Origin of the sequence: Bacillus sp. FSL P2-0099, assembly GCF_038007445.1 — a bacterium.
GTDB classification, from domain to species: domain Bacteria; phylum Bacillota; class Bacilli; order Bacillales; family Bacillaceae_G; genus Bacillus_A; species Bacillus_A mycoides.
In genome coordinates this window covers 656,028-886,713 of sequence record NZ_JBBOXE010000001.1, presented here as the reverse complement: position 1 = coordinate 886,713, position 230,686 = coordinate 656,028, and the positions used below count along the sequence as shown (strand labels likewise).

223 protein-coding genes, 20 tRNA genes, 3 rRNA genes, 6 pseudogenes and 6 riboswitches (1 of these 258 running past the window's edge) are annotated in these 230,686 nt (G+C 36.2%); of the genes and pseudogenes, 76 read left to right on the top strand and 176 right to left on the bottom strand.

Features of this window, described 5'->3' with window-relative positions; all coding sequences use genetic code 11:
- The first annotated feature begins 96 nt into the window (after positions 1-96).
- Positions 97-711, top strand: a complete 615-nt coding sequence (locus MKY90_RS04525; RefSeq protein ID WP_063218436.1) for a DNA-3-methyladenine glycosylase — start codon at positions 97-99, stop codon at positions 709-711.
- 179 nt (positions 712-890) lie between these two features.
- Here MKY90_RS04525 and MKY90_RS04520 read toward each other — a convergent pair whose 3' ends face one another.
- From MKY90_RS04520 to alsS, 4 genes are all read right to left on the bottom strand, one after another.
- Positions 891-2,000, bottom strand: a complete 1,110-nt coding sequence (locus MKY90_RS04520; RefSeq protein ID WP_098168437.1) for a glycosyltransferase — start codon at positions 1,998-2,000, stop codon at positions 891-893.
- 49 nt (positions 2,001-2,049) lie between these two features.
- Positions 2,050-3,129, bottom strand: coding sequence for a glycosyltransferase (locus tag MKY90_RS04515; RefSeq protein WP_098168436.1), 1,080 nt, complete (start codon positions 3,127-3,129; stop codon positions 2,050-2,052).
- A gap of 219 nt (positions 3,130-3,348) precedes the next feature.
- On the bottom strand, positions 3,349-4,107 hold the full coding sequence (gene alsD / locus MKY90_RS04510) for an alpha-acetolactate decarboxylase (RefSeq protein ID WP_002030021.1): 759 nt from the start codon (positions 4,105-4,107) through the stop codon (positions 3,349-3,351).
- Positions 4,108-4,123: 16 nt separating this feature from the next.
- On the bottom strand, positions 4,124-5,812 hold the full coding sequence (gene alsS, locus MKY90_RS04505; protein WP_002125517.1) for an acetolactate synthase AlsS: 1,689 nt from the start codon (positions 5,810-5,812) through the stop codon (positions 4,124-4,126).
- Between the two features lie 399 nt (positions 5,813-6,211).
- On the opposite strand from alsS, the gene MKY90_RS04500 reads away from it, so the two are divergent.
- Together MKY90_RS04500 and MKY90_RS04495 are read left to right on the top strand one after the other, a co-directional pair.
- Positions 6,212-6,769 carry an HAAS signaling domain-containing protein gene (locus MKY90_RS04500; RefSeq protein ID WP_341090491.1) on the top strand — a complete coding sequence of 186 codons (558 nt, stop codon included), beginning with the start codon at positions 6,212-6,214 and terminating at the stop codon, positions 6,767-6,769.
- Between the two features lie 24 nt (positions 6,770-6,793).
- On the top strand, positions 6,794-7,390 hold the full coding sequence (locus tag MKY90_RS04495) for an NDxxF motif lipoprotein (protein ID WP_063219305.1): 597 nt from the start codon (positions 6,794-6,796) through the stop codon (positions 7,388-7,390).
- A gap of 152 nt (positions 7,391-7,542) precedes the next feature.
- Here MKY90_RS04495 and MKY90_RS04490 read toward each other — a convergent pair whose 3' ends face one another.
- A complete protein-coding gene (locus tag MKY90_RS04490; protein WP_063219306.1) occupies positions 7,543-7,896 on the bottom strand; it encodes a YlbF/YmcA family competence regulator in 354 nt (117 codons plus the stop codon).
- Between the two features lie 143 nt (positions 7,897-8,039).
- On the bottom strand, positions 8,040-9,185 hold the full coding sequence (locus MKY90_RS04485) for a DUF445 domain-containing protein (protein WP_063219307.1): 1,146 nt from the start codon (positions 9,183-9,185) through the stop codon (positions 8,040-8,042).
- 125 nt (positions 9,186-9,310) lie between these two features.
- Here MKY90_RS04485 and MKY90_RS04480 point away from each other — a divergent pair, with 125 nt between their 5' ends.
- On the top strand, positions 9,311-10,363 hold the full coding sequence (locus tag MKY90_RS04480; RefSeq protein WP_002010850.1) for a YheC/YheD family protein: 1,053 nt from the start codon (positions 9,311-9,313) through the stop codon (positions 10,361-10,363).
- Between the two features lie 19 nt (positions 10,364-10,382).
- The gene (locus MKY90_RS04475; protein ID WP_003187554.1) at positions 10,383-11,843 is read left to right on the top strand and encodes a YheC/YheD family endospore coat-associated protein; all 1,461 of its coding nucleotides are present in this window, start codon (positions 10,383-10,385) and stop codon (positions 11,841-11,843) included.
- Between the two features lie 16 nt (positions 11,844-11,859).
- Here MKY90_RS04475 and MKY90_RS04470 read toward each other — a convergent pair whose 3' ends face one another.
- Complete coding sequence (locus MKY90_RS04470; RefSeq protein ID WP_002087367.1) at positions 11,860-12,105, bottom strand: hypothetical protein; 246 nt, start codon at positions 12,103-12,105, stop codon at positions 11,860-11,862.
- A gap of 490 nt (positions 12,106-12,595) precedes the next feature.
- Between MKY90_RS04470 and sasP the strand changes: the two genes are divergently transcribed.
- The gene (sasP, locus tag MKY90_RS04465; RefSeq protein ID WP_000013349.1) at positions 12,596-12,799 is read left to right on the top strand and encodes a small acid-soluble spore protein, SasP family; all 204 of its coding nucleotides are present in this window, start codon (positions 12,596-12,598) and stop codon (positions 12,797-12,799) included.
- 51 nt (positions 12,800-12,850) lie between these two features.
- Here sasP and MKY90_RS04460 read toward each other — a convergent pair whose 3' ends face one another.
- The 5 genes from MKY90_RS04460 to MKY90_RS04440 form a co-directional block, all read right to left on the bottom strand.
- Positions 12,851-13,585 (bottom strand): amino acid ABC transporter ATP-binding protein, encoded by a 735-nt coding sequence (locus MKY90_RS04460; RefSeq protein WP_078184531.1) that lies wholly within the window; start codon positions 13,583-13,585, stop codon positions 12,851-12,853.
- Positions 13,586-13,613: 28 nt separating this feature from the next.
- Complete coding sequence (locus MKY90_RS04455) at positions 13,614-14,312, bottom strand: amino acid ABC transporter permease (RefSeq protein WP_033706449.1); 699 nt, start codon at positions 14,310-14,312, stop codon at positions 13,614-13,616.
- Positions 14,299-15,096: an amino acid ABC transporter substrate-binding protein gene (locus MKY90_RS04450; RefSeq protein WP_002030008.1), complete on the bottom strand. Its 798-nt coding sequence runs from the start codon at positions 15,094-15,096 to the stop codon at positions 14,299-14,301. The genes MKY90_RS04455 and MKY90_RS04450 overlap by 14 nt, the downstream gene beginning before the upstream one ends.
- Before the next feature lie 303 nt (positions 15,097-15,399).
- Complete coding sequence (locus MKY90_RS04445) at positions 15,400-17,400, bottom strand: ABC transporter ATP-binding protein (RefSeq protein WP_002188440.1); 2,001 nt, start codon at positions 17,398-17,400, stop codon at positions 15,400-15,402.
- A complete protein-coding gene (locus tag MKY90_RS04440) occupies positions 17,397-19,157 on the bottom strand; it encodes an ABC transporter ATP-binding protein (RefSeq protein ID WP_098635804.1) in 1,761 nt (586 codons plus the stop codon). The genes MKY90_RS04445 and MKY90_RS04440 overlap by 4 nt, the downstream gene beginning before the upstream one ends.
- 628 nt (positions 19,158-19,785) lie before the next feature.
- On the opposite strand from MKY90_RS04440, the gene gapN reads away from it, so the two are divergent.
- From gapN to MKY90_RS04415, 5 genes are all read left to right on the top strand, one after another.
- The gene (gene gapN / locus MKY90_RS04435) at positions 19,786-21,225 is read left to right on the top strand and encodes an NADP-dependent glyceraldehyde-3-phosphate dehydrogenase (RefSeq protein WP_088038585.1); all 1,440 of its coding nucleotides are present in this window, start codon (positions 19,786-19,788) and stop codon (positions 21,223-21,225) included.
- A gap of 177 nt (positions 21,226-21,402) precedes the next feature.
- Positions 21,403-21,584, top strand: a riboswitch (Lysine riboswitch).
- A gap of 146 nt (positions 21,585-21,730) precedes the next feature.
- A complete protein-coding gene (locus MKY90_RS04430) occupies positions 21,731-23,155 on the top strand; it encodes an amino acid permease (protein WP_219374925.1) in 1,425 nt (474 codons plus the stop codon).
- A gap of 60 nt (positions 23,156-23,215) precedes the next feature.
- Positions 23,216-24,415, top strand: a complete 1,200-nt coding sequence (locus MKY90_RS04425) for an ABC transporter permease (RefSeq protein WP_002169081.1) — start codon at positions 23,216-23,218, stop codon at positions 24,413-24,415.
- A 282-nt stretch (positions 24,416-24,697) separates the two neighbouring features.
- Positions 24,698-25,213, top strand: coding sequence for a type 1 glutamine amidotransferase domain-containing protein (locus tag MKY90_RS04420; protein WP_002169082.1), 516 nt, complete (start codon positions 24,698-24,700; stop codon positions 25,211-25,213).
- 221 nt (positions 25,214-25,434) lie between these two features.
- Positions 25,435-25,638, top strand: coding sequence for a hypothetical protein (locus tag MKY90_RS04415; RefSeq protein WP_002010828.1), 204 nt, complete (start codon positions 25,435-25,437; stop codon positions 25,636-25,638).
- A 51-nt stretch (positions 25,639-25,689) separates the two neighbouring features.
- On the opposite strand, the gene MKY90_RS04410 is transcribed toward MKY90_RS04415, so the two are convergent.
- Complete coding sequence (locus MKY90_RS04410; protein WP_016119656.1) at positions 25,690-26,952, bottom strand: MDR family MFS transporter; 1,263 nt, start codon at positions 26,950-26,952, stop codon at positions 25,690-25,692.
- Between the two features lie 154 nt (positions 26,953-27,106).
- Between MKY90_RS04410 and MKY90_RS04405 the strand changes: the two genes are divergently transcribed.
- On the top strand, positions 27,107-28,846 hold the full coding sequence (locus MKY90_RS04405) for an SgrR family transcriptional regulator (protein ID WP_341090480.1): 1,740 nt from the start codon (positions 27,107-27,109) through the stop codon (positions 28,844-28,846).
- An 18-nt stretch (positions 28,847-28,864) separates the two neighbouring features.
- Here the strand turns inward: MKY90_RS04405 and MKY90_RS04400 are convergent, their stop codons facing one another.
- Positions 28,865-29,413 carry an NAD(P)H-dependent oxidoreductase gene (locus tag MKY90_RS04400; RefSeq protein ID WP_063219314.1) on the bottom strand — a complete coding sequence of 183 codons (549 nt, stop codon included), beginning with the start codon at positions 29,411-29,413 and terminating at the stop codon, positions 28,865-28,867.
- A 19-nt stretch (positions 29,414-29,432) separates the two neighbouring features.
- Positions 29,433-29,972: an ester cyclase gene (locus tag MKY90_RS04395; protein ID WP_063219315.1), complete on the bottom strand. Its 540-nt coding sequence runs from the start codon at positions 29,970-29,972 to the stop codon at positions 29,433-29,435.
- A 169-nt stretch (positions 29,973-30,141) separates the two neighbouring features.
- Here MKY90_RS04395 and MKY90_RS04390 point away from each other — a divergent pair, with 169 nt between their 5' ends.
- Complete coding sequence (locus tag MKY90_RS04390) at positions 30,142-30,480, top strand: winged helix-turn-helix transcriptional regulator (RefSeq protein WP_002087382.1); 339 nt, start codon at positions 30,142-30,144, stop codon at positions 30,478-30,480.
- Between the two features lie 53 nt (positions 30,481-30,533).
- Here the strand turns inward: MKY90_RS04390 and MKY90_RS04385 are convergent, their stop codons facing one another.
- The 5 genes from MKY90_RS04385 to MKY90_RS04365 all read right to left on the bottom strand — a co-directional run bounded on the left by MKY90_RS04385 (position 30,534) and on the right by MKY90_RS04365 (position 34,190).
- The gene (locus MKY90_RS04385) at positions 30,534-31,736 is read right to left on the bottom strand and encodes an MFS transporter (RefSeq protein WP_002125479.1); all 1,203 of its coding nucleotides are present in this window, start codon (positions 31,734-31,736) and stop codon (positions 30,534-30,536) included.
- Positions 31,737-31,946: 210 nt separating this feature from the next.
- Positions 31,947-32,525 carry a TetR family transcriptional regulator gene (locus MKY90_RS04380; protein ID WP_002125478.1) on the bottom strand — a complete coding sequence of 193 codons (579 nt, stop codon included), beginning with the start codon at positions 32,523-32,525 and terminating at the stop codon, positions 31,947-31,949.
- 138 nt (positions 32,526-32,663) lie between these two features.
- On the bottom strand, positions 32,664-32,978 hold the full coding sequence (locus MKY90_RS04375; protein WP_063219317.1) for a DMT family transporter: 315 nt from the start codon (positions 32,976-32,978) through the stop codon (positions 32,664-32,666).
- 2 nt (positions 32,979-32,980) lie between these two features.
- Entirely contained in the window at positions 32,981-33,337 is a 357-nt protein-coding gene (locus MKY90_RS04370; protein ID WP_002134594.1) for a DMT family transporter, read from the bottom strand.
- Between the two features lie 493 nt (positions 33,338-33,830).
- A complete protein-coding gene (locus tag MKY90_RS04365) occupies positions 33,831-34,190 on the bottom strand; it encodes a MerR family transcriptional regulator (protein WP_002188427.1) in 360 nt (119 codons plus the stop codon).
- A gap of 140 nt (positions 34,191-34,330) precedes the next feature.
- On the opposite strand from MKY90_RS04365, the gene MKY90_RS04360 reads away from it, so the two are divergent.
- On the top strand, positions 34,331-35,101 hold the full coding sequence (locus tag MKY90_RS04360; protein ID WP_063219318.1) for an SDR family NAD(P)-dependent oxidoreductase: 771 nt from the start codon (positions 34,331-34,333) through the stop codon (positions 35,099-35,101).
- Positions 35,102-35,179: 78 nt separating this feature from the next.
- On the opposite strand, the gene MKY90_RS04355 is transcribed toward MKY90_RS04360, so the two are convergent.
- Together MKY90_RS04355 and MKY90_RS04350 are read right to left on the bottom strand one after the other, a co-directional pair.
- On the bottom strand, positions 35,180-35,635 hold the full coding sequence (locus tag MKY90_RS04355) for an N-acetyltransferase (protein WP_063219319.1): 456 nt from the start codon (positions 35,633-35,635) through the stop codon (positions 35,180-35,182).
- 291 nt (positions 35,636-35,926) lie between these two features.
- Positions 35,927-36,421 (bottom strand): Lrp/AsnC family transcriptional regulator, encoded by a 495-nt coding sequence (locus MKY90_RS04350; protein WP_063219320.1) that lies wholly within the window; start codon positions 36,419-36,421, stop codon positions 35,927-35,929.
- 204 nt (positions 36,422-36,625) lie between these two features.
- On the opposite strand from MKY90_RS04350, the gene MKY90_RS04345 reads away from it, so the two are divergent.
- Positions 36,626-37,537: a DMT family transporter gene (locus MKY90_RS04345; RefSeq protein ID WP_341090477.1), complete on the top strand. Its 912-nt coding sequence runs from the start codon at positions 36,626-36,628 to the stop codon at positions 37,535-37,537.
- 33 nt (positions 37,538-37,570) lie between these two features.
- On the opposite strand, the gene MKY90_RS04340 is transcribed toward MKY90_RS04345, so the two are convergent.
- The 10 genes from MKY90_RS04340 to MKY90_RS04295 all read right to left on the bottom strand — a co-directional run bounded on the left by MKY90_RS04340 (position 37,571) and on the right by MKY90_RS04295 (position 46,113).
- A complete protein-coding gene (locus MKY90_RS04340; RefSeq protein WP_063219322.1) occupies positions 37,571-38,053 on the bottom strand; it encodes a PRK06770 family protein in 483 nt (160 codons plus the stop codon).
- Between the two features lie 88 nt (positions 38,054-38,141).
- Positions 38,142-38,546: a nuclear transport factor 2 family protein gene (locus tag MKY90_RS04335; protein ID WP_063219323.1), complete on the bottom strand. Its 405-nt coding sequence runs from the start codon at positions 38,544-38,546 to the stop codon at positions 38,142-38,144.
- The gene (locus MKY90_RS04330) at positions 38,546-39,346 is read right to left on the bottom strand and encodes an MBL fold metallo-hydrolase (RefSeq protein ID WP_063219324.1); all 801 of its coding nucleotides are present in this window, start codon (positions 39,344-39,346) and stop codon (positions 38,546-38,548) included. Before MKY90_RS04330 ends, MKY90_RS04335 begins: the two co-directional genes overlap by 1 nt.
- Before the next feature lie 182 nt (positions 39,347-39,528).
- Positions 39,529-39,933 (bottom strand): DoxX family protein, encoded by a 405-nt coding sequence (locus tag MKY90_RS04325; RefSeq protein ID WP_001077748.1) that lies wholly within the window; start codon positions 39,931-39,933, stop codon positions 39,529-39,531.
- 153 nt (positions 39,934-40,086) lie between these two features.
- A complete protein-coding gene (locus MKY90_RS04320; RefSeq protein ID WP_063219325.1) occupies positions 40,087-41,160 on the bottom strand; it encodes a DUF871 domain-containing protein in 1,074 nt (357 codons plus the stop codon).
- A 50-nt stretch (positions 41,161-41,210) separates the two neighbouring features.
- Positions 41,211-42,575, bottom strand: coding sequence for a PTS transporter subunit EIIC (locus MKY90_RS04315; protein ID WP_215599027.1), 1,365 nt, complete (start codon positions 42,573-42,575; stop codon positions 41,211-41,213).
- Between the two features lie 35 nt (positions 42,576-42,610).
- On the bottom strand, positions 42,611-43,495 hold the full coding sequence (gene murQ, locus MKY90_RS04310) for an N-acetylmuramic acid 6-phosphate etherase (RefSeq protein ID WP_341090468.1): 885 nt from the start codon (positions 43,493-43,495) through the stop codon (positions 42,611-42,613).
- A 155-nt stretch (positions 43,496-43,650) separates the two neighbouring features.
- Positions 43,651-44,514 carry a MurR/RpiR family transcriptional regulator gene (locus MKY90_RS04305; protein ID WP_002010793.1) on the bottom strand — a complete coding sequence of 288 codons (864 nt, stop codon included), beginning with the start codon at positions 44,512-44,514 and terminating at the stop codon, positions 43,651-43,653.
- Between the two features lie 17 nt (positions 44,515-44,531).
- Positions 44,532-44,861 (bottom strand): outer surface protein, encoded by a 330-nt coding sequence (locus MKY90_RS04300; RefSeq protein ID WP_341090466.1) that lies wholly within the window; start codon positions 44,859-44,861, stop codon positions 44,532-44,534.
- 124 nt (positions 44,862-44,985) lie between these two features.
- The gene (locus tag MKY90_RS04295; protein ID WP_000899801.1) at positions 44,986-46,113 is read right to left on the bottom strand and encodes a cation:proton antiporter; all 1,128 of its coding nucleotides are present in this window, start codon (positions 46,111-46,113) and stop codon (positions 44,986-44,988) included.
- A gap of 289 nt (positions 46,114-46,402) precedes the next feature.
- On the opposite strand from MKY90_RS04295, the gene MKY90_RS04290 reads away from it, so the two are divergent.
- Positions 46,403-47,806, top strand: coding sequence for an amino acid permease (locus tag MKY90_RS04290; protein WP_098168440.1), 1,404 nt, complete (start codon positions 46,403-46,405; stop codon positions 47,804-47,806).
- Positions 47,807-47,950: 144 nt separating this feature from the next.
- Here MKY90_RS04290 and MKY90_RS04285 read toward each other — a convergent pair whose 3' ends face one another.
- Complete coding sequence (locus tag MKY90_RS04285; RefSeq protein WP_000391506.1) at positions 47,951-48,154, bottom strand: hypothetical protein; 204 nt, start codon at positions 48,152-48,154, stop codon at positions 47,951-47,953.
- 80 nt (positions 48,155-48,234) lie between these two features.
- Positions 48,235-50,697, bottom strand: coding sequence for an FN3 and LamG domain-containing metallophosphoesterase family protein (locus tag MKY90_RS04280; protein WP_341090463.1), 2,463 nt, complete (start codon positions 50,695-50,697; stop codon positions 48,235-48,237).
- Positions 50,698-51,050: 353 nt separating this feature from the next.
- Between MKY90_RS04280 and MKY90_RS04275 the strand changes: the two genes are divergently transcribed.
- Complete coding sequence (locus MKY90_RS04275) at positions 51,051-51,476, top strand: S-Ena type endospore appendage (RefSeq protein ID WP_002087412.1); 426 nt, start codon at positions 51,051-51,053, stop codon at positions 51,474-51,476.
- Between the two features lie 60 nt (positions 51,477-51,536).
- Here the strand turns inward: MKY90_RS04275 and MKY90_RS04270 are convergent, their stop codons facing one another.
- The 6 genes from MKY90_RS04270 to MKY90_RS04245 form a co-directional block, all read right to left on the bottom strand.
- Positions 51,537-51,881, bottom strand: coding sequence for a DUF3992 domain-containing protein (locus MKY90_RS04270; protein ID WP_000525803.1), 345 nt, complete (start codon positions 51,879-51,881; stop codon positions 51,537-51,539).
- Between the two features lie 20 nt (positions 51,882-51,901).
- Positions 51,902-52,270 carry a DUF3992 domain-containing protein gene (locus MKY90_RS04265; protein ID WP_063219330.1) on the bottom strand — a complete coding sequence of 123 codons (369 nt, stop codon included), beginning with the start codon at positions 52,268-52,270 and terminating at the stop codon, positions 51,902-51,904.
- A 110-nt stretch (positions 52,271-52,380) separates the two neighbouring features.
- On the bottom strand, positions 52,381-52,986 hold the full coding sequence (locus tag MKY90_RS04260; protein ID WP_002134575.1) for a DedA family protein: 606 nt from the start codon (positions 52,984-52,986) through the stop codon (positions 52,381-52,383).
- Positions 52,987-52,997: 11 nt separating this feature from the next.
- Positions 52,998-53,279 carry a YkvA family protein gene (locus tag MKY90_RS04255; protein ID WP_002125440.1) on the bottom strand — a complete coding sequence of 94 codons (282 nt, stop codon included), beginning with the start codon at positions 53,277-53,279 and terminating at the stop codon, positions 52,998-53,000.
- 313 nt (positions 53,280-53,592) lie between these two features.
- Positions 53,593-54,372: a DUF2935 domain-containing protein gene (locus tag MKY90_RS04250; RefSeq protein WP_000375642.1), complete on the bottom strand. Its 780-nt coding sequence runs from the start codon at positions 54,370-54,372 to the stop codon at positions 53,593-53,595.
- Positions 54,373-54,392: 20 nt separating this feature from the next.
- The gene (locus MKY90_RS04245; protein WP_000398543.1) at positions 54,393-54,758 is read right to left on the bottom strand and encodes a VOC family protein; all 366 of its coding nucleotides are present in this window, start codon (positions 54,756-54,758) and stop codon (positions 54,393-54,395) included.
- Positions 54,759-54,867: 109 nt separating this feature from the next.
- Between MKY90_RS04245 and MKY90_RS04240 the strand changes: the two genes are divergently transcribed.
- The 4 genes from MKY90_RS04240 (at position 54,868) to brnQ2 (ending at position 57,474) form a co-directional block, all read left to right on the top strand.
- The gene (locus MKY90_RS04240) at positions 54,868-55,083 is read left to right on the top strand and encodes a spore coat associated protein CotJA (RefSeq protein ID WP_002125435.1); all 216 of its coding nucleotides are present in this window, start codon (positions 54,868-54,870) and stop codon (positions 55,081-55,083) included.
- 8 nt (positions 55,084-55,091) lie between these two features.
- Entirely contained in the window at positions 55,092-55,355 is a 264-nt protein-coding gene (locus tag MKY90_RS04235; RefSeq protein ID WP_000194952.1) for a spore coat protein CotJB, read from the top strand.
- Between the two features lie 12 nt (positions 55,356-55,367).
- Positions 55,368-55,937: a spore coat protein CotJC gene (gene cotJC, locus MKY90_RS04230; RefSeq protein WP_002010774.1), complete on the top strand. Its 570-nt coding sequence runs from the start codon at positions 55,368-55,370 to the stop codon at positions 55,935-55,937.
- Positions 55,938-56,157: 220 nt separating this feature from the next.
- Complete coding sequence (gene brnQ2 / locus MKY90_RS04225; protein ID WP_002169098.1) at positions 56,158-57,474, top strand: branched-chain amino acid transport system II carrier protein BrnQ2; 1,317 nt, start codon at positions 56,158-56,160, stop codon at positions 57,472-57,474.
- 43 nt (positions 57,475-57,517) lie between these two features.
- Here brnQ2 and MKY90_RS04220 read toward each other — a convergent pair whose 3' ends face one another.
- The 3 genes from MKY90_RS04220 to MKY90_RS04210 all read right to left on the bottom strand — a co-directional run bounded on the left by MKY90_RS04220 (position 57,518) and on the right by MKY90_RS04210 (position 60,215).
- A complete protein-coding gene (locus MKY90_RS04220; RefSeq protein WP_341090458.1) occupies positions 57,518-58,522 on the bottom strand; it encodes an ABC transporter permease in 1,005 nt (334 codons plus the stop codon).
- Position 58,523: 1 nt separating this feature from the next.
- Positions 58,524-59,390 (bottom strand): ABC transporter permease subunit, encoded by an 867-nt coding sequence (locus MKY90_RS04215; RefSeq protein WP_002125429.1) that lies wholly within the window; start codon positions 59,388-59,390, stop codon positions 58,524-58,526.
- A 90-nt stretch (positions 59,391-59,480) separates the two neighbouring features.
- Positions 59,481-60,215 (bottom strand): YwaF family protein, encoded by a 735-nt coding sequence (locus MKY90_RS04210; RefSeq protein ID WP_016126602.1) that lies wholly within the window; start codon positions 60,213-60,215, stop codon positions 59,481-59,483.
- A 211-nt stretch (positions 60,216-60,426) separates the two neighbouring features.
- Here MKY90_RS04210 and MKY90_RS04205 point away from each other — a divergent pair, with 211 nt between their 5' ends.
- The 3 genes from MKY90_RS04205 to MKY90_RS04195 are packed head-to-tail and all read left to right on the top strand — an operon-like array spanning position 60,427 to position 63,379.
- Complete coding sequence (locus tag MKY90_RS04205; RefSeq protein ID WP_002186682.1) at positions 60,427-61,530, top strand: efflux RND transporter periplasmic adaptor subunit; 1,104 nt, start codon at positions 60,427-60,429, stop codon at positions 61,528-61,530.
- Entirely contained in the window at positions 61,527-62,201 is a 675-nt protein-coding gene (locus tag MKY90_RS04200; protein ID WP_002087431.1) for an ABC transporter ATP-binding protein, read from the top strand. The genes MKY90_RS04205 and MKY90_RS04200 overlap by 4 nt, the downstream gene beginning before the upstream one ends.
- Before the next feature lie 26 nt (positions 62,202-62,227).
- Positions 62,228-63,379 carry an ABC transporter permease gene (locus MKY90_RS04195; protein ID WP_002063918.1) on the top strand — a complete coding sequence of 384 codons (1,152 nt, stop codon included), beginning with the start codon at positions 62,228-62,230 and terminating at the stop codon, positions 63,377-63,379.
- Between the two features lie 112 nt (positions 63,380-63,491).
- Here MKY90_RS04195 and MKY90_RS04190 read toward each other — a convergent pair whose 3' ends face one another.
- The 5 genes from MKY90_RS04190 to MKY90_RS04170 all read right to left on the bottom strand — a co-directional run bounded on the left by MKY90_RS04190 (position 63,492) and on the right by MKY90_RS04170 (position 68,858).
- Positions 63,492-64,709 carry a 3D domain-containing protein gene (locus MKY90_RS04190; RefSeq protein WP_341090454.1) on the bottom strand — a complete coding sequence of 406 codons (1,218 nt, stop codon included), beginning with the start codon at positions 64,707-64,709 and terminating at the stop codon, positions 63,492-63,494.
- Between the two features lie 203 nt (positions 64,710-64,912).
- Complete coding sequence (locus MKY90_RS04185; RefSeq protein WP_215599034.1) at positions 64,913-66,214, bottom strand: C40 family peptidase; 1,302 nt, start codon at positions 66,212-66,214, stop codon at positions 64,913-64,915.
- Between the two features lie 115 nt (positions 66,215-66,329).
- Entirely contained in the window at positions 66,330-67,313 is a 984-nt protein-coding gene (locus MKY90_RS04180) for a glycoside hydrolase family 25 protein (protein ID WP_098167508.1), read from the bottom strand.
- Between the two features lie 4 nt (positions 67,314-67,317).
- Positions 67,318-67,737 carry a phage holin family protein gene (locus MKY90_RS04175; RefSeq protein WP_002063913.1) on the bottom strand — a complete coding sequence of 140 codons (420 nt, stop codon included), beginning with the start codon at positions 67,735-67,737 and terminating at the stop codon, positions 67,318-67,320.
- Positions 67,738-68,474: 737 nt separating this feature from the next.
- The gene (locus MKY90_RS04170) at positions 68,475-68,858 is read right to left on the bottom strand and encodes an ArpU family phage packaging/lysis transcriptional regulator (protein WP_002063912.1); all 384 of its coding nucleotides are present in this window, start codon (positions 68,856-68,858) and stop codon (positions 68,475-68,477) included.
- Positions 68,859-69,227: 369 nt separating this feature from the next.
- On the opposite strand from MKY90_RS04170, the gene MKY90_RS04165 reads away from it, so the two are divergent.
- Positions 69,228-69,581 (top strand): helix-turn-helix domain-containing protein, encoded by a 354-nt coding sequence (locus tag MKY90_RS04165; RefSeq protein ID WP_002134550.1) that lies wholly within the window; start codon positions 69,228-69,230, stop codon positions 69,579-69,581.
- A gap of 1,411 nt (positions 69,582-70,992) precedes the next feature.
- The gene (gene entC / locus MKY90_RS04160; protein WP_341090443.1) at positions 70,993-72,447 is read left to right on the top strand and encodes a cell wall-binding protein EntC; all 1,455 of its coding nucleotides are present in this window, start codon (positions 70,993-70,995) and stop codon (positions 72,445-72,447) included.
- Between the two features lie 175 nt (positions 72,448-72,622).
- Here the strand turns inward: entC and MKY90_RS04155 are convergent, their stop codons facing one another.
- From MKY90_RS04155 to MKY90_RS04125, 7 genes are all read right to left on the bottom strand, one after another.
- The gene (locus tag MKY90_RS04155) at positions 72,623-73,708 is read right to left on the bottom strand and encodes a DUF871 domain-containing protein (RefSeq protein WP_063219338.1); all 1,086 of its coding nucleotides are present in this window, start codon (positions 73,706-73,708) and stop codon (positions 72,623-72,625) included.
- A complete protein-coding gene (locus tag MKY90_RS04150) occupies positions 73,698-73,976 on the bottom strand; it encodes a hypothetical protein (RefSeq protein ID WP_002087437.1) in 279 nt (92 codons plus the stop codon). The genes MKY90_RS04155 and MKY90_RS04150 overlap by 11 nt, the downstream gene beginning before the upstream one ends.
- Positions 73,952-75,262 carry a PTS sugar transporter subunit IIC gene (locus MKY90_RS04145; protein WP_002140468.1) on the bottom strand — a complete coding sequence of 437 codons (1,311 nt, stop codon included), beginning with the start codon at positions 75,260-75,262 and terminating at the stop codon, positions 73,952-73,954. The genes MKY90_RS04150 and MKY90_RS04145 overlap by 25 nt, the downstream gene beginning before the upstream one ends.
- 76 nt (positions 75,263-75,338) lie before the next feature.
- Complete coding sequence (locus MKY90_RS04140; protein ID WP_002087440.1) at positions 75,339-75,644, bottom strand: PTS sugar transporter subunit IIB; 306 nt, start codon at positions 75,642-75,644, stop codon at positions 75,339-75,341.
- A gap of 1 nt (position 75,645) precedes the next feature.
- Positions 75,646-75,966: a PTS lactose/cellobiose transporter subunit IIA gene (locus tag MKY90_RS04135; protein ID WP_002125414.1), complete on the bottom strand. Its 321-nt coding sequence runs from the start codon at positions 75,964-75,966 to the stop codon at positions 75,646-75,648.
- 110 nt (positions 75,967-76,076) lie between these two features.
- Entirely contained in the window at positions 76,077-78,017 is a 1,941-nt protein-coding gene (locus MKY90_RS04130; RefSeq protein ID WP_063219339.1) for a BglG family transcription antiterminator, read from the bottom strand.
- 78 nt (positions 78,018-78,095) lie between these two features.
- Positions 78,096-79,184 carry a DUF871 domain-containing protein gene (locus MKY90_RS04125; protein WP_002169106.1) on the bottom strand — a complete coding sequence of 363 codons (1,089 nt, stop codon included), beginning with the start codon at positions 79,182-79,184 and terminating at the stop codon, positions 78,096-78,098.
- 321 nt (positions 79,185-79,505) lie between these two features.
- Between MKY90_RS04125 and MKY90_RS04120 the strand changes: the two genes are divergently transcribed.
- From MKY90_RS04120 to MKY90_RS04110, 3 genes are all read left to right on the top strand, one after another.
- Complete coding sequence (locus MKY90_RS04120) at positions 79,506-80,708, top strand: MFS transporter (protein ID WP_098167504.1); 1,203 nt, start codon at positions 79,506-79,508, stop codon at positions 80,706-80,708.
- A 185-nt stretch (positions 80,709-80,893) separates the two neighbouring features.
- A complete protein-coding gene (locus tag MKY90_RS04115; RefSeq protein WP_002169108.1) occupies positions 80,894-81,883 on the top strand; it encodes an NAD(P)-dependent alcohol dehydrogenase in 990 nt (329 codons plus the stop codon).
- Between the two features lie 509 nt (positions 81,884-82,392).
- Entirely contained in the window at positions 82,393-84,048 is a 1,656-nt protein-coding gene (locus MKY90_RS04110; protein WP_002010739.1) for a Na/Pi cotransporter family protein, read from the top strand.
- 34 nt (positions 84,049-84,082) lie between these two features.
- Here MKY90_RS04110 and MKY90_RS04105 read toward each other — a convergent pair.
- From MKY90_RS04105 to MKY90_RS04095, 3 genes and pseudogenes are all read right to left on the bottom strand, one after another.
- Positions 84,083-84,280, bottom strand: a pseudogene (locus MKY90_RS04105) (oxidoreductase); the annotation flags it as partial.
- 143 nt (positions 84,281-84,423) lie between these two features.
- A complete protein-coding gene (locus MKY90_RS04100) occupies positions 84,424-85,554 on the bottom strand; it encodes an RNA-guided endonuclease InsQ/TnpB family protein (protein ID WP_215599035.1) in 1,131 nt (376 codons plus the stop codon).
- A 641-nt stretch (positions 85,555-86,195) separates the two neighbouring features.
- Positions 86,196-86,996 (bottom strand): annotated as a pseudogene (locus MKY90_RS04095) (YhdH/YhfP family quinone oxidoreductase); the annotation flags it as partial.
- Between the two features lie 314 nt (positions 86,997-87,310).
- Between MKY90_RS04095 and MKY90_RS04090 the strand changes: the two are divergent.
- Together MKY90_RS04090 and MKY90_RS04085 are read left to right on the top strand one after the other, a co-directional pair.
- Positions 87,311-88,516, top strand: coding sequence for an LCP family protein (locus tag MKY90_RS04090; protein WP_002140463.1), 1,206 nt, complete (start codon positions 87,311-87,313; stop codon positions 88,514-88,516).
- A gap of 148 nt (positions 88,517-88,664) precedes the next feature.
- Positions 88,665-89,105, top strand: coding sequence for a hypothetical protein (locus MKY90_RS04085; protein ID WP_002029912.1), 441 nt, complete (start codon positions 88,665-88,667; stop codon positions 89,103-89,105).
- A 33-nt stretch (positions 89,106-89,138) separates the two neighbouring features.
- Here MKY90_RS04085 and MKY90_RS04080 read toward each other — a convergent pair whose 3' ends face one another.
- The 9 genes from MKY90_RS04080 to MKY90_RS04040 all read right to left on the bottom strand — a co-directional run bounded on the left by MKY90_RS04080 (position 89,139) and on the right by MKY90_RS04040 (position 94,807).
- Positions 89,139-89,912: a sulfite exporter TauE/SafE family protein gene (locus tag MKY90_RS04080; RefSeq protein ID WP_098167908.1), complete on the bottom strand. Its 774-nt coding sequence runs from the start codon at positions 89,910-89,912 to the stop codon at positions 89,139-89,141.
- Between the two features lie 33 nt (positions 89,913-89,945).
- A complete protein-coding gene (locus tag MKY90_RS04075) occupies positions 89,946-90,425 on the bottom strand; it encodes a DsrE/DsrF/DrsH-like family protein (protein WP_063219345.1) in 480 nt (159 codons plus the stop codon).
- 88 nt (positions 90,426-90,513) lie between these two features.
- Positions 90,514-90,882, bottom strand: coding sequence for a rhodanese-like domain-containing protein (locus MKY90_RS04070; RefSeq protein ID WP_341090431.1), 369 nt, complete (start codon positions 90,880-90,882; stop codon positions 90,514-90,516).
- 38 nt (positions 90,883-90,920) lie between these two features.
- Positions 90,921-91,151 (bottom strand): sulfurtransferase TusA family protein, encoded by a 231-nt coding sequence (locus tag MKY90_RS04065; RefSeq protein WP_002029907.1) that lies wholly within the window; start codon positions 91,149-91,151, stop codon positions 90,921-90,923.
- Positions 91,152-91,172: 21 nt separating this feature from the next.
- Positions 91,173-92,309 carry an MBL fold metallo-hydrolase gene (locus MKY90_RS04060; protein ID WP_215599036.1) on the bottom strand — a complete coding sequence of 379 codons (1,137 nt, stop codon included), beginning with the start codon at positions 92,307-92,309 and terminating at the stop codon, positions 91,173-91,175.
- Positions 92,310-92,347: 38 nt separating this feature from the next.
- Complete coding sequence (locus MKY90_RS04055; protein WP_002125386.1) at positions 92,348-92,908, bottom strand: sulfurtransferase TusA family protein; 561 nt, start codon at positions 92,906-92,908, stop codon at positions 92,348-92,350.
- A gap of 88 nt (positions 92,909-92,996) precedes the next feature.
- A complete protein-coding gene (locus tag MKY90_RS04050; protein WP_000456201.1) occupies positions 92,997-93,260 on the bottom strand; it encodes a metal-sensitive transcriptional regulator in 264 nt (87 codons plus the stop codon).
- Positions 93,261-93,501: 241 nt separating this feature from the next.
- Entirely contained in the window at positions 93,502-94,086 is a 585-nt protein-coding gene (locus tag MKY90_RS04045) for a DUF3238 domain-containing protein (protein WP_078178478.1), read from the bottom strand.
- A 136-nt stretch (positions 94,087-94,222) separates the two neighbouring features.
- Positions 94,223-94,807 (bottom strand): DUF3238 domain-containing protein, encoded by a 585-nt coding sequence (locus MKY90_RS04040; protein WP_341090425.1) that lies wholly within the window; start codon positions 94,805-94,807, stop codon positions 94,223-94,225.
- Positions 94,808-94,952: 145 nt separating this feature from the next.
- Here MKY90_RS04040 and MKY90_RS04035 point away from each other — a divergent pair, with 145 nt between their 5' ends.
- Entirely contained in the window at positions 94,953-95,426 is a 474-nt protein-coding gene (locus MKY90_RS04035; RefSeq protein WP_341090423.1) for a MarR family winged helix-turn-helix transcriptional regulator, read from the top strand.
- Positions 95,427-95,554: 128 nt separating this feature from the next.
- Here the strand turns inward: MKY90_RS04035 and MKY90_RS04030 are convergent, their stop codons facing one another.
- From MKY90_RS04030 to MKY90_RS04020, 3 genes are all read right to left on the bottom strand, one after another.
- Positions 95,555-96,817: a neutral/alkaline non-lysosomal ceramidase N-terminal domain-containing protein gene (locus MKY90_RS04030; protein WP_215599037.1), complete on the bottom strand. Its 1,263-nt coding sequence runs from the start codon at positions 96,815-96,817 to the stop codon at positions 95,555-95,557.
- A 106-nt stretch (positions 96,818-96,923) separates the two neighbouring features.
- Positions 96,924-98,339: a stage V sporulation protein SpoVR gene (gene spoVR, locus MKY90_RS04025; protein WP_002125381.1), complete on the bottom strand. Its 1,416-nt coding sequence runs from the start codon at positions 98,337-98,339 to the stop codon at positions 96,924-96,926.
- Positions 98,340-98,456: 117 nt separating this feature from the next.
- Complete coding sequence (locus MKY90_RS04020; RefSeq protein WP_002125380.1) at positions 98,457-99,017, bottom strand: nitroreductase family protein; 561 nt, start codon at positions 99,015-99,017, stop codon at positions 98,457-98,459.
- A 231-nt stretch (positions 99,018-99,248) separates the two neighbouring features.
- Here MKY90_RS04020 and MKY90_RS04015 point away from each other — a divergent pair, with 231 nt between their 5' ends.
- The 9 genes from MKY90_RS04015 (at position 99,249) to MKY90_RS03975 (ending at position 105,939) form a co-directional block, all read left to right on the top strand.
- Positions 99,249-99,845 (top strand): hypothetical protein, encoded by a 597-nt coding sequence (locus tag MKY90_RS04015; protein ID WP_215599039.1) that lies wholly within the window; start codon positions 99,249-99,251, stop codon positions 99,843-99,845.
- Positions 99,846-99,969: 124 nt separating this feature from the next.
- Entirely contained in the window at positions 99,970-101,475 is a 1,506-nt protein-coding gene (locus MKY90_RS04010; RefSeq protein WP_033729732.1) for a spore germination protein, read from the top strand.
- Positions 101,472-102,554 carry a spore germination protein GerYC gene (gerYC, locus tag MKY90_RS04005; protein WP_002140451.1) on the top strand — a complete coding sequence of 361 codons (1,083 nt, stop codon included), beginning with the start codon at positions 101,472-101,474 and terminating at the stop codon, positions 102,552-102,554. The genes MKY90_RS04010 and gerYC overlap by 4 nt, the downstream gene beginning before the upstream one ends.
- 12 nt (positions 102,555-102,566) lie before the next feature.
- Positions 102,567-103,676 carry a GerAB/ArcD/ProY family transporter gene (locus tag MKY90_RS04000; RefSeq protein WP_002029888.1) on the top strand — a complete coding sequence of 370 codons (1,110 nt, stop codon included), beginning with the start codon at positions 102,567-102,569 and terminating at the stop codon, positions 103,674-103,676.
- 45 nt (positions 103,677-103,721) lie between these two features.
- Positions 103,722-104,231: a PCYCGC domain-containing protein gene (locus MKY90_RS03995; RefSeq protein WP_215599041.1), complete on the top strand. Its 510-nt coding sequence runs from the start codon at positions 103,722-103,724 to the stop codon at positions 104,229-104,231.
- A 121-nt stretch (positions 104,232-104,352) separates the two neighbouring features.
- Complete coding sequence (locus tag MKY90_RS03990) at positions 104,353-104,601, top strand: YhdB family protein (RefSeq protein WP_001195459.1); 249 nt, start codon at positions 104,353-104,355, stop codon at positions 104,599-104,601.
- Positions 104,602-104,766: 165 nt separating this feature from the next.
- Positions 104,767-105,186 (top strand): disulfide formation protein C, encoded by a 420-nt coding sequence (locus MKY90_RS03985; RefSeq protein ID WP_002125372.1) that lies wholly within the window; start codon positions 104,767-104,769, stop codon positions 105,184-105,186.
- Between the two features lie 12 nt (positions 105,187-105,198).
- Positions 105,199-105,651, top strand: coding sequence for a thioredoxin family protein (locus tag MKY90_RS03980; RefSeq protein WP_002029885.1), 453 nt, complete (start codon positions 105,199-105,201; stop codon positions 105,649-105,651).
- Positions 105,652-105,723: 72 nt separating this feature from the next.
- A complete protein-coding gene (locus MKY90_RS03975; protein WP_002029883.1) occupies positions 105,724-105,939 on the top strand; it encodes a DUF1540 domain-containing protein in 216 nt (71 codons plus the stop codon).
- A 32-nt stretch (positions 105,940-105,971) separates the two neighbouring features.
- On the opposite strand, the gene MKY90_RS03970 is transcribed toward MKY90_RS03975, so the two are convergent.
- From MKY90_RS03970 to MKY90_RS03960, 3 genes are all read right to left on the bottom strand, one after another.
- Positions 105,972-106,223 (bottom strand): hypothetical protein, encoded by a 252-nt coding sequence (locus tag MKY90_RS03970; protein WP_002029881.1) that lies wholly within the window; start codon positions 106,221-106,223, stop codon positions 105,972-105,974.
- Between the two features lie 163 nt (positions 106,224-106,386).
- A complete protein-coding gene (locus tag MKY90_RS03965; protein WP_078205452.1) occupies positions 106,387-107,148 on the bottom strand; it encodes a L,D-transpeptidase in 762 nt (253 codons plus the stop codon).
- A gap of 221 nt (positions 107,149-107,369) precedes the next feature.
- Positions 107,370-108,236, bottom strand: a complete 867-nt coding sequence (locus MKY90_RS03960; RefSeq protein WP_002087502.1) for an SDR family oxidoreductase — start codon at positions 108,234-108,236, stop codon at positions 107,370-107,372.
- A 224-nt stretch (positions 108,237-108,460) separates the two neighbouring features.
- On the opposite strand from MKY90_RS03960, the gene MKY90_RS03955 reads away from it, so the two are divergent.
- From MKY90_RS03955 to MKY90_RS03940, 4 genes are all read left to right on the top strand, one after another.
- On the top strand, positions 108,461-109,762 hold the full coding sequence (locus MKY90_RS03955) for an NCS2 family permease (protein ID WP_002029878.1): 1,302 nt from the start codon (positions 108,461-108,463) through the stop codon (positions 109,760-109,762).
- 92 nt (positions 109,763-109,854) lie between these two features.
- Positions 109,855-109,960, top strand: a riboswitch (SAM riboswitch).
- 87 nt (positions 109,961-110,047) lie between these two features.
- Positions 110,048-111,160 carry a sugar ABC transporter substrate-binding protein gene (locus tag MKY90_RS03950; protein WP_002125355.1) on the top strand — a complete coding sequence of 371 codons (1,113 nt, stop codon included), beginning with the start codon at positions 110,048-110,050 and terminating at the stop codon, positions 111,158-111,160.
- Positions 111,157-112,644: a sugar ABC transporter ATP-binding protein gene (locus tag MKY90_RS03945; protein WP_098167921.1), complete on the top strand. Its 1,488-nt coding sequence runs from the start codon at positions 111,157-111,159 to the stop codon at positions 112,642-112,644. The genes MKY90_RS03950 and MKY90_RS03945 overlap by 4 nt, the downstream gene beginning before the upstream one ends.
- A complete protein-coding gene (locus MKY90_RS03940; RefSeq protein WP_001054974.1) occupies positions 112,628-113,623 on the top strand; it encodes an ABC transporter permease in 996 nt (331 codons plus the stop codon). The genes MKY90_RS03945 and MKY90_RS03940 overlap by 17 nt, the downstream gene beginning before the upstream one ends.
- Positions 113,624-113,650: 27 nt before the next feature.
- Here MKY90_RS03940 and MKY90_RS03935 read toward each other — a convergent pair whose 3' ends face one another.
- From MKY90_RS03935 to MKY90_RS03920, 4 genes are all read right to left on the bottom strand, one after another.
- Positions 113,651-113,923, bottom strand: a complete 273-nt coding sequence (locus tag MKY90_RS03935; protein WP_000143386.1) for a hypothetical protein — start codon at positions 113,921-113,923, stop codon at positions 113,651-113,653.
- A 48-nt stretch (positions 113,924-113,971) separates the two neighbouring features.
- On the bottom strand, positions 113,972-114,175 hold the full coding sequence (locus MKY90_RS03930; RefSeq protein ID WP_000432819.1) for a hypothetical protein: 204 nt from the start codon (positions 114,173-114,175) through the stop codon (positions 113,972-113,974).
- Between the two features lie 127 nt (positions 114,176-114,302).
- The gene (locus MKY90_RS03925; RefSeq protein ID WP_002140445.1) at positions 114,303-115,157 is read right to left on the bottom strand and encodes a patatin-like phospholipase family protein; all 855 of its coding nucleotides are present in this window, start codon (positions 115,155-115,157) and stop codon (positions 114,303-114,305) included.
- A gap of 130 nt (positions 115,158-115,287) precedes the next feature.
- Positions 115,288-115,749: a MarR family transcriptional regulator gene (locus MKY90_RS03920; protein ID WP_002125351.1), complete on the bottom strand. Its 462-nt coding sequence runs from the start codon at positions 115,747-115,749 to the stop codon at positions 115,288-115,290.
- A 140-nt stretch (positions 115,750-115,889) separates the two neighbouring features.
- Here MKY90_RS03920 and MKY90_RS03915 point away from each other — a divergent pair, with 140 nt between their 5' ends.
- Positions 115,890-117,068 carry an MFS transporter gene (locus tag MKY90_RS03915; protein ID WP_341090415.1) on the top strand — a complete coding sequence of 393 codons (1,179 nt, stop codon included), beginning with the start codon at positions 115,890-115,892 and terminating at the stop codon, positions 117,066-117,068.
- A gap of 19 nt (positions 117,069-117,087) precedes the next feature.
- Here MKY90_RS03915 and kdpDN read toward each other — a convergent pair whose 3' ends face one another.
- The 18 genes from kdpDN to tenA form a co-directional block, all read right to left on the bottom strand.
- Positions 117,088-118,242 (bottom strand): KdpD-like non-kinase potassium sensor, encoded by a 1,155-nt coding sequence (gene kdpDN, locus MKY90_RS03910; RefSeq protein WP_341090412.1) that lies wholly within the window; start codon positions 118,240-118,242, stop codon positions 117,088-117,090.
- 56 nt (positions 118,243-118,298) lie between these two features.
- Entirely contained in the window at positions 118,299-118,880 is a 582-nt protein-coding gene (gene kdpC, locus MKY90_RS03905) for a K(+)-transporting ATPase subunit C (protein ID WP_063218557.1), read from the bottom strand.
- Positions 118,881-118,897: 17 nt separating this feature from the next.
- Positions 118,898-120,988 carry a potassium-transporting ATPase subunit KdpB gene (gene kdpB, locus MKY90_RS03900; RefSeq protein WP_002125344.1) on the bottom strand — a complete coding sequence of 697 codons (2,091 nt, stop codon included), beginning with the start codon at positions 120,986-120,988 and terminating at the stop codon, positions 118,898-118,900.
- A gap of 13 nt (positions 120,989-121,001) precedes the next feature.
- The gene (gene kdpA, locus MKY90_RS03895; RefSeq protein WP_341090408.1) at positions 121,002-122,669 is read right to left on the bottom strand and encodes a potassium-transporting ATPase subunit KdpA; all 1,668 of its coding nucleotides are present in this window, start codon (positions 122,667-122,669) and stop codon (positions 121,002-121,004) included.
- Between the two features lie 19 nt (positions 122,670-122,688).
- Positions 122,689-122,769, bottom strand: a complete 81-nt coding sequence (gene kdpF / locus MKY90_RS03890) for a K(+)-transporting ATPase subunit F (protein WP_000972378.1) — start codon at positions 122,767-122,769, stop codon at positions 122,689-122,691.
- Entirely contained in the window at positions 122,766-122,870 is a 105-nt protein-coding gene (locus MKY90_RS03885; RefSeq protein WP_000887888.1) for a SipW-dependent-type signal peptide-containing protein, read from the bottom strand. Before MKY90_RS03885 ends, kdpF begins: the two co-directional genes overlap by 4 nt.
- A gap of 94 nt (positions 122,871-122,964) precedes the next feature.
- Positions 122,965-123,110, bottom strand: a riboswitch (cyclic di-AMP (ydaO/yuaA leader).
- 262 nt (positions 123,111-123,372) lie between these two features.
- On the bottom strand, positions 123,373-123,603 hold the full coding sequence (locus MKY90_RS03880; RefSeq protein ID WP_016101779.1) for a hypothetical protein: 231 nt from the start codon (positions 123,601-123,603) through the stop codon (positions 123,373-123,375).
- Positions 123,604-123,619: 16 nt separating this feature from the next.
- Positions 123,620-124,006 carry a hypothetical protein gene (locus MKY90_RS03875; RefSeq protein ID WP_002010661.1) on the bottom strand — a complete coding sequence of 129 codons (387 nt, stop codon included), beginning with the start codon at positions 124,004-124,006 and terminating at the stop codon, positions 123,620-123,622.
- Between the two features lie 93 nt (positions 124,007-124,099).
- A riboswitch (cyclic di-AMP (ydaO/yuaA leader) is annotated at positions 124,100-124,247 on the bottom strand.
- An 85-nt stretch (positions 124,248-124,332) separates the two neighbouring features.
- Positions 124,333-125,145, bottom strand: a complete 813-nt coding sequence (gene thiD, locus MKY90_RS03870; protein ID WP_341090405.1) for a bifunctional hydroxymethylpyrimidine kinase/phosphomethylpyrimidine kinase — start codon at positions 125,143-125,145, stop codon at positions 124,333-124,335.
- A 15-nt stretch (positions 125,146-125,160) separates the two neighbouring features.
- On the bottom strand, positions 125,161-126,180 hold the full coding sequence (locus tag MKY90_RS03865) for a thiazole biosynthesis adenylyltransferase ThiF (RefSeq protein WP_002140432.1): 1,020 nt from the start codon (positions 126,178-126,180) through the stop codon (positions 125,161-125,163).
- Positions 126,173-126,943 carry a thiazole synthase gene (gene thiG, locus MKY90_RS03860; protein ID WP_002186754.1) on the bottom strand — a complete coding sequence of 257 codons (771 nt, stop codon included), beginning with the start codon at positions 126,941-126,943 and terminating at the stop codon, positions 126,173-126,175. The genes MKY90_RS03865 and thiG overlap by 8 nt, the downstream gene beginning before the upstream one ends.
- Before the next feature lie 2 nt (positions 126,944-126,945).
- The gene (thiS, locus tag MKY90_RS03855) at positions 126,946-127,149 is read right to left on the bottom strand and encodes a sulfur carrier protein ThiS (RefSeq protein ID WP_002010653.1); all 204 of its coding nucleotides are present in this window, start codon (positions 127,147-127,149) and stop codon (positions 126,946-126,948) included.
- Between the two features lie 15 nt (positions 127,150-127,164).
- A complete protein-coding gene (thiO, locus tag MKY90_RS03850; RefSeq protein WP_098167917.1) occupies positions 127,165-128,274 on the bottom strand; it encodes a glycine oxidase ThiO in 1,110 nt (369 codons plus the stop codon).
- Entirely contained in the window at positions 128,267-128,887 is a 621-nt protein-coding gene (gene tenI / locus MKY90_RS03845) for a thiazole tautomerase TenI (RefSeq protein WP_098167918.1), read from the bottom strand. The genes thiO and tenI overlap by 8 nt, the downstream gene beginning before the upstream one ends.
- A 10-nt stretch (positions 128,888-128,897) precedes the next feature.
- Positions 128,898-129,899, bottom strand: a complete 1,002-nt coding sequence (locus tag MKY90_RS03840) for an ABC transporter substrate-binding protein (RefSeq protein WP_002140427.1) — start codon at positions 129,897-129,899, stop codon at positions 128,898-128,900.
- The gene (locus tag MKY90_RS03835; protein WP_002010646.1) at positions 129,896-130,648 is read right to left on the bottom strand and encodes an ABC transporter permease; all 753 of its coding nucleotides are present in this window, start codon (positions 130,646-130,648) and stop codon (positions 129,896-129,898) included. Before MKY90_RS03835 ends, MKY90_RS03840 begins: the two co-directional genes overlap by 4 nt.
- Positions 130,648-131,397: an ABC transporter ATP-binding protein gene (locus MKY90_RS03830; RefSeq protein ID WP_002125326.1), complete on the bottom strand. Its 750-nt coding sequence runs from the start codon at positions 131,395-131,397 to the stop codon at positions 130,648-130,650. Before MKY90_RS03830 ends, MKY90_RS03835 begins: the two co-directional genes overlap by 1 nt.
- The gene (tenA, locus tag MKY90_RS03825; protein WP_063218550.1) at positions 131,366-132,061 is read right to left on the bottom strand and encodes a thiaminase II; all 696 of its coding nucleotides are present in this window, start codon (positions 132,059-132,061) and stop codon (positions 131,366-131,368) included. Before tenA ends, MKY90_RS03830 begins: the two co-directional genes overlap by 32 nt.
- 91 nt (positions 132,062-132,152) lie before the next feature.
- A riboswitch (TPP riboswitch) is annotated at positions 132,153-132,256 on the bottom strand.
- A 60-nt stretch (positions 132,257-132,316) separates the two neighbouring features.
- A riboswitch (TPP riboswitch) is annotated at positions 132,317-132,429 on the bottom strand.
- 259 nt (positions 132,430-132,688) lie between these two features.
- Here tenA and MKY90_RS03820 point away from each other — a divergent pair.
- A complete protein-coding gene (locus MKY90_RS03820; RefSeq protein ID WP_341090395.1) occupies positions 132,689-133,855 on the top strand; it encodes an SH3 domain-containing protein in 1,167 nt (388 codons plus the stop codon).
- A gap of 5 nt (positions 133,856-133,860) precedes the next feature.
- Positions 133,861-134,193 (top strand): hypothetical protein, encoded by a 333-nt coding sequence (locus MKY90_RS03815; RefSeq protein WP_002010638.1) that lies wholly within the window; start codon positions 133,861-133,863, stop codon positions 134,191-134,193.
- Positions 134,194-134,434: 241 nt separating this feature from the next.
- Here the strand turns inward: MKY90_RS03815 and MKY90_RS03810 are convergent, their stop codons facing one another.
- The 25 genes from MKY90_RS03810 to MKY90_RS03690 form a co-directional block, all read right to left on the bottom strand.
- Positions 134,435-135,586 carry a DUF3965 domain-containing protein gene (locus MKY90_RS03810; protein WP_063218549.1) on the bottom strand — a complete coding sequence of 384 codons (1,152 nt, stop codon included), beginning with the start codon at positions 135,584-135,586 and terminating at the stop codon, positions 134,435-134,437.
- Between the two features lie 423 nt (positions 135,587-136,009).
- Positions 136,010-136,429, bottom strand: a complete 420-nt coding sequence (locus MKY90_RS03805) for a CBS domain-containing protein (RefSeq protein ID WP_002010634.1) — start codon at positions 136,427-136,429, stop codon at positions 136,010-136,012.
- Positions 136,430-136,560: 131 nt separating this feature from the next.
- Positions 136,561-136,632: transfer RNA gene (locus MKY90_RS03800), tRNA-Glu, on the bottom strand.
- A gap of 1 nt (position 136,633) precedes the next feature.
- Positions 136,634-136,708: transfer RNA gene (locus tag MKY90_RS03795), tRNA-Asn, on the bottom strand.
- 7 nt (positions 136,709-136,715) lie between these two features.
- Positions 136,716-136,792, bottom strand: a tRNA-Ile gene (locus tag MKY90_RS03790).
- 10 nt (positions 136,793-136,802) lie between these two features.
- A tRNA-Trp gene (locus MKY90_RS03785) sits at positions 136,803-136,873 on the bottom strand.
- 3 nt (positions 136,874-136,876) lie between these two features.
- A tRNA-Thr gene (locus tag MKY90_RS03780) sits at positions 136,877-136,952 on the bottom strand.
- Between the two features lie 20 nt (positions 136,953-136,972).
- Positions 136,973-137,048 (bottom strand) — tRNA-Phe (locus MKY90_RS03775).
- Positions 137,049-137,057: 9 nt separating this feature from the next.
- A tRNA-Asp gene (locus tag MKY90_RS03770) sits at positions 137,058-137,133 on the bottom strand.
- Positions 137,134-137,135: 2 nt separating this feature from the next.
- Positions 137,136-137,212: transfer RNA gene (locus MKY90_RS03765), tRNA-Met, on the bottom strand.
- 24 nt (positions 137,213-137,236) lie between these two features.
- Positions 137,237-137,329: transfer RNA gene (locus tag MKY90_RS03760), tRNA-Ser, on the bottom strand.
- Positions 137,330-137,390: 61 nt separating this feature from the next.
- Positions 137,391-137,483: transfer RNA gene (locus MKY90_RS03755), tRNA-Ser, on the bottom strand.
- A gap of 18 nt (positions 137,484-137,501) precedes the next feature.
- A tRNA-Ala gene (locus MKY90_RS03750) sits at positions 137,502-137,574 on the bottom strand.
- A 15-nt stretch (positions 137,575-137,589) separates the two neighbouring features.
- Positions 137,590-137,663: transfer RNA gene (locus MKY90_RS03745), tRNA-Pro, on the bottom strand.
- A 10-nt stretch (positions 137,664-137,673) separates the two neighbouring features.
- Positions 137,674-137,747 (bottom strand) — tRNA-Arg (locus MKY90_RS03740).
- 3 nt (positions 137,748-137,750) lie between these two features.
- Positions 137,751-137,839, bottom strand: a tRNA-Leu gene (locus tag MKY90_RS03735).
- A gap of 16 nt (positions 137,840-137,855) precedes the next feature.
- Positions 137,856-137,930: transfer RNA gene (locus tag MKY90_RS03730), tRNA-Gly, on the bottom strand.
- 29 nt (positions 137,931-137,959) lie between these two features.
- Positions 137,960-138,040, bottom strand: a tRNA-Leu gene (locus MKY90_RS03725).
- A 16-nt stretch (positions 138,041-138,056) separates the two neighbouring features.
- Positions 138,057-138,132: transfer RNA gene (locus MKY90_RS03720), tRNA-Lys, on the bottom strand.
- A 4-nt stretch (positions 138,133-138,136) separates the two neighbouring features.
- Positions 138,137-138,211 (bottom strand) — tRNA-Gln (locus tag MKY90_RS03715).
- A gap of 12 nt (positions 138,212-138,223) precedes the next feature.
- A tRNA-Tyr gene (locus MKY90_RS03710) sits at positions 138,224-138,307 on the bottom strand.
- An 8-nt stretch (positions 138,308-138,315) separates the two neighbouring features.
- Positions 138,316-138,391: transfer RNA gene (locus MKY90_RS03705), tRNA-Val, on the bottom strand.
- Between the two features lie 5 nt (positions 138,392-138,396).
- Positions 138,397-138,512, bottom strand: a 5S ribosomal RNA gene (gene rrf, locus MKY90_RS03700).
- A 100-nt stretch (positions 138,513-138,612) separates the two neighbouring features.
- Positions 138,613-141,534: ribosomal RNA gene (locus tag MKY90_RS03695) — 23S ribosomal RNA — on the bottom strand.
- A 145-nt stretch (positions 141,535-141,679) separates the two neighbouring features.
- Positions 141,680-143,231 (bottom strand): 16S ribosomal RNA (locus MKY90_RS03690).
- The 16S, 23S and 5S rRNA genes sit together here with 20 tRNA genes alongside, the layout of an rRNA operon.
- A 671-nt stretch (positions 143,232-143,902) precedes the next feature.
- Here MKY90_RS03690 and MKY90_RS03685 point away from each other — a divergent pair.
- Positions 143,903-146,947 (top strand): efflux RND transporter permease subunit, encoded by a 3,045-nt coding sequence (locus MKY90_RS03685; RefSeq protein WP_098168782.1) that lies wholly within the window; start codon positions 143,903-143,905, stop codon positions 146,945-146,947.
- Between the two features lie 48 nt (positions 146,948-146,995).
- Here the strand turns inward: MKY90_RS03685 and MKY90_RS03680 are convergent.
- The 4 genes and pseudogenes from MKY90_RS03680 to MKY90_RS03665 form a co-directional block, all read right to left on the bottom strand.
- A pseudogene (locus tag MKY90_RS03680) lies at positions 146,996-147,411 on the bottom strand (AAA family ATPase); the annotation flags it as partial.
- Between the two features lie 49 nt (positions 147,412-147,460).
- On the bottom strand, positions 147,461-148,381 hold the full coding sequence (gene pstA / locus MKY90_RS03675; protein ID WP_002010630.1) for a phosphate ABC transporter permease PstA: 921 nt from the start codon (positions 148,379-148,381) through the stop codon (positions 147,461-147,463).
- A 2-nt stretch (positions 148,382-148,383) separates the two neighbouring features.
- On the bottom strand, positions 148,384-149,274 hold the full coding sequence (gene pstC, locus MKY90_RS03670) for a phosphate ABC transporter permease subunit PstC (RefSeq protein WP_016101789.1): 891 nt from the start codon (positions 149,272-149,274) through the stop codon (positions 148,384-148,386).
- Between the two features lie 71 nt (positions 149,275-149,345).
- A complete protein-coding gene (locus MKY90_RS03665; RefSeq protein WP_000245113.1) occupies positions 149,346-150,245 on the bottom strand; it encodes a phosphate ABC transporter substrate-binding protein PstS family protein in 900 nt (299 codons plus the stop codon).
- A 509-nt stretch (positions 150,246-150,754) separates the two neighbouring features.
- On the opposite strand from MKY90_RS03665, the gene MKY90_RS03660 reads away from it, so the two are divergent.
- The 3 genes from MKY90_RS03660 to MKY90_RS03650 are packed head-to-tail and all read left to right on the top strand — an operon-like array spanning position 150,755 to position 153,109.
- A complete protein-coding gene (locus MKY90_RS03660) occupies positions 150,755-151,012 on the top strand; it encodes a FeoA family protein (protein ID WP_002134462.1) in 258 nt (85 codons plus the stop codon).
- On the top strand, positions 151,009-151,731 hold the full coding sequence (locus tag MKY90_RS03655) for a FeoB small GTPase domain-containing protein (protein ID WP_002063836.1): 723 nt from the start codon (positions 151,009-151,011) through the stop codon (positions 151,729-151,731). Before MKY90_RS03660 ends, MKY90_RS03655 begins: the two co-directional genes overlap by 4 nt.
- The gene (locus MKY90_RS03650) at positions 151,709-153,109 is read left to right on the top strand and encodes a nucleoside recognition domain-containing protein (protein ID WP_085309169.1); all 1,401 of its coding nucleotides are present in this window, start codon (positions 151,709-151,711) and stop codon (positions 153,107-153,109) included. The genes MKY90_RS03655 and MKY90_RS03650 overlap by 23 nt, the downstream gene beginning before the upstream one ends.
- A gap of 62 nt (positions 153,110-153,171) precedes the next feature.
- Here the strand turns inward: MKY90_RS03650 and MKY90_RS03645 are convergent, their stop codons facing one another.
- The 8 genes from MKY90_RS03645 to MKY90_RS03610 all read right to left on the bottom strand — a co-directional run bounded on the left by MKY90_RS03645 (position 153,172) and on the right by MKY90_RS03610 (position 161,002).
- A complete protein-coding gene (locus MKY90_RS03645; protein ID WP_000493988.1) occupies positions 153,172-153,300 on the bottom strand; it encodes a hypothetical protein in 129 nt (42 codons plus the stop codon).
- 11 nt (positions 153,301-153,311) lie between these two features.
- Positions 153,312-154,478 carry a Ger(x)C family spore germination protein gene (locus tag MKY90_RS03640; protein ID WP_085309167.1) on the bottom strand — a complete coding sequence of 389 codons (1,167 nt, stop codon included), beginning with the start codon at positions 154,476-154,478 and terminating at the stop codon, positions 153,312-153,314.
- Positions 154,462-155,586, bottom strand: a complete 1,125-nt coding sequence (gene gerLB, locus MKY90_RS03635; protein WP_098168783.1) for a spore germination protein GerLB — start codon at positions 155,584-155,586, stop codon at positions 154,462-154,464. Before gerLB ends, MKY90_RS03640 begins: the two co-directional genes overlap by 17 nt.
- Positions 155,587-157,065, bottom strand: coding sequence for a spore germination protein GerLA (gene gerLA, locus MKY90_RS03630; RefSeq protein WP_215599044.1), 1,479 nt, complete (start codon positions 157,063-157,065; stop codon positions 155,587-155,589).
- A 101-nt stretch (positions 157,066-157,166) separates the two neighbouring features.
- Positions 157,167-158,639 (bottom strand): sodium:solute symporter family protein, encoded by a 1,473-nt coding sequence (locus MKY90_RS03625; protein ID WP_002090880.1) that lies wholly within the window; start codon positions 158,637-158,639, stop codon positions 157,167-157,169.
- On the bottom strand, positions 158,636-158,833 hold the full coding sequence (locus tag MKY90_RS03620; RefSeq protein WP_002029838.1) for a DUF3311 domain-containing protein: 198 nt from the start codon (positions 158,831-158,833) through the stop codon (positions 158,636-158,638). Before MKY90_RS03620 ends, MKY90_RS03625 begins: the two co-directional genes overlap by 4 nt.
- Before the next feature lies 1 nt (position 158,834).
- The gene (locus MKY90_RS03615; protein WP_341090382.1) at positions 158,835-160,010 is read right to left on the bottom strand and encodes an amidohydrolase; all 1,176 of its coding nucleotides are present in this window, start codon (positions 160,008-160,010) and stop codon (positions 158,835-158,837) included.
- 281 nt (positions 160,011-160,291) lie between these two features.
- A complete protein-coding gene (locus MKY90_RS03610) occupies positions 160,292-161,002 on the bottom strand; it encodes a C39 family peptidase (protein ID WP_033708611.1) in 711 nt (236 codons plus the stop codon).
- Positions 161,003-161,560: 558 nt separating this feature from the next.
- On the opposite strand from MKY90_RS03610, the pseudogene MKY90_RS03605 reads away from it, so the two are divergent.
- The 8 genes and pseudogenes from MKY90_RS03605 to MKY90_RS03570 form a co-directional block, all read left to right on the top strand.
- A pseudogene (locus tag MKY90_RS03605) lies at positions 161,561-161,768 on the top strand (amino acid permease); the annotation flags it as partial.
- Between the two features lie 294 nt (positions 161,769-162,062).
- Positions 162,063-162,938: a cytochrome aa3 quinol oxidase subunit II gene (locus MKY90_RS03600; protein ID WP_002134440.1), complete on the top strand. Its 876-nt coding sequence runs from the start codon at positions 162,063-162,065 to the stop codon at positions 162,936-162,938.
- Between the two features lie 33 nt (positions 162,939-162,971).
- The gene (gene qoxB, locus MKY90_RS03595; protein ID WP_002063826.1) at positions 162,972-164,906 is read left to right on the top strand and encodes a cytochrome aa3 quinol oxidase subunit I; all 1,935 of its coding nucleotides are present in this window, start codon (positions 162,972-162,974) and stop codon (positions 164,904-164,906) included.
- A gap of 13 nt (positions 164,907-164,919) precedes the next feature.
- Entirely contained in the window at positions 164,920-165,522 is a 603-nt protein-coding gene (gene qoxC, locus MKY90_RS03590) for a cytochrome aa3 quinol oxidase subunit III (protein WP_002029841.1), read from the top strand.
- Positions 165,523-165,834 carry a cytochrome aa3 quinol oxidase subunit IV gene (gene qoxD / locus MKY90_RS03585; protein WP_078203679.1) on the top strand — a complete coding sequence of 104 codons (312 nt, stop codon included), beginning with the start codon at positions 165,523-165,525 and terminating at the stop codon, positions 165,832-165,834.
- A 268-nt stretch (positions 165,835-166,102) separates the two neighbouring features.
- Entirely contained in the window at positions 166,103-167,932 is a 1,830-nt protein-coding gene (locus MKY90_RS03580; RefSeq protein ID WP_341090379.1) for a monovalent cation:proton antiporter family protein, read from the top strand.
- A 53-nt stretch (positions 167,933-167,985) separates the two neighbouring features.
- Positions 167,986-168,243, top strand: a complete 258-nt coding sequence (locus MKY90_RS03575) for a DUF4022 family protein (RefSeq protein WP_080019745.1) — start codon at positions 167,986-167,988, stop codon at positions 168,241-168,243.
- A gap of 14 nt (positions 168,244-168,257) precedes the next feature.
- Positions 168,258-168,583 (top strand): annotated as a pseudogene (locus tag MKY90_RS03570) (GNAT family N-acetyltransferase).
- Positions 168,584-168,615: 32 nt separating this feature from the next.
- On the opposite strand, the gene MKY90_RS03565 reads toward MKY90_RS03570, so the two are convergent.
- The 3 genes from MKY90_RS03565 to MKY90_RS03555 form a co-directional block, all read right to left on the bottom strand.
- Entirely contained in the window at positions 168,616-169,050 is a 435-nt protein-coding gene (locus tag MKY90_RS03565; protein WP_098167703.1) for a hypothetical protein, read from the bottom strand.
- A gap of 4 nt (positions 169,051-169,054) precedes the next feature.
- On the bottom strand, positions 169,055-169,255 hold the full coding sequence (locus tag MKY90_RS03560) for a helix-turn-helix transcriptional regulator (protein WP_098167704.1): 201 nt from the start codon (positions 169,253-169,255) through the stop codon (positions 169,055-169,057).
- A 139-nt stretch (positions 169,256-169,394) separates the two neighbouring features.
- Entirely contained in the window at positions 169,395-170,687 is a 1,293-nt protein-coding gene (locus tag MKY90_RS03555) for an NCS2 family permease (RefSeq protein ID WP_341090376.1), read from the bottom strand.
- 265 nt (positions 170,688-170,952) lie between these two features.
- On the opposite strand from MKY90_RS03555, the gene MKY90_RS03550 reads away from it, so the two are divergent.
- Both MKY90_RS03550 and MKY90_RS03545 read left to right on the top strand, forming a co-directional pair.
- Positions 170,953-172,344, top strand: a complete 1,392-nt coding sequence (locus MKY90_RS03550) for an amino acid permease (protein ID WP_002125290.1) — start codon at positions 170,953-170,955, stop codon at positions 172,342-172,344.
- A gap of 181 nt (positions 172,345-172,525) precedes the next feature.
- Positions 172,526-174,073: a hypothetical protein gene (locus MKY90_RS03545; protein WP_063218682.1), complete on the top strand. Its 1,548-nt coding sequence runs from the start codon at positions 172,526-172,528 to the stop codon at positions 174,071-174,073.
- A gap of 35 nt (positions 174,074-174,108) precedes the next feature.
- On the opposite strand, the gene MKY90_RS03540 is transcribed toward MKY90_RS03545, so the two are convergent.
- A complete protein-coding gene (locus MKY90_RS03540; protein WP_098167706.1) occupies positions 174,109-175,830 on the bottom strand; it encodes a DUF2339 domain-containing protein in 1,722 nt (573 codons plus the stop codon).
- A 138-nt stretch (positions 175,831-175,968) separates the two neighbouring features.
- A complete protein-coding gene (brnQ1, locus tag MKY90_RS03535; RefSeq protein WP_407707978.1) occupies positions 175,969-177,270 on the bottom strand; it encodes a branched-chain amino acid transport system II carrier protein BrnQ1 in 1,302 nt (433 codons plus the stop codon).
- 253 nt (positions 177,271-177,523) lie between these two features.
- Between brnQ1 and MKY90_RS03530 the strand changes: the two genes are divergently transcribed.
- The gene (locus tag MKY90_RS03530; RefSeq protein ID WP_341090372.1) at positions 177,524-178,909 is read left to right on the top strand and encodes a peptide MFS transporter; all 1,386 of its coding nucleotides are present in this window, start codon (positions 177,524-177,526) and stop codon (positions 178,907-178,909) included.
- 30 nt (positions 178,910-178,939) lie between these two features.
- Here MKY90_RS03530 and MKY90_RS03525 read toward each other — a convergent pair whose 3' ends face one another.
- The 5 genes from MKY90_RS03525 to MKY90_RS03505 form a co-directional block, all read right to left on the bottom strand.
- The gene (locus tag MKY90_RS03525) at positions 178,940-180,061 is read right to left on the bottom strand and encodes a YHYH domain-containing protein (RefSeq protein WP_341090369.1); all 1,122 of its coding nucleotides are present in this window, start codon (positions 180,059-180,061) and stop codon (positions 178,940-178,942) included.
- Positions 180,062-180,206: 145 nt separating this feature from the next.
- Positions 180,207-180,839, bottom strand: a complete 633-nt coding sequence (locus MKY90_RS03520; RefSeq protein ID WP_002186970.1) for a class A sortase — start codon at positions 180,837-180,839, stop codon at positions 180,207-180,209.
- Between the two features lie 117 nt (positions 180,840-180,956).
- A complete protein-coding gene (locus tag MKY90_RS03515; RefSeq protein WP_063218686.1) occupies positions 180,957-181,430 on the bottom strand; it encodes a DUF2178 domain-containing protein in 474 nt (157 codons plus the stop codon).
- Positions 181,423-181,650, bottom strand: a complete 228-nt coding sequence (locus MKY90_RS03510) for a helix-turn-helix transcriptional regulator (RefSeq protein ID WP_078185072.1) — start codon at positions 181,648-181,650, stop codon at positions 181,423-181,425. The genes MKY90_RS03515 and MKY90_RS03510 overlap by 8 nt, the downstream gene beginning before the upstream one ends.
- Before the next feature lie 103 nt (positions 181,651-181,753).
- A complete protein-coding gene (locus MKY90_RS03505; RefSeq protein WP_063218687.1) occupies positions 181,754-183,004 on the bottom strand; it encodes a 3D domain-containing protein in 1,251 nt (416 codons plus the stop codon).
- 661 nt (positions 183,005-183,665) lie between these two features.
- Here MKY90_RS03505 and MKY90_RS30370 point away from each other — a divergent pair.
- Positions 183,666-184,169: pseudogene (locus MKY90_RS30370) on the top strand (methyl-accepting chemotaxis protein); the annotation flags it as partial.
- 132 nt (positions 184,170-184,301) lie between these two features.
- A complete protein-coding gene (locus MKY90_RS03495) occupies positions 184,302-185,114 on the top strand; it encodes an undecaprenyl-diphosphate phosphatase (protein ID WP_016121464.1) in 813 nt (270 codons plus the stop codon).
- A gap of 129 nt (positions 185,115-185,243) precedes the next feature.
- Here MKY90_RS03495 and MKY90_RS03490 read toward each other — a convergent pair whose 3' ends face one another.
- Complete coding sequence (locus MKY90_RS03490) at positions 185,244-185,447, bottom strand: hypothetical protein (protein ID WP_016103553.1); 204 nt, start codon at positions 185,445-185,447, stop codon at positions 185,244-185,246.
- A gap of 172 nt (positions 185,448-185,619) precedes the next feature.
- On the opposite strand from MKY90_RS03490, the gene MKY90_RS03485 reads away from it, so the two are divergent.
- Positions 185,620-186,774 carry a VanZ family protein gene (locus MKY90_RS03485; protein ID WP_063218689.1) on the top strand — a complete coding sequence of 385 codons (1,155 nt, stop codon included), beginning with the start codon at positions 185,620-185,622 and terminating at the stop codon, positions 186,772-186,774.
- A 4-nt stretch (positions 186,775-186,778) separates the two neighbouring features.
- On the opposite strand, the gene MKY90_RS03480 is transcribed toward MKY90_RS03485, so the two are convergent.
- The 6 genes from MKY90_RS03480 to bdhA form a co-directional block, all read right to left on the bottom strand.
- A complete protein-coding gene (locus MKY90_RS03480; RefSeq protein WP_063218690.1) occupies positions 186,779-188,092 on the bottom strand; it encodes a D-arabinono-1,4-lactone oxidase in 1,314 nt (437 codons plus the stop codon).
- Positions 188,080-189,252 carry an amino acid deaminase/aldolase gene (locus MKY90_RS03475; RefSeq protein WP_078185074.1) on the bottom strand — a complete coding sequence of 391 codons (1,173 nt, stop codon included), beginning with the start codon at positions 189,250-189,252 and terminating at the stop codon, positions 188,080-188,082. The genes MKY90_RS03480 and MKY90_RS03475 overlap by 13 nt, the downstream gene beginning before the upstream one ends.
- Positions 189,253-189,365: 113 nt before the next feature.
- On the bottom strand, positions 189,366-190,367 hold the full coding sequence (gene sph, locus MKY90_RS03470; RefSeq protein WP_341090360.1) for a sphingomyelin phosphodiesterase: 1,002 nt from the start codon (positions 190,365-190,367) through the stop codon (positions 189,366-189,368).
- A gap of 76 nt (positions 190,368-190,443) precedes the next feature.
- The gene (gene cerA / locus MKY90_RS03465; RefSeq protein ID WP_002029789.1) at positions 190,444-191,295 is read right to left on the bottom strand and encodes a phospholipase CerA; all 852 of its coding nucleotides are present in this window, start codon (positions 191,293-191,295) and stop codon (positions 190,444-190,446) included.
- 265 nt (positions 191,296-191,560) lie between these two features.
- Positions 191,561-191,905, bottom strand: a complete 345-nt coding sequence (locus tag MKY90_RS03460; protein ID WP_215599049.1) for a potassium channel family protein — start codon at positions 191,903-191,905, stop codon at positions 191,561-191,563.
- Between the two features lie 118 nt (positions 191,906-192,023).
- A complete protein-coding gene (bdhA, locus tag MKY90_RS03455) occupies positions 192,024-193,076 on the bottom strand; it encodes a (R,R)-butanediol dehydrogenase (protein WP_215599050.1) in 1,053 nt (350 codons plus the stop codon).
- 226 nt (positions 193,077-193,302) lie between these two features.
- On the opposite strand from bdhA, the gene MKY90_RS03450 reads away from it, so the two are divergent.
- Entirely contained in the window at positions 193,303-194,457 is a 1,155-nt protein-coding gene (locus MKY90_RS03450) for an MFS transporter (RefSeq protein ID WP_002140391.1), read from the top strand.
- Positions 194,458-194,474: 17 nt separating this feature from the next.
- Here the strand turns inward: MKY90_RS03450 and MKY90_RS03445 are convergent, their stop codons facing one another.
- The 12 genes from MKY90_RS03445 to MKY90_RS03390 form a co-directional block, all read right to left on the bottom strand.
- Positions 194,475-194,804 (bottom strand): hypothetical protein, encoded by a 330-nt coding sequence (locus MKY90_RS03445; RefSeq protein WP_078185075.1) that lies wholly within the window; start codon positions 194,802-194,804, stop codon positions 194,475-194,477.
- A gap of 16 nt (positions 194,805-194,820) precedes the next feature.
- Complete coding sequence (locus tag MKY90_RS03440) at positions 194,821-195,162, bottom strand: hypothetical protein (protein WP_002125258.1); 342 nt, start codon at positions 195,160-195,162, stop codon at positions 194,821-194,823.
- Positions 195,163-195,480: 318 nt separating this feature from the next.
- The gene (gene inhA2 / locus MKY90_RS03435; RefSeq protein WP_341090354.1) at positions 195,481-197,874 is read right to left on the bottom strand and encodes a M6 family metalloprotease immune inhibitor InhA2; all 2,394 of its coding nucleotides are present in this window, start codon (positions 197,872-197,874) and stop codon (positions 195,481-195,483) included.
- 298 nt (positions 197,875-198,172) lie between these two features.
- Positions 198,173-198,820: a fructose-6-phosphate aldolase gene (gene fsa / locus MKY90_RS03430; protein WP_000667669.1), complete on the bottom strand. Its 648-nt coding sequence runs from the start codon at positions 198,818-198,820 to the stop codon at positions 198,173-198,175.
- Between the two features lie 38 nt (positions 198,821-198,858).
- The gene (gene rbsB / locus MKY90_RS03425) at positions 198,859-199,782 is read right to left on the bottom strand and encodes a ribose ABC transporter substrate-binding protein RbsB (protein ID WP_098167711.1); all 924 of its coding nucleotides are present in this window, start codon (positions 199,780-199,782) and stop codon (positions 198,859-198,861) included.
- A gap of 14 nt (positions 199,783-199,796) precedes the next feature.
- A complete protein-coding gene (locus MKY90_RS03420; RefSeq protein ID WP_002029798.1) occupies positions 199,797-200,732 on the bottom strand; it encodes an ABC transporter permease subunit in 936 nt (311 codons plus the stop codon).
- A gap of 3 nt (positions 200,733-200,735) precedes the next feature.
- Positions 200,736-202,220, bottom strand: coding sequence for a ribose ABC transporter ATP-binding protein RbsA (rbsA, locus tag MKY90_RS03415; RefSeq protein WP_341090352.1), 1,485 nt, complete (start codon positions 202,218-202,220; stop codon positions 200,736-200,738).
- Between the two features lie 18 nt (positions 202,221-202,238).
- Entirely contained in the window at positions 202,239-202,634 is a 396-nt protein-coding gene (rbsD, locus tag MKY90_RS03410; protein ID WP_002125248.1) for a D-ribose pyranase, read from the bottom strand.
- Positions 202,631-203,527 carry a ribokinase gene (gene rbsK / locus MKY90_RS03405; protein WP_002140386.1) on the bottom strand — a complete coding sequence of 299 codons (897 nt, stop codon included), beginning with the start codon at positions 203,525-203,527 and terminating at the stop codon, positions 202,631-202,633. Before rbsK ends, rbsD begins: the two co-directional genes overlap by 4 nt.
- Positions 203,528-203,540: 13 nt before the next feature.
- Entirely contained in the window at positions 203,541-204,512 is a 972-nt protein-coding gene (gene rbsR / locus MKY90_RS03400; protein ID WP_002029805.1) for a ribose operon transcriptional repressor RbsR, read from the bottom strand.
- Positions 204,513-204,650: 138 nt separating this feature from the next.
- On the bottom strand, positions 204,651-206,264 hold the full coding sequence (locus MKY90_RS03395) for an MDR family MFS transporter (RefSeq protein ID WP_044444494.1): 1,614 nt from the start codon (positions 206,262-206,264) through the stop codon (positions 204,651-204,653).
- 19 nt (positions 206,265-206,283) lie between these two features.
- A complete protein-coding gene (locus MKY90_RS03390) occupies positions 206,284-206,769 on the bottom strand; it encodes a MarR family winged helix-turn-helix transcriptional regulator (protein ID WP_063218701.1) in 486 nt (161 codons plus the stop codon).
- A 271-nt stretch (positions 206,770-207,040) separates the two neighbouring features.
- Here MKY90_RS03390 and glpT point away from each other — a divergent pair, with 271 nt between their 5' ends.
- The 6 genes from glpT to opp4A all read left to right on the top strand — a co-directional run bounded on the left by glpT (position 207,041) and on the right by opp4A (position 214,300).
- Complete coding sequence (gene glpT / locus MKY90_RS03385; protein WP_341090348.1) at positions 207,041-208,390, top strand: glycerol-3-phosphate transporter; 1,350 nt, start codon at positions 207,041-207,043, stop codon at positions 208,388-208,390.
- A 274-nt stretch (positions 208,391-208,664) separates the two neighbouring features.
- Complete coding sequence (locus MKY90_RS03380) at positions 208,665-209,684, top strand: ABC transporter ATP-binding protein (protein ID WP_016126562.1); 1,020 nt, start codon at positions 208,665-208,667, stop codon at positions 209,682-209,684.
- Positions 209,671-210,597, top strand: coding sequence for an ABC transporter ATP-binding protein (locus MKY90_RS03375; RefSeq protein WP_016126561.1), 927 nt, complete (start codon positions 209,671-209,673; stop codon positions 210,595-210,597). The genes MKY90_RS03380 and MKY90_RS03375 overlap by 14 nt, the downstream gene beginning before the upstream one ends.
- 14 nt (positions 210,598-210,611) lie before the next feature.
- Complete coding sequence (opp4B, locus tag MKY90_RS03370) at positions 210,612-211,580, top strand: oligopeptide ABC transporter permease (RefSeq protein WP_033713707.1); 969 nt, start codon at positions 210,612-210,614, stop codon at positions 211,578-211,580.
- A gap of 18 nt (positions 211,581-211,598) precedes the next feature.
- Entirely contained in the window at positions 211,599-212,504 is a 906-nt protein-coding gene (locus MKY90_RS03365; protein WP_016126559.1) for an ABC transporter permease, read from the top strand.
- A 14-nt stretch (positions 212,505-212,518) separates the two neighbouring features.
- The gene (gene opp4A / locus MKY90_RS03360) at positions 212,519-214,300 is read left to right on the top strand and encodes an oligopeptide ABC transporter substrate-binding protein (RefSeq protein WP_016126558.1); all 1,782 of its coding nucleotides are present in this window, start codon (positions 212,519-212,521) and stop codon (positions 214,298-214,300) included.
- A gap of 105 nt (positions 214,301-214,405) precedes the next feature.
- On the opposite strand, the gene MKY90_RS03355 is transcribed toward opp4A, so the two are convergent.
- The 4 genes from MKY90_RS03355 to MKY90_RS03340 all read right to left on the bottom strand — a co-directional run bounded on the left by MKY90_RS03355 (position 214,406) and on the right by MKY90_RS03340 (position 218,077).
- Positions 214,406-214,522: a DUF4027 family protein gene (locus tag MKY90_RS03355; RefSeq protein ID WP_002125236.1), complete on the bottom strand. Its 117-nt coding sequence runs from the start codon at positions 214,520-214,522 to the stop codon at positions 214,406-214,408.
- 211 nt (positions 214,523-214,733) lie between these two features.
- Complete coding sequence (locus tag MKY90_RS03350) at positions 214,734-215,156, bottom strand: universal stress protein (protein ID WP_341090342.1); 423 nt, start codon at positions 215,154-215,156, stop codon at positions 214,734-214,736.
- A gap of 65 nt (positions 215,157-215,221) precedes the next feature.
- The gene (locus MKY90_RS03345; RefSeq protein WP_002186952.1) at positions 215,222-216,673 is read right to left on the bottom strand and encodes a SulP family inorganic anion transporter; all 1,452 of its coding nucleotides are present in this window, start codon (positions 216,671-216,673) and stop codon (positions 215,222-215,224) included.
- A 156-nt stretch (positions 216,674-216,829) separates the two neighbouring features.
- Positions 216,830-218,077 (bottom strand): cell wall-binding repeat-containing protein, encoded by a 1,248-nt coding sequence (locus MKY90_RS03340; RefSeq protein WP_078213694.1) that lies wholly within the window; start codon positions 218,075-218,077, stop codon positions 216,830-216,832.
- Between the two features lie 174 nt (positions 218,078-218,251).
- Here MKY90_RS03340 and MKY90_RS03335 point away from each other — a divergent pair, with 174 nt between their 5' ends.
- Positions 218,252-218,929 (top strand): response regulator transcription factor, encoded by a 678-nt coding sequence (locus MKY90_RS03335; RefSeq protein ID WP_002029819.1) that lies wholly within the window; start codon positions 218,252-218,254, stop codon positions 218,927-218,929.
- Between the two features lie 11 nt (positions 218,930-218,940).
- Entirely contained in the window at positions 218,941-220,311 is a 1,371-nt protein-coding gene (locus MKY90_RS03330) for a sensor histidine kinase (protein ID WP_098167713.1), read from the top strand.
- Positions 220,312-220,349: 38 nt separating this feature from the next.
- Here MKY90_RS03330 and MKY90_RS03325 read toward each other — a convergent pair whose 3' ends face one another.
- Positions 220,350-220,874: a dihydrofolate reductase family protein gene (locus MKY90_RS03325; RefSeq protein ID WP_002186949.1), complete on the bottom strand. Its 525-nt coding sequence runs from the start codon at positions 220,872-220,874 to the stop codon at positions 220,350-220,352.
- A gap of 65 nt (positions 220,875-220,939) precedes the next feature.
- On the opposite strand from MKY90_RS03325, the gene MKY90_RS03320 reads away from it, so the two are divergent.
- The gene (locus MKY90_RS03320; protein WP_341090336.1) at positions 220,940-221,923 is read left to right on the top strand and encodes a helix-turn-helix transcriptional regulator; all 984 of its coding nucleotides are present in this window, start codon (positions 220,940-220,942) and stop codon (positions 221,921-221,923) included.
- A 58-nt stretch (positions 221,924-221,981) separates the two neighbouring features.
- Here the strand turns inward: MKY90_RS03320 and MKY90_RS03315 are convergent, their stop codons facing one another.
- The 10 genes from MKY90_RS03315 to MKY90_RS03270 form a co-directional block, all read right to left on the bottom strand.
- On the bottom strand, positions 221,982-222,359 hold the full coding sequence (locus MKY90_RS03315) for an OsmC family protein (RefSeq protein ID WP_341090333.1): 378 nt from the start codon (positions 222,357-222,359) through the stop codon (positions 221,982-221,984).
- Positions 222,343-223,761 carry an amino acid permease gene (locus MKY90_RS03310; RefSeq protein WP_002114084.1) on the bottom strand — a complete coding sequence of 473 codons (1,419 nt, stop codon included), beginning with the start codon at positions 223,759-223,761 and terminating at the stop codon, positions 222,343-222,345. The genes MKY90_RS03315 and MKY90_RS03310 overlap by 17 nt, the downstream gene beginning before the upstream one ends.
- 205 nt (positions 223,762-223,966) lie before the next feature.
- Entirely contained in the window at positions 223,967-224,611 is a 645-nt protein-coding gene (locus tag MKY90_RS03305) for an amino acid ABC transporter permease (protein WP_341090330.1), read from the bottom strand.
- Positions 224,612-225,268 (bottom strand): amino acid ABC transporter permease, encoded by a 657-nt coding sequence (locus MKY90_RS03300; RefSeq protein ID WP_002090963.1) that lies wholly within the window; start codon positions 225,266-225,268, stop codon positions 224,612-224,614.
- 87 nt (positions 225,269-225,355) lie between these two features.
- On the bottom strand, positions 225,356-226,186 hold the full coding sequence (glnH, locus tag MKY90_RS03295; RefSeq protein ID WP_341090328.1) for a glutamine ABC transporter substrate-binding protein GlnH: 831 nt from the start codon (positions 226,184-226,186) through the stop codon (positions 225,356-225,358).
- 12 nt (positions 226,187-226,198) lie between these two features.
- Positions 226,199-227,053, bottom strand: coding sequence for an amino acid ABC transporter ATP-binding protein (locus tag MKY90_RS03290; protein WP_307838809.1), 855 nt, complete (start codon positions 227,051-227,053; stop codon positions 226,199-226,201).
- A 10-nt stretch (positions 227,054-227,063) separates the two neighbouring features.
- Positions 227,064-228,524: an alanine/glycine:cation symporter family protein gene (locus MKY90_RS03285; protein ID WP_002125208.1), complete on the bottom strand. Its 1,461-nt coding sequence runs from the start codon at positions 228,522-228,524 to the stop codon at positions 227,064-227,066.
- Between the two features lie 159 nt (positions 228,525-228,683).
- The gene (locus MKY90_RS03280; RefSeq protein WP_002125205.1) at positions 228,684-229,655 is read right to left on the bottom strand and encodes a phosphotransferase enzyme family protein; all 972 of its coding nucleotides are present in this window, start codon (positions 229,653-229,655) and stop codon (positions 228,684-228,686) included.
- Between the two features lie 23 nt (positions 229,656-229,678).
- Positions 229,679-230,365, bottom strand: coding sequence for a CPBP family intramembrane glutamic endopeptidase (locus tag MKY90_RS03275; RefSeq protein WP_002125203.1), 687 nt, complete (start codon positions 230,363-230,365; stop codon positions 229,679-229,681).
- A gap of 200 nt (positions 230,366-230,565) precedes the next feature.
- On the bottom strand, positions 230,566-230,686 hold the 3' portion of the coding sequence (locus MKY90_RS03270; protein ID WP_341090325.1) for a TasA family protein. 479 nt of this gene lie beyond the right edge of the window; 121 of the gene's 600 nt are visible here — the last part of the coding sequence; its start codon lies beyond the right edge, outside the window; its stop codon occupies positions 230,566-230,568.

Genomic DNA, 230,686 nt, shown 5'->3' with positions numbered 1-230,686 from the left:
ATTTATGAAATAAATGTAGTAAATAGAACGAGTTAGAATTACTACTGAAAATTTGGTTTACTATATACATATACAACTGGCAAAGGAGATAGTACAATGCAGGCACCTCCTTCTTTTTATGAAGGCGATACGTTAGAGGTCGCAAAGAAGTTACTCGGACATAAACTCGTTCATATTGTAGACGGCATAAAGCGGAGCGGAATTATTGTAGAAGTAGAAGCATACAAAGGTCCAGATGATAAGGCCGCTCATAGTTACGGAGGCAGACGGACTGATCGAACAGAAGTAATGTTCGGCGCACCAGGACATGCTTACGTATATTTAATTTACGGCATGTATCATTGCTTTAACGTAATTACAGCACCAATCGGCACCCCGCAAGGAGTTCTCATTCGTGCTCTTGAACCTGTAGATGGAATCGAAGACATGAAACTAGCGCGCTACAACAAAACCGACATTACGAAAGCTCAGTATAAAAACTTAACAAATGGCCCCGGAAAACTATGCCGCGCGCTCGGAATCACTTTAGAAGAGCGCGGGGTATCATTACAAAGTGATACGTTACATATTGAATTAGTTCCGGAAGAAGAACATTTATTATCCACACATAACATAATAGCTGGCCCTCGTATTAATATTGATTACGCAGAAGAAGCCGTTCACTACCCATGGCGGTTTTATTATGAAAAGCATCCGTTTGTTTCAAAATAAAGAAGCTATCCTGTAAGTAAGTGAAACCAACTTATAGGATAGCTCTTTTTTCATAATTCATCACACGTCGAAAAGCCGAAATCCGGGATCGGATTTCGGTTTTGTTTCTATAAAAGAAACCGTTGTTCCTAAAGCATTGCCAAATACAGTTCATCTCCAAAGAAAAAATCTTAAAAGCATTATTTTTTTAATGTATAATAATTATCTAAATTGAATTTCGACATAATAAAAATTCCTGTTGGCGTTAAAAGTTGTGACATAGATTGTATGACATGCGGTAATTTCGCTGGCTCAATAGGATGTGATAACAAAATGTACTGGAATTTTTCATCTGTAAATACCTCATGTAACTTGTCATACTCAGCAGAAGTTGTAGGAGCTACCCTATTTGCAAGAGCTGCTGCTTTTTCATTAATTTCTGCTCCAAATATGGGAACTGCCGGGTAACGCCTTTTCATTTCTAATAAAGTTGCACCACATCCAGCTCCTATATGAAGAATATTCACTTGATCAGGCGCAAATCGATCTACAATTGCTAGTAAATCATAATGAATGTATAAACTTTCACCATAAAATCCCCATTTTTCATACAATTTTATATTATTTGCATGTAAAACTACAGAAAATTTCATACTATCTTCTTTCCATGAGACACTTCCGTAGTGATGAATAAATGTATCTTTACATAAATACAGTTTATATCCTTTTTCAAACATTCTTAGTGACAAATCATCATCTTCATAATTCCCCGGTGTAAATCGTTCATCTAATAATCCAACTTCATCTAACACTGATTTTTTTATAAGCATACAGAATCCGATTAATTTCATACGTTCTTCCCATTTATTTTTATCACTTTGATTATATAAAGTTGCAAACTTCTGCATTCCTTCAATATCTTTATAAAAGGTTGGTATAGCAGTATAGTAAGCGGCATTATTAGTTATGGGCCCTACCGCTCCAGTATCCTTACTTTCATATAAACACCGAATTAAGTTGCTTAGCCAATTTTCAGTTACGACCACATCATTATTCAATAATAGAATATTGTCACCTTTTGCCTCTTTAATTCCCTGATTGCATCCCTTTGGAAAACCCATATTCTCCGCATTTTCCACTAGCATAATATCCGATTGTTTTTGTAACCATTCTACAGTACCATCTGTTGACGCGTTGTCCACAACTATTAACTCATACTCTTGTTCCACTGTATAAGTTCTAATACTTTGGATGCATTCTTTTGTATACTGTAATTGATTATGAGTCAATATAATTATACTTGTGAGCATGAATCAAACTCCTCTCAGCAGCCAAAATGATATCTAGTATTATTAAATATTATTTTTCCGATAAACTATCAAAATATTTTCTATTATATTCAATGCTCGGATTATTAGGTATGAACAGTGCAGCTTGTTCGTTATGATAAATTGCCTTTTCATATTCTTTTATTCGATCATAACAAATACATAGTTGAATATGCGGCAACCATGTATGACACTCTTCTCGGACAAACGGCGAATCCTTTGGCCTTGGCCCGTCAATTGCTGCATGGTACCAATATATCGCTTTAGAATATTCCCCTTGTTGCAAAAATACACGTCCTAAGTGGCAACAAAGTTCTCCTCTAGGCGTGTCATACGTAAATGATTGTAAACAAGACTGTATAGATTTTTTTAAGTCCCCCAATTCTAAATAACATTCGGCTCTTTTTAAACAAGCTTGAATGTTATCTTCAACCCAACCCTTTTCTTCATCTAAAAACCTAGAATACCCCTTAACAGCCTTATCAAATAATCTGTGATCCTTACATTCATTTGCATAATAGTACACATCGCGGGGGCTAAACTCTTTTCCACTCTCAAGATGTTTTTCATATATTTTCAAATTACGATTAGTATATGCTTTTTCTTTTTTATGACTTACCCCTACGTCACTATTTATAAGATTTCCATACACCTCTAAATATTCATGAACAAATCCATACCATTGAAAATTTTTACTTCTGTTGACTAATCGATATCTCCTTAAAGAATGTGTTGGATTTCCTTCTATATCAAAAGTTAAATAATATTTCATAGATACTGCATCCGTACTACGATCTAACGTATGTTTTAACTGCAACAATTTCTTTATATCTTCCGTATCTATTATGTCATCTGCGTCTAGCCAAAGAATGTATTCTTTTGTAGCTTTAGAAAACGCAAAGTTTCGTGCCGCTGAAAAATCTTCAATCCATGGAAAATCATAAACTTTCGCGTCGTACTTCTTCACAATTTCTTTTGTACCATCTGTTGAACCTGTATCTACAATAATAATTTCATCCACAACACTTTTAACCGATTCTAAGCATTTTGATATAGTTTGTTCTTCATCTTTTACAATCATGCATAAACTAATAGTAATGGAGTTTTCCATCATATCCCCCCCTATCCTTTTGATGTATATGTTTGGAGAGAAATTTATATTTCTTTTGCTTCAAAATTGAGTTTTCATTTTACAAAAGAAACATAATGAGGCGGTGCAGTGAAATTGGATAGGGGAATTTCACTCGAAGATTGCAAATCAATGAAAAAAACCGAAGCCTGAACAAGACTTCGGTTCTTTATATAGAGAATACATAATTTCGATTCCTTTTTACTCCGCACCTTCCGCGGTCGCAATATCATTCTCTAAGTTTTCTCTTGATAATTCAGCTGCCATAAAATCAGCTGTTTCAGGAAGTGCTAAATGCATATGAGCTTTTTGACAAATTTGGATCGTACAGTTTTCTACAACATAGTCGAAAACATGTCCTCCCCCGCTTCTTTCATCATCAATATAATGTAAGTGGAAACCAGCTACACCAATACCTTGCGCGTAATCTGGTGTCCAAAATCCAGCTAGCGTACCTTCTGTATCTTTAAACGAAAAAATCGGTTGTGATTTCGTCACTTCAACGAGCGGCGTATACGGTTTTTCTTGTCTTGGAACAGTTCTCGTTCTAACTTCACGGAACGTACCGTCCATTCGAATACCATAAAATAAGTTTTTACTTGGCATTAACTCATGTAATAATGCTTCCACTTCTTCACGATTCATCGGACGCTCTACCGTATAACTCATTTCTTTTTCAAAAAACGTTACAGTCGCAAACGGTGTTGTTTCTTCCGGTTCTACTTTTTCCGCTGAACCGTCTGAACGTAAATGGTAAAACTCATTATCAAACGCAATCATTTCACCATCTAATTGATCAAATGTACCGATGCCAAAATCACCACGTTCTTTCAGTTCCTCAAAGTTAATAACACCATCGTATATACCATCTAATAGCGCAAGCATTGTAGATGTTTGATATACTTCATTACTCATTTTCGTTCTTTTTGCATCAATATCAATTAATTGCGCAACAGTCATCTCACTCATGCCCCCATCAGTTTAATTGGTTTGGTAATAATTTTTCGCTTAATTTAATGTTGTCACGGTAGTCAATTGGAATATCAATAATGACAGGACCTTCTGCTTCTAACGCTTCTCTCAATACACCTTCTAATTCGTCTGGTGTATTGACACGAAGACCTATTGCTCCAAAACTTTCTGCATATTTCACAAGATCAACATCGCCAAACTCTGTAGCTGATGTTCTACCGTATTTCATCATTTGTTGGAACGCAACCATATCATATGTACCGTCTCTCCAAACGAGATGTACAACCGGTGCATTTAAACGTACCGCTGTTTCTAACTCCATCGAAGAGAATAAGAAACCACCATCACCTGACACTGAAACAACTTTTTTACCCGGCTCAACTAAAGTAGCAGCAATTGCCCAAGGAAGTGCAACACCTAACGTTTGCATACCGTTACTAAATAATAGTCTACGTGGTTCATAAGAACGGAAACATCTTGCCATCCAAATAGAATGGGAACCGATGTCACATGTAACGGTTGTATCGTCACTAATTAAAGAACGAAGTGTACGAATGACTTGAAGTGGATGCGTAACACCTTCTGAAGCACGATTTGGAACTTCTGCTTGCTCTGATAATTTCGAGCGTAATCGTTCTAAAACTGCTTCAGATTTCGTATTTAATACAAGCTTCGGTAATTTCTCCGCAATGCTATTTACAGTTAAAGCGATATCGCCAATTAATTCACGCTCTGGTTGGTAATCATGGTCGATATCTGCTTGGTGATCATCAAGGTGAATAATTGTTCTATCGCCAAGTTTATTCCAGAATTTCGGATCATACTCAATTGGGTCATAGCCGATAGATAAAACAAAATCCGCTTCTTCTAGTAAAATATCACCTGGTTGGTTACGGAATAATCCAACGCGGCCGAAGAAATGATCTTCTAACTCACGTGAAATTGCACCAGCTGCTTGATACGTTTCAACAACAGGAAGTTCTGTACCAGCAATTAACTCACGAACTGCTTTCGTTACTTCATTGGTGCTTGCTCTCATACCGAGTAAAATAACTGGTAATTTTGCTGATTTTATTTTTTCTACTACGTATTCAATATGATTTGTGGGAGCGATTCCAAGCTGTGGCTTAGAAAGCGCACCGATAGATTCTACTGTCGTTTCCGCAGTCATAACGTCTTGCGGAAGACTTACAAGTGTTGCTCCTGGATTTGTAGAAGTAGCACTTCGAAATGCATTAGTAAGTGCTTCTGGTACATTATCAGGATGCTCGACTTCTACGCTATATTTAGTGATTGGTTCGAATAATGCAGCATTATCCATAGATTGATGCGTACGTTTTAATCGATCTGTACGCGGAACTGCACCAGCTAAAGCAACAACGGGATCACTCTCCGCATTCGCAGTAACAAGACCTGTCGCTAAATTTGATGTCCCTGGTCCTGAAGTTACAAGACATACGCCCGGTTTCCCTGTTAATCTACCAATAGCAGCTGCCATAAATGCTGCATTTTGTTCATGACGACAAACAATTAACTCTGGTCCTCTTTCTTGCAGTACATCAAATACAGAATCAATCTTCGCTCCTGGAATACCGAAAACATGTGTAACACCTTGTTTAATTAAACAATCAACAACAAGATCTGCTCCTTTTGTTTTTGTTTTCACGTCGTTTGCTTTTACACCTGTACTCAAACTAATCATCCCTTTATTTCATAATGTGTGTAATAAAGATTTTTAATTTCACCTAGTTAATTAATGTGGTGAAGTATTATTTATCATTATATTACAAATGCATTATTTTTCCAACGATATGAATTTGACAGTTTTTTGACAACCTCTAAGGAATACGCTTACAACCCTTTGTTTATCCTAAAATAATATTTTTATATCTCCTCTAAAAATGCACGAAAAAATCCCATCTAATCACAGTATTAATAAAATTATAGTACCTTGCAAAGAACATTACTAAATGGTATATTTGTAAATATTGGAATGCCCAATAATTGGAACGCACCTTATAATTCGTATCCCCTTTTCAAAAGATAGAATTCTCAGCTGTAATTCATCATTTTATAAAGGAAAGTGATTGTTATGAACAAAAGTGAATTTTTGGAACAACTTAGTTCTTCCCTGCGGAATATGCCTAGTTTAGAAAAGAAAGATATTATTTCAGAGTATGAAACTCATTTTATCAGTGCTAAACAGGATGGGAAATGTGAAGAAGAAATTGCTAGAAAACTAGGAAACCCTAAAACGATCGCGAAAGAGCTTAATGTTTCCTATGCAATACAAAACACGGACAATAAACGAAGCTTCAAAAATATGATAACCGCACTATTTTCTGTTATGAGCTTAAGTGTTTTAAACTTTGCCTTTATCATTATCGCCTTTTTCGTACTACTCTTTTTATTACCGATTCTTCTAGCCCTTATCATTGCTAATCCACTATTAATCATCTCACCTATTTTATTAATAGGGTTAGGCTTTTTTAAAGGATTTCATCAAATTAGTTATTCCGATGTTTATAATGTGTTCATCGCTTTTTGCAGCGGTTTACTCATATCCGTCATATCTTACCAAATGGTAAAACATCTATACGCAACTTTAGTAAAGTATTTGAAATGGAATATAGCTATTTTACAAAGATAATAATGAATATAAAAGGAGATTAAAATGAAGAAGTATACTTTATATCTACTCATGTTACTTACAATTTTATTTCTATCAGCTTGTTCAAACAGTGCACAACCTAAGGAAGAAAACGATGTGCAATCTATTAAAGATGTAACGATAAAAATTCCAGAAACTATATTCACTTCCTCAAAAAAGAATGAAACGATTAACGAAGACGAAATGAAACAAAATATAAAGACGTATTTAAATTATAGCGGAGAGTTAGACGAAAACATCGTTCCACTTTCATCATCTATGTCTGACGAGAATGTCACTGAATCCGACCGAGAGAAATTAAAACAACTAGTAGATTTAGCAAAACAAAATGATGCGAATTTCCATACTTTTATTAGTAACAATACGATCCCCAATGATTACAAACAGCCTTCGAAGGAAATTCATGATTTTATTTCAGCATCTACGGCACTTTCAGTAGAACTAGAGGACGAATTAGACAAACTCGCGCAAGATGGTAACTTATTCAAAACTGATTTTTCTTTTACAAAACGCTTTGAGAAAGTTAATGGTAGAAAGCAAAAAGAGATTGAAAAGTTTTTGAAGGAAAAAAATATTAAAACTGAGTATTTCAACAAGTAATTATATATGTAAAAGGGAAATTGAAAGATACATCATATATTCCCTTCAAAATAGTCACTAACACATGGCTATTTCGAAGGGGATTTTTTTGTGGAAGGACTATCAAATTCCCCACAAAAAAAACGCCCCCATACTAGGAGCGTCTTCCATCATTACGCTTGTTGCGCGCTATATAATTCTTCAAGTGGCTTCATGATGATTTTGTTAACGTCAGTGATAACGATGTTTAAACGTTGCTCAGTTTCCATTAACTTTGTGATTTTTGCATCTTGTTGAATACGAGTTACAACTTCTTGTGCTTTTTGGTTATCTTCTTCAGTGATTTCTTGGCCTTGCATCATTTTTTGTTGTAGGCCAAGTTGCATTGTACGGAACTCATCGAATAAGTTCTTTGAAGCAGTATCAGCTTGAACTGCTGCGTAGCTTGCTTTTAATGTTTGGAAATCTTCGTTTTCAGCGATTGTTTTTTGTAATTCATATGCAACATCATGAATGTTTTTTGTCATTTTATTTTTCCTCCTTTAGAAGGCTAGCGCTTTTCGCTCGCACTGCCTTTTAAGTGCATTTACATACGCACCTCTTCCTACCATATCAAACTATGCAAGAGATGGGAAGAAATTTCACTTTTATTTCTATACACCCATCTTTATTACTTAAGGAACAAGAGTAACAAGCCTTGAATAAATCCAATTGTTCCTCCTAATAACGCCCCTAAATATGTAATCATTTTTAACTCATTTTTTGTAATGGACAATACGAGATCTTCTAGTCTCTTTGTTGAAAATGTAGATACTTCTTGCTGGACAATTTCCGCAAGCTGTAGATTTCCCAATATACTTCCCACATTTTCTGTCCCCCACTTCAAGCCTTTCTCTACTGCGCTAGGGACCACTTTTTCAACGATTGTTTCTCGAACTGGCTCACATACTTGCTGAACAGACTGATTTAAAAATCTACTCACTGTTTCCTCTACTTTAACCGCTGACAATATGGAGTTCACAATCATTTCTTTCTCTACGAACGTTTCTAATTCTTTTACGTCTCTTCCTTTTAACTTTTCCCACTCTTTTTGCAGTACATCAGTTAACAGACGCTCTGTTCCATCTTGTCCTAAAAACTTAATGACTTCCGGCTGCACGCGATCAACTAAACTTACATTCCCTAAAAACATACCAACTAAGTTAAGCAGCGTTCCCCTGGAAGCGAAAAAGTCATCAATCATTTTTGAAAGGCGTTCCTTTCCTTCTTCACTTTCCAAAAAGCTAATTCCTCTTTTTAAAATAAAAGATGCTACATTCGGAATCGCATTCTCTACTTTTTCATGAACAGAATGAGGTAACGCCTGTTCCCATGTATATGTATAGTACTCTGCTAAAAATGCATGAATTTTTTCTGTAATAACATGTTCGATTTTCCCGATCGCCTCTTCTTCTACATGTTCTAAATTCCATTTTTCTAACATATCCCGTAACGACTGTTCATTTGTAATTACTTTATCAACTTCCACTTGTGTCCAGCGAATTAAACTGGTTTGAAACTCTTTATTTGTTAGTTTTTTTCCGATTCCTTCTGGTGTTAACAAATGGTCTACAACCATTTTACCTAATTGAACAGCAAGCTCATCGCGGCGCTTCGGAATTAACCCTGGCGTAAATGGAACCTGAAACTTCCCAATATAAATCGGACGATGAGGACGAAATAACATTTTTATCGCTAAATGATTTGTGTATCCTCCAATAATTGCCCCGAGCCCTGTCGTTATTAACATATTTAACCATATATTCATCACAATCAACCTTTCACTTCTCCAAAACTATAGCATATCATCATACGGACAAAAGTATAATGGTATAAAAACGTATTTGCAATATATAGCTTCGCCTATAATGCAAACATCTTATTACTAAAGGAGTGATTTCGTTGGTTCTTGGTCTTTTAACTTCCGGGCTCCATCACGAGCAAACGTATTACACCGAAATCGCTAAGCGAGCTCGTCTTTATCATAACGTCGTTGCCCAATTCACACCGTTTAGCATTGATTCAAAGACAGATCTTGTTTCTGGTCTTATTTACGATACAGATACAGGAAATTGGATAGATCAAACCTTTCCCATTCCTTCATATATATATGATCGTTGTCATTTCAAAGAGGATGAGGAATTCCAACAAGCAAATGCGATTATTCATTCATTACACAAACGTTCTTCCACTACCTTTTTAAACAACACACTTATTAACCCAAGCGATTTACACAATCTTTTTCTTACTAATAAACGTCTTTCCCCTTACGTACCAAAAATAATAAAAGGAACAGTACAAGGAATTTTTAAATTACTACTAGAAACAAGAGATATTATTATAAGACCAATCAATATACACTCCAATGAAAATTTATATCGGGCCACTTACAAAAATAAAACATTTCATATCGATACAATAAATGAACAACATCATACTTCTACTCAATTCAAACGAACAGATAAATTTATATCATGGTGCAAATCGAACATACACTCATTCCGTTATATGATTCATCCAATGTTACAACCTCCAAATCAACTATCATATCCGATTCATATTCGAACCATTATGCAAAAAAATAAAGAACAGAATTGGAAAGTGCTCGGTCAATTTATACAAAAATCTTCATTCCCAGCACAATTTTTACTTTCAGCAACAGAACGTTCTATGTTACATCCATTTTCTAAAATTAAATATTTACTTTCTCCAACTGGCGTTCAATTATTAAAAGATGCTTTACATGATGTTGTAAATGAAGTGTTTAAAACACTCGATCAGTCCTATTCTTCATTATTTGAACTAGAGCTTTCTACCATTATGGATCAAAAAGGTGCCATTTGGCTTATGTACGTCAATACGATGCCTTCTTACGATGTTTATACTAGGTACAACGACGAACTGGCTGAACAAATTTTTCATGGTCCATTAAAGTTTAGCCGATTTACACCATAACGAAAGGAGGAAATCCCCGTTGAAAGAGCACATATATACATTAAGTATTTCAGATGAGCATCCAAATAGTATTACTTTACCTTACGTTTTTTCTATTACACCACCAATTACATCCTTTTTCTTTGGCTTACGTTATATTACATGTGAGAATATTAAAATTCATTATTCATTCACGCGAGAAATTATTATTGGCGAACAGATTGCAGCCGATCTTTTACTACCGCATTCAGCAACAATCCATGCCTTCTTACACAATCAAACCATTGTTTTCGGCCCATTAATCGGGATTTTCACAACTGGCTTTAACGATGATTCTAATTCTCCTTTAGGAAGTCGTTCCATCTCTCTCAGTGAGTTATTAACACCACCATTCACATTGCAGCCATTTGTATTTGTCTTCGGCATTCAACATATAAACTGGGAAGAGGAAACAATTGAAGGGTACTTCTTTCAAGAAGGAAAATGGGTAAAAAACAAAGTCCCTTTACCAAATGTCATTTACGACCGATTACCAAATCGGCAAGCAGAAAATTACAAACCTATCGTAAGAGCAAAAAAACGTTTAGAAAGCGACTATGGGATTCCGTGGTTTAATCCGGGATTTTTCAATAAATGGGAAGTGCATCAACTTTTAATGAAAGAAGATTCAATTAAACCATTCTTACCAAATACAGAAGTATTTCAACATTTTGAACAAGTAGAACGACTTCTCGGTACGTATAAGTACATTTATATGAAACCAATACACGGTAGCTTCGGAAGAAATATTCATCAAATACTCTATTCTCAAACTGATAATTGCTACTATTGTCGTTATCGTGAAAATGAACAAAACAAACTAAGAAAGTATCAATCATTAGAAGCCCTTCTTAACCATGTGTTAAAAGGACATGATTTAAAAAAGTTTATCGTACAACAAGGTATCTCACTGCTCCGATTCGAAGGGCAACCCGTCGATTTTCGCATTCATACAAATAAAAACCATTTTGGTAATTGGGTAGTCAGTGCAATCGTCGCAAAAATCGCCGGCAAAGGTAGCTTAACAACTCATGTAAATAGCGGCGGTGATACGAAATTACTTCAGGAACTATTTCCTGATTCAACAAAGCAAGTTCAAATTGAAAATAAACTAAAACAAACAGCCTTACAAATCAGTTATGCACTTGATGGGCAAGTAACCGGGAACATTGGAGAAATTGGTTTTGACATTGGTTTAGACACCACGGAAAACCCGTGGCTATTTGAAGCAAATTCTAAACCGGGGCGAACTGTATTCCAAGATGAAAAGTTAAAAGAACAAAGTGAACTTACGCGCCAATTATTTTATGAATATGCCATCTATTTAACTGAACACTCTTTGCGCGACACGAAAGAAAAAATGTCACAAATAAAATCAGGTCCTTCGTCACATACCGAAAACATCCCTTCCCCTATGATTAACTCACAAATACAAAAACAAAAACTTCCACCTCCTTCATAAGGTGGAAGTTTTTTATTTAAACGAGCTTCACTACAACTTCTGTTTCCACATTACATACTCCGCAATAAAAAACATGATTGCAATACTCCTGTGAATTATTATGTGTTAAACCGTCTACTGCACTTAATAATTCTTGATCCATATATGCACTGTAATCGTCTATGTAATCTACAGTTTTCCCATAATCTTGGAGTATACCTTGGCAATTTTGACAAGAATATGTTTGTGATTCTAGCGCGTTGCAAAGCGGGCAAATTCCCATCATGATTCCTCCATACGTTATCGTTTAAAAACAATTAAAAAGCCCTTTTTTTAGATTGAAGAGAGCATCTATCCGTGCATAGACGCGGTCAGTTCCTTTTTCTGCCCCATCCTGGGTTAAAACAGAACTATGCAGTTGCTCCCAATTTAAATTTCATTTTACTAAACTGGAATTTGTCTCACTTTAACAAATCATAAGTTAAGTAAGCCAAGCTGGTTATACAAAGAAAAAAACGCATATGATTTCGCTCTTAGTTTAGCCTTCTTTCTTAAAAATACAACGATTACTCTTATTTCATAATTTACGAAATGATGAAATGTTTTTTACAAAATTTACAAATTATTTTTTTGTATATCTTTCTAGGTAACATCCATACTATGAGTACAAACTTAATTACCGATGGATTAGCGCCAAACGGGGCGATAATCTGGTTCAAATCCAGCTAGTCCAACCAAAAAAATTTTTATAACTCTAAGGAGGATATATTCCTATGGCAAACCAAAGTTCTTACAATCAATTAGTAGTACCAGGTGCAACAGCAGCAATCGATCAAATGAAGTACGAAATCGCTCAAGAATTTGGTGTACAATTAGGAGCAGATTCTACGGCTCGCGCTAACGGTTCTGTTGGTGGAGAAATTACAAAACGTCTAGTTGCAATGGCTGAGCAAAGCCTTGGCGGATTCCAAAAATAAATATATATGGCAAAAAGGTCTCAAGGCATATGCCTTGAGACCTTCCTTAATTTATTGCAACATTTGTAAAAACTTCTTCGTTCGTTCTTCTTTTGGATTTGTAAATACATCTCCCGGTGTACCTTGTTCGACAACGACACCGCCATCCATGAAAATAACACGGTTCGCAATTTGATGAGCAAAGCGCATTTCATGCGTTACAATGACCATCGTCATTCCTTCTTTAGCAAGTTCTTTCATAACCTTTAAAACTTCTTGAACTAGCTCAGGATCAAGTGCTGACGTTGGCTCATCAAATAGTAAAACTTCCGGCTCCATCGCAAGCGCACGAGCGATTCCAACGCGCTGTTGTTGTCCACCTGATAATTGGAACGGATATAAGTCTACTTTATCCGCAAGACCAACTTTTTCAAGGAAATAGTTTGCTTTTTTCTTCGCTTCTTCTTTCCCCATCTTTTTCACTGTAACGAGCCCTTCCATTACATTGTGAATTGCTGTTAAATGCGGGAATAGATTATGGTGCTGGAATACCATACCTGTTTGCGTACGAAGATTTACAATATCTTTCTTCGATACTTTTTGAGAGAAATCGAGCTCTTTATTGCCGATGCGAATGTTACCAGCGTTCGGCGTTTCTAACACGTTGAGACAACGTAAGAATGTTGTTTTACCAGATCCAGATGGCCCGATAATAACAACCACTTCGCCCTTCTCAACTGATAGGTCTATATGTTTTAATACGGTATTATCTCCGAAACTTTTTTGTAAATGTTGAATTGAAATCATAAAAACAAAAACTCCTTTTATGAAAGGGTTATTTTAGAGTATAACGTTCTGAACGTTTTTCTAATATTTGTTGCACGATAGATAATAAGAAGCAAATTACCCAATAAATTAGACCTGCTTCAAAATAAACAATTAAAAACTCATAGTTCATTGCCGCAATTTCCTGCGCTTTTCGGAACATTTCTGTTACTAAAATTAACGACGCTAATGAAGTATCCTTCACTAAACTAATAAATGTATTCGAAAGCGGCGGAATTGATACGCGTGTTGCTTGTGGTAAAATAACACGTTTTAATGCTTGCGGGTATGTCATCCCAATTGTGTAAGCTGCTTCCCACTGTCCTTTCGGGATTGAAAGGATAGAAGCACGAATAATTTCAGATGCATATGCACCTACATTTAATGAAAATCCAATAACTGCTGCTGTATATGGCTCAACTTCAATATTAAGAGTTGGAAGACCATAGAAAATAATAAATAACTGTACAAGAAGTGGTGTTCCGCGAATGATAGATACATAGATACGAGCAATCCATTGTAAAATACGACTACCTGAAATACGTGCGAGCGCGGTTAACGTCGCAAGTATAATACCGATAATAAATGTAATAAGCGTTAACGGAATTGTCGTAAAGACAGCTTCCTTCAGCATAGGCGCGAAGGAAGTCTGCATAATATCTATCCAAGTAGACAATCGATCTGACATCAATGCGCTACTTAGATACATTTTCACCGAACCATTTTTTCGTTATTTTATCGTACGTACCATCTTTTTTCATATCTTCTAACGCTTTATTTACTTCTTGTACAAGTTTGTCGCTACCTTTACGGAATAAGAATCCACTTTGTGACGCTTCTTTTTCTGTATCTACAATTTTAATTTTTGCATCTTTTTTCGTTTCTAAATAGTTTAACACTGATAATTTATCGTTGATTGTGAAATCAACGCGGCCAGAACTTAATAATTCTGCTGCTTGGCTAAATCCTTCTACACCTGTGATTTCCGCACCATTTTTCTTAGCAATATCTGCGTAGTTACTTGTTAAAGATTGTGCTGCTTTTAATCCTTTTACGTCAGCAAATGTAGCAGGTTTATCCTTATCTTTCGCAATAACTAATGCTGCTGAAGAAGAAATATATGGACTAGAGAAGTCATATTTCTTTTGGCGATCTTCACGAATACCAACTTCGTTCGCAACCATGTCGAAACGTTTTGCATCTATTCCTGCAAGTAAGCTATCCCATTGTGTTTCTTTAAATACAGGCTTTACACCTAAACGTTTTGCAACTTCTTCTGCTAATTCAACGTCAAACCCAGTTAATTTATCGTTTGTATCGTGGAACGTAAATGGTGGATATGTACCTTCTGTACCAATTACAAGCTCACCGCTTTGTTTTATCTTCTGTAATGCATCTTGATTAGCTGTATCTTTTTTCTCTTCTTTACCGCAGCCCGCTACAATCCCAATCGCTAATGTAGTTACTGCAAGCACTGAAAATAATTTTTTCATGATAGTAGTCCTCCAAGTATTCTGATAGGAATTTAAAAACTATATTGATTGTATGCAATTTCGAACAATTTTTCAATGAAAATGTTCTTATTTAGTTTAACCTTTTTCTTCATAATCAAACAAAATGGAAAAATAGCGCTACATACAAAAAATAAGTAACATTTTTTAATATAGCATTTATAAAGAAAAAGGTAAAACAATACCTACTTATTTATAAGTTTTTCAGCCGGTGAAATATATTAACTTCTAAGCGGACAATCCGATCAAAAAAGAACTTGCGAAAATCGCAAGTTCTTCTAAAAATTAAGCACTCTGGTTTCCTTCCATTTGCGTTTTATACATATCGTAATAACGCCCGCGCTTTTTCATTAATTCATCATGGGAACCTTTTTCCAAAATCGTTCCTCTATCAAGCACAATAATTTGATCAGCGCTCTTAATTGTTGAAAGACGATGAGCGATAATAAACGTCGTTCGTCCTTTCTTCACAACTTCTAGCGCTTGTTGAATCATCGCTTCTGTTTCTGTATCAATACTGGAAGTCGCTTCATCTAAAATTAAAATAGCAGGATCAAAAGCAAGTGCCCTAGCAAACGATATAAGCTGACGTTCTCCGGTTGAAAGTGTACTTCCTTTCTCCGTAATTTTTTCATCTATATTGTTCGCAAACCTTTCCGCACCAACATCACGTAACGCCTTTACGATGCGATCTTTTGAAATTTCTTCATTTTCTAAGCTTACATTGGATGCCACTGTCCCGCTAAATAAAAACGGATCTTGCAATACAATTCCCATATGTTCACGTGTTGCTTGTTTCGGCATCTCTGTTACATCATGACCATCAATCGTAAGCTTCCCTTTTTGAAATTCATAAAACTGAAAGAGCACATTCATAATGGAACTTTTTCCTGATCCAGTATGACCGACAAGTGCCACTGTCTCCCCTTGTTTCGCTTCAAAAGAAATATTTTTTAATACTTCATCTTTTCCATTGTAAGAAAACGAAACATTATCGAATTTCACATTTCCGGTTAAGCGAGGCATACGTTCTTCTTCTACTGCCTCTCCCTTTTCCTCTAGCAATTCAAAGACGCGCTCTGATGCAACACGCGATTGCTCTAAGTTAGCAAGTTGGTTCACCATGTTCGTAATTGGCGAGAACAATCTCGTTAAATAATCGACGAAAGCATACAGTATCCCTAGAGAAAGGAGGCCAGAAGCACTTAATGAAGCACCACCGAAATACCAAATTACACCTGTAAAAGCGATGTTTCTTAATACAGACACTAAATTATGCGAAGTTGCTGCATTTAAATTTAAAATTTTATTTTGATATTTAAAATAATCACCATTTAACTCTTCAAATTCCTTCTTCGTTTCATGTTCTTGACGAAATGCTTGAATAATTGGCATCCCTTGAATTGATTCATTCACTGTTCCGTTAATATCCGATAAACGCGAACGCATTTTATGATTGTATACAGACGCATACTTTCTATACATAATCGCCCAAACAATTAAAATTGGGATGATGAGTAAGCATAGTGCCGCCAGTTTTACATCAAGTAAAAATAGCGCAGCGAAAATCCCGATAATATAGATGATACTAGAAACGAATGTCGCAAGCACTGTTACATATAAATCACGAATCGCTTCTGTATCATTCGTTACACGCGATACAATTTTCCCTGCTGGTAAATGGTCAAAATAACGAATTGGCAACGTTTGAATATGGGAAAAGACGTCTTCCCTCATAATTTGAATAATTTTGTTTGCCGCCTTCTGTAAGAAGAACTGCTTTCCGTATGCAAATAATGATACGACTACTAATAAAGCGAAATATCCACCGCCAAGTAGTAATAACCTATTTATTTCTGGTTTATAAAACGCAAATACTTCTTCTTTCGTTAAGGCTTTCGATTTATACACTTGCACTGCCTTACCACTTTGTACTGTAAGCACATCACCCTTAACAGAACGAGTTCCTTCAAGCGTTATTTTATTCGGTACAAAATAGTACTGAAAACCAACTTGAATCACTCGGACTTCTTTCCCTTTTTGCTCACCTTGTTCAAAGCGATCACTTCGCTTATAAAAGGCGCCATTATATGAAACAGCATCCTCACTCTTTTCTGTTTCATACCAGGGTCTCTCTATTCCAACGATATGCTCATCGATCATCGTTTTTGCGACGAAAGGACCCGCGAGTTCTGCAATAACGAAAACAAATAGCATCGCCATCGCTGCAAAAATCGGCCCTTTTACTTTCATCGCGTATTGAAACAATCGTTTTGAAACACTCATATTTTCACCCCACTATCCGTACTTTCACTTTCACCTTGTTGTCTTTCGAACTGCTCTGCATACCAGCCCCCATTTCGAACGAGCGCTTCATGCGAGCCTTCTTCAATAACCTCACCGTTATCCATAACGAGAATCCAATCAGCATGCTGCACTGCTGACAAACGATGCGTCGTTATAATCGTCGTCTTCCCGCTTCTTTCTGTTCGTATATTTTCAATAATTGCTGCTTCCGTACGAGCATCAACAGCTGATAAAGAATCGTCCAAAATTAAAATTTCCGGATTTTGAATAACAGCCCTCGCAATCGAAATCCTTTGCTTTTGCCCACCTGATAAAGAAACACCTTTCTCTCCAACGAGCGTTTCTAAACCTTCCGGTAAAAACTCTAAATCCTTTTTAAACGCAGCTATTTCAATCGCTTTTTCAAGTTCTTCTTCAGTCGCTTCTCTATTTCCGAATAAAATATTTTCCTTCGCTGTTTTTGAGAACAAAATGTGTTCCTGAGGTACATACCCAATCCAGCCAAGTACGTTATCATTCGTAATTTTATCTAGCTTCACATCAGAAACCGCAATATCCCCTTCCCCGAGTGGATATTGACGAAGAAGCTGACGAACGAGCGTCGTTTTCCCGCTTCCTGTTTTCCCAACAACTCCAAGTGTCTCTCCTTGTTTTAATGAGAACGAAACATTTTTTAAATTTGTTTCAATTGATGAAGGATATGAAAAAGTAACATTATCAAATTCAATGTAATCTGGCTCTTGTACAACCTTTGGATCTTTCGGATTCTTTACATCCGGTTCATAAGCTAACGTTTCATTTACACGGTCGAGCGACGCATTTCCTCTTTGCATAACATTAATCAATTCACCAATTGCAAACATCGGCCAAATCATCATCCCTAAATAGACGTTAAAAGAAACGAGCTCACCAAGTGTCACCTTTGATTGGAATACGAGATATGCACCGTACACTAAACCAATTAAATAACTAAGACCGACGAGCATTTTTACAGTTGGCTGGAATAATGCATCGATTCTTGCTACTCTCATATTTTTCTCGTATACGTCATCTCCTAAATGATGAAACCTTTCTTGATCAGCGTTCTCCTGTACATACGCACGAATAACGCGTACACCCGCAATTGATTCAAGTACTTTATCGTTCATATCCCCGAACGCATCTTGCGCGACTGTAAATCTTTCATGCAACTTCTTTCCGTATCTATTCATCGCATATGCCATAATCGGAAGCGGTATAAGCGCAGCAAATGTTAACTGCCAACTAATTGAAAAGCCCATCATACAAACGATTGTAAGCATATATAGACTAGAATCAACGAGCGTTAATATACCAAAACCAGCTGTCATGGAGATTGCTTTTAAATCATTTGTCGCTCTCGCCATTAAATCGCCAGTACGATTTTTTTGATAAAACGTCGGTGTCATCTTAAGTAAATGCCCCATAAATTTTGAACGCATCGTTTTCTCAAGTACGAACGCACCGCCAAATAGTTGGTGCTGCCAAATGAAAGTAAGTACATACCCACCAATCGTTACCCCAAGTAAAATAAGAATATATTGCATAATCGCCTCATTCGTTAAGGCTCCCGTTTTAATATTATCAATTGTAATTCCTAACACTTTCGGTGGAATTACCTCTATCACGTTTACAATTAAAAGTACCCCAATTGCGATACTATACCTTTTCCAATGCTCTCTAAAAAACCAGCTTAACTTTAGTAATACTGAAAACAATATAACCTCTCCTTTCTCGTTCCCGTTTGATTCACATTTCTTTATCCGCTATCCAAACCCATCACATTTACATTTCGTAAGCCATACAATTTCATCACATTTTTCCACCTTCCAAATTCTGATTTTTTATAGTAACAAGGAAAATAAACAAAAAAAAGCATACCGCCGCTTGACGATATGCAATAGAATGCATAAAAGCGTACGTTACGATATACGCAACGTACGCTTCTCATAAGACAAAAAGGTCCTATATATCCGCACGGGTTGCGTAATGATATGAATGTTTTCCGCCATTTAACAGAGCTAAGCCCATTACATTTACGATTACAATCATTACGCACACCCCCTTCATTTATTTTCCATTTATAATCTTACAACTTTATTGAGTATTCTGTCAATTATTTTTTTCGCTTTAGAATAAAATAATCTTTTATCACAAAAAATAAAAGTGATGCATTCTACTTACAATTCAGTTTGAAATAAGAGAATCTTCTGTAAGAAAGGGCATACAAAATAAAAAAATAGTAAGAAATCGTTTTCACAAACATTTCATTTGAAAAATATTATCAAACCACCTACAATCACCTTATACTCACTCTTACAAGTTGCTATTTTAGGAGGACTAATCATGACAACTAGCAATACGTACAAATTTTATTTAAACGGAGAATGGAGAGAAAGCTCTTCAGGTCAAACAATCGACATTCCATCTCCATACTTACACGAAGTAATTGGGCAAGTACAAGCAATTACTCAAGGAGAAGTAGATGAAGCAATTGCATCTGCAAAAGAAGCTCAAAAATCATGGGCTGAAGCTTCTCTACAAGATCGCGCAAAATATTTATATAAATGGGCTGATGAGCTCGTAAATATGCAAGATGAAATTGCCGATATCATTATGAAAGAAGTCGGTAAAGGCTATAAAGATGCGCAAAAAGAAGTCGTTCGTACAGCTGACTTAATTCGTTACACAGTTGACGAAGCACTTCACATGCACGGTGAAAGCATGATGGGTGATAGCTTCCCTGGTGGATCTAAATCTAAACTTGCGATTATTCAGCGCGCACCACTTGGTGTTGTATTAGCAATTGCACCATTTAACTACCCAGTAAACTTATCTGCTGCAAAACTTGCACCAGCACTTATTATGGGTAACGCTGTTATCTTCAAACCAGCAACTCAAGGTGCAATTAGCGGTGTTAAAATGGTTGAAGCACTTCATAAAGCTGGCCTTCCAAAAGGTCTTGTAAACGTAGCTACAGGACGCGGTTCTGTAATTGGTGACTACTTAGTAGAACATCCTGGCATCAATATGGTATCGTTCACAGGTGGTACAAATACAGGTAAACATTTAGCGAAAAAAGCTGCGATGATTCCACTTGTATTAGAACTTGGTGGTAAAGACCCTGGTATCGTTTGTGAAGATGCAGACTTACAAGAAGCTGCAAAGCATATCGTAAGCGGTGCATTCTCTTACTCAGGTCAACGTTGTACAGCTATTAAGCGTGTACTTGTACATGAAAATGTAGCAGACGAACTAGCTGGCTTATTAAAAGAGCAAGTAGCTGAACTATCAGTTGGATCTCCAGAACAAAACAGCACAATCGTTCCATTAATCGACGACAAATCTGCTGACTTCGTTCAAGGTTTAATTGACGATGCTGCTGAAAAAGGTGCAACAATCGTTATCGGTAACAAACGTGAGCGCAACCTAATTTATCCAACATTAATCGACAACGTAACAGAAGAAATGAAAGTTGCTTGGGAAGAGCCATTTGGCCCAATCCTTCCAATCATCCGTGTTTCTTCTGACGAACAAGCGATTGAAATTGCTAACAAATCAGAGTTCGGTCTGCAAGCAAGTGTCTTCACAAAAGACATTAACAAAGCATTTGCAATTGCTAACAAAATCGACACTGGTTCTGTTCAAATTAACGGACGCACAGAGCGCGGCCCTGACCACTTCCCATTCATCGGTGTAAAAGGTTCAGGTATGGGCGCACAAGGTATTCGTAAGAGCCTTGAGTCTATGACTCGTCAAAAAGTAACTGTATTAAACTTAGTTTAATCTTATATGTAGCAGCTGATCTAATATTTAGGTCAGCTGCTTTTTAGTTAAAATCCTCCGGGACCTAATAACAAATTCTTCTCTATAATCTGATTATTACTATATCCATTGACGTATAAAAATACATTTGTTACTCTTAAACATGTTAATTTAATACATAAATCCTCATTCGTATCTCGGTGAGGTAGAGGTTGCAGTCATTAAGAGTATCATTTCAGGAGATGTAGTGGCATTGATGAAGAAATGAGAAAGGAATGATTGCCGAAGTAATTCGTGTCCACCATGCACGCTTGCTGGGTCTGCATTTAATAAGTGCAGAACTGTCACAAACGTTTCGTTTGTGGAGAGCTATCGAGAGGTATGTCGTGGGTTTCTTATAAGATAGAAAGCATGTAGCGGCAAATTACGTGCTTTTTTTGTTTTGTTTGGACCTTCTCTTCCTTATCAGGAAGACATACATATCTCCTCGCTTGACTTGGTTATACTAACTTTGGAGGTATTTTCTATGCAACAAAAAAAATGGGGCTTTTGGGTACTAACAGCTTTCGTTGTCGGTAACATGGTTGGCGCTGGTATTTTCATGGTGCCAAGTACGTTAGCACAAACAGCAAGCCCACTCGGTGTCACTTTAGCTTGGTTAACAACAGGGTTTGGTGTTTTAATGCTAGCTCTTGTTTTCGGTAATTTAGCAATTCGTCGTCCTGATTTAACGACAGGACCACAAAGTCATGCATATGCTTTATTCTCAACACCAAAAAGAAAGAAAATGGCTGGTTTCAGCATGGTATGGGGATATTGGGTTGCAAACTGGGCAAGTAACGTTGCCATTATTACATCTTTCGCGGGATATTTATCACTCTTCTTCCCGATTATGAAAGATACGCGACTATTATTTTCAATCGGCTCGTTCGATATTGAAGTTGGAAAGCTCATTACATTTACTATTTGTTCCGTCTTACTTTGGGGAACTCATTTAATATTAACAAACGGTGTAAGCGGAGCTGGGAAACTAAACTTCTTAGCAACAACAACGAAAGTAACTGGATTCCTTCTATTCATCGTCGTTACGTTATTTGCGTTCGAAGCTTCAAAGTTTGGACAATGGTACACACCGATGATCGATAAAGAAGGCGTATCACATGGTCTCCTTTCACAAGTAAATTTAGCGGCTCTTACAACGCTTTGGGCATTTATCGGGATTGAATCAGCCGTTCTTTTATCAAACCGAGCTACTTCTCCCAAAACGGTAAAACGTGCGACTGTTGCCGGTTTACTAATAACAGTTGCAATTTATTTAGGAATTACAATTTTAACAATGGGTGTACTTCACGTTGATAAATTACAAGCTTCTGAACGTCCATTAGCAGATGCATTAAACGCTGCAATGGGTCACGGCGGCGGGAAACTTATGGCATTACTTGCTCTTACTTCCCTATTCGGTTCAATATTAGGCTGGATTTTATTAAGCTCAGAAGTACCTTATCAAGCTGCAAAAGAAGGTTTCTTCCCTTCCTTCTTCGCAAAAACGAATAAAAAAGGAAGTCCAATTCATTCACTACGATTAACAAACATTATGTCGCAAGTTTTCTTATTCTCAACATTATCAGGAACAATTGCGGAAGCTTATACATTCGTTATTACCGTATCAACACTGGCCTACCTCATTCCATATCTCGTTTCACCAATCTTCCAGTTAAAACTAGTCGCAACTGGTGAAACATATAAAAATGAAATGCGGGCAAGAATTATGGATGGTGTAGTTGCAGTTATCGCACTTTGCTATGCACTATGGGTTATTAAAACCGGCGCATCCGATATAAAAACATTTCTTCTCGGAATTGGTTTATTCGGAATTGGCTTTGCCTTCTATCCATTAATGAATCGTGATCAGAAAAAAAATAAAGAAAAGAAAAACGAGCAAGTTGCGTAACGCAATTTGCTCGTTTTTTACTTTATAAAACATATATAATAGAAAAAAGAGGTGAAAAACATGTCAATCGAATCACTATGGAGCTCTCGCTTTCAACAACATATTCAAAATGCCATCACATACTTTGCACGTATGATTAACGGTTTACTATATAGCTTCATCTTCGTCTCATGTGTAGGTGCATATTATTACGCTAAGTTTCTTAAAACGGATCCTTCTAAAGGAATATCTTTATTACTCATCACGATCGTACTTACACTCATTATAACGAGATGCCAAGTTCGCACATTTATTCAAAAACCGGACGCTGTCTATTTACTTGCATTAGAAGAGAAATTAACATCTTATTTTAAAAAATCTCTTCTATATAATTACATCATTCAGCTTTTCCCGCTTATATTTACGTTCCTTGTTATCGTACCGCTTGCCATGCAATCATTACAACTAACCGTACCTTTCTTATGTACAATCTTTATAATTTTAATGATTCTAAAGGGCTGGAACATATACATACATTGGATGTGGCGTGATAGTTATGAAAAAAGCATATGGTTTATCATTCGCATTGCTTGTAACGCCCTGATCATTTACATGCTGTTTTATACTGCAAATGTGATCGTGTTAGGCGGACTACTCTTACTTCTTGCTTTCCTGCTTCTATACACGAAGAAACAACCTACAAAACGAATACCGTGGGATTACATAATCGAACAAGAAGAAAAAATGGACGTTCGTTTCTATCAATTTGCTAGCATTTTCACCGATGTTCCGCAACTGAATAAGCAAGTAAATAAAAGAAAATGGCTTACAAATTGGATTGAACCTTTATTACATAAAAAACGAGCAACTTTCTTCTATTTACATACACTAGCATTTTTACGCGGTAATGATTATTTCGGTATATATATTCGCTTAGGGTTGATCGGTGCGTTCGCTCTATATTTCATTCCGAATATATACGTAAAAGGTGCTATCGCTTATATCGTCCTATATATGATTTCTATGCAGCTCCGTTCCCTGTGGAAATATTTTTCGGGAAATATTATTGTAGCATTATATCCAATTGATACTGAAGAACGAATGAGTCAATTTCTTAGCTTAATTTTCATATTGCTAAGTATTCAACTCATTGTATTTTCAAGTGTTATACTCATTGCCACAGGGCAATTTTCACATAGTCTTATCATTATGATTATCGGGTTAATCTGGATCAAATTTATTATTGTACCAAAAACGAAGCAACGCGTTTCTTCGTTTTAACGAAAAGAATTATCTTAAAAGCCAAGGAGAAAATAAATTATCTCCTTGGCTTTTTTATTTTTCTTCCTCAAACAAGAATCATTGAAACAACCGATATTTTATGATTTTTACATACAAAAACGATAATACATGTTTACGTCCTAATAAAAAGGGTAGTTATTAAATTAACAGGGCAAAGGAACTGGAGGGAATGAAAAAATATGAATTAAAGTTTCACTTTATAAAAGGCGTTGCTCAAGGACGATTCTGGAACCGATTATATAATATAAGGAGATGATTGCAATGAGTAAAAAAATTGCTATTTTAATAACGGATTATTTCGAGGATACAGAATACACAGAGCCAGTAGAAGCTTTTAATCAAAAGGGATACGAATTAACAACTATTGAAATGGAAAAAGGTAAAACGGTACACGGTAAACAAGGAAAAAGTGAAGTCGTAATTGATAAAAGTATTGATGATGTTTCTCCAGAGAACTTTGATGCCCTCTTTATACCAGGCGGATTTTCCCCAGATATACTTCGTGCAGATGAACGTTTTGTTCGCTTTAGCAAAGCATTTATGGATGCGAAAAAACCTGTTTTTGCTATTTGTCACGGCCCCCAATTACTCATCACTGCACAAGCACTTGAAGGACGCGATGTGACTGGATATAAATCCATTGAGGTCGATTTGAAAAATGCCGGTGGAAATTTTCATGATAAAGAAGTGGTTGTATGCCAACATCAGCTAGTAACAAGTAGACAACCGGAGGACATCCCGGTGTTTATTGAAGAATCATTGCGTATATTAGGGTAGTTATTAGAGGTTAACCTTTTTATTTGTAAAAAACAAAATTAACACCATATGAAACATTTCTTCATCTTTAATGATTTTTTGAGACAGCCTCTTTTCTCGTCCCAAAATTTCTAATCACTTTTCATAGGCAGTTCTCATATAGTGAAAATGACTATACAATTCCTATCCATAAGTTAAATAATGATTTTACACATATAAATAAAAAAGATAGGAGCTCTATTATGAACAACAATCCGCCTGCAACGCCCCAAAACAACTCAGAAGAAAATAGCCGTGACATTAAATTGCAAACATTACGGGTCATCGGACTCATCGTCCTTATTAGTGGTTATATTCTCGTCGCTCTCTCAGAAGTAGGTGAGCTGAAAACCTTATTAACAAACCCTAACGCCAATCCTGATTTAGCTGAAGTTGATCCGTTTTAAAAATTATATAAAAAGCGAGTCCCAGTATAACTGGTTCGCTTTTATATAGTTTCATCCAATCTGAGAAACATTTCCTTCATTCTGATACTTCTCTTTCCCTATCGCCTTCATAAATAATAAAATACTGCTCATACCAACGATGAAATATAGAGCGCTCATGCCCCAAGATGCAATAAACGAGCCTAGCATAACACCTAATGCCCCATTCATTTTTGCCACTTGAAAGACCATTCCGTTAATCGCCATATATGAACCTCTTGCCTCATCCGGCACCATGTCCGCCATTATAGATTGACGAACCGGCACATACATCATCTCTCCTACAGTTTGGAAAAGCCCTGCAATTAATAAGATCCATAAACTATTGCTCGTTCCGAGTATTGTAAATCCAATTGTGTAAATGAATAAACCTACATATAAAATTTTCAAATCGTTGAAGCTTTTCAGCATTTTAATAAGAAGCGCTGAACATAACACAACTAAAATTGTATTCTCTGCCGATATCCAGCTGAGCATTCGAATACCTGTTAAATCGAATGTAAAACCATTCCCGAAGAAAAAGTGCACCGTTTCAAATTCCTTCTGTAAACGTATCCCTAAATAATTATTAATTTGAAACTCTAACGATAGTGTACATATACTTGCTGCACAAAAAATTAAAAACGCTCTATCTTTCATCACGACTTTATAACTATCTGCCATATCTTTTAATACATTTTTCTTCTCCACCGTTTTTCGTGCCACATACACTTCTTCCATATATACAGCCATCACATATAAAGTAATAACTGCAATAACTGTTAATCCGATAAACAATTGCAATCTATAGTTCTCAAATAGTAATCCGCCAAATATTGCTCCAATCGCAATTGATAAGTTAATAGCCCAGTAGTTAATGCTGTACATCACTTTTCGATTTTCAGGTGTACTCACATCTATTAACATCGCTTCCGTCGCTGGATTCATAAGTCCAGATCCTAAACTATTCACTAACATAAACACAAATGTTAGCCACGGTGAATCTACATAATCTGAGTTCGCAACTCCCATACAAGCTATGGAAACGACTTGTATACTTTGGCCGATAATCATTACTTTTTTACGACCGAGCCGATCTCCAACATACCCACCATATAAACCGATAATTAATGCAGCTAGCACATTGATGAGTAATAAAGCACCAGCAATCGCACTACCTAACTTTATTGAAAAGTAAATTGCCATAAATGGAAAAATCATTGTGGATACAGTGCGTGTTAAAAACGAAGTTATAATTCTGATTTTTATATTTCGGTGCATACTCCAAAATCCCATTGTTTCCCCCTCCTTATGCTTATTCATTTTACTTTGAAAAAGAGGAAGAAAAAGGTTAGAATATTCTAAAGAGTTTCCCCTTTTATCCCGCATTAACGGGCAGTAGGACCCCCACTGATTAAAGTTTCACTTTATTATAGAAGGAAGTGTATATATGAAAATTATGGACTATTACATTCGTTTAAGATTACATGCACAAGACCAACAACATATACGAAATAGCTTACAAGAATTAGCGGATGTTTTATATTGCAGTACGAAAAACGTAAAGATTTTATTAAAGAAAATGAACGAGGATCAATTCATTAAGTGGACACCAGGGCGTGGTCGCGGAAATAAAACAGAAATTATATTTGCACATACTTTAGCAGAAGCGATTGAATCCTATACAGATGAACTGTTAACCCAAGAAAAATTAAAAGATGTCTTTCTTCTTTTAAAAGAGCCCCTTCCTCTTGCAATTCAAAAAAAGATAGAAAATAAACTACATCATCATTTTGGATACGAACCTTCAAATGATATGTATGACATATTGAAGATCCCTATATCAAGAAAGATATTACCATTAGATCCCGCTTTTACGGCTGTAACAACAGAGGGTCATCTTATTAACCAAATTTTTGATACATTAGTCATTTATAACGATATTACAGAAAAAATGGAACCACACATTGCACATACGTGGGAATTAAGCGAAGACGGGCTTACGTGGACGTTTCATTTAAGAAAAGATATATATTTTCATAACGAAACTGTTCTAACTTCTAAAGATGTACAATTTTCATTTGAAAGATTGCAGCAAGCTCAATCTCCTTACGCATGGTTAACACAGGAAATTGTTCAAATTGAAACACCATCACCACTGCAAATACGATTTCATTTAGCAAAACCTAACGTTTTTTTCTTACGTTATGTGAGTTCCATGCAACTCGCAATTTTACCGCATGATGCAGTTATTCAAAATCATCACTACATAGGTACTGGACCTTTTAAACTTACTCATTACTCTGAAGACAATATCGTACTCGAAGCGTTCACCCATTATTTTAAAGAGCGTGCGTTATTAGACCGTATTGAATTTTGGGGTATTCCTGATCATTTGCAAATAGATGCTGATTATGAACTACCAAATGAAGAGGAAAATGAAAGGCATGATATACAAATAGAAGAAATAGGTTGTATTTATGCTAGCTTCAACTTTACAAAACCTGGTCCTCATCACGACATTCACTTTCGAAAGGCTTGGAGAGAACTATATGACGTTGAAACGATACTTCATAGCATAGAAGGTAGACGAACAATTGCTGCATCAAGCTTTTTTCCTGAAAGAAGCCGCCAAGTTCCTAACAGGCCCTACTCTTTAGAAAAAGCGAAAGATTATTTAAAAAAGAGCACCTATAATGGAGAAACGATACATGTTTATTTCTTCGCATTTAAAGATAGTGCAAATGATGCACATTTCCTAAAAGAACGCTGCCAACAATTAGGAGTACACGTAGAACTTCACCCATTTCTCGTTTCAGATTATATGGATCGTTCTATTGATAAACATGCGGATATTATTTTCATGGGGGAAGTATTTGCTACCGATCATGAAATTGCATTTTTAAATGTATTTAAAAATAAAAGTTGCTTCGTAAATCGATTCATGGACCCACACTATGCAAAACAAATTAATTGTTTACTTGATACCTTTTTATTAGAAGACAATAAAGAAAAACGGTATAAGCTCATGTATGAGATTGAAGAGTTTTTACAAGCTGAAAACATCATTTTATTTAACTATCACGTTTTAAAAAGAAAAACATACCCTGCTTCTTTAAAAAATGTAACAATTGATTCATTCGGTTGGGCAAATTTTGCAAAGTTATGGATACAGCCATCCCCGCATTAAATACGGGGATGACTGTAATTATTGAATGACTTCTTCTAAATGGTTCTTCAAGTTCTCTAAATACTTCTCAACAGTAGGATTTTTCACCACATCATAACAAGCAAAACTCTTTAACGGACTCATACCAAGAAACTTCTGCACACGATGTAAATGACTAAGTGCTGATTCTAAACTTTCTCCTTCAAAGAACTTCGTCTTATCTCCGAATGCTTTTTCAGGTGCATTCCAAGTTGTAGAAAATATATACTGCTTCTCTTTTAATAAACCACCTGTTCCATATTCATCTGCACCTTTAAAGAACAAACCGTATTCATACACTTCATCCATATATGTTTTAAATAATCCCGGTACACTAAACCAGTAAATAGGTGTTTGATAAATTACAACATCAGCCCATAGAAATTTATCTTGTTCTTCTTTCATACTATATCCATCTTGAATCGTCGTTGTTTTCACATAATGATTCTCACTTAATACAGTTATCATATAATCAACTAACGTTCTATTTAATCGACCTTCTTTCGTACCATATTTTTCATGTCCATTTATAATAAATATATTTTTCATCACTTTTCTCTCCCTTATTTTATTCCTCAGCTATTAACCCCAGTTGCTGCTTCAGCGTAAGATTATCTTCTAAATGCCAATCTTCCGTTATCTTTCCGTCTTTCACATGCAAAATATCAATTGCAAAAAAATTGATTTTCTTATCATTATGAGTTCCTGTAAAAGAAAGACGAGCTGTTACTTTATCACTAACCACTAATAAATCTTCAATCTCGCAATGTATATCAGGAACTACTTTACGAAAGTTTTGCGCCGCAAGCTTTAATCCTTCAGTGCCTTGTGGTCGACCTTTCGGCAGTGTGTTATCGAAAAAATTTTCAGTAACCGTCTGCGGAATAAGCTCCTCTTTACCTGTATCCCAAAATGCATAAAAACGCTGAGCTGCATGCACGATTTCTGTCGCTTCCTTTTTACTTAATGAAGAATCAATTGTCATTGCTTTTGGCTTCGGCATTTCCTTTAATAACTGAATTTCATTTTTTTGCTCAACACTACATGCTACAAGCACAATACAAATGACAAAAAAACTAAAGAACCCAAACAACTTTTTTATACTCATGGAAATCACCTCCTTCTCATACAAACCCTTTGTATTTCGTATTGCTATTGTATATGCACTAACTTCCTTTATGGAAGTAGTGGTATTTTTTTCATATAGTTACCAAAAAGATAGTTTTGTGATACGATAAGGAAAATTCATCCGAAAAATTTTTATGGAGGCTATTTCCATGAGCAATATAGATCCAGTTGTATTAACGAAAGGTTTACCTGGTATACCTTGTCCTATCGCTAAAACGCTTGACGTAATTAGTACAAAATGGACGTTTTTAATCATTCGTGACCTTCTTATCGAAGGAACTTTACGCTTTAGTAATTTACAAAAATCAATGGATGGGATTAGTCCGAAAACTTTATCGCTTCGCCTAAAAGAATTGGAAACGCAAGGGATTATAACGCGAAAAGTATATCCAGAGGTTCCACCTCGCGTAGAGTACACGTTAACGGATAAAGGAAAGCAATTAGAGGGGATATTTATTGAATTAAAGCGGTTTGGATTAAGTTTATAAACGAAAAGCCCCTTACCATAAAAATAGTAAGAGGCTTTTCTTTATTCACTACATTACTTCGCAAAACTTTGAGCTAGTTGTTTCTCTCTCCACATAAATGTAATGCCGAGACCAACGATTAAAACAACACCTGAAAATGCATATGGATAATTAATGTTTATATCAAATAATATTCCGCCCATCGCTGGTCCTGCGATATTTCCTAAACTCGTATACGTTGAGTTCATACCAGCAACGAATCCTTGCTCTTTTCCAGCTGCTTTTGATAAAAACGTCGTTAAAGCTGGACGAAGCAAATCAAATGCTAGGAAAATAAAGCAAGTAACGAGAAGTACAATCCAATAATTAAAGACTACAGTTGAGACGAATGCTAATACTGCACCTACAATTAAACATATTTGAATTAATACTTTCTCACCGAACATGTCAACCAATTTGCCAAACATAAATACTTGCACAACTACCCCAAAGATGGAGCTAATCGTAATAATTGCAGCAATATCTTTCGGTGTGAAACCAAACTTATGATCAGAGAACAGGCTAAACACAGTTTCATATGCTGATAATCCAAATGCGAGTACAAATACAATAATAAATGCGATTGCATACATTGGATTTAATGATTTCTTTAAATCTCCGATAAAGCTGGATTCTTTCGTATTAGCAGAAATCTCTGCAAGTTCTTCTTTCGTTAACGGCTCTTTCAAAATAAATATAGAAATCACGCATGCAACAAAGGCAATCACTGCTGCCACAAAGAACGGCACACGTATACCGTATTCTGCAATAAACCCGCCGATTCCAGGCCCTATAATAAATCCGGTACTAATAGCCGCTGAAAGATATCCCATCGCCTTTGGACGTTCTTGAATAGAAGTAATATCAGCAACATATGCCGTAACACCCGGCATAATAAACGCGGCACTAATTCCGCCTAACACCCTCGCTGCATAAAGCATCCACACATCTGTACCTAATCCAAAAAGAAGCTCTGAAACACCAAAAATAAATAATCCAATGATTATCATTTTCTTCCTACCGTAAATGTCGACCCAACGACCCGTAATAGGTGAAGTAATAAGCTGCGCCATTGCAAACACTGCAACGAGATAACCCATCGTCTTTCCTGTTAAATTCATATCATTCATAAAGGACGGCATAACCGGAATGATTAATCCAATCCCTAAAAAAGCGATAAATATATTACTCAAAAGAATGATCAATACCATCTTTTGTTCTTTTATCGGTTTTTTCAATTTTTAACACCTCTTCCCGCAGTTCCTCTCAAAAATAATGCCCAAGAAGCTTTTTCTTTATCCTGCTATTTGTGGGCTCACACTGAGTAAAGATGTCCCCACTCATTAGAATTTCACTCTATCCTTCCACACATACATAAACACAGGGTGAATGACTATCATTCAGTTTCCCGCAGAAATGAACCTACCTTTTCAGACAGGTTCATCTTACTACTTCTTTATATGTAGTGCATGTGTTAAAAAATCTAGTACTTCTGCCTTTTGTAGCTCGACTTGCTCATCATCTTTATGATCATATAAATAAACTTGTTCCGCTGCTGATTCAACAAGAGCGATAAATAACTTCGCTGTTCGCTCAGCGTGAACCGAATCACGAATTTCACCTGATTCTTTTGCCTCACTTAAAAAGCCACTTAGCCATATATAAAGAGGCTCATATACAGCTTCCCATTCTTTTATATGTTCAGTTGATGCAAGGCCCGCATACATTAATGCTTGTATTTCACGATATTCAGCTATAAAGGTAAATACTGCATCTATTACTTGCTCAACTTTACTTGAAAAAGGTGAATCGTTCTGTACTTTTTCTTTCACTGCAAGTATCATCTTCTCAACCATCACTTCTGCTATTGCAGGCATAACAGATAACTTAGAAGGAAAATATAAATAGAAAGTTCCTTGTGCAATGCCAGCCAATTTCACGATATCAGAAATCTTCGTTTTTTCAACGCCCTTTTCCTGAAACACTTCAATAGCTGCATAGACAATTTTTTCTTTTTTATTCATCATCTAAACCCTTTCACACGCGTATTGAATGACTGTCACTCATTTTATAAAATAACTAGCTGTACTGTCAATCATCGTGCACTTTTCATAATAAAAATCTCCCAACAAATCGTTAGGAGATTTAACTTTAATATCCTTTTCTTATGAAAGAGCCTTTAATCCCGTAACTCCACATACGATAAGAGCTACACTAATCAAACGTGCCTTACTTTTCGATTCACCAAACAGAAACATATTTAATAAAACAGCTCCTGCTGTTCCAATGCCAATCCAAACCGCATAAGCTACACTTACTTGTAAGAACAAGAAAGATGTGTATAAGAATGCAAAGGAAGTTGCAAATCCACCTATATAAATCGCTCCATTTGCTAACGTCTTATCTTTACTATACATTTTAAGGCCTATCACACCGACTATTTCACTAATTGCAGCAAAAAATACGAAAAACCAACCCATTTTTAAGCAGCTCCTTTCACAATTTCTTCCGCGGTTTCTTCTTTATTATCAGCCAGTTTTAAACCGATAACGCCCGCTACGACCATCACGATAAAGAATAGTTTTCCTACACTGAAACTGCCGCCGAAAAGGAATACATCCATTAGGAAAGTACCTACCGTACCAGCTCCGGCAAACACAGCATATACAGTCCCTGTTGCAAGATGTTCGCACGCTTTCGATAGGAAGTAAAAATCAACAGCGATAACTCCTACAATAATGACCCAATGCCACCAAGTATGAGCTGTATTAAAACCAAACACCCAAAAAATTTCAAAGATACATGTTAATATGACATATAACCAAGCTTTATTTTTCATATCTCTCACCTTCTATTATTTACTGACTGACCATCAGTCATTTTTAATTTAAAAAATATAATCTCACGCTAACTACTATTTAAAAAACCAATATCATCCTCATTTATCCTTATATTTGTTCCGTTATTAAGCTAACTACATATAAAAGTTACTTATCTACACCCTTTCACAGAAAAAAATGACTGAATGTCATTCATAAATATTCTACATGACCAATTGATAAAGTGTCAACACCCGGATTCTATTAACCAAAAAATATTTTAAATTTCTTAAATCCACATGTATATTTCTTAATAATCTGTCAATAATGGTAGTAACATAATATTTTCTCCATTCCCCCCTTGGAGATCCCTTTGAATCGAGCAGTTGCTTTTAGCTAACTGCTCTTTTTTAATTTATCGGCACATTATAATTAAATACTCATAGATAAATTTCAAAACAAAGACCTGTACTCCCTTTTCAACATGCAACAAAGAACGAAATATTTTGTACGCTATTTACTTTTCAACGAGTCTTTGTATGCAATAATTTTATTTTCGAGCATCTTCTCTGTAACTTCTAAATTTTCTCTTTGAATCTGAATAGATTTCCTATGATCTTCTAAGAGCTGTAAACGAGCTTCGGTTGTATGCTCCCCTTCTAAATATAATCTAGCATATTCTCTTATTTTCGCTATCGGCATTTGTGTTTGTTTTAATTTCATTACAAACTGCAACCACTTTATATGTGACTCTTCATACAATCTATTCCCATTTGCATCGCGATTTGCAATTAATATGTTCTCCTTTTCATAATAACGTAATGTATGTGTGCTCACTCCTAATAATTTAGCTACCTCGCTAATTGTGTACATAACCATTCTCCCTCCGCACGCCATTTACTCTCATATATTTTACTGCCTTATCCAAATTATAAAAAACATTTGACTTAGAGTATACTCTAACAAATACAATCTAACCATGATAAATTAATTTGAATTTAGGAGGCTTTTATATGAAATATACTGTTATTACTGGTGCTAGTTCAGGAATTGGCTATGAATCCGCTTTAGCCTTTGCATCTCGCGGAAAAAACTTAATACTTGTAGCTCGAAGACAAGCAGAATTAGAAGAATTAAAATTGAAAATTAACGAAATGCATCCGGAATTGGATGTTGTCATTCGAAGAACTGATTTATCAGTCACTGAAGAAGTTTATAAATTTTATGAAGGTCTACAAAGTTTTCAAATTGAAACGTGGATTAACAACGCAGGTTTTGGTAATTTCGCCTCAATTGCTGAACAAAATTTAAACAAGATAGAAACGATGTTGCATGTAAATATAGAAGCACTAACAATACTATCTTCCCTTTTCGTTCGAGATTATTCAATGACCGAAGGAACACAGCTTATTAACGTTTCATCAGGCGGTGGATATACGATTGTTGCCAATGCTGTTACGTATTGCGCTACGAAATTTTATGTAAGTGCATTTACAGAAGGACTATCTCACGAACTGAAAGAACAAGGTGCAAAACTACAAGCAAAAGTTTTAGCTCCTGCTGCAACTGAAACAGAATTCGCAAAACGTTCATTTGATATTGATGAATTCCAATACGATAATGTTGTACCAAAATTCCACACTGCAAAACAAATGGCACAATTTATGCTCGACCTTTATGATAGCGATAAAGTTGTAGGACTTGTCGATGGTTCTACTTATAACTATGAGCTTAAAAATCCCATTTTTAATTTTGCAGTGAGACAAACGAATTCAAATTCTTAACAACATCTCATTTCTGATTAAAATATAGATACCCACTATTTCTTAAATAATAGTGGGCCTTTTTTCTCTCTAAAAATTTCACCCCACATACCGTATCATCGCCACCTCATCACAATAATCAACTTTTGGACAATGTCTACAATCAATCCACACTTTTTCTGGCAATGCTTGTCTATTCACAAAATCAAACCCGCACTTTTGAAAAAATTCTGTTTCATATGTTAAAGAAATTACCCTGTTCACTTTTATCTTTGCCGCCTCATTCATTACATGATTCACTAACTTACGCCCTATCCCTTTTCCTGCATATGTATGCGAAACTACTAACGATCGTACTTCTGCGAGATCCTCTCCTAACACATGCAAACCAGCAACTCCAACGACTTCCTCCCCTTCTTTCATAACATATAAACATTGTAAATATTGATAGAGAGACAAAAGAGAACGCGGCAAAACAACTCCTTCTTTTGCATACATTTCAATGAGATTATAAATTTCTTTCACATCACTTGTAACCGCATTAAAGATTTTCATATTATATCCCCTTGCCCCCAGCATTAATATTTATAACAACAAATGAATTTTAATTCATAATTTCATATAATAATACATCTCTCTTTTCTCTCCGTCAATCACTTTTCTGAATTTTATCCCGCATTAACGGGCAGTAAGACTCCCACCTCAAAATTCGGCTGAAGCAAAGAAGGTAGGTGGGAGTCGGGCTGCCCCTAAACGCCCGATTGGTGAAGGCTAATAATCAGTGGTGGATGAACAAAACCCCCACTGATTAAAGTTTCACTTTACACAAACAAAAAACCAAGCAACTTAATCGATGCTCGGTTCCTCATTTCGTATCGGCAATACCGTCGAATATTTAATTTCACGAAGTGCTAAACTCGTCTGTATACGTGTAATCCCTAATTTATTTAGTTTCCTAATAAAATGCTCCAGTTCCTTACGATCACGATTTGCAACTTTTAATAAATAATCATACTCTCCTGTTAAACAGTGACATTCTAACACTTCAGGCATAGATTCTAATTCTCGTTCTAACACTTCAAGCTTTTCATACTGATGAATATTCGTACTCATAAAAATGAAACATAATAAATCAAATCCAAGCTTTTCTTGATTTAAAATTGCTACTTGCTTATCAATGAATCCTTCCCCATCTAACCTTTTTATTCGTGCATGCATAGCAGCTGGTGATAAATTAACGCGGCGTGCTAGTTCTGCATTACTTACTTGTGACTCCTTCTGCAATATATCTAAAATTTTCACATCCAAATCATCAAGCACTTTAATAACAGATGACTCCATCAAAATTCCCCCTTTTTCTTACCGACGATTATTCGAAGAAACATCTCATAACTTATATAAAACTGAATATTTTTCTGTAAATAAGATTTCTAACGAAACATTTTATCGAGTTTTTACCATTATACAAAATAATATATTAGATAATAAAGAAAAATGCTAAAATTATTTACAGTTCATTCTTATTTCAACAAAGGGGTTGTTAGTATGCCTTATTTTTACGTCTTTTTACTATTATTAACAAGCTTATTATGGGGAGGAAATTTTGTCGTTGGGAAATCACTTGTCGATCATGCGTCTCCGATGACACTGACAAGTTTAAGATGGATGATTGCGATTGTTTGTTTATTACCACTCGTATGGTTTAAAGAGAAGAAAATTATTCCACCGCGTGCTGCTATAATCCCGTTAGTAATTATGGGAATTACAGGCGTCGCCCTTTTCAACATTTTTCAATTTTTAGCATTAGAAAAAACATCCGCAACGAATGTAGGTCTTATTTCTACATTGAACGCTATTTCAATTGCATTATTTTCTGTGCTATTTCTAAAAGAAAAAGTAAATACGCTTCAAGTTCTTTCTATGATTCTTTCATTTTTCGGGGTCATCCTCGTTCTTTTAAAAGGAAACTTTGCTCTTTTATTTTCACTACATTTTAATAGCGGAGATTTATGGATGATGGCGGCAGTATGCATTTGGGGCATTTATTCTGTTTGTAGTAAATGGGCGACAAAAACAGTTACACCGCTAATGGCTACATTATATTCTGGTATTTTCGGCGTTATTTTATTACTACCATTTAACATAGGAAGCTTCACTGTTTCCAATATTAATTCTTCTTTCATTACATCACTTTTATATACAGGACTCATTTCAACGGTACTTTGTATGGTGTTTTGGAATATTGGTGTACAGAAATTAGGCGCTACTACATCGGGGATTTTTCTAAATTTCAATCCAATTTTCACAGCTATTTTAGCATTTATTTTCCTTGGAGAAGAACTAACATGGATTCAAATTTTCGGGACAATTATCGTCGTTACAGGGTGCTATTTATTCTCTCATTTTAAAACTGTTTCTCCTCAGACGACTAGAGCTTTAGTACGAAAGCATTCTTAATGAAAAAGCATCGCCACCAGAGTGGCGATGTTTTTATTTACCTTTCATTTCTTTCACATACTGTTTTTCTTCTTCTGGCGATAAACGTTCTGTTGCCTTTCCGGTATCACCACCTTGAATTTCCCACAAAAAGTTATGATCCTCAACCGTTTGTGAAAAATCCCCTTTCTCCCAGCGCTCTAAAGTAGAAAGTAGCTTTGCTTTATATTTAAAATTTGTACTGCTTTCTACTGCGTTCTTCGCACTACGAATTTCCTTATTTGTCATTTCGATAAATCCCCATTTATCAGATGATTTCACTTTTTGATGTACCATCCTATGCATTGTAGAAATAATTTCATCCTCACTAAATTGTGGCTTCTCTTCCTTTACTTTCTTGTCCTGTTGATCCATTACTTTTTGTACTTTAAGGCTCTTCTCCTCCTCCTCTATATAATTAAGAAGTTTAGTAACACCGAATACAGCTCCTACCGCAATTACAATCATTGTAATTGTCCCTATTATCCATTTTTTCATATTATGTACTCCCCATTCCCCCTAATAATTACATAAACAAATGGAATCGCCTGCACATAGTCGATTCCATTTGTTTCCTTATTTCATTTTAAGCCTTCATCGCTTCTCGTACAATGTAACTGTCCACATATTGCTTAAATTTCACGATTTTTCCATTTTCAAGCTGCCATACATGAACAAATTCCGCCTCAAATGATTTTCCCGTCTCTTTATAAACTCCTGAATAAACACCTTCAGCAATAATTACATCTTTTCCGTTTACTTCATGGTACGTATTTACACTCGCTTTATAATCATCCCATTCTGACCCTAAACGACTAAATACATTTTCCATTATAGCTTCTGTACCTATATACGTTCCGCCGTACGGAAAACCTGCTGCCTCTGTCCATTCCACTTTTTCAGAAAATGCTTCTGCTAGATACTTTGCATTCGAAGAAGCTGATCCTTCATACGTGCTTTGAATAATTTCTAAATTTGTTTTTTGCTTCATTATTTTTTCGCCCCAAACGCGTTTGCCGCTAAAACAAGTCCAATTTCTAACGCTTTAACGCGCGGGAATCGTTCCTTTATTGCCGTTTGAATTTCTTCACTTGAAGGATTTCCTGCAAGAACTTCATCAAATGCAACTAAATATTTACGAGTATGTTTAATCGCGTCTGCTGTATTTGGTACGTCATAATCACGATGACCCGCTACAACAATTTCAGGATGAAGATTTTCAAGTTCACTTAATGTTTCTAACCATTTATGACGAGCTTCAGCATCTGTTTCTAACGTCCATACGAAAGTATTGTTATAAACGATATCGCCTGTAACAACGGCTTTTAATGATGGAATCCATACATAACTATTATTCGGTGTATCACCTTGCAAACCACCTTTAATGATTAAATCATTTCCCTCTAAAATCAATTTCTCTTCTGTTAATTCCTCTGGAACAATTGGTTGATGAGGAACATTATGCCCAATAGATGGTTTCCACTGTTCCACTTTCTTCTCAAATGTGTTACGAATATCTTCAACAGTATTCCGTAATGCAACAATCTTCGCTTCTGGAAATGCTTCATGTAATACATTTAATCCAAAATAGTGATCTGGATGGAAATGAGTCACATAAATATGAGTTAAATTCTTTCCTGTTTCAATAATTTGAGCTGCTAAACGGTGCGCATCACTTAATAAAAATTGTGCATCGATAAGAATTGCATCTTTTTCTCCGTATACAATTGTGGATGTAACTTGAAATGCTTGCTCAGATCCTGTAAAAACCTCTAAATGTAATTTTGACATGTTATTTCCTCCACTTTTTATTTACTCTTTTATATTCCTTTATTCTTTAAGCTTCATTCCAGTTGTAACTAAGTTAGTTACAACTGGAATGAAAAAATATACGAATCATTTTATTACTAATCGACTTGGTGTAATCATTATAGTTACACCAAGTCATCAAGTCAACACTAAAAAAATAAAATTTACTTCGTTTTCATTACTTTCTCTTTTAAGAAACGATCTACATATCCTTCTGCTTTTACAACAAATAAATACGCACCCATTGCTAATAATGCAAGATCTAATTCATACCCTGGATTCTTTCCATCCCCTAATAAACCTGCTGCTCCATTTACCTTTACGATAGCTCCAGCCAAAATAAGAGCGAATAACAATCCTACATACCTCACGCCTAAACCGATAATTAATAATATACCACCAACTAATTCAACTGTTGCTACGCCATATGCAAGACCACCTGGTAAACCGATGCTTGTAAACCATCCTGCTACGTTATCTATACCTGATTGAAACTTTGCTAAACCGTGTGCAAAGAATGTCACTCCTAACACGATACGAATAATTAAATTCCCAATATATTGATTCATTTTGAACTCTCCTTCTTTGTTTTGTTATGGTGAACATTTATTCACAAGACAAAACAATACGGTATTTCTTTTCATTCGTCAAATGCTTTTTTTAAAGAAAACAAAAAACATTATCCGTTTTACGAATAATGTCTTTTATAAAATAGCGCTAATTCAAGCTTTTACTCTATCACACAGAAAAAGTTGAAACTTTTTTCCAGCACCAATATAAGGCAATAACGGTACGTCCTCTTCCACAACCATTCCGACAACATTCACTTTCTCATCTACAGGTAAATCATTTACAGCAACTTGCATCTCCCCAGCATATCTACCGTACAATTCATTATCAATTGTAATACTGCCTCGTTTTCTTGAAATTGTATTCATCGGTTGTAATGCAACTTTATTTTCTTCTCTTGATTCTACAGAGCGAATGACATCACGTGCTGGATCTAATCTATTCGTATGCACTTTCTCTACCACTTTTAATACTTCATTTTCATTTATAAATGGCTCATATCCCAGCGGAATAATCCCTCTACTCGCACTTGCTATTTCTTGTACACTTTCTAAACTCCCGCTTATATCGCCAATTAAAACTTTATCAACAGCACAATCTTGCACAAGTTCTAAATATGCTTGAAGCGGGCGCATATAGCGGTGCTTTTCTAAAGTTGGTAAACCCTCATATAACGGACCGCGTTTTTCACCATCTCCCGGAATAAACGCCATCGTTTTTATTCCGCACTCATGTAAATATTTATTTTGTTTTTGCAAAAACGACTTTGCTAGTCCTGTTTCTGGACGCGGATAAAAATTATGCCACGCTTCTACTCGATCTACTCGTATATTTTCCGCAAGTAGCTCTTTCCAAAATGATTCTGTAATCGTACTCGCATTTAAAGCTACCTTCATCTTATGAGATACACGTGCGATTTCTTTTGGTGTAATACCGTAATCCATTCGTAAACCCGTAATGCCAAAGTCTAATAACTCTTCCACATTTTCATACGTCATCCCTAAATGGTTTAACGATTTTGGAGAGACATCAACCATTAATTCCATTTCATTTTCGAGAGCTTGTTTCCCAAGTATTTGAATTAACTCCTTATACGTATTCGGATCATCTTCTGGAATGTGAAGAGATGTAAAAATAGATGAAAATCCGTTTTCTTTCGCTAGTTTTAACCATGCTTCTTGTTTCTCTACTCGCTCTTTTGAAAGATAAATTGAAACTCCTATCATATAAATCTCTCCTTCTATTAATATAAAAAAAGAGAAAGGAATCCCTTTCTCTATATGTTTTCTGCCATTTCTTCTTTAAAGCCGAAGAAGTACGTAAAGATGAATCCGAAAATATATGCAACTACTAATCCAAGGAAATATAATAAATATTTATTATCAGCAATTAACGGAATTAATGATAATCCTGATACACCTATTCCGAGTGAAGCCGTTTTCATAACAGCTTGGAATGCACCACCGACAGCCGCTCCTAAACAAGCAGTAATAAACGGTTTCCCAAGTGGCAATGTAACCCCGTATAATAGCGGTTCGCCAATTCCTAAAAATCCTACTGGTAATCCACCTTTAATCACATTACGAAGGCGTTTATTTTTTGTTTTCACATAAATCGCAATTGCTGCTCCTACTTGCCCAGCGCCAGCCATTGCGAGTACTGGTAATAAAGGCGTTACGTGCGTTTGATTAATAAATTCCATATGAATCGGTGTTAAACCGTGATGTAATCCGACCATTACGAGAGGTAAAAATGTTCCGGCAAGCACAGCTCCAGCAAATGCTCCGCCAACATTTAAAATTGCATTAATACCGCTTGTAATACCATCAGATAAGAAGCCTGCTACTGGCTGAATCGCTAACATCGTTACTATACTTACAGCTAATACAGTAATAAGCGGTGTTACAATAATATCAACTGCATTCGGCACTGCTTTTCGTACTCTTCTCTCAACTACTACCATAAGCCATGCTGCAAAAATAACTGCAAACAATCCGCCCCGCCCGGGTACCATTGCTTCACCAAATAATTTCACATTTGCCATCGCTGGATTGAAAATTAAAATACCCGCAATCGCTCCAAGAACTGGTGTCCCGCCAAATTCTTTCGCTGTATTCCAACCGACTAAAATCCCTAAAAATGTAAAGATACCGCCGCCAATAAGTAGTAACATTTGTAGCCATGTTGCATTCGGATCAGCACCTGCGTTTTTTGCGAAGTTAGCAACTCCATTTATAATTCCTGACGCAACAAGACCAGGTATTAACGGAATAAAAATGTTACCTATTTTTCGTAAAAAGTTCTTCACTGGTGTATTATTTTTCTTCTTCATCTCTGATTTAATCTCTTGACCAATATCTTCAAGATGATGATCTGCAACCTCACCAATTCGTAATCCTGTTAAAACTTCCATTTCGGCTGCTACTTTGTTTACCGTTCCTGGACCAACAACAACTTGAAGTGTTTCATCTTCAATGACGCCCATAACGCCTTCAACCTTTTTCAAAAGATCTATGTTCACTTTACTTTCATCATGAAGCGTTAACCTCAGTCTCGTCATACAATGAGCAATGCCACGAATATTTTTTATTCCCCCAAGTTGCTCCGAAATTTCTTTGGCCATTCTCTCTTCTTTCTTCATAATAGAATCCCCCTCCCTATTCTTATCGTTTCACTTTATAATGCCTTCTTCACAAAGCCTTTCGCTTCTTTTAGTTTTTCCAGTGCTTCCCCATACTCACACTGTAGTAATGCCATAACGATAGCAACTTTCACGTTACGATTTGCTTTTTCGTAATAATCTGCCGCTACTTCATAACTAACTCCTGTTGCTTCCACAATAATTCGTTTTGAGCGTTCTACCAATTTTTCATTTGTAGATTGAACATCTACCATTAAGTTTTTATATACTTTCCCTACACCAATCATAGACGCTGTAGAAATCATATTGAGTACTAACTTTTGCGCTGTGCCAGCCTTCAACCGTGTTGAGCCTGTTAATATTTCTGCGCCTGTTTCCACTTCCACATTTAGTTTTGCATATTTACTTATTTCAGCATTTTTATTACAGGAAATACTAGCTGTACTTGCTCCCATGCTACTTGCATATTTCAATCCGCCAATTACATAGGGTGTTCTACCACTTGCTGCAATTCCAATAACCGTATCTTTCTCGTTTAATCCAATACTTTTTAAATCTTCTTTTGCTAACTCTTCACGATCTTCGGCACCTTCCACCGCCTTAGTAAACGCTTTCAATCCACCTGCTATAAATCCTTGAACCATGTTATCATCTGTTCCAAATGTCGGGGGACATTCTACTGCGTCTAAAATGCCTAAACGGCCACTCGTACCAGCCCCAATATAAATTAAACGGCCTTCTTCTTCAAAAGACTTAGTAACAATTTGTACAACCTTTTCAATTTCTTCTATTTCATTTTCAACTGCTAACGCAACAGTTCGATCTTCTTCATTCATACTTTGTAAAACTTCTTTTATACTCATCTCATCTAGATTCATCGTTTTCTCATTACGGTGTTCTGTCGATAAATTCTCTAACATATTGCCACCCTCTTCGAAATTATATTTCACACTTTTATTATAACTTTAAGAAACTAAAAATCAATAACTCTTTCTTATTTTATGAAATAAAATTTCACAACATGACATATTTGTGTCAAAGATAATAAAAAAGATGAGTCTCCCCATCTTTTCTTCTACTTCAATTTCCGTAACCGTAATGCTTCTTCTCTCGTCTCCATAAATTGATCTAATACTTTATTACCAATTCGATTGAAAGTAATCACATATAAAGCATCAATCATATTCAGTTGCGTCATTCTCGAAGCAATACTCGCAATGCGATGGTCTTGCTCTACATCTGGCATACAAAGGCGAATGTCTGCCGCTTTATATAACGGAGATGATTGGTCTAGCTTCGTAATCGCAATAACTGTAGCCCCTCGCTTCTTCGCATATTGCGCCATTTCGAGCACATCTTTCGTCCGCCCAGAAGTTGAAATCGCCACAAATATATCGCCCTCTTTTAAATTCGTCACAAGCGGCAACATCATATGAAAATCAGATAGCATCATCGCTGTAAACCCGAGCCTTGTAAATTTATAAGCCCCGTCCATCGCCGGAGTAGCTGATCCGCCTACTCCGTAAAAGATAATTTTATCTGCATTTACAATACGATCTGCAGCTTTCTCAAGTTCCTTTTTATCTATCGCAGTAACGCTCGCCTCAATTGCAGCTTTATTCACATATGTAACTTTATTAAACAAGTCGTACGGTCCATCTTCCGTATTCATCACTGAAAAATCATTAATATTATAATCAGCAATCGTTAATTCACGAACGAGCGCGATTTTAAATGATTTAAAGCTCCCAATCCCAATCGACTTACAAAAGCGAACAACGCTTGCCTCACTTGCGCCTGCATTCGTTGACACTTCTTTCGTCGTTAAGTTCGGAACAATTTCTGCATTCTCCATTATGTACATGGCAACCTTCTTTTCGGCTGGTGAAAATTGATCCATATTACTTTCAATTTTAAATAGTAATGTTGAAGCTTTCACTATTTAACCTCCACTTCTTATGGTTGCGTATATTCTCTAATATCATTTGTATCATATAGATAAAAACCATCATTGCCAGGTGGATGGTGAACAATTACAGTTCGATCCCCTTTTTTATATGACGTTATTTCACCTTCAGATCGCTGTTTTTCCCATCCATGTATCCAAATTGCAAAGTCAGGTACAAAAGCAGTGTACTTATAGTCTTTCGGATTTTCATCTTCTACATAGGAAGAAAAAATAGAAATTGGAAAATTTTTCACTTTTGAATCTTTCCATGCAGTAAATGGTATACATAGTGCAATAAGTATGATTACACCTATAACTTTCCCCTTTGTAATCTTCACACTTCCCTCTCCTTGTCATATCACATACATAGATTTTATCATAATTACAATCCATTCATGCTACATGACCACTGCATTTTGCAATAAAAAAAGAGCTTACCTACATCAGATAAGCCCTTCCTCTCTATACAAAATACTTCTTCAAAAGCGGCGGCGTAATAATTGTCGTCAATATAACAACAATGACAATCGCTGTGAAATTTTCTTTCGCTAACAAATTCGCCGCAAGTCCATTTGCTGCGATGATAAGCGCCACTTCTCCGCGCGAAACCATTCCCGCACCTATACTAATAGAAGATTGTAAGTTAAACCCTGTTAGTCTTGCGCCTAAACCTGATCCGATTAACTTTGTGAATATCGCAATAAGAGTCATGATGATAATGAACCAAAGCTGGCTTCCTATACCTTGAAATGTAATTTCCATTCCGATACTTACGAAGAACACTGGAACAAATATTGCATAAGCAATTGGTTCAATTTTATGTTCCACTTCATGCTTATACTCTGTTTGAGAAATGGCAATTCCAGCTGCGAATGCTCCAATAATACCTGCAATCCCCATCATTTCACTGTAATACGAAAAAGAGAAACAAATAATAAGAGCTGCACTAATTAATGCTTCTGTTACGCGAAGTGGTACGAGCATTTTCATAATCCATGGAACAACTTTCCAAGAGATGAAAACAATACTTACAAAAAAGATAATTTTCTTTGCAATGACTAGCGTTACATTTACATCTTGTGTGCCTAAAAAACTCATCACAAATGCTAATAAAATAACGACAATTACATCATCAAATACAGCTGCACCTAAAATCGTCGTACTTTCTCTCGTATTCATTTTCCCTAAATCTCTTAGTGTTTGAACAGAAATACTAACCGAAGTGGCACAAAGTAATAACCCTAAAAAAATCGCATGCGACTGTAACATTCCAAACGCAAGTCCTGCTAAATACCCACCAAGGAATGGGAAAATAATTCCTCCCATCGCTACTGCGAATGCAGATTTTAAATTACGATTTAACTCTTCTAAATCAGTTTCGAGTCCTGCCATAAACATAAGTAGCAAAACACCAATTTCGCTAAGCTCATCAATAAGTTCTGAACTATTAATAATACCTAGCAAAGCCGGACCGATAATAATACCAACGATTAATTTACCGAGTACAGAAGGCTGGCCAAGTCTAACGCTAATATCACCAGCTAATTTCGTACAAAGTAAAATGACGACAAGTTCAAAATAAAATAACATAACATCTTCTCCTACTATAATAAAGTAAAACTTTAATCAGTGGATTATTCTTCATCTCTACTGATTGTTAACCTGCATCTATTTCTGCACATAGTTTCTCCTTACAACCGGCTTTTTATTTGTTAAAATTTTATTTGACAAAATATTCTGAATTATAATAAGATTAACCCAGAAATTTTAAAAAACTACATACCATAACTGTATTTTCATTCACTTACATACTCTTTTCCAATGGGCTCGTACTATATTCGCAGTTATGGAAATGAAAACTAAAGGAGGAGAGTTCAAAGTGAAGTCATTATTACGAAAAAAAGCGCTTAGTACTGAATCACCACGACAGCTAGATCGAACATTAACGGCACTTGATTTAACGTTTTTAGGAATCGGCGCCGTAATTGGGACAGGGATTTTTGTATTAACAGGTATCGTAGCGGCAAAACATTCTGGCCCTGGTATTATGCTATCATTCCTTATTGCTGCATTTACTTGTGCTTGTGTAGCCTTTTGTTATGCCGAATTTGCTTCTTCTATTCCTGTCTCAGGAAGTGTGTATACTTACGCATACATGACCGTCGGAGAAGTTGTCGCCTTCATCGTTGGTTGGTGTTTAATGCTCGAATATTTACTCGCTGTTGCAGCGGTAGCTGTTGGCTGGTCTGGATATTTACAATCATTGCTTCAAGGGTTCAATATACACCTTCCCGCCATTATTTCCTCGGCCCCCGGAACGGGAAAAGGTGGTCTCATTGATTTACCCGCTGTTTGTATTTTACTTCTCATTACTGGTCTTTTAAGTTTTGGTATACGCGAAAGCGCACGCATTAATAATATTATGGTCCTTATAAAATTAGCAGTTATTATCGCCTTTATCGTAGCAGGCGCAAAATATGTAAAACCTGAAAATTGGACACCGTTCATTCCATTCGGGTACGACGGTATTATTACTGGCGCTGCCACTGTCTTCTTCGCCTTTTTAGGTTTTGATGCAATCGCAACTGCGGCAGAAGAAACGAAAAAACCGCAGCGTGATTTACCAATTGGCATTATCGGTTCCCTTCTTATTTGTACAGTTTTATACATGATCGTATCTTTCGTTTTAACAGGTATGGTTCCTTATACACAATTAGATGTTTCTGATCCAGTTGCATTTGCACTACATTTCGTTGGTGAAGATACTATTGCGGGGCTACTTGCAGTAGGTGCGATGACAGGAATGACAACCGTTCTTTTAGTCGTTATGTATGGACAAGTTCGTGTTTCTTATGCAATGAGCCGAGACGGCTTACTCCCAAAAGCTTTATCACGCGTAAATAAAAAAGTAAAAATCCCTTTATTAAACACATGGATTACTGGAGTATTTGCAGCTTTATTAGCAGGACTTTTAGACCTACATTTACTAGCGAATTTAGTAAACATCGGTACGTTAACAGCCTTCACATTCGTTTGCTTTGCTGTACTTATTTTACGGAAAACTCATCCTGATTTAAAACGAGGCTTCCGCACACCACTCGTACCTGCACTACCGGTTGTCGCTATTCTTTGTTGTTTATATTTAATGACTAATTTGTCCAAAACGACATGGATCAGCTTTTCATTTTGGCTTATAGTCGGTTTATGCGTATACTTCTTCTACTCTAGAAAACATAGTCATTTAGCTACTAAAAAAACAAATGATGAGAAAAAAGAAGTATAAAAAAATAGCTCGCCTATAATAAAGGCGAGCTATTTTCATTAACGATTGTAAAACGAAAAATATACCGATCAACTTTTGTATACTTATCCCGCTATTTGCCGGGCAGTAAGACTCCCACTGATTAAAGTTTCACTTTATTCTCCCTTACTTCGTCTCTTTCTTTTTCTTTCTCCACGCGTTTACACTATCAAAGAAAAAGTTAATAAATAGCGTTCCTAATCCCGCTAATAAAAATGTCATTAAAAATAGAATCCATATACTTTTATCTTTTAATAAATAATATCCTACAAGGAGCACAACGGCGATCCATACATATTCCAGAATTCTTTTTAGCTTTTTCTCTTCCAAATTATTCGCTCCCTTTTTCTATACTACTTTTAGTATAACAAAAAAGAAGCCTATCATGATAAGCTTCTTTTTCTTATACCTTATTTGTTGATGCTTTTTTCAACAAGTGAAATAGCGTGCTCTAGCGTACGATTCATTGATTCCACATACTCATCTTTTACATTTTTATCTTTTAACACAGCTTCTGCAACTGTGATTTTTTGACTTAATGATTTAACAGAACCGTCTGTTACATTTCCATCTTGCGCTTTCTTTACTAAAGCTTTTGCAGATTCAATATTCACTTGTAATTTTTCTTTCGGTGTTTTTGGCTGTTCTTCTGCTACCTTTGATTGTACAAATGTTTGGTTTGCTGTTTTTAATTCATTATACGTTTGAACAATTTGTTCTCCTGTACTTGCTATATTCTCAAACACTTTCTTTGCATTGTCATAACTTCTTTGTAATTCGTTAAAAGCTGCTTGTGAATACTGACCTGGCTTTTCACCAAATTCATAAGTACCAGCTAACACTTCTTTCACTTTTCCACTCTCTTCATATAACGCATTTACTTGCTCTAATTTTGTACGAGTAGAAAACTCGTTATATGCCGCTACTACTTCTGAAGAACTTAATGCTTTACTATATAATTTTGCTAATGCAATTTGTCCATTTAACGGAATACCGCCATTTCCGTTGCTATCTGGATCTGCACCAAGTGCGAATGGTACGTTCGGATGATATACTTTCCCTTGAGCTGGCTGACTATTTACTTTTTTACCATCTACATAAATTGCTACTTCACTTCCATTATACGTTCCTGTTAAATGATACGTTTTGTTTGCTTCTAATTGAACGCCAACACGTTTATAGCTTCCACCAATATGAGCCCATAATTCTACATAGCCACTTCCTGTAGACTCAAAACCAATTCCACCGCTCTCTGTATTTTGCAAAATACCTTGTCCGCGAATTTCATTCATTGAAAATACAGTTTCTAACGTAAATGAATTTGCTACTTTTTCTTTTTGTGCTGCTGAAAATGGAAGGTATCCAAATGTATTTGCTTTTCCGTTTAACTTCATAACATTCTTTTTCAATGCTTTATCATATTCAATAGTCACATTGCCCTTAACATCACCTTTTGTACCAAATGATGAACTGTCTTTAAATGTACCATCTGCAAAGTTTACATCAAAAACATCTGCCTTTGGTACTTTCACATTCGGGTCAATATTATCTTTTTTCGTAGTAATTTCTGCCGTTAATGGTTGTACACTTTCATTGCCGAATGAATCAATCGCAACTACTTCAAGTGTATATGATTTCCCGCCATCTAATCCTGCAAGTGTAAATGTAAGTTCTTTTGGAACTGGATCACGATAAAACTCTGAGAATGCTAATAACTTATTTTTAATCTCACCTGTTTGCTTATCCTTCGCTTGTACACGATAAGAATGAACAAGAAGGTTATCCACCGCTTGCGGGAATGTTACTGTTGCTGCATTTTCCGTTACATTTGATACTGACAATTTCGCATCTTTTGCAAAAGATGGCTTTTCTTTATCACGATCTTCTACATGCGTAAATGTTTCTTTCTTTGATGGCAACTGAATTTTCCATGGCTCGCCTGTCCAAGAATTCGTATGGAAATCACGACGATTAATTGTTACTTCCTTATCATCTACCTCTACTAATAAGCCTTGGCTTAATGCACGAGATTCTGAAGGGATATTCCCTTGCACTTTACCACCTTCAACTTCCATATAACTTACAGAAGATGTTCCAACAGACGTAAAATCTTTTTGATGAATCGATCTTGGATCATCTAACGGATAATGTGAATGACCTGAAAACGTAATTACTTGTGGATATTCTTTTAATACCGCATTAATTTTCGCACTATCTTTCGTTCCCCATTCTTGGCTACCGTACACTGTATCTTTAATATGTTGATGTAAAAACACAAAAATCGGTTTTTCTGGATCATCTTTTTGTGCCTTTGCCATTTCTTCTTTTAACCAATTAATTTGCTTGTCCGAATAATAGCCATGTGTTGTCCCATCCTCTGGAGACATAACAAGGAAATGATACCCTCTTACCACCTTATGATAATAAACCGATTCCATTCCTGTCTTTTCTAAGAAACGCTTCTGTGCTCCCTCTACAGATAAGCCGTTCCAATAATCATGATTACCTAGAGAATTCATTCGTACCGCATCTTTATTTGCATTTTCGTTATACACTTGCATGAAACGATCATATTGCTTTACTGAACCCGAATCAGTAAAATCACCTACAATGACAAACGCATCTTGCCTTGGTGCAAGCGTATTAAATTGCTCAATCGCTCTTTTCCAGCGGAACGTATCATCTGTTCCACTATCTTTAATATGCACATCACTTACAACTGGGAAAACGATTTTCTTCTCACTTGGTGCCTTTTCTTGCTTTTTCTCTTCCGCTTTAACCGACGTACTCCACGGTAATGATACAAATGCCAATACAAACACCATTAATAATCCAATAAGACCTTTTACTTTTCGTAAAGCAGTTCTTTCCACGTGAATCCTCCTCATAATAATTGATTCATTACAAGGGCTATTTTATCTTAAACATATTAATATCGTTTAAATAACAAATGAATTTTATTAGATTTTTGTAAATATACAGTTAATTAAGTGTTAAGTCCAACATTACTCGTACTATTGTATACAACCACCTTTTGTCTAAAAGAGTCTGATCATTCTTTTCCCATGTCTATTCACATATAATCTTTTCTATAACATTAATGATAAGTTAAGCTGTAAGCCTATTAGACAATCTTAATTTTAAAAATTTTCTTCTTTTCTTAACACATCGGCCATGCTTCTACATTTAATAGTAGTAAAAGACAACTTAAAAAGGAGGGGTTGTATTGAAGAACAAAAAAAATATTGGCTGTTTCGCTCCTTTATCTATCATTTGTCCAGACCCTTGTCCACCGCCCCCTCCTCCAAATCCAAGTTGTGAGCGAGTAACAAATGAATTTGCAGGGAATTTCCTCATAACTAACAACACCATTCCCTCTACCAAAGATGCACTACAATCAATGATACTGTGGCAAAGTGATGGGATACTACTTATATCAGGTACTGTCTCGGTTTACAATAGTACTAGCAGCACTGAAGCAATTACAATTCAAATCATTGGAGCAGTAACCAATATTTTCACTGTGTTTCCTGGCAATACAATATCTTACACAGGTAAAGATTTAAAATCCGTTAGTATTATTAATATACAAAATAATCCTTCACTATATTTAGAAGGCAAGTACTGTTGCCAATTTACATGTTGCTTATAGAATACCAATTTTATTACTTCCTCAATTTAAAAAAAGCATACCATTTACGGTATGCTTTTTTTATGAAATTGGATAACGTACTGTAATACAAAACTCACCTTGATTAACAGTTGTTCCTGTCGTAGTAATTCGGACAGTAGTAAAATATCGTACAGTGAAAGTACCACTACTTTGTGGTTGTACAGTAATTGTATCAACTACTGTAGCACCGACTAAAAAATCAACTGTAATGGGATTCGCGCCTACATCATATTTCACATAACCTGAACCATATACTTCTTGTGTAATATTATTCGTATATACAATTTGAGTACCAGCACCTGTAATAGACCAGTCTGTACATACTTGATCTTGCACAAGTGTTTTATTAGAACAACAAGACAAACCGGAACTTCTCATTCCCATTTCGATCCTCTCCAATTCTACTATGAAAGTGGATAACGTGTTGTAATACAAAATTCTCCCTGATACGTTCCAGCAGGTGTTGCAGGTAACACAACTTGTATACTATCAAAGCGGCGATACGTAAAAGCAATACTCGTTCCTGGGTTTAATGTTTGTGTATCAATTGTAGCCCCAGCAGAATCAAGTACTTCTACAGTAATCGGGCCTGGTCCAACATCATATTTAACAAAACCAGTACCAATTACGTTTTGGTTAATATTATTTGTATAGAGAACATTATCAATTGCTGTTGCAACTACAGTAGCAGACCACGGACTACACACTTTATCTTGCACATAATTTTTATCTGGACAGCAAGTTAATGCTGACCCTGAGCACTCACAAGACATAGTTGTTTCCCCTCTCTCTTTTATATTCCCTATATGTGTATGTCCCTCAGAGTCTTTTGCCTGTACTATTCATCTATTTTCAAAAAATATGCAAATTCCATTACCAATGACTAGATAGATTCCGATCTGTTTCGTTTTTTCATAAATTTATAGATTAAAATACCACCTACAATAATAAGAACGACGGCTAATATCGGTAGCATATATTGTCCAACAACACCCGCTGCTTTTTCCCAATGCGGACCTAATTTCATTCCAAAATAAATATACAAAGTCGTTAACGGGAACATTGCTACAAATGTATATATGCTAAATTTCCATATGTTCATTTTCGCCATACCACATGGAACGGAAATAAGCGTTCGAACTCCCGGGATGAAGCGTCCTAAAAATGCTACAACCGGCCCATATTTCTCAAAGAAATCATCTGCTTTTTGAATTTGTTCTTCTTTAATAAAGAAGTATTTCCCGTATTTTATTAATAGAGGGCGACCACCGTAATAACCGAGTGCATATAACGTTAACGGTCCTGTAGTTCCGCCAAGTGTCCCTGCTAATACAGCTAGCCAAAAATTCATATCTCCCTCATATACCCAATACCCAACCATGGGCAAAACTACTTCTGCTGGAATAAATTCAAACGTTAATGCTAACACAACTCCAAAATAAGAAAACTGCTTTAAAAACTCGATTATATCTAAAATAATTTGCTCCATATTTTCAACTCCTATCCTACGTTTACGTTATGCTTTTCTTGTAATTGCACTGGCGCCATCTTTACAATTCGATTCAAAATAAATAACACAATTCCAATATCATCTAAAATACCAATAAACGGTAGGAAGTCTGGAATTAAATCGAGCGGCATCGCTACATAACCAACTAAAAAAGCAATAGATAAAATTTTCTTCTTTATTGAAACCTCTTTTGAAGTAAAAAAGTCAAATAGGAATGGAACAAAACGGCGGACATGGAATACAACTCTTAATCTACTAAAAAGTTTTTTCATTTTCTAGCTCCTCTCTTTGTATACAAAAAGGACCCTACCAAATATGGTAAGGGTCCTAAAAAAGACAATAAGGGGCCTTTACCATTGCTGGTAAAGGTCTCACTAACAACGAAACGTTGCCAATAAAGCCGAGGGTTTCTCCCTGTAATGACGACTTTACTGTAATAAGTTACTCCCCTTTAGATACACAATTTTATACAATCACATTAAGATATTTGGAGGGGCTTGTCAATATTTTTTTCATAATGAAACCTGTTCACATACTTCTATCACTGTTACAATTTGTCTGCTTAATCTTCCCTACAATCTATTTTTAAAGCGGATTACATTTCGGTATCTCTAACCCTGAGGATTGTGCTAACTTCAATAAATAGTAACACTCCTCCCTCGCCATATGATCCGCCATCCTGGCTGATAATGAACTTAATATTTGCTCAGACAACTCTAATTCTTCTACTTCTCGAAGGAAATGCGAGAATAACTTTAGCTCTAGTGAAACGTCTTTTGTAAACTTCTTCAAAGCTGGAAAATGTTTCAGTTCTGCCCGTAAATAACCTGTCATTTCAACTGCTTTTAAATAAAATTGTTCAAAATGTTTAGCAAACAAATCACTTTTCTCCTTCAATCCTTTTTCCACAACATCTAATCCGCCTGAAATAGAACCAGCATGCCCTGCTGCATCCGTTAACCACGCGAGATGATAGTGTAGTTCATGAAAAACGGGCGGGACTTCTCCCCTCCCTAAGTATTCTAATACTGTTATATATTCCTCCACTTCATTTACCATATGATTAATAAAAGTCGGAGTAAAATGAATCACAATTTTACCTTCCAATTGCTTTTGTATAATATTTAATTTAAATGCTCGAATCTCCTCTGCAGCTTGTTCTGCATCTTTTGAAAATGCAATAAAATTTACAGTATGAATTTCATTTAAAAAGTTCGTGAATTTTTCTACAAAATAGGTGGCTTTCTGTATATCTTCTTTCTCCTGTGGAGCTAAAGCATCTAGTAAAAACTGAGCATGATCCCCGAGAACTTTGAGCCAAAATTTATGTTCAAACAGTGCGCTTTCTTCATACATTCTATCCACGCTATCCCCCCTATGGTTACTCATGCCTCTGATGAAATTTGAAGCTTATAGCAATCTGGATCATAAAGAGTAATTACCACCCCATCCGCATGCTGTTCTTCCGCAAAAGATATTTTGTAAAACTGTAATTTTCTCTTTACTTTTTCCATATCAGAAATTGAAAAGGTTATTAATTCACACGAAGAATTAGCAACCTTCTCTCGCCCTCGTAAATTCCGATTTACTACAAAACAAATTCTCGTTAAACCAACGTCATACCAAACACCTGTTACATGTAGTTGAGGTCTCTCCTTGCTTGGTTTAAAGCCTAAAATCCCTTCATAAAAATACAATGTTTCTTTTAAATTTTTTGATTCTAATACGATACATGTTGTAATGCCTTCCATCCTCAACTCCCCCTGTCTCTATTAGTTTTTTATATGAGTCATAAATGACAATTATGTACGAATACAATACATAATAATGGATATTTCATTTATAAAGGAGGGTTGTAACATGGATAAATTCATGAAATCTCACATACCTTATCACGGTCCAAATGATCCTTGCCCTCCAATTGGAAAGAAATACTACTCAACTCCCCCACACCTATTTATGGGCTTTCAACCACCTAACTTACCCCAATTCCCACCAAAAGAAGCTTTAAGAAAAGGGACTTTATGGCCTGCTTTTTATGATTATTATGAAAATCCTTACAAAAAAGGAAGGTGAATAAAAACGTGACACAAACATTGCCTGATGAATATTACAAATGGATTGAAGAACTGCAAGAATTAGACTTTGTATTAGTTGAACTTACTCTCTATTTAGATACGCATCCCGACGATACTGCAGCTATAAATCAATTCAACGATTTTTCTTATAAACGAAGAGTATTAAAACAAAAAATTGAAGAAAGATACGGACCACTTCAGCAGTTTGGAAACAGTTATTCTAACGCCCCATGGGAATGGAGCAAAGGACCGTGGCCATGGCAAATATAAAGGAGAGAAACTATGTGGATTTATGAAAAAAAATTACAATATCCTGTTAAAGTGAGTACTTGTAATCCAGCACTCGCAAAATTATTAGTTGAACAGTACGGTGGTGCGGACGGTGAATTAGCCGCTGCTCTTCGCTACTTAAATCAACGTTATACAATTCCTGATAAAGTCGTTGGCTTACTAACCGATATTGGTACAGAAGAGTTCGCACATTTAGAAATGATTGCTACAATGATTTATAAATTAACAAAAGATGCAACACCTGAACAAATGAAAGCTGCCGGATTAGACGCGCATTATGCGAATCATGATAGCGCCTTGTTTTACCATAATGCAGGTGGTGTTCCTTTTACTGCCACTTACATTCAAGCGAAAGGAGATCCTATCGCAGATTTATACGAGGATATTGCAGCTGAAGAAAAAGCACGAGCGACTTATCAATGGCTAATTGATTTATCAGACGATCCCGATATAAATGATAGCTTACGCTTTTTACGCGAACGAGAAATTGTCCATTCTCAACGTTTCCGAGAGGCTGTAGAAATTTTAAAAGAAGAACGTGATAGGCAAATTTATTTTTAATACACATATCCTAGCGATATGTGTTTTTTTACGCTAAAAGTGAAATTCTTCCTGCATTAACATATAAATAGTATATTTATTCAATTTTACGCATTATTTTAAAATATTTTTAAAATTCCCTCTTGCTTTCTAGTCATCAGACCTTTAAAATAATAACAGTCAATCGACAAATTATTTGAATTTTCGACAAAAAAACGCTCATTAGGAGGCTTTTCTTTATATGCGTACAACTTTAAAACCAGCGCAAATACTTTCGATTAGTTTATTACTATTCGCAGTTTTCTTCGGTGCTGGTAATATGATTTTCCCGCCTCTTCTCGGTCTTTCTTCCGGAGAAAATATGTGGGTTTCCATTACAGGATTTATTATTACAGATGTCGGTTTATCTTTACTAGCTATCGTCGCTGTTGCCCTTGCTGGTGGTAGTTTTAATACTTTAGCGAGCCGTGTTCACCCAAAATTCGCAGCAGTATTCGCTATCATTATTTATCTTTCCATCGGCCCACTATTTGTTATTCCACGAACTGGAACTGTATCTTATGAAATTGGGATTGCACCACTTTTCCCAGATCAATGGTACTCTATGTTAGTTTTTAGTGCGATTTTCTTTATAGTCGTCTACTTCTTATCGTTAAATCCATCCAAATTAGTAGATCATATCGGAAAAATATTAACGCCAATTTTGCTTGGAATTATTGCAATTATGGCAACAAAAGCGATTCTTTCACCAGGATCATTTGCAGAACCTGTTGGTGACTATAAAGAAATTCCATTTTTCAAAGGATTTCTTGAAGGCTTTTTAACATTAGATGCAATCGGAGCACTCGTATTATCAACGATTGTTGTAAATGCAATTCGTCAAAACGGGATACAAGATAAGAAATCCATTGCGAAATATACAATTATTTGCGGAAGCATTGCGGCTCTTTTCTTAACAATTGTTTACTTCTTACTCGGTTATATCGGCGCTTCAAACGGAAACTTAGGACAATTTGAAAATGGCGGTCAACTATTAGCAACTATTATGTATCAATTTTTTGGGACAAGCGGTAATGTTTTATTAAGTATCGCAATTATCTTTGCTTGTTTAACGACTGCAATCGGTGTTGTAAGTGCATTCGCCAACTATTTCACAACAGTATTAACAAATGTTTCATATAAGAAGCTTGTACTATACGTTTGTATTTTTAGCTTCGTTATTTCAAACTTAGGATTAAGTTTATTAATCAAAATTACATTACCTGTATTAATTATTTTATATCCAATTACAATCATTTTAATTTCCGTATCCTTTATTGATAAATATACGAAACGTAAACCTTCTGTCTATATCGGAGCGATGATTGCAGCATTCCTTATTAGCTGTATTCATGCACTTGATAATGTGGGAATGATACCAAGTTTTATCGCTAATATCGTACACACAATTCCTTTTTACAACTTAGGAATCGGCTGGATCGTTCCAGCAATAATTGGTGGTATAATCGGATACTTTATTCCTCAAACAGCAGCTGAAGGTGAAGTTTCTACAAAATAAAGAAAAGAAGCAAGCATTGATTATGCTTGCTTCTTCTTTATTTTCAAATCGTATGTTTAAAAGTAAATAATTCTTCTTTTGACTGCACAGCAGGTTGTTCCTTTTCTACATCTGTCTTCTTTATCACTCCGCCTAACCTTACTTTCATCATCGCTTCTTCTATGCTTTTTACAATCATATTTCCTGAAAAGATAGTAAGTCCAAAAAATGTAATTGGAACGAGAGGAATCCACGGATTAACTGTTAATGATCTAAAATAAACTCCAATTAAACCTGACCATTCATGTGTGTAAGAGTCTATTTCTTCTACCGGTCCTAAAAACTTAACAGTTCCGCCAAAGAATACTTCCAGTAACCCTAAGTGGAGTAAAATAGTAAGAGTCTGCGTAAATTGCTGAAGAAATACAAGTATAAACGTCATATAGAGATGCGGAAAAAGATGCTTTATAACAATGTGTCTTTTTGATCCACCTAATATACACGCAGCCTCAATGAATTCTTCGGTTCTCAATTTACGAACTTCCTTCGCAACATACAGTGCAATAACTGGCATCACAAGCATTACAAGTAATACAACTTGAAACGAAGCCCTTTTAAAAAAAGTTGTTGTTTCCTCTCCACTTCCAAAGGTATTCACAGATTGGAGAAAGAAATACGCAATCATAACTGTTGGAATAACTGTAAAACTATCAAAAAATGCTTCGATTTTTGAAAACCCTCTTTTTATGTACGTTCCGAGTACAACACCAAAAAATACACCTATTACCATTCTAAGTGCCGCAATTAAAATAGATATACCAATCGTCCACTTCGCGCCTTCAATGACTAAATGTAACAGGTCATATCCTTTCCGGTCTGTCCCGAGTAAAAATTGTAATGAAGGTGAAAACGGTGGTACTTCTGGATTTCCAGCCGCGTCATATTGCAGTGTAACTTGTCTAATGTGCCCACCATTCCATATCGTATTTCCGATGCTCAAAAGAACTAATATGAGAAGAAACCCAATGCTTATCCAAAATCTTTTATCGCGTTTTATATACGTCCACATATTATAATCTCTCCTTCATCGCAGCTGGAATGAGATAATGAAACAATTTGAATAAAATAAAAATCGGAATATAAATAAGCAGTACACTAACGATGAAAACCTCAACCCTAATACCCTCATAAGATTTCAAAAACATAAAAATACCACCCGTATTAAAAATCCATTCTATAATATATAAATTGGATAACATAAAAAAGATATTCGTTTTCGCAAAGAAAAGTGTACTAAGTAACACATTTCGTAAAATATGACGATTTAAAATATGAAAGCGATTCAGCCCTTTCGCCTTAGCAAATAGTACATAATCTTTTTCTAGCTCATTTTCAAAACGAAGCACTAACATTTTTACAAACATAATCGTAGTCGGTATACTCAAACAAAATATTGGCAATCCTCTAATCGACTCGCCTCCAATTGACGCAATTTGAAAAGGTAAAAAACCTGTTTGTTTAAAAAACCATATAACTAAAATTTGTGATACTAAAATAAGAAGAATGTCTGGAATGGATTCTAGGAAGATGAGAAATGATTTAATTCGATGTTGTATACGCGGTGAACTACTCATAATCATATAAACGATACAAAATGCTACAAATAATGAAATGAAAAAAGCGACCAAAAAAATAACAATCGTTTCTTTATAATGGACAAACAACTGTGGGAATAAAAATTTATCTCTCACATATTGCAAATTGGAGAGATCCATTAAGTTCGCAAATACTTCTTTTAAACTCTTTATGTACTCTGATACATGCAGCTCAAATCCATAAAACAACTTCGGCAGTGCCCCTAAACAAATAATACCCAAAATCGAAATAATAAATTGAATCGTCACTTCCATCCCATTCAAAAAAACTTTTTTGACCACGTTTTCCCTTCTCTCTATATGTAATTTACCCTCTAATTTTATTCTTAATTTTCTGAATTGTAAATATTTATAAGATAAAAAATCACTAGGTTATGATCCTAGTGATTCTTTATGCGCATGCCCTTCTCTTTTCACAAACGGCATATACAAAATGAAACATCCCATAAGCGCAGCTATTTCTAATGAAATAATATAGTAAGGATGCGGCCCTAACATATCGAGTAATGAAGCAGTTTCTGGCTTACGAGCTAAAAACATATAATTACCGCCTGTTTTGTAATTCACAAACGAAACAATTGGAATCAATATATTTAAAAATACCATCGTACGCTTAATAGATTGTAATGTCGGACGATATCCTTCCACCCATGTCATAAAGAGTGGTGCCCAAATGAGCAATATATGTGCGATAAAGAATTCTATAAAGCGAAAATGCGGAAAAGCATATTGCACGTTCGGTGTTAAAATAGCTTGCGATGCACCGATAATCCCTGTAAAAAACACAATCTCATATATTCGATAGCTTTTCGTTACAATCATAATCGACGCTAACAATAAACTAATCGTACATAACTCAAATGGTAATGAAGTGCCTAGCTCAAAAATCCCAGCTTTCCATTCCCACATATGAAGTCCAATCTCACTTCCTATAAATAGAAATGCAATTGCATATCGAACCGTTATATTCCACTCACTTTGACGCAATAAATCTTGGTATTGATACAGAAAAAATATCCCCACCAACATAATAAATAATATAATGGCATGTTGCCTCGAGTACGGAATAAATGGTTTTAATGGATGCGCACTAAAATAAGCTTCCATCTTCCTTCCTCCTCTCCTTCATACAATATTATTATTAGAAAAAAACAACGAGTCAATTCATTTGCTTAAACTAGGAAAACCTCCACCTTACATTTACATATTTATACCTTACAAAACTGTAAGGTTATTGTAAGCTAAAACGATTTGTCAGATTCTTCACCTCTTCTATACTTAATGTAGATACTAAAACGAACGAAAAGGTGATAAATAGATGAAGAAGAAAAATAAAGTGTTAATTACTAGTGTAGTAGCGATCGGAATTGCAGCTGGATCATATTTTGCATTTGCTGGCGGTAGTTCAGAAGTAGCAATGGCATATAGCGGTTATAAAATTACGGAAAAACAAATTGAAAATGCACAAAAATTTGGCGGCGAAGTTATTCCAAATGGTATTGAAACAATTTCATTCGATCCAACAAAAGGTACGTATGAATTAGCTGTTAAAAAAGGTGATGAAGTGAAAAAAGGTCAGCTTCTATTTAAATATAATGACCCTACTGCTAAACAAGGTGTAACAGAAGCAGAAATGCAAAAGAAAATCGCACAAAAAGAAGTAACATTGTTCCAAAAACAAATTGATGCAGCGAAACAAAAATTACAAAAAGATAAAAATGCAGGCCTTCCAGCTGAAGCATTAAAAGCATCAGAAATTGAAGTTGGGCAATTAGAATCACAACTTGAAATGAAGAAGTTTGAAGTAGAAAAAGCTGATGAAATGATTAAAGTAGCAAAAGAGAAAGTAAACACACTTTCTGTAACAAGTCCAGCCGACGGTGTAATTGATGATATCGTAAAAACTGCTGATGAAAAAACAGGTATGAGTGGCATTACACTTCGTCACGCTGGTCAATTTAAAGTAAAAGGTCAACTTTCTGAATATGAACTTGCTAGTATGAAAGTTGGGCAAGAAGTAACTGTTTCATCAAAAACTGTCGCTGGTAAAACTTGGACAGGAAAAGTAACAGAAATCGGTTCTACACCATTAAAGAGCATGGACGAAAATAAAACTGTTTCTAATTATCAATTCACTGTCACATTAGATAATAGTGAAGAATTACAAAACGGCTTCCATGTTTACGTAACAAGTAAATCTGGCGAAGCAACTGGTACGATTGTTCCGAAAAGCAGCATTGTGAAAAAAGGTGACAAAAATGTTGTCTTCGTTGTAAAAGACGGTAAAGCGAAAGAACAAGCAGTTACTGTTGAATTTGAGACAGATAGCGAAGCAAAAGTTTCTGGAGTGAAAAAAGGAGAGGAAATTATCTCTAAACCTGAAAAAGACTTAAAAGACGGTATGGAGGTTGTCACTCAATGATTAACTTAAAAGGCATCACGAAATCTTTCCAAAATGGTGCAGAGTCCGTTCAAATATTACATGGAATTGATGTAACACTAAACCAAGGAGAATTCACTTCTATTATGGGACCGTCTGGTTCTGGTAAATCAACATTAATGAACATTATCGGTTGCTTAGATAAACCAACGACAGGTGCGTACGAACTAGCTGGTCAAAACATTTCAAACATGTCTGAAACAGAACTTGCACATGTTCGTAATAAAGAGATCGGATTCATATTCCAAAACTTTATGTTATTACCGAGACTTACAGCACTTCAAAATGTAGAACTACCTCTTATTTACGCTGGAGTCGATAAAAAAGAAAGACGTGAGCGCTCATTAGCAGCTTTAACAAAAGTCAGTTTAGCTGATCGTGCTACTCACTTACCAAATGAATTGTCAGGTGGACAAAAGCAGCGTGTCGCAGTCGCACGTGCAATCGTAAATAACCCGAAATTTCTCTTAGCAGATGAACCGACGGGTGCACTTGATACGAAAACAAGTACACAAATTATGGATCTCTTTTACGAATTAAACAAACAAGGCTCAACAATCATTATGATTACCCACGATCGTGAAATTGGGGAAGCGGCAGCACGTCAAATTGTAATTCGTGACGGAAATATCGTCCAAGATTGGAGAGGTTAATTTTGAACACGAGTGAAAATATACGCATGGCCCTTTCCTCTATCTTTGCTCATAAAATGCGTTCTATATTAACAATGCTAGGTATTATTATCGGTATTAGCGCCATTATTACTATCATTTCAATGGGTGATGGTACAAATGCAAAGTTTAAAAAAGAGTTAGGCCAAGGAAAAGATACTGAAGTAACGATTTACTACAACAACCCTGATTACGGAACTGATAGTGCCAAAATTACAGCTGATATGTTAAAACGTCTTCAAACTGTTCCTGGCGTTAAAGATGTTTATCCAGATGTAAGTATGAAAGTAAAAGCATCTTCTGGTTCAAAAGATGTCTCTCTTGATTTAAAAGGTGGAACAGGTGCCTTCATGACAGATGCGAAAATAAAATTAGTTCACGGTCGTGAATTAAATGATAGTGAATTAAAGCAAGCAATTCCTGCTGTTATTTTAAATGAAGAAGCTTTCAACAAATTGTTTAATGGTTGGGAATCAAATTTATATACTGATATAAAAGGAAAGCCATATAAAGTAGTCGGTGTGTATGAAGCAAAAAATGATTTCGGAATGGCTATGTCAGAAGGTTATACATCACTTGAAAACGCTCCTGTAATCTCAGGAGTAACTGAGTATGACTCTGTAAGATTAATATTAACTTCGCCAGCAGAACGTAAAAGTGTAGAAAAACAAGCTGCTTCTGTTTTAAACGAAATGAAAGCTCCTAAATTTGAGCATAAATTTGAAGCTCAAGATATGGGTGAGTTTACGAAGCAATTAGACGAATCAATTGGTATGATGAAAATGGTATTCGGTGGTATTGCTGCTATCTCCTTACTTGTTGGTGGTATCGGTGTAATGAACATCATGCTTGTATCTGTAACAGAACGTACACGTGAGATTGGTATTCGTAAAGCACTTGGTGCAACGCGCGGTAAAGTATTAACACAATTCTTAATTGAATCTTGTATTTTAACAGGACTCGGTGGTTTCATCGGATTCATGCTCGGTATATTCTTCGCTTGGATCGTCTCAATCTTTGCCGGATGGCCACTCGTTATCTCAAAAGAACTTGGACTTCTTTCAGTAGGTATTTCAATGCTAATCGGTATTGCATTCGGTTTACTACCAGCTAACAAAGCTGCAAAACTTGATCCAATTGAATGTTTACGATATGAGTAAAAAAGAGGTTGCCTGCGTGCAACCTCCTTTTTATATATCGAAAGAAATGAACGACTTTATGATGTGCATCATCTAAGCAAATCATAAATAACAACGTTCGTGTATTAAAAGATTAATTAAGAATTCTTATTTTCACCTTTTTACGTCCCCATTTAATTGCTTCTCTTTCAGTCGGGAAAAGTACATCAATTATTTTCCCTTTAATAGCACCACCCGTATCACCGGCAATGGCTACACCATAACCCTCAACATCTACTTGCGTTCCTAATGGAATTACTTTAGGATCAACAGCAATTAACTTGATATTTGGGTTTTTCCCTATATCAATACCATATGCAGTAATGCGTTCATGTGGAGGACTGTTCTCTACACTATACGCTGTAGACTCAAAAAACATTTCAATGCCACCGTTTGGATTAATCCATTTTTCCCCTTCATAAGAAATAATCTTTAACCAACCACTTGTTGCCCCATCAATTACAAGCACCTCTTGTGCTAGAAAAGCTTGGCCTCCATTTCCTTTTGTGGATACAAATGATGGTTCATTGTACGTATAGAATGATTTTTCTACATACTTTTTCTCACCATTTGGATTGATCCATTTTTCTCCTTCATAAGAAATAATCTTTAACCAACCACTTGTTGTACCATCAATCACAGGTACCTCTTGCGCTGAAAAGGATTGGCCTCCTCCTCCTTTCGCAGATACGAAAGATGGCTCATTGTACGTGTAGAATGATTTTTCTACATACTTCTTCTCACCATTTGGATTGATCCATTTTTCTCCTTCATAAGAAATAATCTTTAACCAACCACTTGTTGTACCATCAATCACAGGTACCTCTTGCGCTGAAAAGGATTGGCCTCCTCCTCCTTTTGTAGATACGAAAGATGGCTCATTGTACGTGTAGAATGATTTTTCTACATACTTTTTCTCACCATTTGGATTGATCCATTTTTCTCCCTCATAAGAAATAATTTTTAACCAACCACTTGTCGTCCCATCAATCACAGGTACCTCCTGCGCTGAAAAGGATTGACCTCCACCTCCTTTTGCAGACACAAATGATGGCTCATTATATGTATAGAATGATTTCTCTACATACTTTTTCTCACCATTTAAATTAATCCATTTCTCCCCTTCCCAAGTTTGAATTTTCCACCAACCATTGTTTCGTTTTTCCTTCACAAGAATTGTTTGGGGCGTATACTCCACTCCACCATTTGATTTATCTGATGTAAAAGAAGCCTCATTATATGCATAAAATGACTTTTCTACATTTTCTTTTGTATCCACTAATACTCCCATCATTACACTATGTTTTAACATATATATCACCTATATCCTTTCGTATATTTCAATTAATAATCTATAAAACAACGAATATTTCATTTCAGAAAATTCATTGTAGTTTTTCATAACTATCAAAAACAGCTATCAAAATTGATAGCTGTTTTATAACCTCTTGAATCTTTTTATCGAATAATCCAGATAATTATCTTTATTGATGCACATAAGCTAACGTTGCTAACTTATTTTTTAAATCTACCATAACCAAGGAAGTGTTTTTGATTATATGAACTAAACACATTTCCTCTTACAACACCCGTCTGTTCACTTCCTGCATGAATGAACTCACCGTTTCCAAGATAAATCCCCATATGTGATGGGCCAGGTGTATATGTGTTTTGTAAAAAGACTAAATCTCCAGGCTGCGGATCATTAATTTTAATTACCATCGGCCAATATCCCGCTACACTATTCCTTGAAATACTATACCCATTATTTTTATATACATAGTATATGAAACCACTACAATCAAAGGAATTAGGCCCCGATTCTCCAAAGACGTATGGCTTCCCTAATTGTTTTAGAGCTAATTCAATTACTCCTGAGACCTCAGAAGCATTTGGATTAATCCATTTTTCTCCTTCATAAGAAATAATCTTTAACCAGCCACTTGTTGTACCATCGATAACAAGCACCTCTTGTGCTGAAAAATCTTGGCCTCCATTTCCTTTTGCAGATACAAATGATGGCTCATTGTACGTATAGAATGATTTTTCCACATACTTTTTCTCTCCATTTGGGTTAATCCATTTCTCTCCTTCATAAGAAATAATCTTTAACCAACCACTTGTTGTCCCATCAATCACAGGTACCTCTTGCGCTAAAAAGGATTGGCCTCCATTTCCTTTTGCAGATACAAATGATGGCTCATTATACGTGTAGAATGATTTTTCCACATACTTCTTCTCTCCATTTGGGTTAATCCATTTCTCTCCTTCATAAGAAATAATCTTTAACCAACCACTTGTTGTCCCATCAATCACAGGTACCTCTTGCGCTAAAAAGGATTGGCCTCCACCTCCTTTTGGAGATACGAAAGATGGCTCATTGTACGTATAGAATGATTTTTCTACATACTTTTTCTCACCATTTGGATTGATCCATTTTTCTCCCTCATAAGAAATAATTTTTAACCAGCCACTTGTCGTCCCATCGATAACAGGTACCTCTTGCGCTAAAAAGGATTGGCCTCCACCTCCTTTTGGAGATACGAAAGATGGCTCATTGTACGTATAGAATGATTTTTCTACATACTTTTTCTCACCATTTAAATTAATCCATTTCTCCCCTTCCCAAGTTTGAATTTTCCACCAACCATTATTTCGTTTTTCCTTCACAAGAATTGTTTGGGGCGTATACTCCACTCCACCATTTGATTTACCTGATGTAAAAGAAGCTTCATTATATGCATAAAATGACTTTCCTACATTTTCTTTCATATCAACACTCGCTAATGTACCCATCATTACACTATTTTCCAACATATATATCACCTTTCCTTTTCTTCTATTTAATTTATATAAAGTAACGATCCTATTAATTTCAAATAGTATTTAATAAAAAATATAAAAGGCCACTTAAATAAGGTGGCCTTTTGTATTATCTAATTACTACATGTTCTTCACGAATCCAACGATTCCCACCAATATCAACATGTCCATCTTGACGCCCAAATAATCGATACGGCTCGCTACCATCTACAAAACCAGTATCTTTTCCATTCGGTCCATCGTAATGTCTAATTTGATAACCAAAAGGATATTTTGAATAAGCATAAAACCATTGAACATCGAAATGCTCTAATTTTGCCCATTGTTGATCCCCGCCAAAATTAATCATGTATTCTGGGATCCACCAAGCTTTATAAATTAAATATGGGTTTTTATCCTTAATAGAATTACCTGAAAATATAAAATCAGTTGGATTTGTATTTAAGTTCACCTCATATCCAACAGGATATTTTGAGACAGCGGTCCCAATACCTACTGGTCGACTTTGTTGCCCCTTGTTATCACCATTTCCATCAAGAAACCAAGATAATGATTTATTACCAATTAAATAATTTAAATCACATTTACCAATACCAGATACATTTCCTGTCTCAGTATACTGCCACATGTCACAAGGATAAGCTGGTTTATTTCCACCATAACGTGGAATCCATGTAAAGTCAGCTTTAATATTCGCTGCACCAAACGCTTCATAAGTATGATGTCCTACATATAAACCAACTTTTTTCGCACCTAAACGACGTAATTCATCGATAAACGCTTGAGTTCCACCTTGCATATCATCCATTGTCTTAACCTCAACGTCTGCAACCCAAAATAATGCACCTTTATCACCTCGCGCCCAAAAATCTTGTGCTTCTTTCTTAGCATCTGCAATAGACGTAAAGCGGCAAAATGCGTAATTTCCATAGGGTACTTTATAACTTCTCATAGCTTGAACGTATTCTTTATACATAGGATCTACGTAATTTGAGCCATCTTGCACCCTAGCAATAACTAAATCAAGCTGTGGAGCCGCTACACTCCAATCTATATTACCGTTCCATTTTGAAATATCTACAATGTGTCCCATTACTTCATTTCTCCTTTTTATGTTCTTGTTTTTGTTCATTATTTAAAACTTCAACAGCACTGATTAATACTTTCGGAATCTTAATCCCTATACGACCAGCATTTTCTAAAACTGATAATGCTTCATTTCCTATAAAGAAAAAGATTGTTGCTTCTCGAATTCCACTATTACTACCGAATAATGAATCTAGCTGTGCTGCAACTCCAATTAATAAAAACAACATCACCTTTTTAGCAATGCCCTTAAAGCCAACTTTACTTTTCAATTCTCCGCTATACCCTGCTGCAATCATTCCAGACAGATAATCAATAACTGCTATTATTACCAATACTTTCAATGCAACATCAAACCCTCCAAAAAAATACCCACAAAAAGCTCCAAATGTCGCTCCAAATATCTTTATTAAACTAGCAATATGAGCCACGTTCCTTTCTCTTTTTTCAAATAAAAAAGAAAGACAAATGTCTCTCTTCGCTTTTTATTAAATCATTAAGATTTATTTGTATAGGAGGGATAGTTTTTATCTTTAATAACCTTTTCCATACTAATTAATTTTTGATTAGGCTACGCTTTGCACCTTTATAGTTACTTACTTCTATACTTTTCTAAATCTGTTGATTCAGGAGAATTGCATACATATTTTCTTCCTTTATCATACCTCCTTGTAATACTCTTTTACCTAATAAATAAAAAGCTATTTCGCTAATTTAAATTTATTAATTTTGAGAGTATATAAATTTATTCAACCCATAAAAATATTATCTTCCTATTCTCAAACTTGCTTAGATGTAGGAAACTAAACATACATGAAATATTAAAAGATTCATTTCTATGTTCAGCTCAGATAATATCTACAAAGTTGAACAGTACATACACCATATAGGAGTACTCTTACCTCCAAGGCCCCGCTGGTTATCTGCGCGAACAAAGTGCATGGTGACCTATGAAAGCATCACTGTACGATAACCCGAGTGCGTCCTATTCTGGTGGAACGCTTAGTCACCAGAAGGGATTTTGTTTCCCCCCTTCTGATACTAAGATTATCATTCATCCATATTTATAAATTCCCCCTAATTATCCCTCTCTTCATCGGAAATTTCTCCTTTGAATATCTTTATAAATATTGCAAATTTATTTGAGAACTCTTCCTATTTATAATGCTCACATTACACCTAAAGCTGTAGCTATTAAACGAAGGGCATTCTTTTTCTTTTCATAATAAGAATCTTTCTTTATGAACAATTCATTATAAATATAATCATCTCTTAATTTTTGATCGTTTAAATACTTCATCTCAATGATGTTTCTCTCGTCCTCATCTAAACTATACTTTAAAGCTTTTTCAACCTGTCTATACTTCATTTGGTTAATCTGTTTAGTATTACAAATTTCAGGAAACAAATTGATTTCTCCCTGCTGTTGCTCAACCTCATCCCCAAAACGCACCTTTAATGCACGATGTTCCTTCAAAATACTTATAACTACTTTTTGTATTTTCTTTTCTGTTTCTTTATCCATAATTGATAATAAAAGTGGTTGTTCCAAATTAAAAACCTCCCGAGAATATAATTTATTTTCGTATAAAATCCTTCTTATTTTTCAAAAAATCACTCTACATTTATTGGATAATGCAATTCAATCTGCTCATTAAAACAAAAGTATTTTTTCTAATGAGGGCATATGCCCTTTGAGTTTCATACAGTGAAACTTTTCATTTAAATTTTTTTTCATGTTATTAAAAGATTATTGCTACCTCGCTTCAACATTACGTATTTCACAAATTGAAGGATCCAACATTTCTTTAAATAGCCTCATATTATATCAATCCTTTCCTCTTTACGATTCCTATTAGTAAACTTTATAATGAAAATAAGAGTTATTTTGGAAACTCGTTTAAAGGGGAGACAATATACAGTGGAAATAAAAGATAGATTAAAACAAATTAGAATAGATAGTAAGCTAAGCCAAGAACAATTCGGGAAAGAGGTTGGCTTAACAAAAGGAACTGTTTCAAAATTTGAAAATGGGAAAGCTTTTCCTGGACGAGAAACATTAGAAAAAGTTTCAAAAAAATTTAATGTTACTATTGACTACTTATATGGAGAAAGTAAAGAAATAGATTTAAATGCACACAAATATAAAAAGTTTAAAGAAATCATGGAATGGCTAGAACCGTTACCAAAAGATGAAAAAGATATAGCATTAGAACAAATGCTTTCTATCGCTCAGGCGCTAAATAAAACTCATACGAAACCCGAGAAGAAATAGCCTATTTATTTAGAAGAATGGCTATTTCTTTTAATTTTTTCTATGTATTCATCTAATTTCTCTGGCGCTATCTTTACTATCGTATTTATAAATAGCTTAACGATTTCCTCTTTTTCCATTTCCAAAATCCTCCATCACCTTTAACAGGATAATGATTTCTTACTGAACAACTTTCCAACTTATCATTACTAATTTTTCTTTATTTAATCCCCCCTGTATATAATCATTTTACCTATTTATAAAAACATAATGAAACTACCCACACTTCTTAAGCAAGATCTAATTCTCTTTAAATCTTTCATAACTATTTGTATCTGTTAAACCACGTACCTAATTCCAAAAAAACACTACAAAATATCTGTATGAATATTTTACCATCAATCGAACTTTTGTTCTATATTTAGTTTATAATTCTTTAAAAAATAGAGTATAATCATTCTATTATTTGTAATTCGAAGCAAATTCCCACTAGATTTTTTTATTTCCAAAAAAACATTCTAAAAATTCGTTTAAATATTTCTAGTAAAATTCGTAGAACTCCCCTCTTATTTAGAAGGGGGTTACTTATTATTTCAATAAGCTTACGCAATCCTTTGTGTAAAGGTTTTTAATTCTAAATGATATTACTTTTGTTTTACTTCCAGCTAACAAAGCTGCAAAACTTGATCCAATTGAATGTTTACGATATGAGTAAATAAAAAACGTAGGAGTTTACACTCCTACGTTTTTTATTTTGTTGAAGGCAAATGTAATTTCATCGACGTTTTGACAAAAATAAGAACCTCTAACTTCTATTATATAAAGTGAAACTATAATCAGTGGGGGTTTTGTTCATCCCCCACTGATTATTAGCCTTCACCAATCGGGCTTTTACCGGCAGTTAATCTCCCACCTAACTTCTTTTCTTCAGCCGAATTTTGAGGTGAGGGTTTTACTGCCCACAAATAGCGGGATAATTCTACTGCAACTCGCGAACCAACTCATAACGATATCATCCCTTTAAATCATGTTTCTTCTATTATATATGTTTCATGTTGCGATTATCTTTTTATCCTTGCAACTTTCATTTCGCATTACCACTATCCTACAATCCTATTATTGCAAAAATAATATGTAAAAGAACAAATTCAAGGCGTAATTTTTTCCATACTACAACTTATTTTGTAACAATTATATCTCTATTTCATTAAAATCCCCCCTATATATACGACTTCACACACAAGAAGATTATATTTTCATAACTACATTACGATTCAAATAGTTAAATATCCCTTTTTCGTAACATTACAGAAACATTCAAGTAACACTAATGAAACATTATTAATCTATTAGTAATTAAAAAAGTGTTGATTTTATGAATCGTATGTTCTAATCCCCTCAAAAACGCAAAGAAAACGCTATCAGGATATAAATGGAATTATTACAGAATATTAATGCCTCGTTACGAATGCTTTGTAGTTTTGTGTTTTCCGCAAATAAGAAAATAATGGTTGCTATAATGAGGTCAACGAAAACAAATGCAATGGAGGCTATTATGAAAAAATTTATGGGTATAGCAACAGCAGCGGTTTTTGGTCTTGGGATTTTCACAACATCTGCTAAAGCAGAAACAATCGTAACGACTGATGTACTAAATGTACGAGAAAACCCAACTACTGAATCACAAGTTGTCGGAAAGTTATTAGATGGATATAAAGTTAACGTTTTACATACAGAAAACGGATGGTCAAAAGTTAAATTAAATAGTGGTAAAGAGGCTTTCATAAGCGCTGACTACACAAAAGATACTTACTACGTAACAGCAAACGTATTAAACGTACGTGCTGGAGCAAATACAGATTCAGCGATTCTTGGTAAATTGAAAAAAGATGATGTAATCGAAACAACACACCAAGTACAAAATGATTGGATCCAATTTGAATATAACGGCCAAACAGCTTATGTACACATTCCTTACTTAACAGGAAAAGCACCAGTTAAAGTTCAGCCAGTAGTTAAAGCTGAAAAAGTAACTAACGTTCAAGATACAGCTAAAGTTCGTGAAGCAGTTAAAGCCGGGGAAGTAGCTGAAACTCAAGCAAAAGCTAAGGCTCAAGAAGCAACTAAAGCTCGTGAAGCTGCTGAAACTCAAGCAAAAGCTAAGGCTCAAGAAGCAACTAAAGCTCGTGAAGCTGCTGAAACTCAAGCAGAAGCTAAGGCTCAAGAAGCGGCTAAAGCTCGTGAAGCGGCTAAAGCTCAAGAAGCAACTGAAGCAGCTAAAGCTCAAGCAGAAGCTAAGGCTCAAGAAGCAGCTAAAGCTCGTGAAGCAGCCAAAGCTCAGGCAGAAGCTGAAGCTCAAGCAGAAGCTAAGGCTCAAGAGGCAGCTAAAGCTCGTGAAGCGGCTAAAGCCGGGGAAGCAGCTAAGGCTCGTGAAGCGGCTAAAGCCGAGGAAGCAGCTGAAGCTCGTGAAGCGACTAAGGCTCAAGAGGCAGCTAAAGCTCGTGAAGCGGCTAAAGCTCAAAAACCAGCTACACAACAACCTGTTGCAAAAGAAACTGAAACAAGTGCACCATCTTCTTCTCGTGAATTAAGAGTTCAAGCAACAGCTTACACAGCGGATCCACTTGAAAATGGTTACAAAGCAGGAGACCAAGTAAAATCAGCTATGGGTCATAACTTAACAGCTAATCCAAACATGAAACTAATTGCAGTTGATCCAAGTGTCATTCCATTAGGTTCAAAAGTATGGGTTGAAGGTTACGGAGTAGCAATCGCTGGTGATACTGGTGGAGCTATTAAAGGAAATAAAATCGATGTTTTAATGCCAGATAAAGGTACATCAAGTAACTGGGGACGTAAAACAGTTACAGTGAAAATTTTAAACTAATTACTATATAAAAAAGAGTCAGTCTCAACGTTGAGACTGACTCTTTTTTTATGATTCTTACATTCTTTCTCCTTCTCCCCCGTCCAAGTTAAATCTATCCCTTTGAATTCTATATACGATAGACTACTATTTCAACAGAAAAAAGAGGATGCTATAGCACCCTCTCTTACCTTCCCTATTCCACACAAGTAAACTGTGTCCAAGCTCCTACATAATCTAGTAAGAATAACTCTTCTTCTGCAATTGTACCGACAATATTTTTCCGTTCATCTATTGGCATTTCTTTCAGAATGATTTGTAGTTCACCTTTATACTTTCCGAATAAGTTATTACCAATTACAACTTGCCCTCTTTCCTGTCGTACACTTTCGCGCACTGGGAAGTCATAGTCTTTGTACTTTTTACGTACTTCTGTAGAACGTACCATATACTCTGTTATGTCACCGCGTCTTACGTGTAATTCTTGCATTGTCGCTCTCTTCTCTACTTCAGTCGCTTCTTCTACAAATTGTACCTTTAGCTGTAACATGTAACGATTTAAGTTTCCTAGTTTCTCTAACTCTTCTTCACTCGCATAAGCATTTCCGATAATAACATCATCAATAAGCCCTGTTGCCCATAAATGTTTCGCTTGTACTTCAATTGGTAAGTTACGATGTTGTTCTAACGTACATAATCCGTCATTAATATCCCATGGACCGATGTCAGCTGCATGCGATGTAATAAAGGCTGCACTACGAATACCATGCTTTTTGAAGCGTTCACTACAGCGAATGAAATAATCATACGGAAGACCAGTGAATTTTTGCGGATAAAAATTGTGACAACCAATTAAAGCTGATTTATTCGCTTGATGCGAAAGGATATTTTCTAAATAGGCAATATCATTACTTACATTCAGCTCAATTTTTAAACCATATGGATTATTCGTCATTTTCGCTTCTGTTAACCCGTCAAACCCTACATCTAAACGAATTCCATCCGCGCCTAGCTCTGCAAAGAACGATAGATCACTATAACTAACACCAAGTTGATCGAATACAGCTGGAGCTACATCTAAAATAACTTCCATATTGTTATCTTTTGCATGATTAATAATTTCTTTAAATTCAGCTACAATTTCTTCTTTCGGACGATTAACAGACAGTAAACAAGTGAATATTCTTGAAAAACCGTGGCGTGCCGCTGCCGAAATGTATGCCATATCTTGTTCTTTCGTTGAATGCTCTGGATAAAGTGAAATTCCTAATTTACGCTCCATGCTTTTGCATCTCCTTCACACGTTGTATTAATGCCATGCTCGTAAATCTATATTTTGCAGATAAACATGTTGCACATAAAATCGTTGGTACGATTATAAAGTACGGTGATTCTAAACTAAATGCCACATAAGCTCCCATTGAACATCCAATAAATAATATCGACACAAGTAGTAAAACTAATAGCGATTTACTTTGTACCCATTTTGAATAATGTGCAATACACTGCCCCGCCACGAATGTAATTAAGATGATAATTGCTCCGAGCATTCTGTTTTCTCCTCTCCTGCTAATTGTTGCTTCTCATACATTTTGAAGAATGGATAGTAAATAACGAATGAGATAACAAAGTTAACAAGTACAAGTACACCAGCCATAATTGTCCAGTCCGTACTAATAATCGCTGCAATTGGCGCTAACATCGTAAATGGCAGCTTCGCCATCATGAGCGGAATCACACCTGAAACAACTGCGAAATATGATACTGTCGTTGTAACTAACGGTGTAATAACGAACGGAATAATTAAAATCGGATTCATTACAATTGGTGCCCCGAAAATAATTGGCTCGTTAATATTGAATAAACCTGGTACGAATGATAATCTACCTAACTCTTTTAAGAACTTAGATTTAGAGAACATAAACATAATTACTAAAGCTAACGTTGAGCCTGATCCACCAATCCATACGAACCATTGAATAAATTGCTCTGTAAATAAGTTTGGTAATTGATGTGCATTTCCTGTAGCCGTGAATACTTCCATATTTTCAAGAATTGCTGAATCCCACATCGGACGGATGATTGGTCCTAAAATCGCTGGGCCATGTATACCGAACGACCAGAAGAACACGATTAAGAATACTGTTAATAAACCGCCGAATAAATTATTTCCTACTAATACTGATTTTAATGGTGCGATTAAATATGTGATTGTTGTGTTTACATCAAATTTCAAACCGTAACGAATACCCCAGAATAAAAGAATAACTACTAAAGTTGGAATTAATGCTGCAAACGAGTTTGCAACTGCTGGTGGTACACTATCTGGTAATTTAATCGAAATATTATGCTTAATCATAAAGTGATAAATTTCTACTGCAATTAATGCTGTCACAATAGCTCCGAATAAAGAAGTTGCACTTAATGTCCCTACTGAAATATATCTTCCTGCATCAATAACACCTGGTACAGCTTTTGTTATTTGAATTGGTTCAACTGATGCTAGTAAAAAGGCGAGTACAGATAATAATCCTGCACTTAATTGATTGAGCTGATAAAAGTTCGCGAGTGAGGCCCCTACCCCAAATGCTGCGTATAAAGCCATTAAGCCTACTGTAAATCGGAATGGAATATCTAAAATATGACGAAACGGTGCAATCCACTCCATATATGCATCAATTGGTAAGTTTAAAAAGATAACGAAAAATGACCCGACAATCGTTAACGGTAATGTAGAAATAACTCCATTTCGAATTGCTAATAAATGTCGTTGCCCCGCAATCTTTTGCGTTGTTGGCATAATCTTCTGTTCCATAAAACTCATAAAACCATTCATCGATAACCCTCCCTATGTTCAATCTGACAAAAGCAAAAGTTATAACATTATAATGTTTATATTTAAAAAAATATAATTACGCTAAAACTAATTGTTCAGCTTGCTTAAGTACTTTCAAACCATCACACATACCATAATCTCGCTGCTCTATAATTGCAACTGGTATATCGTATGACTTTGCAAGAAACTCTACCGCTGGAAACAAATACTTCACCTGTGGTCCAATTAAAACAACATCAGCATTTTTTATTTCCAGTTTCACAAGTTCCGAATCAACTGCTTTAATTTTATAATCCTTCCCTTGTTTCTTTGCCTCTTCTTGCATTTTTCTTACAACCATACTCGTTGACATGCCTGCTGCACAACATAATAAAATGTACATATTATACTGTCACTTTCTCTTCCACTCGTTTATGAAGAGTAATAAATTCCTCAGCAAGTTCTTTCACTGTAATGGCATTCATTAAATGATCTTGTGCATGCACTAATAATAAACTTATTTCTGCATGATTGCCTCTTGCTTCCTCTTGAATTAAATCGGTTTGAATACGATGAGCGGATGATATTTCCTCACTAGCAAGTTCCATCTTTTCACTCGCATTCTGAAAATCTCCTTGTCTTGCAAAAGCAATTGCTTCAAGTGCCGCGCTTCTCGCGTTACCACCATGTAAAATTAACGCAAATGGAGTTTGCATATCAGTCATTTTAAATTCCTCCAAGCTATGTTTTTTCTATATTTTCATCTTATTATGAAAACGCATACAATTAAACATAAAAAACTTCCGTTATGTAACGGAAGTTTTAATATACTTTTTCATAATGATAGTAAGATTTCTTGAAAATCATCAACAGCTTGAGCCTGATGCAATTTTTCTATTATAGTTTGATTAGACATAATATCATATAAAAAATCATAAAGCTTTTGTAAATCTTCATTATTATTGCGCTTCACACTAAATAAAATAATAACTTGTACTTTTTTATCTCCCCAGTCAATCGCCTTATCGAGTGTACAAAACATCAAAAATGTCGTATCGCTTAATAATTGCATCGGATGCGGAATTGCCACTAAGTTTCCAACCGCTGTAGGAGATGTGTTCTCTCTCTCCATAACAGAAGCATAAAAGTTTGCGGGTACATAGTTTTTCTCAGCAGCTTTCTCACATAAAAACTGAATAACCTCTTCTTTCGTAGAAGCACTACGATTTAAGAAGATCAAATCTTCCTTAATGTATTGCTGCATACTATCATTCACATGTGTAAATAACTGCTTACCAATTGATTTAATCTCTTTATCATCAAATATCGAGTTTACCTTTATAACCGGAACAGGCAAACCACTCGGTATATGAATCGTACTAATAATACAATCTATTTTATCTTTATAAAGATCTTCCACTTTCAATTGATAGTACCCTGTAATACCTACAATCTCTAGTTTATCTCGGAAATGTGATAGAATTTTATATTTCAGTAGTTGTGCACTCCCTTGACCAGTTGCACAAACTAATAAACATCTTTTCTTTTGATTATTTTCCTGCAAGCGGCTCATCGCCCCACCAAAGTGAATGGCAATATAACCAATCTCACTCTCTGGAATGGATTCACCCGTATATTCACCAATTATATCTCCAACGAGAACTGCAATTTCAAAAGCATATGGATAATTTTTTTTCACTTCTGCCAAAAGAGGATTTCTCGTATTTAACTTATATCTCAAACGATTTAATAACGTTTTTAAATGAACACCAAAACCAAATAATAATTCTTCATCGTAATAAAAAGTAAGATTCCGTTCTTCCGCTACTTTGAAAAGAATATGCTGCATGAATGCATATACGTCTTTCCCTAATAGCTCTTCTACATTTTCATAGCGATCTCTCGCTGTAACAGCAGTACTTAATAAATGCATCGTCACATATAAAATTTCTTCTTCTGGAAATTGAAGTTTTAGCTCTTCCCCTAAATTCCCTAAAATCTGTTTCGCAATTTTATATTCTTTCTTTATTATAAGTTCAGATTCCTCTACATGCAGTGCTTGAATGTAATGATCATCCCTGCATCTCTTTAAAGCAATCGCAATATGAATTGATAAATTATCAATTTCTATATCTGATAAGTATATCGTTCCTCCCTCGATATACTTTAGTATAACTGAGCGGATGAGAGAAATGTGGGGTAACGATAAATATATGTCCGTCTGCTCATAGTTCTCATGAAACGGAGTATGTTCATACCGCGGTAAACCATATTGTGATAAACAAGAACGAATATTAAATTCTTCTCCTACAATACGCATACCATAATATGGTCTTTTTTCAATTTGTAACTCATAGCGACTACAAATATCCGTAACCTCTTTCATAATTAAGTTTACAGTAGATTTACTCACATAAATCTCTTCCGCTAGCTGTGAAAGCTTCACATACCCATCTGTCGTTAAAATACGGTGTAAAATATACGCTACTCTTTCTTCATAAGAAGTTGGAATCTTTTCTGTCTGTTTTTGAAATACATTTAAGCAAAAATCTTCAAACTTCTTAGTTTGTATAATTTCTAGCTCGTACCCATTCCCTCTTTGTGATTCAATTTTCGCTCCGTGTTCTTCCAATATATCATTTAATAATTTTATATCCTTTTGAATCGTCTTCGTTGATACGTGTAAACGGCTCGCTAAAAAAGCTCGATTTAACATCGATTTCTCTTCTAAAAACTCCTCTAAAATGGAAATTAATCGCTGATGCACTTTTGTCATAGCTCTTCCTCTCGCTCTTTATATAAAAGGGAAAAAGCCACTGAAATCAGTAGTTTTTTCCCTTTTATCCCACGTTCATTATTTCTTTAGCGTAAATCCAAACTTATCCCAAGCTTGTAAATAATCTAATAAGAAGATTTCTTCCTCTATAATTCGGCCAACTACATTTGTTTTTCCTGTATTCACCATATCTTTTAAAGCAATTTGCAATTCACCTTTATATTGGCCATATTGCTCATTATCAATTAAAAGATCGCCACGCTTAATTTCACGCGTATTATGCGGTTTAAACTCTTCTTTTTTATATTTCACACGACTTTGTGTAGAACGAATCATATATTCAGATACATCCCCGCGATAAAAATGAGGTTCTTCTAATACGATAATTCTTTCTAAATCTGTTGTTGTATCATATAGTTCTATATCAAATGTTTGTTTCTCTTTATTTAACGCACCTAGTGCTTGTAATTCTTCTTCTGAAGCATAAGCATTCGCAATAATAACATCATCAATTAATTCTGTTGCAAACAAATGCTTCGCCTGTGTTGTCATCGGTAATTCGCGATGCTGCTCTAACGTACATAACCCTTCTGTTACTGGCCAAGGTCCGTATGTTGCATCAAATGATGAAATAAAAGCAGCCGTTCTCATACCGTAATCTTTAAATTGTTTCGAGCATTTAATGAAATGATCGTATGATAATCCTGAATAACGATGCGGATAGAAATTATGACAGCCAATTAAATTTTCACGATTTGGTCTATGACTCATAATGTTATCTACATACTTCGTACCGTTACTCATATTAATCTCAATTTTTAAACCGTATGGATTGTACGTCATAATCGATTCTTCTAATCCTGAGAAACCAACATCTAAACGAATACCGTAAGCACCTAGTTCATGGAAAAACGATAAATCATTATAAGAAATACCTAGTTGCTCAAAAACAGACGGACTAATATCAACCAATACTTGGAATCCTAATGCATTCGCATGAGAAATTATTTCTTTAAACTCTTCTACAATTTTCTCTTTTTCGCCATCTACAGATAATAAACATGTGAATACACGTGTAAATCCGTATTTACTTGCTAATGTTAAATACTCTTTATCTTCCTCTACTGTCGAATGTTCTGGATAAATAGAAATACCTAATCGTCTCATATGTACACGCCTCTTTCTTCATCATATTGTAAACCCTTTCAAATATTTGTAGTGAAAAAAGTATGTATCCCCTTCTCGTCCACTACCATTTGAATTCGCTTTCTTTAAAGAAAAAATAATTTCTATCATTCATAACAACTACTAGTCTATACATCTATACTTTACATCTTTTTTTCATAGTTGTGTAGCTTTTACACAAATTTGTCAGTTTTTTCGCCTCGAAAATTGTTATACGTTTTCAAGGCACCTTCCTTGACTGTTACGTTGACCAATACATATACTCGAAAGAATAGAGAAAACTTTTATATAGGGGATGAATATATGGGAGAGGCAGTACTCGTAAAACGAGAACCGTTATGGACAAAAGAGTTTATTGCGCTAATTCTAGCAAACTTATGTATGTTTTTAGGATTTCAAATGTTAATTCCAACTTTACCTGTTTATGTGAAAGAAATTGGGGGCACAAGTTCAAATATCGGATTCGTTGTCGGCATGTTTACCGTTGCAGCACTTTTTATTAGGCCGCTAACTGGAAATGCCTTGCAGAAATTCAACAAAAAAATCATTTTAATGATCGGTACCGCTATTTGTTTACTCGCTATGGGCAGTTATCTTTTCGCTTCAACCGTTTTCCTATTGCTTGCCGTTCGAATTTTACACGGAGCTGGTTTTGGTATTACAACGACTACATACGGAACTGTCGTTTCAGATTTAATTCCGCAAGCTCGCCGCGGTGAAGGCATGGGATATTTCGGTCTTTCTGGAACTATCGCCATGGCGCTCGGTCCACTTATCGGACTTTGGCTTATGCAAGCATATAACTTCACGATTCTTTTTTTATGTGCACTTTCATGCACAATAGTTTCATTAATATTAACGAAACTACTTCAAATCAAAAAATCGCCGCAACCACCACAGCAAACATCTGGTACCTTTCTCGATGGATTTATTGAGCGTAAAGCTTTACTTCCTTCATTATTAATATTATGTATTACATTAATGTACGGGGGAATTGGGAGCTTTATCACATTATTTGCTACGGAAGTCGGGATTGCTGATATCAGTCTTTTCTTTTTATTTAACGCACTTGCAATCGCTGTAACTCGTCCGTTTTCTGGAAGATTATATGATACGAAAGGCCATACATTCGTCATCATTCCAGGAGTTATTATTACGTTTACAGGTATTATCTTGCTGTCGTATACAACTACAATTCCGAGTTTAATTATTGCCGCAGCGTGCTACGGCAGTGGTTTCGGAGCAATTCAACCGGCACTACAAGCATGGATGATTGACCGAGTAGCACCGCACCGGAGAGGAGTAGCAACAGCAACATTCTTCTCAGCATTTGATCTTGGAATTGGTGCTGGAGCAATTATTTTTGGATTCATTGCACACTTTACCAATTATGCAACTGTATATCGATATTCCTCTTTATTACTTATTGCTTTCTTGTTCATTTATATTGCAAGTATAAGAAAACAAAAGCATAGAGATAAAAATACAGAAAAAGCTGTTGGGTAATGCTAATTGATTCTTTTTTGAGATACTTGGACTAAGAAAATCATATATACACAAATACAAAAAGCAGTGGATTCCTAAGAAAAATCACACTGCTTTTTGCATTGTATTGAAGATTGAACCGCTGTTCTATTTATTCATGTTGTTCGTATGATATTAATATATAGAACGAATTGGAGGAAATATTAATGAAAGCAATAGTGTACACAAAATACGGTCCCCCCGACGTTCTTCAACTGAAAGAGATAGAAAAACCTGCTCCTAAGGACAATGAAATACTAGTAAAAATAAAAGCGACAACCGTAACAGCAGGAGATATTCGCTCACGAAGTTTTACGGTTCCCTCTTCTGTTTGGCTACCCGCTCGAATCGCACTTGGCTTTAAGCAACCGAAAAAACAAATACTCGGAATGGAATTGGCTGGTGAAGTTGAATCGGTAGGAAAAGACGTCACACGATTTAAAAAAGGAGACCAAGTTTTTGCAGCTACCCAAGTAAATTTTGGTTCTTATGCTGAGTATATTTGTCTACCTGAAGGTGGAGCAGTGTGCATAAAGCCCTCCAACATATCCTATGAAGAAGCCGCAGCCATCCCAATTGGAGCACGTACAGCTTTATTTTTCCTTAGGAAAGCTAACGTTCAAAGCGGTCAAAACATTCTTATTTACGGAGCTTCTGGAAGTGTCGGAAGTTATGCAGTACAAATTTCCAAGTATTTCGGCGCAACAGTTACAGGTGTGTGCAGTAGCTCCAATTTAGAATTGGTCAAATCTCTAGGAGCTGACGAAGTAATTGATTACACCACAAAAAATTTTTCTACTACAGACGAAACTTATGATGTTATCTTTGAAGCGGTAAACAGGAGCTCCTTTTCAGAGTGTATTAAAATGTTAAAGGAAGATGGTACCTATATAAATATCGTTGAACCGTTACCAAGTGCTCAAATGCTCTGGACTAAATTGACAAGTCGCATGAAACTCATATTAAGTCAAAACGCACCTGAAACTTCCGAAGCATTAAATTTCCTTAAAGAACTTGTTGAGAACGATAAAATAAAAGTGGTCATTGATAGGCAATACACTTTTGAAGAAATTATTGAAGCTCACATATATGTTGAAAAAGGACATAAGAAGGGAAATGTCGTCATAACTATGGAGCATAATGACGATTCTAAATAAAGAAAAAACACTTTGCATAATTGTTAAAATGCAAAGCACCGAAAGTTTTTAACATAAAAAAGCAGAGCAAATTCATATGCGAATTGCTCTTTTTTATTGTTGCGAGCATCTCAAAAGAAAACAGTTTAAAATAATTTAATCGTTTTTTACTTTCATTAAATAAATCCATTTCAAACCTCCCCCGTTTCCCTACATATTTTTCTAACTTTAATCAAAAAATATGCAAAGAACCATCATCATAACAAAATAAAATTCCAATCCGCATACCCAGTTGGGTAGTTTCCCTTCACCTATTTTTACTATCAATAAATAGTGTGATAAATGTGACTTCTTCACAAAATAGTCATATACCATGCATGAAAACCAATTAAATCCAGGTGTTTCTTTAAAGAATTGTAAACTTTTTATCACTTTGTAAATTTAGTGTAAATTTTACAGACAAACCGTTTACAGTGCCTCAAGGTTTAGTTAATAATTACATCGTACATGAAATTTAAGGAGTGGAATGCGTGGAATACAATATTCAAGATATGATCTTCCAGTTCATTGGTGGATTAGGTATTTTCTTATTCGGGATTAAATACATGGGCGATGGACTGCAACAAGCAGCTGGAGATCGTCTTCGCGATATTCTAGATCGTTTTACAACAAATCCTCTTATGGGTGTACTAGCAGGTATGTTAGTTACTGTATTAATTCAATCAAGTTCAGGAACAACCGCTTTAACAGTCGGACTTGTAAGTGCCGGATTTATGACATTAAGACAAGCAATTGGTGTTATTATGGGTGCGAACATCGGAACGACAGTTACTGCATTTATTATCGGAATTAAAATCGGAGAATACGCTCTCCCAATTATGGCAGTTGGAGCAATCTTACTATTCTTCTTTAAAAATAAAAAAGTACATTCTGTAGGTCAAGTTGTATTCGGTTTTGGTATGTTATTCTTCGGTTTAGAATTAATGAGCGCAGGTATGAAACCTCTTCGTTCTTTAGAGTCATTCCAAGAGTTAATGGTTAGCATGAGTGATAATCCAATTTTAGGAATTGTTGTTGGTACAGTCTTCACTTTAATTGTACAAAGTTCAAGTGCGACAATCGGTATTTTACAAGAATTATTCGGTCAAGGTGCAATCGACTTACAAGCTGCTCTTCCTGTATTGTTCGGTGATAACATCGGTACGACAATTACAGCCGTATTAGCAGCAATCGGTACTTCAATTGCAGCAAGACGTGCAGCATTAGTTCACGTTATCTTTAATATTATCGGTACCATTATCTTTACGATTATATTAATACCATTTACAAGTTTAATTCAATATTTCCAAACGTCATTAAACTTAAATCCAGAAATGACGATTGCATTTGCACACGGGACGTTTAACGTAACGAATACAATCATTCAGTTCCCATTCATTGCAGTATTAGCCTGGATTGTAACAAAAATTATTCGTGGTGAAGATGCATCTATTAACTTCAAACCGCAACATTTAAATCCAATCTTTATTGAGCAATCTCCAGCTATCGCTTTAACAGAGGCTCAAAAAGAAATCATTCGTATGGCTGAGTTTTCATTACATGGATTAAAAGAAGCAAACCAATTTTTAAATACACAAGATAAAAAACATGCTGACATGGCTACTCAATTAGAAGGAGCTATTAACAATTTAGATAAAAAAATTATTGAGTATTTAGTTTTACTATCAGAAAAACCACTTTCACCTACAGACTCTGAAAAACATTCAGTTTTAGCAGGTGTTGTTGGAGATATTGAACGTGTCGGTGATCATGTAGAAAACCTTGTAGAACTTGTAGATTTCCAAATTTCAAACCGCGTTTCACTATCAGATGAAGCACTAGCTGAATTAAATGAAATGCTTGAATTAACAATTTCAACATTACAAGATGCAATCAATGCTTTAACAAACTTCGATACTGAACTAGCACAAACGGTTATTGCAAAAGAACGTAAAATTGACCAAATGGAACGTGTTCTACGTAAACGTCACGTATTACGTCTGAACGAACGTAGCTGTTCAGGTGATGCAAGCATCATCTACGTTGATATGGTAAGTAACTTAGAGCGTATCGGTGATCACGCTGTAAATATCGCTGATGGTGTTTTAGGCGAACAAGGAAAAGTAAATTTAAAACAATCATTATAATAGGAAAGAGACGCTAATTTAAGCGTCTCTTTTTTCATTTCATCTTTACAACCGTTCTTCCTTTTAACTTTCCTTGCAGTATAAGTGCAAACTTCTCATCTAATTCTTTTAATGTACATTCTTCTGTATAAGATAATAGCTCTGAATTTTTCCACTCACCTGCTAGCAATGCCCACACTTCTCTTCTCACATCTACTGGACATTGAACTGAATCTATTCCTAAAAGGCTAATCCGATACGATAAACTTAACTAAATCTATACAATTCAATCAAATTTACACAAGTTAGTGCTTCATCGTGTTCTCGCAACCCCGAAGGGACGAGGGGTATAACACTCCACACGAGGCAGTATCGTTACCTCCTATTATCAAGCATTTATTTTACCCATCTTGATAAATTTATCGCAGCATTTACATCCCTATCGTGATGGCTATTGCACCCAACACAGTTCCATTCACGAATCTTTAAACTCCACTGTCCTTCTGGTTGAACTGAATGGTCGTATTTTACTCCGCAACATGAGCAAATCTTGCTTGAGGCGAACCATTTATCAGCTTTTACATACTCGATGCCATATTTCTCACACTTGTATGACAAACATTGAAAGAAGAAGTTTAATTTTTGAAATGAAAATGCTTTCGATAGTTTTTTGTTTTTTAACAGGTTTGAGATAGGTAAGTCTTCCACAACAATTTTCATTGGTTTGGTTTTCACCAATTTTGCTGTTGCTTGATGGATATGGTTATTTCGGATATTCGTAATTTTCCTAGATAACCGCAGGTGCTCCGCTTTAGCTTTTTCATATCCGGCAGATTGAATTTTTACACCTTTTTTAAATCTCCTAGACATATCTCTTTGCGCTGACTTTTTCCTTTTCAAAAGTTTTTTAACCTTAGCATCTTTATTTATATTTCGTTCTTTCATACCATTAGAAGCCACAAACAGCTCTTTTAAACCAACATCCACACCAATCGACTCATTGGTTAGCTCTTGTAATTCAAAGTCTTCTTGGAACCCTACACTAATCCACCAGTGACGACCATCAAATGTAACTCTTGGATTGGATGGCTTTTTGTTTCTTGGTAGTTGTTGGCTTGTTTTCACTTCTCCAATAGACTGAATATGAACTACTTTCTTTCCTATAATCAGTCTTTCATAATTGGCATAAAATCCTTGGATTAAATCTTTTTTGGATTTATAAGAAGTGTGATAACCATTTTGGTACTTTTCGAACGAATTTTTTCGCGCCTTGTCAAAATCTTTTGAAGCCTGTTTGGGAACTTGTGCGTTGATATTTTTTAACCACTCATATTGCTTTCGCTTCTTGATCTTTGTAAATCGTTTCTGTAAAGCTAACTGTGAAACAGATTTTCCAAATAGCTTATAGTATCTATCACTCATTCTTTTACAATAGTTATAAGCAAATCTTGCAGCTCCAGCATGGTTTCTAAGCACTTTTTCTTGTTCAGGCGTTGGAATCAGTCTGACTTTCTTCGCTAATATCATCAGAATTTAACTTCTTTAATGAAAGATTTGTTCTTCTGAATAGTAGCGTGTTCCACCAGCATTCTCCTGAGACTACCAGGATACAAACCTGTTAATTCCGATACTTGACTAACTCGTGAAAATTTCATTATTATTCTCACCTCATTGAACCAAACACAGCACGTACGTTCGATAAATTCAATAAAGTTTGATAGATTCAATAAAATTTATCTTGTTCAACTAAGGGCGCAATTCCTTAGCCAGTTCTCTTATGAACTTCTCATGTTTTCACATGAGCGCAGACTATATGTTTATCTACTTAGAGATAGAGGATTTTTCCACCACCATAGGCTTGTGATGTACTCTCGTCAGTTATACGAGATAGTCGTTGAACGTTCATCTTATCCATTTTGACTTAGATGATTCGAGGCGGAAGACCCATTGTTCTAGTGTTTAGGATTTAACCTTGCACGATCTGATTGATTTTTTCTGCTTTCGCGACATTCACGCTCGCCATTTCTAGCCACGTTGTAGTTCAATCAGCTTTAGGGATTGCCCGCAGTTAACCCTCACTACTAGCCAATCACTTGACTAGCAGGGCTTACTGATATATTTAATTAACTTTAGTTTTAATTGGTTAAATAAATCGTAACAGTTAGTTACCCTCGTAATATGAATGGGTATACAGTTGTATTTAATTCATGCCCTGCTACGTTACCACACGTTGTTACACAGCCTCCATACTTAACTACCTTTAAAGAACTTTCTAACATGCTTCCGCCTACGGTATCGACAACCCCAGCGTATATTCCTTTAAGCATCGGTCTTCCTGATTCATCACTCAACTCCGCGCGATGAATCATCTTTTTTGCACCTAAACGTAGCAGCATCTGTTCCTCTTCCATTTTCCCAGTTGATCCTACTACGTCATATCCTAGCTTCGCTAAAATGCTAACTGCTACACTGCCTACTCCGCCCGTAGCACCCGTTACTAAAACATCTCCCATACTAGGCGTAATTCCCGCTCTAATGAGCTTATATACCGATAAGGCAGCTGTAAAACCGGCTGTCCCGTACATCATACTTTCCTTCAAAGACATTTCTTTCGGTAAAGGAACAACCCAAGATGATGGCACGCGAATATATTCTCCGAAACCACCAGAAGTATTCATACCTAAATCATATCCAGTTACAATAACTTGATCGCCTTCCTGAAAGGCGTTATTTTCACTACTAACTACCTCTCCCGCTGCATCGATACCTGGTGTATGAGGATATGTTCTCGTTACACCTTTATTACCAGTAGCTGAAAGGGCATCTTTATAATTTAATGAAGAATAATAAACACGTATTAATACGTCTCCTTCAGGTAAACTATTAATTTCTCTCTCAACAAGATTTCTTTCAAATTGATTATTTTCTTTTTCGTTCACGACAATTGCTCGGAATGATGTATGATTCATTACGCTCTCTCCTTCATCCGTAAAATCTTTCTTTATTATATAAGAAGTACATATACAGCTAATCACATCTTCTTGGCTATATTTCAACAAATCTTACTTCTCTATCACTTTCTCACATTACATATTTTCATTTCTACTAAAACACATTATACTTGTTCTACATCTTAAAAATAAAATATAGAAAATCTGACTTTTTATAAATAAATTGAATTTTTACGAAATGTAAATGATTTGTAATGTTTTTTTTCGCTAAATTTCATTATAATAAGTGGATATGAGTGTCGTATTTCAATTCAAATGAAGGAGTACAAGAAATGGAGCAAAACCCATCTTTGCAAGAAAATACACGCAATAAACCGAAAAAAGGTAAGAAAAAAACAAAAATTATTATAAGCGTTATTCTATTAGTTTTAATAATAGGTGGCGGTTATACATGGTTTTTAGTAAATAAAGCATCTTCTGCTGTTCGAAACGCCGCTCACGATTTAGCACGCGGTGATAAGTCTGATTTACGTGCTAAAGCTGTAAAACCTATTACAAATAACGTCTCTGTCTTAATAATGGGTGTTGATGAAAGCGATGTCCGTGGGAAAGAATATGGTGAAGCTATAAGAACGGATGCACTATTACTTGCAACGTTTAATAAAGATAGCAAAACTGTAAAGCTATTAAGTATTCCACGTGACACGTATACTTATATTCCAGTAGAAAAGAAAAAAGATAAAATTACACACGCTCATGCATTTGGTTCTACTAAAAACGGAAAAGATGGTGGACCACAAGCTAGTATTGATGCAGTTGAAAAATTAATGAATGTTCCCGTCGATTACTTTGTAAAATTCAACTTTAAATCATTCATGAAAATCGTTGATGATTTAGGCGGCATTGAAGTTGACGTACCAGTTGAGTTTACTGAACAAGATAGTAATGATAACGCCGAAGCAATTCACCTAAAAAAAGGTGTTCAAAAGTTAAATAGTGAAGAAGCTCTTGCTCTTGCTAGAACAAGGCACATTGATAGTGATGCGATGCGTGGTCAACGTCAGCAACTCGTTATCGAAGCCATTTTAAAGAAACTAACAAGCGTTGGATCCGTAACAAAAGTTGGTAACATCATTGATGATATTAACGGACAATTCGTTACAAACTTAACATTCGATGACATGCTTTCATTCTATAAATATGGATCGGATTCGGAAATTGAGAAATTACAACTTCAAGGTGAAGATTGTTACATGGCAAAAGGTGATGATACATGTAGTAAGTCAGCTGGTGGTGGTCGAACTTACTACTACAATCCAGATAAAAAAGAATTAGCTAATGTTACAAACGAACTTCGTAGTCACCTTGGACTACCTGCCTATACAAAATCTGATTCTGATTCGAAAAAAACAAACTCAGAGAAAACAAAAGAATCTACGTCTGAAAATACGAGTGAACGCGAATCAAGTAACGATGAAACTCAAAATAAGAAGAATAACAGTGAAGATACAGAAACATCGTCTAATGACAATGAATAAAGTGAAGCAGTGCTCTATGGAGGTAGAGCACTGCTTCTTTTTAATGCTTTCAAAATAAAAAATCAGAACTTTCCAACTATCTTTTTTAATATTTTTAAATTATAATAAATAGTAGTAATCTATTCCAATTATCAGGGGGCTCATACATATGAAAGCTGCAGTAAAACATAACATTTCAGATTTTAAAGAGTACTTAAAATCAAACGATATATACATGGAAGAAAATATAGATGAAAATGATGGTTCGGTACATTTTTCAGTAGGATTAGAAACAGAAGCTGGCGCAAAAATTCAACTTATCGCTGCTTTCCAAAGCGAACATCCTGCTGTGGATATATACTGCTTCAATGTTGCTCTTGTACCTGATTCAACATCAACAAATGATATTTTACATGTCATCAATGAATTAAACACATCTTATCGATTTGCAAAATTCACGCTAAACAAACAAAATGCAATTGATATTTCAACATCTCTTGCATTCTCAGAACCAAACTTTAATCCCGCACTTGTCTTTGAACATACGAGAATGCTATATAAACTGGCAAACGATGAATATAAGAACTTAATGAAAGTGATTTGGGCGTAATTAAAAAGATGGTGCTACAAGAGCACCATCTTTTTATTTCGATATCATATCAACCCACATCTTTATCGCAGTTCCTACAATTAAAGTAGACAATACGTATTGCAAAACTTTTTGATTCACTCTCTTCCCTACTCTCACTCCAAGAGGAGCGGCAAATAAACTTGCTATCGCAACGATAAGAGCCGGAATAACAACTATTTGTCCAGTAATCACTTTCCCAGTAGTAATTCCTATCGAGGAAATAAAAGTAATAGCGATAGATGTTGCTATTGTCGTACGTATCGGTAGTTTTAAAACAACTAGCATAATCGGTACTAAAAGAAATGCACCACCAGCCCCAATAATGCCGGAAACACTTCCTACAATAAACGCTAGCAAACTAGCGAGCCACTTATTGTACATAATTCCTTCTGTCCCCTTACGATTGCTTCGCTTCGGTATAAACATCATAATAGCCGCAATAGTAGCTAGTAATGTGTAAACAACATTTACAGCATGCTCATTTAATAAATTCGCACTAAAGCTACCTACAAAGCTTCCTATTAATATACTAGCTCCCATATACACAACTAAAGTTTTATCCATATCGTTACTTTTCCTATACGCCCACGCGCCTGCAAAAGTTGCAAAGAATACTTGAATCGCTGTAATACCGCTCACTTCATGTGATGTATATCCAGCAAATCCTAGCAATACTGGAATGTATAAGATCATCGGGTAATTAATAATTGCCCCGCCAATCCCAACCATTCCTGATATAAACGACCCTATAAACCCAATAATAAAAAGCAGTACTGTTAAACTCATATTGTATCCCCCGCCTTCTAAAAAGAAGGTGATTTAAATAAATAAATTCACATTCCCATCCGAAGCATCTGCTAAATATGCACCTACTCCTGCAAACTCTACCCCTTCCATAATCTCTTCCTCTTTTAACCCTAATAAATCTACTGTCATTTGACAAGCTACAAGTTTAACTCCCTGTTCTTTAGCCAAATCAATTAAATCTGGTAAAGGCATCGCATTATGTTTTTCCATAATACCTTTAATCATCTTTGGCCCCATACCAGCAAAATTCATTTTTGATAATCCCATCTTATCAGCGCCGCGCGGCATCATTTTTCCAAATACTTTTTCTATGAACGTTTTCTTTACTTTCACATGCTCATCTTTCCTTAAAGCATTTAATCCCCAAAAAGTATGAAAAATAGTCACCTCTTGATCATACGCCGCTGCACCATTTGCAATAATATAAGCTGCCATCGCCTTATCATAATCTCCACTAAATAAAACAATCGTCGTTTTCTTCTGTTGTTCCATGTTGTTCTCCTCCTAATTACCTATAGGGGTATTTTAAAAATTGTAAAAAGGCTCAAATTATCTAGCTACACCTGATCCTACTTTCTCCTTACAAAACGTTCATGCCACCTGAAACATTGATAACGCGCTGAAACCCTAATTTTTTTAATACTTTTGCTGCTTGCTTACTCCTCATCCCGCTCTGACAAATAACGATTATTTCCTTATTTTTATCTAATTGATTTGCTCTACTAGCTAACTCATTTAGCGGGATATTCTGAAATCCCTTCATATGATTTCCTCTATATTCACCTACTGTACGAACATCGATAAACTGCTTTCCCTGCTTTCCCTGTTTTCCCACTATACTCTTTAATTCTTTTCCATTTATATTTTGAACACCTTTCACCGGTAAAAAACGTGAAATAACAAACCATACAGCAATTACAATGAAAAGCGTACTTAATATTGTATTCATATAACCAACCTCTCCGCCTTTACAAAACTAGTTCTTCACTACGCCTTCTTAATCCAAAACTTCAGTACATCGTCCTCTATATTATGCTTTACTATTTCATGACCGCCTGTTTTTGACCATGCTGGAATATCTTTTACTGATCCTTTATCCGTTACATGTACTTCTAACACTTCTCCAGTTTGTAAAGTATCCATCGCTCTCTTCGTTCTTACGATCGGCATTGGACATGCTAAACCTTTCGCATCTAATACTTGTTTTACATTCATCATCTATTCCTCCAGTTTGTTATTTTATAATGAATCATGAACTGCACAGCGATTTGGACCAATCTCCATTTCACGCTCTTCTTCCAAACTCGGATAAATCTTACCCATATTCGTTTGACGAATTTCTTCATAAGCATTCGGCTGAGGCGGTAAGTTCTCTGTCACAGTTTTACGAAACTCTACTTCATCAACAATATTTAACCCTACATTCTCCTTAAATAAATCTTGTAAATGCGCACTCACAATACCTCTGTCGTCCATTTCACTTATTTTTGAATAGTGAGCCGGTAAAACAATTAAATCTTGAGATAATTCCTTATAACGTTTATATAAAGTATTTCGTAAATCCCCTACCCAGTCTTCCGCCTTCCCAGCAAGATCTGGACGCCCGATTGAATCTACAAATAAAATATCGCCTGATAATAAATAGGAATCATCTATAATAAATGATGTACTTCCAATCGTATGCCCCGGTGAGTATAATGCGTCAATTTCAATTTTGGTACCCCCCACCGTAATAACAGATCCTTCAACAAGCGGTTTATATGAGAAAACGACTTCCTCCGCATCTTTTGGAGGTAACCAATACGTACCCCCTACTTTTTCAGCTAACCTACGTCCTCCAGAAATATGGTCTGCATGCAAATGTGTATCCATGACATTCGTAATAGTAACGCCATGCTCTTCCGCAAAATCTTCATATGCTTCAACCGTTCTGACTGCATCAATAACTGCTGCTTCACCGTTTGAGACGATCATATAAGATAAACAGCCTTTTCCAAGACGGTTAAATTGATATACACTTCCTCCGCCCTGTACATCTCCTACTTTTAACGGCTTTACATATTCACTCCAAGCTTTCATACCACCAGCTAAATAATAAACATCATTGAATCCGGCATGTAACAATTGCTCTGCGACAAACTGCGAAGAACCTTCTTTCGCACATACGACTAAAATTTCTTTCTCCCTCGGCAATTCATCTACAATATGATCTACACCATCTAATAAGTCAAAATACGGTTTATTTATAGAAGAAACTTGTTTCCCTTCAATTTTCCAATCTTCATAGTCCGTTTCATTACGAACATCTAAAATAAACAATTCTCCGAATAAAACTTTCTCTACGACATCTTTTGCTTGTAACAGTTTAATACTCATTCAATTACCCCCTGAGGTATATTTATATTTAAAAAATTTTATTTTTCTATATTTCCTTGCCACTCTAACATACCTGGAATGACATTTTTCACGTTTGAAAAACCTCTCTCTTTCAACACTTGGCAAGCTACATCACTACGGTTACCAGTTCGGCAAACGACATAAATTGGTTTCGCACTGTCTAACATAGCACTATCTAATTCACCTAACGGCACCGAAATTGCGGATGGAATATGACCAAAGACGAATTCCGCTTCTTCACGAACATCTAATACAGTGCACTCTTCACCACTTAATAATATATTTTGCAATTCCCCATTCGTAATTGTATGAGGATACTTCACAACTTCATTTACTTCATGTTCGTGGGATTTTCGTACATAATGCTTTAATATATCTCCCTCTTGTTTCGTTCCAATATATTGATGCCCTACTTTATTTGACCAACTTTGTATATCTAACGTCGATCCTTTATCCGTCGCCTCTATTTCAATAACTTGTCCTGATGCCAATCCTTCCATCGCCTTTTTTGTCTTCACAATTGGCATCGGACAAGCCAAGCCTTTACAGTCTAAATTCATATCAACTTTTATACTCATAATCATTTCCTCCCTAACTATTATACATATACCTGTAGGGGTATAATAAAGTGTTTTTGAAAATCTGTCAACACATATGTTTGACAGATTATCGGCTTTTTACAAGTAATTGAACAGCTTCTTTAATTAACTCTTCATTTGAACCATTACCTGTTTCAAACTGCTCGCGCAAACATTGCTCTAAATTTGTTCCAACAACGAGTCCAATTGTACGATCAAGTGCAGAACGGGATGCAGTTAACTGTGTAATAACATCTCGGCAATCTTTTCCCTCTTCCATCATGCGAAGCACACCACGAACTTGACCTTCAATACGTTTCAATCTATTTTTCATATCTTGATTATATTCCACTGTAGACCACCTCCGTAATTATAACTATATTATACATTACTTTGTAACTTTGTATAATATCATATACCCTTAAGGGTATATTGTAAAGTGTTTTATTTTTTTGAAATATCCTAGAGTATAGTAAAAATGCAAAAGCCACTGATTTCATTGGCTTTTGCATTTCTCAACTACACTGCTTGGTAGTCCAACTAATTCATTTCATTTACGAATCAAGGAATCAACCGTTTTATTATCCTACTTCTTATAAACTCTTTGTAAAACTATAATCCATTTCTCCACCTAACGCTTCAGGTGTATCACCAGTTTCTCTAAAATCATGTGTATAAATTTGTTCAAATGAACCGAAATCTACTTGCTTATAAAATTCGAAACAAGGGAATCCATCATGTTCTCCTTGAATATCAATACTACCATCCTTTTTCACACATACAGTTAATAAATAGTCCACAGGAGGGGCATACATATTTAACGGATTACTAGCGCTTGCACTCATTTTGAATTGCACACCGTCAGAATTCCATGAAATATCCGTACACACAATATTTTCAGTACTCGCTTTTCCTGTTCTTTTATTCACAGAACCATCTGGATTTGTGACCTTCTCTGTCGTAATACCCGTGTTTGCATATGAAAACACTTCTTCTTTATAAAAGTCCACTACTACCTCTTGCTCAACTCTAGAGCGCATAGTATTTACCGCATGTGGTGTAAATTCACGTGAATCACCTTCGAATTGGATTACTTTCCCTGTTTGTACATCCTTCCGCGGTTCTGTCCAAGACACTGGAATAAATACACTGGCTCTAATTTTAACGATATTCGTCATAAGAAACACCCCTGTAATTCTAATTTTATATACTGCATACTATTGAATAAAATAGACCACAATTTCAATCCTAGAACCAATAGCTTTCTCTTTTACGTTTGCTACTTCCTTCTAAAAAATAGCGCTATATTTATATCTAGATTTTCGTTTTAAAGCTATATTCCATTTCTCCAGCTAGTGCTGCTGGGGTATCATCCGTTTTCCTGAAATCATGTGTATATATTAATTCAAATGAACCAAAGTCGATTTGTTTATAAAATTCATAGCAAGGAAAACCATCATGTAAACCTTCAACATGCACAGTACCACTTTCATTAACTCGTATAGTCAAAAAATAATCAGCTGCAGGTGCTGCCGCGTTTAACGGATTACTTGCACTTGCTCTCATTTCAAATGAAACTTCATCTTCACTCCATACAATATTTGTACATGCAATGTTTTCTGTACTTGTTTCTCCTTTTTGATACTCAATTGAGCCATCTGGATTTGTAATTTTCACAGTAACGATACAAGCATCTGCATATGTGAAAATTTCTCTTTTATAAAAATCAACAACCACTTCTTGTTCTAATCTTGAACGCTTTGTGTTCACAGCGTATGGTGTAAATTCACGTGCATCTCCGGCATATTTAAACACTCTTCCTGTTGCAGGATCCTTAATAGGTTCCAGCGATGCATATGGTGCAAATACACTTCCTCTAATTTTAACGATATTAACCATGTGAAACCTCCATTGATTCTATTTATATAAATCATTATTTGTTCTACCAACATAATATAGTCAATTTGATTGACTATATTATGTATAGTACAATAGACCTTACAGATAGTCAACTTAATTGACTACAAGTACGGAGGTTATATACATGGATCATCAAACATTTAACGAATTAGATCTCACTTCACTTTTATCATTATCGTTCAGCACACTAATCACTGAACTACATGACAAATTAAGTGAATTGGGATTTGAAGATATTAGGCCAGTGCATGGTTTTATGTTCAAACGCATCCTTCCTAATGGAGCAACAGGTATAGAACTAGCTGAATATTTAGGGGTTTCTAAGCAAGCTGTGAGTAAAATGGTAGATTCTCTTGAGAACAGTGGTTATGTCGCGCGCCAAACGCATCCTACTGATAAAAGAGGTAAAATCATTGTTCTCACCGAACGTGGTTTAGCAGTAATGCAAGCAAAAAAAGAAATAGTAGCTGAAATAGAACAGCGATGGATTGAAAATATAGGTGCGGATCGAATGCAATTGCTAAAAGAAGATTTGACAACATTCGTTAACACAGACGATGCAGGAAAATTATCATCCAACATACGACCTGTTTGGTAAACAAAAACTCCATATAAAAAACGAATCCATTTTGATTAGTCTTTTTCAAAATGGATTCGTTTTTTACAGCTTTATTAAAATCATTGATTCCTTTAAATTTTGTTTTAAATATATGGGATACCCATATTTTATACATTATATAATTCCGTAACTCTCTGCACGACCAGCTCTGCCGTATTCTCCTCTGGCGGCATCAACAAATTTGTAACTGGCCCATACACAACAGGATTTAATTCCACTTCATACCCACCATATGCATACTCCTCTTTTGTCGGTAAGTAACCAATATATCCATTCGTATAGCCACCAAAGAAAGCTAGTTCATTTTGAACACTCTCTTTCATTTCTAAAGCGGTTTCTGAAAAAGGTTCCATCGGTATTCCAGAGAATATCCCATCATTAATTTGAAACAATTGAATTTCTAAATCAATACTTACTTGCTGAATGTTTCTCCTATGCTTTTCTAAAACGATAGTAAGCCATTCTTCAGTATTCACACCCCACTGCTTCTCAGCTAATTGGGCCATTCTTTTTATCTCCTCAATTTCTGGAATATCCTTTAATTTCATTTGCATCGTACTCGAAATAGTTCTTAGATTTACAATTGGTCTATATGTAACTGTTGGTAATATCGTTAACACATGTCCACTGAGTACGTAAGCCATTTGTTTTAATGCTTCCTGTGAACCACGATACTTCGCATTCACATTTCCAGTGGCACCTTGAACAATAATAACAGGACAGTTTACTATTTTCTCCAGAATCTCTCGCGTCATTCCAGGATAATCTGCTGATAATACATCGCTATCCCCTTTTAAAACATTCGGATGAGCAGTACAAAATACAATGACCCCAGCTAACTCCTTTGACTCAGCATTTCTCATTGCTAAAACACCAATTCTTTTATCTACAATACCCTCTATATTTATGCCCATCTTTGCTTTTCCATCAGGTGTCCTCTCTCTTCGGTTTACTCCAATATCACCTGTTGTAATATCCCACCCAACTTCACATGACCGCATATTATTATTCGCAGTAATAGCACCCTGCACTACATTATTTAGTAAAATCGTTTTATACGACTTTATTAAAGGATGATCACCGACTGTTTCCGGACCAGAATGAGTATGTGTATAAACGACAGTTATTTGCTGCAACGGCTCATTCAGCTCACTAGCTACTCGTTCACGAATCATCGTCGTATCTTCTACTAACATTCCGATATTATCAATACTTATAAACACAGTTTTCATTTCATCTTTTTCAAATACAAAAATTGTCCCATAAATGTGCTCTTCAATATTATTAATCCCTGTATCTCTATGATATCCGATAAAATCAATACCTATAGGCGGCGTAATATCTACCTTGCATACCCCTACTTTGCTCATTTGAATCGCTCCATTTCTCTATGTAACTCCCTCTCTTCAAGAATAGCATATTTACCATTTTCAAAATAAAAAGAACGGACAAGAAATCCTATGTCCGTTCTTTCCATCACACATACTTCCGATGCACCATCTTCCCATCATAAGAAAACACAACGCCCTTACTCTCCACAATCGATTCCATATGCACTGTTCTTCCCCATAGCTGATGAAGATACGGTAATACTTTTTCTAAGTATTTTAAATCTAACTCAATTCCTTCATAGCTATGTTTAATGTACAATTCCCCATTCTTTAAGTAGTCTCCATCTTCTACTACTAAGTACGGGAAACCTCCATTTGTGCGCATATTTACGAGTTGATCGCGTACATGCTCCCATTCTTTATCAATTACTTTATATTCTTTTCCTTGGCGCTGGAATAAGTACATATCTTCTCTCATTACGAGTTTTTTATTTAAATAGTTTCTTAGGAACGATACATCCCATTCAATTTCCCGTACTTCAAAGATTTTGTCACGACCAGAACCAGGTTTCACACCGCGTCGTTTCATTTCTTCTGTCGGGTTGTTATAGCGCTCTTCAATATCTTCGAACATTTTAATACCGAGGTAGTATGGATTAATACTTGTTTTTGATGGCTGTACGACACCTGCGTTAAGCTTCGCGAATTCGATTGCTTCAGAAGATGTTAAGTCCATTTCACGAAGTATGCGTTGATGCCAGAAGGAAGCCCAACCTTCATTCATAATCTTCGTTTCAAGCTGTGGCCAGAAGTATAACATTTCTTCACGCATCATCGTTAATATGTCGCGCTGCCACTCTTCTAGCTCACGGCTATATTCTTCAATAAAGAGGAGTAAATCTTTTTCTGGCTGCGGTGGGATTTTCTTCTTTTTATGCATATTAGGTCGTTCTCTCTTTTTGTTTCGATCATCTAAATTCCATAAATCATCGTACTGTGATATCTTTTTCTTTTCTACATCCTCTTCTAAATCTTCAATACTCCATGCAAGTTTCGGACGCATAAGCGATGGATCAATATGTTCTTGAATGGCAAGTACGGCATCTAAAAATGTTTCTACCTCTTCTCTTCCATACTTATGTTCATACGCCTTCACACGATCTGCTGTCGCTGCCATACTCTCCACCATATCGCGCTTCGTATTAGAAAAACGAATATTATTTTTGAAGAAATCACAATGTGCTAAAACGTGCGCCACGATTAATTTATTTTGAATTAAAGAATTCGTATCTAATAAAAAGGCGTAACATGGATTAGAGTTAATAACGAGTTCATAAATTTTACTAAGTCCTAAATCGTATTGTAATTTCATTCTGAAAAATTGCTTTCCAAAACTCCAATGCGAAAACCTCGTCGGCATCCCATATGCACCAAATGTATAGATAATTTCCGCTGGACATACTTCATAGCGCATCGGATAAAAATCAAGACCAAATCCAGTCGCAATTTCCGTAATTTCAGCAATCGCATATTGTAGTGCTTTATCATCACTTGCTCTCATTATTTTCCCTCCTTACACTTTCCCTTAAGAAAGTGTATGATAAGGAACAAGCTTTCATGAGGATTGATTGCATAATAAAAAGACACCCTCTAAAAAAACGAGAATGCCTCTTTCTAATTAACCTTCAATGATCTCCATCTTCTCCGTAATCGGTGTACGAGCTTTTCCTTCTGGTGCTTTATCGAAATAGCCGATATGAAGAATTCCAATGATGCGTTGACCTCTTGTTAAACCAATTCCTTCTATAAATAGTGGATTGTAGTTTAATCCACCTGATTTCCAAACGCAGCCTAATCCGCGTTCCCAAGCAAGTAATTGGAAGTTTTGCATAAATGCACATGTTGCAGCGTAATCTTCGTCACGTTGAATTTGACGCGGATCTTCATTAATGTAAACAACGATTTGTGCAGGTGTGCTTAAGAAACGATCAGATAAAGTTTTGCCGCGTTTTGCTCTTTCTTCTTCTGTGAAAGAGTTTAGTACTGCGTCTACTAATTTCTGACGGCCTTCTCCAATGTATAATTTACAATTCCATGGTTCACGGTGTTTATGATTCGGTGCCCATGTTGCGTCGTTCAATAGTTCAATTAATAGCTCTTTTTCTACTGCTTTATTTGTAAATGTACGAACAGAACGTCTTTCTTTAATAACGTTTGCGATGGAAGTATATGTAGTCATATTTTTCTCTCCCTTATTTTTATCTATATGTATAAATCCGTCATTGATATTGATTTTCAATTTCGATTATAACCTAGTTTTTCACTATTAATCAATGTTTTATGTTGGAAAACCATGAAAAACTTCTTTTTATACTGTGAATAAAAAAACTTAACTTGTTCACAAGTTTTTCACATTTTATGGAAATGATATGTGTAAGTTTTCCACATTACCCATCTAGGAGGAGTTTATATGTACAAGAAAATCGCAGTAAGTATGACTATGGCAGCATTATTGTGCGGGATATCTGTCTTTCCTGCTTCCGCTGCCACGCCAAAAGAAGTAACAATGCACCATCATAAGCCTATTTCAGAAGAAGAAATGCAGTCGCTCGAAAAACTCGGCTATAATAAACATGAAATTTGGAAAGCTGCCAACATTGCAAGAATAAGTAAAAAAGAAATTAAGGACGTTTTAGCTTACTATAAGCAAAATAAATCTTGGGAGAAAACAGCCGAGCATTTCGGTGTAGACCCAAGTAAATTGAAAAAGCATCATATGAATAAAGAAACGAAAAAAGCACTACTGCAAAAATTAGCAAATATGCAAAAGTCCACACCAGATGGACTGAAACAAAAAATGAAAGAATATAACATCGGCTTACGCCAACTTACCGTGTTAACAATCATCTCTCAAAAAAGTAATACCCCTCTTGACGATGTACTAAAAATGAAAAAAGATGGGATGGATATTAAACAAATTGCGGAAAAATTAAATGTTAAAAAAGAAGATATACGGGCAGAAATGATTAAATTAGTGAAGTCTATTAAAGAAAAGAAAACAAATTAGCCTGTCAAAAAGGAAGAGATATTCAATACTCTTCCTTTTCTTTATGAACTTTCAATTTTCAAGTATAAATTCCCGTCTTTCCCAAAAACTAACATAAGAAAATGATGTAGTAAGGGGTGAGAAAATGTTTCGTTTATCGTCTAAAAAGAAGAAAAAAACAATCTGTTCCATTCCAGAGTTTATCCATACTATGAAAGAATCGAGTGATTTCGTTTCTTATAACATCGTAGAAGATGGGACATTATGTTTGTTTTACTATAAATCTACGGCTGAATCACTCCTCATTAATCGATTCATTTTAACACCTATAAAAAGAGAATTAGATCACATTGAAAATATAAGTGATATAGCAAATATCGTCACACTTGAGGAGATTATCACTGGCCCTACTATTGATGACATTCGTGAAAAATTATTAAGTGGATATGTACTTATACAACTAAAAAATGATTCTCAAATCGCAGAATATGCACTTATTCGTGCTGAAAGTTCCGTTTTAGGTACACGGCTATATAACGATACTGAAAATGAATATAGTGTCATCGGTCCAAAAGTCGGATTTGTTGAGAATATCGATACAAATATACACTTACTTCGGCGAAATATCGTCACAGAACAATTAGTTTTCAAAGAAGTTATAGTTGGTTCTATATCAAAAACAAAAGTCGTAGTTGCTTACATCGAAGATATTACGAATGAGCAGCACGTTAATACTGCGATGCAGCGCCTACAAGACATTGACTTTGATGTTCCTTTCGATGCAACTATGATTGAACAGTTTATTAGTGATAACAGCAACTCTCCCTTCCCTGTTTTACTTCCTACAGAGCGTTTAGATCGCTCCGTTTATGCATTATTGAATGGAGGAGTCGTCATTTTAACAGACGGTTCACCTTACGCATTAGCTGGACCAGCGACATTACTCGATTTCTTCGTCTCTCCAGAAGATTATTATTTACCATGGATAGCAGGCTCATTTCTTCGAATGGTTCGCTTTTTCGGAGCAGCATTCTCGCTATTTTCATCAGCTATTTATACAGCTGTATTAACGTATCACTATCAAATGATTCCTGCGGATTTACTAGGTCCGATTATTTTTTCAAGAGCTAATGTACCCTTTCCGCCCATTTTAGAAGCACTTTTTTTAGAAATCACAATCGAATTGCTCCGTGAAGCTGGAGCGCGATTACCTACAAAAGTTGGACAAACAATCGGCATCGTTGGCGGGATTGTAATTGGCCAAGCATCTGTTCAGGCTGCTTTAACGAGTACCATTTTATTAATTGCAGTTGCTTTATCAGCACTCGCTTCTTTTACAACACCAACTGTAAAAATGTCTTCTACTATCCGGATACTACGATTTCCACTTATTCTTTTAGCTGGTGCATTTGGGGGCTTAGGTCTCATTGTAGGATTCGTACTCATATTAGCTCATTTAATTCGCTTAAAATCACTTGGATCACCTTATTTATTACCTCTATATCCATTTCGCGGTTTAGGAACGGCAGAAGGTCTCTTTCGCTTGCCATTTAGTCAAACTGCAGGACGTGCCTCTTTTCTAAGACCAAAAAAGAAATGGCGCTATGATCCAAACAAAGCGAAAGAAAAACATGATGGTGAAGAGAAATGAAAAATACTTTATTATGCTTTTCCATTATCATTTTAATTTTCCAATCCGGCTGTACACAACCGAATATAGTAGACACACAGCGAATGATTCATATAGGTGGATTTGATATAACGAAAGATAAAAAATTTCGCGGGACAATCTTATATCCCGATTACACAAAAGGCGTTCAATCAAAACCAGAAACTCAGTCAACTACCGCAGATACAATTGAAACAATTTCTTCACTTCTAAACGCCAAATCACCACATACGATCGCTGTAGGTCAAATGCGTGTTGTCCTATTTGGAAAATCATTTGGTGAACGTGGAATTGGGGATGTTATTAACAACTTACAACGTGATCCTAATATTGGCCGAGATGTGCAACTAGCGCTTGTAGATGGTTCAACAGAAGAATTACTTAAACATGTCAAAACGAATGGATCGCTATATCTATCTGATTTACTGGAGCAAAATATAGAAACCGAGACAATCCCTCGGACAGCTTTAAATATTTTTTTATATAACTTTTATTCATCTGGATGCGATCCATTTCTTCCTTATATTAAAGTTGATGAAGACAAGTCTGCTTCCATTAAAGGAATTGCTTTTTTAAAAAAGGATAAAGTGGTTATGTACACAGATAAAAAAGGATCTTTTTTATTAAAACTACTCATTAATCCAACTAAAAATGGTCGTTACGAAGTTCCGATACGTCAAGGTAAGCATAAAGGATTGATCGCTACTCAAAACTTATCCGGGAAAAGTTTTTGTTCTCTTTCCCAAAACGGTGACATTCCGAAAGTTAACATCCACTTAAAGTTAAACGGACTTATAAAAAATGCTCCCGACTGGCTCGATTTAGCAAAGCACGAAAATATAACTTACGTAAAAAAACATGTAGAAAAAACGCTTGAGAAGCATTTAAACGAATTAATAAAACAATTCCAAGAAAAAGAAATCGATCCGATAGGTATACAAGAAGAAATTCGTAGTCATTCAAGAAAATGGACTATAAAACAAATTCAAGAAATGTACCCTAATGTAGACGTTGCTGTTCATGTGCAAATCAATGTCGTGCAATCTGGTATCGGAGAATAGTGAGGTGCTGTAATGGCTGGACAAGATAAAACACATACTGTTTCCCCTTATTTCACATTTCTTTTATTACACTCCCTTCAAATTGGAGTAGGTGTGTTAGGATACCAAAGGATTATTGCGCAATATGCCGGTTATGATTCTTGGATTTCTCTTATTGTTGCGGGCATTGCAACTCATATCGTGCTATTTTGCATGCTTAAAATGTTAGAAAAAGATAATGATTTAATGAATATTCATACGACATGTTTCGGAAAGTGGATTGGAACATTTTTGTCCGTATGCTTTGCTGCATACCTTCTATTATTTTGCCTTACTGTCCTTCGTACATATATTGAAGTCATTCAAGTTTGGGTCTTCCCTACAATTAAACCGTGGAAATTAACTTTATTATTTTTACTTGTGACTTACTACGTAATTAAAGGTGGTTTTCGCTCTGTAACAGGAATATGTTTTTGGGGCGTCGTAATACCGATTTTCGTCCTATTTTTCTTAGTTTTCCCAATGAAATACGCGCATGTCCGTAACATTCTCCCAATTCTAACTCATTCACCTTTAGAAATTCTAACTGCAGCGAAATCATCTGCATTAGAATTTCTTGGATTTGAAGCAATTCTTGTTTTTTATCCATTTATAAAAAAAGAAAAATCATTAAATAAATGGGCGCACGGTGGTATTGCTTTTACAACAATTCTATACGTAATACTAGCCATTGTTTCCCTTATGTACTATAGCCAAGGACAACTACATCATACAATTTGGCCAACATTAACAATGCTAAAAATCATAAAGATTCCTTTTATCCAAAGGTTTGAGTACATCATTATTTTCATGTGGTATCTTATTATTTTACCTAATCTTTGTTTAACAATTTGGTCTTCTTGTTGCATTAGTAAAAGGTCTTTTCACGTACCATTTAAAATTACACTTCCATTTTTTATTGCAGCTATATTTATTTCATCCTTATTTTTCACAAACCGTGAAAGTATCAATACATTAAATACAGTACTGTCTCAAGCTGGTTTATATATTGTATACGCTTATATCCCAATTTTATTTCTATTCCATTCACTACGATGGCGCTTCAAAAATCAGTCAAAAAAATCTTCACCCGACACACCATGATATTTGATACAATTTGGTTAATACATTTGTAAAGGGGACAAGCGAATGAAAAAGTATGTATTTTCTTTACTTGCAGTACTGAGCCTAATTCTTGTTGGATGCGGGAGTACTAGTACAAATGACAAAAAATCTTCTGAATCAAAAGAAGAGCATGACCACGCATCACATACTCAGCAAGCTGATATTCAAGAAAAGACAAAAGGAATCGACACACTCCCTACCTTCCTAGACAAGCTTGATCCGCAAATGAAAGATATCTACACTGTCGCTGGACAAAATGCAGAGCTATTAGATTGGATTCCATGTTACTGCGGTTGCGGTGAGAGTGTAGGACATAAAAACAATAAAAACTGCTTTATTCGTGAAATTAAAAAGAATGGTGAAGTTGTTTGGGATTCCCACGCAACAACTTGTGTCAACTGCCTAGAAATCGCGGTTGAATCGGCTTCCATGAAACAAAAAGGAAAATCAACGCTCGAAATTCGTAACTATATCGACAATAAATACAAAGAAGGGTATGGCAAGCCAACACCTACGCCAATGCCAAAAGCATAAAAACGAGGAAATCCCTCGTTTTTCTCTTTTCATTCACCTTTTTTCTTAACAAATTCTTTCAAGTGTATTTCTCCTTACTTGTCACACACTATATATAACTCCTCGGTAAGGAGGGTACACAGTGCAAACATATAACGACTATGATAAAGCTCTCTATTACACGTATTGCTGTAATTGGGATAAATTACTCGTTCTCATGGTTCAAACGAACGATCAATTATTTTCTAAGCGTATTGAGCATTTTTTACACGCTTATCAATACAGTAAAGAACTACCAGAAGTTGATAAACAATTGCAGCTCCTATTTCAATATATTGACCACGCATCCCAAAAGTCACATGTAGAAGAAGTAGAGCAAATTCAAATGTAAAATATAGCGCTATTCTCTTTATGAGAATAGCGCTTTTTTAAAATGTTTATATCAATAAAAGTTTCTCCTTATAAAACTTTTATTGATAAACATATTTTTTCTTTCTTTTCCCTACCACTTCATACTATAATTTAGTATGTAACTATTATAAGTGAGGTATAAAATATGGGACGAGAAAAAAAGCAAGAGTATGCTTTATTTGCTGCATGGGGAGCTTCGTTTATTGCTACATTAGGAAGTCTATACTTTTCCGAAATTATGAAATTTGAGCCTTGTGTCCTTTGTTGGTATCAACGTATTTTTATGTATCCATTTGTTTTATGGCTCGGTATCGCTGTAGTAAAGAAAGACTATCGCATTGCAAGTTATTCTTTACCAATCGCAAGTATTGGTGCTTGTATTTCTTTATATCACTATGCAATTCAAAAAATCGCAGCATTTTCAGCTGCTGGGGCAGCTTGCGGCCGCGTACCTTGTACGGGAGAATACATAAACTGGTTCGGCTTTGTGACAATCCCGTTTTTAGCACTTATCGGCTTTATCACAATCGCTGTTTGTAGCTTCATCGTAATTAAAAACAAATAAGGAGATGAAAGAATGAAAAAAATGCTTATATTTGGCGGTATTATTATCGCCTTGTTTGCAGCAATTTTCGCTGTAACACAAATGGAAGAAAAAAATGCTTCAACAAGCCAAAAAATTGATAATGCTACTAGTCAAACAGATGGTTCTGACTACTACACAAATAAAATCTCTCTTTCAGATCTCCAAAAGAATTTAAAAGAGAAAAAAGAAGAAACAGTATACTTTTATCAAACATCTTGCGTTCATTGCCAAAAATTATCTCCTATCGTAGTACCAATGGCTAAAGACTTGAATGTTGATATGAAAGTTATGGATATTGAAAAATTAGATGCTCCTTGGGATGAATATAAAATTAAAGGAACTCCAACAATCATTCATTTTAAAGACGGTAAAGAAGTGAGCCGTATTAGCGGCGAACAACCGGAAGACAAATTAAAAGAGTGGCTTGAGCAAACGAAAAAATAATAAGAAAAGGAAACTCCTTCTATACATGAAATGGGCGTAAAATCCCACACTAATGTATGAGGAGGGGGTTTTATGCCAGAAGTGAAATGCTCTGTTTCCAATTGCTCATTTTGGGGACAAGGTAACCTTTGTCAAGCAAGTGCAATCGTTGTTCAACCTGATGCACAAGAAGCAGGTCAAATTGAAAACAGTTCATATACAAACGCTACTTTAACAAACGAGACGCTTGAAAGTTCTGTAACAACGAGTGTAGAAACGTGTTGTCATACATTTAAACCGAAATATTAAACGTAAAAGCATACGATTAGTCGTATGCTTTTTTACATTCCTCTCCAAACATCATGCATCATAAAAAAGTACAAAATAACGAGAAGGACCGTCCCGCATAAAGTAATGCGCCGATATACACTCTTCTCCCCTTCCCTCGCTTTAACAAATGCCCAAATAAATCCAACGAACAATATTAAATCAATATATGGAACATAAAAGGAGAAGACGAGTAACGCATATAAATACACGATAAATAAACAAGTCGTGATTAAGAAAATTTTAAATGCAAATTCACTTTTCATAATGTGACCGCCCCCCAGTCTGTACTGTATTATATTCAGCAAAACATAATAGTTGCTGTTCCAATTTTTTTATCTCACTATTTACAGGCGCGCGATTGGTATGAAATCATTAAAACCAACTAAACTTCATCACAAATAAGCTACCGCCTATACACGGTAGCTATTATGGAACATTATATTTCCTTTTATATATGTTACTTAAAATCGAATAAGGTAATTGCTCATAACGAATTTTTTCTCCCGTTACATCTACAATATACAAATTGTTTCCTATATAATAGGTTCCATCTTTTCGTTTTGAATACACTGTATATTTTTCATTTGGCAATACCGTTTTTACTTTCGTCAATTGTCCATTTGGTTCTTGCCAATATATATTTACACGATCTACTAACGTAAGCATTCCAATTTGTTCTTCTTCTACTTTACGACCATTCCAACTCACAACCCGATAACCAAGCTTATACGCTTCATATTCGGGACCCGTATGAAAACGAGAAATAATTACTTTCGTCTGTAATTGTACCCGGTCGTATAACCATTGTATGTCCCGATCGTGCATGCGAATACAACCATTCGACTCCCTGCTTCCAATCGTCCATTCCCGATTTGTTCCATGAATTGCATATTCCTTTTTATCTAGACCTAACCACCTCGTACCGAGAGGGTTATTCGGAGCACCCCCAGCTATTTTTTTACGATGGTATTCTTTATTTTTATATTTAGTTATAATACAAAAATTACCCTCAGGCGTCGGGGTCCTGTCTTTTCCTGTCGTTATCGGAAATGTCTTAGTATAGTTTCCATCTTCAAAAAAAGACAGCTGATTCGTCGTAAGGTTAACTAATATTAAATGATCTGTATTAGCAAAAACGCTAGCTGGCAGGCAGAAAAATAGGATTACGATAAACCATACTTTCTTCATCTAAATCCTCCCTAGCACTAACATCATAATAAAGTGAAACTTTACTCGTTGGGGGATTTTGTCCATCCCCACTGAGGATTAGCCTTCACCAATCGAGCATTTACGGACATTTATCTCCCACCTAACTTCCTTGTATTCACCGAATTGTTAGGTAGGAGTCTTACTGCCCGCAAATAGCGGGATAAATACAATTAACTTTACTTTGCTCTTATAAATGAAAACTATCCATTCACAATTACTCCACCATTTACATGCATCATCTGTCCCGTTACATATGCCGAATCACTAGACGCTAAATATACATATGCAGGCGCTAATTCATACGGCTGACCAGGCCTTTGCATAGGAACATTACTCCCAAACTGTGATACTTTTTTCTCATCAAAACTGGATGGAATAAGCGGTGTCCAAATTGGGCCTGGTGCAACACCATTTACACGAATTCCCTTTTGTACTAACGACTGAGATAGCGATCTTGTAAAAGCGACAATCGCTCCTTTCGTTGCAGAATAATCAATCAACGTTTCATTTCCTTCATACGCAACGATAGATGCCGTGTTTATAATTACATCCCCTTGCTTTAAATGAGAGAGGGCTGCTTTTGTAACATGAAAATAAGAAAAAATATTAATACGGAACGTTTTTTCTAGCTGTTCCGCTGTAATATACTCTAGTCCTTGCTGCGGATATTGCTGTGCGACGTTATTCACAAGAACATTTAGCCCCCCTAGCTGCTGGGCGGTCTCTTCTACAATCTCTTTACAATGTTGTTCATTACTCAAATCTCCCGGCAATAATACACAATTCACGCCTTCTTTTTCCACAAGTTGTTTCGTCTCAGTTGCATCTTCGTCCTCATCTAAATAAGCAATCGCAATATTTGCTCCCTCTTTTGCAAAAGCGATAGAAACAGCTCTTCCAATCCCGCTATCTCCTCCTGTAATTAATACATTCTTTCCTTTTAACTTTTCACTTCCTTTATAATTTGGATCTTCAAACTTTGGAAGAGGATTCATTAACGATTCAATACCAGGTTGTTTATTTTGATGTTGTGCTGGCATTGTTAAAAAGTTTTTTTGCTGCGGCATAACTTCCTTCAACTCCTTTCCCCTTATAATGCGCACAATAAAAAAAACTACTTACACATTAAAGAACCGCAATGCACACACAGTTTTACGATTAATATTCGAATTTACGACATAAAATATGAGTTGTTCTAAAGTTTTTATGCAAAACTATTGCAAAATAGTTAAAAAACGAATATTATATATAACTGTTGTGAAAATTATTCGTAAAAAGAAAGGATGTTTATATGTTTAACCTTTCAAAACATAAAACTTCTATTAAAACTGAAATTATGGCAGGTATTATTACCTTTTTAACAATGGCATATATCATTGTCGTAAACCCTGTCATCCTTGGGGATGCAGGTGTTCCGTTTGAACAAGCATTTACAGCTACAATTATCGCTGCTGTTGTCGGAACATTATTTATGGCGATCTTTACTAATTTACCAATCGCAATTGCACCAGGTATGGGATTAAATGCTTACTTCTCTTATTCTGTTGTAAAAGCCCATGAAGGCATGACTTTCGCAATTGCATTCTCTGCTGTATTCGTAGCAGGTATGATTTTAATTTTGTTATCATTCACATCTTTCCGTACGAAATTAATGGAAGTAATTCCTGAGAACTTAAAACATGCACTTACTGCTGGTATCGGTCTTTTTATTGCTTTTATCGGTTTGCGCTTAACGGGAATTGTTACAAAAAATGATGCAAACTTAGTTGGGCTTGGCGATCTTCACTCTGCTCCAGTTCTACTAGCATTAGCTGGCCTTGGAATTACAATTATCCTTATGTCTTTAAATATAAACGGGGCACTATTTATCGGAATGTTATTAACTGGTATTATCGCTTACTTCACAGGTCAATTAACATTCTCAAGCGGCGTTACATCAATGCCTGGATTACCAGAAGGAATTATCGTTTCAAATCCAATTACTGCTGTATCTGATGTAATTAACTACGGATTATACGGCGTTGTCTTCTCATTCTTCCTTGTTACACTATTTGATACAACAGGTACACTACTTGGCGTTGCACAACAAGGTGGATTTATGAAAGATGGAAAGCTTCCAAAAGCAGGACGAGCTCTTCTATCTGACTCATTCTCAGCAACAATTGGAGCTATGTTCGGAACAACACCATCAACAGCTTACATTGAATCATCTGCTGGTGTTGCAGCTGGTGGTCGTACTGGTTTAACAACTGTTACAGTAGCTGTTCTATTTGCATTAGCAGCATTCTTCGGACCGTTAGTGAGCGCTGTTTCTGGCGTTTCAGCTATTACAGCACCATCACTAATTATCGTTGGTAGTCTTATGATGGGCTCAGTTCGCCACATCGATTGGGATACATTCGATGAAGCATTCCCAGCATTTTTAGTAATCTTAAGCATGCCACTTACATCAAGTATCTCAACAGGTATTGCACTTGGATTTATTTCATACCCACTTATGAAAGTGGCAAAAGGACAATTCCGTGCTGTTCACCCACTTGTGTATTTATTCGGGATCTTGTTCGCTTATCAATTAGTTTTCTTACCACATTAAAATCCCTCGTTGTGAGGGATTTTTTATTTACAAAAAAACATTTGACAACAGCATACACTTATGGAATAATTCGAAATAGTTAAATATTCGATGTCTTATCAAGAGCAGGTGGAGGGATGAGCCCTACGAAGCCCGGCAACCGACCCATTTATGGGCACGGTGCTAATTCTTACAACACATTGTGTTGAAAGATAAGAGTAATATGATAAGACGTCTTTTCTATATGAAAAGACGTTTTTATTTTCACTCCCTCCTCTCTTTTCTTAATTTAGGAGGGATTTTTTTATGAAAAAATTATGTTCCACCGTACTCATTATTCTCTTACTCGCATTAACAGCTTGCACAAATGAACAAGATGCTATCTCTTCACAAAAGCAACAAACGGTGAAGAAAGAAACTACTACAGCAGCAAATCATTTACAAACAGAAATTCCAAGCCAAGTAAAAAAGCCATTAAAAATCGCATTAATTATGCAAATGTCCATCGGAACTTTTTCCTCTCAATATATTGAGGGTGTCAAAAAACAAGTCGAGCTATTCGGCGGCAGTGTGCAAGTCTACAATTCTGATAATGATTTAGCAAAAATGGCAGCAAATCTAGATACTGCTATTAATTCAAAAGTTGATGGTATTTTAATTGATCACGGTCGCTCTGAAGCACTAAAACCCGGAGTAGAAAAAGCATTACAAGCGAATATTCCTGTAGTTGCATTTGATAACGACCTACGCTTACCAGGCGTAACGATTATTGATCAAGATGACTATAGTCTTGCATGGAAATCATTAAAAACGTTAGCGGAAGATCTGAATGGACAAGGGAATATCGCCGTCGTATGGGTTGGCGGATTTGCTCCAATGGAACGTCGCAATGTTATCATTGATGCTTTTTATAAACGTTATCCAAATATAAAAGAAGTTGCACGCTTTGGTACCGCTAGTAATAACACACCACTTGATACGCAAACACAAGTAGAGGCTTTACTAAAAAAATATCCGAAAAAAGGTGATTTACAAGCTATTTTCGCTTCGTGGGATGAGTTTGCTAAGGGGGCCGTCAAAGCACTCGAACAAGCTGGTCGTACAGATATAAAAGTATACAGCATTGACTTAAGTAATGAAGATTTACAACTCATGCAAAAAGAAAATTCACCTTGGACTGCTACGGCTGCAACCGATCCAGCTGAAGTCGGTAAAGTTCAAGTGCGTTTCTTATATAAGAAAATCGCTGGTGAACAAACGCCAGATATTTATTCACTAGAACCTTATTTAGTAAAGAAAAATAGTTTGCCACAAGAAAATATAACGATGGATCAATTATCAAAACATATAAACGGTTGGGGAGACTCGAAAGATGCATATTCACCTTGGATGAAAAAATTAGAGAAGGAGAAAAAATGATGACATTCTCTCTTCAAAACATTACACATTCTTATCACATCTCTACCCCTGTACTAGAAAATGTTTCTATTAACATACAAAAAGGAAAAGTTCACGCTTTACTAGGAATGAATGGTGCAGGAAAAAGTACTTTACTAAAAATAGCAACTGGTGAAATTCAACCAGTTTCTGGGAATATAAAAATTGATAATCAGTCTATTTCCTTTACTTCACCACGCGATGCAAAAAAACATGGTATTTCTTTCGTAACACAAGAAGTGGATCACGGACTTATTCCTGGATTATCGGTATTAGAAAATGTACTAATCGATCATTTAGCAATGCAAAATAAAGTACTATTTTCAAAGTCAAAATTAGTCTCACTCGCTAAACAACATTTGCAAACTGTACAGGCTGATTTAAATGTTTCGGAAGATGTTTCAAACTGCTCATTACATGAAAAACAATTACTTCTTATCGCAAGAGCTTTATCCAACAATACAAATTATCTTTTATTAGATGAGCCTACTTCTTCTCTTGGACCGAAAGAAGTTGAAACCTTCGGGCAACTATTAAAAGATTTAACATTGAAAGGAATTGGCATCATCTTAATTTCTCATCGTTTATCAGAGATTCGAAATTTCGCGGATGATGTAACCGTATTACATAACGGTAAAGTTGCACTTTCTGAAGCGATCACAAAGGTTACAGATCAACAAATTGTGGAAGCGATGACTGGAAAACAACTTACACTTCCTATTAATACAGCGCCAAAACGAGGGAGCGAAGAATTATTTAAAGTACAAGAACTTCCATTACACAAAGACCATTCTCCCCTTTCTCTCACCGTACGGAAAGGTGAAACTGTTGTGATATACGGATTAATTGGCAGTGGCAAAACAACACTTGCTGAAACGTTATTTGGTACTCGTCATACTTATCACGCAGAAATAGATGGTCAAACAATAACAATTAAAACACCGCGAGATGCGATTAAAGCAAAGATCGCACTTGTACCAGAGGAAAGAAGAAAACAAGGCGTATTTCTTTCGGAAGATATTATAAGCCACACTAATTTACACCAATCAGGTTGGAGACGAAAGCAAACCGAAGTAAATAATGCTACTACAGCAATTTCTTCTTTCAGCATTTCACCCAATGACCCAAAAGCATTTATTCATTCACTTAGCGGTGGAAACCAGCAAAAAGTCTCCATTGCAAAGTGGCATGGATTCAAACCGAATCTATTTCTTTTGGACGAGCCAACTAAAGGTGTAGACATAGCTGCAAAACAAGACATTTTTCAATTCATTCGTAACATTACTGAAAACGGAAGTTCCGTAATTTACTTCACAGGAGAACAAGATGAAGCACTACATATCGCTGATCGCATTCTTATACTCGCAAACGGAGAATTTGTAGGTGAATACTTACCAGACGAACTATCTCCTGAACAGCTTTTACATTTATCTGAAGGGAGTTATTCCATTGAATCTCGTTCATAAAACAAAAACTAAGAAACTATATTTACCTACTCATCTTTTTTATCAATTTAGTACGATTGCTATCATTATAGGTGTTACAATTTTCTTCTCTATCGTCAACGATTCTTTTTTAACATACAACAATATTAGTGATATTTTACGTTCCATTTCTATCGTAACGTTACTTGCAATTGGTGTTACCTTTACATTAATTGTAGATGGATTTGATTTATCAGTCGGCTCTACCGCTAGTTTAGCAACCATTGCCGCTGCTTCCTGTCTCATTTTATATCGACAAGAACTATTAGTCACACTCCTTGTTCCTATTCTTTGTGGGCTATTAGTTGGATTATTAAATGCACTACTCGTTATCCGAATTAAACTACCAGATTTACTAGCTACATTAAGTATCATGTATATCGTGAATGGACTACACTTAACATTTTCAAAAGGATCTTCTATTTATGAAGGAATGTCTGGTGCCAAAGGACATTTTATTCCATCCTTTTTATTTATCGGTCAAGGTTCTGTGTTAGGAATTCCAGTCCCTGTCATTATCATGCTTATCGTCGTTTTAATTGCATATGTATTTTTAGAAAAAACAACGTACGGTCGTTTCTTTTATATGACAGGTGGGAATCGAGAAGCTGCTAGACTAGCTGGTATTCCTACTGATCGTTACCGTGTATATGCTTATATGATTAGCGGTTTACTTGCCTCTATTGGCGGTATTATTCTATGTAGCCGCGTTGGAACAGGACAAGTTTCAGCTGGCGCCCCATTATTAATGGATGCAGTTGCAGCTGCCTATATCGGTTATGCAATGTTCGGTGCTAAGAAACCAAATGTCATCGGAACATTTCTTGGTTCCGTATTAATTGGAATCATATTAAACGGCCTTACAATGATGAACGTTCCTTATTATGCGCAAGATATCATTAAAGGCAGTATTTTAATTGCAGCTTTAGCCTTTTCATTTATTAAAAAGAAGCGTAAATAAAAAAGTAGCGCATCGAATTCCGATGCGCTACTTTCCTTTTGCAACAATCACACGAACTACTTTCAACGCAAAAAGTAAAAGACCGTTCGCTATTGCTGTAACACCTAAGAAGATTGCTATCATAAGCTCTCCCATTCCGTTATTAAATATAAAAATAATAGAAGAAATGAAAGCCAAAATAAACAAAATGAACGCTGGTATATATTTAATAAAAGGCTTCTCAAATGATCTTTTAGAAAGAAGAAATGTAATTAACAATGTCATAATAAAAACAAAATATACCGCAAATAAAAAAGTCATATGAAAGCCTCCTCTACGACCAAACTACTTAAAAGAGGTTAGAAACCTTTAATATTTCTCATTTACCTGCAATTCTTTACTATACTTTTGAATGAACACTGATGAAATAACCATTACCATTCCTATACTAAAACCAATAAGCTGATCTAATAACATTTCATCATGAATGAACCAGCGCAGTAGAAATACGCCACCAAAAATAAGCAACATTGTAAATCCAGTATGTCTAAGCCCTTTATATACATTTTCCATATGTATCACCTCTCTACATACTTTTATCCATATTATACCATAATCCCAAAATGTATATAACCAACATTCGGTATTGAAACCAATAATAAAAAAGGCTGCAGAGAACTCCTTCTCCACAGCCTAATTATTATTTTTGCAAAAACGCCTGTAAATCTGCAAATTGTCTCTTTGCATCTTCATAGCCTTGCTCATATAAACTTTGTAATTTAGCCGTATCCTTTTCCATACGATCTACTTGAAGCGGCACTTCTGGGCGAATAACAAATAAATTACCAGCTTGCTCTTCTTTTTCAATGTAGTGAAGTGTTTCATTATACACTTCATAACGATTCAGCATCGTATTTACAAGGTTTGGATACTTCTTATAAGCCTTTGCTGCAATCCAACCAAATTTTGATTTTTTCTTCGCGTAACCATGATTTCTCGTCAAAATAACGACTGATTTTTTAAATCCATCTTCCTGTGCTTTACGAACTGGAATCGGATCTGAAATCCCGCCATCTAACAATTGCTTACCTCGGTAGTTTACTGCCGGTGCAATGAAAGGTAATGAACTAGATGCTTGCAATAAATTTAGTGCATCATCATTCGTTCCCTCTTTTTCAAAATAAACAGACTGTCCTGTTTCACAATCAGTTGTTCCTACAAGGAAACGCTCTGGACTATTAAAGTATGTTTCAAAATCAAACGGTACATGCTTTTCTGGAATTTCATGAAAAATGAATTCCATATCAAATAGCTGACGTTTTTTCCACAAGTTTTTATACGATAAATACTGCGGATGTGATGCATAATCAATATTTACTGTTTTATTTCTATTTCTTTGTCTGGAAAGATACGACGCTGCATGACAAGCACCAGCTGATACACCAATTACATATGGAAAATATAAATCTTGTTCCATAAAATATTCTAATATCCCGCCCGTATATACACCACGCATACCGCCGCCTTCTAATACTAACCCCGTATTTTCAAGCATGTTATTCTCTCCTCTTTATATATATTGACTCTTTAATTATTCACTATGTTAAGTATCTTTTTCTATTATATATGAGTTCTTTCAGAAATTATATTGAAAAGGCTTGAAATGGAGGGGTTTTTTCTTCCAATTATATTTCCAAATGACCAGAGACATCCTTTATAAACCTTTGAATAAAATCTTGCTCTTCTTTCGTATATCCATCTAAAAGTAACAGCCACTTTTCTTCAGCTTGTTTATGCAATTTTTCATGAGCTTTATATATTTCATTTCCTCTTTCCGTTAAGCGGAAGAAAATTTCTTTTTGATTATCTAACATTTGCATTTTCTCAACGAATTGCTTTTGAAACAACTTTGTACAAATTTTAGAGATTGCGCCTTTCGTCATTCCCATTTCTGTTGCAATAGCAGTTACATTCATCAGACCATTTTTTCCGATACACTCGATAACATGTAACTCAGATAAAGACATACCACTTACACCTGTCTCACGAAGAAACTTCTCATTATTTTCTTTCAAATGCTCTTCTTTTTTATGAAAAAGTGTACGAATATCCGAAAGTATTTCCATTTGTTTCGCTGTACGTTCCAATCCATTCGCCTCCTAAGTTTCCAAAGAAACAATTTAACTATATACCATTTTAAAATCATTTTTTCATCTTTACAAGTGAGAAAATCATGTTAAAATTAATTTAGTTTCCAAGGAAACCAAATGACAAGGAGGTTAACATTATGGAAAAAACCAAACTGAATTTCATTTTATATGTTGTCTGTATGAGTGCCTTACTCGGTTCCTTCGCTCAAAATATTTATACACCTATCTTGCCGATGATTCAAAATTCGTTTCATACTTCTCTTTATCTTGTAAATTTAACCGTTTCACTTTTCACATTCGTTCTTGCGGTTATGCAGCTCATATACGGACCTTTAATTGATACAAAGGGAAGAAAATCTGTCCTTATCCCTAGTTTAATCATTAGTACAATCGGCTCAATTGGTTGTGCTTTCTCACCAAACATTTACTTATTTCTATTTTTTAGAGCTGTTCAAGCTATAGGAATAGCGGCTATACCTGTAGTTGCAGCAACGATTATCGGTGATTTATTTGAAGGAAAAGAACGCGGAGAAGCGATGAGCCTTTATCAAATGTTACTTGCTCTCGCACCTGCAATCGGTCCTCTCATAGGTGGCTATCTCGGCAGTATAAATGGCCACTTATCTGTATTTCTTTTTTTATCTACAATTGGCATCATCTTATTAATTATAAACATTTCACTACTTCCAGAAACAAAACCAAATGTAATTGAGAAACCTAAAGCAAAAAAGAATTACTGGCTTATCTTAAAAAATAAAACTGGATTTTCCATTACACTTATTGGCTTTATTCAATTTTGTATATATTTCTGTTTCCTCGTTTTTTTACCTAGCATATTAACAAATATATTTCATCTAAGCGCAAGTGAAATTGGTCTTATGTTTGTACCGATGTCACTTTCTCTTATGTTAGGAAGCTATTGCTACAAATTTTTGCAAAAACATTTCACAACAAAGCAGGCTTTCTTCATCACTAGTTTCTTCAACATTATATGTGTCACTTTATTCTCTTTCACATATAGCATCAATATCCCATCCGTAATTATCGTTACCTCTTTATACGGTTTTAGTATGGGACTTTCTATGCCGACTCACACTACTTTATTAACGGAAGAATTCGTACAAGAACGCGCAACTGCCATCGGTATGTACAACTTCATTCGCTATCTTAGTATGGGTACAGGGCCTATTGTAGGTGGGTTTCTTTTATTTAATCAAAATTACTTTTGGATTTTCTTCCTAGGGGCAATTATATTTCTACTTATAGTTTTACACGCAATGAAAATGCTACATTCCCATGCTGCACAAAGAGCTTAAGAGACCTATAGATGGTCTCTTAAGCTCTTTGATCAGCAACGATATGAATATCAATATACTTCGTTTGTCTCATAATTTCATTTACAATAGAACCTTTTCGTATTTCTTCCCACCGTGTTCTCGCCGATTGCCCGAGTAAAACTTGTGTCACCTGTAGTCTTTTTGCAACTTCAATAATAACATCAGCGGGCTTTCTTCCCTTTGCTTCTTCTAATACAAAGCTCGCATCAAATTGATTCGTTAGCGATTTCCATTCTTCAATCGTTTGCTTTTTGCCAGCTGAAATAGAATCTATATTTTCTCTTTCAACGTTTAACACATACAATTCAGCATTTAGCCGATCAGCCATGCGCCAACCTCTCCGTATTAATTTCTCTGCTGTTGAACTGTATTGTACACAAACGAGAATTTTTTCTTTCACACCGATCGGTTCTATTACTGTTTGGCTAATTTTCTCATCCATATCATCTGCAACTTCTCGAAGTGATAACTCTCTTAATGCCCCTAAATTATTTATCGTAAAGAAGTTTTGTAAGCTTTGTTGAATTTTTTCTTCCTTATATATCTTTCCATCTATTAATCTCTTCCGGAGTACCTCAGGTGTTGCATCAACAAGCTGAATTTCATTTGCTTTTTGTAAAATAAAGTCTGGAATACGCTCTCGTACTTTGACATTCGTAATTTGAGCTACAATATCATGAACGCTTTCTAAATGTTGAATATTAAACGCTGATAATACAGATATACCGGCATCTAACAATTCCTGCACATCCATGTAACGTTTCTTATTTTTCGACCCGGGAATATTACTATGCGCAAGTTCATCCACAACAACAATTTGTGGTGCCCGCTTTATAATTTCTTCTACATCAAGTTCATAAAATACTTTCCCTTTATAATCTATTTCTTTTAAAGGAACTTTTTCTAAATCAGCAATTGCTTCTTCCGTCTCTTTTCTACTGTGTGTTTCAATTAAACCAACTACAATATCAATACCGTCTTTTTTCATCTCTCTTGCATCAAATAGCATTTTATAACTTTTCCCAACTCCAGGTGCAGCCCCTACGTATAGCTTTAACTTTCCGCGATTTTGCTGCCGAATATATTCTAAATACTCTTCTGGCGTTCGCCTTTGAAACGTAGGTTTATAGTCATCCGCATACAAAACACTCACAACCTTTCTTTCGAAACAACGCTACCTCAATCCGTTAGATTGAGGTAGCACTGTTACTATTTCATTAATTTCTGCAATTCTAAATTTAGCTTTAAGACGTTTACACGATCCTCTCCAAATAAACCGAGTGCAGCTCCTTCCGTTTGATCCTTAATCAATTGATCTAGCTTTTCTTTCGGAATATTCGTTAATTTCGAGATGCGATCTACCTGCACAGAAGCCGCCTTCGGACTAATGTCAGGATCAAGCCCTGAACCTGAATTCGTCACTAAATCTATCGGTACTTCTGTAACTGGAATGGTTGGATTTTGTTCCTTCCACTCTGCAATACTTTTCTCAACTCGTTTTGCTAAATCTGGATTAGACGGTGCATAGTTATTTGAACCAGATGCTTCTGCTTTATATTCTATACTAGAGACACGTCCATGAAAATAACGTGGATCTGTGAAATTTTGACCGATTAATTTTGAACCAACTACTTCATCTTTATCATTATATATAAGACTTCCATCCGCATTATCCTTCATTACCGCTTGCGCAATACCAGTTACAATAAGCGGGTATACGAGGCCGCACAAAACTAGAAATGTAAAAGTAATACGAATAATTGGTGAAAGTATACTTTGTTTTTTCGCCATCTTTTTTCCCCTCTTCCTTATATGAACAAGCCGACAATCATATCAATTACTTTAATTCCAATGAATGGAACGATAACTCCACCAAGCCCATAAATGAGTAAGTTTCGGCTAAGTAGTGCATTCGAACTCATCGGTTTATATGCGATACCTTTCATCGCTAGAGGAATAAGTAACGGAATAATAACCGCATTAAATATTAATGCTGATAAGATTGCTGAAAGCGGTGATGTTAATTTCATAATGTTTAATGCTTCCATTTGCGGAATCGCAAGTGTAAACATTGCTGGAATGATTGCAAAGTATTTTGCTATATCGTTTGCAATACTAAACGTTGTTAACGCACCACGCGTCATTAACAATTGCTTACCAATTCCTACAACCTCAATGATTTTTGTTGGATTCGAATCTAGATCAATCATATTCGCTGCTTCTTTCGCAGCTGTCGTACCACTATTCATCGCTAATCCAACATCCGCCTGCGCTAATGCCGGGGCATCATTTGTACCATCACCTGTCATCGCTACAAGTTTCCCTTTGTCTTGCTCTGCTTTAATAACCGCAATTTTATCTTCTGGTTTACACTCAGCAACGAATTCATCTACTCCTGCTTCCTTTGCAATTGTTGCTGCTGTTAACGGATTATCACCTGTACACATAACCGTTTTAATCCCCATTTGGCGCAATTGTTCAAAACGTTCACGCATACCAGGTTTCACTGTATCCTTTAAATATATTAAACCGTAAATACGATTGTCTACTGCAACTACAAGTGGTGTTCCGCCTTCTTTTGAAATCAAATCTGCTTTTTGATTCACATCTTTTGGAATCATCCCGCCTTGCGATTGAACCCATTCAATCACGGCACCAACAGCACCTTTTCTCACTTTCGTTCCATCCTGTAAATCAACACCGCTCATTCTTGTTTCTGCTTTAAATGGAACAAATTCACCTTGTTCTGCAATTTCTCTATTATATGATATAGATTTCGTTTGTACATATTCTATAACAGATCGACCTTCTGGTGTTTCATCTAAAACTGAGCTAATCGCAGCCCATTTTCCTACTTGCTCAATCGTTTCATTTCCTACTGGTAGCAGTGTATGTGCCATCCGGTTCCCGAAAGTAATCGTACCTGTTTTATCTAAAATAATCGTATTAATATCGCCCGCAGCTTCTACTGCTTTCCCTGACATCGCTAATACATTAAACTTTGTTACGCGGTCCATCCCAGCAATACCAATCGCTGATAATAACCCACCAATTGTCGTTGGAATTAAACAAACTAACAATGCTACAAGTACAGCTGTATCAATTTGAAACCCTAAATAGTTTGTAAAAATCGGCAACGTCACAACGACGATTAAGAAAATTAGAGTTAAACTCGTTAATACTGTATTTAAGGCAATTTCATTCGGCGTTTTTTGACGCGCAGCTCCTTCTACTAAAGAAATCATTTTATCAATAAATGATTCGCCAGGGTTACTCGTAATTACAATCGTAATCTCATCACTTACGACCATCGTACCGCCTGTTACTGAACAAAAATCGCCACCCGCCTCTTTTATTACAGGAGCTGATTCCCCTGTAATTGCAGATTCATCGACAGACGCTAAACCTTTAATTACTTCACCATCATTTGGAATCATTTCTCCTTGTTTTACAATAACAACGTCACCTTTTCTCAGATCAGTTGCTGAAACTTGAACAATATCTCCATTTTCTTTTACAACATTTGCAAACACATCTTTCTTCGATTGTTTTAAAGAATCGGCTTGCGCTTTACCACGCCCTTCAGCTAAAGCTTCTGCAAAGTTAGCAAATAAAACTGTAAATAATAGAATAAGAGAAACTGTTATATTAAACCATCCTGGTACACTACTAGAAATACTTGGAAGAAAGGATAAAATTAACGTAATGATAAATCCAATTTCCACAACAAACATAATCGGATTCTTTATCATTACTTTCGGGTTCAATTTCGCAAAGGATTGTTTCATCGCATGTGTCACGATATCACGATCCATCGTTTTCGCTTGTCTAACTTCATCTTCTACAGCATGTATTTGTGACTGATTTACTTGTTTTTCTTTTACTACTACCGGTCTCATCATGTACCCTCCATTACTTCAATGTAAGAAATTCTGCAATTGGGCCGAGTACTAACATCGGGAAAAATGTTAACGCACCAACAATTACAATCGTTCCAATAAAGATTCCTCCAAATAAACCATTATCCGTACGGAACGTTCCGACTGTTTCTGGTACTACCGTCTTCTCTTTCAATGAAGCTGCCACAGCTAGCATCGTAATTAAACTGAAATAACGTCCTAAAAACATAACTAAACCAGTCGTAATATTCCAAAACGGTGTATTATCTGCTAATCCTTCAAATCCAGATCCGTTATTCGCAGCTGACGATGTGTATTCATATACAACTTGCGTTAAACCGTGAAAACCGGAGTGAGAAATCGCATCCGTTCCTAAACTTGTTGAAAGAGCTAATGCTGAAAATCCTAAAATAAGTAATGGATGAAATAGAATCGTTACTGCAATTAATTTCATTTCCTTACCTTCAATCTTTTTACCTAAAAACTCTGGTGTCCTTCCGACCATTAATCCAGATATAAAGACTGCAATAATTGCATACATAATAATATTAATAAAGCCCGCTCCAACACCACCGTATACTGTATTCAACATCATATTTACGAGTGGTACTAATCCGCCAATTGGTGTTAACGTATCATGCATCGTATTAACGGCCCCTGTTTCAGCAGCTGTCGTTACTGTTGCGTATAGTGAAGAAAATACTGTTCCAAATCGCACTTCTTTTCCTTCTGTACTTCCTTGTACATGTTCGATACCCATTCCATTTAATGCCGGATTACCATTTAATTCAGATGTAGTAATCGTTATAAATCCGAGTAAAAACACCATAAATAGTGAAACGAAAAGGATACGTCCTTGTTTTTTATTTCCTACCATTCTTCCGTACGTAAATGGAAGTGCTGTTGGCAATAACATCATAAGCATCATTTGCAAAATATTACTCATTTGCCCTGGATTTTCAAAAGGATGTGTAGAGTTTGCCCCGAAAAATCCACCGCCGTTATTTCCAAGTTCCTTAATTGAAACGAATGATGCAACTGGACCACGTAAAATACTTTGCTTCGCACCATCAATTGTTTGTGCTGTAACCGCCCCATCTAACGTTTGTGGTACACCAAGTGCGACAAAGACTAACGCCGCAATAAATGCGATAGGAAGAAAAACTCTCGTTAACGCTCTCGTAAAATCAACGAAAAAGTTACCAAGTTCTTTTCCAGCGAGCCCTCTTATAAATGCCATAACGATGGCTAACGTCGTTGCTGGTGCCGCAAACATTAAAAATGTAATCCCGATTAATTGTGATAAATAAGATAAACCATTTTCACCGCTGTAATGTTGTAAGTTTGTATCAGCCATAAAACTAATCGCTGTATTAAAAGCGAGCGTAGGCTCCATCCCTTCAATATGCGCTGGATTTAATGGCAATACACCTTGTAATCTGAAAATCAAATATACGACGACAATCATAAATCCATTGAGTAGAACTAATGATAATGCATACTGTTTCCACGTTTGATTGTATCCTTTTACACCTGTAATTTTAAAAATAAGTTTCTCAAAAGGCCCGAATACTTTATCTAGCTTCTTGCTACCTTGAAAGGCTTTCTCTAAATAAATCCCCGTTGGCTTTGCTACTAAAATAAACAAGAGCATTGTAATAACGACTGCAACCCAAATCATAATGAATGATTCCCCCTAATTAAAACTTTTCTGGATTTAATAATGCGTATACTAAGTACACCGTAATCGCTGCAACAATAACCGATAAGGCAATCATCATGATTGCTTCCCTTCTTTCACAACTTTATCTGACCAACTTGCAAGACTTGCCATCGATGCGACTAACCCAACAAAAATACCGATCATTACAACATCTAACATAACTACCCCTCACTTTTGTTAATTTTTACCATCTAGTTATCAAAAAAAGAACACTAAGCTCTACTTAGTGTTCGAAACGAACAACACAAAGTAAACCTCCTCTCTAAACGCTTACGAGGTTAGCTGTCGGATTCGGGCCTAAAGAGTAGCCCTACTTTCAAAATTGAAAGATTCACCCCAAGTGACAATGCACAAAATTGGTTCCCCCGCTCCATTTCTGGAACTCAGCGATTTTAGGTTTTTTTTGGAAATTTTATGAATGATTTATGAGAGTAAATATACTCCTCTAAATTTAACTTGTAAAGGGGTAAATTACTGAAAATAAGAAAATATCCATCTATTTAAGCGTTTACATTAGTTGTTATTAATATTTTTTCATCTGTTTTCTCGTCTTTCCTTTCTTTTTCACAGAAATGATCTTTTAAATACGAAATAAAAAGAGCGAATTACATGAAGTGCATAGCTTGTTGCACTCAGCATTCGCTCTTTTTTCATTCAACCTTTATTCTCCACGCAAAAAAGCACGCAAATTTCTCCCTCGAATATAAACTTGTGATAATTCCGCATGTAACTGCTCATATTCGGTAATATCCGCCTCTAAATACAAAACATCTTTTGATGGTAATATAATATATGGACCTGGAAAAAGAGGATCGAGCACTACCAATTCGTGAACTCTCTCTACCGATATCGCCCAACGATTCGCTATATCTCCTAGTAACAACACTTTCATCTTCATTTCCCCCACCTTATTCAAAAAATAAAAAAGAAATATTATCACAGTTCGTAAACACTACAAATTTAGCTCCAATTGTTTCATAGAGCCTGGCCGGATAGCGTTTATTCTTTGTAACAACAGTAATAGGCGCTTGAAAAGAAAAACGAATGTGTTCTGTGAAGAAACTAACTATCGGAAGCTCATCCCCTAGTAAAATCACCTTCTTAATACGTGTGCAAATACTAGTAAAATCCTTCTCCTTATTACAGCTATAAGCTGATTCAAACCCATACTCTCTAACTTCAGCCGCTATCTCTTCATTGGCTGTAAAAATAATTAACTCATGCTGAAATGCTACTAGCTCTCTTAAACTCTTTACCTTGTTTTTTTCTCCAACACAAATAAGTGTTAGTTCCATGTACCTCATCCTCCTTAGCATAAAAGAACTCAAACATAGATTGATATTCTCCTATACTAATCAGACCGATGAAGTGATGTATCCATCATGGCACCGTCCTCTCTCAAGACGCTTACGAAGTTAGCTGTCGGATTCGGACTTTGAGAGTAGCCCTACTTTCAACATTGAAAGATTCACCCCTAGTGACGACGCACAAATTGGTTCCTCCGCTCCATACATTTGGACTCAGCGTATTACAAAAAATGTATTCTGGCTGATATATTACTCCTGTATTTGGAAAAAGTAAACACAAAAAAAGCCAGTTAACAAACTGGCTTCTCGTATCTTTATACATGCGTCTTATTCAATTTATATGCAAAATGATTCGTCGGCCCATGACCACTTCCAATATTCAATGGCTCTTCAATTGCTATACTAATAAATCGTTTTGCTTCTTGAACTGCCTCTTCCATCAAGTAGCCTTTCGCAAGTCCTGCTGTAACCGCTGAAGCAAATGTACACCCACTTCCGTGCGTTTGCTTCGAAGGAATTCGTTCACTTCTAAATTCAATAAACTGCTCACCATCAAAGAGTAAATCAATTACTTCATTACCTTGATATTCTGCATGTCCGCCCTTCATAAGCACATATTTAGCCCCTAATTCATGCAATACTTTTGCAGCTTCCTTACTATCTTCTACATTATGAATCTCCATTCCAGTTAACACTTCTGCTTCAGGAACATTCGGTGTGACAACAGTTGCTACTGGCAATAAATATTCTTTTAATGCTTGTACTGCTTCTTGTTGTAATAATGACGCACCACCTTTAGCAATCATAACAGGATCTAGCACAATATTATTCCAGCAAAATTTCTTAATATGCTCTGCCACAATTTGAATAATTTCACTACTAAATAACATTCCCAGTTTCACAGCATCTGGCGTTAAATCCGTGCCAATTGAATGCAGCTGTTCCGTAATTCCTTCTAAAGAAACAGGATACACCCCTTGAACGCCAAGCGTATTTTGAGCAGTAATTGCTGTAATAGCCGTCATTCCATATACACCAAGCTCTTGGAATGTTTTTAAATCCGCCTGAATCCCAGCGCCGCCTCCGCTATCAGACCCTGCAATCGTTAAAGCTTTATTCACTTTCATTCCACTCATCCTTTTCTACCCAAAATAGCGATGATAAATTGTTTTCGCTTCGCTTATATCTTTCGTTCCATGTACAAGGACACGGCCATCTTTAAAAGCAACTAATCTCTTTTCTTCAACCGAAAATGATAATAAATATGGATTTACATTTAAATCAGTCACACGATCATTCAACAATTTTTTATATTGTTCAAAATCCATTTCCTCTTTATAAGGTGGTCTAATTTGAACTGTATTTCTCCCGCATAACACTGCTGTTTTTGAAGTGTTTTCCTTATTTAAATATGGATATACTGCTTGTTCACCACACGATAGACAATTATGTTTACGAAGCTTTCGCACATTCATACATGAATATTCATTTTTCCATACATCAAATGATACAAGCCCATCTCGAAGCGAGTCATAATCTTCTACTAACAGTTTAAGTGTTTCCGTTACTTGATGAGAAACGACAAGAGATACAGCAGGTGATATAATACCCGCCGTATCACATGTCGCTCCGCCAAGTGGAATCGATTGTAATAAACAAGATAAACATGGCGTTTTTCCTGGAAGAATAGTATAAGAAAGACCGTAACTCCCTACACATGCCCCGTAAACCCATGGAATAGAATATTTTTGCGATATATCATTCACAATGAAACGTGTTTCGAAATTGTCAGTCGCATCGATGATTACATCAACATTTGTAACGAGTTCTTCTAACTCTTCAGCCGTTACATCCTGAACGAGAGCTTCTACTCTTACTTCACTATTAACCTCTTCTAGACGTTTTTTTGCCGCTACAGCCTTCGGAAGATTATTCTCTACATCACTCTCTGCATACAATTGTTGTCTTTGCAAATTACTCCAATCTACATAATCGCGGTCAACAATTGTTACCTTACCAACGCCTGCCCTTACAAACATCTCTGCATTTGCACTACCTAATGCACCTGCACCGATAATAAGTACATGCTTTTCTCCTAGCTTTTGTTGCCCTTCTTCCCCAATTGGAGAAAATAGTTCTTGGCGAGAATATCGATTATTCAACTACGCTCATTCCTTCTAAAGGACTACTTGCTGTCGCGCAGCGCTTACGTGCAATACGACCTGCTTCAAACCCTAATCGTCCTGCCTCAATACCTAATTTCATTGCGTATGCCATTTTAATAGGATCGTTCGCTCCAGATACTGCAGTATTTAATAACACACCATCCGCTCCTAATTCCATCGCAAATGCCGCATCAGCTGGGCTACCAATACCTGCGTCAACGATAACTGGTACTGTCGCTTGTTCAATAATAAAGCTTAAATTTAATGGATTTACAATACCAAGTCCTGATCCGATGGGTGATGCTCCTGGCATAATCGCATGCACGCCAAGTTCTTGTAGTTTGCGTGCTAATACAACATCATCAGATGTGTAAGGAAGAACGATAAATCCTTCTTCTAGTAACATTTCAGATGCCTTTAACGTTTCTACTGGATCAGGTAATAACGTTCTATCATCACCAATAACTTCTACTTTTATCATGTCACAAAGTCCAGAAGCTTTTGCTAATTTTGCAATACGAACAGCTTCTTCAGCATTTTTTGCTCCTGCTGTATTCGGTAATAACGTATATTTTTTTACATCAAGTTTCTCTAATAAATTAGGCTGCTTCGCATCGAATATATCCATACGACGTACTGCGAATGTTAAAATCTCAGCCTCAGAAACATCAATTGCCTTTTGCTGCACATCAAAATCAGGGAATTTCCCTGTTCCTAATAAAAGTCTAGAATGAAATGAAAATTGTCCAATGTTTAACATAATCAACCGCCTCCTACGAAAGTTACAATCTCAATTTGGTCCCCATCAAAAACAGATGTATCGTTATGATCATCTTTTTGTAAAATATCTTTATTACGTTCTACTACAACAATTCTGTTATCTAACTCTAAATGTGTAAGTAGCCCAGCTACTGTTTTTATACTCTCTGGTACTTCAATTTGGTTACCATTAATTTTTAAATTCAAACTTCCATCCCCTTTCTAAACCGTTTTAGAAAGCAATGAATCTAGCAAGTGATTCTCCTGCTTTCCTTCTATTAAATCAGCCATATACTGACCAGAAACAGGACTTAATAAAATGCCGTTTCGATAATGGCCCGTACAAGCATATAAACCTTTTATTTCTTCATGCTCTCCCATATAAGGAGCTTCATGATTAGACTGCGGTCTTAACCCAGCCCACGTACTTTCCCATTCTGCTTCTTTTAAAGCAGGCAATATTGTGTAGGCACGCTCTAATATGGAAGTAATACTTTCTGGTTGTACAGACTTATTAAATGTATGAGGCTTCATTGTTGCCCCAATTACGTAACGGCCACCACGTTTCGGCGTAATATAAAAACGTTCTTGGAAAATAGGAGCTTTCAAGAGCGGTTTCTTGCTTCTTACTGCAACAACCTCCCCCTTAACAGGATATGTACCCCAATCACTCTGAAAATAATGTAGCAATTTCGTACTCCATGATCCTCCGGCGATAACGACTTTTTCACATGTGATTACACCTTCGTTTGTCACAATTCCAGTCACTTTATTATTTTCAATACGAATATCAAACACTTCTGTTTGTTCATATATATCAGCTCCGGAAATTGCTGCAGAATGTGCGAATGCTTTCGTAAGCTCTGGTGCAATAACTTGACCATCTTTCGGATAATATACCGCCCCTATAATTGACTCGGAAAGAAACGGCTCTTTTTCCCGTAAATGGTCCCCCGTTAGAAATCGGGAATCTTCACCTGTTTTCTGCTGCCAATCCATAATATGAAGAATTCTTTTCTTCTCATCTTCATTTTGAGCGATGCGATAAATGCCCTTTTCTTCATACCCAATATCGATGCCTGTTTTTTCACGTAAAACTGCTGCAAGTTGTGGAAATATAGCACGGCTTTCTCTAGCAAGCTCAAACAACGGATCATATGCATCCCATTCTGCCTGAACACCGAGCAAACCAGCAGCTGCTTTCGAAGCTTCAGATGCGATTCTTTGCTTCTCTACAATCGCTACTTTATGCCCTCTTTCTGCTAGAAAGTGTGCAACTGAACTACCAATTACACCTCCGCCAATAATCGCTACATCATACTTCTTACACATGTTTTTCCGCCCACTTTCTTATTGATTCCTTATAAGATTTCGCCTTGCTATACGGATTACTACTGCTTATAATCCCGGACATAACAGCAATGCCACTTACACCATTTGCAAGAACATCACCTGTATTTTCATGGGTAATCCCACCAATTGCAGTTATTGGTATGGATAAACAACTTGCCATATGAGCAATTTCTTCTAATCCTCTCGCTGGCACACCTTTTTTACAATCTGTCGGAAATACATGACCATAAACGAGTGAATCTGCTCCATTTTTAAATGCTACTATCGCTTCATCTAGCGAATGTACTGAATAACCGACATGCAAATAAGAAAACTTTTCTTTTACTAACCTTACATCTGCGCTTCGATATCCTAGCTGAACACGCGGAATATTTAATAGAATAGCAATATCAATTCGATCATTTATCACTATCTTCGATGCTGGAAAGCCTTTCCCCAAAAGACTTTCCACACCTTCATACAATTCCTTCGTACTTTTCTCACGCTCACGAATATGCAAATAATCGATCTCACTCTCAATTTGCATCGCTACATTCACTAACTCTTCGAATGGCATATGGCCATTTGAGATTACATGGAGCTCATTTTTCATATTCATTCGCCTACTTTAAAATGTTTTCAAATAATTCATCGGCTGGAACGATTTCTTTCGTCATTCCTTTGTCTTTCAACCATTTGTTTTGTTTCTCCCATGACTCTTTTGAATCCGATAAGAATGGCTCATCTTTCGTTTCCATCTTCTCTAATAAAATTTTCATACTTTCTTTTTCAACTTCTGGTACAAGCGGGAAGTTTTCTTTTTCTTGATGATCTAATAAAATATTTAATGCTTCATCGGGTTTTTTCTTCATAAAGTCATACCCTTTTTGTGCCCCACGTAAAAAGGCTTGCAATGCTTCTTTATCTTTTTTCAACGTTTTATCACCCGTTACAAACACAAGCTCATGATAGTTCGGTACACCATAATCTGCTGGATTAAAGTATGCTGGTTCATGACCTTCATGACGCATAACAGGTACTTCATGGTTAATGTATGCCCCTGTTACCGCATCCACTTTTTTCGTAATTAATGCTGGTACTAAATCAAAGCCAACATCGACTACTTTCACTGTATCTGGATTACCACCAGCTTCTTTTACCATCGTTTTTAAATACATCTCACTTAAAGGTGTTCCAGAATATCCAACTGTTTTCCCCTCTAAATCTTTTGGCGATTGAATGCCTGCTGACTTCAGTGATACAACATGATTTAACGGTGAACGTACGACAGCTCCAATTGATTTCACTGGAATTTGTTCATTTGCTTTTGCCATGACAACATCTGGTTGATAATACAAACCAACTGTCACTTTCCCTGCTGCCGCTAGCGTTAATGGATCAGTCGGATTAGAAGGGAATTTAATATTCACCTTGACTCCTTCTTCTTTAAAGTATCCTTTTTCAATTGCCGTATAAATAAAGCTATGTACCGCATTCGGGTACCAATCAAGCATTACTGTTATTTCTTTTTCTGATTTATTCTTATCTGATGCCGAGTTACTCGAACATCCTGCAATCATTGCAACTAATAATGTAAACACAAAGATGCGTTTTAATAATTTCATGAATGTTTCCTCCAACTAATAAATTTCTTTTCTAATATCGAAACAAGTATGACGAAGAAAATAGCTAATAATGATAACAATACAATTGGTGCAAATACACCAGCTCCGTCTAACTGCGTCATCATTCTTTTACTGAAATATCCAAGCCCAGCTTGTGCACCGAGCCATTCACCAATCGCTGCCCCAATAACGCTAAGTGGTATCGCAATTTTTAACGCTGAAAAAAAATAAGGAAGAGCAGATGGCAACTTTAGCTTTAGAAAAATATCTTTTTTCGTTGCACCATATGTAACTAATAGCTCCTCCCATTCTTTTTTCGTACTGCGCAGTCCATCATACGTATTGACCGCAATTGGGAAAAACGTAATTAAAACGGTAACAACAACCTTACTCCAGATGGTATATCCAAACCATAAAACGAAGAGCGGCGCAAGCGCAGTAATCGGGATGGTTTGTGAAGCAACTAATAACGGATAAAATGCTCTTTCCATCCACGTACTCGCATTCATTAACATTGCTAGCCCTACGCCCAGTACGATAGAAATAACAACGCCTATTAAAACGACGTACAACGTTGCAGGTAAATGAACCGTAAATAATATATCTTTCAGCGCCCATATCTTCATTACAATTGCAGAAGGTGATGGCAAAATGTACATCTCATCTACAATTCTTGCTCCTACTTCCCACAGAGCAAGTAAAATTCCACTTAATATTAGGGCAGGTAATAACTCCTTCAAGCGATTCATCATACGAGTACCTGCCTTTGTAACATACTAAGGAGCTCTTCTTTAAGCGCTAACACTTCAGGCTTATATAAATCTTTTCTTGTTCGGTTACGATCAAGCGGCACAATTCGCTCAGTTAAAGTTGCTATCGGTTGATTTTCTACAACCAAAATTCGATTAGAAAGAAACAATGCTTCTTCAACATCATGAGTGATAAATAAAATTGTTTTTTCCCACTCTTTCCATTGTTCAAACAACCATTCTTGCAAAGATGCCTTCGTTAAAGCGTCCAATGCGCTAAACGGTTCATCTAACAATAATATCTCCCCGCCTGTTAATAAAGTTCGGATAAAAGATACGCGTTGCCTCATACCACCAGATAAATCTTTCGGATATTTTTTCTCGTACCCTTGTAAACCAAATTTATGTAACAGTTCTTTCGCTTTTACTTGCGCTTCTTTCTTCTGCACACCTTGGCACTCTAGCGGCAGGGCAGCATTCTCAATAATCGTCCTCCACGGCAAGAGCATATCTTTTTGGGGCATATACCCTACAGGATGACTCTTTGTTTTTGTCAGCTCTATCTGTCCAGTACTTGCCTCTTCTAAGCCTGTAATAAGGCGAAATAAAGTACTTTTCCCGCATCCACTCGGCCCGATAATACTTACAAACTCTTTATCTTGTATAGAAGCATTTAATTCATTGATGATTGGTTTCTCATCATAATGAAAGGAAACATTATGAAACTGTAGTATGTTCTTGCTCCTCAAAACCCCACATCTCCTTACGATAAGCCATATCCCAGAATAAATATTCAAATCGGCTGGAATATAAGAAAATCTCCTCTAATCGGTCTAGCTCTTCCTCTGACTTTCCAACTGCCATTTCATTTAATAAATCTATTAACCAAATACAAAGGTTACCGTATTCTTCAGAACTATATCCTTGAATCCACTCTCCAAAGAACTCATGATCTCTTGCTCCAGGAATATCATTTAAACGCTTTCCGATCTCCCAATAGCTCCACATACATGGAAGTAAAGCTGATATTAATTCTGCAAGTGTGCCATTTTGAGATACAGACATCATGTAATTTGTATAGGCTAAATTTTTAGCAGATGGTTTCGCAGATTCCATCTCTTGTGCAGAAATGCCAAGTCTTTTTGCATACTGTCTATGAATCGTCATTTCACCATTTAAAATCCCATCAATTTGCTCTGCAAATTTTGCCATAACTTGTGGATTCGTTGCCTTTACAACCCCAATTGCATATAGCTTTGCATAATCTAACAAATATAAATAATCTTGAATAATATAGTACTGGAATTTGTCTTTTTCCAACGTACCATCCCCCATACCTACTACAAACGGATGATTATGACTTTTCTCCCAAACAGGCTGCACCGTATCAAATAATCTTTCACAAAATTTCATTAATAATTCCCCTTCCTATATATATCTATTTATCTCAATAAAAAAACCACTTCTGTATATAAGAAGTGGTTACAGCAAATAAAATTATAATTTATTCGTTGTTCCACTTCCCTTCGCTAGTATTATCTAGATCAGGTGTTGTAAGGGTTAAGGATTATTCCTCTCTCAGCACGAAAAGCACCCCTAGTGGTGTTAATATGAAATTTTCAAATAAAAAAGCCCCGTTTCTATACGCAAAGAAACGGGGACTCATTGTTAATGTCCGAATTGCTTCCCTACGCTAGCATAATCTAGATCAGGTAATAAAAAGGATCAAAGGCTTACGGCCCTACTCTCAGCTGGCAACACCAGCCCTCCTAGCAAACTATAAAATTATCACTGTCAGTATAACACCGCCATAAGACATCATCAACTGTTTTAATTTTCTTAATTGAGAATTAATTATTAACATGTTAAACAAATATAAATGAGACCTCACAAATGATATATACAATATTTATATACGAATCTCTCTTCTGACATTATTTTTATTGATTTCATATTACATTTATGTGAATACGACCAATATATTATATCTTTATACTATAATAAAATTACAACTATACAACTAGAGGAGGTCTTTATTACATGAATATGAAAGCTACAGCTTTAACAGCAACTACTATCGCAATTGCTTCTTTACTTCCTTCTATGGGAGAATCCGATATACAAACAGCGGCTGCTAAGCAACCATCTACAGTAAAAACTGGATATGTAAAAATTGACAACGTTGCACTACATCAAAATAGCCATACAGACAGTGCAATAATTGATACCATTCGATTTAATAGCCCGGTTACTATTCTTGAAACAGTTCAAGATTGGTATAAAGTATCTGTTAACAACAAAACAGGCTATATGAAAAAAGATGCAATTCTATTCAAAAAAAATGTTCAACCAAAGTCTCAATATATCGTAAATGCAAACGCATTAAACGTTCGTTCTGAACCTAATACAGAGTCTTCTATTCTAGATATATTACCAAATGGTCAATTCATTACCATTCAAGGTGAACAAGGAGATTGGTACAAAATATTACATAACGGTCAAATTGGTTACGTACAAAAAACATTTGTATCTAATGGATCCACACCTCTAGTAAAAGGTGTAACAGTACAAGGTTCTCCTTCTTATACTGTTGCAACACCAAAATTAAATGTACGTAGCAATGCTAGCACAAGTGGTACTCTACTTGGCTCATTACAAAATGGTACACAAGTACAAGTAGTAGAAACGGTAGGTACTTGGTATAAAATTCGTTTTGGCACAGGATACGGATATGTAGCAAAACACTATGTAGTGCAAAATCAAAATCAAAATCAAGCACAAGCTAAAACAGCTCAACCTGCATCAATTCCAGCAGTTTTCAAATTCCCTACTCAAGGGAAAATCAGCTCCACTTTTGATATGCGCTGGGAGCAAATGCATTATGGTATAGATATAGCAGCACAAGGAAATGTCTCTATTCAAGCTGCTGCTGCAGGTAAGGTTGTGAAATCTTATTATTCGGCTAGCTACGGCAATGTCGTGTTCATCGCCCATCAAATAAATGGGAAATTATATACAACAGTTTATGCTCATATGAAGGATCGCACTGTACAAGCTGGTGATCAAGTACAAACTGGACAATTAGTAGGTCATATGGGAAACACAGGTCATTCATACGGGCAACATCTCCATTTTGAATTACATAATGGGGAATGGAATTTTGAAAAAACAAATGCAGTAAACCCACTGCCATATTTAGTTAGGTAAATTATATGCCACGCAATATACCTCTCTTTATTGAATACCTGGCCTTTTTAGGTTTAATCTGTTGTTTAATCATTTATAATACGAACACTGTATTTTTATCTATTATTATTGCTTTTGTTGCTTTAGAAATCATTATGGAAGCATTACAAATGCGGCTAAAACAAAAAATTGCCCATATTTATAATGTAATTTTTCTTTTAAGTGCTCTTATAACAAATATAATTAGTAATGGTTTTTATTTATCTACCGTACTTCCTGTATTCTTTATAGGTGTTTTATTATTCATAGCTAGATACGTTCATGTTCCTAATAACCAAAAACATGAACAAGAAGCTTAGAAAGAGGAGACACTGTGTACCAATCTTTCAAAGATAATCCAATGAAATATATATTGAATTTATATGAAAAAATGAATACTTTTTTTGGTATACAAGGAAGTTATACTGCACAATTTCTCCTTTATGGAATGTTATTTCTTATCTTAGTTACTTTCTCCTTGCTTTACTAACAAAAAAAGGATCTCACATAAACTTGAGATCCTTTTTAATTTATATTAATTTTTAATATGTAAAATATGGTTTATCCACAAGCATATTTTTCATAAATGAAACTAAGATTATATTTTTTCTCTAAGCTCATTCTTTGTTCATCGTCGCACCAATAGAAAAGAATATCATGAATCGTTGCATAACGCTTATTTTTAAGAAATAGTTTAAAGAATGATGGTAAACAATCATGTAATTGTATAAATATATAATTGCGTAGTATTTCTTCTTTGTATTCAATTCCCTTACAAATATAAAGTAATTCTTCACAATAATATGCATGCTGTGGAACTTGGATCATTTCGAAAAATGGTACATATGATAGTAGCTTTCCAATAAAATGACCATACCGATCCATTACCCCTATCGTCATATGCTCCATCATTTCTTTCATCACATATAAATAATCATCTACATGAGTTGTCTTTAAAGGGTCTAATCGATCGGAAATTTGTGAAAGTACAGCTCTTTGACAAGCTAAAACTGCTTGACTAGGTCCATAATATGATAGGAAGTCTGTACACTTACGATACTTTCGTAATAAGTCATGTGTATATAAATCATACACAAAAGTATTACAATACATTGCCAGACTCATCATATCACTATTTAATTTCTCTTTTGACAGTGTTTTCGCTCGCTTACACATATAAAAGAATGTAAATTCCAATACTTCTTTATGAGATAATAGATGTTTGCAATCTGTTATACATTTCTCACTAAATTTAACTCGATCCCAAATTTCTACATCCTCAGCTGTTAATTCACCAATACGATATTTAATAATTAAATAGTTTAAAGCAACTGCTTTCGTCAAAAGATCCCATGTTTCATACTCCAATGAAGTTCGGACAAATTCATCTAGCCCTTGGGTTATCATAAAAGCATTTGCCTCTTCATACCAACCAATCTCTTGACATAAACGAAGAATACGTACTAGAGTTGGAATTTCATCTTTATGAAACTGCGGTAAATTCTTTACTTTATTCATGCCATATACGATAAATGCCGCTAAATTTTCTTCTTTATAAAATTCTTTTTCTTTCCATACTAATATAGTTCGCTCTTTCCTTTCACCTTTTGGATGACAAGGTACAAGCAAAGAAAATAACTCAGCGAAATTATTTGGTTCTATATATGTATCTGTAACCAAATTCCAATTTGGATCGCCCTGTACAGCCCTCATATAATTCCCCTTCCTTTTTTATCCCGCTATTTGCGGGCAGTAAGACTCCCACCTCAAAATTCTGCGAATGCGAGGAAGTTAGGTGGGAGATAAAACTGCCCATAAAAGCCCGATTGGTTCAACTAATAATTATTGGGGGATGGACACCCCCCAATAATTAAAGTTTCACTTTATCTACGTAGGAAATATTAATTCATTATTACATCATTAACAACAAATATTGTTATATTCAAAATCTATAATAACACTTATATCTCTCAGTATATCATTTTTTCTCTTATTAAAAATTAGGAATGACAAATTTAAAAAAACTGTCAAAAATATTGACTCTATACTTATTATATAATGTCTCAGATACATCACGCTAACATATTAGTTTAATCCGTATATACTAGAATAATGTATCTGATCTTTATACATAATTTATTCCATATGCTCTGAGATTTCACTTAAAGCAAACCCTGCTTGATCATCTGCTGATTTTCTTATAGCTAAATCACCTAGTGCTAGCATCCCAACAAGTTGACCGCTCTCAACAACCGGTAACCGTCTAATTTGATATTGTGCCATTAATTCTGTAGCTTTTTCAATAGAATCGTCTGGAGAAACTGAAACAATGTTTGTTGTCATTACATTTGTAATTTGATTAGATCCAGGATGTTTTTCAGCAATCCCACGAACAACTAAGTCTCGATCAGTAACAAGCCCAACAACTTGTTTATTTTCAATAACAGGAATCAATCCAACCGATTCTTCCTTCATTTTTACAGCTGCCTCATATACATTGTCTAATGGTGTACAATGTACGATATGAGTACTCATAAGTTCTCTAACTTGCGTCATTTTTCATCTCCTCCTTTTAATACATACCATAGCTTTTCCTAAATCCCTTTATTTATTTCAGGAAAATAAGGTGATAAAAAGAGGCTTATACATAATAAAAAAGAGTCAGCAATATGCTGACTCTTTTTTTATGACCCGTACGGGATTCGAACCCGTGTTACCGCCGTGAAAGGGCGGTGTCTTAACCACTTGACCAACGGGCCATGGCTCCGCAGGTAGGACTCGAACCTACGACCGATCGGTTAACAGCCGATAGCTCTACCACTGAGCTACTGCGGAATATATATGGTGGGCCTAAATGGACTCGAACCATCGACCTCACGCTTATCAGGCGTGCGCTCTAACCAGCTGAGCTATAGGCCCATATACTTTACAGGGGCAGTAGGAATTGAACCCACACTGGAGGTTTTGGAGACCTCAGTTCTACCTTTAAACTATGCCCCTAAATGGTGCCGGCTAGAGGACTTGAACCCCCAACCTACTGATTACAAGTCAGTTGCTCTACCAATTGAGCTAAGCCGGCATAAAAAAAAAACAAAAAAATGGTGGCTCGGGACGGAATCGAACCGCCGACACGAGGATTTTCAGTCCTCTGCTCTACCGACTGAGCTACCGAGCCAACATAAAATGGCGGTCCCGACCGGGGTCGAACCGGCGATCTCCTGCGTGACAGGCAGGCATGTTAACCACTACACCACGGGACCATTGGTTGCGGGGACAGGATTTGAACCTGCGACCTTCGGATTATGAGCCCGACGAGCTACCGTACTGCTCCACCCCGCGACGATATTATGTTTTAAAAATAAATGGAGGAGGTAGAGGGATTCGAACCCCCGCGCGACTCTCGCCGCCTGTCGGTTTTCAAGACCGATCCCTTCAGCCGAACTTGGGTATACCTCCATGAAGGAAAAATTAATATCTTATTCATTTTTATATGTAACTAAACCACTTTTTAAAAAAATGGAGGAGGTAGAGGGATTCGAACCCCCGCGCGACTCTCGCCGCCTGTCGGTTTTCAAGACCGATCCCTTCAGCCGAACTTGGGTATACCTCCGACATATAAAAAATAAAGTGGAGCCTAGCGGGATCGAACCGCTGACCTCCTGCGTGCAAGGCAGGCGCTCTCCCAGCTGAGCTAAGGCCCCATGTTTTTGGGAAAATCGGGAAGACAGGATTTGAACCTGCGACCCCCTGGTCCCAAACCAGGTGCTCTACCAAGCTGAGCCACTTCCCGTTAATAAAAGCGCGCCCGAGAGGAGTCGAACCCCTAACCTCTTGATCCGTAGTCAAACGCTCTATCCAATTGAGCTACGGGCGCATATGGTGCCGAGGGCGGGGGTCGAACCCGCACGGTGGTCACCCACCGCAGGATTTTAAGTCCTGTGCGTCTGCCTGTTCCGCCACCCCGGCATGTCATACTGAAAATTGGAGCGGAAGACGGGATTCGAACCCGCGACCCCAACCTTGGCAAGGTTGTATTCTACCACTGAACTACTTCCGCAAGACATGTTTGAGTTATTTTATTAAAAGTGCGGGTGAAGGGAGTCGAACCCCCACGCCAAAGGCGCTAGATCCTAAGTCTAGTGCGTCTGCCAATTCCGCCACACCCGCATATTTTTTAAGAAAATGGTGAGCCATGAAGGATTCGAACCTTCGACCCTCTGATTAAAAGTCAGATGCTCTACCAACTGAGCTAATGGCTCTTAATGGCTGGGCTAGCTGGATTCGAACCAGCGCATGACGGAGTCAAAGTCCGTTGCCTTACCGCTTGGCTATAGCCCAATAATTAAGAAATGGTGGAGGGGGGCAGATTCGAACTGCCGAACCCGAAGGAGCGGATTTACAGTCCGCCGCGTTTAGCCACTTCGCTACCCCTCCGACATATATGGTGGAGGATGACGGGATCGAACCGCCGACCCCCTGCTTGTAAGGCAGGTGCTCTCCCAGCTGAGCTAATCCTCCATTTTGCCTGGCAACGTCCTACTCTCGCAGGGACAAGGTCCCAACTACCATCGGCGCTAGAGAGCTTAACTTCCGTGTTCGGTATGGGAACGGGTGTGACCTCTCTGCCATCATTACCAGACTATATTTGATTGAGACAAACATTATTATACTTGATTCACTTAGAAAGTCAATAAGTTTTTTATATTCTCTCAAAACTAGATAACATTGCTTCATATTATATGGTTAAGTCCTCGATCTATTAGTATTCGTCAGCTCCACATGTCACCACGCTTCCACCTCGAACCTATCAACCTGATCATCTTTCAGGGATCTTACTAGCTTACGCTATGGGAAATCTCATCTTGAGGGGGGCTTCATGCTTAGATGCTTTCAGCACTTATCCCTTCCGCACATAGCTACCCAGCTATGCCCTTGGCAGAACAACTGGTACACCAGCGGTGCGTCCATCCCGGTCCTCTCGTACTAAGGACAGCTCCTCTCAAATTTCCTGCGCCCACGACGGATAGGGACCGAACTGTCTCACGACGTTCTGAACCCAGCTCGCGTACCGCTTTAATGGGCGAACAGCCCAACCCTTGGGACCGACTACAGCCCCAGGATGCGATGAGCCGACATCGAGGTGCCAAACCTCCCCGTCGATGTGGACTCTTGGGGGAGATAAGCCTGTTATCCCCGGGGTAGCTTTTATCCGTTGAGCGATGGCCCTTCCATGCGGAACCACCGGATCACTAAGCCCGACTTTCGTCCCTGCTCGACTTGTAGGTCTCGCAGTCAAGCTCCCTTATGCCTTTGCACTCTACGAATGATTTCCAACCATTCTGAGGGAACCTTTGGGCGCCTCCGTTACACTTTAGGAGGCGACCGCCCCAGTCAAACTGCCCACCTGACACTGTCTCCCGGGTCGATAAGACCCGTAGGTTAGAATTTCAATACAGTCAGGGCGGTATCCCACCAGCGCCTCCACCGAAGCTAGCGCTCCGGTTTCAATGGCTCCCGCCTATCCTGTACAAACTGTACCAAAATTCAATATCAGGCTACAGTAAAGCTCCACGGGGTCTTTCCGTCCTGTCGCGGGTAACCTGCATCTTCACAGGTACTATAATTTCACCGAGTCTCTGGTTGAGACAGTGCCCAAATCGTTACACCTTTCGTGCGGGTCGGAACTTACCCGACAAGGAATTTCGCTACCTTAGGACCGTTATAGTTACGGCCGCCGTTTACTGGGGCTTCAGTTCAGAGCTTCGCTTACGCTAACCCCTCTCCTTAACCTTCCAGCACCGGGCAGGTGTCAGCCCCTATACTTCGCCTTACGGCTTCGCAGAGACCTGTGTTTTTGCTAAACAGTCGCTTGGGCCTATTCACTGCGGCTTTCCGTTAAGAAAGCACCCCTTCTCCCGAAGTTACGGGGTCATTTTGCCGAGTTCCTTAACCAGAGTTCTCTCGCACACCTTAGGATTCTCTCCTCGCCTACCTGTGTCGGTTTGCGGTACAGGCACCTTTTATCTCGCTAGAAGCTTTTCTTGGCAGCGGGGAATCAAAGACTTCGCTCCATAAGGAGCTTCCCCATCACAGCTCAGCCTTCACGATAAGCGGATTTGCCTACTTATCAGCCTAACTGCTTGGACGTGCACAACCAATCGCACGCTTCTTCTATCCTTCTGCGTCCCTCCATTGCTCAAACGATAAAGAGGTGGTACAGGAATATCAACCTGTTGTCCATCGCCTACGCCTGTCGGCCTCGGCTTAGGTCCTGACTAACCCTGAGCGGACGAGCCTTCCTCAGGAAACCTTAGGCATTCGGTGGACGGGATTCTCACCCGTCTTTCGCTACTCATACCGGCATTCTCACTTCTAAGCGCTCCACCAGTCCTTCCGGTCTGACTTCACTGCACTTAGAACGCTCCCCTACCACTGATACCATTGGTATCAATTCGCAGCTTCGGTGGTGTATTTAGCCCCGGTACATTTTCGGCGCAGAGTCACTCGACTAGTGAGCTATTACGCACTCTTTAAATGGTGGCTGCTTCTGAGCCAACATCCTAGTTGTCTAAGCAACTCCACATCCTTTTCCACTTAATACACACTTTGGGACCTTAGCTGGCGATCTGGGCTGTTTCCCTCTTGACTACGGATCTTATCACTCGCAGTCTGACTCCTAAGGATAAGTCATTGGCATTCGGAGTTTGACTGAATTCGGTAATCCGATGAGGACCCCTAGTTCAATCAGTGCTCTACCTCCAAGACTCTTACACTTAAGGCTAGCCCTAAAGCTATTTCGGGGAGAACCAGCTATCTCCAGGTTCGATTGGAATTTCTCCGCTACCCACACCTCATCCCCGCACTTTTCAACGTGCGTGGGTTCGGGCCTCCATTCAGTGTTACCTGAACTTCACCCTGGACATGGGTAGATCACCTGGTTTCGGGTCTACGACCACGTACTAAACGCCCTATTCAGACTCGCTTTCGCTGCGGCTCCGCCTCTTCAGCTTAACCTCGCACGGGATCGTAACTCGCCGGTTCATTCTACAAAAGGCACGCCATCACCCATTAACGGGCTCTGACTATTTGTAGGCACACGGTTTCAGGATCTCTTTCACTCCCCTTCCGGGGTGCTTTTCACCTTTCCCTCACGGTACTGGTTCACTATCGATCACTAGGGAGTATTTAGCCTTGGGAGATGGTCCTCCCAGATTCCGACGGAATTTCACGTGTTCCGCCGTACTCAGGATACATTCAAGAGAGAACGAAGTTTCGACTACGGGGTTATTACCCTCTGTGACGGACCTTTCCAGGTCGCTTCGTCTACCTCGTTCCTTTGTAACTCCGTATAGAATGTCCTACAACCCCAAGAGGCAAGCCTCTTGGTTTGGGCTAGATTCCGTTTCGCTCGCCGCTACTCAGGAAATCGCATTTGCTTTCTCTTCCTCCAGGTACTTAGATGTTTCAGTTCCCTGGGTCTGTCTTCCATACCCTATGTATTCAGGTAAGGATACCATACCATTACGTATAGTGGGTTTCCCCATTCGGAAATCTTCGGATCAAAGCTTACTTACAGCTCCCCGAAGCATATCGGCGTTAGTCCCGTCCTTCATCGACTCCTAGTGTCAAGGCATCCACCGTGCGCCCTTTCTAACTTAACCAAACTAAAATTAAAAAATATGAGCTACACTGTTATCTAGTTTTCAAAGAACATACATTTAAACTTGAGAGATAGTTCTCTCAAAACTGAACGAAACAAAACAAGTCAACGTTTATTGATGAACTGCGTTCATCAATTCTCCATAGAAAGGAGGTGATCCAGCCGCACCTTCCGATACGGCTACCTTGTTACGACTTCACCCCAATCATCTGTCCCACCTTAGGCGGCTGGCTCCATAAAGGTTACCCCACCGACTTCGGGTGTTACAAACTCTCGTGGTGTGACGGGCGGTGTGTACAAGGCCCGGGAACGTATTCACCGCGGCATGCTGATCCGCGATTACTAGCGATTCCAGCTTCATGTAGGCGAGTTGCAGCCTACAATCCGAACTGAGAACGGTTTTATGAGATTAGCTCCACCTCGCGGTCTTGCAGCTCTTTGTACCGTCCATTGTAGCACGTGTGTAGCCCAGGTCATAAGGGGCATGATGATTTGACGTCATCCCCACCTTCCTCCGGTTTGTCACCGGCAGTCACCTTAGAGTGCCCAACTTAATGATGGCAACTAAGATCAAGGGTTGCGCTCGTTGCGGGACTTAACCCAACATCTCACGACACGAGCTGACGACAACCATGCACCACCTGTCACTCTGCTCCCGAAGGAGAAGCTCTATCTCTAGAGTTTTCAGAGGATGTCAAGACCTGGTAAGGTTCTTCGCGTTGCTTCGAATTAAACCACATGCTCCACCGCTTGTGCGGGCCCCCGTCAATTCCTTTGAGTTTCAGCCTTGCGGCCGTACTCCCCAGGCGGAGTGCTTAATGCGTTAACTTCAGCACTAAAGGGCGGAAACCCTCTAACACTTAGCACTCATCGTTTACGGCGTGGACTACCAGGGTATCTAATCCTGTTTGCTCCCCACGCTTTCGCGCCTCAGTGTCAGTTACAGACCAGAAAGTCGCCTTCGCCACTGGTGTTCCTCCATATCTCTACGCATTTCACCGCTACACATGGAATTCCACTTTCCTCTTCTGCACTCAAGTCTCCCAGTTTCCAATGACCCTCCACGGTTGAGCCGTGGGCTTTCACATCAGACTTAAGAAACCACCTGCGCGCGCTTTACGCCCAATAATTCCGGATAACGCTTGCCACCTACGTATTACCGCGGCTGCTGGCACGTAGTTAGCCGTGGCTTTCTGGTTAGGTACCGTCAAGGTGCCAGCTTATTCAACTAGCACTTGTTCTTCCCTAACAACAGAGTTTTACGACCCGAAAGCCTTCATCACTCACGCGGCGTTGCTCCGTCAGACTTTCGTCCATTGCGGAAGATTCCCTACTGCTGCCTCCCGTAGGAGTCTGGGCCGTGTCTCAGTCCCAGTGTGGCCGATCACCCTCTCAGGTCGGCTACGCATCGTCGCCTTGGTGAGCCGTTACCTCACCAACTAGCTAATGCGACGCGGGTCCATCCATAAGTGACAGCCGAAGCCGCCTTTCAATTTCGAACTATGCAGTTCAAAATATTATCCGGTATTAGCCCCGGTTTCCCGGAGTTATCCCAGTCTTATGGGTAGGTTACCCACGTGTTACTCACCCGTCCGCCGCTAACTTCATAAGAGCAAGCTCTTAATCCATTCGCTCGACTTGCATGTATTAGGCACGCCGCCAGCGTTCATCCTGAGCCAGGATCAAACTCTCCAATAAAGTTAGTTTGTCTAGCATCTAAAAATAAAAATTGACGTTCACGTTGTTTGTTTCGTTCAGTTTTCAAAGAACTTGTCTGCCGCTTCAAAAGCGACTTCATCATATTAACATCTTCATTTTTCGATGTCAACTATGTTTTGAATTTCTTTTTTGTCGTTTTCTGCGTTTCCGCATCAGCGACGTTTATTAATATACCATCATGGTTTTTAAATAACAAGTATTTTTTATAAAAAAATACAAAAAGTTATCTATCCTACTTTCTTCTATAGAAAGAACCCTTATCCTTTCTACTAAAAACATTCATTTTGATTGTATACAAGTTACTATACACTATCATCAACCAGGCAGTATTTCACAATAACTTCCTAACCTTTAGTCTTCTTCTTTTTTAATTTTATAATTACCATAGTTCTGCTTAAGAAGGACAAATAATCATTTAAATGTAGAGTAACAAAAAACGTGGCCACTATACTAGAGCAAAACTTTAATTCCTGATTTTTCTCTCCAATCAGGAATTTTGCTTCCACAAATAACAAACTTCCCCTCGAAATATTAAATTAAGATTATTGTTAGAATTTTTTTACATTTATTTAATGAAAGATATCCAATTTTTGTTATATAGTAAGAAAGTGCCCACAAAACTATAAATAAACTAATGGAGGAATTATTTTATGGATAGGTTAACAAAATTTTCATTAAAAAACCGAGCCGCTATTATTATCATGGTTTTTCTCATTTCCATACTCGGTGTTTATTCCGGCTCTAAATTACCTATGGAATTTTTACCAAGCATCGATAACCCTGCAATAACTGTTACGACATTATCTCAAGGGCTCGATGCTGAAACGATGACCAAGGACGTAACTGATCCCCTTGAAAAACAATTTCGTAATTTAGAACATATCGATGGCATCACTTCTTCCACACATGAAGGATTGTCACGCATCGACATTGCATATACATCCAAGGCAAATATGAAAGACGCGGCACGCGAAGTCGAAAAAACAATTAATACGATTAAATTACCTAAAGATGTAACTAAACCTGTTGTTAGCCAATTAAACACTTCTATGATTCCACTCGCTCAAATTACCATCCAGAAGCAAAACGGATTTTCAAAAGCTGACGAAAAACAAATTGAGAAAGAAATCGTACCACAACTCGAAAGCATTGATGGTGTTGCCAATGTTATGTTTTTCGGAAAATCAACTTCCGAATTATCCATCGTACTTGATCCTAACCAACTAAAAGAGAAAAACGTAACATCACAGCAAGTATTAACAGTTTTACAAGGAAAAGAAACTTCCACTCCAGCCGGAGCAATTACCGTTAATAAGGCAGAATACAATCTTCGTGTCATCGGGGATATAAAAAATGTAAATGACATAAAAAACATCACCGTTACACCTCAAGTAAAATTACAAGATGTTGCTCAAATTGAATTAAAACAACATTACGATACAATCTCGCACATAAACGGGGAAGAAGGAACAGGATTAATCATCATGAAAGAGCCGAGTAAAAATGCGGTTGCAATCGGAAAAGAGATTGATAAAAAGATTAAAGATATAAGCAAGCAATATAAAGATCAATTCTCTATTAAACTTTTAGCTTCAACTCATGAGCAAGTTGAAAATGCTGTTACTAGTATGGGAAAAGAAGTAATCCTTGGGGCAATTGCTGCAACTCTCATTATCTTAATCTTTTTACGCAGCTTCCGAACAACACTCATCGCTGTCGTTAGTATTCCATTATCTATTTTATTAACACTATTTTTACTCCATCAATCTAACATCACACTTAACATTCTAACTCTTGGTGGCTTAGCCGTTGCAGTTGGACGTCTCGTCGATGATAGTATCGTTGTCATCGAGAATATTTTCCGTCGTTTACAAAAAGAATCTTTCTCTAAAGATATTATTCTCGATGCAACAAAAGAGGTCGCCGTCGCAATTACCTCTTCTACTTTAACGACAGTCGCCGTTTTTTTACCTATCGGTCTCGTATCGGGAGTAATCGGAAAACTAATGTTACCTATGGTGTTAGCAGTTGTGTATTCTATACTTTCTTCCTTAATTGTGGCATTAACAGTCGTTCCACTTATGGCTTTTTTAATGCTCAAAAAAACAAAACGTCGCAATTCACATTCTTCACCGCGATATGTCGCTACATTAAAGTGGGCTCTTTCTCATAAGTTTATCATTCTACTCACTTCTTTTTTATTATTTGCAGGATCAATTGCAGCCTACATACTACTTCCGAAAGCTAACATAAAGTCTGAGGACGATACAATGCTTTCCGTTAACATGACATTTCCAGGTGATTATGATTCTGAAGCTAAAAAACAAAAAGCCTTTGATTTCGAAAAGAAACTCCTCTCTAATTCTGATGTAACAGATGTTATTTTGCGAATGGGATCTAGCGTAGAAGATGCACAATGGGGACAGACAACTCAAAGCAATCTTGCAACTATATTTGTAGTCTTTAAAAAAGGATCTGACATCGACCAATATATTAAAGAATTAAAAAAGGATCATACAGCTTTCGAACCAGCTGAACTTGATTATATAAAAACGAGTTACTCTGATTCCGGAGGCGGAAACAACTTACAATTTAACGTAACCGCTACTAACGAAACAAATTTAAAAAAGGCCGCTAACATCGTCGAAACAAAACTAAAAGGCATGGACGATCTCTCTAAAGTAAAAACAAATATAGAAGAATCTAAAAAAGAATGGCAAATTCATATCGATCAAACAAAGGCTGAGCAACTAGGTTTAACACCAGAATTAGCAGCACAACAAGTATCATTCCTTATGAAGAAATCTCCTATTGGAGAAATCTCAATCAATAATGAAAAAACAACTATTATGATAGAACATAAAAAGGCATCCGTTAACAAACAAGAAGATATTTTAAACACAAACATACTATCACCTATTAACGGACCAATTCCTTTAAAAGACATTGCAACTATTTCAGAAAAACAACTTCAAACGGAAATCTTCCATAAAGATGGGAAAGAAACGATTCAAATTACTGCAGAAGCTTCAAGTGAAGATTTAAGTAAAGTAAGCGCAGAAGTAAACAAAGCTATAGCCGACTTAGATTTACCTACCGGAGCAAAAGTAAATATCGCAGGTGCTACTGAATCTATGCAAGAGAACTTCACAGATTTATTCAAAATTATGGGTATCGCAATCGGGATTGTATATTTAATTATGGTTATCACATTCGGGCAAGCACGTGCTCCTTTCGCGATTTTATTCTCTTTACCATTAGCTGCTGTCGGCGGTATTTTAGGATTAATCATTTCAAGAACACCTGTTGACGTAAATTCATTAATCGGCGCATTAATGTTAATCGGGATTGTCGTTACAAATGCTATTGTATTAATAGAAAGAGTGCAACAAAATCGGGAAAACGGTATGGAAACCAGAGAAGCCTTACTAGAAGCAGGATCTACTAGATTACGCCCAATTATTATGACAGCTATAACAACAATCGTCGCTATGCTACCACTCCTCTTCGGGCAATCTCAGGCAGGAAGTATGGTATCGAAAAGTCTGGCCGTCGTTGTAATCGGTGGTTTGGCAGTCTCAACCGTTCTTACATTAGTAGTCGTTCCCGTTATGTATGAACTATTAGATAAAATCGGGAGAAAAAGACGCTCCCGCAGAAAAATAAGCACTTCTACAGAAACACCTGATATTTAAACTAAAAGGCGTTATCTTCATAATTGAAGATAACGCCTTTTTATCCCTCTACCTATCCATAATATAATCCATCACTTTTTTACCATACTTCTCTAGCAGCTCTCCAGAATCTACAATAAGATATTCACCATGTAAAGGCCTTTTACTGCCAGCCAGACATTTTTGAAATGCTACTTCTGATTCTACTTTTGTAATTTGACTTATCTTACGTTCACGCGTTTGTAACCTACGATTAATTTCTTCTATATTATTAAGATAACATTCAATATATTTATATGTAGCCCCATACTTCCGACATAAACCTATTCCTTTTCAAGCATCCCCTCATAGAGACATGGGCTATCTAATATAACACTATGTTCTTGTTCCAACAAAAAACCTATCAGTTTCCACTCAATATCATAGGAGACTCCCCCAACAACTGTCGATTCACTCCCTCTTACCGTTAATGATTTTAATAAATGTCCGTAAAAAAACTCCCTGTTTATAAACAGAGAGTTCTTTTACGGACATTTATGCCGCTTTTACCTTCTTCGTCGTTTTACGACTTTTTTTCGCTCCTGTAAAACGCTTGTGTAATACAGATGCTACGAAACGAGAAATGATATTAAAGAGTAATACCATAATAATTAATACAGCTGCAGATTTTGTTGCAATTAACTTCGCATCCGGGATAATCCCTTCAGAGTTTAATTTCCAAATGTGAACAGCTAACGTTTCAGCTGGTCTAAATGGATTTAAAGGATGCGAGGGGCTCGAGAAGTCCGCTGCTGAATTTAAAATAGGTGATGTTAAACCCGCTGTATAAATTAACGCCGCAGCTTCACCGAATATACGGCCTGCCGCTAAAATAATACCTGTAATGATTTGTGGTAACGAAGACGGGATAATGATGCGGGCAATTGTTTGCCATTTCGTTGCACCTAGTCCAAGACTCGCCTCTTTTACATTATGAGGAACTTCAGAAATCGCATTTTCACAAACACGTGTTAAACCAGGTAAATTCAAAATAGTTAAAGCAAGAGCTCCACCCATTACTGTATATCCCCAGCCTGTCATGGTAACAAATACTAATAAGCCAAATAGTCCAACAACAATAGAAGGTAAAGACGCCATTGTTTCAATACATAAACGAACAAAACTTAAAAAACGACCTTGTTTTGCATACTCCGCTAAATATATTCCAGCCCCTAGTCCAAGAGGAATAGATATAATAAGTGTTATAACAAGCATGTAGAAAGAATTGAATAACTGTGGACCAATTCCTCCACCAGCTCTTGTATTGCTTGGTTCTCCGAATAAGAAACTAGGATCCCAAAATCCCCATCCCTTTTGCAGAATTTCGTACATTAAAAAAGCCAGCAAAGCTACAACTAAAGCTGCAACCCCATAAAAGATACCTGTCCAAACTTTATTTACCGTTCTTGCATTCATTATTATCGCTCACCTCTTTGACCAATCGCTCGAATTACTAAAATAAACAGGAATGAAATAACAAGTAAAATCATCGCTAACGTCCATAGCGCGTTGTTCCAAGCTGTTCCGTTCAATGTATTCGTCATATCCATTGTCAGAATACCTGTTAACGTTGCTGTTGGACTATATATTCCTTCCGGTAATTTAATCGTGTTCCCGATTACCATTTGAACCGCTAACGCTTCACCAAAAGCACGCGCTAACCCTAAAACTATACCTGTTAAAATTCCTTGTTTTGCAGCAGGAACAATAACTCGGCTAATCGCTTGCCATTTCGTCGATCCTAGACCGTAAGAAGCTTCCAAGTAATCAAACGGAACAGAGCGTATTGCATCAGAGGCAATACTAGCAATAGTAGGTAAAATCATAATACTCAGGACAATAATACCCGCAATTAAACTAAATCCCACTCCACCGAACGAATCCCGTAATAGAGGAACCAAGATCGTAACCCCTAATAATCCGTATACAACTGATGGAATACCAACTAATAATTCTAAAACAGGCTTTAATACTTTATTCCCAAACTTCGGCGAAATTAAATTCATGAATATAGCAAGAGCTATAGCAATTGGTGCACTAATGACAACAGCACCTAACGACACAAGCGTCGAACCGACAATAAAGATGACAGCACCATACGTACCTTGATCAGCATTTGGATTCCATTTCATCGAAGTTAACACCTCAGAAAATGAGATACCACTTTGCGTGAAAGATTGAATGCCTTTGCCGCAAATAAACGCAATAATAGCTAATGTAATAAAAACAATAAAGATACCGCAAAACGTAACAAGTGATCTACCTATATATTCACTCTTTACGTAATTAATTTGTTTTTTCCCCTTCATCACAGGACAGACCCCACTTCATAGATTGCATTGAACAGGACTGGCCTTGCAGCCAGCCCCATAAAATTTTATTACTTATTTAATTTAGACATTGGGATGTAACCCATATCTTCTACTTGTTTTTCGAAATCTTTACCTTTTACATAGTCAATGTAAGCTTTTGTCGCTTCTTTTGCCTCACCTTTAGTTACCATGTACTCGTAAGACCAGAATGGATATTTACCAGCAGAAATATTTTCAACTTTCGGTTCAGATCCATCAATTTTAACCGTTTGTAACGCACCTTTTTTCTCACCAACCATGTAAGACATTGCTAAGTAACTAACTGAACCTGGAGTAGAGTTAATCGCTTGCTCTACAGCACCATTAGAATCTTGTGTTGTACCAGTTCCATCATTAATCTTCGCGTCTTTCATCACTGTCTTTTCAAAAGTAGCACGTGTACCAGATGAAGCTGGTCGGTTAATTACATTGATTTTTTCATCTTTTCCGCCTACTTCTTTCCAGTTCGTTACTTTTCCAGTGAAGATATCTTGCACTTGTTTTACTGTTAAGTTATCAACTTTTACATCTTTATTTACGACAAGTGCGAATGCGATACCCGCAACTTTGTTATCTACTAATTCTTTTGCTTTTTCAGCATCTTTTATTTTATCTCCAGCTGGAACATCTGAGTTACCAATTTGTACTGCACCAGATGCTACTTGGTTAATCCCAGTTCCACTACCGCCACCTTGAACTTGAATAGAAACTTTTGAATTTTTCTCCATGAATTTCTTTCCAGCTTCCTCCGCAAGAGGTTGAAGAGCTGTAGAGCCAGCCGCTGCAATCGTACCTGATAATTCTTGTTTTGCATCGCTACCTTTAGCAGCTTCCTTATTATCCGTACTTTCTGCTTTTCCACATCCAACTAATGCACCTGCAACAACTAAAGCCGCTAAAGAAAATTTAATACCCTTTTTCATAACCATGTCTTGTACCCCCATTTGGATTATCACTTTTCGAATTCATCTTCTTTCGAACACAAATTCATTGTAGGACAACAATATTATGTGAGTGTTAAGCAATTTTTAAGTTTAAGTAAATAGGGGTAACATCCCGCAAAAGCTAGACATTCCAACATTTATAGTTGAAAAACCCAACAAAACCCACACTAAACATGCATTATTGTAAATTTAATCTTAACAATGTAAAGCTAGTGTAAATAATTTTCTGCATTTTCCCCTTTAGATTAAAACTACATTTACAATCACCCTATATTTTTAAGGTTTTACACCCTTACTTTATTTACATTGAGAAGAATTTCAGTAATATTTTTTGGTACAACTAAATAAATTGGAACAATTCTAAAAATAATTGAATATTTTTAAAGTACTAATTGACAGCATCATTAAATGTAGTCTAATATATTAGTATCAAAAAGTTTACCTAAGGAAACTTTTTAAACTTAAACTAACAATATAGAGATGAGGTAACTTTTATGGTATCGGCTAATACAAAACCACTTTCTGAATTTAAAACAGGAGAGTTTGTACAAATTGAGAAGATACAATTAGAAGGAACTATGAAACGACGTTTATTAGATTTAGGCTTTTTTCCTGGAGCGACAATTAAAGTATTACAACGCAGCCCACTTGGAGACCCAGTTGCTTATCAAGTAAGCAACACAACTATTGCACTGCGTAGTGAAGAAAGCTCCCTTATTTTCGGGGTATTAATAGGAGATGATTTCAGATGAGTAACCACCGCATTGCGTTAGCTGGTAACCCGAATACCGGAAAAAGTACATTATTTAATACTTTAACAGGCTTAAAACAACATACTGGAAACTGGACGGGGAAAACTGTTTTAAAGGCTGAAGGGGAATATAAGCACGGCGGAAATATATATACAATAATAGATTTACCTGGAACTTACTCACTGTATTCAAATTCGGCAGATGAAGAAGTAGCACGAGATTATATTATATTTGAAAAACCAGAAGTAACTGTAGTTGTTATAGATGCAACTGCAATGGAAAGAAATTTAAATTTAGCACTCCAAGTAATGGAAATGACAAACGATGTGGTCATTTGTATTAACTTAATTGATGAAGCGGAGAAAAAAGGAATCATTATTGACGAAAAGAAATTAGCAAAATCACTCGGTGTACCTGTAGTGAAGATTTCTGCTCGCAACCGAGTAGGCATTGGTCATTTGCTAAATGTCATCGCTAAAGTAGCAAATAAAAAACTAATTCCAACACCAATTAAAATTACTTATAACGATAAAATCGAAAATATGATTCAGGAATTAGAACCACAAATTTATAAAGTATTCGGTGATACGTATCCAGCACGTTGGATTGCATTACGTATATTAGATGGCGATAAGAATTTCTTAACTACACTTCAAAAACACCATAACGAACCACTTGTAAGGGAGGTTGTGATCAATGGAATCTCACTCAGCCAGTAAAGCTCTTCCGCTGGACTATATTGTTCAACATGCACAAACACTTTCAAAAGAAGATATACGAGATGATATTGTCGGAGATATTTATCGAACCTCCGCAAGTATATGTAAAGAAGCTGTCCAATATACAAATACCGATAAATTGTATCGTTCTGAAAAACTAGATAAAATTTTCACATCTCCAATCTGGGGATTCCCAATTATGCTCGGTATTTTATCTATTATTTTTTATCTCACAATTGCAGGCGCTAACGTACCTTCTGATATGATCGCTAAGTTCTTTGGCTGGGTAGAAGGATATTTAACATCTTGGTTCCAAGCAGCGCATGCACCTGAATGGTTACATGGCATTTTAATACTTGGTTTATTCCGCGGTATCGGTGCTGTTATTAGCGTTATGTTACCACCTATGGCAATCTTTTTCCCTATGTTCGCGCTATTAGAAAACTACGGATATTTACCACGTGTCGCATTTAACATGGACCGCTTATTCAAACGATCTGGTGCACATGGCAAGCAATCTTTAACAATGGCAATGGGATTCGGTTGTAATGCAGCTGCCATTATGTCAACACGTATTATTGAATCACCACGTGAACGTATGCTTGCAATCTTAACAAACAACTTCGTTCCTTGTAACGGTCGCTGGCCTATGTTAATTTTAATGGCTTCATTATTTATGGCTGCTGGTTATACAGGTAGTATGCAAACACTTGTTACTGCTGGCGTTGTAGTTGGAATGGTTGTAATTGGTGTTATTATGACATTAACTGTTTCTTGGGTACTATCAAAAACAGCTTTAAAAGGTGTGCCAACTCACTACACTCTTGAGTTACCGCCGTACCGTAAGCCAAAAGTTTGGAATACAATTGTACGTGCAACACTCGATAAATCAATTTATGTTTTAAAACGAGCTATAGTTGTAGCTGCCCCTGCAGCTGCATTAACTTGGTTACTTGCTAATATTTTCATCGGTGACACAAGCTTACTTATGTATTTTGTAAACTTCCTAGATCCATTCGCTAAAATGTTAGGACTTGATGGCTTTATTTTAGCTGCATTCATTCTTGGGCTACCAGCTAATGAAATTGTCATCCCGATTTTATTAATGTCTTACTTATCAACTGGTGCTTTAACTGAAATAGATGATTTTAATCAAATTAAAAATCTATTCTTAGAACACGGTTGGACTTGGTTAACTGCGTTAAACACAATGTTGTTCTCTCTTCTTCATTTCCCGTGCGGAACAACACTAGTTAACATATATAAAGAAACAAAAAGTGCAAAATGGACATTCTTATCGTTCGCAATCCCTACCGTTATCGCCATTGTTGTGACATTCCTCTCTACACAATTGGTACATTGGTTAGGGCTTGTATAAAAACAAAGCATACATAGAAGGTATCCCCCTTCACATATGCTTTGTGTGAAAGAAACCTGAAATTATTCAGGTTTCTTTTTTTCTTTCCACGGCTGCGCTCCATACGTTGTGAGTTTTTTATGAATAAAGTATATGGCTCCCGGAAGAACCGCCATTAATATCGTGCAGCTAATTCCTAATCCAGTAAACAACTTCCATCACCTTATTTCACTCTTTTCGGTAAAGCTGAACCTGAATGCTCAATTGTCGGATGAACATGAACAGTAATTTCAGCGTTACTAAAGTAATTTTCACCTTGATCCCAATTCTTACTTATTTTTTTCCACTCTTTATAATTATGCCGTTTATATACTTCTCCTAATTCCAATACATCTACCTTATATTTTTTTTGAACAAGCTTAATCGATTTTTGAATACGCTTCTCCATTTCCTTCGAAATATCCCTCTTCAAGCGCTTTTCATTCATAACTTGTTTATGATCACTAAAGTGCAACTCAGCCAATGTACCTTCCAGAGATAAATGAATATCAAACTTCGGTTTTGTAGCATTTGTCGTAGACACTTTAATCTTTCGATGCACCTTATGAATTTCATATGTAATAAGCTGGTCTTTTTTACGGATAGTAAAAAAACCTCCAATTTTTTTACCTATTATATAATTCATTCCTACTGTTTGTTCTCCACTCAAACTGCCTACACACTTATTATCCTTCCCACGAAACAGTGCTGCCCCATTCATTTGTACCCCTTGTTTTGTTAGTTCGAGAATAGGTAATACGAAACTTTGGTTAGAAATCATCTTTTCCTGTACTTCACCAATTCTTGCAGCTTCAATCATTTGAGCATTTTTCGGAGGGTGTTCAGCTAACATATCAATATACTGCGCCGGTAAGTTCTCAGGCTTGGCACTCTGCTTTAAAATAGCTTCTGCATTTTTCTCAGAAACGAACAAACGAATATTTCTTCTCATCTCATGATCGCGAATATATACATCTAACGTATTTTGTAAAATATACGGATTCGCTAGTAAATCTTTAGAAAAAATTATCACTTGTATATGCGGAAAGAATAATGAACGACTAATTTTTTTGGCGATAATTCGTATTTGCTCAAAGACACTATCTGCTTTCGCACTAACATTAATATAATTTTCACCATCTCCATCACCTTGTCCACCTTGTTGGGACAATTTACTGGGGAGTACCATCTGATACGTACCTTTCATAATTGGATTTGCTTTCTTTACCTTTACAATATCGTAAGCTGCGCCTACTACAAATCCTCTTTCTTCTATTTCTTCTAACTCAGAGCACCCACTTATAGATCCAGCTAAAACCATAACCATTATTATTTTAAGAAGGCGTTTCATTTCTACCATTCCTTCTTTTTATTTTATATACAATAAAAACTAACAAAGGCGCTAACACGACAAACCCCATATCTATCCAAGCTAAATAAGTCCCATAACTTGACAATTCTTTCGAATTACTAGGTATCATATTCACCATAAAAATAATCGGGGCACTTACAAAAATAAAAATATGTTTCTTCACTTTTGGAAACATAGCACAAAATAATAAAGATGCGACGTCATAATACATTGCTGTAGTGTTATAAATAGTAATAATCCAAGTAGTAAAAAAAATCGCATCAAATCTTTCTAAAAAACCTCCACCAATTTCAATTTCTTTCCCTAATTCAATTGTTGGATATGTCAATCCACGTGTTGTCATATACGTAAAAACACTAATACAAGTTACATAAATTAAAATGTATGACAACACGTTTACGATCACCGCTTTTGCAACTGCCATTGGCGCTTTTTTCGCTGTCTTATCATTCAACAACACAGCATAAAACAGAGCTACCTCAAATCCGATGAATGTAAAAATAGAATTTTTAACTCCTACAGCATACTGACTGACATTCGTTTGAAAAGCCGGTAGTAAATTATTTATTTCCATTAAATTCACATTCAATAAAGAAAGCAACACTATCGCAATTAAAACAATTGGTAAGAATAGAACATTTAACCTTAATAAAGCCGCTCTCGATCCTGCTACTCCATAAATAACAACTAATAAGAAGAAGAAAGACAATAGCTGTATTGGTGTATCACTAAATAAATATGTTTGTGAAATAACCGCAATCATTCGCGATTCATATGCTGTCAAAGCTGCAAACGTTAATACTAAAATGCTACTAATTGTGTATGCAACAGGTTTCGTCAAATGTGCACTCGTATATTGAACAAAGTTTTGTTTTGGGAATAAAATAGCTACCCTCGTTACAAACCAACCTAAAACCGCACATATCAATCCACCCAAAAGTAAAATAATCCAACCGTCCGAAAATAAAGTTTGATCAGCAATATCTCTCGGCATAGACAATGCCCCGATACCAATAATGGTTGACGATACCGCAAACCCAATTTCCCGAGATCCAATTTCCTCATCCCCATATTCAAATGGTTTCAATTACTCTCGCTCCTTTGGATTTAATGTAGAGTCTTTCGTTTGTAAATATTCCGGTCGCTCTTTCAACATCGATTTTGGCATACGAATAAGTTCTTCTTTCCAATCTTTATAAAATGCAGGAGCAATAGGCGTTGTATACGGAACACCAACACTCTTTAAATTTGTAATATGAACCGCAAGTGAAATAAGAGCTAAAATGATTCCGTACAATCCAAAAGCAGTTGCTGCTAATACAAAAACAAAAAGTAAAATTCGAAACGTAATCGTAATGCTATATACAGGCAGTGAAAACGTAGCAATTGCGGTAACCGCAATAATAATTACTAAAAACGGATTTACAATCCCCGCATTTACTGCCGCTTCTCCAATTACAAGACCGCCTACGATGCCAATTGTTTGTCCCATCGGTTTCGGAAGCCTAATCCCGGCTTCTCGTATTAATTCCATCGTTAATGCCATCATTAACGTTTCTATATAAGCAGGAAACGGTACCCCTTCTCTCGCTCCCGCAATGGAATAAGCTAGTTTAGATGGAATAAGCCCTTGATGATACGATACAAGCGCTACGTACATGGCAGGTAATAAAACAGCAGCGATACCTGATCCCATACGTAACATTCTTAATAACGTTCCAATTATCCAACGCTCATAATGATCTTCTACAGATTGAAAAATATCAACAAATACTAGTGGAGCTATAAGAGCAAATGGTGACCCATCTACTAAAATGGCCGCTTTCCCTTTCGCCAATGCAGCCACTATATTATCTGGTCTTTCCGTATTTAAAAACTGCGGAAACGGCGATAAATTATTATCTTGAATTAATTGCTCAATCGTTCCTGTCTCAAAAATGACATCTGTCACTATTGATTGAAGACGCCGATCTAGCTCGTTTACGATGTAAGGGTTAATAATATCCTCTATATATACTAGGGTTACTTCTTTCTGCGATCGCTTCCCCATAATATAAGATTGAAACCGTAACTTCGGATCACGTAAACCACGGCGAATTAACATTTTATTCACATTAATATCTTCATTTAACCCAACCCTCGGTCCACGAATTAAATCTTCTGTCACTGGCGGTTCTAGACTTCTTTTCTCCCAAGCCCTACTGTTAACAACAATAGCCGTTTGAATATTATCAATTAATATGACTGTATCTCCTGCTAAAACCGCATTTATAATATCTGGAAAAGTCGTCTTCATACCGACTTCTGCAATAGAAATAAAACGATCCAATAATGTCTGAACCACAGCTGCTTCATTTGGTATTTCTTCATATTGAAGTGTACGAACTACATATTTATAAACATTATCCTTATCTGTCAATCCACATAAGAAAACAACCGCACAACGTGTAAAACTACCAGCAAGAGCAACTTCTCTAATTGTTAAATCATTAGGTGAACCTAACTCATCTCTAATTTCCTTCATAACTTCAAACAAGTTACCTTTTAGCTCTAACAATTTCCCCACCTAACTTCCTTTTCAACAAGTTTTTAGTTAGATTCCGCTAATAGAAGAAAATATATACAAAAAAGAGCTATCTCTTTTCGAAGATAGCTCTAACATACGAATTACTTTTCTACTATTATATTGTCGGTCTTTACAGATACATTTCTTGTGAATCCACTAACTACAAACATCACAATAACGTTAACTAACAACGCGACTATACCTACATTCAAATCTTTCATATACTGCGGGACACCCGGAAACATCGTAGCTATAGTTGAACCAGATAAGGTAATATATGCGACAATTAACAACCCAATCCCCATTCCTGCAATCGCTCCTTGCTTCGTAATAATTTGACGTGGAAACAAACTACATACAAGTGCAGGGAAAAGTTGCGTAACTATACTGTACCCCATTAAAAGAAGAGCCCCTATCGTTTCTCCCCCTTTAAATGTAAACAATACTGCAACAAGCGTTACAACAGGTACAAATAACTTAGCTACTTTTGCAACTTGTCTATCTGAAGCAGATGGCACCATTGTTCGGTAAATATTTTTTGCTAACAACGTAGATGCCGCCATAACAAGCATGGAACCTGGAACTAATGCCGTTAACACTCCTGCACTACCAATAATACCAATAAACCATGGATCAAACGTTTGAAGAGCCAGACGGAATAATGAAAGATCTACATCCGCTCCCTTTAACCCTGGAACTTGCAAGATAGCAGCAAAACCTGCAAAGAACACAAAAAGCAAAACTAAAGAATAGAGAGGCATAATTGCTGCATTTTTCCTAAATACTTTTTCACTTTTCGCTGAGAAAGCTGAGGCAAATGTATGAGGCCACATATAAAAACCGAGAGCCGTTAATATAATAGTAGAAACAAACCAAGAAATACTCATTCCCTTTTCAGGTAAAGATAAAAAACCTGGTTTTGCAGCTTCTACAGCTTCAAACATCGGTTGAAATCCTCCGTAATAGTGATACGGTAAATATATACCTAAAAACATAACGATAAATAGTATCATAATGTCCTTCAAAGCAGCTGTCCAAGCCGATCCATGTATACCTGAAACCATTACATAAATAGTTATAACAATAGCACCAATCCATACCGCAATAACAGGTGTCACTCTTCCATAGGAAGCTTCCGAAACGATAATTCCTAATCCCTTTAATTGCAAAACAAGATACGGGATAATCGAAATAACACCAATAATTGAAACAATTACCCCAAGCGTCTTACTCCTGTATTTCTTCGCAAAGAAATCTGATTGTGAAATGAGGTTATGTTCTTTTGCATACTTCCAAATTGGAGGCAATAAGAAATACGATAAAATATAAGCTAATGCACCATACCCTAAAATATAAAATGTAGGAGCTCCTTTACTATAAGCCCAGCCACTTCCTCCTAAAAATGTGAACGTCGTATAAATTTCCCCTGCCATAAGGAGAAAAACGAAAATAGTTCCAAATCCTCTTCCTCCAACTGACCATTGTTCTAAATTCATATCTTTTCCATGTTGTGCCCGAATTCCTAAAAATAGTGCGAGAAACAAAAATATAATAATGATAAATAATGCAGTCATTTTACGTCCCCCTTATTAGCAGGGTCGAATACGTACACAAGACCCATACAAAGAGACGTAATGAGCACTGATAATAGTACCCAAAATAATAAAAATGGCATCCCCCATACGTAAGGAGTGACCGAATTTGCAAATACTGGTCCAACTACTAAACAAAGAACTGGAATAAGTGCTAGCACGTGTATTTTTTTCATCTCATTCTCCTTTACTTATAAAATTCATAATGGATGATACAAAGACTTCCACTCCAATTGGTAATGCGTCTTCGTCAATTGTAAAACGAGGGTGATGATGCGGATATATAATTCCCTTCTCTTCATTTCCTGCCCCTATAAAAAAGAACGTCCCTGGTGCCTTTTGTAAAAATGCTGAAAAATCTTCCCCTGCCATCGTTGGTTGTAAACGAACAACCCTTTCTCTTCCATAAAGCTGTAATGCTGTATGTTCAATAAGCTCTGTAACTTCATAATCGTTCACAACTGGGCGATATCCATATTCATAAGAAAATGTATACTTAGCACCGTAGGATTCTGTAATATGTTTTACAATCCTTTCAAGCTTCTTCTTTGTTTCTTCTCTTAATTCATGCCTTAAACTTCTCACTGTCCCTTCAATCTCCGCTTGTTCCGGGATAACATTATGAGTTGTCCCAGAATGAAATTGCGTAACAGATACTACGAGAGAATCTAACGGATTCGTGAGGCGAGATACAATTTGCTGAATTTGCGAAACTACTTGCGCACCAATGGCGATACTATCAACTGTTTCATGCGGAATTCCAGCATGCCCACCTTTTCCCTCTATCGTAATTTTAAAAACGTCCGGCGCCGCCATCGCAGGACCATAAATTACACCTACTTTTCCAACCTCTAATGACGCCCAAAGATGAGCACCAATAATGTAATCCACACCTGTCATCACTCCCGCTGCGACCATTTCCTCTGCACCGCCCGGAAAGTTTTCTTCTGCATGTTGAAATAAAAAGCGAATCTCTCCTTTAACTTTCTCTCTTTCCTCTACCAACTTATGTACTACACCAAGCAATATTGCCATGTGACCATCGTGACCACACGCATGCATCACACCTGGATATATAGAAATAAAATCAAACTTATTTTCTTCATGAATAGGAAGAGCATCCATATCAGCACGAACCGCGATAGTTTTACCAGGCTGCCTACCAGTTAACCTTGCCATTATACTATATTTAGTAGGCCTTGAGACTTCTAAATACGGGATTTCCCGAAGTATGTCGAATACAAATTGAGATGTTTTTTCCTCTTGAAAAGATAACTCTGGATACTTATGAAAATGCCTTCTCCACTCAATCAACTGATTCTTTGATAAAACAAGTTCCTTTGCGACATCCATTTCTCTTCTCCCCTTCTTTACCAAGTTAAATGTTATTATAGCGTGAATTGTTAACTTCCGAAAGAATTTTCAGAATTTTCTATAATGAATATTCAAAAAGAAAAAGCCATCTCAAGATGACTTTTCATTTTATCCCGCATTAACGGGCAGTAAAACTCCCACCTCAAAATTCGGCTGGAGCAAAGAAGTTAGGTGGGAGATTAACTGCCCGTAAACGCCCGATTGGTTCAACTAATAATCAGTGGGGGATGAACAAAACCCCCACTGATTATAGTTTCACTTTATAAAATAGTAATTGCTTGTTTCCCCATCTGCTCCCATGCCTTTTCAAATTCAGCACGAGGAACAGCTTTTCGTGGATTGTTTGCAAGAGGATCATTTACGTATACAAAGTTTTGATCATATCCAATTACTACAACACTATGCTCATAATATGTAATTTTCACTTCACCTGAACTCGTATTCCATGTTTCAAAACTACTTTCGGCTAATGGTTTAAACGTTGTATTAATAATCACCCATACTGGAGAACCAGAACTAATTACTTTATATAGATCTTGCACGTCTCTACCCGTTAAATTAATTACTTTTTCAGGAACATACTTTTCTGCTAAATTAAAAATCGGTTGATTATATACACCGTATCCCGGCTCAGCTTTCGTGTAAATATTTCCGACGAATCCCTCATACGGATTTCCATGCAAACCATCTTGTTTAAATGGAACGCGATGAATTTCACTAGCAAGTTGCATCTTATCTACTTGTACACCTTTATGTTGTAGTAGCATAGTTAAACTTGTCACTTCACAACCTCTAGGTAATTCAGGTAACTGTCTAATAAACGGAACCTCTGTAATCATTGCACTTTCTTTCATCTCAGAGAAAAGGTCTAACCGAAATTCTTGTGCCTTTTTCATAATTTTATCTTTCTCGAAAAAGAACACGACAGCAAATATAATACCGAAAATAAAAATATATTTTAACTTTTTCATCATAAACCAAACTCCATTATATCAATTATTTTAAAGGCACAACTCCTATCATTGTACCTTTCTTCTTACTAGTTTGCTAGAAAGATTCTGTGAATTATTATTCACAAATACCTTTTCAAAATTCCGATTGTTTGAAATAGAAAGAAAAAATATAATTTTTCAGAATTTTTCATAAAAAAACAAAATTATTAACCTAGTGAAAGAATCACGTTTCCTTCACTAGGTTAATAAACATTCTAAGGTATTTAGTCATAGTTAGTTTTTCCTTTACATACTCAGTTCACAACAAAATAAACCAAGTATGTTTTTCACCCCCACTAATGATTAAAAGCACCGAATAAAGTGAAACTTTAATCAGTGGGGGTTTTGTTCATCCCCCACTGATTATTAGTTGAACCAATCGGGCTTTTACGGGCAGTTGATCCCCCACCTAAATTTTTTGCTTTCGCTGAATTTTGAGGTGGGGGTCTTACTGCCCGTTAATGCGGGATAAAATCTAGTTAAAACATACAAAAAAATATGGGGGAGGGACATATGAATCAACAAGTAGAACAGGCAGAATTAAAATACCGCACACCACTTTATCCAATAGTTCCAATCGTAGCTTTCTCACTCAATTTCCTTACATTTGTTAGTTTAGCTTTCATTCCAGATCAGAGAATTGCTCTTTATTGCGGGGTTCCATTTATGATTATTTGTTACATTTTATACCGAGTTAAAGTTTCGGAAAGTTGTCACATTTGAGCAAAAAAGAAATATAACTTAGGTAACAAACTGAATATATTAAAAATTCAGTATTTTTCCTTATGATAAGATAATTTTTTTCTATTTATTGGGTATGTTGGTATAACTTTATTTATCTTAAAATTCCCACAATCACGTTTTTATCTGGAAAATAGTTTACAATGTTATCAAGTTACAAATGATATTCACCTTAAAAAGCGTGCATTTGTGTCTATTTTTTAACAATATGACAAAAACTATTGCCTTCTATAAATTAATAGGTTTATATTGTTTTATTGGCATAGTTTCAATCCAAGGAGAAAGGAGATTTTCAATCGTGCAACTAAAGAAAACGTTTTGGAAGTTGGCTTCGCTTCTTCCGTTATCATTACTTCTGTTCCTCGGTGGCTGTGATAAAAAACTCGCAGTATTAAATCCGCAAGGACCTGTTGCAAAAGCACAGTATGATTTAATTGTTTGGTCATTCTTGCTTATGTCATTAATTATCGCAATTGTATTCATCTTGTTTACAGTCATCTTGATTCGTTATCGTGAAAAACCAGAGAATATGGACTATGAGCCACCTGATCAACATGGTAACACATTATTAGAAATCATTTGGACGATTATTCCTGTTATTATCGTTATCGCATTATCGATTCCAACAGTTAAAGCAACTTATGCTTCGGAAGAGGTTCCGCAAGAGTCCAAACATATTAAACCAGTTGAAATTTATGTTACATCTGCAAACTGGAAATGGTTATTTAGTTACCCGGAGGAAAAAATTGAAACCGTTAACTATTTAAACATCCCAGCTGGTGTACCAATTCAATTTAAGCTGACTTCTGTCGGTCCAATGAATGCTTTCTGGGTACCAGAACTTGGTGGTATGAAGTATACAATGGATGGCATGATCATGGACTTATATTTACAAGCTGACAAGCCAGGTTCTTACCTAGGTCGTAGTTCGAACTTCTCTGGTGAAGGATTCACTCACATGGAGTTCGAAGTTGAAGCAAAAACTAAAGAGAAATATGATAAGTGGGTAAAAGAAGTACAAGAAACTGCCCCTAAATTATCAGAAAAGAAATACAACGAAATTATTAAACCTGGTGTAGTGGGGCGTATGACGTTCTCTAGTCACCACTTAAGTTATGTAGATCCAAAATCACTTGAATATTGTGATTACAACTACTACAAAAACAAAAAATAATAGCTATTATTCCAACAGATTGGAGTGAACACAGTGAAGCTTGATGAATTTTTTGTCACAGGTGACCCGATTATTTACGGAGCTGACGCTTCTATCGTTCTTGTGACATTAGCGATTCTTTTCGTACTAACAAAGTACAAAAAATGGAGATGGCTTTGGGATGAATGGTTGACAACTGTTGACCATAAAAAAATAGGAACCATGTATATTATCTCTGCCGTTATAATGTTATTCCGTGGTGGTATGGATGGTTTAATGATCCGTGCACAGTTAACATTCCCAGAAACAACTTATTTAAACGCTGAACACTATAACGGAATCTTTACAACACATGGTACAGTAATGATTCTTTTCATGGCAATGCCATTCGTTATGGGATTAATGAACCTTGTAGTACCATTACAAATTGGTGCTCGTGACGTTGCATATCCGTTCTTAAATGCTTTAAGTTTCTGGTTATTCTTTGTCGGAGCAATGTTATTCAACATCGCTTTCGTAATCGGTGGTTCTCCAGACGCTGGGTGGACTTCTTACTTCCCAATGGCAGGTACAGAGTTTACTTCTGGTGTAGGAAATAACTACTACGCAATTGCATTACAGATTTCAGGTCTCGGTACGTTAATGACAGGTATTAACTTCCTAGTTACTATTTTAAAAATGCGTACACCTGGCATGAAATTAATGAGAATGCCAATGTTTACTTGGTCAATCTTAATTACAACAATTATCATTATTTTCGCTTTCCCAGTATTAACAGTTGCTCTTGCATTAATGACATTTGACCGTCTATTCGATGCTCACTTCTTTACGATGGCGAGCGGCGGTATGCCGATGTTATGGGCCAACCTATTCTGGGTATGGGGTCACCCTGAAGTATATATCGTTATTTTACCGGCATTCGGTATTTTCTCTGAAATCATTAGTACATTCTCACGTAAACGTCTATTCGGTTACAGTGCGATGGTGTACTCGATGGTTGCAATTTCTTTACTAAGTTTCGTCGTATGGCTTCACCATTTCTTCACTATGGGTGCAGGTCCAGCGGTTAACTCATTCTTCTCGATTTCGACAATGGCGATTTCGATTCCAACCGGTGTTAAGATCTTTAACTGGTTGTTTACACTGTATAAAGGACGTATTCGTTTTACAGTTCCAATGCTTTGGTCATTGGCATTTATTCCAAACTTCGTAGTTGGTGGAGTTACAGGGGTTATGCTTGGAATGGCAGCAGCTGATTATCAATACCATAACAGCTACTTCCTAATTGCTCACTTCCACTACGTATTAATCGCAGGTACAGTATTCGCTATGCTTGCTGGATTCACATACTGGTATCCAAAAATGACAGGTCATATGTTAAATGAACGCCTAGGTAAATGGACATTCTGGATCTTTATGAGCGGATTTAACATCTGTTTCTTCCCAATGTACTTCTTAGGTTTAGACGGTATGACTCGTCGTATGTACACTTACTCTGAAAGTCTTGGATGGGGCTGGCTAAACCAAATCGCATCTGTTGGTGCTGTAATGATGGCTATTGGCTTCCTAATCCTTTGCTATAACGTAATTTGGAGTGCACGTCACGGTGAGCGTGACACAACTGGAGATCCATGGGACGGCCGTACACTTGAATGGGCAACTCAATCTCCTGTACAACATTACAACTTCGCGAAACTTCCTGAAATTAAAGAAGCTGATGCTTTCTGGTTCATGAAAAAACGTGGAGAAACAATTACACCAACAGCAGATGAATTAAAACCAATTCACATGCCAAGTAATTCTGGCGTGCCTATTATTGCGTCTTTATTCTTCGGTCTTGCAGGTTTTGCATTAGTATTTAGCTGGTTCTGGATTGCAGCAATCGGTGGTATTGGTATTTTAGGTTGCTTAATCTATCGTTCATTCGATTATGATGATGGCTACTACGTAAGCGTTGATGAAATTAAAGAAACAGAACATATAGCATGAGAGGTGAAATGACATGGCGGCTTTAGATAAAAGCTTACCTTTGGAATATCAATCCGAGCAAAGCAGATTGAATATCCTAGGATTCTGGATTTTTCTTGGGGCTGAAATTATGCTGTTCGCAACACTTTTCGCCTCTTATCTAGTCCTTGCTGGTCGTACGGCTGATGGCCCAACACCAGCGCAATTGTTTGAAGTTAAAACACTTTTAATTCAAACACTGTTACTTTTAACAAGTAGCTTTACATGTGGGATCGCAATTCACGAAATGCGTAAACACAATCAAAAAGGAATGTTAGCTTGGTTTATCCTGACTTTACTTTTAGGTGCAGGCTTCCTATTCTTTGAAATTGAAGAATTCATTTTGTACGTTGGTGAAGGTGCAACGATTCAAACAAGTGCTTTCTTATCGGCATTCTTCGTTCTTCTTGGAACGCATGGTGCCCACGTAACAGGTGGTATCATCTGGGCAACTTGTGTTATTATCCAAATTTTAAAACGAGGTTTAACACCAGTTACAGCTCGTAAAGTATTTATTATCAGCTTATACTGGCATTTCCTTGATCTTGTTTGGGTCTTTATTTACACACTAGTTTACTTGAACGGGATGGTGGCGTAAATGGGTCAAAATAACAACCAAGCAAACGGGCATGGGCATAGCGGATTCCCATGGTCACACGTTTTCGGATTTATTTTATCGCTTGCACTAACGTTTCTAGCGTTATACGTGGCACTTTACACAAACCTGCCACTTTCAACGATATTAACAACTATCATCATAATGGCAGTTGCGCAAGCGTTATTACAATTAATTATGTTCATGCACTTAAAAGAAGGAGAAGGAAGAATTCAAGTTCTTACAATGATATACAGTTTCTTCGTTGCAGCTGCAACAGTTGGTCTTACTGTATGGATCTTCTTCTCAATGTAATTTGCATGAAAAGACTGCTGGGATTCCTCAGCAGTCTTTTTTTATCCCCTATTAACGAGCAGTAAGACCCCCACTGATTAAATTTTCACTTTATCCCCTTCCCCATTACATCCACATTACGGAATTAACAACAAAATCATGCAAAATATACTTATTATGACAAATGTTAAGAAAACTCTTTCTTTATGAAATCGAAACCATATCCGTTGCTTTTCTTCCTATTATATGGCTAAATAGTTACTATATTTATTTGAAGGGAGAGAACGCAATGGAACATCATTCTTCTGTTCTATCACTTATGGTTGTCGTCGCAATCGCGTTTTTCGTTCCCCTTTTGTTACAGCGCTTTAAATTAAAAGCACTTCCTGTCGTTGTTGCAGAAATTATCGCAGGAATCTTTGTAGGTAAAAGTGGATTTAACATCATTGAGCCAGATATGTGGCTTCAAGTCTTATCAACACTAGGGTTTATCTTCCTAATGTTTTTAAGTGGTTTAGAAATTGACTTTTCGATCTTTAAACAAAAAGGGAAAAAGAATACGACAAACGAACCGAACACATTTCAAGCAGCAAGCATTATCTTCTTGTTTATTTTCATTTTATCTTATGCCCTATCATTACTATTCGTATGGCTAGGATTCGTAGACAATGCAATGTTCATGACTTTAATTATTTCAACTATTTCTTTAGGTGTTGTCGTACCAACATTGAAAGAAAATAACTTAGGAAAAACCGCAATCGGGCAAATCATTTTATTAGTCGCTGTTATTGCAGACTTAGTTACAATGATTTTACTCGCTGTATTCGTCGGATTAAATTCCGAAAGTGGCCAAAGCATGTGGCTTCTACTTCTTCTATTCGGTGCTGGTATTGTAATTTACTTTGTCGCAAGACGGTTTAAAAATATTCCATACCTAGAAAGCTTAAAAGCCGGTAGTGTACAAATTGATACACGAGCTGTTTTTGCACTCATCTTAATATTAGTTGGATTATCTGAATCTGTTGGGGCAGAAAATATTTTGGGAGCCTTTTTAGCAGGTGTACTCGTATCTTTATTATCACCAAATGAAGATATGGTTGAAAAACTTGATTCCATCGGATATGGCTTCTTCATTCCTATTTTCTTCGTAATGGTTGGTGTAAATCTAGAAGTATGGTCTATTTTTAACGAGCCTTCTAGTATGCTAATGATCCCAATTCTAATTGTGGGACTCTTTATTTCAAAACTGTTGCCATCACTCGTCTTACGAAAATGGTACCCACGCAATATCGTACTCGGAAGTGCTATTTTGTTAACATCAACACTTTCTTTAGTTATTGCGGCTGCACAAATCGGTGAAAAGCTAGGCATCATTAGCCCAAGTTTATCAGCATCTCTTATTTTAAGTGCAGTTATTACTTGTATTTTTGCGCCTATATTATTTAAAAAGATGTTTCCAAAAGTGGAAACACCAAAACCGAAAGTATCTATTATTGGTGCAAGCAGAATTACCCTTCCGTTATCACTTGATTTAAAACGTGAAGATTATAACGTAACACTATATATGATACGTCAAAATAAAATAAATGATGAGGAAGCGAAATCTCATGACTTCCCTATTGTAAAATTAGATGAGATTACTATTCAATCTTTAATGGGGCAAAAAGCTTTCGAAGCAGACCGTGTTGTTGTTGCGACAAGTGATGATGAACAAAACTTATTATTAGCAGAACACGCAAAAGAATTAGGTGTTGAACACGTCATCGCAAGTGTAGAAGATCCCCTTCTACAAGAAAAAGCGACTCAAGAACATATCGCTGTATTCTCGACTATTAACTCTACACGTATTTTATTACGTGCACTTATTGATAAACCGAGTCTCGTTCGCTTGATTACAACAGCAAATGAAACGGTGCGTGAGGTTGAACTACGAAGTAATAAATATAACGGCTTAGCACTTCGTCGCCTTCCGTTTCTAGGTGATGTACTTGTCATTCAAATTTACCGTGGTAATAAAGCATTAATACCACATGGTGATACGAAGTTACAGCATGGCGATACTTTACTTGTAACGGGTTCAAAAGAACATATTAATACAATGAAAAACATATTAGAGTAGAAAAACGCCCCTCACATAAATGAGGGGCATTTTTTTCCATTCCATATGGTAAAATGTTACTATCACATATTATGGGGATGGATCACATTATGTCTATTGTAACTTTAGCTCTATTATTATTAGCGGAAGTACTCGTTGCCATTATTCTCATCGGTGTTAGCATTGAAATTTGTAGTTACGGCTGGAAAAAATCAAATGGCGTCAAATACACTTGTCTTTTGCTTTCGCTCCTTATCGGAACTGCTAGCATACTCGGACTTTTCGCTGCACCTGCCTATTTCTTTATACAACTAACAGAAAAAGGATTATAAGAAAAGATGTTAATATGGTTAGCGTGAAATATATTGATACATCTGAAACTTACGTATTACGTCAAAAAATTTTGCGCTCCAACCAGCTATTAACAGGTTGTAAATACTCTTCCGACTACGTAGAATAGCAACATTACCTAACTTTCGAAACAAACACGCTGGAAGATCCTTAATTCAAAAAGCGGAACAAGTCTTGCAAGAGAGTAAAGCAAATATTTTATGGTGTAATGGCCGAATTACTGTAACTGACTATTACAAGCGCTTAGGCTTCCATGAATATGGTGAAATCTTTGAAATTGAATCGATTGGCCTTCATAAAGTATTGTATAAAAAGATATAAGAAAAGCTTTCCGCAATACGGGAAAGCTTTTCTTATATTTCATCTTCACTTTTTATTTTTTTCATATATATGTATATAAACAAACTAGGAATTAAAAAACAAGCAAACATAATAAGTCCTGTTATACCAATTTCCTTTATCGAAATATCCGGTGTTACAATGATACAAATAGCTAACAGTCCAATAACAATCCCTACTGGAATTAATAATAGTTTCATGAAATAACTACGCGATACTCCACCTGTATGCTCATACACTTCTACCGAATTTTTTAAGTTTAAAAAGTTAATAACTATTATCCCGCCCATAAATACCATTAATAAATCCGAAACACTTTCATATCCTGCCCCTTGCAAAACATAACGGTAAAACACGATACTTAGTATGACAATATTTTGTAAGATGAAAACTAATCTAATATGTTTTAACCCCTCAATCATTAAACGTTCATCTTTCACGATCTTCACCCTATCACTCCTTTTCCTCCCAAAACAAATCATTCAATGTTTGATCTACTACATAACAAATTTTCAAACATAAATCTAAAGATGGATTGTATTTCCCCTTCTCAATTAAACTAATCGTTTGCCTTGTGACGCCTACTTTTTCTGCTAATTGTTGTTGTGTTAAATCTAACTGAACACGTGCGACTTTTATTTTACTTACAGCCATTCATGTTCCTCCTCTGTTTTTATTGTAACATATATATTCCATTAAGTAATTTATACTTTACGTAATTGATTTGTTTTTTTCACTTTATTATACACAAAAAAGGAGCCTCTCATAAGAAGCCCCCTTTCCTATCTCTATACTATAAGAATAAATGACATCCAAATAAAATTGTAAATAAATATAGTAACGGATGTACTTCCATCCCTTTCCCCTTCACAATCTTTAATACTGGATACACTAAAAATCCAATTGCACTTCCATTTGCAATACTAGACGTTAACGGAATACCAACGAAAATTAAAAATGCTGGTAATGCATCTTCAAATTCATTCCAATTAATATCACGAATGCTTTGTGCCATTAGACTACCTACAATAATTAATGAAGGAGCTGTAATAGCAGCTACACTTGATAAAGACGCGATAACAGGGCTGAAAAATGCCGTTATAATCGTTAGACCAACAACTACAATACCTGTTAATCCAGTTTTACCACCTGCAGCAATACCAGCTGACGATTCAATCGTTGCTGCTGTTGGGCTTGTTCCGAAGATAGAACCTGTCGTTCCGCCAATCGCATCTGCAATAAACGCTTTACCAAAACGTTTCTCTGTATTATCTGTAATTAAACCTGCTTGTTTAATTAAACCGAGTAATGCACCTGTCGTATCGAATAAAAGTACAAGTAAAAATGAAAATACAACACCATACAGTCCGTATTCAATTACATCTGAAAAGGCATTGATTGGATTTGAAACGATAATACCCTCTGGTAAATGAGGCATCGCTACAATTTTATCCTCAAACTTCAGTTGCCCCGTAAAGAAGGCGATAATTCCTGTCACAATCATACTAATAAATAATGCACCACTCACACGTAATACCATTAATACCGCCGCTAAAATTAAACCAATTAAAGTTAAAATAACGGCTGGAGAATGAAAATCACCAATCGTAACTAAGTTAGATGGATGATCCACGATAATTCCAGATAGACGTAATCCAATAAAAGCAATAAATAGTCCAATTCCACCTGCAATTGCATGTTTTAAACTGTCAGGAATTGCGATAATTAGCTTTTGCCTAAATGAAGTGAAAGATAATAAAAGAAAAATGATACCTGTTACAAATACTGCCGAAAACGCAATGACATACGTAATCCCCTCTGCCTGTTGAACGACAGAATAAGCAAAATATGCATTCATCCCCATAGCTGGAGCAATAACAATTGGATAGTTAGCTAAAAACGCCATACATAGCGTCCCAATAACTGTCGCAATAATAGTTGCCGTAAACGCTTGATCAAATGGTACACCTGCATCAGATAATATTTTCGGATTGATGACAAGAATATACGCAAATGTAAAAAAAGTTGTGATGCCCGCTAAAAGCTCTTGCTTCACAGAAGTGTTATATTTTTGTAATTGAAACATGGCTATGTACCCTTCCTACACCTGAATTATTATCACACATTCTTTTCTTACTAGTATGTGAGAAAATATAATACTTAATCTTAACAATCAATAAAAAGAAGAGTCAATATATTCTCTAATAGTGAGAATTTTAAGTTTAAGTCTGACAAGTTCAGATGTAGTACAGTTCATTTTGATTATTTTTGTAGCATAACAGATAGAAATGTTTTATAATTTGAAATAGTTAAATATTTAGGTAGCTCATTCTACAAGGGGGATTCTTCTTATGCAGCACACAAACAAATCTGGAACTTTAAATCGAGGTTTAAAAGAACGACATATTACTTTAATGTCACTCGGTTCGGCTATTGGCGTTGGGCTATTTTTAGGATCTGCTTCTGCTATTAAACTAGCTGGTCCTTCCATCTTACTAGGTTATATGATCGCTGGACTCGTTATTTTTTTCATTATGCGAGCGCTCGGAGAAATGGCAATTGAACAACCGGTTGCTGGCTCTTTTAGTAAATATGCTAATGATTATATCGGCCCGCTTGCTGGCTATATTACTGGTTGGAACTACTGGTTCTTATGGGTTGTTACTTGTATGGCTGAAATTACGGCGGCTGGAATTTACATGCAGTACTGGTTCCCAGATATCCCGCGCTGGACTTGGGCACTACTCGCTCTATTATTAATGAGCGCTTTCAACTTCTTATCAGTAAAAGTATTTGGAGAACTTGAGTTTTGGTTTGCTCTCATTAAAATTGTCACAATTATCTGTATGATAGTGATTGGCTTTGGTATTATTCTATTCGGATTTGGAAATGGCGGCGTTGCAACTGGTATTTCAAATCTTTGGGAACATGGGGGCTGGTTCCCAAATGGCTTCTCTGGATTATTGCTTTCCTTACAAATGGTATTATTCGCTTATCTAGGCGTTGAACTAATTGGTGTTACAGCTGGTGAAGCTCAAAACCCGAAGAAAACACTCGCAAAAGCTATCGATAACGTATTTTGGAGAATCCTAATCTTTTACGTCGGGGCATTATTCGTTATGATGGCAATTTATCCATGGAACGAACTTGGCGAGAAAGGAAGTCCATTCGTATTAACATTCCAACAAATCGGCATTGCAAAAGCAGCAGGTATTATTAACTTTGTTGTATTAACAGCTGCACTTTCTTCTTGTAACGGTGGTTTATTTAGTACAGGGCGTATGCTATTTACACTAGCACAACAAAAGAAAGCACCTGAACGATTTGGACGTTTAAATAAAAATGGCATTCCAAGTCAAGGTATTATAGCAACTGCGATTGTTTTACTCGTTGGCGTTATATTAAACTATCTCGTTCCTGCAAAAGTGTTTACATGGCTAACTAGTATTTCAACTTTCGGGGCAATTTGGACTTGGGGTATAATATTAGTCGCTCAAATTAAATTCCGTAAAGGATTACCAACTGAGAAAAAAGACAAGCTAACGTATAAAATGCCTTTACATCCATTAAGCTCTTACTTCTCACTTGGCTTCCTCGCACTTGTACTAGGTATTATGGCGTATTCAGAAGATACACGAATTGCATTAATCATTGGCCCAATTTGGCTTATCGGCTTAGCTATCGTGTATTACATGAAAGGGTTTCATAAGATCGATGAAACACCTAATTCAAAAATTAGTTAAACAAGCTATCCCTTCCTTATTAATTGGAAGGGATTTTTTATTGCCTATATAAATATTTCTCAACAAAATTCACGGTATTTTTACAATTTTTTAATATTTTTTACGTTTTCTGTCTTTATTTTTTCAGAAAAATAAATTACATTATTAAAGCACATATATTTATTATTAGGGGGATTCTTCTATGAAGAATAAAAAATGGATTACATTTTCTTTAGCAACAGCAATTACACTTAGTATGGGGAGTTCGTTCATACCGTCTACTTATGCCGAAAGCTCTGTAGACCCAGCTCCTGAAATTGCTGCAAAGGTTGTAAATCAAAACAATGGGAAGAAAGTATTATTTGATAATACGCACGGTCAAACGGCCGGGACAGCTGATTGGGTTATTGATGGCGGTTTTTCTGATTTCGGAAACGGCATTGCCCAAAACGGATATCATGTAAAAGAACTGCGTAAATCAACACCTATTACATACGACGATTTAAAAAATTACAACGTGTTTATCGTTCCAGAGGCAAATATTCCTTACAAAAAATCTGAACAAGACGCAATGTTACAATACGTGAAAAATGGCGGCAGTATTTTCTTCATTGCCGATCATTATAATGCAGATCGTAATAAAAACCGCTGGGACTCCTCAGAAGTGTTCAATGGATATAGACGCGGGGCATGGGATAATCCAGCAAAGGGAATGTCTAATGAAGAAACAACTTCACAAGCTATGCAAGGAGTAGAAAGCTCTGATTGGCTATCCGATAATTTCGGTATTCGCTTCCGTTACAATGCACTTGGTGATGTTTCAGCTAAAAATATTGTCTCACCTGCGCAATCATTCGGAATTACAACTGGCGTTTCATCTGTAGCAATGCATGCCGGCTCTACCCTTGCGATTACAAATCCAAAACTAGCGAAAGGCCTTGTATATCTTCCAGAAAATCCATCAAAATGGAATAACGCTGTTGATAGCGGCGTTTATAACGGTGGTGGCGTTGCAGAGGGACCTTATGCTGCTATTTCGAAAGTTGGTCTTGGAAAAGCTGCCTTTATTGGTGATTCTTCTCCTGTTGAAGATGCCTCGCCAAAATATGTTCGCGAAGACTCAGGTCAAACAAAGAAAACTTATGATGGTTATAAAGAAGAAAACGATGCTGTTCTATTAGAAAACATCGTGAATTGGTTAGCGAAACAAGAAACATTTACAAGCTTAGATCAAGTGAGTGGTTTACAGCTTGATGCACCTACAGCTCTACAAACATTTGAACAACCAAGTTTATCAACAGAACCACAACCAGAACCTTGGAGCGCACCAAGTCAAGGTTACCAGTGGTTCAATACAAATACTTTCAAACCAGGTTCATACGGCTATAACGGTGCAGTGACAACGAGTGATTACGTAATTACGCACCCTAGCATTCTACCAAACAATGAAGTGTTCCAAATGAAGATTCAAGTAAATAACTTATTACCAAATACAACGTACAATAATTATTCTTTAGGTATATTCACAACTGGCGGAACACAGGTGGCAAAAGTTCAAAATACAAATGGCACTTGGCCATCTTCTTTCGGATATAGCAGTGCATTCTCTTTCATCACAAATAGCCAAGGATCTGCTGAAAAAATTGTGAATGTACAACTTGATCCAAATACAACTGGACAAGCAACACTTCGTCTACGTCAAAATACGACAGCGAAATATAGTGAAACTGTAACGATTAATAAAAAATAATGAAAAAGGCAATCCGAATATGGATTGCCTTCTTTTCACTTCTCTTCTTTTGAGAAAAACATTCTTGAAATAACGATACCTATACTACCAACGATTAAGAATAACACCGCCCTGATCATCATCGACACTTCTGGTAAGTCGAGAAGGAATAACTTCCCTACTGTTACTACTAATACAACTAAGCCAGCATATAATATTTCGTTCATCTGTCTATAACGACCAAACCAAACTGCAAATAACGCATATACCATCCATAATAACGATACAGATACGCTAATTATACTTCCATCTGTAGAAAGAACTTCACCGATTCTAGTAATTGTAATAAATACAATAACCATTAATGAGTAGAGCGCTATAGAGTACACATATTTACCAAAACTCGCTAGCACTTCTTTCGCTTGTCTCATGCAATAATAGAACGTTCCTATCAAAATAATATGAGCGACAAATCCTGCCGAAATGAAATGATCAAACGGGCTAAAAATCGTCTGCACCATTCCAATAGCATAAATCGTTGCACTTACATACAATTTAATATTTTGCTTTACTTTAATAGCAGTAACCATACCAAGGAAACCTTGTAACAATAATACGATTGCTGCATTCACCAAACTGTACTCGTATAAAATCGCTAAACTAAATGAACCCATTGCAAAGCCAAATATTAGATTTGAAAATACCGAATGTTTATTCTTCCTATATTCAAGTACAAACATAACAGCATGTACAAATGCACTTATAACTAATCCCCACGTTGTAAATTCAGGAATTTGAGAAATGGCTAAAATAAAGAAAACTGCATTCGCACTAAATATCGCCAATCGTGCTTCTTGTATAAACCTTCTCTCCGAAAACATATGCCAAAATAATAGTAAATGAATTGCACCGTATACAACTGTTAACTGTACTTGCACATTCTCTACTAATATTGACATAACAACAAAGAAGACAAATAGGACAATTGCCGCAACAACATAAGAAATCATATACAAGTACTTATAAAGGTTTCTCAATGCATACCATAATAGGCTAATTGTTAATATTGTCTCATAACTAAAGAAAATATACGTATTGGGAGTCGTACTATTTAACAAGAAAGGAACAAAAAATGCTCCCACCGCCACGAAAATAGCGAGATATTCCGATCTATATCTTTTCGCTAAATAAATCCCTAAAACAACCCATATAATGTTGCAAACAAACGCAATACTTGCAGGAATAAACTCATATAAATAATGTGCCGCAAACGTTGTTAAAACAATTCCCGTAATACTTCCTCCAGCTAATACTAACCCTAACGCTTGCCGCTCTCTTTTAATTTGTATATCTCCTACGTAATACAAACCGACAGATAGTACTATACCAAACACAACCCGTATCGCTGGTGTCAATAATCCGGCATCTACCCCTGCTTTGAATAACCAAATAACGCCAAGTAGCATAATACCGACAAATATGCGTGGTAACCACGTTTGACAAAACTTTATAATATTAAATGGTTCTGGTTTAAATGCAGATATATCTACTTGTTTCACCTCTGGCTCTTGCATGGACTTCCTCGTCTTAACTACATCTTCTTGTAACTTTTCATTACTTACCGCTTCAATATATTCTTTCTTTTCCTTATTAACATTTTGTTGAACTTTATCTACTTCTATTTTTCTTTGTTTCGCTTTCAATTCATAAAGTGCCTCTTGCATCGTTTCAATTGCCGTTTCGAGTGCTTCTATTTTCTTATTCAAATCCTCCTTCATACAATCCCCCTCATCATCGATTTTTCACTTGACCTATATATTACCAATTACCTTTATCATACTCTTAGTCTATTCATTTTCAATACTATTTTTCCAAAAAAAGAAAGGTGTTTTCCGAAATAGGAAAACACCTCTTACTTATTTATTCTTATTTATAGCAATACTAACAATTACACCGAGGCAGACACCTACAAATGCCGGAACAATCCAACCTACACCTTCTGAATAAAACGGAAGCATTTTTAGTAGTGGTGTCCATTTATTCATCAGTACACTTTTGTTTAAAATATCAATCGCACTAAATACCGCTACGAGTCCAATCGTTACCGAATATACGTATACATACTTTCCAATATACTTATGGAATAACCCTAAAATAATAAGCGTTAGTGCAACTGGATAAATAAATCCAAGAATCGGTACCGATACTTTTAAAATTTGCGTTAATCCTAAATTAGCTAAAACCATACTAACAAAACTTAATATAAATGCCCAAACTTTATAAGATACTTTCGGAAATACACTTGCAAAAAACTGACTACAAGACGTAACCAGCCCAATTGAAACACATAAACATGCGATAGTAAAAATAAGGCCTAATAATACTACTCCGCCTTGTCCAAATAATGTTGTCATAACTTGTGCTAACACTTTCGCACCGTTATCAAATGTACCCAATGAACCACTAATTGAACCAACATATCCAAGAATGACATAAATAATAGTTAGTAATAGTCCTGCTCCAATACCAGCAATACTCATATATTTCGCTAAACCTTTATCATCCGCTACACCTTTTGCACGCAGAGCATTTGCAATAACAATCCCAAATATTAAAGCTGCTAACGCATCCATCGTTAAATATCCATCTAAAAATCCTTGGAACATAGGAGCTTGTCCATAATTTCCTGCAGGCTCTTTCACACCGCCTACTGATGTAAACATACTTTTTATAAATATAATAGCAATCATACATAATAATAAAGGCGTTAACACCTTTCCAAACAAGCCCATTAATTTAGACGGTGATAAACTTAACCAGTAAACAATACTAAAAAAAATAGCCGTGTACAATAACAAAACTATGCTACCCGCTTCTGGGAACAACTGGCCTGGCCCCATTTCAAAAGCTAAACTTCCTGCACGTGGTATGCCAAGACCTGGTCCAATAAATAAGTACACAATACACGGAAAAATAATTGCAAATGAAGAATGAACCCTTCCCGCTAACGTTTGAAAACTCCCTGCTTTCGCAATAGCGATAACACCTAATATAGGAAGCCCTGTTGCTGATATAATAAAACCTAACAATGCAATCCATACATGTTCTCCTGCTTCATATCCAAGGAAAGGTGGAAATATAAGATTTCCGGCCCCAAAGAACATAGAGAATAACATAAGACTAATAAGCAAAATTTCTTTTTTCTGTAACAATTTCATTTCTTTCTCCTTCTTCAATTTCACCTTACATGAAATCAATTCCACAAATAAAAAAATGCGGTAATCCGCTTCCTTACAAAGAAAACATAGTCCATAGTCTATCACAAAAGAAACACCCATTCTATAGCTATTTCCCTTTTCAAATTTCTTCTGAAAAATCAACCTTTATTGACTTATAATAGTTAATAAGGTAAAATATTAATCATACAATACTATTAACTTTGTTTTTTGCTTGTGTCAGGAGGAAACTATTATGGAATCAGCGATACAACTAGAAAGAGAACAACAAAGAAAAAAGAAACATCCTCCAGGTTTATACTTACTCTTCTTTACAGAAATGTGGGAAAGATTTAGTTACTATGGATTACGAGGATTATTAACATTATATTTAACAACAGCTTTAGTAAGTGGTGGTCTTGGGTTTAGTCCCGCTTGGGCACTCTCTATTTACGGATTTTATACTGGTGCTTGTTATTTCACACCATTGATCGGTGGATACTTAACGGACCGTTTTCTAGGCAAACGAAAAGCCATCACAATTGGTGGTATAACAATGGCAATCGGTAACCTTACACTATTTGCCTTGCAAAACCAAGTCGGTCTATACCTCGGATTAGCGCTTATTATTATCGGTAATGGATTCTTCAAACCGAATATCTCTACACTTGTTGGAGAATTATACGAAGAAAATGATCCAAAACGTGATAGTGCATTTACAATTTTCTATATGGGTATTAACGTCGGTTCATTTTTAGCTCCACTCGTTTGCGGATTTTTATCAGAAAATTTATTCAAAACAACAGTAGATGGCGTTGCTCATTTCGGATTCCGTTACGGTTTCTTAGCCGCTTCAATCGGAATGATCATTGGACAAATTTTATTTACAACACTATCAAATCGCTTCCTTGGTGATATCGGTAAAAAACCAACTCGCGATTTGCAAACGGATGCTGGACAACAAACAATAGGAAATACACCGTTAACAAAAAAAGAAAAACAACGTACAACAGTTATCGTCATTTTAACATGCTTTGTTGTCTTCTTCTGGGCTGGATTTGAACAAGCTGGTAGTTCGTTAACATTATATACAAACAAATTTGTAGACCGCTCTGTGTTCGGATGGGAAGTTCCAACATCTTGGTTCCAATCGGTCAATCCGTTATTTATTATTTTACTTGCACCAGCTATTTCAGCATTATGGGCGAAACTGGCAACTAGAAAACATGGTGACATGAAAATCCCAACAAAAATGGGACTTGGTATGATCTTACTCGGTATCGGTTATATTGTTCTTGTTATCGCTACATTAAAAACAGGCAGTGACGAACATAACATTACAGAAAAAGCAAACTTACTATTTATCGTCTTTACGTATCTTTTCCATACGTTAGGTGAGCTATTCTTATCACCTGTCGGGCTATCAATGGTTAGTGCTCTCGCTCCAGTAAAACTAGCCTCTTTATTAATGGGCGTATGGTTAGCAAGCTCAGGTATTGCTAATATTTTAGGCGGACAGCTTGCAAGCTTCACAACTTCACTTGGATATGCTGAAGTATTCACAGTTATTGGCGCTGTGGCGATCGTTTTAGGTTGTGTTTTATTATCAATTTCTAAGAAATTAGTGAAATGGATGGATTAAAAAAAGATGAGGAAAATTCCTCATCTTTTTTTACGCTTTCTTTCCCTTTTCTATTGCTTGTTCATACAAGCCTTTATGTTCTTTATATTCACTTGGCACGAAACTCTTATAGAAGAACGAAAGCCAGCTGTCTCCTTTTTTATATCCTTCTTCTCGAATTTCCGCTGCCTTTTTATTTGATTTAAATCCTTCAGTAAACCATTTCTTTAATGTTTCATTCTTTTCATACTTAGCAGGAACTTTTAAGTCGTAGTTTTCAAATGCATATGTATATCCAGCTTTTTCCGCTGCCTTTTTAGCAGACTTATATCCTTTTTCATACGCGGTTTCATATACTTTCACATATGTATCCTTTTCAGTATTTCCAGGTTTCTTTTCAACTAATTCTTTACCAGCCTTTTCACCAAGTTCCGCTTGTTCTTTTTCAATCTTTTCGGTTCTCTCTTTATTACCTACTTGGAAACCTTCTGCAAAGTTCCCCTTAAACTCAGGAGTAATTTGACTATCGTCCATTGCTTCTTGTGTTAACCCTTGCTCTTTACCTTTTTCAAAATGTGCTTTTTTCTGTTCTTCTAAAGACCATGCCGCAGCGTACGCAGTTGTAAATGCTTGTTTATATGCGTCTGACTTTCCAGCTACATGTCCTTCTGCATTATTCTTTCCTGCTTTAAAATCTGTCTCTCCACTTTTTTGACCTTCAGCTTGTCCCTTTTCAGCCTCAGCTTTACGCTGCGCTTCCTCTGCCTTACGTGCTTCTTCTGCTTTACGTTGTTCTTCTGCCGCACGCTGTCTCTCTTCCTCTACTTTGTGCTGTTCTTCTGCAGCACGTTGTCTCTCTTCTTCTGCTTTACGTTGTTCTTCTGCAGCTCTTTGTTTCTCTGCCTCAGCCTTACGCTGTGCTTCTGCTTGTTTCTCTGCTTCTACAGCACCATTATTATTTTGACTCGGCGCAGGACTCGTTGTACCACTATTAGAAGCTGGTTTATTGTGATAATGATACTCCCCGTACTGCAATCCCCATTTTTCACAATTTGTACGACACGTATGTCCACCATTAGCATCTGTACGTCCTGGATGTGCATAAGCAGAAATTGGCGCTACCAATAACGCTACACTTGTTGTTAAAAGAAGTCTTTTTACTTGCTGTTTCACTTTTGTTCCTCCCAAAATCTAGAATCATTACTTTATTATATAAAAATAGAAAAATATTTAAATACCAACTAAAATATTCTTTTATTTCTCAACATTGGATAAAAAAAGAAGGTTCACTCTTTAAAGAGTGAACCTTCTTTTTTCTTTATTTCTTAGCCTTTGTTCCTACTAAATCACCCGTAATAACAAAACGCTTAGAATTATCCTTAACAGATACACATGTAATAAGTGTTATCTCATCTTTCCCATGATCCTCTACAACTTCCCATTTATCAGGAGTCACTTCAGATACACCGGTAACAGTATACTCATACTCATTTGCATTGTCATACAAATAAATTTTATCGTTCTTCTTTAAAGTTGATACATCACTAAATAAAACACCTTTTTTTGACATATTATGCCCTGCAAGTGCATAATTCCCTTGTCCCATTACTTGATTTTCTCTTACAGTTGCCGCACCTGATAATAAATTCTTTTCAGTCGACGCTTTTAAAACAGGAAGTTCTAATGAGATGCTCGGAATTGAAATACGACCGATTACTTGTTTTTTATCTAACGATGCACTCGCTACTTCTGCCAAGTCTGGTTGATTAATTTTTGAAGCATCTACAAATTCTGTATCATGCTTTTCATATTCCATCTTTTGAACAGCTTGTACATTCGCTGTCTGCTTCTTCTCTGCATTATATCCATCATAAAATGGCTTTCCGATTAATACACCACCTACAACAAATAGAAGGATTGCTACTATACTATAAATTCTTTGCTTATTCATATACAATTCCTTTCCGTTACAAAATCTTACTCTATATAAAATGATAAGATAATATTGCTGTATGTACAAGTGTAAGCTGAAAAGAAACCTTCTTGCTTATGCAAGAAGGTTTCTTTTTTAGACTAATTTATTTCTGTACAGGGATACGTAAAAAACTGTCATTTGAATAAAAATCATGAAAAATAAAATATATAATGGATATCCAGGAATATATAAATTAGCTACAGGAGAAAGTGTTAAAAATCCAATAGCAATAACTATTCCATACCAGAATGAAATAAATGTTGTCCGGCATGCCTTTTGTGTAATTGCTTTTTCCCGCTCGTCTTCTTGTGGAAATAATAACGGGTACATCCAATAAGAAAGAGCTTTATGTTTCTTCTTTTGAACTTTATAAAAAATCGTCGTTATAATAGCTACAATTGTTAACAATCCTAATGGCATCATATTGATTGTTACTTCAAACGGTAATTTCTCAGTTTCAATAATATTTGCCAGCTCTATCCAAGCATAATAGAGCTCAATAAACACCCAAAAAGCTATCACAAATCTCAGCACATTTAAGATATAAGAAACCCCAATTCTATTCATCCTCTTCCCCCTCCTTATTTAAAACAAATACATCTTCCATCTTTAACTCGAATACATCACAAATCGTCAATGCTAGTAACAATGAAGGAACGTAATCCCCTTTTTCAATTGCAGCGATCGTTTGTCTCGTCACTCCTACCTTTTCTGCTAATACACTTTGCGTAAAATTAAAGCGAGCTCTTAATTCCTTCACCTTATTACAAATGGTCAAATTTACCACCTCTTACCATCATTGTATGATGTCCTTAACAAAATGTAAACTCAACTTAACATTATTTTTACAAAAAAATCCAACTTTACGTTTTGTAAAGTTGGATTACGTTTTAGTTTAAAATTGTAACTTTAACACTTCTTCTGCCCCAATTATTAGCTGTAGCTGAATCTGGCATTAATAAATCAATTATATGACCTTTAATCGCACTACCAGTATCTCCAGCAATCGCCGTACCATAATTTTCCACATATACAGTAGAACCTAATGGAATCACAGCTGGATCTACAGCAATTAGTTTCATGTTTGGATTTGCAGTCAAATTATGTCCTAACTTAGACTTTACAGTTTCACCCGGTTTATAGCCATTTTCAGATGGATCAGCTGTATAAGCAGTTGCTGTTACATAAAATTCTTTTCCACCTTGAGCTGGTTTTGGATCCGGCTTAGCTGGTGTTGTATCTTTAGCTACAGGCTCTGCCGGCTTAGCTGCCTGTTCTTCTTTTTGCTTAGCTGCTGCTGCCTTCGCTTTTGCCAACTCTTCTTGCTCAGCCTTTGCAGCTGCTTCAGCTTTTGCGCGCTCTTCTGCTGCAATTCTTGCTGCTTCTTGTTCACGAGCAATTGTTTCTTGTACTGCTTTCATATTTGCTTCAACTTTTGCTTTCTCTTCCGCTGCTAAATTAAGTTGGCTTGCAATCTGATTATATTTAGCCTGAACCGTTTGTAAGTTATCTTGACGTTTTTTCAAGTTATCTTGCAAATCCGCTTGTGCTTTTGCTAATTTTTGCTTATCTACTACTAAAGATGCTTCTTTTTCGTCAATTGCTTTTTTATCTTCTTCAATTTGACGAAGATCTTGTTCTTGTAGACGTAAAATTTCTTTATCTGCTTCTAGAATAGTAGTAACTGCATTCATACGTTGTATGAAATCTGCAAAGTTTTTTGATTCTACAACAACTTCTACTACTAAACTCGTATTTGAGCTATTTTGAACAGAAACCATACGTTTTTTCATAATATCCTTACGAGCAAGGACTTTATCTTCTAAAACGATAATATCTGCTTTTTTTTGTTCAATCTGCTTATGTGTTTCATCGATTTTACGTTGAATAGCAGCTTGATCCTCTTTATTTTTTGCAATTGTATTATTTAAATTATGTAGTTCATTTTCGATACCTTGAATTTCTTTACTAACAGCTTGCTTCTCTTGCTCTTTCTTCTGCATATCTGCATCGTTTTGCTGCAATTGCTGTTGCATGTTGTTAAGTTTCTCGTCGTTTGACTCTGCTTTTACAGCGACTGTACTAGAAAGAACGATAATTCCTGCTAATACTAGACTACTGATTCGCTTAAAATAGTTCATAATCCGACTCCCTTCTTATACAGTTATACATGATTTATTTTACAGTTTGTTTACAGAACCATTAAATACAGTTTATTTTTCATGACAAAAAAAGGGGATTATGAACAAAATGTAATAGATTCTTAAATATTTAACAATTCCTATATTTAAAAATTATAAAAGATGCTAAAATCCAAATATAGAGAAATTAAAAATCCTAAAGGCGGTTGAATTAAATAAAATGTTTACTCAAAAGAAATCACTCCAACATAAAATTGATCAACTAGAAACTCATATACATGAACTAGAAGCAGAATTAAAACAAAAAGATGTGGAAAAACAAGAAATTATATCTTCTATCCATAATCGTGTAAAAAGCGTTATGCAAGAGCACGAACTTGTAAATAGCCAACATCATACACTCCAAAACTTAATTCAACAATTGAACGCATGCTTTGAAAATGTTTCTACGCGTACTACACATTCCAACGAATTAAATAACGAAATGCTACAAAAAGAGCAAAACTTAATTCAATCTATTGAAGAAATTATCGATTGCTCTAATGAAGGAAAAGAATCCGTTCATCGCTTACTCATTGTAATTAATAGATTAGGTGAACAATCTCAACGTACTTCTAATAGTATGAATCATTTAAGCGAACGCTCTAAAGAAATTGAACAAATTGTAGAAGTGATTCAAAACATTGCAGCACAAACAAATTTACTAGCGTTGAATGCAAGTATTGAAGCTGCACGTGCTGGAGAACACGGTAAAGGATTTGCTGTTGTTGCTAATGAAGTAAGAAAACTAGCTGAAAGTACAGCTGAAAGTACAAAAAACATCGGTAACTTAACGAAAAAAATTCAAGAAGAAATTGAAAAAGCATATGAAAATACAAAAGATAATTTACATTTAGTTGATGAAGGTGTAGAAATGAGCGCTGATACTAACGCTAGAATTGAAAATATTTTAATGATGATTCAAACATTACAAAGTGGCGCTACAAATGTTATTAAAGCTATCGAAAACCAAAAATCTTGTAACGATGATATATTACGAGAATTTGCAAACACACAACAAATGTTCCACAAATTAAATACTACTATTATGAATCATATTAATGATGCTGAAAAAGTCGATGTTCAATTATCAAAAAATATTCAAAAAATATTAGGTTTTCAGTAATGTAAAAAATCCCCTATGACGTCATAGGGGACTTTTATTATATTTCGAATATTATTTTCTTCTCAATATTCATCCGTATTCTTGTTATAATGGACAAGTTGTTTCTTTCGACTAATAAACAAGGAGGTTATTATGGAACAATTTTACTACATTTTAAAATATTTAATTCTTGGTCTGTTCCAAGGACTAACAGAACCAATTCCGATTTCTTCAAGTGGTCACCTCGTTTTAGCACAGCATTTGCTAGGACTAAAAATAGAAGGGTTTAGCTTTGAGCTACTTGTTAATTCAGCTTCATTATTAGCTGTATTACTTATTTATAGAAATGACTTAATTCGTCTAACAAAGAATGGTCTATCTTATATATTTACAAGAGCAGAAGACGCAAAATCAGATTTCTTCTTTATTATTTACCTTGTTATTGCAACCATTCCAGCAGGTGTAATTGGAGTTTTATTTAAAGATTATATCGACCAATATTTAAAAGGTGTTAAAATGGTTGGGATTTCCCTTCTTATTACTGCTATCGGCCTTTGGATTATTCGAAACTTGCGTGGGCGTAAAAATGATGGCGACCTTTCTATGAAAGATGCAATCATTATTGGCCTAGCACAAGCTTGCGCACTAATTCCTGGTATAAGCAGATCAGGTGCTACAATCGTAGCAGCAATGTTACTTGGCATGAAGCAAGAAACAGCTCTTCGTTTCTCATTCTTACTATACATCCCTGTTAGCTTAGGGGGTTTATTGTTAAGTATTACAGACATTGCAAACGATCCAAATTTAGATACATTATTTGTACCTTATATTGTTGCTTTCATCGCAACATTTGTCATGACATATATTTCATTAAAATGGTTTATGAACATTATGGCAAAAGGAAATTTAAAATATTTCTCTTTCTACTGTATTATCGTAGGTGTGCTAACTATCATTTTCTTATAAAATGAAACTTTAATCAGTGGGGGTTTTGTTCATCCCCCCTGATTATTAGCCCTCACCAATCGGGCTTTTACTGCCCACAAATAGCGGGATAAAAAACCTCTTACTGCCCCATACAGTAAGAGGTTTTCCTTATGCATAAACTTTCTTTTCCTGACAATACAAGCGAATAACATGTGTATTTTTTTGAAATAAATCATGTGTTAAGCGAATAATAATAAAATTTCGTTTTGTATTATCATCATGAACAAAAATCTGTTCCCCCTCTTGAAAACGCCATGTGCTTTCAAAAGTTGTAATATGATCCCCGCTTACCGAAAAAAGCTCATATCGCATGTCTTGTACCCTCTCTCAACTTATAATAATCATAATATCCTTATATTAAATTTAGTATAACTTAATTTCGATAAAATTTGTAATTCTTTCTATTTCGAAATATTTTAACTTTGTTTTAAACTCCGTTTAGCGCTATAATGATAAACGAATTTTCATTGAAAGGAGTTTCATTTTGACTGCATATTTATTTCCAGTAAAAACAGCATTTATTTTATTTCCTATTTTAGCAATGTTTCTCTTAATCCCTTTTTTAATATTTAATTATCGAAAATACGGTTATTTAAATAAATGGCGTTCATTTATTTTGTATTCATTACTACTCTATTTATTAAATGCCTATTTTCTTGTTATTTTGCCGTTACCACAAACGTACGATACTTGTAGCCTACAACCCGCTAATACACAGCATATGCAACTCTCACCATTTTATTTCATACAAGAGATTAGTAATCATACATCGGCAATTTTAACGAAACCTACTACTTATTTCTTGTTATTAAAAGAATCTGCATTTTTACAAGTTGCTTTTAACGTTCTATTAACCGTTCCATTCGGTATTTACTTACGTTATTATTTCCGACGTAGTTTCTTCCAAACAGTGTGCATTTCTTTTTGCCTTTCACTGTTCTTTGAATTAACACAAGTAACTGGATTATATGGTATTTATAATTGTGCATATCGCTTATTCGATATCGACGATCTGTTTTTAAACACACTAGGCGGCGTAATCGGTTTTATCATTGCACCAATATTTACGTACTTCCTGCCAAAAACAAGCGAATTAGATAGTCATATTGATTTGGAAACGAAACCAGTCGGATTCGTTCGTCGTCTCATCGCTATGCAAATTGATTGGATCTTCTTATCTATCGTTGTACCTTTCATTAAAAACAAAGGAAACTCACTATTTATTTCTAACATCCAATCTTATACAAATGTATACGAACTCCTTTTCATCGCATGTTCAATCTTAATTTACTTTATTATCATCCCATACTTTACAAATGGAAGAACAATAGGGAAAGCGTTGCTTCGTATTTACATTAAAGGACAAGCAGAGCGTATTACACTAAAAGAATTATTCATTCGTTACGGTATATTCTATTTCATTTTAGGTGGAATCAATTACATTCTTTCTAGTAGCTCTATTTTAAATCATACAGAGCCTTTAGTATTACTAGTTATACTGTTATTCCAATTTGTAATTAACGGGCTATTTATTATTCATGTTTTATTACATATATTTAGTAGTGATAAATTACTATTTTACGAGCGTATTAGTCATACAAGAAATGCAATTACACTTAAAAAAGCTGACAAATACTAATTTGTCAGCTTTTTTTCATAATCGTAAATAACTTTTCTGTATAAGGGCTTAAAAATATTCCTGTTTCATCTAGTGACTTCCTCACTTTTAGAAACGAGTGCAATTCTGGATATATATTTTGCAATTTTTCGTACGTTAACGTATGCATTTTCCCCCAATGTGGGCGCCCTTCATACTTTAGAAAAATTTTCTCCACTTCACCAAAATAAGCGGCATACTTCATACCTTTATACATATGAACAGCTATATACGCTGAATCTCTTCCATATGCTGGACTGAGCCATATATCATCACCTCTCACGTAGCGGCATTCAATCGGGAAGTGCACCTTATACTTTTTCTTTTCAATAAGATTTGAAATTTCTTCTACAACAGCCCTCATATACTTTGAAGGGACACTGTACTCCATTTCATAAAATGGAACTGTACGTGATGTAGCGAATACTTCATAGCTTGGTCCAATTATTTTCGTGTTCGGTACAGCCTTAGCTGATAATCGGCTTACTCCTTTACTTATAGAAGGAAACCATTTACACCCTTTAGATAATAAAGAGAACATCCTATTTTCAAGTAACTCTACCTTTAGTTTATGCCATTTCAAATCACTTTCTTTACTCGTTGTTTCGTTTGTAAATTTCACTTGCACTTCATCTGAATAAGGAAAAACGAAAAATTCAAAATGACGATTCTTCTTATATTCTTCTAGTTTGTTCATTACAGTAGACAATGATTGTTTTTCACTTTCATAAACAAGCGAATACGCTGGGATAACCTTCAATTTTATCTTTACAATGATACCTAGCATTCCAAGCGACAACTGAAATGCTTTCCAATATTCGACGTTCTCGGTTTCTGAACAAACTATACTCTCACCTGTTGATAAAACTGCCGTGATCTCTATAACTTGTGTTGATAAACTTCCAAATGTAACACCCGTCCCATGAGTCCCCGTACTAATCGCTCCTGCAATAGATTGTGAATCAATATCTCCTAAATTTTCTTGCGCATAACCTTTTTCCTGAAGTAACTTCCCTAAATCATGTAGCTTTGTTCCCGCCCATACTTCGGCAACCTTCTTCTCTGCATCAATATTCACAATGCCCTTCAATTCATCTAAAGAAACTAAAATTTCTTCCGTTTGCACAAGAGGTGTAAACGAATGACCTGAACCGACAACACGAATTTTCTTTCCTTTTTTTCGTGCAAGCCCCACAACTTCTACTACATCTTGTATACTTTTTGGATACATCGTATAATGCGGCGTTCCTTCTACATTCCCTGTCCAATTTCTCCATTTTTGTCCCTTTATAGAAAGCATTGTCCATCCCCCCGATATGTTGAATACTCTCCAACAATTTCCCCTTGTTTAATGCGATATAAAATAGGAAAACGCTCACATAACTCCCCAGCTTTACTATGGCGAAACAAGATAGAATCTCCTATATCCACTCGTTCCTCGCCGTTATAAAAAATTGGCGTTTGCACTTCACCAGCACCTTCTAAAGCTAATAGTTTTGCACCATGCGGCATCCAAACCTCAGGCTCTTTATCTTTACCAACTGCACCTGAGGCAATATATCCGCCACCTAGGCAAGTATAAATAAAAGGATCCGGTTTACGTACAACTGGTAAAACAAATCCGGCAGCTGGCTGAAATTTTACTTCTTTATAATAGTCAAACAGTTTAGGAGAGTAAAAGGCGGATCCTACAGTAATCTCTGAAACTGAGTTATCTTGCTCAGTTGTTTTTATACTTCCTGTTCCTCCCCCATTTACAAATCTTAGTTCAATACCAAGGTTTTGTATTTCTTTTACGATACGTTCTCTTCTTTCTTTAACCTCTAACACTGATTTCTTCTTTAAATACGAAACAGCTTTACTTTTCATCCATTGATTCGGTATATGATCCCCCACCCCGGCAATTTGAGCTTCATATCCCATTACACCATCTAGTATTAAATATGATGAGCCCTTCACCTTTTCTACTATTTTCAAAGCGCTCTGCACATCTTTTACCGGGGATCTTTTTACACCAAAATGAAATTTCAAAAAACGACTACTCATATCAATATCCAAACAAACGCGAAAACACCCTTTAGACTTCTCAGCAATCTTTTCTAAATAAGTAATATGGTCTTCACAATCCACCATACAAGTTATAATGTGCCCTTGCTTTGTTAGCAAACTAATTTCATGTAAAGCTCTTTCATCATAAACAGGATATCCGAGCAATAAATCATTAAATCCTTGTTCAATTAAAAACAAAGCTTCTCTAGGAGAAAAACACATAATACCTTGAAACCGATTATTTGCAGCTAAAATCTTTTTCATAACTGGAACAGAGCGTAATGATTTACTCGCTATACGAATTTTCTTATCTCCACTTAACTCTATAATCGATTGAATATTCCTCTCTAAAGCCACTTCATCTAAAAATGCACACGGTAATGGAACTTCCTTAAAAATTCCTCTATCCACATTTTTCTCTCCTCTTCTATATATGTCTTATACATATTGGAAAGAAAAAATGATTTTCCTGTTTTCAAATAAAAAAAGTTTCTTCTTCACGAAGAAACTTTTTTAAGACTACTCTACTTCATAGAAATAGTCGCCTCTACTGGATAATGATCAGAATAATCATCATACGTATATTTTTTGAACCATGATGTAACAGACCACTTTGGAGATTTCACTTGTAATACGTTATTCTCTACGAATGATGGATTCGCATGATCTTTACTCGCAATAATATAATCTAAATGTTCAGCAGGTGCATCTGGATAATTGTATTTCGCAATACTGTTTGTCGTCGCATCCCAAGTTGCTGCATGTCCTGTATAAGATGGAACAGACGCATGTAATGTTTTAAACATCGATGCATACTCTGAATTGCTATTATTCTCAGCATTTATTTTATTTACATTCATATCACCACCAATTAACACATACTCGTTATTTGGTATATTTTTATTTTTAATAAACTCTTGAATTTCTTGTAACTGTTTTGTACGTACAGATGCTGGCGAAGTGTTTCCACACATACTATCTTCAGCTTGTAAATGAGTCCCAATCACATGTACAAAACGATCATTTTTCTTAACTTTTGTGTATACAAATCCTTTATTTGATAAGTTATCTGGTCCACAGCCTTTTTCGAATACATATTGAATCTTTTCAACAATTGGCCATTTACTCACAATCGCTACACCTCCATCTTCAGGAGTCGAAGATGAATAGTTTCCTAACGTCTTATCCCACTCGCTTCCACTACTACGACCTAATACTGCCGTTTGATTTGGATATTCTTTCTCCAAATTTCCTAATAAGCGATTTGAAGCACTATTATCAAACACTTCATTTAATATAACAACATCCTGATTCTTTATATAATCTGCTGCTCCAATTAAATCAGCACGCTCATTTTGTCCCCAGTTCGGATATAAGTTTGTTGATAGCATGTACACATTATGCGTCATCACTTTTAACGTATCATTTTGATTTGTGGACATTTCTGCTTGAACGGAAGATCCGCTATATAAAGCTCCTAAACCAATACCAAAGCCAAGTACACCTTTTAGCAATTTACCTTTCACGTTTCATACCTCCATGTACTGTGTAGTGATAAAAAGGCCAAATACTCTATTATGAGATTTGACCTTTTTATAATATTTAACGATTTCCGTACGTATCAAACCAAAGCTGAATGTATCCAGCAGTAACACGTTGTGCATCCATTAATCGCGTACCTGTCATTGGTGTAACTTCAGCGCGCCATTTATCTGCATATTCTTGTGATACAGCTGCTTTCACGAACCAATCTTTCGTATTATCATTTACAATGCCAGAGTAATCTTGTTTCGCAGCTACTGCCGCTCCATGAATCCAATCTTCTGGATTTGTACCTTTCCAGTTCCAATATCCATTTCCATCCGTTACTTTATAATTATCTTTTATCGTATCTACAAAGTTTTCATATTTAGAATGGAACCCTTGTGGATAAGAAAGATTTGTAAAGTTTGCCGCATGCATCGGTTGATTTACATCCCCTAAATAATGAAGAGATAACCCCAAATAGAAGAATGCTTGTTTCATATCTTTATTTTTGTATGACTCACCTGCTAATTTAAAATATTTAGCTCCAGTTTCCTTTGCCTGCTTTGCAAATGGAATATACGTTTTTCCGTTGTCTGGGTCATAGAAGTGTGAAGCAAATGTGCTATTATCATAATAAGGATTTTCATAGTCAGCAGCATAAATACCGTTCTCTAACTCCGTACGCCATTCATTTAATAGTGCAACTTGATCTTGTTTTACAAGTGTTGTATTACGAGACATAATATCCATTGCACGGTTTACAATCCATAAATGAGAGTTTACGCCTTCTTTATGCTTATCTTCAGCAGACCAGCGGTGAACTATATTTATTCTACTTCCCCCATCATTTTCATGAGCAAATGCAACACTTTGTAACGGAGCTACTAATGTAATAGCTGCTGCTAAAGCAAGTACTTTCTTTTTCATATAAAATCCTCCATTTTATAATAGAATTATTGTAAAGATTTTTGTTAGGATCCTACGATGTCTTACGGTTAACCTATGACTAGAATATCCCACCTTTCGTGAAAATTCTATCAATAAATTAAAATATGCAGATGTTCATATCATTATAACTTTATACATAGTGAATATAATGAATGAATGCTCTTATATTGTAATAAAGTATTGTTAATTTACTGCAAATGATTGTCTAAACTAATGTAAAAAAAGAGTAAAGCATCCACATGCTTTACTCTTTTTTTCTATTCGATAATATACTTGGCAGCTGTACATTAACTGCCAACTTATGAATAAATCCAAATACTAGTCCAATCCCAATAAATATGTATAAGATTGTAAATATCTTTCCGAAATCAGTTTGCGGACTAAAATTCCCATCACCAACAGTCGTCAACGTGACCACACTAAAATATAAAGCGTCAAGAGGACGTAATCCTTCAACTGTACTATAAAAAATCGTACCAGATGTTAATGTTAAAAATGTTAATACGAATAATACTTGAAATTCTTTATCTTTCCACGCTCGTAAACAAGCTTTTAGCATCCGTTTCAATGTCAATATAAATGAAAGCATTAGACTTCCCCTTCCAAACAAAATACCTGTAGTTAAAGGAAAGTCTATCACCTTTCTGTATAGAAAAAAAGTAGCCCTCTTCTATTTCTAGAAAAGGGCTACTTTTTACTATTCTCTATTATTTAGGTGAAACAAGAATTTTCACTTGTGTTTTATCTTTTACAAGTGCTTCAAATCCTTCTTCAACAACTTGATCTACTGTGATTTTTTTCGTAATTAATTTCTCTGCTTGAATTTGGCCAGAGCTAATTAATTTAATAACAGCTGGGAAGATATGACGGTATCCAAGAATACCGATAACTTCTTTTTCTTTTAGTACAAGGTTGTTTGGCGTAATTGTCGCATCTTTTTCCCACACACTAACAATTACAGTTTGTCCTTCAAAGCTTGTACTTTCAATCGCTTGACGAAGTACTACTTCAACACCTGTTACTTCAAAGCTCACATTTACACCTAAACCATTTGTTAAGTTACGAATTTCTGCTAGTACATCTTGAGTAGCTGGATTTAATACATAATCCGCACCTGCTAATTTTGCTAACTCTTGACGTTCTTTAGAAAGTTCCACTGCGATAACAGGAGTTGCTCCTGCTGCTTTTGCTGCTTGGATTACAAGAAGCCCAATCGGGCCACAACCAAATACCGCTACAGCTTCTCCCTCTTTTAATTTACTTTGACGTACTGCATGAACTGCTACTGCTGCTGGTTCTACAATTGCACCTTGTTCATACGTCATTTCATCAGGAATATGGTGGACCATATCTTCTGGTACTACTGTATATTCAGAGAAACCGCCGCCTTCTCCGCCAAGACCGTGGAAAACAAGTTGTTCACAAACATTGTAATGTCCGTGTTTACAAGCTTCACATTTACCACAAGAATAAATTGGTTCTACAACGACGCGATCTCCCACTTTATGAGAAGTAACGCCTTCACCGATTTCAACTACCTCACCACTAAACTCATGACCTAGAATAACCGGTGCTTTTACGTGTGTTAATGGGTGCTCTTCTGTTGGAATAAAAATAGGTCCTGCTAAATATTCATGCAAGTCTGTTCCGCAGATACCACACCATTTAACTTTAATCTTAACTGCTCCTGGTCTTACAGTTGGTTCTGGTACTTCTTCTACTCGTACATCACGTTGATTATGCCAAAGTAGTGCTTTCATTTTATACATCCCTCTCTACGTATATACTTAACCTGGTGAAGTTTACAATTCTATTATAATACTTCCATCCATATATTTCAAAAAAACAATCTCATTTCCACTAAATTTTAACAAATAACGTTCAATATTTTGTCACTTTGTACTTTTTTCCACATCTGTTAATGCTAATTTCATTGCGGTTGAAATTAGCATTATGCCATAATAGCAGAGGAGAGGTGAATATGGCTTGAAATATTTTATTTACTTTATTGTTATCGTAGCGTTTTTAGATACATTTTCACAATTACCTATTATGAGTACTTTCGCTCAAAGTCTTGGAGGAACCCCTCTTGTTATCGGGCTAGTTATCGGTATGTACTCATTCGCTAATATGATCGGTAATATTATCGCTGGAGCCGCTGTCGATAAATTTGGTGCAAAAAAAATCCTTTATATAAGCATGGGAATTACGAGTTTCATAGTCTTGTTATACACCGTTGTTCAAAGTGGGGAACAACTATTAGTTGTGCGCTTTATGCACGGTTTTAGTGACGGATTTTTAATTCCTGCTGCCTTTACGTTTTTATCAAAGCAAACGAATTCAGCAAGGCAAGGTAAAGCAATGGCTCTATCTGGTGCCGCTGTTGGAACAGCTGCAATCGTAGGACCTGCTTTCAGCGGCATTATGAAAGCAACAGCTGGTATAGAGTGGGTGTTCATTACTATTTCTATTTTAATGGTCCTTGGTACAATCGTATCTCTATTTTTCTTACCAAATAACGTATCAAGAAAAGATACATCAAGAACACAAATGATGAACAAAGAAGATATGATTGAACTATTGAAATCAGAACCGTTATTACAAGCATATATTGGTGCTTTCACACTAATGTTTTCACAAGGGATTGTCACTTATATGTTACCAGTGAAAGTTGAGGCATTAGCACTTAAAGCATCTACAACAGGCATGATGTTAAGTGTATTCGGAATTACCGCTATCCTCTTCTTCTTACTGCCAACAAATCGTATTTACGATCGATTTAATCGTTCCAAACTAATGCTAATCGGGATTGCAGTAATGGCACTAGCGTTATCTTTACTCGGATTATTTGCAACAAAAGGCATGCTCTTTATCGTTATGATAATTTATGGAATTGGATTCGCTATCCTCTTCCCAGCAATTAATGCTTTACTTGTTGAAAATACAACAGATAGTAACCGAGGGAAAGCATTCGGATTGTTTTATGCATTCTTCTCGTTAGGAGTTGTTGCTGGCTCCTTTACAGTCGGAGCAATCGGAGCATCACCTAGCGCTAGCTTCGTTATCGGAACTGCATTCTTGTTAACATTTGCTGGAATGATTTTTGTAAGAAGCAAAGTAAAAAAGACAATGATGGGTTAATTCCATCATTGTCTTTTTTAAAATGCATATTGATATAACCCGTAATATAATGGCAGCGTTGGGATAATACCAATTAATTTGAATATAAAAGGTAGCGGGTCATCCTTCTCTTCATATAAACGTAAAACAAAAACTGCAGTTAAAGTCCAAATGATGCTAAATACGAAGATGCATTGCCAAACGATCGGCGTCAATATTTGTACATCAAAAACAAATCCAAATAGTCCTATCCATGTAATAATAGTCACCACAAAATCAAACTTTTGAATTAGTGTTTGAAACATGCCTCTTACTAGCGAAGTTATAGTTAATATCGCTATAATTACTAAATAAACTTTCCACAACATAATGATAAGCTCCTATTCAACTTTTGACTTTCAACAAGCCGTATTTAATAAACAATATGGCATTATATTTTTCATAAAGATAATACAACGGATAACAAAATAAGAAGAAAATAAGTACAGTTGGTACATCATCTATAATAGAAAAATATTTTACTAGTAATTCCTTAATACTCTCTCCAATCATAATAAACAGTGGAATTATACAAATTGCCGCTAATATTAAACATGGTGTGATCCTCATTTCTTTTAATTTCACCTTACAGTGTGGACACCTGAATGAAAAAGGATGCGGGAGATCAATAATATGTTGTGCAGTAATATTCCCTTCACACTGTGGACATTCAATTATTTCTTTCATTTAGTTCACTCCTTTCTATCCATAAAAAAGAGCCCTATCGAATAGAGCTCTTTGATTGCCGAATATATCACTTTTGTGTATAGCCAAATAACAATGTAAATAAATTAAACTGTAAAGGCAATACTACATTTCTTCTTCTACAAAGAAAGTGTATAAATACCGACGATACTTCGACAATTTCCTCGGAAATATTTCCTTTACCCACATAATTTGATACACTACATATGAACAGACAATTGTATTACATAAGCTAAAATAATAACTTAATGTACAAATTAAAAAGCACACTCTTCATATGAAGAATGTGCTTTTATGTTATTAACGTTTAATCCAAACAGCGCCTGCCGATTTATCCTCTGCCTGTCCAACAACTTGGAATTTAAGTCCAAGGTTTGGAACTTTTCTTCCCGCGTCTGCAATTTGTTTGTTACTATATACTTTTGAATCATCAAAAGTTGTAACACCTTGTAATCCAGAATAGTTAAACTGTCCACGTGTTAATGAATTTGCACTCCATGAGGGTGTTTGATCAAATGAAAAGGCAGCGTCTGCAATTTGCATGCCTGTATTACCATACGCTGGTTTCCCGTTTAAATTACCAACAAACGCTTCTGGATGAGAGTCTACAACACCAAGGAAGCCTTCACCTGGATGTACCCCAACCCAGTTATCTTTGAAACTATCATCTGCATACCAAACGACAAGACCAGTATTATACACCGGACCTTTTCCTGCTTTTAATCCATTATCTGATCCAGCATAGTTTCTCCACTCTAAATAATAATAATGTTGTTTCTTCTCTGTCCCATCAGAAACAACGAATCCATTTAACTGCATTTTAGATGTTCCTTCTGCATCATCAGAAAATACTACTTGTCCATCAACTGTTACATTTACATTATCCATCGCGAAACCTTTATATGTTAAAGCTGGATCTGTAATATAGTCGAATTGTAGTTTCACTTTCTTCCCTTTAAATTGACTTAAATCGTATGATTTATCAATCCATTTTCCATCTGTCGTGTCTTTATCTCCTTGTACTACTTTTTCTCCAACTCTATCAATTAACGTCTTCGTTCCATCTTCTGTTACAGCATGTACTTCGATGAAATCACACTCTGCTTCTAGTTCATAATTCGCTTTATAATCAAATTTCGCATTTGTTCCTTTTGTTAAATCAAAGAATGGTGTTTCTAATGTCGTATGCATATCATCTCCTCTTGTACTATAATATGCATGCTTTCCAAACTCCGGTTTAATTGTTTCAACACTTTTACCTGGTAAGTTAACACGTACAACGCCTGGACGATTGGATTTCGTAACACTTTGATCAATATATGTAGGAACTCCTACACCACTCTTAATTTTATCGTAATCTACTTCTAAAATTTTTGCCCAGTTACCACCCATATTTTTTTGTAAGAAATCTTTATTTTGTGGTGAGAAACTAGTTGGCTCTGTTCCTGCGATTTTTCCTGTCCAGCTACCTCCACTCATTAATGACCACGCTTCAACAGGTGAACCAGTTCCAGTATATTTCGTGTCATATTCATCCGGTAAACCAAGGTCATGTCCAAATTCATGCGCAAATACACCTACTGCTCCATCTTCTGGTTCAATTGTGTAATCATGCGCTGCTACTTTTCCACCAAAGTAATCTACATTTGATTTTGTACCTTCAATCGCTACTGGATCTATTGCTAATTTTGAACGATGTGACCAAATTGCATCATCACCTAATTTACCGCCACCAGCTTCTTGACCAACACCAGCATGGATTACCATTAAATGATCAATTACACCATCAGGTTCATTTGGATTTCCATCACCATTTGTATCATATCTATCAAATTGATCAAATTGAGATAAATCTAACCCTTTCTCAGCAGCTGCATGTAAAGCTTCTTTCACTAAATCACGTGCACCTTTTGGTCCTTTATTATCGTGACCACTACTACCATCAGCACCGTAGTCAGACGCTTTCCCTGGCACAGTTAGCCATTCGGTTACATATCCATCCGTCGTATAACTACCGCCAGACTGCTCTTCATAATATTGTTTAAACGTTTTTACTTTCGAACCATCAAATAGCTTGTACGGCTCATTACCAAATAACATTTTTTGATAATGCTCTCTACTAAAGTCTTTCGAATACATATACCCTGGCGTTTGATCAATATTATTATGTTTATAATCACTAAATTCAACGAGTAATACTAATACTTTATCATTTCGAACCGGTCCATTATATGGCGCTTGCTTTGCTTTAGAAGTTGGAACTTGCCCATTCAATTGATTTTTATTTGGTTCCGGTTTTTGCTCAGGGCTAACATTTTTTTCAGGTTTCTTTACTTTCTCCTTTTCTTCCATTTTTTTCTCTTTTACTTTTTTCACAAAATCAGATGCCTCTTTAGCAGTATCCGCTGGAAGAATTTCTTTATTTGCCTGATCCCCTTGTTTCTTTTCAATATATTTCTCTACAGCCTTTTTCGTCTCTTCTTTAGAAGATGCTGGATTAATTGTTCCTCTTTCCTTCAGTGCTTCCGCTAAACGATCTTCTTGAATTAAATTGTAATCAATTGGTGTTGTAGACACACTTTCTTTTGCTGGCGTTTCTGCGTATGCTAACGGAGCACTCATTACAGCTGAGCATCCGATGATTGTCGCGATCGTTAACGATGACAACACTTTAAATGGCGCTTTTTTTCTCATTTTACTCATCCCCTTGTATCAATCTTAAACTTCAGATAAAAATACGTAATCTATCCTCCCTTGTATAATAAAAGACATGATTCTATAAGCAATAAGCTTTCTGTTATAGAATCATGTCCTCCAGTTTTCTGGTCAGACCCTCTATCTTTTTATGTCGAAATGTGAAAAATAAAGAGTGATTTGTATATATTAAATAGCTTATATTAAAAATTTAAAAGACAATATGCACAATTGCATGAAAATTCTTTCAAACAAAAAAAGAACCCAAGTTAATTAAACTTGGGTTCTCCATTTCGTATTATTTCTCTTGTGTTTTTTCCCAATCAGCTAAGAATTTCTCAATTCCTTGATCTGTTAATGGGTGCTTCACTAATGAAGCGATTACGTTTGCTGGGATTGTTGCAATATGTGAACCGTTTAATGCTGCTTCTGTTACATGAACACTGTGACGGACAGATGCTGCAATGATTTCTGTTTCAATGCCGTGAATTGCAAAGATTTCTGCGATTTGGCGAATTAAGTCCATACCGTTATGACCGATATCATCTAGGCGACCTAAGAACGGTGAAACGTATGTCGCACCAGCGCGAGCTGCAAGTAATGCTTGCACTGCTGAGAATACTAATGTAACGTTTGTACGAATTCCTAAATCTGAGAATGCTTTTACTGCTTTTAAGCCTTCTGTTGTCATTGGAACTTTTACAACAACGTTTGGAGCGATTTTTGCTAACTCTTTTCCTTCTTCAATCATTTTGTCAGCTTCTAAGCTAATTACTTCTGCGCTTACAGGTCCTTCAATAAAGCTGCAAATTTCACGAATACGCTCATGGAAATCTACGCCTTCTTTTGCTACAAGTGATGGGTTTGTCGTTACTCCAGCTACTACGCCTAATGCATTTGCCTCTTTAATTTCGTTAATGTTTGCTGTATCAATAAAAAATTTCATTTGTTATTCTTCCTTCCTAATTTTCATTTTATATTTATTTATTTTTTCTTAATAAGCTCTAATTCAATCGGAATAAATTTGTCCACTTTTTTACCTTGTGTTATCTCTTTCGCTGTTTCCATCGCCTTCTCTCCGATTAATTCCGGTTTTTGAGCGACTGTTGCTGCCATACGCCCATCTTTAACCGCTTTTACAGCATCATCCGTTGCATCAAATCCAACAACGACTACATCCGTTTTACCAGCAGATTTTAATGCCTCAATTGCGCCTAATGCCATTTCATCATTATGAGCAAATACCGCTTTAATATCGCTATTTGCTTGCAAAATATTTTCCATAACGGATAACCCTTTTGCACGATCGAAATCAGCTGCTTGTTTTGCTACTACTTTTAAAGACTTATCAGCTACGTTATGGAATCCTTTCCCACGCTCACGAGCAGCAGACGATCCAGGGATTCCTTCTAACTCAGCAACATTTGTTCCTTCACCAACTAATTCCCGAATGTAATCACTAGCCATTTGACCACCTTCGACATTGTTAGAAGCAATGTGAGAAACAACTTTACCTGAATTCGCAACTCGGTCTACTGTAATAACAGGCACATTGGCTGCATTAGCTGCACTTACCGCTGAAGCAACGGCATCTGAGTCAGTTGGATTAATAACAACTACATCGACACCTTTTTGAATTAAATCTTCAACATCGTTTGTTTGCTTCGCTGCATCATTTTGTGCATCAACAGCAATTAGTTCAATGCCACTATCTTTTGCTTTCTTTTCTGCACCTTTTTTCAACGTGACGAAAAATGGATTATTTAAAGTGGAAACAGAAAATCCAACTTTAATAGTTTTATTTCGACCTTTATCGCTAGAATCCTTTGCCCAATCTGGTGGTTCCATTGAACAACCAGCAGTAACTACCATGATGCATGCAACGAGTATCAGTAACCATTTTTTCATGAATTGCCCCTCCATTACGCTTCTTTTCGACGATCAATTAGTACAGCTAGTAAGATTACAAGTCCTTTTACAACTTGTTGGAAGAAAGAAGATACACCTAATAAATTTAAACCGTTATTTAGTACACCAATAATAAGCACACCGATGAATGTACCAACAATCCATCCTCTTCCACCTGAAAGACTCGTTCCTCCTAACACAACTGCAGCAATTGCATCCAATTCGTAAGAAGTACCAGCAGTCGGCTGTGCAGAATCTAACCTTGATGTTAAGACAATACCTGCAAGCGCTGCCAAAATTCCGGAAAGACCGTAAATCATTACTTTAATTCTCGTAACATTAATACCTGATAAAGCTGCCGCTTCTTCATTTCCACCAATCGCAAACGTACGGCGACCAAACGTTGTTTTCTTTAAAATAAAGTACAGTACTGCAAAAGCGATCATCATTGTAACGGCTGGCACAGGAATACCAAGGAAATAACCACGGCCAAACATTTGGAACATTAAATGATCACCAAGACCAGTGATCGGACGTCCGTCCATATAAACAAGCGTCAACCCGCGAAAAATAGTCATTGTTGCTAAAGTTGCAATAAACGGAGCTACTTTTCCCTTCGCAATAATGATACCGTTTACAATCCCCATTGCAAGACCTGCTAATAATCCAACTACCATTGCAAGGAACGGATCCATGCCACTTGCCATCATTCCGGCAACAAGTGCACTTGATAATGCTAAAATAGAACCTACCGATAAGTCAATACCCCCTGTTAAAATAACGAAGGTCATTCCAAATGCAATGAGTGCATTAATCGATACTTGGCGCAGTATATTAAATAAATTTGGAATTTCAATAAATGCTGGATTTAAAGCTGTAATTACTACGATAATTAATACTAATCCAATTAAAGAACCAAGTTGTTGTAATACATTCCCCTTCTTAGCCATATCTTACTCTCCCCCTGTAGCTAGTGCCATAATAGACTCTTGCGATGCCTGATCTTTCTCTAAAATACCACCGATTTTCCCTTCATGAATGACGAGAACTCGATCACTCATTCCTAAAACTTCTGGAAGCTCAGACGATACCATAATAACGGCATCTCCTTGCTCGGTAAGCTTATTCATAATAGAGTAAATTTCTTTTTTAGCCCCAACATCTACACCTCTCGTTGGTTCATCTAAAATGAGTAACTGCGGATGAATACCTAACCATTTTGCAATTACAATCTTTTGCTGATTTCCACCAGAAAGAGATTTTACAGCTTGCTCTCCGTTTGCTGCTTTCACATTAAGAAGCTTCATCATATCCTCAGTAAATTGCTGTTCTAAACCTTTATTAACAACGCTTCCCTTTGAAAGACTTTCTAAATTTGGTAAAGCTAAATTTTCACGAATCGAAAAATCTAACACAAGCCCTTCAGATTTTCTATCCTCTGTAATAAAGGCAATTCGTTGTCTAATCGCATCAATTGGACTATCAATTTTTACTTCTTGTCCATTCATGAAAATTTTTCCTGAATCGAGCGGTTCATATCCAAATATTGCTTTCATAATATCCGTGCGACCAGCTCCCATCAAGCCCGCAACACCAAGGATTTCACCTTTTCTAACTTGAAACGAAACATTTTCAAATTTCCCCTTTTTCGTTCCGTTCCGCATTTCAAAAATCACTTCGCCAATTTGACTATTTCGTTCTGGATAACGTTCACCAATACTGCGCCCCACCATCATGCTAACTACTTCATCAAATGATGTTTCTGGAATTAATCTCTTCCCTACATATTCTCCATCACGCAAAATCGTAATAGCATCACATATTGAAAAAATTTCTTCCATCCGGTGTGAAATATAAACGAATGAAACGCCCTCTTTACGTAATTTATTAATAACAATAAACAGCGTTTCAATTTCGCGATCTGTTAATGCTGCTGTAGGTTCATCCATAATAATAACGCTCGCCTTTGTCATTAATGCTTTAGCAATTTCAATAATTTGCTGTTGTCCAACTGATAATTCACCTGCTAGCATAGCACCTCTCACATGTAGGCCAAGATCTGCTAATTGTTGCTGGGCAATCGCATTCATTTGACGCGTACGTAAAATGCCCGTTTTCCCATACATTAACTCTTTTCCAAGAAACATATTTTCAGCTACCGTTAAATTCGGTAATATGTTCAACTCTTGATGGATAAATGCAATACCATACTCTTCAGCTTCTTTCGCATTTTTAAAAGTTCGTTCTTTCCCATCAAACATGACTGTTCCACTGTCTTTTTTATATACACCTGTTAAAATCTTCATGAGCGTCGATTTCCCCGCTCCATTTTCCCCCATCAATGCATGAACTTCTCCTGTTTCAATCATAAACTGTGCGTTTTTTAGAACAGGATTACCACTGAACGCTTTTGAAATGTTCTTCATTTCAATATGCATTCTCATCACATCCCTTTATTAAAAAATCACGCCTGCATGTAAAATAACATTCGCATAAGGCGTTGCTTCTCCTGTACGAATAATCGCCTTCGCTCTCTTTGTATGCTCTTTAAATTCCTTATGAGACACATATTCAAATGCTGGCTCTATTAATCGCATCTCAACTTCTTTATTTACCTCTGCATTATTTATAATAACTTCTTCTGCTAACATCACTTTTTCAATTGCCATATCATCAGCAACTACTTGTAATACGTCTAAAAAACTAGGTTTTCCGATTTCAACTGCTAAATCAATTCGTTTTACTCCATCAGGAATAGGTAACCCACAATCAGCAATTACAATCGTATCTGTATGTCCAAGTGAAGCAAGGACCGCCGCAATTTCACTATTTAATACACCGTGTTTCTTCATCCGACAATCACCTGCACTTCACGTACTCTATCTCTTGTTGGCATACCGCCCTGTGCCCCAAGTTTCGTTACAGAAAGACCACCAGCAATGTTCGCAAAACGAATTGCTTTTTGAAGTATTTCTCCTTCAGAAAGTGCAACTGCTAGCGCGCCGTTAAATGTATCACCAGCTCCAGTCGTATCCACTACGTCTACAGCAATACTTGGAACTTGAACAACTTCCGTTCCGTTATGGAAACGAACACCGTTAGACCCTTCCGTCATCAATAGCTTATTTGGATATTTCGCAAGTAACTCTTCAATTGGTGATGTGAAATCATTTAATACGATGCGACATTCATGTTCATTCGGCGTAATATAAGTCGCTTTTTCTAAAATATCTTCTGATAAGATTTGTGCTGGAGCCGGATTCAACATAACTGGAATGTTATGCTCCTCACAAATAGCCAGAACGTATTTTACTGTTTCAAGCGGAATCTCTAGTTGAAGAACAACCATATCTGCTTTTACAAGAAGGTCTTTTGAACGATCTACAATCGACTCATTTACAAGAGCATTTGCTCCTTGTACGACAACAATACTGTTATCCTCTTCTGCTAAAACGATATGAGCGATTCCTGTCGTCCTATCTGTAACCGGTACCACATAGTCGATAAAAATGCGTTCGTTCTCCAAATTTTTTCTAACTACTGTTCCGTAATCATCATTTCCTACTGCACCAACCATCGCTACATTTGCTCCTAATCTAGCTGCAGCAACTGCTTGGTTGGCCCCTTTTCCTCCTGGTATCGTATGAAACGCTTCACCAATTACTGTTTCTCCTGCTTTCGGCCGTATTTTTGAAACAGCCACTAAGTCCATTGAAATGCTACCTACTACTGCAATATTTGGCATCTGTCTCATCTCCTTACTTCGTTGTATTTCGTTCTATAATTTCAATCGGTAAACGATAGTGTTTCTCTTCTAATGGATTTCCTTCCATCTGCTCTAACAACAATTCTGTTGCAATTTTCCCCATTTCATAAATTGGCTGTGCAACAGTCGTAATAGATGGATACATCATTTCAGTTAAAGAAATTCCATCGAATCCAATAATTTGTAAATCGTTTGGAATAGAAATTCCCTTTTGAAGTGCAGCCTTTACAATACCAATTGCAATTAAATCATTCCCAGCAACAATTCCATCAATATGCGGATATTCTTCTAATAATTCCACCGCTACCTGTTCACTATTAGCTGGATCGAATGTACTCTCTGCAATCATATAAGAAAGATTATTTTGCGTAATAACGTCTACGAAACCTTCAAAACGTTCATTAGCTGTGCTCACATCACGCGGTCCACGAATATGTGCAATATGTTTACACCCTTTGTCTATTAATAACTTTGTCGCCGCCTGACTCCCTGCATAGTTATCTGCATATACAGTAGGAATGCGCTCATTAAACATACGGTCAATCGCAACAACTGGAATAGACAAATTCATGTAATTAACACTATTTTGTGGATTCGTTGCTACAATAAATCCGTCCACATTATTTTGTCTAAGCACATCAATGTATTGCTTCTCTTTTTCTAAATTTTCATCAGAGTTACAAAGTACAACTGTGTATCCTTGCTTATGTGCTACATCTTCTACAGCACGTGCAACTTCCGGAAAGAATGGATTCACGATATTTGGAACAACTAAGCCAATTAAACGAGACTTTTTATTATATAAAGAACGCGCTACTGTACTAGGCTTATAATCTAGCATTTCAATTGCTCGCTCTACTTTTTTTAATGTATCCTCATGGACATATCCATTTTTATTTAACACTCTGGAAACGGTCGCAACAGATACCCCTGCTAATTTTGCAACGTCTTTAATCGTACTCATTCTCTTTTCTCCTCATTTCATGTAACCGTTTACAGAAAATAATATAACGCATTTATAAAAATACGTCAATCATTTCTAACTAAAAAGCTTTTAAGGTTATACTCAAAAAAAGCATCGCCATAAGGCGATGCTTTTTTATTACGAATATGATACAGTTTTTTCCTTTTCTTCTACAGCAGGCTCTTCAGCATCTTTTTTACGATCAGACAGTTTAATTTTCTGTAAGAAAATCGTAAAGATAGCACCTACTACGATAAATACCAATCCTGTTAAGAATACAGTATGAAGTGAGTCCACTAAAGAGCTTTTCAAAATTGGTACGATGCTATTAGAAAATGCTTCTGGCATTTGTTTTAATGCCTCTGGACTAAATAGCATAGAATACAAACTTTGTGGATCTGTATGAATCATATCTTTAAATTTTGTTACCATTTGTCCCGCTTCTTTTGGGAATGTGTCTAATACAGGTACTAATTTATTTGTTAACGTTGTGCCTGAAGTGTTATTCATAATTGATCCTAAAATTGTAATCCCAAACGTTCCACCGATTTGACGGAAGAATTGACTTGATGATGTTACAACGCCAAGATCTTTTTTCGGGAAGCTTTCTTGTAATGCTAATGTTAATATCGGCATAACAAGACCCATTCCTAAACCGATAACCATCATATAAGAAGTAGCGGTAAGCTTAGTTGTATGCATATCCATCGTTGTTAATAACCAGAAACCACTAGCCATAATAAGCATCCCTGTAATAATTTGTGGTTTCACACCAATTTTTAATACAAGCTGACCACCGATAATACTCATAACGATCATTGTAATCATCATCGGTGTCATAATCGTTCCTGATTCAGCAGCACTTACGCCTACAATTCCTTGCATAAAGAACGGTACGAACATAATTGCTCCAAACATTCCGATACTCATAAAGAAACCGATCGCATTCAGTAGTGTAAATGTACGGTTTTTAAAGAAGTGCATCGGTAAAATTGGTTCTTCAGCCTTCGTTTCAACGATAACAAAGCTAACAATACCAATGGCAGCTAGTGCAAATAACCCGATAATTTGCCAAGAACCCCATGCATAATCTTTCCCGCCAAACGTTAACGCAAGTAATAAACTTACAACACCGAGAATCATCGTGAAGATTCCAGCGATATCAATTTTAATTGGTCCTGTTTGTTTATGTGCTTTTAATCCCATTGCAATGAAGATTGTCGCTAAAATACCAACTGGTAAGTTAATATAGAATACCCATCTCCAGTTCACTGCGTCTACAATCCAACCACCAACTTGTGGTCCAATTACAGAGGCAAGACCGTATAGAGCTCCAAAAATACCTTGCCATTTTGCACGTTCTTTTCCCGTAAACATATCTCCGATAATAATCATAGCCATTGGCATCATAATACCGCCACCAAGACCTTGAATACCACGGAAAATAATTAATTCTGTCATACCGTTTGCCATACCACATAACGCTGAACCAACCATAAAGATAATTAATCCTGCTATATATACGTTACGACGCCCAAGTAAATCCGCTAATTTACCTGCAATCGGTACAACCGTTGTTGATGTTAACATGTACGCTGTTGTTAACCATGTCATTAAACTTAATCCACCTAGTTCACCGACGATACGCGGCATTGCTGTACCAACGATTGTTCCGTCCAATGCAGCAAATAGCATTGCGATTACTAAACCGATTAACAACAACTTTCTATTCTGATTTTCTTGTTGCTCCATGTAATCTCCTCAATTCCTCTTAGTTTTTCTCTTTTTTCTCTTTTTTCTCTTTTTTCTCTTTTTTCTCTGGTTTCCCGCAAATAATTGTTTCTAGCTTTTCAAAGAGGCGCAACAAATCTTCCCTCTCTTGTAATTCTAAGTGTGAGAAGTATTTTGCAATATGCTCATTACGAGCCGCCATCGCTTCTTCTACTGTAGTTTTCCCCTTCTTCGTTAGCTCAATGACAACAACGCGGCGATCATTATCGTCGTGATAGCGCTCTACTAACCCATGATCAATTAAACGATCAGTCATTACTGTAATCGCGCTCGGTTTCACGTACATTTTCTCCGCCAATTGTGTCGCTCTTGAAGCTCCGTAATGATCTAAAATCTTTAAAATATAAAACTGCGGTGGTGTAAGTCCTGATGCTTGCATTTGTTCTAATAGCTCTGTTTGCATTTTCTTTCCTATAGCGAATGTAAGAGCTTGAATCTTATCAATATGAGTCATATCATTTGGCATGTTATCCACCTCTTATTTAAGCAATAAAATATTTAACGTATTTAAATATTAATCCCACAAACAAAATACGTCAACAACTTTCTTTATAAAAACGTTTACATTCTTGTCACAAAGTTGTATAATTTTCGTCGAAGTTAATATTGACAGTCACGGAGAATCGGAGTATATGGCTATGAATCATAAAAAAGGGAACTTTTTTATATTTCATAGCCTTTTTGTATTCTCTCTGTCTTAAAACGCTTCCAATTAATTAGGGGAGGATTTTCATTTTATGTTTTTCACACAATTATTTAAACCTGCGCCCCACGCAGAACGCTTACCAGCTGATCGCACTGATAGCGAATACCGCAAATTGCGTTTGCAAGTATTCTTAGGCATCTTCATCGGTTATGCGGGTTACTACTTTGTTCGAAAAAACTTTTCACTCGCAATGCCATACTTAATCGAACAAGGCTTTAGTAAAGGGGAACTTGGGGTTATCCTTTCAGCAGTATCTATCGCTTACGGATTAAGTAAATTTCTTATGGGTATCGTATCCGATCGTTGTAATCCTCGCTACTTTTTAGCAGCTGGGCTATTTTTATCCGGTATCATTAATATTATTTTCGGCTCATTTTCTTTCATTACAACGAGCATTATACTTATGTTTGTACTTCAGTTTTTAAATGGATGGGTACAAGGTATGGGATGGCCTCCTTGTGGTCGTACGATGGTTCACTGGTTCTCCGTTAGTGAACGTGGTACAAAAATGTCTATTTGGAACGTCGCTCATAATGTCGGCGGCGCGCTTATGCCTTCTCTCGTTACATTAGGCTTATATTTCTTTGCAAATGACTGGAAAAGTATATTTTACTTCCCAGGTATTCTTTCAATTTTAGTGGGGATTTATGTATTAATTATGATGAGAGATACACCTCAATCTTGCGGATTACCTTCTATTGAAGAACATACTGGGGAATATCCATCAGATGAAAAAGTAGCGGACCGTGAACGCGAACTTTCGGTAAAGGAAATTTTATTTACATACATATTAAACAATAAGTTTTTATGGTACATCGCTATCGCTAACGTCTTTGTTTATTTCGTTCGTTACGGCGTTGTAGACTGGGCTCCTACTTATTTAGTAGAAGAAAAAAGCTTTACTCACAGTAGCTCACGTACAGCTTATGCTCTATACGAATGGGCTGGTATTCCAGGTACACTTCTTTGCGGATGGATGAGTGATAAACTATTTAAAGGGCGCCGCGCACCTGCTGGCATTCTATTTATGGTCGGTGTATTCATTGCCGTTCTTGTTTACTGGCTAAATCCTGCTGGGCATCCAATCATTGATAGTATCGCACTTGTTTCCATTGGATTTTTAATTTACGGACCTGTTATGCTAATTGGTCTTCACGCGCTTGACTTAGCACCCAAAAAAGCTGCTGGAACTGCCGCTGGATTAACTGGGTTCTTCGGTTACCTAGGGGGAGCTACTTTTGCTAGCGCAGCTATGGGCTTTATTGTAGATGGATTCGGATGGGACGGCGGATTCATTTTGCTCCTTGCTTCTTGTGTGCTTGCAATGTTCTTCCTTGCTCTTACTTTAAATACAGGATCTACAAAACAAAAACAAGCTTAAACAATAATATTATACTTACAAAAAAAAGAGAGACAGTTCTTTCCAGAACACCTCTCTTTTTTCTACATATAGTACTTTTTTATTACAAATAATTTATCAATCCACCCCATAATTGTGAGCGTTTTAAAAGGGTTTTTATCCTTATATTACTGCATCTCATCTCTATATAAAAAGATTTTTGAATATTTACTCTTGTCAAACATTGTCACTTTATATTAAAATAGCAACAACATACTAAATATTTAGTCTTTTTAGAAAAGATGGAGGGATAACCATGAAGAATCCACTTCTTCGCATTGAAAACTTACAGACTTCCTTTCGCATACAAGATCAATATCATGCAGCAGTTGATAACGTTTCGTTAACTGTCCATGAAAATGAAATTGTCGCGATAGTTGGTGAATCCGGTTGCGGAAAAAGTGCACTTGCCCTTTCCATTATGCGACTGCATAATGAAGCAAATACAAAATTACAAGGGCAACTTAACTATAGAGATAAGGATTTACTTACTATGTCGACCGCAGAGATGAATAAAGTACGCGGATCAAACATCGGTATGATTTTCCAGGAGCCTCTTACAGCACTCGATCCTCTTATGACAGTTGGAAAACAAATCGAAGAAAACTTAGACTACCACACAAACCTTTCGAAAGCAGAAAAGAAAGAACGCACCTTAGAACTACTCCATCAAGTTGGTATTCCAAAACCAGAACTTACATATAAACAATACCCTCACGAATTATCTGGCGGAATGAGACAAAGAATTGTTATCGCGATTGCGATTGCTTGTAACCCAGCACTCATTATTGCGGATGAGCCAACAACGGCTCTTGACGTAACCATCCAAGCACAAATTTTAGACTTACTAAAATCTATTCAAGAACAAACGAAAATGGGCATCATTTTAATTACACATGATTTAAGCGTTGTTGCCGAAACAGCTGATCGTATTGTCGTTATGTATGCAGGACAAGTTGTAGAAACAGGAACAGTAGAAGAGATTTTTAATAACCCGCTTCACCCATATACTCGTTCTCTATTAAACTCAATTCCATCTGCGTATGCGGAAAAAGAAAAATTGCATGTAATTCAAGGCGTGGTTCCTTCGTTAGCGAAGCTTCCTCGCACTGGATGTCGATTCCAAGCCCGAATCCCTTGGGTTAGACCAGATCAACATGAGGAAAATCCTGTTTTACATGAAGTAAAACCAGACCATTGGGTACGTTGTACTTGCTACAAGCACTTCAACTTCCAACATAAGAAAGGAGATGACGTAACTCATGGCACTGCTTAAAGTAGAAGATTTAAAAGTACACTTTCCAATTAAGGGTGGTTTCTTCGGACGTACATTAGATTACGTACGAGCAGTTGATGGCGTAAGTTTTGAATTGCAGCCTGGTGAAACATATGGAATCGTTGGTGAATCAGGTAGCGGCAAGTCAACAACAGGTAAAGCAATTATGCACTTAACGAAAGCGACAGGCGGTAGCATTCATTTTAATAATAGGGATTTAACGAAATTAAGTCGCTCTGAGTTAAGAGAACAACGAAAAGATATCCAAATGATTTTCCAAGATCCATATTCATCGCTAAATCCGAAGAAACGTGTTCTCGATATTATTGCCGAGCCTCTTCGGAATTTTGAGAAGCTCTCACCTGATGAAGAACGTAGAACCGTTCAAGGGTATCTTAGTATAGTTGGATTAAACCCAGAGTCTATTTATAAATATCCACATGAGTTTTCCGGTGGACAAAGACAGCGAATTGGTATTGCACGCGCTCTTACATTAAAACCAAAGCTTATTATCGCGGATGAGCCAGTATCTGCACTTGACGTTTCTGTACAAGCTCAAGTATTAAACTTCTTGCAAGATTTACAAGCTGAACTAGGATTAACCTATTTATTTATTAGTCATGATTTGGGCGTAATTCGTCATATGTGTGACCGTATCGGTGTTATGTACCGCGGGCGCATTGTGGAAGAAGCAACTAGTGCAGAGATTTATAATAATCCACAACATATTTATACGAAGCGATTAATATCAGCAATTCCTGATATTCGTCCTGAAAACCGAGAACAGCAACGTAAATTACGTCAGCAAGTAAGTTCTGAGTACGAGAAATCATACGAAAATTATTTCAATGAAAATGGTCGTGCTTACGATTTAAAACCAATCTCGCCAACGCACCGGGTGGCATTACCTTAAGGGAGTGATAAAACATGTGGAAGTTTATACTACGGAGATTCTTAGTGATGATTCCGCAATTATTCATATTAAGTGTACTCGTCTTTACACTTGCTAAAGCAATGCCAGGTGATGCATTAAGTGGTGCTGAACTAGCAAACCCAAAAGCGGATCCAAAAGTGATTGAAGAACAACGTGAGAAACTAGGTTTAAATGATCCTATTCCCACTCAATATGTAAGGTGGATTTCAAATGCTATGCAAGGGGATTTCGGAATTTCTTACGCACATAAAATACAAGTAACGGATATTATTGGGGAACGTCTTGGCAATACAGTACTGCTAGCTCTTCTTATTCTTATTCTTACTTACTTAATTGCTATTCCACTTGGGGTTATAAGTGGACGTTGGAATGATACTTGGGCTGATCGACTCATTACACTCTATAACTTTTTAGGATTTGGTACACCACTCTTTATTTTTGGATTAGTAATGTTATTCTTATTCGGCTTTTTATATCCAATTTTCCCTACAAGTGGTAGCGTTGATCCACAAGTTGCAGCTGGATCCTTTGATTACTATTTAAGTAAATTCAATCATATGATTTTACCAGCTTTATCTGGGGCATTAATTGGAACAGTAGGAACTGTACAATATTTACGAAGTGAAATTATTGATACGAAACATAAAGATTTTGTACGCACAGTAAAAGCAAAAGGTGTACCAGAATCTAAAGTATATTCAAGACATATTTTACGAAATTCATTTTTACCAATTGCAGCATTTTTAGGATATGAAATTACAGGTTTAGTTGGGGGCTCTATTATTCTAGAAAATATTTTCGGCTACCCAGGAATTGGACAACTATTTTTCCAATCTATCACTCAACGTGATTTCAGTGTCGTAACTGCTCTTGTATTATTTACTGGATTCGCAACGCTACTCGGGACTCTTCTTTCCGATATTATTCTAAGCATCGTTGATCCACGTATTCGTATTGATTAATGGAGGTGAAGAAACGTTATGTTAGCAAATCCTGAAAAACAAACTGAAGTCATTCATTACGAAAAGAGCCCTTCTGGTTTCTCCATTATGTGGCGAGAATTTCGTAAAGATAAACTAGCAATGTTTTCCCTATTCTTTTTAGCTTTAATATTAATAGCCGTTTATGCAACTTCATTTATTATGAAGCAAGAAGATATCGTCCGAGTCGATCTGTTTGCCATTTACGATCCTCCTTCTGCTGAACATTGGTTAGGAACTGATTATGGAGGCCGTGATATTTTCGGACAATTAATTATTGGTACACGTAACTCCTTTACAGTTGGCTTAGCCATCACTCTTTTAGCAACCCTTATTGGTCTTACGATGGGACTAATTGCTGGCTATTTTGGAGGTGTTGTAGATAACATCATTATGCGTTTCATCGATTTCATGATGATTTTACCATTCTTAATGATTGTTATCGTGTTTATCTCACTCGTTCCAAATTTCAATATTACAACATTTATTCTCATAATGACCACCTTCTTATGGGTCGGAAAAGCAAGACTTATAAGATCTAAAGTATTGACTGAGAAGGAACTTGATTATGTATCTGCATCAAAAACGTTAGGAACACCAAATTGGAAGATAATTTTCCAGCAAATATTACCTAATTTAAGTTCTATTATCATCGTAAATATTACATTAAATCTTGCTGGTAACATCGGGATTGAATCTAGTTTAACTTACTTAGGCTTCGGTCTACCAGAAAGCACACCAAGTCTTGGTACACTTGTAAGTTACGCAACAAACCCAGATGTATTGCAAGAAAAATGGTGGATTTGGTTACCCGCATCAATCATGATTTTAGTGTTGATGCTGTGCATAAATTTTATTGGTCAAGCGTTAAAGCGTGCAGCTGATGCGAGACAAAGAAAAGGATAAGGGGTGGAAAAGTTATGAACAAACCAAAACTGTACAAAGTATTAAGTACAATTGCTGCTTCAACATTATTACTATCTGCATGTGGGGGTGCCGATAGCAGTAGCAAAAAAGCAAATACGAAAAAAGTAGAAACAAATAAATTTAGTTCTGCTGTAAAAAATGATGGTAAAGAAATTAAAGACGGATCATTAACATATGGACTCGTTTCAAATTCACCTTTCGCTGGTGTTTTAAGTAGAGTATTGTATGAAGTTGCTCCCGATTCAGAAATTATGGATTTCTTTGATGAAGGTTTATTAGCTACAGATAAAAACTGGGAAATCACAAATGACGGTGCTGCAACGTATACAATTTCTGAAGATAAAAAAACAATTACTATTAAGATTAAAGATAATGTAAAATGGCACGATGGTAACCCTGTAACAGCCGAAGATTTGGAATATTCTTACTTGGTTATTGGTAATAGTAAATATACAGGTATTCGTTACGATACACAAATGCAAATGATTGAAGGTATGGAAGACTATCACGCTGGAAAATCCGACAAAATTTCTGGTATTAAAGTAGTCGATCCAAAAACAATTTCAATTACTTATAAAGAAGTAAATCCTTCACTTAAAACTGGTATTTGGACATACCCTACACCTAAAAAATATTTAGGCGATGTACCAATTGAAAAACTAGCAGAATCTGATAAAATCCGTCAAACCCCAATTGGATTCGGCCCATTTAAAGTGAAGAAAATCGTTCCTGGTGAATCAGTTGAATATGAACGCTTCGATGATTACTGGGGGGGCAAACCTAAGCTGAAAAATGTAATATTAAAAGTTGTAAATCCATCTATTGTTAGTGCATCTCTGAAAAAAGGTGATATTGATATTGCATCAATTACTGCTGATCAATATCCGAACGTAAGTAAATTAAAAAATACACAACTAATTGGTAAAACTGACCTTGCTTACACTTATATCGGATTTAAATTTGGACATATGGACAAAACAAAGAACGAAGCTGTAATGGATAACGATAAGTTCAAAGACGTTCGTTTACGTCAAGCGATGGCACATGCCATTGATAGAGAAAAATTAGCGGAGAAAGTATATCACGGACTTCGCGTTCCAGCTAACTCTCCAATTCCACCATCTATGCCAAAGTATCATAATAACGATGTTGGTGCATATAACTTAGATGTAGATAAAGCGAAAAAACTATTAGATGAAGCGGGCTATAAAGATAAAAATGGTGATGGATTCCGTGAGGACCCAAAAGGTAATGAACTCAAAATTAACTTCTTAGCTAGTAGCGGTAGTGAAACAAGTGAACCGCTGGCAAAATTCTATATTCAATCTTGGAAAGATATCGGCTTAAAAGTAGAGCTGGTTGATGGACGCTTACACGAATTTAATGCCATGCGTGACATGATTAAAAAAGATGATCCGAAGGTTGATATTTTCTCTGGTGCTTGGAACACTGGTTCTGATCCTGACCTTTCTGGCCTATGGGGCAAAGATGCTGGATTTAACTATCAGCGCTGGGTAAACGATGAAAATACTAAATTATTAGACGAAGGATTATCAGAAAAAGCTACTGATGAAAAATATCGTAAAGAAGTATACGATAAATGGCAAAAATTAATTCATGATGAAGCACCGATGATTCCAATTCATTACACATTTGATTTAACAGGTGTTAATAAGCGAGTAAAAAATTATAATGTCAACACTCAAGTGAACCAAATAACTTCACAATGGAAAGACGTTACTGTAACAAGTGAAAAACCAGAAGTAGAAAAATAAACATAAAAAATAGCTCTCAGCATTTACTTACATGCTAAGAGCTATTTTTTATTTATCGTTCTTCTCTTGCTATTTATATTAATCATTTCCCTTCTATTCATACGATTAAAACATTTGCTGAAACATCTTTATTAAAACAGCTAACATAACAGATCCAGCAAATCCACCTAAACAAATTAAACTTACCCCTTGGCTATAAGACAAATTTTGAAATGATTTCATACCTTCCATCCTCCCTATATCCCCTTTGATATTCTTATTGTATCAATGGGAAAAATTTCATAACATCGATTTCGCTGACAGCTAACTTACAAATTTGTAAGTTAACATTTTTTTAAACTTATATATATTCTGTCCACATTCTCCCTCTTAATACATCAAAAAAGACCTCGAATTATATCAAGGTCCTGCTTACACTACAGAATATCTCACTTTATTTTATAATCATAACCGGGCATTTCACACGCTTTGCTATTTTATGACTTACACTACCAAGCACCATCTCTTGCAGTGTATTTAGCCCTCTACTCCCAGCAATAATAAGATCTATATCTCCTGTATTTACATATTGAACAATCGTATCTCCTGGATCGCCATGTAGAATCGTAATTTTGTAGGAAATGTTCTCTTTCTTTAATAAACCCTCAATCTCTTTTAATTTATCTTTTCGACTAGCTGATATTGTTTCTAAATCCGTTTGTCCTTGTATAATATCTGACTTTGCCATTCTATTATCTACTACGTACACAACTTCAACATGTGTTTCTTCGTTAAATTTCGCAATATATGTTGCATGCTCGGCTGCTCGAAGTGCATGTTCAGAACCATCGCATGCTAATAAAATTTGTTTGTACATATGCTGAATCCCCTTTTCGTTATCCTACCCGTATTATATAATAAAGCCCCCTAAAAAGGAGGCTTCTAACTAGCAATTCTCTTACTATAAGTAGCTAAATTCGCAACGAGCTTCGAGCTACGTTCATTTAACCCTGTGATCCTTACTTTCACACCGTTCTGTTCATACTTCATTATAACTTTATCAATTGCCGCTACTGCTGAATCATCCCATACGTGTGCGTTAGTAAAGTTCATCTCAATTTCTTTCACATCTTCATTGTATGAAAAAGCATTTATATACTCTGCCGTAGATGCGAAGAATAGTTGGCCGTGAATTTCGTATATTTTCTTATTTTCAATATACAAATGTTTCACGTGAATCTTTGCCATATTGAATGCAAATAAAACTGCACTAATTATCGTTCCGATAATTACACCTAATCCTAAATTATGTGTAATTAGGACAATCACAACTGTTACGATCATAACAAATGCGTTTCCTTTTGGTACTTTATGAATCGTCGCTACAGAGTTCCAATCAAACGTCCCAATCGAAACCATAATCATAACTGCAACTAAAGCTGCCATCGGAATATGAACAACGTAATCACCTAAAACAAATAGCAATACGATTAAAAAACCACCGGCTACAAACGTCGATAATCTCCCGCGACCACCTGATTTAATGTTAATAACAGATTGTCCAATCATTGCACATCCTGCCATTCCTCCGAAGAAACCAGCAACAACGTTCGCAATCCCTTGTCCACGTGCCTCTTTATGCTTATTACTTTCCGTATGTGTCATATCGTCTAAAACCGACGCCGTTAATAATGACTCTAGTAAACCTATAACCGCTAGCATAACTGAATACGGTAAAATAATTGCTAATGTCTCAAGTGTAAATGGAACATCAGGAATACTAAAGAACGGTAATTCTTTCGGTAAGCTTCCCATATCCCCTACTGTTTTTAACTGTAATCCGCTCATAAGTGCAATGCTTGTCACAATAATAATTGAAATAAGTGTAGACGGAACAGCCGTCGTAATACGTGGAAATAAATATATAATTGCAAGTCCTAATGCGACAAGTGCATACATTTGCCAAGTTGCATTTTTAAAATGCGGCAATTGCGCTGTAAAAACTAAAATTCCAAGTGAATTTAAAAAACCACTCATAACGGATTTAGGAACAAACTTCATAAATGAGCTCAGCTTGAACACTCCAAAAATAATTTGAACAATACCTGTTACTATTGTCACAGCAAATAAATATTGCAAACCGTGATCCTTCACAAGAGTGACCATTAATAATGCCATCGCACCCGTTGCCGCCGAGATCATCCCTGGTCTTCCGCCGACAAACGAAATTGTAACCGCAATACAAAAGGCCGCGTACAATCCAACCGTCGGATCTACACCTGCAATAACAGAAAAAGCTATCGCTTCAGGAATTAATGCTAAAGCAACAACAACCCCTGATAGCACGTCCCCTCTCATATTTGAGAACCATTCATTTTTTATAGTTTGAAACAAAGTAACACTCCTCCACTCTTTTATCATTTGATTTTCTCCATAAGAAAATCAAGGCCGACTGCACGAAGGCTATTATATAACGAGCAAAGGATGTTGTGCTATGTAAAAGTTTCCTAAAGAAAAGACGCTACCTTAGCAGCGTCTTTTCTCATTTCATTAATGTCCACCGTGACCTTGACCACTTTCCTGAACAATTTCTAACCTCTCATCCAATATACCTTGTGTTTCAAATGAAACATCACTACTACTTCCTAATAGGAAACCATGGTTATATGGTCCAAGTGTTGGATCATCTTTAAACTTCGGCTGAATAGTAGCAAGGAAGTCATAAACTGGTTGTGAAGCTTTTCCTTCCTCAAGCAAAACAACAGGGGCATGTTTACCCATATGTGAAAACGGTGCTCCCGCAATTGCTAAGTCTGGTGTTTTGCTTGAAACAAATGACAAACCGTGACCTGGTTTTGTGAATCCCCAGCCAAATTTCGTTTTTTCATCTTTAAATTTCGCAAATGCAACCGAATTTTCTGTTGGAGTCTCCCCACTAATACGCGTTACTTTCCCATATTTACTTAACTCTTTTTCTACTTCTTTCGAAACTATTTTTTCTGGTCCTAACACATATATATTCGCTTTATCTTTTCTCGTCTTTAATGCCTCTATTGTCGCTTCTGGCACTTTATTTTTTTCAGTATATAGAAGAGGTTCTGGCATATGAGAAATCCAATTTACAGCTGGTGTTGTATATAAACGTCCTTCTTCTTCAGACGAACCGATAATAACGCTATTTGGATAATTTCCTGCTATATCGGCATATTCTTTATCAACATCTTTAGCAAATTTAGCTGGGTCCGTTTCTTTTATTTGCTTTACTTTATATTCTTTTAATTGCTCTAGGCTAGATGCCCCTATATCCCCCATCACCATAATTTGCGTTCCATCTTTCGTTCCGAGCGGATTTAATCGTTTTATTTCTTTTAACGTCATTTCGGGTACCTTTTCTTTTTCTATAAATAAAATCGGTCCGTTATTCGGGTGATGAATAAGATCCGCACTTGCAATACCTAATTGCCACTCGCTTACTGGCACTAAAATAATAGCGCCTGGCTGATTCTCTTTATGCGTTGCTGGCCATATCGTTTGCGAAGTTAATACTGCCATTTGCAGAGGATCATTTGTATTTAATCTCGTTACATTTTTTAAACTTGTCGTTAATAAATCATTCGATGCACCTTGATTCATTTCTTTCGGCGCAGTTACCTCCTGATTCATTTTCATTTCCTTTTGCTCTGTTTTCTTCTCTTCTGTAGATTCATGATTTTTATGATCTGTACTCGTTTGTCCGCATGCCGCAAGACCGACTGCTGCAATTATTGTTATCCCCAAAATTCGGATCATCTTTTTCACTATATCGCCTCCGTATTATTCGTTTTCGAGCCAATATTATTACCTAAAATGGAATTTCAACTTTACAATAACAAGCAATTCTGAAGAAATTATGCAGATGCATTATAATCTGCACCATTTCTTCATGATTTTGACTTACAATTTAAGTAATAACTACAAATGCGGAGGTACTCTATGATCGATATACTACTCGTAGATGATGAACCGAGAATGCTTGAATTATTAACGCTTTATCTTACTCCAATCGGATATAACTGCGTATGTGCAGTATCCGGAGAAGAAGCTATTTCACATATAGAAAATCGAAACTTCAAATTTGTTTTACTCGATATTATGATGCCAAAGATGGATGGGTGGGAAACTTGCAAAAGAATTCGATCATTTAGTAACGTTCCTATCATTATGGTAACTGCTCGTGATCAAACGGTAGATGTCGTTCAAGGATTAAAACTTGGAGCAGATGATTACGTGACGAAACCATTCCACGAAGAGGAGCTCTTCGCAAGAATTGAAGCTGTTTTACGCCGAACCAATCAACATGCACAAATCCAATATCACGGCATTTTATGGGATGAGGCCAAGCATTTCATTTCTGTCCATAATGAAGAACTTCTTCTCACCCCAATCGAATTCTCTTTACTCGGATTATTTTTACGTCATGTGAACTACGTATTAAGCCGTGATCAGCTCATTGAACGAATTTGGGGATTAAATACAAATACAGAAGATAGAACAGTCGATTCACATATTCGTAATTTACGTGATAAATTACGAAAAGTAAATTTCCCCATTGATCACCATTTAAAAACTGTTTACGGAGTAGGATATCGATGGATTGATATTGAAAACTAAGGAGCAAAACGATGAAGCGAATTTCTATTCAACTCGGATTTTATTTTCTAATTGTTACACTTTTAATCGAAAGTGTTCTATTTGTCTTGCTCTATTATAGCCTTGTAAACAATAGAGTGAATGAAGAAATGACAGCTTTATTAAAGCGTGGAAATAGTCACCGAGATGTCCTTGAAAAATATTTTGATAGGCAAACAATCTCCCATGTTGCTTTAATGGAATCCGAAGCTGAAACAACTGTTATTATTACAAATGCAAATAAGGAAATACTAGCTAAATCCAATGAAATAAATACTACTATAAAAAAACATATTGAAGGAATGCAAACACGAACAGATCATGATGGAGCAATTATAGAGAATCATTGGAAAACATCTAATTATATATGTACAGTTAGCCCAATTGTAGTGGCAGGAAAAACGGAAGGCTATGTATATATGTTTCTCGGGACGGAATCAATCGAAGAAATGGTTAACGGGCTCACACGGCAATTCATTATCGCTGGAGTCATTACTTTCCTATTAACAGCCATCACCATTTTTCTATTATCACGTTTGTTAACAAAACCATTGTTACACATGAAACAAGCGACTGAAAAAATGAGTAAGGGCGATTTATCCGTTTCATTAACAACTACTCGAAATGACGAAATTGGTGAACTAGCACAATCTATCCAAACTCTCGCAAATGATTTACATTATATGAAAACGGAGCGAAGTGAATTTCTAGCAAGTGTTGCTCACGAATTACGAACACCATTAACGTACGTAAGAGGTTATGCTGACATTGCATTAAAAGAAAACACACCTCCAGAGCAACGTTTACGATACTTATCCATTATAAAAGACGAGTCTGATTATATTACAAACTTAGTCCAAGATTTATTTTCACTCGCTCAAATGGAAAAGCATAACTTTTTCATTCAAGTACAGGAAGTGCATTTACACACCTTCCTTACTCGCATCACTGAAAAAATAAATGTGATGTACGGAGAAAAACAAATTAAAGTTGTTTTCACATGTCCTTCCTCACTCTTAGTAAAGCTAGATGAGCAACGCTTTGAACAAGTTATGGCTAACATTTTAAATAACGCGTATAGACATTCAAAAGAACATTCTCATATAAATATTTCTGTTACAGAAGAACATAAACGTATTTCCATTACAATTGAAGATGAAGGCGAAGGTATTCCGCCTGAAGACCTCCCTCACATTTTCGATCGCTTTTACCGTGTTGATAAAGCGCGCTCTAGAGCTACAGGAGGCACTGGTTTAGGGCTCTCCATCGTAAAAGAAATCGTAGAACTACACGGCGGGAATATTACTGTCACAAGTGAAATTGATCACGGATCTTGCTTTACAATTTCATTGCCATCTATATAGAAACACGACTATCATCAATAGTCGTGTTTTCTTATCCTTTAGGACTTTACTTTATAATATAAATTTACGAATTGCCCAAAACGTTTCGTATCCGTTAAAGTTAAATTAATTTCCGGGTTCTTTTCTTTAAATAACGGAACTCCAGAACCTAATATGTGAGGTGTAATCGTAACAACATATTCATCAATTAAATTATTCTTAAAGAACTCTCTCAGTAGACTCCCGCCACCGACCATCCATATTTTAGATCCTTCCTGCTCTTTCAACCTTTTTGTAAACTCTAATACATCTTCATTTACAAACTCTACATGTTCGTTTGAACCTTTTTCTGAATTAGAAAAAACATAACATTTTTTATCTAGGTACGGGAATGTTTCCGTATGCTCTACCACATAATCGTACGTTCTCTTTCCCATAATTATCGTATCAATTGTTTCGTACATTTCTGTATAACCGTTGTCTCCCTCACCTTCTGTTTCCATTAACCACTCTAAATCATCATCTTCTTTCGCGATAAATCCATCTAAGCTCGCTGCAATAAATAAAACAATTTCACGTGACATATCTTTTCCTCCTTACAGCTTCTCTTGATAAAATCATCTTATAAGCACTATACTAACCATAAAACATGACAACTTATGTCATGTTAAAAAAGAAAAAGGTGATATCCTTGTCAAAAGCAAAACGTTTACTAGACATTCTTATATTTGCTTCTACGAAAAAAACATTTACAGCTCAAGAAATAGCTGATGAATTTAATATTTCCGTTCGTACGGTCCATAGATATATTTTAGATTTAAGTGATATGGGATTACCCATTTACGCTGAACAAGGTCGTAATGGGGGATATAAAGTATTAACAAGCAGCATGCTTCCCCCCATTTTATTTACCGAAGAAGAAGCGGTCTCCATCTTTTTTGCTTTCCAATCTTTAGGCTACTATCGTAACTTGCCTTTTAATACAGAAATCAATTCTGTTACTCATAAACTGTATAGCTCTCTACAAAATGATGCGAAAGCTAAAGTTGATAAAATACGTTCTTATATCGCTTTTTGGAATCCGAAGAGAACAATTGAGACAACTTTTTTAAACGAAGTATTAACAGCGGCTATTGAAAATAAAAACTTACACTTTCAATACGAGTCTAAATCGGGGATTAAAACAAAACATATTCATCCTATCGGTGTATATGCCCACGATGGTTTATGGTACTTGCCATCCTATGACTATAGTCGAAACAAAGTATTACTGTATCGCGTGGATCGTATTCTTTCCATATTATCGACCGAAGAAAATAAAGATAAGTTTATGAATTTAGAAGAATGGTTCGCCTCTAACTCTAACGTAATAAACATTCCTACTCGGTTACATGTTTTACTAACGACAGAGGGTGTGCGCCAATGCAAAAGCGTTCCTTACCTTGAAGAATTCGTTGTAGTAGACGAAGATGGGACAGGATATATAAATTCAACAATTGATAAAGTTGAAATTAACTTTATTACTCCTTTATTTTATAGACTTGGAAAAGATGCAAGAGTTTTAGAACCGAAAGAATTGATAAATGGTTTACGTATACGTGCGAAAGAAGTTTTACATATGTATGAAGACTAAAAAATCCCTCTTTTAAAAACATAAAAACGTGAGCGCCCTATTCTCACGTTTTTATGTTTCACTTTACTAATTCAATTGTTTCTGTAACTTTTATACTATCCTTTACAGATTGAACGATCGTACAGTTTTTCACCGCAAGTTGCAGCGCCTTGTCTAATTGCTCTTCTGTAATGTTTTGCGCTTTAATTTTATAGTGCAAATGAACACTTTCAACTGGTTTTGATAAAGCTTCACTTCTCCCAATTTCAGTTTCAATTGTAAACGTATCGTATGTAATACGTTTCTTTTCTAAAATCGTTCGAAAAACAATTGCACTACATCCTGCAATAGAAGAAACGAGTAATTGTAACGGTGAATACCCGTTTTCTTTTCCAATCGCTAAATGACCATATGATAAATCTGCTTCTATATCATCATGCTTAATTTTTATTTTCATACTTTGCTTCCATCTCCACTTTCATCGGTTTCTTCCGTTTCTTACTCATATAATAATATATGTAGCAGAAAATGATAAATGGAATACCACAGTATAACGCCATTCGTTGTTCAGGAATAAACGCTAAACTAATAACAACGATACTATTTGTAATTAAAGCTAAAATTGGAACAAGCGGGTATAGTGGTGTTCTATACTTTAAGTCCTCTAATTTTCCGCCGCCTTTTAAATACTGACTTCTAAAGCGAAGTTGTGATAAAGCAATAATGATCCAACTTGAAACAGCCGATAAACCAGCTATAGATAATAAGTACATATATACTGTATCTTCTGCAAGGAAGCTTGTTAATAAAGAAAGGCCCGCTACTGCAATTGTTACGACTAACGCTGTAATCGGAATACCACGTTTATTTACTTTCTTGAAAGAAGTTGGTGCCATTCCTTCATTTGCAAGTGACCATAGTATACGCGTTGCTGCATATAACCCTGAGTTCGCTACAGATAGAAGAGCTGTAATAATAACGAAGTTCATAATATCAGCTGCATATGGAATACCGATTTTATCAAATACAACTACGAATGGGCTTTCAATTATCCCTGCTTCTTTCCAAGAAATTAACCCTACTAAAATTGTCATTGTTAAAATGAAGAATAACATAATGCGCCATACTGTATTACGAATCGCACGTGGAATTGTTTTTTCAGGATTCTGACTCTCTCCTGCTGCAATCCCGATTAACTCTGTTCCTTGGAAGGAAAAGTTAACTGTAATCATCGTAAGAAGCACTGCAGCTAGTCCATTTGGGAATAGCCCACCATCACTTACAAAGTTAGAGAAAAGAGGCGCTGCTTCTTTTCCATCGTATGGTAAGAATCCTAGTAATGCGCTACCACCAAGTAGAATGAATGCAATAATTGTAACTACTTTAATACTAGAGAACCAAAACTCTAATTCAGCATAACTCTTCGCTGATATTGCATTTGAAGCATATAAAATAACTCCGAATACGAGACACCATACCCAAACATCAACATTCGGAAACCATCTTTTCATCATTAAACCGATCGATGTTAATTCTAATCCTACTGTTACTGCCCATCCAATCCAGTATAGCCAACCGATCATAAATCCAGTTCCTGGTCCAATAAACTTCGTCGCATACTTTTGGAAAGATCCTGAAACTGGCATTGCTACCGTTAGCTCTCCAAGACAAAGCATTGTTAAATACATAATAAATCCGCCCACTAAATATGAAAGGATGGCTCCCCCTGGTCCAGCCTGATTAATGGTGTAACCTGAACCTAGAAAAAAACCAGTTCCGATTACACCACCTAGTGCGATCATAAATAAATGTCTACTCTTCATCGTACGATGTAATTGCTCATTCGTTGTTTGCTGCATCTTAATCCTCCCCCTACAAGTACCCCTATCTCTTTTTAAAATTTTCTGATAATAAAAATATACACGAAAGCGATTACAATTTCTATATAAAATTAAAACTTTTCTGATAAAACAATATAAAAATTCAAATATTAAGAGCTCGCAATACTAATTTGAGGAAAAAAAGGATTTATAAGGAAAAAACTCTTACATTTTTTTGTAAGAGTTAACGTATTTCTAATCTTCTAGATAAAATTGATAAACCGTAGTTTACAACAAAATACATACAGGCTGCTAGTATAAATGTCGGAATCATATAATTTACATTCTGCCCGCTAATAATTTGAGCATTATGCATAAGCTCTGGCAATGATATAACAACCGCTAATGACGTATCTTTTAATAATGAAATAAATTGACTAACAAGCGGGGGGACCATTCTTCTTAATGCTTGCGGCAAAATAATATGCCAAAGCGCTTGCACATACGTTAATCCAGAAGACCTTGCAGCCTCAATCTGCCCTTTTTCGATAGATAATAGACCGCTTCGAACAATTTCAGATATCATTGCCGCTTCAAATATTGTTAAAGCAACAATTGCAGCTGTTATAATTTCTAACTTCAATCCCGCTTCCGGAAGTGCAAAATACGTAAAAAATATAATTAAAAGTAGCGGTAAATTTCGAATGACTTCCACGATAAAGCTTAATATTTGTGAGACGACAGGTATTTTCGTATAGCGCAATATTCCTATTACACTACCAATAATAAAGCTAAGTACAATTGCTATGAGCGCTACCTCTAACGTTATGAGTAATCCTTTTAATAAAAAGAGGATATGATCACCTGTTATCGCTCCTTTAAAATCCATTTATACCGCCTCCTTTGCTAAGCGTTTTTCTAAATAACGCACTAGCATACTTAGCGGAATTGTTAATACTAAATAAAACATCCCGACAAATATATATACATCAAACGTAACGAACGTCTTCGTTGAAATTAAGTCTCCTTGATACATTAAATCCGTTCCAGCAATAATTCCGAGTATTGAAGAGTTTTTTACTAAATTGAGAAATTGATTTCCTAGAGGAGGAATGACGATTTTCATCGCTTGAGGTAAGACGACATGATACATCGCTTGCGTATAAGTTAATCCTGAAGAACGTGCTGCTTCCATTTGACCTTTCGCGACTGATAAAATACCAGCACGAATTACTTCCGCAATAAAAGCCGCTGTATAAACTGTAAGCGCAACTGTCCCTGCTACAAAACCGTTGAAAGTAATTCCTATTACAGGCAAAGCAAAATAGAAAATGAATGCAATTAATACGAGTGGAATATTTCTAACAAACTCTACATAGGCAGAGCCAATCCAATTCAAAATACGAATAGGTGAAATTCGCATCACTGCCATAACAATTCCTAAAACAAAACTTCCTATTAGTGCAACTACACTAGACATAACCGTATATTTAAATCCTTCTAAATACATATCAATGTTATTCGTTAATATAGAAAAATCAGGCACATATTCTCCCCTCTTTCTTTACAAGAAGAGGATGAGTACTCTCATCCTCTCACTCTTACTATTTATCACGAGAAATAAAGTTTCATTTTACTTCTCTTGTTTTTGACCAATCCATTTTTCATACAATTTATCGTATTCTCCATTCGCTTTCATATCTTTTAATAAACTATTAATCTCTTTCGTTAAATCGTCTGCACCTTTTTGTACTGAAATTCCATACGGTTCATCCGTGAAAATTTTCCCTACAACTTCATAATTAGAATCTTGTTTTGCCATTCCGTAAAGAATCGCATTATCTGTAGTTAAAACATCGCCTTTACCTGCTTTTAACGCTGTAAATGCCTCACTATAATTCTCAAACTCTAATACTGTTGCTTCTGGTGATTTTTGGCGAATGTTATTTGTAGATGTTGATCCTTTTACAGCTAATACTTTAACGCCTTGTTTTATATCATCAATGCTCTTAATATTGCTTCCTTTTTTCACAAGTAACGATTGTCCTGCTTTAAAATATACATCTGAGAAATCTACTTCTTTTTTGCGTTCTTCCGTAATTGTCATTGTCGCAATAATTGCATCAATATCACCATTTTTCAGCATCGGAATACGTGTTTTAGACGTTACTTCTTTCAGCTCTAGTTTCTTTTCATCACCAAGAATTTTTTTCGCAAGTGCCTTCGCGATATCAATATCGAATCCTTCTACTTGCCCTGTTGAAGGGTTTTTCAATCCAAATAAATTCGTATCATTCTTCACTCCAACTACTAACTTCCCTCGCTTCTTAATTTGCTCAACAGCTCCGCCTTGCTTCGTATTCGTTTCTTTCGCCTCGTCTTTTTTCCCCCCGCACCCAGCAACAATAAACACGAATAAACATGAGAATACGATTAGGGTAAACAACTTTTTCATCTTAAGCATGAAATTCCTCCTTTAATGATTTAATACCCGGCTTAAAAATAGACGTGCTCTTTCTTGTTCAGGATTTGCAAAAAATTGTGATGGTGTTGTATCTTCGATAATTTGACCGTCATCCATAAATAAAATTCTATCTGCTACCTCACGTGCAAATCCCATCTCATGTGTGACGACGACCATCGTCATTCCTTCTTTAGCCAGCGCTTTCATAACATCAAGCACCTCTCCGATCATCTCTGGATCAAGAGCGGACGTAGGCTCATCAAATAGCATAATTTTCGGTTGCATCGCGAGCCCTCTAGCAATAGCTACCCTTTGCTGTTGACCTCCGGATAATTGATGAGGATATACACCTGCCTTCTCCGGGATTCCTACTTTCTCTAAATAAACCATCGCTGTTTTTTCTGCTTCTTCTTTTGAAGTTTTATTTACTTTAATTGGTGCTAGTGTAATATTTTGCAGAACTGTTTTATGTGGGTATAAGTAAAAATGCTGGAAGACCATACCAATATTTCGGCGTAATTCATTCATATCTGTTTTTTTATTGTGTACATCTGTATTTTGTACGATTAACTCTCCATCAGTAATCGCCTCTAACTGATTTATACACCGAAGCAATGTACTTTTTCCTGATCCTGAAGGACCAACAACTACTACCACTTCACCTTTTTTCACTTGCACATTAATATTTTTCAAAACTTGGAAGTTACCATAATATTTATTTACATTACGAAACTCTATCACCATACTCCCCCCTCTCCTAAACAAAGCATGTACATTCTTTTTATATTCAAAAATAGGCAAAAAAATAACTTTCATCTTCATTTTGTCCATAAAAAAGAGCAAAGGGATTTCCCTTTGCTCCTTCATTTCTATTCTCTTAAGATACTTCTTCTTTCTTGTCTTTCCCGTATTCATGCTCCCAGAAATCAGCATTTTTAATTCCTAATTTCTGCGGATCGAATACTGGATCTTTTCCTTCTTTTTTCTGCTTTTCATAATCCTTTAATGCAATCAATGCCGGCTTTTGTAATAATAGAATCGCAATAATGTTAACCCATGCCATAATTCCTACACCAATATCTCCTAAAGCCCACGCTGTTGCTGCTGTTTTTACACAACCGTAGAATACAACTCCTAAGAATACAAACTTTAGTACGATAGACATCCAAGGACGGTCTTTATCACGATTTAAGTAAGCTATATTCGTTTCTGCGATGTAGTAATAAGCCATAATTGTTGTAAATGCGAAGAATAGTAGAGAGATTGCCACGAAACCGTTTCCAAATCCAGGGAAAACAGATTCTACCGCAGCCTGTGTATAACCAGGACCTGGTTGTGCACCATTTAATTTATTGACGATAAAGTTTTTTCCGCTTGCATCAAATACGTTATACATGCCTGTAATAATCATCATAAATGCTGTTGCTGAACAAACAAATAATGTATCAATGTAAACGGAAAATGCTTGTACTAACCCTTGTTTAGCTGGATGCGATACTTCAGCTGCTGCTGCTGCATGGGCCCCAGTTCCTTGCCCTGCTTCGTTTGAATAAATACCACGTTTTACACCCCAAGAAATTGCTAAACCGATAATCCCGCCAAAAGCCGCTTCTAATGCAAATGCACTTTTTAAAATTAACATGAAAGCGTCTGGTAATTTTTCAATATTCATAGCTACAATTACACAGGCTACTAAAATATAGCCAAGCGCCATAAACGGTACTACAACTTGCGCTACGTTAACAATTCGCTTAACTCCACCAAATATAATAAGTGCTAATGCCGCTACTAATACCGCTCCTGATACAGAAGTATTAATACCAAAAGCTGTTTCTAGACTTACAGCAATACTATTCGCCTGAACACCCGGTAACAGCATCCCCGTCGCAAGAATTGTCGCTGCAACGAATACTAAAGCATACCATTTAACACCTAGTCCTTTTTCAATGTAATAAGCAGGACCACCGCGGAATTGCCCTTGATGCTTCGTCTTATATATTTGTGCAAGCGTCGATTCTACATATGCAGAACCAGCTCCTAGAAAGGCTACCGCCCACATCCAAAATACAGCCCCTGGACCACCAAAGGCAACAGCCGTTGCAACACCTGCAATATTTCCTGTTCCAACGCGCCCTGATAATGAAAGTGCTAAAGCTTGGAATGAAGAAACACCCGCATCCGATTTTTCCCCTTGAAATGTAAGTTTCACCATTTCTCCTACATGTCTTACTTGTAAAAACCTTGTTCGAATGGAAAAATATAGACCTACTCCTAAACATAAATAGACAAGTGCTGGACTCCAAACAATATTATTTATCCAACTTACGATAGCTTCCAACTTTCCCCCTCCTTCTTTATAAAGAATATTCAGAATATATATAAAATTATAAGTGTATACCGAATCTATAACAATATTATTTTAATAAAGTAAACATATTTTTGTATAAAAAAACAAAGTATATATTTATTTTATATACTTTGTTCCCTTATCTCTGTATTATGTATTCACTATTGCCTCTTGCTTTATAATTCTTTCATACAACTCATCTGATAACTTTTGAAAATCCTCTGGCATATCTTTCCCCTTAAATTTCTTTTGAATCGTACCGTATAGGCCTATATCACGTAACCGTAAAAATAACGGTAACGATTCATACCAACTATCCGCCAGCCTGTGCTCATATTCGTACCCCTTTCTTAACACTTGTAACTGTTTACGAGCAAATTCCGTCTTTTTCTCCAATGTCCACGGTGTAAAAAGAACAGAGTAATAAAGAACCATTGCCAAATCATGAATGAAGTAATTATAAGCAGCGTCATCAAAATCAAAGATTGTTAGCCCTTTTCCATCATAATGAAAATTACCTGGATGAATATCGCCATGCATAAGGCCAAACGTTTCTCTTTCGATTGGAAGAGCCTTTATTTCATCCATTAATACAGTAGCAATCCCTTTCACCTTCTCATCTTCTAATCCATTAACAATGCTACTTTCATCCTCTTCCCACGTATCACGGTAGTCTGTTTTAGGATAATCCATTGTAAGGCGGTGCAGTTGTCCAATCGCTTTTCCCCACGCTTCAAAGTAAGCATCTCCCCAATAAGGCGATCCTTCTCCTTTTACTTGCTCACCTTGTGCATATGTAAATAAAGACGCGAAAAAGAAAGTGCCATCTTCCGCTCCAATTTCTTCTACAAGGTTTTGAGATATTGAATTACGAGGTCCCGCCACTTTTGCCCCATGCTCTGCAACATACCGTAAAAAATCTAGTTCGGCCTCTACCTCTTTTTTAGACCGATGAGAAGAATGGGTTAAGCGTAATACGTAATCTTCATTATTTTTATCCTTCGCCTTAAAAATATAATTTTCAAAATCACCAAGTGGCTTTTCTTCCACCGTTACATGATATGCCTTTGCTGCTCTTGCTAAAATTTCATTCGTAAAAACACGTTCTACCGCTATTTCCATTTGTATCCCTCCTATATATCTTCTTAATTCGACATAAATGTAAGAAGTACTGCTATGAAATTAAATAGTGCGTGTGCAATCATAGCCGATAAAATAGAATTTGTTTTTTCATATAACCACGCGAATACTACACCGCTTAAAAAATTCACCGGTAATGTGTTATATGTTGGAATATGAACAACGGTAAATATTATTGAACTTATAAGCACACCGCCCCATATGCCATATCTATCACGAAAAAACGTATAAAAAACACCTCGATATAAAATTTCTTCATAGATTGGTGATATAACTGCTGCTCCAATTACCGCGATACAGAACGCATATATTGATTTATCATTTTGGATCGTCTCCGTTTTACTATTTTCGAAAGAAATCCCCAGTTTCTCCATTATCATTAATACTCCAACACTCACTACAATCAAAGAAATAACCGCTACAAATGTCCACAATAAATCTTTCCATGAAAGCTTCCGAATTCCAATATCTTTCCACGACAGTTTATATCTTTTTATGCAAAAAAGATAAACTAAAAATGTAAATATCACTGCCATTATAAGTCCCATTAATACTCCAGCATATAATGAGTTCCCTATTATTTTTAAAGCATAATCATAAAAAAGAGATTCAACCATTACTGGTACAATCAGAAATACAAAAACAAATAAATATAAAATTTCTTTCCATCCCCACATACATTTTAAAGTCATCTACACCATCCCCCTATATCCTATTTTCTTTAGTATAAAAGATGACGTAACGTAACTTTCAAGCTACTTTTTTTCAAATAATCTAAGCATAATTTTCTCACAAAATAAAAAAAGGTTGATTCACTCAATCAACCTTTACACTATTAAAAATTCTATTCCTCAATTCTTCATCAATTCATTCTCATATATAATATTTATCTTTATTTCTCTTCACCTTTTGTCTGCATTGAGTTGAAGGTCCAATTTAACTTCAATGAATCCCCTTGAAATACATTTTGCTCTTCATCGTTATCTACAAATGTGAACATTACGTAGAAAGTA

Coding starts and splice junctions, on each gene's coding strand:
- MKY90_RS04525 (WP_063218436.1), top strand. CDS start 97: ATGCAGGCACCTCCTTCTTTTTATGAAGGCGATACGTTAGAGGTCGCA.
- MKY90_RS04520 (WP_098168437.1), bottom strand. CDS start 2,000: ATGCTCACAAGTATAATTATATTGACTCATAATCAATTACAGTATACA.
- MKY90_RS04515 (WP_098168436.1), bottom strand. CDS start 3,129: ATGGAAAACTCCATTACTATTAGTTTATGCATGATTGTAAAAGATGAA.
- alsD (WP_002030021.1), bottom strand. CDS start 4,107: ATGACTGTTGCGCAATTAATTGATATTGATGCAAAAAGAACGAAAATG.
- MKY90_RS04500 (WP_341090491.1), top strand. CDS start 6,212: ATGAACAAAAGTGAATTTTTGGAACAACTTAGTTCTTCCCTGCGGAAT.
- MKY90_RS04495 (WP_063219305.1), top strand. CDS start 6,794: ATGAAGAAGTATACTTTATATCTACTCATGTTACTTACAATTTTATTT.
- MKY90_RS04490 (WP_063219306.1), bottom strand. CDS start 7,896: ATGACAAAAAACATTCATGATGTTGCATATGAATTACAAAAAACAATC.
- MKY90_RS04470 (WP_002087367.1), bottom strand. CDS start 12,105: ATGGGAATTTGCCCGCTTTGCAACGCGCTAGAATCACAAACATATTCT.
- sasP (WP_000013349.1), top strand. CDS start 12,596: ATGGCAAACCAAAGTTCTTACAATCAATTAGTAGTACCAGGTGCAACA.
- MKY90_RS04460 (WP_078184531.1), bottom strand. CDS start 13,585: ATGATTTCAATTCAACATTTACAAAAAAGTTTCGGAGATAATACCGTA.
- MKY90_RS04455 (WP_033706449.1), bottom strand. CDS start 14,312: ATGTATCTAAGTAGCGCATTGATGTCAGATCGATTGTCTACTTGGATA.
- MKY90_RS04450 (WP_002030008.1), bottom strand. CDS start 15,096: ATGAAAAAATTATTTTCAGTGCTTGCAGTAACTACATTAGCGATTGGG.
- MKY90_RS04445 (WP_002188440.1), bottom strand. CDS start 17,400: ATGAGTGTTTCAAAACGATTGTTTCAATACGCGATGAAAGTAAAAGGG.
- gapN (WP_088038585.1), top strand. CDS start 19,786: ATGACAACTAGCAATACGTACAAATTTTATTTAAACGGAGAATGGAGA.
- MKY90_RS04430 (WP_219374925.1), top strand. CDS start 21,731: ATGCAACAAAAAAAATGGGGCTTTTGGGTACTAACAGCTTTCGTTGTC.
- MKY90_RS04425 (WP_002169081.1), top strand. CDS start 23,216: ATGTCAATCGAATCACTATGGAGCTCTCGCTTTCAACAACATATTCAA.
- MKY90_RS04420 (WP_002169082.1), top strand. CDS start 24,698: ATGAGTAAAAAAATTGCTATTTTAATAACGGATTATTTCGAGGATACA.
- MKY90_RS04415 (WP_002010828.1), top strand. CDS start 25,435: ATGAACAACAATCCGCCTGCAACGCCCCAAAACAACTCAGAAGAAAAT.
- MKY90_RS04410 (WP_016119656.1), bottom strand. CDS start 26,952: ATGGGATTTTGGAGTATGCACCGAAATATAAAAATCAGAATTATAACT.
- MKY90_RS04405 (WP_341090480.1), top strand. CDS start 27,107: ATGAAAATTATGGACTATTACATTCGTTTAAGATTACATGCACAAGAC.
- MKY90_RS04400 (WP_063219314.1), bottom strand. CDS start 29,413: ATGAAAAATATATTTATTATAAATGGACATGAAAAATATGGTACGAAA.
- MKY90_RS04395 (WP_063219315.1), bottom strand. CDS start 29,972: ATGAGTATAAAAAAGTTGTTTGGGTTCTTTAGTTTTTTTGTCATTTGT.
- MKY90_RS04390 (WP_002087382.1), top strand. CDS start 30,142: ATGAGCAATATAGATCCAGTTGTATTAACGAAAGGTTTACCTGGTATA.
- MKY90_RS04380 (WP_002125478.1), bottom strand. CDS start 32,525: ATGATGAATAAAAAAGAAAAAATTGTCTATGCAGCTATTGAAGTGTTT.
- MKY90_RS04375 (WP_063219317.1), bottom strand. CDS start 32,978: ATGGGTTGGTTTTTCGTATTTTTTGCTGCAATTAGTGAAATAGTCGGT.
- MKY90_RS04370 (WP_002134594.1), bottom strand. CDS start 33,337: ATGAAAAATAAAGCTTGGTTATATGTCATATTAACATGTATCTTTGAA.
- MKY90_RS04365 (WP_002188427.1), bottom strand. CDS start 34,190: ATGTACACAATTAGCGAGGTAGCTAAATTATTAGGAGTGAGCACACAT.
- MKY90_RS04360 (WP_063219318.1), top strand. CDS start 34,331: ATGAAATATACTGTTATTACTGGTGCTAGTTCAGGAATTGGCTATGAA.
- MKY90_RS04355 (WP_063219319.1), bottom strand. CDS start 35,635: ATGAAAATCTTTAATGCGGTTACAAGTGATGTGAAAGAAATTTATAAT.
- MKY90_RS04350 (WP_063219320.1), bottom strand. CDS start 36,421: ATGGAGTCATCTGTTATTAAAGTGCTTGATGATTTGGATGTGAAAATT.
- MKY90_RS04345 (WP_341090477.1), top strand. CDS start 36,626: ATGCCTTATTTTTACGTCTTTTTACTATTATTAACAAGCTTATTATGG.
- MKY90_RS04340 (WP_063219322.1), bottom strand. CDS start 38,053: ATGAAAAAATGGATAATAGGGACAATTACAATGATTGTAATTGCGGTA.
- MKY90_RS04335 (WP_063219323.1), bottom strand. CDS start 38,546: ATGAAGCAAAAAACAAATTTAGAAATTATTCAAAGCACGTATGAAGGA.
- MKY90_RS04330 (WP_063219324.1), bottom strand. CDS start 39,346: ATGTCAAAATTACATTTAGAGGTTTTTACAGGATCTGAGCAAGCATTT.
- MKY90_RS04325 (WP_001077748.1), bottom strand. CDS start 39,933: ATGAATCAATATATTGGGAATTTAATTATTCGTATCGTGTTAGGAGTG.
- MKY90_RS04320 (WP_063219325.1), bottom strand. CDS start 41,160: ATGATAGGAGTTTCAATTTATCTTTCAAAAGAGCGAGTAGAGAAACAA.
- MKY90_RS04315 (WP_215599027.1), bottom strand. CDS start 42,575: ATGAAGAAAGAAGAGAGAATGGCCAAAGAAATTTCGGAGCAACTTGGG.
- murQ (WP_341090468.1), bottom strand. CDS start 43,495: ATGTTAGAGAATTTATCGACAGAACACCGTAATGAGAAAACGATGAAT.
- MKY90_RS04295 (WP_000899801.1), bottom strand. CDS start 46,113: ATGTTATTTTATTTTGAACTTGTCGTCATTTTACTTTGTACGAAATTA.
- MKY90_RS04270 (WP_000525803.1), bottom strand. CDS start 51,881: ATGGGAATGAGAAGTTCCGGTTTGTCTTGTTGTTCTAATAAAACACTT.
- MKY90_RS04265 (WP_063219330.1), bottom strand. CDS start 52,270: ATGTCTTGTGAGTGCTCAGGGTCAGCATTAACTTGCTGTCCAGATAAA.
- MKY90_RS04260 (WP_002134575.1), bottom strand. CDS start 52,986: ATGGAGCAAATTATTTTAGATATAATCGAGTTTTTAAAGCAGTTTTCT.
- MKY90_RS04255 (WP_002125440.1), bottom strand. CDS start 53,279: ATGAAAAAACTTTTTAGTAGATTAAGAGTTGTATTCCATGTCCGCCGT.
- MKY90_RS04245 (WP_000398543.1), bottom strand. CDS start 54,758: ATGGAAGGCATTACAACATGTATCGTATTAGAATCAAAAAATTTAAAA.
- MKY90_RS04240 (WP_002125435.1), top strand. CDS start 54,868: ATGGATAAATTCATGAAATCTCACATACCTTATCACGGTCCAAATGAT.
- cotJC (WP_002010774.1), top strand. CDS start 55,368: ATGTGGATTTATGAAAAAAAATTACAATATCCTGTTAAAGTGAGTACT.
- brnQ2 (WP_002169098.1), top strand. CDS start 56,158: ATGCGTACAACTTTAAAACCAGCGCAAATACTTTCGATTAGTTTATTA.
- MKY90_RS04220 (WP_341090458.1), bottom strand. CDS start 58,522: ATGTGGACGTATATAAAACGCGATAAAAGATTTTGGATAAGCATTGGG.
- MKY90_RS04210 (WP_016126602.1), bottom strand. CDS start 60,215: ATGGAAGCTTATTTTAGTGCGCATCCATTAAAACCATTTATTCCGTAC.
- MKY90_RS04205 (WP_002186682.1), top strand. CDS start 60,427: ATGAAGAAGAAAAATAAAGTGTTAATTACTAGTGTAGTAGCGATCGGA.
- MKY90_RS04200 (WP_002087431.1), top strand. CDS start 61,527: ATGATTAACTTAAAAGGCATCACGAAATCTTTCCAAAATGGTGCAGAG.
- MKY90_RS04195 (WP_002063918.1), top strand. CDS start 62,228: ATGGCCCTTTCCTCTATCTTTGCTCATAAAATGCGTTCTATATTAACA.
- MKY90_RS04190 (WP_341090454.1), bottom strand. CDS start 64,709: ATGTTAAAACATAGTGTAATGATGGGAGTATTAGTGGATACAAAAGAA.
- MKY90_RS04185 (WP_215599034.1), bottom strand. CDS start 66,214: ATGTTGGAAAATAGTGTAATGATGGGTACATTAGCGAGTGTTGATATG.
- MKY90_RS04180 (WP_098167508.1), bottom strand. CDS start 67,313: ATGGGACACATTGTAGATATTTCAAAATGGAACGGTAATATAGATTGG.
- entC (WP_341090443.1), top strand. CDS start 70,993: ATGGAATTATTACAGAATATTAATGCCTCGTTACGAATGCTTTGTAGT.
- MKY90_RS04155 (WP_063219338.1), bottom strand. CDS start 73,708: ATGGAGCGTAAATTAGGAATTTCACTTTATCCAGAGCATTCAACGAAA.
- MKY90_RS04150 (WP_002087437.1), bottom strand. CDS start 73,976: ATGCTCGGAGCAATTATCATCTTAATTACATTCGTGGCGGGGCAGTGT.
- MKY90_RS04145 (WP_002140468.1), bottom strand. CDS start 75,262: ATGAATGGTTTTATGAGTTTTATGGAACAGAAGATTATGCCAACAACG.
- MKY90_RS04140 (WP_002087440.1), bottom strand. CDS start 75,644: ATGTACATTTTATTATGTTGTGCAGCAGGCATGTCAACGAGTATGGTT.
- MKY90_RS04135 (WP_002125414.1), bottom strand. CDS start 75,966: ATGACTGATATGCAAACTCCATTTGCGTTAATTTTACATGGTGGTAAC.
- MKY90_RS04130 (WP_063219339.1), bottom strand. CDS start 78,017: ATGACAAAAGTGCATCAGCGATTAATTTCCATTTTAGAGGAGTTTTTA.
- MKY90_RS04125 (WP_002169106.1), bottom strand. CDS start 79,184: ATGAGACGATTAGGTATTTCTATTTATCCAGAACATTCGACAGTAGAG.
- MKY90_RS04120 (WP_098167504.1), top strand. CDS start 79,506: ATGGGAGAGGCAGTACTCGTAAAACGAGAACCGTTATGGACAAAAGAG.
- MKY90_RS04115 (WP_002169108.1), top strand. CDS start 80,894: ATGAAAGCAATAGTGTACACAAAATACGGTCCCCCCGACGTTCTTCAA.
- MKY90_RS04100 (WP_215599035.1), bottom strand. CDS start 85,554: ATGATATTAGCGAAGAAAGTCAGACTGATTCCAACGCCTGAACAAGAA.
- MKY90_RS04090 (WP_002140463.1), top strand. CDS start 87,311: ATGGAGCAAAACCCATCTTTGCAAGAAAATACACGCAATAAACCGAAA.
- MKY90_RS04085 (WP_002029912.1), top strand. CDS start 88,665: ATGAAAGCTGCAGTAAAACATAACATTTCAGATTTTAAAGAGTACTTA.
- MKY90_RS04080 (WP_098167908.1), bottom strand. CDS start 89,912: ATGAGTTTAACAGTACTGCTTTTTATTATTGGGTTTATAGGGTCGTTT.
- MKY90_RS04075 (WP_063219345.1), bottom strand. CDS start 90,425: ATGGAACAACAGAAGAAAACGACGATTGTTTTATTTAGTGGAGATTAT.
- MKY90_RS04070 (WP_341090431.1), bottom strand. CDS start 90,882: ATGAATACAATATTAAGTACGCTTTTCATTGTAATTGCTGTATGGTTT.
- MKY90_RS04065 (WP_002029907.1), bottom strand. CDS start 91,151: ATGATGAATGTAAAACAAGTATTAGATGCGAAAGGTTTAGCATGTCCA.
- MKY90_RS04060 (WP_215599036.1), bottom strand. CDS start 92,309: ATGAGTATTAAACTGTTACAAGCAAAAGATGTCGTAGAGAAAGTTTTA.
- MKY90_RS04055 (WP_002125386.1), bottom strand. CDS start 92,908: ATGAGTATAAAAGTTGATATGAATTTAGACTGTAAAGGCTTGGCTTGT.
- MKY90_RS04045 (WP_078178478.1), bottom strand. CDS start 94,086: ATGACGAATATCGTTAAAATTAGAGCCAGTGTATTTATTCCAGTGTCT.
- MKY90_RS04040 (WP_341090425.1), bottom strand. CDS start 94,807: ATGGTTAATATCGTTAAAATTAGAGGAAGTGTATTTGCACCATATGCA.
- MKY90_RS04035 (WP_341090423.1), top strand. CDS start 94,953: ATGGATCATCAAACATTTAACGAATTAGATCTCACTTCACTTTTATCA.
- MKY90_RS04030 (WP_215599037.1), bottom strand. CDS start 96,817: ATGAGCAAAGTAGGGGTATGCAAGGTAGATATTACGCCGCCTATAGGT.
- spoVR (WP_002125381.1), bottom strand. CDS start 98,339: ATGAGAGCAAGTGATGATAAAGCACTACAATATGCGATTGCTGAAATT.
- MKY90_RS04020 (WP_002125380.1), bottom strand. CDS start 99,017: ATGACTACATATACTTCCATCGCAAACGTTATTAAAGAAAGACGTTCT.
- MKY90_RS04015 (WP_215599039.1), top strand. CDS start 99,249: ATGTACAAGAAAATCGCAGTAAGTATGACTATGGCAGCATTATTGTGC.
- MKY90_RS04010 (WP_033729732.1), top strand. CDS start 99,970: ATGTTTCGTTTATCGTCTAAAAAGAAGAAAAAAACAATCTGTTCCATT.
- gerYC (WP_002140451.1), top strand. CDS start 101,472: ATGAAAAATACTTTATTATGCTTTTCCATTATCATTTTAATTTTCCAA.
- MKY90_RS04000 (WP_002029888.1), top strand. CDS start 102,567: ATGGCTGGACAAGATAAAACACATACTGTTTCCCCTTATTTCACATTT.
- MKY90_RS03995 (WP_215599041.1), top strand. CDS start 103,722: ATGAAAAAGTATGTATTTTCTTTACTTGCAGTACTGAGCCTAATTCTT.
- MKY90_RS03985 (WP_002125372.1), top strand. CDS start 104,767: ATGGGACGAGAAAAAAAGCAAGAGTATGCTTTATTTGCTGCATGGGGA.
- MKY90_RS03980 (WP_002029885.1), top strand. CDS start 105,199: ATGAAAAAAATGCTTATATTTGGCGGTATTATTATCGCCTTGTTTGCA.
- MKY90_RS03975 (WP_002029883.1), top strand. CDS start 105,724: ATGCCAGAAGTGAAATGCTCTGTTTCCAATTGCTCATTTTGGGGACAA.
- MKY90_RS03970 (WP_002029881.1), bottom strand. CDS start 106,223: ATGAAAAGTGAATTTGCATTTAAAATTTTCTTAATCACGACTTGTTTA.
- MKY90_RS03965 (WP_078205452.1), bottom strand. CDS start 107,148: ATGAAGAAAGTATGGTTTATCGTAATCCTATTTTTCTGCCTGCCAGCT.
- MKY90_RS03960 (WP_002087502.1), bottom strand. CDS start 108,236: ATGCCGCAGCAAAAAAACTTTTTAACAATGCCAGCACAACATCAAAAT.
- MKY90_RS03955 (WP_002029878.1), top strand. CDS start 108,461: ATGTTTAACCTTTCAAAACATAAAACTTCTATTAAAACTGAAATTATG.
- MKY90_RS03950 (WP_002125355.1), top strand. CDS start 110,048: ATGAAAAAATTATGTTCCACCGTACTCATTATTCTCTTACTCGCATTA.
- MKY90_RS03945 (WP_098167921.1), top strand. CDS start 111,157: ATGATGACATTCTCTCTTCAAAACATTACACATTCTTATCACATCTCT.
- MKY90_RS03935 (WP_000143386.1), bottom strand. CDS start 113,923: ATGACTTTTTTATTTGCGGTATATTTTGTTTTTATTATGACATTGTTA.
- MKY90_RS03930 (WP_000432819.1), bottom strand. CDS start 114,175: ATGGAAAATGTATATAAAGGGCTTAGACATACTGGATTTACAATGTTG.
- MKY90_RS03925 (WP_002140445.1), bottom strand. CDS start 115,157: ATGCTTGAAAATACGGGGTTAGTATTAGAAGGCGGCGGTATGCGTGGT.
- MKY90_RS03915 (WP_341090415.1), top strand. CDS start 115,890: ATGGAAAAAACCAAACTGAATTTCATTTTATATGTTGTCTGTATGAGT.
- kdpC (WP_063218557.1), bottom strand. CDS start 118,880: ATGGCGAAAAAACAAAGTATACTTTCACCAATTATTCGTATTACTTTT.
- kdpB (WP_002125344.1), bottom strand. CDS start 120,988: ATGAGACCGGTAGTAGTAAAAGAAAAACAAGTAAATCAGTCACAAATA.
- kdpA (WP_341090408.1), bottom strand. CDS start 122,669: ATGATTTGGGTTGCAGTCGTTATTACAATGCTCTTGTTTATTTTAGTA.
- kdpF (WP_000972378.1), bottom strand. CDS start 122,769: ATGATGATTGCCTTATCGGTTATTGTTGCAGCGATTACGGTGTACTTA.
- MKY90_RS03885 (WP_000887888.1), bottom strand. CDS start 122,870: ATGTTAGATGTTGTAATGATCGGTATTTTTGTTGGGTTAGTCGCATCG.
- MKY90_RS03880 (WP_016101779.1), bottom strand. CDS start 123,603: ATGAAAGTGTTGTTACTAGGAGATATAGCGAATCGTTGGGCGATATCG.
- MKY90_RS03875 (WP_002010661.1), bottom strand. CDS start 124,006: ATGGAACTAACACTTATTTGTGTTGGAGAAAAAAACAAGGTAAAGAGT.
- thiD (WP_341090405.1), bottom strand. CDS start 125,145: ATGAAAGTGAATAAAGCTTTAACGATTGCAGGGTCTGATAGCGGAGGC.
- thiG (WP_002186754.1), bottom strand. CDS start 126,943: ATGTTAAACATTGGACAATTTTCATTTCATTCTAGACTTTTATTAGGA.
- thiO (WP_098167917.1), bottom strand. CDS start 128,274: ATGTGTAAGAAGTATGATGTAGCGATTATTGGCGGAGGTGTAATTGGT.
- tenI (WP_098167918.1), bottom strand. CDS start 128,887: ATGAAAAATGAGCTCCATGTAATCTCAAATGGCCATATGCCATTCGAA.
- MKY90_RS03840 (WP_002140427.1), bottom strand. CDS start 129,899: ATGAAATTATTAAAACGCATCTTTGTGTTTACATTATTAGTTGCAATG.
- MKY90_RS03835 (WP_002010646.1), bottom strand. CDS start 130,648: ATGAATCGCTTGAAGGAGTTATTACCTGCCCTAATATTAAGTGGAATT.
- tenA (WP_063218550.1), bottom strand. CDS start 132,061: ATGAAATTTTGTGAAAGATTATTTGATACGGTGCAGCCTGTTTGGGAG.
- MKY90_RS03820 (WP_341090395.1), top strand. CDS start 132,689: ATGAATATGAAAGCTACAGCTTTAACAGCAACTACTATCGCAATTGCT.
- MKY90_RS03815 (WP_002010638.1), top strand. CDS start 133,861: ATGCCACGCAATATACCTCTCTTTATTGAATACCTGGCCTTTTTAGGT.
- MKY90_RS03810 (WP_063218549.1), bottom strand. CDS start 135,586: ATGAGGGCTGTACAGGGCGATCCAAATTGGAATTTGGTTACAGATACA.
- MKY90_RS03805 (WP_002010634.1), bottom strand. CDS start 136,429: ATGACGCAAGTTAGAGAACTTATGAGTACTCATATCGTACATTGTACA.
- MKY90_RS03685 (WP_098168782.1), top strand. CDS start 143,903: ATGGATAGGTTAACAAAATTTTCATTAAAAAACCGAGCCGCTATTATT.
- pstA (WP_002010630.1), bottom strand. CDS start 148,381: ATGAATGCAAGAACGGTAAATAAAGTTTGGACAGGTATCTTTTATGGG.
- pstC (WP_016101789.1), bottom strand. CDS start 149,274: ATGAAGGGGAAAAAACAAATTAATTACGTAAAGAGTGAATATATAGGT.
- MKY90_RS03665 (WP_000245113.1), bottom strand. CDS start 150,245: ATGGTTATGAAAAAGGGTATTAAATTTTCTTTAGCGGCTTTAGTTGTT.
- MKY90_RS03660 (WP_002134462.1), top strand. CDS start 150,755: ATGGTATCGGCTAATACAAAACCACTTTCTGAATTTAAAACAGGAGAG.
- MKY90_RS03655 (WP_002063836.1), top strand. CDS start 151,009: ATGAGTAACCACCGCATTGCGTTAGCTGGTAACCCGAATACCGGAAAA.
- MKY90_RS03650 (WP_085309169.1), top strand. CDS start 151,709: ATGGAATCTCACTCAGCCAGTAAAGCTCTTCCGCTGGACTATATTGTT.
- MKY90_RS03640 (WP_085309167.1), bottom strand. CDS start 154,478: ATGAAACGCCTTCTTAAAATAATAATGGTTATGGTTTTAGCTGGATCT.
- MKY90_RS03625 (WP_002090880.1), bottom strand. CDS start 158,639: ATGACTGCATTATTTATCATTATTATATTTTTGTTTCTCGCACTATTT.
- MKY90_RS03620 (WP_002029838.1), bottom strand. CDS start 158,833: ATGAAAAAAATACACGTGCTAGCACTTATTCCAGTTCTTTGTTTAGTA.
- MKY90_RS03615 (WP_341090382.1), bottom strand. CDS start 160,010: ATGGATGTCGCAAAGGAACTTGTTTTATCAAAGAATCAGTTGATTGAG.
- MKY90_RS03610 (WP_033708611.1), bottom strand. CDS start 161,002: ATGAAAAAGTTAAAATATATTTTTATTTTCGGTATTATATTTGCTGTC.
- qoxC (WP_002029841.1), top strand. CDS start 164,920: ATGGCGGCTTTAGATAAAAGCTTACCTTTGGAATATCAATCCGAGCAA.
- qoxD (WP_078203679.1), top strand. CDS start 165,523: ATGGGTCAAAATAACAACCAAGCAAACGGGCATGGGCATAGCGGATTC.
- MKY90_RS03580 (WP_341090379.1), top strand. CDS start 166,103: ATGGAACATCATTCTTCTGTTCTATCACTTATGGTTGTCGTCGCAATC.
- MKY90_RS03575 (WP_080019745.1), top strand. CDS start 167,986: ATGTTACTATCACATATTATGGGGATGGATCACATTATGTCTATTGTA.
- MKY90_RS03560 (WP_098167704.1), bottom strand. CDS start 169,255: ATGGCTGTAAGTAAAATAAAAGTCGCACGTGTTCAGTTAGATTTAACA.
- MKY90_RS03555 (WP_341090376.1), bottom strand. CDS start 170,687: ATGTTTCAATTACAAAAATATAACACTTCTGTGAAGCAAGAGCTTTTA.
- MKY90_RS03550 (WP_002125290.1), top strand. CDS start 170,953: ATGCAGCACACAAACAAATCTGGAACTTTAAATCGAGGTTTAAAAGAA.
- MKY90_RS03545 (WP_063218682.1), top strand. CDS start 172,526: ATGAAGAATAAAAAATGGATTACATTTTCTTTAGCAACAGCAATTACA.
- MKY90_RS03540 (WP_098167706.1), bottom strand. CDS start 175,830: ATGAAGGAGGATTTGAATAAGAAAATAGAAGCACTCGAAACGGCAATT.
- brnQ1 (WP_407707978.1), bottom strand. CDS start 177,270: ATGAAATTGTTACAGAAAAAAGAAATTTTGCTTATTAGTCTTATGTTA.
- MKY90_RS03530 (WP_341090372.1), top strand. CDS start 177,524: ATGGAATCAGCGATACAACTAGAAAGAGAACAACAAAGAAAAAAGAAA.
- MKY90_RS03520 (WP_002186970.1), bottom strand. CDS start 180,839: ATGAATAAGCAAAGAATTTATAGTATAGTAGCAATCCTTCTATTTGTT.
- MKY90_RS03515 (WP_063218686.1), bottom strand. CDS start 181,430: ATGAATAGAATTGGGGTTTCTTATATCTTAAATGTGCTGAGATTTGTG.
- MKY90_RS03505 (WP_063218687.1), bottom strand. CDS start 183,004: ATGAACTATTTTAAGCGAATCAGTAGTCTAGTATTAGCAGGAATTATC.
- MKY90_RS03495 (WP_016121464.1), top strand. CDS start 184,302: ATGGAACAATTTTACTACATTTTAAAATATTTAATTCTTGGTCTGTTC.
- MKY90_RS03490 (WP_016103553.1), bottom strand. CDS start 185,447: ATGCGATATGAGCTTTTTTCGGTAAGCGGGGATCATATTACAACTTTT.
- MKY90_RS03480 (WP_063218690.1), bottom strand. CDS start 188,092: ATGCTTTCTATAAAGGGACAAAAATGGAGAAATTGGACAGGGAATGTA.
- cerA (WP_002029789.1), bottom strand. CDS start 191,295: ATGAAAAAGAAAGTACTTGCTTTAGCAGCAGCTATTACATTAGTAGCT.
- MKY90_RS03460 (WP_215599049.1), bottom strand. CDS start 191,905: ATGCTTTCATTTATATTGACATTGAAACGGATGCTAAAAGCTTGTTTA.
- bdhA (WP_215599050.1), bottom strand. CDS start 193,076: ATGAAAGCACTACTTTGGCATAATCAACGTGATGTACGAGTAGAAGAA.
- MKY90_RS03445 (WP_078185075.1), bottom strand. CDS start 194,804: ATGTTGTGGAAAGTTTATTTAGTAATTATAGCGATATTAACTATAACT.
- MKY90_RS03440 (WP_002125258.1), bottom strand. CDS start 195,162: ATGAAAGAAATAATTGAATGTCCACAGTGTGAAGGGAATATTACTGCA.
- inhA2 (WP_341090354.1), bottom strand. CDS start 197,874: ATGAGAAAAAAAGCGCCATTTAAAGTGTTGTCATCGTTAACGATCGCG.
- fsa (WP_000667669.1), bottom strand. CDS start 198,820: ATGAAATTTTTTATTGATACAGCAAACATTAACGAAATTAAAGAGGCA.
- rbsB (WP_098167711.1), bottom strand. CDS start 199,782: ATGAAAAAATGGTTACTGATACTCGTTGCATGCATCATGGTAGTTACT.
- MKY90_RS03420 (WP_002029798.1), bottom strand. CDS start 200,732: ATGGCTAAGAAGGGGAATGTATTACAACAACTTGGTTCTTTAATTGGA.
- rbsA (WP_341090352.1), bottom strand. CDS start 202,220: ATGCATATTGAAATGAAGAACATTTCAAAAGCGTTCAGTGGTAATCCT.
- rbsD (WP_002125248.1), bottom strand. CDS start 202,634: ATGAAGAAACACGGTGTATTAAATAGTGAAATTGCGGCGGTCCTTGCT.
- rbsK (WP_002140386.1), bottom strand. CDS start 203,527: ATGCCAAATATTGCAGTAGTAGGTAGCATTTCAATGGACTTAGTGGCT.
- rbsR (WP_002029805.1), bottom strand. CDS start 204,512: ATGAGTACGATTAAAGACGTTGCAAAATTAGCAGGGGTATCTGTTGCG.
- MKY90_RS03395 (WP_044444494.1), bottom strand. CDS start 206,264: ATGGAGCAACAAGAAAATCAGAATAGAAAGTTGTTGTTAATCGGTTTA.
- MKY90_RS03390 (WP_063218701.1), bottom strand. CDS start 206,769: ATGCCAAATGATATGACTCATATTGATAAGATTCAAGCTCTTACATTC.
- glpT (WP_341090348.1), top strand. CDS start 207,041: ATGTTTTTCACACAATTATTTAAACCTGCGCCCCACGCAGAACGCTTA.
- MKY90_RS03380 (WP_016126562.1), top strand. CDS start 208,665: ATGAAGAATCCACTTCTTCGCATTGAAAACTTACAGACTTCCTTTCGC.
- MKY90_RS03375 (WP_016126561.1), top strand. CDS start 209,671: ATGGCACTGCTTAAAGTAGAAGATTTAAAAGTACACTTTCCAATTAAG.
- opp4B (WP_033713707.1), top strand. CDS start 210,612: ATGTGGAAGTTTATACTACGGAGATTCTTAGTGATGATTCCGCAATTA.
- MKY90_RS03365 (WP_016126559.1), top strand. CDS start 211,599: ATGTTAGCAAATCCTGAAAAACAAACTGAAGTCATTCATTACGAAAAG.
- opp4A (WP_016126558.1), top strand. CDS start 212,519: ATGAACAAACCAAAACTGTACAAAGTATTAAGTACAATTGCTGCTTCA.
- MKY90_RS03355 (WP_002125236.1), bottom strand. CDS start 214,522: ATGAAATCATTTCAAAATTTGTCTTATAGCCAAGGGGTAAGTTTAATT.
- MKY90_RS03350 (WP_341090342.1), bottom strand. CDS start 215,156: ATGTACAAACAAATTTTATTAGCATGCGATGGTTCTGAACATGCACTT.
- MKY90_RS03335 (WP_002029819.1), top strand. CDS start 218,252: ATGATCGATATACTACTCGTAGATGATGAACCGAGAATGCTTGAATTA.
- MKY90_RS03330 (WP_098167713.1), top strand. CDS start 218,941: ATGAAGCGAATTTCTATTCAACTCGGATTTTATTTTCTAATTGTTACA.
- MKY90_RS03325 (WP_002186949.1), bottom strand. CDS start 220,874: ATGTCACGTGAAATTGTTTTATTTATTGCAGCGAGCTTAGATGGATTT.
- MKY90_RS03320 (WP_341090336.1), top strand. CDS start 220,940: ATGACAACTTATGTCATGTTAAAAAAGAAAAAGGTGATATCCTTGTCA.
- MKY90_RS03315 (WP_341090333.1), bottom strand. CDS start 222,359: ATGAAAATAAAAATTAAGCATGATGATATAGAAGCAGATTTATCATAT.
- MKY90_RS03310 (WP_002114084.1), bottom strand. CDS start 223,761: ATGCAGCAAACAACGAATGAGCAATTACATCGTACGATGAAGAGTAGA.
- MKY90_RS03305 (WP_341090330.1), bottom strand. CDS start 224,611: ATGGATTTTAAAGGAGCGATAACAGGTGATCATATCCTCTTTTTATTA.
- glnH (WP_341090328.1), bottom strand. CDS start 226,186: ATGCTTAAGATGAAAAAGTTGTTTACCCTAATCGTATTCTCATGTTTA.
- MKY90_RS03290 (WP_307838809.1), bottom strand. CDS start 227,053: ATGAAGGAGCAAAGGGAAATCCCTTTGCTCTTTTTTATGGACAAAATG.
- MKY90_RS03280 (WP_002125205.1), bottom strand. CDS start 229,655: ATGGAAATAGCGGTAGAACGTGTTTTTACGAATGAAATTTTAGCAAGA.
- MKY90_RS03275 (WP_002125203.1), bottom strand. CDS start 230,365: ATGACTTTAAAATGTATGTGGGGATGGAAAGAAATTTTATATTTATTT.